This is a genomic window from Nonomuraea sp. NPDC003727, assembly GCF_053586935.1.
The window spans coordinates 171,808-399,418 of sequence record NZ_JBSFNE010000003.1; the positions used below are offsets into that span (position 1 = coordinate 171,808).

The window sequence follows — 227,611 nt, forward strand, 5'->3', positions numbered from 1 at the left end:
GGGCCCGGTGCCGCCCCACAGGTACGGCTTGCCGCGCTGGTCGAGCGCGTAGGCGAGGATCCTCGCCACCACGCCGCTCGGCGCCGCCTCGATGAGCGGTTCGTCGCATCCGGCGTCGGCCTGCGGCGGCACCTTGACCTCGCCGTCGGCGGCGTACTTGCGCGCGATCTCCTCGACCTGGTCGACGTACCACCACGCCCGGTTGTAGACGAACAGCGACCGCCGCACGTTCTCCGGGGCCCCGTTGCGCTTGAGCATCTTGGCCGCGCCCAGGATGGCGTCGGCCGGGTTGTAGATGTCGGCCCAGCCGTCGCCGTCGCCGTCCGAGGCGTACCCGTTGAACTCCGACGGGATCGGGATGCGCTTGGCCCCGCCCCACGTGCTCACCAGGAACTGCATCGGCCCGGCGGCGCCGGCGTAGTTGGTGCCGCTCTGCACGCCGGGCAGCGTGGAGCGGCCGTGGTCGGTCTCGCGCTTGCCCACGGCCGCCAGAATCGTCCACTGGACGCCCACCTGCTTGCCGAACTTCTGGTAGAGCGCCAGGTAATCGGGGGGAATGTCGGCTGTCGCCCCTTCCGAGGCCGGTTCGTCCGCCTGCGTGATCTCCTCGCAGTCGGAAAGACTGCCGTCACTGATGAAGGAGGGGAAGCTGGTCATCAGCATCGGGGACATGATCAGCGTCACCAGTACCAGCCCGGCGAGCCCGAGCGCCCCGACGATTTTCGTGCGGGAGGAGAACTTCACCCGGAGCTGTCTCCGTCCTGCCCCTGGTCGGCGGGCTGCAGGTCGAAGACCCGCCAGTCGGAGCCCATCTGTTGCACGGTCACCGCGTAGTCCTCGTCGCGCCTGGTCGACCCGCTCTTGGCCGACACCTGCCTGGTGCCGGTGACGACGAAGACGATGGAGGTCCTGTCGACCTGCCTGATCTCCTTGACCTTCGCGGTCGCCTGCGAGACCACCTGATCGGTCCTGTTCGCCTCGACGGTGCCCGGCGAGGTGACGGTCCGCGTCAGCACCTCGGCCAGGTCGGCGGTGGTGAACACCTTCAGCCGGTCGGCGTAGGCGGCCGGTTCCTCGTCGTAGCGGAAGCTGCCGTAGGCGGCGGCGAAGCGCACGGCCAGGTCCGCCGCCGCGGCCAGCTCCTGCTTGGTCATCGGAAGGTAGGAGTAGATGTCGAAGGGCGCGTCGCTCGCCGTGGCCAGCGGGGTGACGGCGGCGGGCGCCGCCGAGGCCCCGGACCCCGTACGGCCCGCCGCCTCCTGACCGGCGGCGGGCACGGGCTCGTCCGAGGTGGGCCACATCGTGACGAAGAGCCCGACCGCCGCCAGCACCAGCACGATCGCGGCGAAGGCCAGCCCTCTCCTGTCACCCAGCTGTGCCATCGTCAATCCTTGTCGGAGCTGTTGGGTCGCAGCCAGAACGGCACGGGCGGCTCGTCGCTCCTGCCCTCGCTCTTACGGCTGGGCAGCCACAGCGGCGGCGGCTCAACCGAACGGGCCTGCGGGGCCTCGGCCGGACGACCGCCACCGGACGAGCCGATCGGGCCGCGCCCGGCCGGCGAGCCCGACGACCCGCGCGACGAGGACGAGCCGCGCGAGCCCGACGAGCCACGCGAAGAGGACGAGCCCGAGCCGCCGCCGAACAGCCCACCGGACGAGCGGACGCCGCGGCCCGAGCGCGAGCCGCCTGCCGTACCGCTGGAGCCGCCCGTGGCGGCCCAGCCGCCGCCCGACCTGCTGCCGAACCAGCCCGATCCGCGGGAACCGCCCGAGCCGCCGGTCCTGGACCCACCGGAGGTGGCTGCGCCGGATCCGGTGCCGGATCCGGCGCCGGCGGACAGCGCCGACGAGACGCCGCCGGTGCCCGTGCGGGTGGGCGGGGTGGCGCGGCCACCCGGGCCGAGGTTGAGCGGGGGTGCCGCGCCGGTGCGCTGCGCGGCGGCGGGCCTGGCGCCCGCCTTGCCTTCGGCGTCGGTGGCCAGCGGCGCCGGCACCCTGGTGCCGGCCTGCGCGTTGGCCGCCGCGCCCTCCTCGCCCCTGACCCTGCCCTGGGCGACGGCCGCGCCCACAGCCGTGGCCCCCGCGGTACTGCCCGCCGCGGCCGCCTGGATCAACGGTTCGGCCTTGCGCAGGCCCCAGCGTCCGGCCTTGGTGATGGCGACGGGCGGCAGCACGTTGGCGGCGCGCTCCAGGGTCGGCGCGGAGGCGGCCTCGCCGAGCATCCTGGTGGTGAGCGTGTGGCCGCTCATCGAGGCGAACAGGTGCTGGAACGGTCGCCGGTAGAAGAACACCGCGATCGTCAGCAGCGCCATGAACAGGATCTGGATGCCCCATGGCAGCGCCGTGGCCATGATCAGCGCGTAGCCGTACACCAGCACCCCGAGCACCAGCGCCAGCACGGCCTGTCTGAGCAGCATGCCGATCAGCATCTCGACCCAGCGCATCGCGATGATCCGGCCGCTGCCCGGATGGACGCCGATGAGCAGGAAGACCGGCCCCAGGATCAGCAACAGCAGGAAGCCGACCTTGAGCACCAGCAGCGAGACGGCCACCAGGAAGATCAGGAGCCCGGCGATGAGCGCGGCCAGCAGCGCGCCGATGGCGATGCCGAGCCTGCCGCTCCAGTCCTTGCCCTGGAACAGGAAGTAGATGGGCGTGGTGCGCAGCGGTTCGGCGATCTCGTTGTAGGCCGCCTGGTGGGCGGTGCTGCTGGGCGGCTGGCCCGCCTGTTCCTGTTTGTCGATCGCCTGGATGTCGAGGAGCTTGGCGCCGAAGTCGCGGATGACGGGCGCGTTCGGGTCGGAGGTGCCGAACTGGCCGACCAGCCACGGCCTGCACACCAGCGTGGACCACAGCGCGTCGGCGTTCTGGTCGACGCTCGGCACGCCGGTCCTGGCGTAGCCGCCCTCGACCGGCTTGTCGCCCTGCGCGCCCTTGGCCGGCAGGCACGAGGTCCCGCCCGCGCCGGGCAGCCCGGAGAAGGCCTGGTTGACCACCTCGGTGGTCTTGTCCGTAACGATCTTGCCGAGCCCGGTGAAGTCGCCGGGACGGCTGAAGAACCACACGGCCGCGGTGACCGCGATGACCATCCAGACGACGGCCTCGGTGGTGACCGACGCCCTGCGCCTGAACAGTCCGTACCAGGCCAGCCAGATGGCGGCCAGGATGATGATCGGCTGCAGGAAGGGCCAGTACATCGCGGCGGCGAGGTTCTCCACGATGTCGTCGACCACGTCCTTGATCGACTGCAGCGGGCCCTCGGTGGCCGCGGCCTGGTAGGTGGTGATCGTCAACCGGTCCACGGCCTTGGCCCAGTCGAAGATCATGTTCGCCCACGTGTTGCCGAGCACGGCCGCGACGTCGCTGCAGCCGAGCCCGTCGGTGTGCCAGAACAGGCCGGCCATGCCGTAACGGGCGTAGTTGGTCGTCGCCTGCGGCGCCGCCGCCGTACCCTCCGGCGGCGGCGGTTGCAGCAGGCCGTCGACACCGCTGTCGACGAGCTGCGGGGCGAGGTCGGGTGAAAGGTCACAGAACGGAGCGGCGGCGGCCGCCGTGCCCGAGGGCAGGGCGATGGGCAGCGCGACGATGCCGATGAGCAGCACCAGCGCCAACGTCAGCCGCCGACCTAGTCGGCCCTTCATGAACGTACCTCCTGGGCTCCGGTCACTCCCCCGCGAATCTGATCATGCACGTTCTCCCCGGGTTTGTCGTGCGTCGGGTTCGTGTCGAGCCACCTGAGCAGCTCGTCGGAGATCAGGTCTACGCCGATGCGGCCCGCTCTGCCATCGAGGTCACGGAAAATGCATTCCCCGTTGCCCAGCGACCGCAGCACGGCCTTGTGCTCCTCCGAGGCCTCCACGCCGAGCAGCGCCATGACGTGGCCGACCTCCACCCGTTCGGTGGAGCGGAAGGCGAAGACCGACGAGAGACAGTTGGTCACCTGCTCGTTGAGCAGGTCGCCCGCGTTCTGCGAGACCAGGACGAGCGCGGTGTTGCGGGAGCGGCCCATCCGGCTGACCTCGGGCACCAGCTTGGCGCCCTCGGGCGTGGAGGTGATCGCCCACGCCTCGTCGAGGAAGATGGCCTTGGGCGCGCGCCGGTCGAGGCCGTTCATCAACCTGCGGGCGAACTGCGAGACCAGGTAGAGCAGCGCGACCGACAGGCGTTGCTCATAGGAGTAGTCGTCGCGCGCCGTGGTGGCGTCGGGCAGGGTGAGGCCGCCGAGCGTGAAGACGGTCGTCCAGCCCTCGCTGTCGATCTGCTCCCCGCCGGAGGCGTCGAAGCACAGCCTCGCCAGGTGCATCTCCGACATCGAGCGCAGCACGGCGCCGAGGTTCTTCGACGCCGCGTCGCCGGCCTGCTCCAGGAAGTCGACCACCTTGCCCAGCGAGGGGTCGGGCGCGTTGGAGACGGCCGCCACCGCCTGGATCATCGCCGACTCTCGCTCCTCCGACATGCGCGGCAGCAGCAGCCGCAGCGTCTCCGTGGCCATGGTCTTCTTGGCCGCGATGTCGTCGCCGAACGAGAACGGGTCGAGCAGGCCGGGCGCGGCCGACCCCAGCGGGATGATGCGGGCCTTGCGCTCGCGCTTCTGCAGCAGCCGTACCAGCGACTCGGCGTCGCCCTTGGGGTCGATCACCGCGACGGTGACCCCGCGCAGCGCCATCTGATAGATCATCAGCAGCGCCAGCGTCGTCTTGCCGCCGCCGGGCTCGCCGGTGATCGCGATGGCCGTCGGCCGGTTGCGGGCGGCGGCCACCAGCGGGTCGAAGTGGACGATGCTGCGGGCGCGGCCCACCGTCTCGCCGATGTACGGGCCGTGCCAGCCGGCCTCGGTCTCGATCCGGTCGCCCAGGTCGACGGTCGCGGTCGCCATGCCACCGGCGATCGTGCGCAGCGGCTGGCGCTGGGCGTAGGCGTTGACCGTCACCTTCTCCCCCGGCAGCGCCTCGCAGAACAGCGAGAACTGGTCGCCCGTGGAGTTGACGATGTCGATGCCCATGTCGCGGTAGTGCTCGACGACCGCCTCGACACGCTGCAGGCAGATCTCCTCGGTCGGGGCGCTCACGATCAGCCGGTGCCAGCCGTAGACGAAGGGCAGGCGTTCCTTCGTGATGCCGTGCTCCAGCATGCGGGCCGCGTCGATCTGCTCGGCCAGCGCGATCGGCGCCTCCGCGCCGGCCTCACGGATGTGGATGTCCATGTCGCGGGCGTGGGCGAGCTTGCGGGCGACGTCCTTGGACGCCTTGACCGGCGGGATCAGCCGCATCCGGCTGGAGATCTCCACGGGGAAGGGCAGCTGGTCGGCGAAGTGCATCCACGGCTCGCCGTCCGGGAAGGGCATCAGGTCGGGGAAGCGGGCGAACGACAGGTGCGCCACGTAGGAGTCGCCCTGCGGCTGCGCGATGCGCAGGAACGACCTGCCGTTGTGGATCTGCCCCTCGACCAGCGACTCGATCTCGCCCCTGCCCCAGCGCCGCTTCGGGCTCGCGCTGGCCGGCGGGTCGCCGAGCGAGGCGGTCGCCGCGTGCCTGAACAGCCACGCCACCTCGCCCGAGGTCGCGTGGCGGGCGTAGAGGGCGCTGGAGGCCAGCGCCCGGCCGAGCCGTTCGGCCTGCTCGGTCCAGCGGGCGAGCTCGCCGTCGGGCACGTGGTCGTCCTCGAGCCCGAGCGCCTTCTCGCTGCGCTGGTAGAACCCGAACAGCTGCGCCAGCACGCCCGCGCCGAGCTGGCGGCCGCGCGGGCCGAGCCGTACGCCGAGGTAGACCTCCTTCGACCAGAAGTCCTTCGCCCAGACGTGCCGGTACATCTCCTCCAGGTAGTCGCGCCAGCCAGGACCCTCGTCGGAGGTGCCGTTCAGCGCCATCGCCCACTCGGCCGCGGGATAGGTGCGGTGCGCGACCCTGAGATGCACCTCGGCGTCCGGCATGCGGATCGCCGCCAGCGCGATCGTGATGTTGGTGGCCAGCGCCTCCCGCTCCTCCGGAGTGACGAATTCGTAGCTGACCGTCGGCAACCGGAAGTAGGCCCACGCGGAGCCCTCGGTGAGCAGGATGCGGTCGTCGAAGTATCGGACCGCCAGACGCTGGTGCGCCCGAGTCGCCCTGCTCATGCCGCCCCCTCCGCGCATGAGCCCCGCTGACCGGCAAGAAGCGTGCTCATCAGACCGCCATACCTCCGTCGTGCCGGTGTCCGGATGCGATGGCAGCCGACCTGGCACGCTCCTCGTTGGGTGCCCTGGGGGTCACTGGGCCAGTTCCTCCTCGCTGGAACGGGTGCTCTGTGCTGACGCGAAACCCGCGATCACGACCCCGGCGAGAGCGAGGTAGGCCCGCCGTCCCGCCTGTCGTAGCTGTTCTGGCTCCACCGGTTCGGTACGGCTCTGCGCCAGGTCGTCCTCCCACGGCACCCTGACGATGGCCCGGCACCTCCCGCGCGCCACCGCCTCGGCCTGCTCCACGTCCACCATGCTGCGGCGGCTCACCCCGTTGACCACCATGACCGCGCGCCTGCGCAGGTCGGCACAGCCGTGGCCGTCGAGCCACTCGAACGTCATCGCCACCGCCTCAGCCGCGTCCTCGCTGGCGGGGACGACGAGCACCAGCTGGTCGGCGTACGGCAGGACGCGGGCCGCCAGCGAGGGCGCCGGGTCCAGAACGGTCAGCTTGTAGTGGTGGTCGAACAGGTGCATCGCCTGGCCGAGCCGGTGGTCGGAGTAGAGCGTGCGGTCGGCGAGTCGCTGTTCGGCGCCGCTGTCGGTGTCGGCCGCCACGACCTCCAGGCCGCTGCCCGTGCGGGTGGTGAACGCGCGCATGCCGAGATAGCCGTTGACCTGGTCGAGCCCCGACAGCAGGCTGGTCAGCGTCTCGGGCGACTCGGCCTTGATGCGGCTGGTCAGCGTGCTGCCGCCGGTGCTGGCGTCGACCGCGAGCACCCGGTCGTCGCGGTACTGGGCCAAGGTGTGGCCGAGCATCAGCGCAGTCGTGCTCTGGCCCGCGCCGCCCGTGCAGCCGAGCACCACGATCCTCCTGCCGCCGCCGAACACCGCGCGCGTCCGCGCCTCGTCGATCTCCGACCCGTCCGTACGGCTGCCGCCACCGCCGACCACCACCTGGGCGAGCCTGCGCCACCCGCCGGAGGAGTCGCGGCCGACGACCGACTCGACCCTGCGCACGCGCGGCTCGTCACGCCGTCCGGGGACGGCCCCGCCCGGCGTGGTCGGCGCCTGGACGGCCCTGATGTTGAGCGGCGGGGCGCTCTGGGCGGCCGGTGTGGGCTGCGGGTTCGGGCGACGTTCGGGGGGCGTCACGGGGGACTTCATGGAGGGCTTCGTGGAGGGCTTCATGGGGGGCGGCGACTGGGCCTGCCGGCCGGACTGGGCAGGAGGCTGGGGCGGGCGCGTGCCAGGGACGATCGAGGGGATGGTCGGCCTGACCTGGCCCTGGAACACGACGGCGGTGGTCAGCGGGGGCTGGCCCTTGCGGTGCTGGTCTCTGGCCTGGTCCTCGACCTGCTCGCCGGCGCCGTGCTTGGCGGTGTCCTGCCCGTCGACGCCGTGCTTGGCGGTGTCCTGCTCGTCGGTGCCCTGCTTGGCAGTGGTCTGCTCGTCGGCGCCCTGCCTACCGGCGCCGCGCTCGCCGGCGCCCTGCTTGTCGGCGCCGCGCTCGCCGACGCCCTGCTTGTCGGCGCTCTGCTCGTCGGCGCTCTGCTCGTCGGCGCTCTGCTTGCCGGTGCCCTGCTTGTCCGCGCTGTGGCGGCCGGTGCCCTGCTCGGCGGGGTCGGACTTGTCGGCGGTGGTCTCCTGGGCGGGCGGAAGCTCGGACAACGCGGCCTCGACGACGGGGACGCCCTCGGCCTGGCTCTCCTCGGCCGGGCTCTCCTCGGCCCTGGCCGCCGCCGTCACGGGCGCGGCCGCATCCGGGGTCACCTCGAGCTCCGGCCGGGCGGCCTGGGGCCGAGGCGCCTTGGACTCGTGGCGAGCGGTCGCGGCACGGGTGACCGAAGTCTGGGTGGGGGCGGGCTCGGGGCGGGACGGCTGGTCGGGGGCGTCCGCTGTGGCCGCCAGCCGGCGCAGCCGGCGCAGCGCCTCAGCGCCGATGGGCTTGGCGGGCGCGGCGGGCGTCTGGGCGGACGCCTCGGTGGGACCGGGCTCGATCCTGGACCCCCACCGGACCGGCGACACCCCGGCCTGCGTCTCGAACCCGTCACCGGCACGACCGCCACCGGCCCGCGGCTCGAACCCGTCACCGGCACGTCCACCACCGGCCTGGGCCTCGGACCCCGCACCGGCACGACCCTCGGTGTGCTTGCCGGGTCCGTGGGTGGCGTCGACGTGCGCGTCGTCGTCCTGGGCGACGGGCGCTCCGGTCTCCGACACCTCACCGATGTGCGGGAGCGCGTCGCCCTCGACGGCCAGGCCGTCGTCCGGGGTCGCCACACCGGCCGCCGGAGCCGCCACCGCGATCTCGTCGGCCACCCGGGCCGGTTCCGCGTGCCGTACCGGGGTGTCGGGCGGGAACGGCGACTCGACGTCGGCGGAGGGCAGGGCGGGGGCGACGCCCTGGCGGCGGCCCGTGGCGCCGCCCCAGGCGGGCCGGGCCGCGGCGGGCGGGGCGACAGGCGCGTGGGTGGCCGCGGCGGGCGGGGCGACGGGAGCGTGGGTGGCCGCGGCGGCGGCCGCCGCGACGGCGGGCCGTACCTGGCGGGCCTTGACCGCGGCGGGGACGGCGCGGCGCTTGTGCGCGCCGGCCTTCGCCTTGGCCTTGACGCGGACGGGAGCGGGGGCGGCGCGCCAGACCCTGCCGGAGAAGGTGACGCTCTCGGGCTCGGCGGTGGGGATGAGGCGGCACCACGAGCGCGGCTCGCCCATGTAGCGCAGCTGGGACTGCAGGAGTTCGGTGAGCCGCTTGCTCTCGATGACGGGGCGGGTGGACAGCCACGTCACGATGCCCGGCGGCACGAGGTAGAGCACGTGCCACGGCGCCTCGAAGCCGATGCCGACCAGCCAGAGCAGCAGGGACCACGGGGCGAGCACGCCGGCGAACACGCCGATCCAGACGATGGGGAGCGGCATGGGCAGCCGAAGGTCGTACAGCTTGTAGAGCCGCTTCTCGATGCGCCAGATGTTCGTGTAGGTAGGCAGGTCCACGCGGTCCTCCTCTCCGCCCTCGCTGGCAGCCGCCGCTGCCCTTCGTTCCATGACCGCGCGGGCGCGGTCTCAACCCTGCCGATATCGCCAGGGAGCGGTGCTCACTTGATGCCGAGAGCCCCCGCGATCGCCTTGGCCGTGACTTCGATGATGTTGGGAACGTAGAAGATCACGCCGATCGCCACGGCCAGAATCAGGAACTGTACGAATCTCGTGATCTCGCGGGTGAAGAGGAAGAACAGCGCGACGATCGAGACGACGACGAGGAAGAGCGGGGCGAAGAAGCCGCGCAGCATGTTGGCGAGCCCGGCGGTGTCGGGACCGGTCGGGGCGGGTGACGGCGTCGCCAGTTCGATCAGGTGCAGGATGATGGTTTTCACTCTTGGTCCTCCCGGGGGGTATCGATCAGCGGCGTGGCCGTGCGTCTATCCAACGGCCCGACCGGCGCCGCGGATGTCTTCGACGTACCACTTGTCGCCCTGCTTCTCGACCGTGAGGCGGTAGGCCTGCTCGAGGCGGCCGCCGGACACACCGGCCTCGGCCGCGCCCGGCGTGGCCGAGGGGGTGGCGCCGGTCGGCACGCCCCACACCACGACCGCCTGGATCTCTCGGGTGGCACCCCCCACAGGCACCACGACACTCTTGAGCTCGACGAAGGAGAGGGCCCCTCCGAAACTCGGCAGGCCCTTGCCCGCGACCAGGTAGCGGGACAGGTCGGAGCTGCCGTCGGCGTACGCCTTGAAGAAGCCCTGCAGCTGCGGTCGCAGCTCGGCCTCCGCCGCCTCGTCACCCTCCGGCTGGGCCACCTGGGGCAGCTCCGCGGCCCCGGGAGCGGGCAGCAGCGCGGGACGGCCCGAGACCACGAACCGGCCGCCCGAGTGGTAGACGGGCACCGACAGCAGGAAGCGGCGGGCGCCCGACTGGAAGGTCAGCGTGACGACCGCGTTGTCGGCGTCGACGGTCTCCACCCCGAAGGGCTGCAGGTTGGCGGCGAACATGCGGCCGTAGCCGTCCCAGCCCCACTGCGGGTCGTCGGTGCTCGGCAGGTACGGCGCGAGCTGCCTGCTGCGCTGGTCGAGCTCCTCGGACTTCATATTCAGATAGATGCTGGCGAACTGGGTGGCGAACGCCGAGGCGCGCTCGGCGGGAAATGCCTGGCCCGTCGGCGAGGGGACATTCGCCGCTGGAGTGCTCGGCTGAGTGAATCGCTCAAATGGTGCACGAACCCCGTTGACCACGATAACCACAATAAGCGCCCAGAGAATGGCGCGGCCGGTCCAGACGAGCCAGCGTCCGCCGCCACCTGACCAGCCGCCGCGCTTGCCCGCCCGTCTGCCGCCCGCGGGGGGTTGGTCGAAGTCCGGGTATGCCGAAAGCTCGGGGTCGCCAGCGATCCGAGGACCGTGGACAGTTGACCTACGAGCCATCACGCCTCCGCTCGCGCCGATCCCCCCGGCTGGCGCGATGTCGCATCATCCGTGGCGAAGCAGTCACCCTATCGAGTCCCGCCAATTGTTCCAGGAAAGCCACGCCTATGCTGCAGGCATCGCCGCGTGTGGGCAAACCGAGTGGGCATGACAGGACGGAGTGCCGGTTCCTGTCCCATTCCTGTGGAATTGGCGTGTGACCAGGCCAGACAGGTGGCCTGCATTACCGGACGGCCAGGGATTGCTGTCCAAAGGGCATAGGCACTGTCTCGAACCACACATTTGGTATATGCGGCTGCCCGTTCGGGGACAGGAGCGCTGGTCAGCGGGGGTGATCAGGCCGTCTCGGGGCCGTCGACCGGACGCAGGTGGCGGCGAGTTCGCAGATCGATCACTCTCGGCGCGTCGTTCTGCGGCTTGACCCTCTCGAGCCGGCCGCGCAGGTCGGCGAGCATGGCCTGGGCGTCGCGGTGGTGCATCCGGCGCACGACCTCCTCCCGCTCCTCCATCTTCCTGCGGAGGTAGGCCTCCCTGTTGACACGCAGGCCGTACATCAGCTCGACCCGGAGCAGGGCGAGCTCCTCCTCCAGGCTGATGCTCGCCAACGAGGGCGTCGTGGGGCGCCGGTTCCCGAGTATGCGACGAATCATGATCTGTCCTCCCGAGTCAGCGTGATCGCCGTGACGATTCGACGCGCCAGGGTTGGAAGGGGTTGACGCCCCATACTGTCCCGGTTTCACCGAGGCCGTGGAACTCGTCCCCAGTTGGGGCTTCTCCCGGCCTCCGGTCGCACCGGGACGGATCACACGTTGAAGCGGAACTCCACCACGTCGCCGTCGCGCATCACGTAGTCCTTGCCCTCGATGCGCGCCTTGCCCGCCGACCTGGCGTTCGCGATGGACCCCGACGCGACCAGGTCCTCGAAGGAGACGACCTCGGCCTTGATGAACCCGCGCTGGAAGTCGGTGTGGATGACGCCGGCGGCCTCTGGAGCCGTGGCGCCCTTGCGGATCGTCCACGCCCGGGTCTCCTTGGGCCCCGCCGTGAGGTAGGTCTGCAGCCCCAGCGTCTCGAACCCGACCCTGGCCAGCTGCGACAGCCCCGACTCCTCCTGGCCCACCGACTGCAGCAGTTCCAGCGCCTCCTCCTCGGGCAGCTCCACGAGCTCCGACTCGATCTTGGCGTCGAGGAACACCGCCTCGGCGGGCGCCACCAGCTCCGACAGCTGCTGCCTGAGCGCGGTGTCGACGAGCTCGTCGGCGTCGAGGTTGAAGACGTAGAGGAACGGCTTGGCCGTCAGCAGGTGGAGGTCACGCACCTCGGCGCGGTCGAGCCCGCTCTCGAAGATCGTCTTGCCGGTCTCCAGGACCTTCAGCGCGGCCTCGGCGGCCTCGAGCGCGGCCTTCTTGTCCTTGTTGGTGCGCGCCTCCTTCTGCAGGCGCGGGATGGCCTTCTCGACCGTCTGCAGGTCGGCCATGATGAGCTCGGTGTTGATCGTCTCGATGTCGCGCTTGGGCGAGATCTCGCCGTCGACGTGCGTCACGTCGGGGTCGGTGAAGACCCGGATGACCTGGCAGATGGCGTCGGTGTCGCGGATGTTGGCCAGGAACTGGTTGCCCCTGCCCTGCCCCTCGGACGCGCCCCGCACCAGGCCCGCGATGTCGACGAACTCCACCTTGGCCGGCAGGATCCTGGCGGAGCCGAAGATCTCGGCAAGGGTGGCCAGGCGGTCGTCGGGCACGCCCACGATGCCCACGTTCGGCTCGATCGTGGCGAACGGGTAGTTGGCCGCGAGCGCGTTGGCGCTCTTGGTCAGGGCGTTGAACAGGGTGGACTTGCCGACGTTTGGCAGGCCGACGATGCCGATGCTGAGGCTCACGTGGACGGAGTTTACCCGGCCATCAGACGCAGGCAGGTCACCGGCCGATACGCCCCGCGAGCCGTGACGTAACGATCCGAGCCCACCGGGCAGTCGCCACCCGACCTGCCGAAGGCGGTCACGCGGGCCCACGCCCGCCCCGACCCGCAGCCGACCTTGCGCACCTCCTCGTCGACGCAGGCGCCCTCGGCCAGCACCTTGCCGCCGGGGGCCAGGCACACCGCCTGGCCCTCCATCGCGAGCGCGTCGGCCGTACCGCGCGGGCAGTGGTCCATGCGCGCGACGACGGCCACCGCCCTGCCGTACCAGCCGGGGGTGGCGCAGGGCAGCTCGCGGCCCTCGCGGTCGAGGCAGTCACCGGCCCGCAGCAGTCCGCCACCGGCGCCGCCCGCGCCCGGGTGGGGCTCCAGGAAGTACTGCAGGCACGCGATCCTGCCGCCGTCGACGCGGGCGATCTCGTCGGTGTCGAGGGGGCAGCGCCGCGGATCGGCCTCCATGGCCAGCACCTCGGCATGGCCGCCGTTGCAGGCGGTGAGGTCGAACCTGACCCCGGTCTTGCTCACGCAGGCGCCCGGTGTCCACACCAGCGTGCCCCGCGCCGGCGAGCCCGGCGGCGCGGGGCGCCCGGCGTCGCCGACGCGGCCGGCGATGACCGCTCCCGCCGCCGCGGCCACGAGCGCCGCCACGACGGCCGTGGCCGCGAGCGCGACCGTCATCTTCGAGCCGGTAATCATATGGGTACTGTGGGTGACGAAGGCGCGTCCGCACAAGCGGAATGCGGAAGGCGTGTCGAGCGCGCCGGAGCGGTCGCCCCCTGGAAAGATGCCGACAATGGACGTCGCTTCGCTGCTCATCGGCCTGGCACTCGGACTGGCGGTCGGCTTCTTGCTGGCGAGGACCCGCGCCGCCGTACGGGTGGCGGAGGCCGACGCCCGAGCCAAGGCCGCCGCCGACAAGCTCGTCTACGTCGAGGAGCAGCTGAGCGAGCGGTTCCAGGCGCTGTCGACGCGCGCGCTCGACGTCAACAACATCCGCTTCCTCGAACTGGCCGAGACCCGCTTGGCCGCCAGCCGCGCCGAGGCGACCGGCGACCTCGACCAGCGCAGGCAGGCGGTCGAGCACCTGGTCGAGCCGCTCAAGGACCTTCTGGGGCGGGTGGAGACGCAGCTGCGCGACACCGAGTCCGGCCAGCGCGCCGCCCGCGCCGAGCTGACCCAGCAGATGGAGTTCGTCCGGCAGAGCAACGAACAGCTGCGCTCCCAGACCACCGCCCTGGTCCGGGCGCTGCAGCGGCCCGAGGCCAGGGGCAGGTGGGGCGAGCTGCAGCTGCGCAGGGTGGCCGAGATCGCGGGGATGCAGCGCTTCTGCGACTTCGACGAGCAGGTCGTCGAGGGCGCCCACCGCCCCGACATGGTCGTACGGCTGGCGGGCGGCAAGAACATCATCGTCGACTCCAAGGTCTCGCTCGCCGCCTACCTGGAGGCGGCCGAGGCGGGCGACGAGTCACTGGCCGGTGTCCGCCTCGACGCCCACGCCCGGCACGTCCGCGAGCACATCGACCGCCTGGCCGCCAAGTCCTACTGGCAGTCGTTCAACCCCTCGCCCGAGTTCGTGGTGCTGTTCATCCCCGGCGAGGCGTTCCTGGCCCCCGCCCTCGAACGCGACCCAGGGCTGCTGGAGTACGCGATGGCCAAGCGCGTCCACATCGCCACCCCGACCACGCTGATCACCATGCTCCGCACCGCCCACTACGCCTGGCAGCAGGCGGCGCTCAGCGAGAACGCCCGCGCCGTCTTCGAGCTCGGCAAGGAGCTGTACGAGCGGCTGTCGTCGCTCGGCCGCAACGTCGAGTCGCTCGGCAAGGCGCTCAGCAGGGCCGTCGAGAGCTACAACAAGACGGTCGGTTCGCTGGAGACCAGGGTCCTGGTCACCGCTCGCAAACTGCACGATCTGGGCGTCGTGGACGGCGAGCTCGGCTCCCCCGACATGCTGGAAGGCCTCCCGCGGCCGCTGGCCTCCCCCGAACTGCTGGAAACCTCGTCTCTGATCCCGCACGCGAACGGTAAGTTGGCTGGCGACCTGTCCTGAAGCACGATGATGGTAGGTCGCCGGTAAAGGGGGCGGGCTCATGAGTGACAAAGGCACGCGTTCGGCCGTCAGGCTGACCGCCCGCGGCGCCATCGCGCTCGTCCTCATCGGCACGCTGGCGGGATACGTCCTGGCCGCGCTGCTCGACCTGCCGATCGTGGTCGGGCTCACGTTCATCGGCTCGTGCCTGGTCAGCGTCATCCTGGTCAACCCGCGCGAGCTGCTGTCGCTGGTGGTCACGCCACCGATGGTGTTCTTCGGCGCCACCCTGATCGTCGAGCTGGGCCGGGCGCTCGGCAACGGCTCGCTGGTGCAGGCGCTCGCCCTGGGGCTGTTCACGTCGCTGTCGGCGGGCGCCCCATGGCTGTTCGCGGGGTCGGCGCTGGTGCTCGGGATCGCGCTGAAGCGGGGGCTGCCGGGCAACGTCAGGGAACTGCGGGAGGAGCTGCGGGCGGGCGTGGACGTGCCCCGCCCCCGGCAGCCCAAGGACCAGAGCTTCGTGCCGGAGCCAGAGGGCTACTTCGAGCCCCGCGTGTACGGCACGCCGCGCTCCCCCGAGGACTGACCGCCCCCGGCTCACGGCCGCGTGCGGCGGCCCCGAACTCCCGCCTCGCTCCTTCACCGAGCACGGGAAGGGCCCCGCGGACAGCCGCGGGCGCCCTTCCCGTGAACCGGTACCGGGCAGGCCGGGATCAGCCGGCCCGCAGGTCCTTGCGGAGCTCGTGCGGCAGGGCGAAGCGCATGCTCTCCTTCACCGACTCGACCTCGTCGACGTCGGCGAACCCGTGCCCCGCCAGGTACGCCAGCACCCCGTCGACCAGCTCCTCGGGCACCGAGGCGCCGCTGGTCACACCGACCGTGCTGACCCCGTCGAGCCACGCGTCCTGGATGAAGGAGGCGTTGTCGACCAGGTACGACGCCGCGCCGGCCCCCTTGGCCACCTCGACCAGGCGCTTGGAGTTGGAGGAGTTGTCGGAGCCGACCACGATGACCAGCTGCGCCTGCGCCGCGATCTCCTTCACCGCGACCTGGCGGTTCTGGGTGGCGTAGCAGATGTCGTCGCTCGGCGGGTCGATCAGGGTCGGGAAGCGCTCCTTGAGCTTGGTGACCGTCTCGATCGTCTCGTCGACCGAGAGGGTCGTCTGGGAGAGCCACACCAGCTTGCTCGGGTCCTTCACCTGGATCCGGTCGACGGAGTCGAGGCCGTCGACGAGCTGGATGTGGTCGGGCGCCTCACCGGCGGTGCCCTCGACCTCTTCGTGGCCTTCGTGCCCGATGAGCAGGATGTCGTAGTCCTGGCCGGCGAACCGCTTGGCCTCGTTGTGGACCTTGGTGACGAGCGGGCAGGTGGCGTCGACGGTGCGCAGGCGCCGCTGCTCGGCCTCGGCGTGGACCATCGGGGAGACGCCGTGGGCGGAGAAGACCACGATCTCGCCCTCGGGGACCTCGGCCGTCTCCTCGACGAAGATCGCGCCACGTTCCTCGAGCGTCTTGACGACGTGGGTGTTGTGCACGATCTGCTTGCGGACGTAGACAGGGGCGCCGTACTGCTCGAGGGCCTTCTCGACCGCCTCGACCGCACGGTCCACACCGGCGCAGTAACCGCGCGGTTTGGCTACGAGTACACGTCGGGCGGGGGTCTTTGGCTCCATGTTCCTATGCTACGTGGAAGAGGCCACCCGGCCGCCCGTGTCACGCCGCGCGCGGGAGTTTGCCAGACTGGCCCACCACAACAGACCTCCCAGGGAGCCGGCATGTCTCTCAGTGACGTTGTCCGCAACATCGCTAAAACTGTCACCAATCGCGAAGAGCTCAAGGAGAAGGCCAAGGAGCTGCCGCTCTTCGTCATCCAGACCACGCTCAGCGCCGCGGGCCAGGCGCTGCTGCTCGCCGACCGCGTGAAGAACGCCGTCAAGGGGCTGGGGAGCAACAAGGAGGACGACGAGAGCGAGCGTTCTCCGGTGGCGGATCAGCCGGCGTCCGGCGTCGAGGACGAGGAGAAGCCGGCCCGCAGGGAGCCCGTCATCTTCGCCCCGCGCAAGGAGAAGGCGGCGGAACGGCCCGAGCCGGTCATCTTCACCCCCGCGAAGGAGGAGTCGGCGAACGGCACCGCCGTCAAGACCGCCGAGCCCACCGCAAAGCCCGCCGAGCCCGAGCCCGCTGCCAGGACCGCCGAGCCCCAGGCCGCTTCGGCGACGACCACCGAGCAGGCCGCCCCGGCCGTGGCCGAGCAGCCGGTTACCGAGCAGCCGACCGCCCGGCAGCCGGTGGCCGAGCCTGTCGCGACGGCCGTCGCCGAGCCTGACACCGCCGAGCCCAAGGCCGCCAAGCCCGACACCGCCAAGCCCGAGGCCGCCAAGCCCGCCGCCAAGCCTGAGGCCGCCAAGTCCGACACCGCCGAGCCCGAGGCCGCCAAGCCCGCCGCCAAGCCTGAGGCCGCCAAGTCCGACACCGCCGAGCCCGAGGCCGCCGCGCCTGCCGTACAGCCGGTGAGCGTCGAGGAGGCCGACGGCGAGCTGGCGAAGGCCGCGGCCGCCACCACGGCCACCGTGGAGGCGAGCGTGCCGGTCGAGCCGCTGGCCGGGTACGCCGACCTCAGCGTCGCCTCGCTGCGGGCCAGGATGCGCGGCAAGTCCGTCACCCAGATCGAGGAGCTGCTCGCCTACGAGAAGGCCACCACCGCCCGCCCGGACGTCGTGCGCATGTACGAGAACCGCCTGACCAAGCTGCAGGCCGCCGAATAGTCGGTCGCGCCCCGTAGCCTTCGTTGTCATGAGCGCGAAAACCACACCGGAGCAGCCGCTGCCGGTCCGCACGGTCCTCCAGATGGTCGCGGGATGGATCGGCAAGCTCGGCACGGTGTGGGTGGAGGGTCAGATCACCGAGCTGACCGCGAGGGGTGGCACGGTGTTCATGACGCTGCGCGACCCCGTCGCCAACGTCTCGGCCAGGGTGACCTGCCCGCGAGGGGTCTATGAGGCCGCGATGCCCCGTCCAGCCGACGGGGCTCGGGTCGTGGTCAACGTCAAGCCCGACTTCTGGGTCAACCGCGGCTCGTTCGCCTTCACCGCGCTGGAGATCCGCCCGGTCGGCGTCGGCGAGCTGCTGGCCAGGCTCGAACGGCTGCGCCAGCTGCTGGCCGCCGAGGGGCTGTTCGGCGCCGAACGCAAGCGCCGCCTGCCGTTCCTGCCCGGCACCATCGGCCTGATCTGCGGTCGCGACTCGGCGGCCGAACGCGACGTGCTCGAGAACTCCCGGCGCAGGTGGCCCGCCGTGCGGTTCAAGGTGGAGCAGGTGGCGGTGCAGGGGCCGTACGCGGTCGGCGAGGTCACCGAGTCGCTGCGCAAGCTCGACGCCGACTCCGAGGTCGACGTCATCGTCATCGCCCGGGGCGGCGGATCGCTCGAGGACCTGCTCCCGTTCTCCGACGAGTCCCTGGTGCGCTCCGTGGCGGCCTGCCGAACTCCCGTCGTCAGCGCCATCGGCCACGAGCAGGACAGTCCGCTCCTCGACCTGGTCGCCGACGTCCGGGCGTCCACGCCCACCGACGCGGCCAAGAAGGTGGTGCCCGACGTCGGCGAGCAGCTCACGCTGATCAGGCAGCTGCGCGACCGCGGGCGGCGGGTGGTGGGCGGCTGGCTCGACCGGGAGATGTCCTGGCTGACGTCGGTGCGGTCCCGTCCGTCGCTCGCCGACCCGGTCAGGGAGCTCGAACGGCGGGCCGAACAGGTCGACGCGCTGCGCGAACGGGCCAGGCGCGTCATGGGCGGTTCGCTCGACCGGGCCACCGACGACCTCGCCCACCTGCGCGCCCGGCTGGTGTCGCTGTCCCCCGCGGCGACGCTGGAGCGGGGCTACGCGATCGTGCAACACCCGTCGGGCGACGTCGTACGGCTGGCGCGGGACGTCTCGCCCGGCGACCGGCTCACCATCCGCCTCACCGACGGCCGGGTCGCGGTCACCGCCGACCCGGCCGGCGACCTCCGGCCTGACGGACACGCCGACGCGGTCGGGGGCGATTCTGACGGGCACGCCGACGCGGCCGACGTGGTCGAAGGCGATTCTGTCAGGGACGCCGACGTGGCGGACGCGGTCGAAGGCGATTCTGTCAGGGACGCCGACGCGGCGGACGCGGTCGAGGGCGATTCTGTCGGGCGATCGGCCTAGGGTGGTGCGGTGGCAAACAACGAGACGCCGTCCTACGAGCAGGCCCGCGAGGAGCTGACCGAGGTGGTGCGCCGCCTGGAGACCGGCGGCCTCACCCTGGAGCAGTCGATCGAGCTGTGGGAGCGCGGCGAGAAGCTGGCGGCCATCTGCGAGGAGTGGCTGCAGGGCGCCCGGGTGAAGCTGGCCGCCGCCATGGCGCGCCGGGCCGAGCCCACCCCGCAGGACGACGACCGCCCCTTCTAGGCGCTGCCGTTCCGGCTGGGAGACTGTGCGGGCGCGGGGGTCTGACGGCGCCTTCTCCTGGTGGGACATGGCGAGCGTGCAGGGAAAGGCGCCGGTGCCACGGGCGTGGACCGGGACGTGCGCCCGGCGGGGGCGCTTGACCCGGACGTCCGACCGGCGGGAGCGCGTGGACCGGACGTGCGACCGACGGGAGCGCTTGACCCGGGACATGCGACCGGCGGGAGCGCTTGACCCGGACGTGCGACCGGCTGGAGCACCTGGACCGGGACATGCGACCGGCTGGAGCACCTGGACCGGGACATGCGACGGGGTGGAGCGCGTGGAGCCTGGAGGTGGCGCGCTCAGGATGCGCGCCTCAGGACGCACGGCGCACAGTGCGGCTGCGCCTCAGGATGCGCGGCGCAGCCCCACCACCGGGATGCGGCGCGTGGTCTTCGCCTCATAGTCGGCGAAGGTGGGCGCGATGGCGACCATCTCCGCGTAAAGGCGGTCCCGCTCCGCACCCTCGATCAGCTCGGACGCGGCCTCGAAGGTCTCGGTGCCGAGCTCGACCGTGGCGTCCGGGTTGGCCAGCAGGTTGTGGTACCAGGCGGGGTGGTTGTCGGCGCCCGCGTTGGAGGCGATGATCACGATCCTGTCGCCGTCGCGCAGGTACATCACCGGTGTCGTGACGCGCTTGCCGCTCCTGGCGCCGGTCGTGGACAGCAGCACCAGGGAGAAGCCCTGGAAGTGACCGCCGACCTGGCCGCCGTTCGCGCGGAACTCCTCAATGATCTTCTGGTTGAACTCCGACGGCATGCTGCGCCTCCCATAATCGGAAATCTCTCCGGATCCATAGGCTAATCGGAGACCTCTCCGGTTACAAGGACTATGATGCAGCGATGACTCGTGAACTGCCGATCGCCGGGCAGCCTCCCGCCGAACGCGCGGACGCAGCACGCAACCGGCAGAAGATCATCGAGGTGGCGGCCAGGATGCTCGCGTCGCACGGCGCGGAGCACCTGTCCCTGGATGAGGTGGCCCGCGAGGCGAACGTCGGCGTGGGCACCGTCTACCGCCGCTTCGGCGACCGCGCCGGGCTGATCTACGCGCTCATCGACGCCAAGGAGCGCGAGTTCCAGTCCGCGTTCATGACGGGCCCGCCGCCGGTCGGGCCGGGCGCGCCACCCGCCGAGCGGGTCCGGGCCTTCCTGCACGCGCTGATCGACAGGAAGGTGTCGCAGCGGGAGCTGTTCATGATGCTGGAGGCGGGGCCGCCCAAGGGCAGGTTCAGCGGGCCGTACAAGCTCCACCACACGCACCTGGCGACGCTGCTCGCCCAGGTGCGTCCCGAGGCGGACGCGCGCTTCCTCGCCGACGCGCTGCTCGCCCCGATCAACGCCTGCCTGATCAGCCACCAGCAGTCCGAACGCGGGATGACCGCCGAGGCGATCAAAGCCGGCATGGACGACCTGCTACGCCTGCTGTGAGCCCCGCACGGCTCACGAGCTGCTACGCCTGCTGTGAGCCCCGCACGGCTCACGAGGTCGGGGATCACGTCACGGGGCTGGGGTCTTCCGGGACAGTCCAGCCGCCGTCTCCAGCCGCCGTGGTTTGTGCCGTGACGGCGGGGACCGGAGTCCTGCTGGGCGGCGCGCCCTCGGCGGGCGGGACCCCGTGATGGCGGAGGGGCCAGACCGGCGTGCCGTACGGGCCGGGGCCGGACGGCGGACGGTGACCGGCACGGCCCGCACCCGACGACATCACCGGGGCTCCCCCGGACGGCCCGCACCCGACGCCAGCCCGCGACCAGCCGGCAGCCAAAGGGAGACCGCTCGAAACAGCAGCCGCTCGAACCAAGCAGCCACCTCAGAAGCCACCGCTGGAACAAGCAGCACCCTCGAGAAGCGGCCGTCCGAACACGCAGCCACCTCGAGGCGGGCGACTCGAGGAGCGGGTGTCCGAACAAGCGGTCGCCTGGAGGCGGCCGCCCGAGCGAGACCCGGGGATGTCAGCTGGTGGGCTTGGGCTGGGGCTTCAGGGTGGCGGCGAGGGCGGAGAGGTCGGGCCAGTCGGCGGTGCCCGTCACCATCACCGTGGCGTCGGGCAGGAAGCGGACCAGCGTGCGCTGGTTCTTGTCCTCGCGGAAGCGCTTCTCCCAGTCGGCGCCCGCGATCTGGACGGTGCCAACGGGCTTGTCGGTGTTGGCGATACGGCTGGCGAACGCGGCGGCGGGCTTCTCCGCGCCCTGCACGATCATCACGTGGTGACGCTGGTCGCCGGCGTCGGGGGCGGTGGCGTAGCCGACCGACAGCACCTGCGTGCCGTCGGCGCCCTTGGCGATCCTGTTGCTGTTCGGGATCCAGTCGGCGGGATCCTTGGCGGGTGCCCACACCTGCTGCGGCACCGCCCTGTTGTAGTTGGCCACGGTGATCGCGTAGTCGAGACGGGGCACGTGCTGCCCCTGCCTGCCGGTGGGCGCGGACACCACGATGATCACGGCGAGCGCCAGGCACACCAGAAGGGCGAACGCGTAGCCGTAGAAACCTTGAGTGAACCGTCGCACGAATGGCGAGGTTACCCGCTGGTGGCGCCGCCCGCCGAAGCGACCGGTCGAATCTGGCCGATGATGGCCAGCACGTCGTCGGCGAGGCGGCGCGCGACGGCCTCGTCGTCGGACAGGACGACCTCGGAGACGGCGGCGGCGAGCGCGCCCGTGACGACCACGACCAGCGCTCCCTCGTCGTCGTCGAACAGGGCCGCGTTGCGCTTGGCCCAGGTGCGCAGCCTGTCGCGCATGACCACCTCGAACCCGGGAGGCCCGTCGCCGCGCAGGAACAGCGCGGCCAGTTCGCGCTCCTCCAGCGAGCCGGCCAGGTAGGCGTGGGCGGCGGCGAGGAACACCCGCATCGGATCGCTCTCGCCCGCCGCGCGCACCTCGCGCGCCGCCTGCTTGGTGCGCTGGGTCTGCCTGGCCTGGAACTCCTCGAACAGCGTGAGGTAGAGGTCGGCCTTGCCGGAGAAGTGGTGGTAGAGGCTGCCGACGCTGGCCTTCGCCTTGGCGACCACGTCGGTGACGCCCGCCTCGGCGAAACCCTTGTCGACGAACACCTCGCGAGCCGCGTCGAGCAGGGCCGCGCGGGTGGCCGCTCCGCGTCCGGTCGCCAGGCGTTCCACATCGCTGCTCATGGCAGGCACATTATCCTCCGCTGACCGGGCATGGAGTGGCAACTACGATCGAGTCAGTTGTCCCACGAGGAGGCCCATCACCATGTCCGAGACGTCCGTTCCTCCTGCCCTTGCCACGGGCGAGCACGCACCCGACCGCAACTTGGCGCTGGAACTCGTCAGGGTCACCGAGGCGGCCGCGATGTCCGCGGCCCGATGGGTCGGCCGTGGCGACAAGAACGGCGCCGACGGAGCGGCCGTCAACGCGATGCGCCAGCTCATCAACACGGTGTCGATGAACGGCGTGGTGGTGATCGGCGAGGGCGAGAAGGACCACGCGCCGATGCTGTTCAACGGCGAGCAGGTCGGCGACGGCAGCGGCCCCGAGTGCGACGTGGCCGTCGACCCGATCGACGGCACCAGGCTGACGGCCCTCGGCATGCCCGACGCGATCTCGGTCATCGCGGTGAGCTCGCGTGGCTCGATGTACGACCCGTCGGCGGTGTTCTACATGGAGAAGCTGGTCACCGGGCCGGAGGCGGCCGACGTGGTCGACATCAACGCGCCCGTCGCCGACAACGTCAAGGCGGTGGCCAGGGCGAAGGGCTGCTCGGCCGCCGACGTCACCGTCGTCATCCTCGACCGGCCGCGCCACGAGCAGATCGTGAAGGAGATCAGGGAGACCGGGGCCCGGATCAAGTTCATCACCGACGGCGACGTGGCGGGCGCGATCATGGCCGCGCGCACCGGCACGGGCGTCGACCTCATGCTCGGCATCGGCGGTACGCCGGAGGGCGTCATCGCCGCCTGCGCCATCAAGTGCCTGGGCGGGGTCATCCAGGGCAGGCTCTGGCCGCAGGACGAGGCCGAGCGGCAGCGGGCCCTCGACGCCGGTCACGACCTCACCAGGGTGCTGACCACCAACGACCTGGTCACGTCCGACGACGTGTTCTTCGCGGCCACCGGCATCACCCAGGGCGAGCTCATGAGCGGCGTGCGGTTCCGCGGCGGGGTGGCCGTGACGAGTTCGCTGGTCATGCGCGGGCGCTCTGGAACGATCCGCAAGGTGGAGAGCGAGCACCAGCTCTGGAAGCTGCGCGCCTACAGCGCGATCAACTTCGACACCGCGGGCTGAGCCTTCCGCCCGGCGCCGGGTCTGCCCCGCGGGTCCGGCGCGGCGCGGGTCCGGTGCCGCGCCGTTCCAGCGCGGTGCGGGGTCCGGTGCCGCGCGGTGCGGGGTGGGTGCGGGGTCCGGTGCCGCGCGGTGCGGGGCCAGGCGCCGCGTGCCTCAGCGGCGGCGCTTGCGCTTGGGTGGCTCCTTGACCTTGACTTCCCCCAGGAAGTTGGATGTGCGCACCTCGATCACCGGGCAGTCGGGGTCGGCCTGCTCGCGCGTCAGCCGTACCGTCTTGTCCTTCGTCACCCGGATGACCTCGACGCCTTCGGGGACGTGGATCTCCAGCCCGCCGAACATCAGCGTCGCGTTGATGACCACCCGCCGGTTCTGCATGATCGCGTCGCGCAGGTCGAGCTTGGTCGTCCCGAACATCGCCGTCACGGGCAGCTCGGCGGGCACTACCCACCGCCCTTCGCGCTGCTCCTGCTTGAAGATCGCCGAGACCGGCCGCCCGTCCAGCCTGAACGGCTGCTCGGCGTCGGGCAGCAGATCAGCGGTCAGCGCGGCGAGCTCGCCCAGCGTGCGCGCGTTGTAGAGCGCGGTCAGCCGTTCCTCGAACTCGTCCATGCCGAGCCGCCCGTCGGCGACCGCCTCGTTCAGCACCTGCGCCACCCGGTCGCGATCGTCGTCGGAGGCGCGGAGCTCGTGCGGTCGCGGTCCTTCGGTCGATTTCGGCCGCCGGGCCGAGACGAACTCCTCGGCCAGCCGCTCACCGACCTCCTGCAGGCGGGGAAGCCAACGCTCGTTCACACTTCGACGATAGCCCTCCGGAACGGTGTCGCGGTCCCCCGGATTCTGTCGGTGGCGTTGCTTATCGTGGCGTTCATGCACGCGATCGTGTTGCGCGGGGTGACCAAGCGCTATCCCGAGGTCACCGCTGTCGACGGGCTCGATCTGGAGGTGCCCGAGGGCATCTGCCTGGGCCTGCTGGGTCCCAACGGGGCGGGCAAGTCCACCACGATGCGCCTGCTCACCGCGCAGTCGCTGGCCGACGAGGGCGAGATCCACGTGCTCGGCCTGCGCCTGCCGGAGGAGTCCAAGCGGGCGCGGGCGCTCATGGGTGTCGTGCCGCAGCTCGACAACCTCGACGAGGAGCTCACGGCCAGGGAGAACCTGGAGGTGTTCGCCCACCTCTACCGCGTCCCCCGCCCGCGACGCCGCGCGGCCGTCGACCGGGCGCTGGAGATCGCCCAGCTCACCGACAGGGCCGCCACCCGCACGGTCAACCTGTCCGGCGGCATGCGCAGGCGGCTGCTCATCGCGCGCGGCCTGGTCCACCAGCCCAGGCTGGTCCTGCTCGACGAGCCGACCGTGGGCCTCGACCCGCAGGTGCGCCAGGAGCTGTGGTCGTTGATCGTACGGCTGCGCGACGAGGGCGTCACGACGCTGATGTCCACCCACTACATCGAGGAGGCCGAGCGCCTGGCCGACGACTGCGCGCTGATGTCGCACGGCCGCGTCGTGGCCAGGGGCTCGCCCGAGGAGCTGATCAAGGAGCACGCCGGCGCCGAGGTCGCCGAGCACCACGCCTCGCCGCCGCGCCAGGCCGAGATCGCCGCGCTGGCCGCCGCGGCGGGCGTCCCGACCAGGAGGACGGGCCCGTCCATCTCGGTGCTGAAGGCCGACCAGCTGCCCCGCTCGCTGGAGGCGGAGCTGGGCGTGCCCACCGTCAGGCGTCCCGCCAACCTGGAGGACGTCTTCGTCGTGCTGACCGGGGAGGCGGTCGAGTGATGATGGAGTTCGCCCCCGTGCGGGCCGTCTGGCGGCGCGAGCTGGCCCTCTACCGGCGCTACTGGGCCTCGACCTCGTTCGCCGCCATGACCGAGCCGACCATCTACCTCCTGGCCTTCGGCTACGGCTTCGGCTCGGTGGTCGGCGCCCTCTACGGCTACGACTACCGCTACTTCGTCGCGACCGGCGTCGTGGCGACGGCGGTGCTGTTCATCGGAGCCTTCGGCGGCATGTTCAACACCTTCATCCGCCGCACGTTCCAGCACACCTACGACGCGATGCTGGCGGCGCCGGTCGACGTCAAGGAGCTGGTGACGGCGGAGGCCTCGTGGCTGGCCGCCAAGGCGGGCGTGTACGGCTGCGCGCCCCTGCTGGTCGGCATCGCCTTCGGCCTCGAACCGAGCTGGGGCATGCTGCTCGTGCCGTTCATCGGGTTCCTGACCGGGCTGCTGTTCGCGCTGTTCGGGGTGTGGGTGTCGGCGATCGTCCCGTCGATCAACACCTTCGACTACGTCATCACCGGTGCGCTGACGCCGATGTTCATGGTGGCGGGCACGTTCTTCCCGGTGACCCAGCTGCCGGGCTGGGTGGCGACGGCGGCCCAGCTCAACCCGCTCTACCACTGTGTCGAGCTGGTGCGCGGGGCGGTGTTCGGCCGGCTCGGGGTGGACGATCTCGGGCATACGGCGGTGCTCGTGGCCTACGCCGCGCTCATGTGGTCGCTGGCGGTGTGGAAGATGCGCGCCCGCCTGATCGACTGACCCCGCCGGTCCTGGCCGGCCGCCCCGGGGGTCAGACGGGGGTGACCGTACCCGGGGTCGGACGAGGGTGACCGCCAGACGAGGGTGACCGTAACCGGGGTCGGACAAGGGTGGCCGCCAGACGAGCCCGGCCGTACCCGCGTCAGACGAGGGTGGCCGTACCCGGATCAGACGAGGGTGGAGAGCCGGTCGTACTGGGCGTCGGTCAGGGACACCCGCAGCGCGCCGACGTTCTCCTCCAGGTGGGCCGGCGACGACGTGCCGGGGATCGGCACCATCGTCGGGGAGCGGCGCAGCAGCCACGCCAGTGCCACCTGGGCGGGCGTCGCCCCGGCCTCCGCCGCCACCGTCGCCAGCGGGCTGTCGCGGCGGGCGTGGTCGCCGGTGGCGATCGGGAAGAACGGCACGAACGCGATGCCTTCCTTCTCCGCGTAGTCGACCACGTCCTCGTGCTCGCGCGTGGCCAGGTTGTACATGTTCTGGACGGCCGCGACGGGCGCGATCGCGGACGCCTCGACGAGCTGGCCGACGCTCACCTCCGACAGTCCGATGTGCCTGATCTTGCCCTCCTGCCGCAGTTCCGCCAGCGCCCCGATCTGGTCGGCCAGCGGCACCTGCGGGTCGACCCGGTGCAGGTAGAACAGGTCGATGCGGTCGCGGCGCAACCGGCGCAGGCTCAGCTCGGCCTGCTGCTTGAGGTATTCGGGCCTGCCGAGCGGCACCCACGCCTCAGGGGAGGGCCTGGTCACCCCGGCCTTCGTGGCGATCACCAGGTCGTCGGCATACGGGTGCAGGGCCTCGGCGATCAGCTCCTCGTTGGCGCCCAGGGAGTAGGCGTCGGAGGTGTCGACGAAGTTCACACCGAGCTCGACCGCGCGCCTGAGCACGGCCAGGGCATTCGCACGGTCGGCCGGACCGTGCCAGATCGCCGCATCCGCCAGCCGCATCGCGCCGAAACCGATGCGGGTCACGTCAAGGTCGCCACCGATGTTCATGGTCTCTCCTTCAGAAGTGCTTGAACGCTCATGAATGTAGCCAGAGTTTCTTGAGAGTTCAAGGACTGGGAATCGATCTACCCTTCCGTCCGTTACACCGGCACCACCCAGGGAAAGGAGGCGGTCGTGGAGGGACCCGCGCGGGCAGGGCTTGCCGCGGTGACGGCGGGCGCCGTCGTCATCGTCGGACTGGACCTCGCCTACCTCGGCGAGATCAACCCGCTCCGGCGGACGATCAGCGAGCACGGCCTCGGCGACCAGGCCTGGGTGTTCGGGCTCGGGGTGGCACTGCTGGCCCTCGGTTCCCTGGCGATCGGGATCACGCTGCTGCGCCGGAGGCTGGCGGGAGGGCCGGGTCTCGTCGCGCTCCTCGGCTGGAGCCTCGGGCTGCTGGTGGTCGCATGGTTCCCGAAGCACGACTGGTCGGTCGGACCGAGCCTGAGCGGCAGCATCCATCGGGCCGGCAGCCTGGTCGCGTTCCTGTGCCTGCCGGTGGCGGCGATGCTGATCGCGCGGACGTGGCGGCGGCATCCGCGGGCGGCGCTGGCGGCGTTCGTGCTGGGCGGCGCCTCGCTGGTGTGGGTGGCGGGCATCGTCACGATGATCGCGATCGGTAACAGCTCGGGCCTGGCGTGGTGGCAGGTGATGCCGCTCGGGCTGGTCGAGCGCGGGCTGGCGGCCACCGAGGTGGGCGCGCTGGTCGCGCTGGGCGTGTGGGCGGCCACCAGGGCGGTGGCGAACGGACCCGCCACCGCCGCGCCGCACGGCCCCGCGTCCCACCCCGGCGGCGACACCACCACCCAGCCGACAAGGGTCCCCCGGTAACCGGACCGGCCGCCGCGGGTACCCCTGACAATCCGAACCCGGCCGACACAGGCCCGCCGGCAATCCGGACCCGGCCGACACGGGTGCCGGTTACCGGGCCCGGCCATACCGCCCGATCCGCTACGGCAGGCCGGGAGAGGCCGAGGTCACCGGGCCTTCAGCCGGTCGATCACGTCCTCGACGTATCCCCGGAAGATCGTCGCCATGTCGACCTGGTCGGGGTCGATCAGCCACTGCGTCTGCAGGCCGTCCATCATGGCGATCACGCGGTCGGCGTGGGCCTCCGCGTCGAGGTCGGCGCGGAACTCGCCGCTGTCGACCGCGCGGCGCAGCGAGTCGGCCAGCGACTGCCGCAGCCGCCGGTACCGGTCGCGGGCCCAGGTGTGCCCCGGGTGGTCGGCCGTGACCGCCTCCCCGCTGATCACCGAGAACAGCTGGACCAGGCCGGGCACCCTGGAGTTGTAGTCGACCACGTCGGCCAGCGCCCGCAGCGCCGCCGCCCCGCGCGCCTCCCCGAGGTCGAACCTGCGCGTATCGACCTCGTCGCGATACTCCAGAACGGCGACGAGCAGCAGTTCCTTGCTCTTGAAGTGGTGGAGCAGCCCGGCCTGGGTGAGTTCGGCCCGCTCGGCGATCCTGGCGAGCGAGGCCCCGCGATAGCCGTACTCGGCGAACTCCTGGAGGGCGAGGGCGAGGATGCGCTCGCGCCGCGCCTCGCCTGCGGCATATCCCCGTCGACGCACCCGGACACCCTAACAGGATCACGAAACAGCCAAAAACCTACTGACTACTTGGCATTGCTGGCAGGCTCTAGCGCGGAGGGCCGGCAGAGGACTAACCTGACGCAGCCTCATGTTTCCCCCCGAACAGGGAGGTATCGGTGCGTCACCGCCAGGCCAGAACGGCCACCTTCGCGGTCTTCGCCGTCCAGGGTCTCAGCTTCGCGACGCTCCTGACCCAGGTCGCCACCTTGCAGGACAAGCACGGCCTCAGCGAGGGCGACCTGACCCTCCTGCTGCTCGTGGTACCGGTGCTGGCGGGGGTGGGCAGCGTCGCGGCGGGTGCCCTCGCCGCCCGCAGGGGAAGCAGGTGGCTGCTGCGGCTGTCCCAGCCCGCCGTCGCCGTGTCCGTGGTGGCCGCCGGGCTCGCCGCCGAGACCCCGCACCTGCTCGCCGCGCTCGCGCTGTTCGGGCTGGCGGTGGGCGCGGTCGACGCGGGCATGAACATGCAGGGCGTGGCCGTCGAGCGCCTCTACGGCCGGGCGGTACTGAACGGCTTCCACGCGGCGTGGAGCGCGTCGAGCCTGGCCGGGGCGCTGTGGGTGGCGCTGGCCAACGGGCTCGGTCTCACCCTGCCCGTGATGATGGCCATCCCGATGGCGGTCGCCGTCCTGGGCTCCCTCCTCGCCGCGCCCCGCCTGTGCACGATCGCGGAGGAGAAGGCCCCGGCGCAGGCCAAGGGCGGCGCGCCGGGCGGGGTCCGGTGGGGGCCGATCCTGCCACTGTGCCTCGCGATGGGCTTCCTCTACGTCGGGGACGCCGCCGTCTCCAACTTCCACGGCGTGTTCATGGAGAACATCCTGGCCGCGAGCGCGAGCGTGGCGCCCCTGGCATACGGGGCCTACCAGGGGGCCACCCTCCTCGTCCGGCTCGGCGGCGACCTCACCGTGCGACGGTACGGCCCGGCGGCCATCGTGCGCATCGGCGGTGCGATCGCGACGATCGGGTTCGCCGGAGTGGTGTTCGCCCCCTCCCAGCCGCTGGCGATCGTGGCGTTCGGGCTGACGGGGATGGGGCTGGCGGTGGTGGCGCCGCAGTCGTTCTCCGCGGCCGGGCGGCTGGACCCGGCGGGCACCGGGGTGGCGATCGCGCGGGTCAACCTGTTCAACTACGTCGGGTTCATCGTGGGAGCGGCGCTGGTGGGCGGGATCGCCGACTCCTCGGACATGCGGGTGGCGTTCGGGGCGCCGCTGGTGCTGGCGGGGGCGATCGTGGTGCTGGCCCGGGGCTTCGAGCCGCGCGTCACCGCCCAGCCGGTGGCCTGACGGGATGCGGACCGCGTGTGCCGGCCAGACCATGAGGGCGGTGTCGGCCTTTCGACCTGGACCCGGTCGGGGCGGGGAGGGAAAGGGCTCGGCTACAGGTAGGGGTGCTGGGTGCGTTTGGCTTCCCGGTACCGGTCGTAGATCTCGCCCGGCTCCTGGGCGACCGGCACGTCCCACCACGCCCCCGACGGCGGCGCCGACGCGCCCGGCAGCGTCTCCACGTACACCACCGTCGTCCTGGCCGCCTCCCGCGCCTTGGCCAGCGCCGACCGCAGCGACTCCCGGTCGTCGGCCCTGAGCACGTCGGCGCCCAGGCTGGCCGCGTTGGCCGCCAGGTCGACCGGCAGGTAGGCCCCGTCGAGCTGCCCGGAGGGGCCGCGCATGCGGTAGGCGGTGCCCAGCCGCCGCGCCCCGACGGACTCCGACAGGTTGCCGATGGAGGCGAAGCCGTGGTTGTCCACCAGGACGATGACCAGCTTCACCTCCTCCTGGATCGCGGTGGCGATCTCCTGCGCCATCATCAGGTACGACCCGTCGCCGACCAGCACGAACACCTCGCGCGCCGGCGCGGCGAGCTTCACGCCGAGCCCGCCGGCGATCTCGTATCCCATGCAGGAGTAGCCGTACTCGACGTGGTACCCCTTCGGGTCGCGGGGCCGCCACAGCCGGTGGAGGTCGCCGGGCATCGAGCCGGCCGCGTTCACCACCACGTCGGTCGGCTGCATCGCCGACCACAGATCTTCCAGCACCGCCTCCTGGGTGAGGGAGTCGCCGGCGCGGACGGAGGACCACCAGGACGCGGCCAGGGCGCCCGCCTGCGCGGTCCACTCGGGAGCGGCGCGCCAGCCGTCGGCCGCCAGCGCTTCGAGGGCCGAGCGGGCGTCGGCGACGAGCATGGTCGCGGCGTTCTTGGCCGCGTCGAAGGCCGTCACGTTGATGTTGAGGAAATGCGCCCCGCCGAACAGCGTGCGGGAGGCCGTGGTGAAGTCGCTGTACCTGGTGCCGATGCCGATGACGAGGTCGGCGGTGCGGGCCAGCTCGTTGGCGGCGGCCGTACCCGTGTGTCCGATGGCGCCGACGGCCAGGGGCGAGTCCCACGCCATCGCGCCCTTGCCTGCCTGTGTCTCGGCGACGGGAACGCCGTGCTCGGCGGCGAAGGCGCGCAGCGCTTCGGTGGCGCCGCTGTAGATCACGCCGCCGCCGGCCACGATGAGCGGCCGGGAGGAGGAGCGCAGCAGCTCGGCCGCGCGGGCCAGCGCCGCGGGTTCGGGGGCGGGGCGGGCCACGTGCCAGACGCGCCGCTCGAAGAGCGCGGCGGGCCAGTCGTAGGCCTCCGCCTGCACGTCCTGGGGGAGCGCGAGGGTGACGGCGCCGGTCTCGGCCGGGTCGGTGAGCACCCGCATGGCCTGCATGAGCGCGGAGGGAAGCTGCTCCGGCCGGTTGATCCTGTCGAAGTAGCGTGAGACGGGCTTGAAGGCGTCGTTGACGCTGACGTCGAGGGAGCGCGGGTCCTCCAGCTCCTGCAGCACCGGGTTGGCCGCCCTGGTGGCGAAGATGTCGCCGGGCAGCAGCAGCACGGGAAGACGGTTGACGGTGGCCAGCGCGGCGCCTGTCACCATGTTCGTCGCGCCGGGACCGATGGAGGAGGTGCAGGCGAAGGTGGACAGCCGGTCACGCATCCGGGCGAACCCGGCGGCCGTGTGGACCATCGCCTGCTCGTTGCGGGCCAGGTAGTACGGCAGCGGCACGTCCTGCGTCGCCAGGGCCTGGCCGATCCCGGCCACGTTGCCGTGCCCGAAGATCCCGAAGCAGCCCTCGACGAGCCGGTGCTCGACGCCGTCGCGCTCGGAGTACTGCTGGGCCAGGAAGCGCACCAGCGCCTGCGCCACGGTGAGTCTCATCAGTTCCTCCCGAACGGGAGCCGGGGGTCGGCCGGCTGCTGTTCCCACGTGCCGCGGATCCAGGCGTGGCGGGGGTCGTCGCAGAAGGCCATCGAGCGTTCCTCGGCCGGGCCCGCCAGCACGTTGAGGTAGTACAGGTCGTAGCCGGGGGCGGCCATCGAGGGGCCGTGGTAGCCGCGCGGCACCAGGACGACGTCGCCCGACGACACCTCGGCGAGCACCTCGTGACCGCCGTAGACGCGCTGGTAGCCGGGCCCGCCCTCGAAGTAGTAGATCTCCTCCAGCACCGCCTCGCGCTCGGAGGCGGTGTCGTGCTTGTGCGGCGGGTAGGACGACCAGTTGCCCTCGGGTGTGAGCACCTCGACGGAGACGAGCTTGTCGCATTCGAAGGCGTCGGGCGCGCAGAAGTTGTTGACCTGCCGGGAGGCGTGTCCCGCGCCGCGGATCTCGACGGGGACCTTCTCGGCGGGGCCGTACCGGACGGGGAAGCGCCGGGTGGCGACCGCGGACGGCAGCGCGAACCGGCCCTCGCCGACGATCCTGACCTCGGCGTTGATGGGCAGGTAGGCGAAGTCGGTGACGGAGGCGAAGACCGAGCGGCGCCCCTGGAGCGCCACCCGCACGCCGTCGGCCTCCACCATGCACGAACCGGACAGCGGCAGTACCAGCATCTCCTCCGAATCCGTCGTGAAGGAGACGGTCTCCCCCGACAGGTTCAGCGTGCGCAGCCCGGAGTAGGTCCACCCGGCGGTGTCCGGGGTGATCTCCAGTGCCCACGGCGAGCGAGCGGTGCTGCCTGCCGGGATGAACGTCATGAGTCCTCCAGCATCGCGACGGCGTTGTCGACGGCGGCGGCCACGTCGTCGTCGGGCGGGTAGAGCAGCGCGCGGCCGACCACGAGCCCCCGCACGCCGGGCAGCTTCAGCGCCTTGCGCCAGGCGGCGTAGGCCAGGTCGGGCGTGTCGCCGGGGTCGCCGCCGAGCAGCAGCGTCGGCAGCGTGGTCGCCTGCATGACGCGCTCCATGTCCTCGACGACGGGGATCTTCAGCCAGGTGCGGGCCGAGGTGGTGCCGAGCGCCTGGCCGACGTTGATCGCCCTGATGACGCCCTCGGGGGTCAGGTCGTGCCCCGAGCGCCGCGACCAGAACGGCTCGACCATGGCGACCAGCCCCTCCCCAGCCAGCTCGCTCACCGCCTGCGAGCAGGCCGCCAGTGTGGCCGCGGTGTCCTGCTCGTCGACGGCGATCCTGCACAGCATCTTGCCGCCGTCGAGCCGCATGCGCACGATCGCGGCCGTGTCGTAGGCCGTGAATCTGTCGTCGAACTCGAACACCGCGCCCTGGATGCCGCCGCGGTTCATCGAACCGATGACCACCTTGTCGTCGAGTTCGCCGAGCAGCAGCAGGTCCTCGACGATGTCGGGGGTGGCGAGCAGGCCGTCCACGCCGGGTCTGGCCAGCGCGGTGCGCAGCCGGTCGAGCAGCTCGATCCGGCTGCCCATGGCCAGCGGCCTGCCGCCGACGCCGAGCGCTCCGCGCGCGGGATGGTCGGCCGCGATGATCATGAGCTGGTCGCGCTCGCCGAGCAGCGGCCTGCGCCTGCGGACGGCCGCCGCCTGCGCCACCCGCTCGGGATGGCGGGCCCTGATCTCCCTGATCCGCCGGTAGTCACCCATGCGCGAGCACCTCCTCGACGGTGGGCATGGCGGGGGCGCAGGCCAGCCGTCCCGCCACGATCGCGCCCGCCGTGTTGGCGAAGCGCAGCGTGCGTTCCAGCGGCCAGCCCTCCAGCAGGCCGTGGCAGAGGGCGCCGCCGAACGCGTCGCCCGCGCCGAGGCCGTTGACGACCTCGACCTCGACGGGCGGGACCTCGACGCGCTCGGCGGCGGTCATGCCGATCACGCCCTCGCTCCCCCGTTTGATCACCGCCAGTTCGACGCCGGCCTCCAGCAGGATCCGGCCCGCCTTGTCGGGGTCGCGGGTGCCGGTGGCCACCTCGACCTCGTCCACGTTGCCCACCGCCACGGTGACGTGGGCGAGGGCCCGGCGGACCTGAGGCATGGCGTCCTGGGCCGAGGCCCAGAACATCGGCCGGTAGTCCAGGTCGAGCACGGTGTGGACGGCGCGCCCGCGCGCCCGCCACGCGGCGAAGTGGGCGGCGCGGGAGGGCTCCTCCGACAGCCCCGTGACCGTCGACCAGAACAACCTGGCCGTCCGCACCGCGTCGAGCGGCAGCTCCTCCGGGCGTATCACCAGGTCGGGAGCCTTGGGATAGCGGTAGAAGTACAGCGGGAAGTCCTCGGGCGGCCGGATCTCGCAGAACGTCACGGGCGTCGGCAGCCCTTCCACCTCCGTCACGAACGAGTCGTCCACGCCGTAGGAGCGCAGCGCGTCGTGGATGAAGGCGCCGAACGGGTCGGCGCCCGTCCTGGTGATCACCGCGGCCCGCTCGCCGAGCCTGGCGGCGGCCACGGCGACGTTGGTCGGCGATCCGCCGAGGTACTTGCCGAACGTCTCGACCTCGCGCAACGACACCCCGACCTGAAGGGGGTAGACGTCGACCCCGACCCGTCCCATCGTCAGGACGTCGATCATGCGAGGCCGCCCAGGTAGGCGATGCTCTGCCGGACCCCGTCGCGCGGGTCGTCGCGGTCGCCCGTGAGCACCACGTCCTGCTCCATGACGTACCAGCCGGCGTAGCCGCTCGTCTCCAGCGCCGCCACGATGCCCGCGATGTCGACGTCCCCCTGGCCGAGCGGGCGGTAGATCCCGATCCGCACCGCCTGCGTGTAGGTGAGGGTGCCGTTGCTGACCTGCTCGGCGAGGCCGGCGTCGACGTCCTTCAGATGCACGTGCGCGATCCGCCCCGGGTCGCGACGGACCAGTTCGAGCGGATCGGTGCCGCCGATCAGCAGGTGCCCGGTGTCCAGGCACAGCGGTACGGCGGAGCCGTCCACCACCCTGTCGACCTCCTCGCGCGTCTCGACCATGGTGCCCACGTGCGGGTGCAGGGTGACCGGGCGGTCGAACGCGCGCGCCTCGGCGGTGATGCGGTCCAGGTTCTCCAGCAGCGTCTTCCATCCGGCGGCGTCGAGGTCGGGGCGCTGGTCGTAGCCGCTGCCCCCGCTGTCGGCGGCCAGCACCATGACGTCGACGCCGCCCTCGGCGAAGTCGCGCATCCTGGCCCGCAGGCCCGGAACCGGATCGTGCTCCGGGTCGTGCAGGACGACCGGCAGGAACCCGCCGGCGGCGTGCAGGCCGTACTCCTCCAGCAGCGCCTTGCGGTGCGTGGGCGAGGGCGGCAGGAAGCCGTCGGGGCCGAGCTCGGTGGCGGTCAGGCCGAGCTCGCGCATCTCGGTGAGCACCCGCTCGCGGTCCAGCTGGTGCCCCCAGCCGGGTACCTCGCACACACCCCATGAGATCGGCGCTCCGGCGATCCTCATCTCCTGACCTCCTCGACGGCGACGACGCGGCCTTCCCTGCGCGACTTCTCGGCGGCCTCCGCGATGTACAGCGCCGCGAGCGCGTCCTCGATGGAGCACGGGCTCGTGTCGCTGGTGAGGAAGCCGTCGATCTCCGCCACGTAGGCCGCGCGGAAGCGGGTGACGAAGTCGGGCCATGGCTCGCCGGGCGGCTGCAGGCCCTCCGCGCTGGTCAGCGGGGCACGCGGGTCCAGGCCGACGACCTGCGTGCGGCGGGTGCCGGCCAGCTCCATCCGCACGTCGTAGCCCGCTCCGTTGTACCGGGAGCCCTGGAGGGTGACCAGGGTGCCGTCGTCCAGCGTGAGCAGGGCCGCGCTGGTGTCCACGTCGCCCGCCTCCCTGAAGAATTCGGCACCCCTGTTGGCGCCGGTGGCGTACACGGTGGCCACCTCCCGGCCCGTCACCCAGCGCAGGATGTCGAAGTCGTGGATGTGGCAGTCCCTGTAGATGCCCCCTGACATGGGGATGTACTCGGCGGGCGGAGGCGCGGGATCGGCGGTCAGCAGGTGGACCCTGTGCAGGTCGCCGAGTTCTCCCTCGCGCAGCGCGGTGGCGGCCGCGACGTAGCCGGGGTCGAACCGGCGCTGGAAGCCGATCTGGACCCTGCTGCCCTCCGCGGCCGCCAACACCTTCAGCGTCTCCTCGACCGTGGGAGCGACCGGCTTCTCGCAGAAGACCGGGATCCCGAGGCGGCAGGCCTTGATCAGCAGATCGGCGTGAGTACTGGTGGGCGTGGCGATGACCAGCGCGTCCGCCTCGAACGGGTCGCCCTCCCTACCGTAGGGAGAGCTGCGCACCGGATCCCACACGATCAGGTCGTCCACCAGCGGGTGCGCGGTCAGGGTCGCGGCGTGGAATGCCCCGATTCTTCCTAAACCGAGCAGACCGACACGCATGGCGCCTCCCAGGAGTCGGGGATCGGATCCCTTTCTAACCTTCTATCCCTTTCTTTGTCCAGACATTCTTACCTTTACTCGTCGTACCACGTCAGCGGCGTGATGAACGGGCAGGCGGGCGAAGCCGATGACGATCGCGGGCGACCCTCCGGCGAAGCGCATCGGCCCGACGGGCTCGGCGGACAGCCCCTCCGCCTCGGCCGCGGCCACCACCTCCCGCTCGTCCCAGTGCTCGGGCAGGCCGACGAAGACGTGCAACCCCGCCTCGATGCCGCCGACGCTCACCTCGGGCAGGTGCTCGGCCAGCGCCCTGGCCAGGGCGTCACGCCGCTTCCTGTACTCCCTGCGCATCCGGCGCAGGTTGCGGTCGTAGCCGCCCGACCGCAGGAAGTGGGCCAGGGCGTACTGCTCGACGACGGGAGAGCCGAGGTCGAACTCGGCCCTGGCCCGCCGTACGGCGTCGGCCAGGTCCAGGGGGGCCGCGATCCAGCCCAGCCGCAGCCCCGGAGCCAGCGACTTGCTGACGCTGCCCGACAGGATCACCCGGTCGGGCGCGAGGCCCTGCAGGCAGCCCACGGGGTCGCGGTCGAACCTGAACTCGGCGTCGTAGTCGTCCTCCAGCACCATGCCGCCCCACTCCATCAGCGCGGCCCTGCGCGCGGGCGAGAGCACGACGCCCGTCGGGTACTGGTGCGCGGGCGTCACCAGGACGGCCGCCACCCCGTCCAGGGCGGTGACGTCGAGGCCCTCGGCGTCGACCGGGATCGGCACCAGCTCGGAGCCCGACCTCCTGAGCAGCGGCACCTGGCGGTGGCTCGTCGGGTCCTCGACGCCGAGCCTGGGGCCGTTCAGCACGTGCAGGATCAGGCTCAGCCCCTGGGCCACCCCGCCGACGATCACCAGGTTGTCGGCGGTGACGTCGGCGGCGCGCACCCGCTTGAGGTAGGAGGCCAGCTCCTCGCGCAGCTCGATGACGCCGCCGGGATCGCAGTAGTCGAAGGCGTCGCCGGGCACCGTGGTCAGCACGTGCTTGACGGCGGCCAGCCAGCGTTCGCGGGGGAAGGCGCTCAGGTCGGGCGAGGTCGGCCGGTGCCCGTAGTAGGGGGCGCGCTCCCGCGCGGCGACCGGTTCCGGATCCCTGCGGGCGGTCGCGGCGACCACGGTGCCCGCGCCGACCCTGGCCAGCAGGAAGCCCTCGGCGACGAGCTGCTCGTAGGCCTCGACCACGACGCCTCTCGACAGGCCCAGATCGGCGGCCAGCTCCCTGCTGGCGGGCAGCCGGGTGCCGGGTTCGAGCCGGCCCTGCCGGATGGACTCGCGCAGGTGCCCCGCGATCTGCGCGGAGATCGCCCCCAGATCCCGATTTATCGGTATATGAAGGTCGGCCAATTGGTCCCCGCTTTCACCGCATCATTGGACTGTCTGGGCGAACCATTCGATTCCTAGCATGCCGTACATGAGAAACGGCGTCATCGGAGCAGCCTCCGCCATGTTCCTCGTCGGCACGCTCGCCGCGGTCTCCGGAGTGATCCAGGACTACCCGGTGTACGGCGGGCAGGCCGTCCGCTACCTGGCCGCGGCGGTCATCCTGCTGGCCGTCACGCGCATGGCGGGCCACCGCTTCGTCAAGCTCACCGCGCGGGAGACGCTGCTGCTCATCGGCCTGTCGGTGTTCGGCCTGGTCATCTTCAACGTGTGCGTCATCGAGGCCACCAGGCATGCGGGTCCTGCCCTTCCCGGCACGGTGCTGGGCACCGTGCCGCTCGTCCTGGCACTGGCCGGCGGGCGGCCGGCGCCGCGGCTGCTGGTGGGCGCGGGGGTCGTGGTGGCGGGCGCCACGCTGGCCGCGGGTCTCGGCAGCGGCGACCTGCCAGGGCTGCTGTGGTCCCTGGGCGCGCTCGTGGGGGAGGTCAGCTTCTCCATGCTGGCCATCCCCCTCCTGCCGAAGCTCGGCGCGATGCGCGTCTCGGCCTACTCGACGGCGCTGGCCGTCCCCTTGCTGGCCGTGATCGGGCTGGTCGTGGAGGGCCCCGCCATGCTGCGGACGCCCACCCTCGCCGAGGGGCTCGGCTTCGCCTACCTCGCGGTGGTCGTGACGACGATCGCCTTCTTCCTGTGGTACTCCTCGCTCCCCAAGCTGGGCCCCGGCAGGGCAGGGCTGTTCGCCGGGCTCATCCCGGTCGGCGCGATCGTCACGGGGCTCGCACTCGGCGTCGCGGTGCCGACCGCGCCCGACCTGCTGGGGGCGACGCTGGTCATCGCCGGGATCATGGTGGGGCTCAGTGGTGGCGCCAGGTACGCCGATGCGGGTGGTGTTCCCCTGCCGGCCACTGGCCGCTCTTGATGCCCGTCAGCACGATGGCGACGACGGCGAGGCCGAGGGCTCCGGCCATGAGGAGCGCAAATCCGAGCACGAAGAAAATGGGCACATCCATGACGTCCTCCTCCCTCAAGCGTTCGGCGGAGCGGCCCCACAAGACACCTCTTTGACCCCATAAATCGGAAAAATCCGTTATGGGATGCCTCTGGTGACCGGTGGTTCTTCCTCGCACGCGCCAAGCCGTACCCTCTAGGAGGACCGAAAGGATCGAGGGACATGCCCGAGTTCGACTACACCGACCTGCTTCCGCTTGGCGCCGACGACACCGAGTATCGGCTGATCACCAGCGAGGGGGTGCGGAAGGTCGAGGCTGCGGGACGCAGCTTCCTGGAGGTCGACCCGGAGGCGTTGCGGCTGCTCACCGAGACCGCCGTCCACGACATCTCGCACTTCCTGCGTGCCGGCCACCTGGCCCAGCTGCGGAAGATCATCGACGACCCCGAGTCGAGCGGCAACGACCGGTTCGTCGCGCTCGACCTGCTCAAGAACGCCTCCATCTCCGCCGGCGGCGTGCTGCCCATGTGCCAGGACACCGGCACGGCGATCGTGATGGGCAAGCGCGGCCGCCACGTGCTGACCGACGGCCGCGACGCCGAGGCGATCGCGCGCGGCGTCTACGACGCCTACACCAAGCTCAACCTGCGCTACTCCCAGATGGCTCCGCTCACCATGTGGGAGGAGAAGAACACCGGCACCAACCTGCCGGCCCAGATCGAGCTGTACGCCGAGGACCCCCACGGCCACGCCGACGAGTACAAGCTGCTGTTCATGGCCAAGGGCGGCGGCTCGGCCAACAAGTCGTTCCTCTACCAGGAGACCAAGGCCGTCCTCAACGAGAAGCGCATGCTGGCCTTCCTCGAGGAGAAGATCCGCTCGCTCGGCACCGCGGCGTGCCCGCCGTACCACCTGGCCGTGGTCATCGGCGGCACCAGCGCCGAGTACGCGCTGAAGACCGCCAAGTACGCCAGCGCCCGCTACCTCGACTCGATCCCGACCGAGGGCGCGGCCTCCGGCCACGGCTTCCGCGACCTGGAGATGGAGCAGAAGGTCTTCGAGCTGACGCAGAAGCTCGGCATCGGCGCGCAGTTCGGCGGCAAGTACTTCTGCCACGACGTCCGCGTCATCCGCCTGCCACGGCACGGCGCCTCGTGCCCGGTGGCCATCGCCGTCTCCTGCTCGGCCGACCGGCAGGCCCTCGCCAAGATCACGCCCGAGGGCGTCTTCCTGGAGAAGCTGGAGACCGATCCGGCCCGCTTCCTGCCCGAGACGACCGACGAGCACCTGTCCGACGACGTGGTGAAGATCGACCTCAACCGGCCCATGCCGGAGATCCTCGCCGAGCTGACCAGGTACCCGGTCAAGACGCGCCTGTCGCTCACCGGGCCGCTGGTGGTGGCGCGTGACATCGCGCACGCCAAGATCGCCGAACTGCTCGACGCCGGCGGCGAGATGCCCGCCTACCTGAAGGACCACGCCGTCTACTACGCCGGTCCGGCCAAGACCCCCACGGGCTACGCCTCGGGCTCCTTCGGCCCCACGACCGCCGGCCGCATGGACTCCTACGTCGAGCGTTTCCAGGCCGCGGGCGGGTCCAAGGTCATGCTGGCCAAGGGCAACAGGTCCAAGCAGGTCACCGAGGCGTGCCAGAAGTACGGCGGCTTCTACCTCGGCTCCATCGGCGGCCCCGCCGCCCGCCTGGCGCAGGACTGCATCAAGAAGGTCGAGGTCCTGGAGTACCCGGAGCTGGGCATGGAGGCGGTCTGGAAGATCGAGGTCGAGGACTTCCCCGCCTTCATCGTCGTCGACGACAAGGGTGACGACTTCTTTGACCAGCGGCAACTTGACGGCGGAGCCACCTTCATGGGCATCCCCACCCGAAACCGCAGCTAGATGGGCGCTGTCGTTGGATGCTCCTCACTCCAACGGACGAGGGCCTGCGAGTTCAGAGGACTCGTCGTCGTCAGCCGGTCAAGGCGTCTGGACTAACCTCCCACGCCTTGGGGCGCGGCTGAGAGCCGTCCAAGCCTCCGCCCGCGCATCGGGGCGGGGGCTGCCGTCTATCCCCAGTCCCACAGCCGAACGGGGTTTCCTGTTCTCTCAACTCCCGACGCTTGACCCTGCCCGGTGATCCCCGAAGCATGGGATCACAGACACAGAGGAGCGGGCATGAGGCTCACCAAGGTCGGCGGTACCGAGGGCTGTGACGACGGCACCTGCCCTACCGTCTTCCGGAGTGACCGGGGAACGTACGTGATCCAAGGTGCCAGAGTGCTGGACGATCACGGATTAGCGATTCCTGATCACGAAACGATTGTCGAGATCCCCGAAGAACTCCTTCGGAAGGTTGCCCGTGATCTCACCTGAGGAGTTCGGCCAACTCTTCGAGAGCTTCGACCGTGAAGCCTTTCGGCTGGAGACGCTGAACCACTACGACTCAGCGGGAACCCGCATCGGCCTCCCTGCCTTCCTCGCCGGCGAGGAGGAGCCCGAGCAGTTCAGGAACTCTCCGTGGGTAACGACGGTGAGCAACGCCGTACAGGCGGGCAAGCGCATGTACCGGGTGCATGTGGTGACCACTCCGCTTACGGATTACCTCCGGTTCGAGTTCGCGTGGGGCTACCACCGCAACGCCAAGGCGGGGGAAGAGTTCTTCGTCCTGGATCTGGCCGAGCACGACGTGTCCGGACTTCCCGATCACGACTTTTGGATGTTCGACGAACGGACGGTCGTCCGCATGTACTACGACGGCCAGGGAGCATTCACCGGGGCCGAGATCCTGCCCGAAGCGCAGGCTTCGAAGTACATCCAGCACCGGGACCTGGCCCTCAAGCACGCCGAGCCGTTCGCTTCCTTCTGGGAGCGTCACGGCTGAACAAGGAAGACCTTTCGACAGCCCTCCGGGAACTGCGCGAAGCCAGCGGCCTACCCGCCAAGGCAGTTGCCCGGAGTGCCGTCATGTCTCCGTCCAAGCTGAGCAAGATCGAGAACGGGCATCTTGCCCCGTCCCTCACGGACGTAGAACGCATCCTCACGGCCCTTGAGGTCTCCGAAGAGGTCAAGGCCGGATTCATCCAAGCTGCCCGCAGAGCAGCAACAGAGGTGACGGCATGGCGTCTGTACCGGCGTATGGGGCCGCACAAGAAGCAGATGCAGATCCAAGCCGTAGAAGCTCAGACGGCATTCCTAAGGCTCTTTCAGTGCTCTGCCATCCCCGGGCTACTCCAGACGCCGGAGTACGTACGGGCCGTCGTCGGACGACGGAACCTCACGCCCGAGGAGACGACGCGCACCGTGGGAGCGCGATTGGAGCGCCAGACCGTTCTGTACGACTCGGGAAGGTCGTTTCACTTCCTGATCACCGAGTCAGTTCTACGGTGGCGCATCCTTCCCCCGGCGATGATGGCCGGGCAGCTGGACAAGCTCGTATCCATCTCGCGCCTGGCCAACGTACGGATAGGCGTCGTGCCGCTGTCGGTCCCCCAGACCGACCTACCGGGTACGTCGTTCTGCATCTTCGACGAGCGGCTGGCGACTGTGGAGACGCCACACGCGGAGATCGTCACGACCGATCCCCGCGACGTCGGAACGTACGTCACCAAGTTCGAGGGCTTCACTCGGGTAGCCGTCCATGACAACGAGATGACGACTCTCATTGAGCATGTCCGGGGCGAGTTGTTGACAGGACAGGAAAGCCCCTAGGCCGCGCTGTCAGGGCTTTCCTACCGTCGGGGCATGCCCTCCGGACAGACAGCGCTGAGTCACTGCGATCGCCAGGCTCGGTCTGCCAGCTCTGGCATCCCTGCGGAGCCAGAGAGCGCGATCAGACGTGCCGCCGTCGTGGACCTGTGAAGAGTACCGGGAACACATGCTCCGGCTGCGGATCGTCACCCAAATGAACAGGGACGACATCGTGTGCGCCGCCGATGCTCCGGCGCTGCGTCGGCGAGTTGCCGACGTCGAAAGGGTCACACCCCTCCAACTGGCTACCCGCCGGCCCCGCAGGCGGGCGCCCCTCAGGGCGGTGAGCTAGCTCGATGACGCCTGACGAACTCAAGACGAAGTACGGCTCCCGACGGCATGGCCTACTGCCTGTCCTCCTCGCGCGGAACCTGGATGGCCTGACACCCCGGCTGGACGAGCAAGCGGCGCGTGCAAAGCACCGGCCGCCCCCATAGACGCGCGGCCGGCGTCTGGCAGACGCATCCAGCCGCCAGCCGTGCCACCACCTCGGGCCGCCCGGTCCGAGTGCGAAGGAAGGCAGGTAGATGGATCTGTATGGGAAGGATCTCGGTTCGCTGAAGTTCCGCCGCCTGTGCGGCGGCAACAACAACGAGGACGGCGAAGGCGAATCCTGCGTGGAGATCGCCCCGATTCCTGGCGCGAGTGACGCGTTCGCCCTGCGCGACAGCAAGCGCCCGGATGCCGGGACGCTCCGGTTCACCAGGTCCGAGCTGGAGGCGTTCCAGAAGGCGACCATCTAGAACGCCACCAGAGACGGCCCCTGCCCGCCTGAATCAGGCAGGGGCCGTCCCCCTTCGACACTACGGGGAACGATGCACTGGCACGCTTACACGTGGCTCGGCAACGGGGCCGACCTGGCTCGTGAGGCTGAACGCCGACCCACCTCACCGGACTTCGTTACTTCTGTCCTGCCGCCGATGCGGACGGGTGAATGGCTGGCCAAACCCGCTGCGCGGATCGCCGAGACGTTCGATGACGCGGTCAAAGCCGTCGAATGGATGTCCCAGACGTACGCTCGGCACCGCGACGCGGGAGACAAGATCCCTTTGGAGTGCCGTGAGGCTCTGGCTGCCGACCTGTTGCCGCGCGGGGTGGATGTCCAATGGGGCTCCTGGCTGTCCGGAGGCCGCTTCATCACGGTCGGCATGGTCTGCTGCCCGAACAGGCACGTGAACCACCCCTGCCCCCGGTGACAGCCGGTAGCCGCCGGCTTCCATGATGGGCCGGTGCTCGGCCTCGAACACCCCTGCCACCTACAGGGGCACGGTGACGGCGTCCACTTGACGGTCGTAGTCGCGAGAGTGCCCTCGCCTGGTCAGCCAGCTCGGTGATGAATCCCAAGCCGGTGGCCGGACACCCTTCGACGGCGTACGGCATGCCGGGCGGTGCCCTCAGGACGGTGGGTGGTGCGCCAGGTGTGAGCGGCGTCGGTGGTGCGCCCTCTCGGACGGGTGACGGCTCACCGCGGTGTGGCCGGTCTCGGACGACCGCACCTGCGGGATGAGTCAGGCGGCGACCAGGCCGCGGTGGGGTGCGATGACGGTGCCGTCGGGGAGCAGCAGGCCGGTGTCCTCGAACAGGACCACACCGTTGCACAGCAGGCTCCATCCCTGGTCGGGGTGGGCTGCGATCACGTGCGAGGCTTCACGGTCGGCTGCGTCGGCGGCCGGGCAAGCGGGTGAGTGACTGCACATCATGTACCTCTCAGATGACTCTCCTGATCCTTCATGTGGTGGGCCTCGTTGCCCTGGTAGGTCCCCGGCGCGCTGGAGATCGTCTCTTTTCTCCCCCAACGCCTCCGGGGTCCCGCCTAGTTCCGGTGAACCCGTCTACTTTCATCATGACGCTCGACGCTGACAGTTTCGACGCGTTTTGCGGTAGTGAGGTTCACGGATTCAGCGTGCGTCAGGGCGCTGACGAACAGCTTGCAATCCGCTGACGCGACCACGATCGAGAGAGTCAAGCCACCTGCACGTGGGCGGGCGGGGCGGCCCCGCCCGCCCCACGCAGGGACCGAACTGATACCGCCATCATGTAGTAGTTGCGAATAACTTGCAAGAAGCGGAGTCCTAAGTCTCTGGACCGATGCAGGTGCGAACTCTTTGCAATAGTGTCGGGAGGGCGTTGATCACCTGGAGGTGGATCATGGGTGCCTACACCCTTCCTGACATGCCCTACGACTACGCGGCACTGGAGCCCGCGATCACGGGCGAGATCCTCGAACTGCACCACGCCAAGCACCACGCCGCCTACGTGAAGGGCGCCAACGACACGCTGGAGCAGCTGGCCGAGGCCCGCGACAAGGGCCAGTTCGGCGGACTGGTCGGCCTGGAGAAGACCTTCGCCTTCCACCTGTCGGGCCACGTGCTGCACTCGATCTTCTGGGAGAACCTGTCCCCCGACGGCGGCGACCGCCCCGACGGCGCGCTGCGCGACGCGATCGACGAGCACTTCGGCACCTTCGAGGCCTTCCAGAAGCAGCTGAGCGCCGCCACCACCGGCGTACAGGGCTCCGGGTGGGGCGTGCTGGCCTACGAGCCGCTCGGCGGGCGCCTGGTGGTGGAGCAGGTCTACGACCACCACGGCAACGTCGGCATGAACACCACGCCGCTGCTGGTCTTCGACGCCTGGGAGCACGCCTACTACCTGCAGTACCGCAACGTGCGTCCCGACTACGTGGAGAGGCTGTGGGACCTGGTGAACTGGAACGATGTCGCCAAGAGGTTTGCTGACGTGACGAGTCAGGCGGCTTGACCGAAGTTCGCAACTTTTTATCGGCCCGGCCTCTACTGGTCGGTTTCCGCAAATAGGTAAGCTGCCTGCCATGCGTGCGCCGTCCGGTTACCTCCTTGCCGCGCGCTATCGGCTTTTGGAGCCGGTCGGCCGCGGCGGCATGGGCACGGTTTGGCGAGCGCACGATGAGTTGCTCGACCGTTACGTAGCGGTCAAGGAAGTGCGCCTGCCGACGGTCCTCGACGAGGAGTTGCGCGCCGAGCTCTGTGCCCGCACCGAGCGTGAGGGCAGAGCCACGGCGATGGTCGCGCACCCCTCGGTGATCACCGTCTTCGACGTCGTCACCGAGGACGAACGGCCGTGGATCGTGATGGAGCTGCTCCAGGCCAGGTCCCTGGAGCAGCTCATCATGCAGGAGGGCCCGCTGCCGCCGCGCAGGGCCGCGGAGATCGGCAGGCAGGTGCTCGGCGCGCTGCGGGCCGTCCACGCCAAAGGCATCCTCCACCGCGACGTGAAGCCCAGCAACGTCCTGGTCACCGACGAGCGGGCGGTGCTCACCGACTTCGGCCTGGCGGCCATGGAGGGCGACGCCTCCATCACCCAGGCGGGCATCGTGCTCGGTTCGGCCGGCTACATCGCCCCCGAACGCGTGCTGGGCGCGAAGGCCAGCCCCGCGGCCGACCTGTGGTCGCTCGGCGCGACCCTCTACACCGCGGTCGAGGGCAGGGGCCTGCACGGCAGGCGTACGGCGGCCGCGGCGCTGGCCGCGCTCACCAGCGGGGAGCCCATCCCCATGGTCAAGGCGGGACCGCTGGCGCCCGTGCTCGACGCCCTGCTGAGGATCGACCCCGCCACCCGGCTCGACTCGGTGCGCGCCTCGCTCATGCTGGCCCGCGTCGCGGCCGGGGGCGCGGCGGAGGACCCGCTGGCCACCAGGAGCAGGATCCCCCGCCCAGGCCCGGTCCGCCGGCCCACGCACCGCGGCCTGCACCGGGCGGAGACGACCGCGCCGACCCCGGTGGTGCCGCTCCCCAGGAGCCACCGCAGACCGGGCGAGGGCGTGCACAGGAAGGTCGTCGAGCAGCGCCCCAACCCGTCCGGCTATGCCCGATTCATGGCCACTTTGATAAAGGTGTTCCTTCCACGACGCTGGTGGCCGCGCGAACTTCGCAAGCGCGGGTAAAGCGTTCTCCAAGCGGGAATAGATATCTTCTTCTCATGCCGGAACAGCAGAAGCGCCTGCTCGCGGAACGCTACGAGCTGATCACCCCGATCGGCAGAGGGACGATGGGGACCGTGTGGCGGGCCCACGACCGTGCCCTCGGCCGCGAGGTGGCGATCAAGGAGATCCGCCAGGACCCGGGGCTCACCGACGAGCAGCGCGCCGAACTGCGCGAGCGCATGGTCCGCGAGGGCCGCACCGCCGCGCGGATCAGCCACCCGTCCGTGGCCTCCATCCACGACGTCCTCATCCAGGACAACAGTCCGTGGATCATCATGGAGCTCGTCGAGGCCCGCTCCATGGAACAGGTCATCGAGGAGGAGGGTCCGCTGCCGCCCCGGCTGGTGGCCGAGATCGGCGTCGACCTGCTGGGCGCGCTGCGCGCCGCCCACGCGCAGGGCGTCACGCACCGCGACGTCAAGCCGGGCAACGTGCTGATCACCGAGAACGGCCGGGTCGTCCTGACCGACTTCGGCATCGCCAAGGTCGAGGGCGACACCCGCCTGACCAAGACCGGCATGGTGATCGGCTCCCCCGGCTACACGGCGCCGGAGCGGGCGCGTGGCGAGTACACCGGGCCGGAGTCGGACATCTGGTCGCTCGGCGCGACCCTGTACTTCGCCGTGGAGGGCAGGCCGGCCTACGAGCGCGCGACCGTGGCCGAGACGCTGGCCGCGCTGATGACCGAGAGCGCCGACCCGCCCACGCAGGCGGGGGCGCTGCGCCCGGTGCTCGAGGGGATGCTGCACAAGGACCACCGCCAGCGCCTGACCGCGGCCAAGACCGAGACCCTGCTGCGGATGGTGGCCGACACCCCGAGCAACGACATCCCGCAGGTGATGGAGGAGTTCGACCCCGACAGGACGATGGCCGTGCAGCGGCCCAAGCCCGCCCGTCCCCAGCCGGCCGAGCCGGTGGACGAGGGGGCCGTCGTCACCTCGAGGCTGTCCATCCCGGTGCGTGCCGACAAGCCGGTCTTCCCGCCGCCGGGCGCCGCCGGACCGCACGGCGAGCCAGGCGCGCCTGGAGCGTTCTCGGGGACGGCCGGGGCCGGGCAGCAGGGGCGGGGCGCGTTCGCGGGACCCGTGGCGCCGGAGGGCAGGGGCGCCTTCGCGGCACCGGCCGCCCAGGGCGGCCCCGGCACGCCGCCTACTGCCCAGGGCGGTCCCGGCACGCCTGCCGCCCAGGGCGGTTCCGGGCAGCAGGGTCCCGGTGGCCCCGCCGCTCCCGGCCCGCGCCCCGGCCAGGCCACCCACGGCCCAGGACAGGGATCAGGACAGGCTCCCGGGCAGGGATCCGGGCAGGGACACAGCCAGGGACCAGGGCAGGGACCAGGCGGGCAGGGCGGTTGGAGCCAGGGGCCGGGCGGCCAGGGCCCGGGTCCCGGGCAGGGGCCTGGTCCAGGTCATGGTGGTCCGGGTCATGGTGGTCCGGGTCATGGTGGTCCGGGTCATGGTGGTCCGGGTCATGGTGGTCCGGGTCATGGTGGTCCGGGTCATGGCGGTCCGGGGGTTCCCGGATACGCGGGTCCGCCGGGTGCCGCGCCGTACAACGGCATGCCTCCCGGACCGGGCGGCGTGGCCGTACCGGCTCGTCCCGGTGGGCGCGGGACCGACCACCCCGACCGGCAGCCGGGGCTGGGCACCGACCTGTTCGCGATCGCGGGCACGCCGGCGCCCCAGCCGGAGGCCAACAGGGCGGGCGTCCTCGTCCTCATCGGCGTCGCCATCGTGGCGCTGGCCGTGATCGCCATCCTGGTCATCGCCGCCATCTCCTGACCCCGGCATGTCGTGCTCGATCTGGATCGCACAGACTTGGACACATGAGTGAATTCCGGATCGAGCACGACTCCATGGGTGAGGTCCGCGTCCCCGTCGACGCCCACTGGCGCGCCCAGACCCAGCGAGCCGTGGAGAACTTCCCCATCTCGGGTCGCCGCCTGGAGCCCTCTCACATCGCCGCCCTCGGCCTGATCAAAGCGGTGGCCGCCGAGGTCAACGCCGAGCTCGGAGTCCTCGACAAGGATCTGGCCGAGGCCATCGCCCAGGCCGCCGCCGACGTGGCGGAGAACGAGTACGACGAGCACTTCCCCATCGACGTGTTCCAGACCGGCTCGGGCACCTCGTCGAACATGAACACCAACGAGGTCGTCGCCACGCTGGCGCAGGCGCGGCTCGGCCGTCCGGTGCACCCGAACGACCACGTCAACGCCTCGCAGTCGTCCAACGACGTCTTCCCCACCTCGATCCGCGTGGCCGCCGCCACCGAGGTCGTCTTCCACCTGGTGCCCTCGTTGCAGCACCTGGCCACCGCCCTGCGGGCCAAGGCGACGGAGTTCGCGCAGACCGTGAAGTCGGGCAGGACCCACCTCATGGACGCCACCCCCGTGACGCTCGGCCAGGAGTTCGGCGGCTACGCCGCCCAGATCGAGCACGGCGTCACCCGCGTCCAGTCGGCCCTCGCCCACGTGGTGGAGCTCCCGCTCGGCGGCACCGCCGTCGGCACCGGCATCAACACCCCTCCCGGTTTCGCCGCCAAGGCGATCGAGAAGCTCAGCCAGGCGACCGGCATCACGTTCGTCGAGGCCCCTGACCACTTCGAGGCCCAGAGCAGCCAGGACGCGATCGTCGAGCTCTCCGGCCAGCTGAAGGTCGTCGCCGTCTCCCTCAACAAGATCGCCAACGATCTGCGGTGGATGGGCTCGGGACCGCGGGCCGGGCTCGGTGAGATCAACCTGCCCGACCTCCAGCCCGGCTCCTCGATCATGCCGGGGAAGGTCAACCCGGTGATCCCCGAGGCCGCGGCCATGGTGGCGGCCCAGGTCATCGGCAACGACGCCGCCATCACCTTCGCGGGCGCCTCGGGCAACTTCGAGCTGAACGTCATGCTGCCCCTGATCGGCAGGAACGTCCTGGAGTCGATCCGCCTGCTCGCCAACGTCTCCCGCCTGCTGGCCGACCGGTGCGTGACCGGGATCACCGCCAACACCGAGCGGCTGCGCGAGTACGCCGAGTCCTCCCCCTCGATCGTCACCCCGCTCAACCGTCACGTCGGCTACGAGGAGGCCGCCAAGATCGCCAAGCAGGCGCTGGCGGAGCGCAAGACGATCCGCGAGGTGGTCATCGAGCGCGGCCACGTCGCCAACGGCACCATCTCCGAGGCCGAGCTGGACGCGCTGCTCGACGTGCTGTCGATGACCGGGCCCTCCTGAGGGACGGCGGGACCGCCCCACCCCGCGGGTCCCCGTGACCCGGCGCGGGGTAAAGGTATTTCCCGGCAAATCCCAACGTTCCCCCCGGGCTGCGATAACGATTCGCCAACGCCGCCATCCGATCCCCCCATCACGTCGTCAGAGGAAGGCATCGACCCTCTGGCGAAAGGCAGGACGCCCCCGTGCAACAACCGGATTGCGTTTCGCGCGCGAGCGAGGGCGGCACCGGCGACCGGGGTATCGATGCCGGTGGTTCCGCCTCGCGTCCGCGGGGCGCCGAGGGAGGCGGTGTGGGCACCCCAGGACTGCACAGGTCCGCTCAGCGCGGCCCGCCGACGCGGCATGAGGTTCCGAGCTTCGACACCATCCCCTGAAGGAGCGAAAGGAGGAGTGGCGCCGCCCTGGCCGTGGCGGTGCCACCAACCAGATGAAGATCCTGATGCTTCGCCTCATGCAGGCCATGCGCCACGCCAGGGCCAAGGACCTGACGAGGCACCTGTCGGCGACGCCGCTCGAACACATCTACGCCCGGTTCGGGCGTGACATCCTCGCCCAGGCCGCCCAGGACCGCGCGCTCTCCGACGCCATCGCGCGGGAGGTCGCGGAGATCGACAGGTCACTGGAGGAGGAGGGCGTGGATCCCACCCCCGTCGAGCTGCGCTCCTTCCTCATGGGCTACGGCCAGGGCGTCATCGACTCCGCGGTGATCCGGCCCGACCTGGTCGCCAAGGACACCAGCTGCGGCAGCGTCTACCCCAGCTCGGTGGTGAAGCTGGGCGCGCTGAGCCAGAAGGCGTTCGCGGGCGGCCTCATCAAGATGTCCACATAGTGCCGCGAAAAGGTATGTGGGCGGCCTCCATGTGCCGTCGGCGGAGGAGGGTCTAGGGTCCGAGGCATGACCGACGAGCTGACCGGGCGGACCGCCCTGGTGACGGGGGCGGGTAGCGGGATCGGCAGGGCGTGCGCCGTCCGGCTGGCGGCCGCGGGCGCCAGGGTGCTGGTCGTGGACATGTCGCGGGAGTCCGCGGAGCGCGTGGCGAAGCAGACCGGCGGCGTCGCCGTCGTCGCCGACCTGTCCGACTCCCGCTTCCTGGACGCGCTGCCCGACGAGCCCGTGCACATCCTGGTGAACAACGCGGGCTTCCAGCACGTGGCGCCGATCGAGGAGTTCCCTCCGGAGATCTTCTCCAAGATCGTCAAGGTCATGCTGGAGGCCCCGTTCCTGCTGGCCAGCCGGGTGCTGCCGGGCATGTACGCCGCAGGCTGGGGCAGGATCGTCAACATCTCCTCCGTCCACGGCCTGCGGGCCTCGCCGTACAAGGCGGCGTACGTGGCCGCCAAGCACGGCCTCGAAGGACTGTCGAAGGTGATCGCGCTGGAGGGGGCGGCCAAGGGTGTGACCTCCACCTGCGTCAACCCCGGCTACGTGCGCACCGAGCTGGTGGAGAGGCAGATCGCCGCCCAGGCCGCCTCGCACGGCATCCCGGAGTCCGAGGTCGTGGAGCAGATCATGCTCGCCCCCGCCGCGATCAAGCGCCTGATCGAGCCCGAGGAGGTCGCCGAGCTGGTCGCCTACCTGTGCGGGCCCGCCGGGTCGTTCGTCACCGGAGTCTCCCTCCCCCTGGACGGCGGATGGACGGCTCGCTAGCGTTCCTCGATCTGCTGGCCCGTGAGGCGCCGGCGGTCGAGTTCGAGGGCCCGATACTCAAGGCCAGGGCCGAGGGCGCCGGCCCGCGGGCGCTCGAGGAGCTCGAGGAGGCCAAGCTGGCGGCGCTCAAGGTCCGCGCCCTGCTGCGGCGCAGGGCCAGGCGTGAGGCCGAGCTGAGCGCGCTCTACGACACCGCGGGCGACCTGGCCGGGCTGCGCGACCTCGACGCCGTGCTGGAGGCGATCGTCCACCGGGCCAGGCAGCTGCTGGGCACCGACACGGCCTACATGACGCTGCACGACCCCGAACGCGGCGACACCTACATGCGGGTCACCGACGGCTCGATCTCGGCCGCCTTCCGCTCGCTCAGGCTCGCGATGGGCGCGGGGCTGGGCGGCCTGGTGGCGCAGACGGCGACGCCGTACTCCACGGCCGACTACTTCGCCGACGCGCGCTTCCGCCACACCACCGACATCGACGAGGCGGTCAAGGAGGAGGGCCTGGTGGCCATCCTCGGCGTGCCGCTGCGCCTCGGGCAGCGGGTGATCGGCGTGCTGATGGCGGCCAACCGCAGCGCGCGGCCGTTCGCGCAGGAGGAGGTGGCGCTGCTGGCCAGCCTGGCGGCGCACGCCGCGGTCGCGATCGACAACGCGCGGCTGCTGCAGGAGACGCGCAACGCCCTGGAGGAGCTGTCCCACGCGCACCGGACCGCCAGGGAGCACAGCGACGCGGTGGAGCGCGCGGCGCTGGCCCACGACAGGATGACCTCGCTCGTGCTGCGCGGCGGCGGCATCGAGGACGTGGCGGCCGTGGTGACGGAGGTGCTCGGCGGCACGCTGGCCGTTCTCGACGAGACGGGACGGCCGCTGGTCGGCGAGGTGGAGCAGGGTGTCCTCGACGCGGCGGTGCCGGGCAGGACCGTGCGCAGGGGCGACCTCATGGTCACCGCCAGCGCGCCGCTGTGCACGCTGGTGCTGCGCAGCGACCCGCACCACAGGGACGCCGCCGACGAGCGCATCCTCGAACGCGCGGCGCTGGTCTGCGCCCTGCTGCTGCTGTTCCGCAGGAGCGTTGCCGAGGCGGAGGGCAGGGTACGCGGCGAGCTGCTCGACGACCTGATCTCCCGGGCCGCCGAGGATCCCCAAGGGCTGACCGACCGCGCCCGCCGGCTCGGCGTCGACCTGGCCGCGCCGCACGTGGTCGTGGTGGCCAGGCACGAGGGGCAGCGCGAGCGGGCCGCCTTCTGGGCCTCCTCGCAGGCCACGCTCTCCGGCGGGCTGGCCGCCGCGCGCGGCCAGGAGGTGGTGCTGCTGCTGCCCGGCACCGATCCGGGCGCGCTGGCGCAGCGCGTCGCCGCGGAGCTGACCGTCTCGCTCGGCTCGTCCGCCACGGCGGGCGCGACCGGCCCGATCAGCGACCCGACGCAGGTCCCGCGCGCCCACAGGGAGGCGCTGCGCTGCGCCGAGTCGCTGCTGGCGCTCGGCCGGGCCGGCGACGGCGCGAGCGCCGCCGAGCTCGGCTTCGTCGGGCTGCTCATCGGCGAGGGCCGCGACGTGGGCGCCTTCGTCACCGGCACGCTCGGGCCCGTCGTCGACTACGACGAGCGCAGGGGCACGGCGCTGCTGAAGACGCTCGCCGCCTACTTCGGCTCGGGCGGCTCCCCCTCGCGCACGGCCGAGGTCATGCACATCCACGTCAACACCGTCACCCAGCGCCTGGACCGCGTCGCCCAGCTCCTCGGCGACGGCTGGCAGGAGCCGGAGCGGGCGCTGGAGATCCAGCTGGCGCTCCGCCTGCACCGCCTCAGCGGCTGACCCACATATCACCCCCGCCGAGTATGGGGCGCGCGCCCATATGAGTGATGCCGGTCACTCCTTACCGTGAGCAACAACCCCCCACTCCCCCAGACAGGCGAAAGCTCATGAGCATCAAAAAGATCGTGGCCGCGAGCCTGATCGGCACCACCATCGAGTGGTACGACTTCTTCCTGTACGGCTCGGCCGCGGCCCTCGTGTTCAACAAGCTGTTCTTCCCCGAGTCCGACCCGCTGACCGGCACCCTGCTGGCCTTCCTCACCTACGCCGTCGGCTTCGTCGCCCGCCCCCTCGGCGGCCTGGTCTTCGGCCACTTCGGCGACCGGCTCGGCCGCAAGACGCTGCTGGTCATCAGCCTGCTCATGATGGGCATCGCGACCTTCCTGATCGGCTGCCTGCCCACCCACGCCGCCATCGGCGCGGGCGCGCCGGTGCTGCTGACCGCGCTGCGCCTGGTGCAGGGCTTCGCGCTCGGCGGCGAGTGGGGCGGCGCGGTCCTCATCGTCTCCGAGCACGGCGACTCCAGCCGCCGGGGCTTCTGGGCCTCGTGGCCGCAGGCCGGCGCGCCGGGCGGCAACCTGCTGGCCACCGGCGTGCTCGCGCTGCTGGCGGCCTTCCAGTCCGACGAGGCGTTTTTGTCCTGGGGTTGGCGGGTGCCGTTCCTGCTGTCGGGCGTGCTGGTGCTGATCGGGCTGTGGATCCGGCTGTCCATCAGCGAGTCGCCGGTCTTCCAGCAGGCCCCGCCCCTGGAGGACAAGACGCCGCTCGCGGCCGTGCTCAAGTACCACTGGCGGGACGTGCTGATCGCCATCGGCGCCCGCATGGCCGAGAACATCTCGTTCTACCTGATCACCGTGTTCGTCATCACCTACGGCACGACCGTCGTGAAGCTGGACAAGCCGACCATCCTGAACGCCGTGCTCATCGCCTCGGCGATCCACTTCGTCACCATCCCGCTGTGGGGCGCGCTGTCGGACCGCGTCGGCCGCCGCCCGATGTACCTGGTGGGCGCGGCGGGCGTCGGCGTGTGGATCTTCGCCTTCTTCCCGCTCATCAACACCGGCGGCTTCCTGGCCATCACGCTGGCGGTGACCGTGGGCCTGCTGTTCCACGGCATGATGTACGGCCCGCAGGCCGCCTTCTTCTCCGAGCTGTTCGGCACCAGGATGCGCTACACCGGCGTGTCGATCGGCGCGCAGCTGTCGGCCATCGTGGCGGGCGCGCTGGCCCCGATCATCGCCGTCAAGCTGCTCCAGGACTTCGGCACCTGGGTGCCGATCGCCGTCTACCTGGCCGCAGCCGCGGCCCTTACGCTGTTCGCCGTCTACGCCGCCCGTGAAACGCAGGGCAGCGACCTGGCGGAAGGAAAGGTCGTCGCATGAAGGTCACCACCGCACGGCTCACCCACAACGTCCTGACCGGACCGCGCGACGAGGGCGAGCCCGTGCTGTTCGTCCACGGCAACGTCTCGTCGGCGGCCTTCTGGCGCGACAGCCTGGCCGCCCTGCCGGAGCCGTACCGGCCGCTGGCGGTGGACCTGCGCGGCTTCGGCGACAGCGATCCCGCGCCGGTCGACGCGACGCGCGGCCTGCGCGACTTCTCCGACGACCTGGCCGAGCTGATCGAGGCCATGGGGCTGGGCCCGGTGCACCTCGTCGGCTGGAGCATGGGGGGCGGCATCATCCTGCAGCTCCTGCGTGACCGGCCGGCGATGGTCCGCTCGCTCACCCTGGTCAACCCCGTCTCCCCGTACGGCTACAGCGGCACGGAGGGCGCCGAGGGCCTGCTCACCCACGCCGACGGCACCGGGTCGGGCGCGGGCGCCGCGAACCCGGACTTCGTCGCCAGGCTCGCCGCGGGCGACCTGTCGGACGAGGCGCCCACCTCGCCCCGCGTGGTCTTCCGCTCGGCCTACGTCGCCAAGCCGGTCGCCGACGAGGACTTCTACGTCGCCTCGATGCTGTCCACCAGGGTCGGCGAGGACAACTACCCGGGCGACGCCGTGACGTCCGAGGGGTGGCCGGGCGTGCGTCCGGGCACCCGCGGCGTGCTCAACGCCCTGGCCCCGGTCCACTTCCGCATCGACGACCTGCACACCGTCGACCCCAAGCCGCCCATCCTGTGGATCAGGGGCGCCGACGACGTGATCGTCGCCGACGGCTCGCCGTTCGACCTGGCCCACCTCGGGCAGCTCGGTGTCGTGCCCGGCTCGCCCGGCACCCCGGCGCAGCCCATGGTCGCCCAGACCAGGGCGGCGCTGGAACGCTACGGCGACTACCGCGAGGTCGTGCTGGCCGACTGCGGCCACAGCCCCCACATCGAACAGCCCGAGGAGTTCCGCGGGCATCTCGTGGAGCACCTTCAGTCGCGCAGGTAACGGTGCCTGCCCGCCCGTGCCAGCCGTACGGCGTGCCGTGCGCCTGGCACGCGACGGGCCAACCTGCGCAGCAGCGTGTCGCCGCCCATGGGGTCGCGCGGGAGTTCGACGGGCGCGGTCGGCGTGACCTGGATCCTGCCGCCGTGCACCTCCAGCGCGAAACGCAGCCCCGTCTCCTGCTCGTCGGTGCGCAGCGACGACGTCCACCTCCCTGGGCCGATCTGGTCCTTGCCGGGCAGCCGGGCCATGGGCACCTTCGCGATCAGCTGCCCCGCGGTCTTGCCGGGCAGCCCGGGCTCGACCAGCGCGGGCACGCTGACCTCCCGTTTGCGGCGGCCGGTGCCGCGCAGCACGAGCTCCATGGCGGGCCCGCCGCTCGGCGGCACGTACGGCACCGGCACCACCACGTAGACGTGGCCCTCCCGCCTGGTGACCGTCGTGCCGCGGGAGACGAGCGCGATCGAGTCGGCGAACGTCCGCGGCTCGATGCACAGGCTGAGCTCGCCGTCGTCGCTCCAGCACGGCACGATCAGCCGCCGCCGCGGCCGCTCGGCCAGCACGCCCAGGCAGGTGGACGGTTGCCCGTCGGCGTGCCTGACCCTGGCCGACGCGCGGTGCGCCCCGCCGTACATCCTGACGTGGACCGCCCAGAGGCCGGACGGCAACGCCTCGCCGAGCGCGGCGGTGGCGACGTCCAGACGCGCCTGCCCGTGCACCTGGACCCTGACCCTGCCGCGTTCCCTGATGCGCACGACCTCGCAGACCACCGGGACGAAGTAGACGTCGCCGGTCTTGTCGTGCTTGACGTAGACCTCGATGTGGGCCCGTTCGACGGCCTCGGTGACGTCCGTGACCGAGTCGGGCAGCAGCGTCTGGTCGACCGAGCCGGGCGGACGCCAGTACAGCCGGCCCTCCTCCTCGCGGAATCTCGCGGGCTCGTCTGCGGAGGTGTGGATCTCCACCTCGAGGCCGAGCTCCAGCACCTCGTCCGACCAGCGCACGTCGCCCAGTTCGGCCCACAGCTCGGCGCGCCGCGACTCGTTGGCGAAGCTGACGAGCTGGTCCAGGCGGCCCGCGCGCATCATGGACGCGACGGCGCGCAGGTGGACGGGCAGATAGCGGTCCAGCCGCTCGGGGAACCGCTCCATGATCAGTTCCCTGAACATCGTGAAGATGAGGCCCCTGTCGACGGACGACCCGGCGAACCTGGGGCTGAGGAACGGCCGCAGCACCATCGAGCGGAACCAGTAGGCGTAGATCCGGTCGCGCTGCCGCCCCTCCTCCGTGCCGCTGTCGATGACGTCGAGCAGGGCGCGTAGCTCGGTGAGCACGACCGGGGGGTCGTCCGGCTCCTCCCGCTGCTCGCCCAGGTGGCAGCACACCTCGTCGGCCAGCACGGCGATGACCTTGGCCCGCAGGTAGGCGGCGAGCGAGAAGGCCTGCTCGGCCACCTTCCCCCCGGACACGGCGAAGCCGAGCCGTTCCTCCTCGAGGAAGGCCCTGCGGTAGAGCTTGTGCGGGGTGAGCAGGGTGAGCAACCGGTCGCGCAGGATGTCGGCCCGCTCCCGGTTGGCCTCGAAGGCGACCATCGGCGGCCCGTCGTCCCTGACGAGCCGGCCGACCAGCACGTCGGCCTCCGTCTCGACGGCGCGCTCGTGCATCAGCGCCAGGGCGTCGCGCTCCAGCCGGTCGGCCTGGTCGAGCAGGTAGACGTAATCGCCCCTGGCGCTGGCCATGCCCACGTTACGGCCGCGCATGGCCGAGCCCGTGCGCGGCAGGTGCAGGACGCGCACGTTGCGCCGCACGGAGGCGACCGTGTCGAGCCGCTCGGCGGTGCCGTCCGTGGAGCCGTCGTCCACGAAGATCACTTCGTACTGGTCCTGCGGCAGCGTCTGCTCGAGCACCGAGCGGATGCACGCGTCGGCTGTATCGCCTGGATTGTGGACATTCACGATCACGCTGACCTTCACACGGTCAGCGTGAGCCGTCCGGTCAGCCGCGGCGAGCAGGCTTGCCCATCACTGGGAGTGTCAGTACCAGCCCGTTGCCGTGGAATGGCCCCACGCGCCACAGGGTGTGCCGTACCGGCCCTTGATGTAACCCAGACCCCACTTGATCTGGGTGGCGGCATTGGTCTGCCAGTCGGCGCCCGCGCTGGCCATCTTGCTGCCCGGCAGCGACTGCGGGATGCCGTAGGCGCCGGAGTAGCGGTTCATGGCGCGCTCGTTCCAGCCGCTTTCCTTCTGCCAGAGCTTCTCCAGGCAGCCCCACTGGTCGGCGCCGAAACCGAAGCCTGCCAGCATCTCCTTGGCGACGGCCTTGTTGCTGCCCGGCGAGGGGGTGCTGCCGGGCGGGAAGTTGGCCGCGGGAATGCCGTTGCCGCCGGGGCCCTGCTCGGCCACCTCGATCGGGTTGAGCTTGGGCTTGCCCTTGCGGCTGGCGGCGAGCTGGTCCTTGCGCATGGCGCTGACCGCCGCCTCCTTGAGGACGTCGGCGCTGGGGTCGGGGGCGAAGGGGTCGCCGCCGAGCAGGCCGTTCAGCTCCGGCAGGGAGAGCGGGGCCTGCGGCGGGGCCGTGGCGTTCTGGTAGGCGGTGTAGGCGGTGTAACCGCCGCCGCCGAGAACGACGACGAGTGTGAGCCCGATGATCACAGCGCGCTTGGCCGACTGCTTGGGGGAACGTGGCGGGCGGCGGCGACCGCGGGGCACCTCGGGCGCGGGGTGCTCGCTCAACTGCGGACCTGGGTTCACGACCTATGAGCTTGCCCTGACTTGGGGGGTGCTGCGCAACCCGAACGTGGCATTCGGTTGGAGTTCCCTTGACCAACCAGGACTTTTCGGATCATGTGATTTTCGTCACACGGAGGAGGGTCCGCCCCTCGCACCCCCGTGCCGAGGGGAGGTCCCCCCTCAGGCTGCCTGGTGTTCTTTGTAGTCTTGTGCGTGGCGTGTCACAGTTTCGTGACACGGAACGCATCTCCCCAAGTCGGAAGAATAATGTGCGCGTGGCAGGAATCCTCCTCGTCGAAGACGACCCCTCCGTTCGGACCGCGCTCGAGCTGGCACTGACCCGCCAAGGTCATTCCGTCACCTCCTACGCGACCGGCGAGGAGGCACTCGACCACGTCAGGTCGCGCCGGCCCGAGATCGCCATCCTCGACGTCATGCTCCCCGGCATCGACGGCGTCGAGGTGTGCCGGCGTATCCGCAAGCTCGACCAGTTGCCCGTCATCATTCTCACAGCCAGGGGCGACGACCTCGACGTGGTCGTCGGCCTGGAGGCGGGCGCCGACGACTACGTGGTCAAGCCGGTCGAGCCGCGCGTGCTCGACGCGCGCATCAGGGCGATCCTGCGCAGGGCCGAGTCGGCCACCTCCGACCGCATCACCTTCGGCGACCTGGTCGTCGACAGGGGCGCGCTCAAGGTCAGCCTGGCGGGCAAGGAGATCCACCTCACGCCCACCGAGCTGCGGCTGCTGCTGGAGCTGGTCCGCCACCCCGGCCAGGTGCTCAACCGGCGCTACCTGCTGCGCGCGGTCTGGGACCACACCCACGTAGCCGACTCCCGCCTGGTCGACGCCTGCGTCCAGCGGGTGCGCGCGAAGATCGAGCCCAGGCCCGCCGAGCCGACGTTCATCCACACCGTGCGGGGATTCGGCTACCGGTTCAGCCCGCCGTGATCGCGTTTCTCACCGGCCTGCGCGGCCGGCTCGTCATCACCTTCACCCTCGTCGCCGTCGCCGCCTCCGCCCTGGTCGCGGGCATCGGCTTCGGGCTGGCCAAGGGCGCGCTGATCGAGAGGACCACCAGGAACGCCGTCGACGACCTCACCAAGGACCTGCGGCGCATCGACTTCGCCGTCGGCGAGCTGCGCCCCGGCGAGGTGCCGCCGAGCGGCGAGGAGCTGAACAACCTCGCCAACGCCCTGTCCGGGCCCGACCGCCACGCGCTCCTGGAGTACCAGGGCCTCTACTACCGCGACGAGACGGGCGCGTTCGGCCCCGACGACGTGTCGGGAGAGCTGCGCGGCCAGGCGCTGCGCAAGCTGGTCAGCCAGCGCAGGATCATCGACGGCGAGCTCTGGCTCGTCCTCGGCACGCAGGTCTACCGCGCCGGGACCGACGACGTCCCCAGGCCGACCGGGCTGCTGGTCTACGAGTACGTGTCGCTGGCCGAGGAGGAGCGGACGCTGTCCAACCTCAGGGACGCCTTCGCCCAGGCCGGCGCCATCACCCTGCTGATCGCGCTGACCGTGGCCCTGGTGTCCGCCAGGCACGTGCTGCTTCCCGTGGGGAGGCTCAGCGCGGCCGCCCAGGCGCTCGGCCGCGGCCGGCTGGACACGCGGCTGCCGGTCCGGGGCAAGGACGAGCTGTCGGAGCTGACGGCGCACTTCAACGACGCCGCCGCGGCGCTGGAGCTGAGCGTCTCGGAGCTGCGCGCGTTGGAGGCCATGTCACGCAGGTTCGTCGCCGACGTCTCCCACGAGCTGCGCACCCCGCTCACCGCGATGACCGCGGTGGCCGACATGCTCGCGGAGGAGGCCGACCGCCTGCCCGAACAGCCCGCGAAGGCCGTCAGGCTGGTGCTGTCGGAGATGGAGCGGCTGAGGGAGCTGGTGGAGCACCTCATCGAGGTCAGCAGGTTCGACGCGGGAACGGCCACGCTGGCGCTGGAGTCCGTCGACGTCGCCGACGCCATCAGCGACAGCCTGGAGGTGCGCGGCTGGAGCGAGCGGGTCAGCGTGCAGGCGCCCACCGGAGCCGTCGTCAACCTCGACCCCCGCAGGTTCGACGTCATCGTCGCCAACCTGGTGGGCAACGCCCTCAAACACGGTGGCCCGCCGGTGCTGGTCACCGCCCGCAGCACCATGAACGGGCTGGAGGTGAAGGTGCGCGACCACGGCGACGGCATCCCCGCCGAGGCCATCCCGCACGTCTTCGACCGCTTCTTCAAGGCGGGCACGGGGCGCGTCCGCAGCCAGGGCAGCGGGCTCGGCCTGTCCATCGCGCGGGCCAACGCCCAGTTGCACGGCGGCACGATCTCGGTGCGCGCGCAGCGCCCCGGCACCCTCTTCACGGTCTGGCTGCCGCACGCATGAGACGCGCCTGGATCCTGCTGGTTCTGCTGACGCTCACCGGGTGCGGCATCACGCCCACCCCGGTCACCGTCCTCACCTCGGCGCCCGTGATCAGCACCGAGCCGATCTGGGCCAAGGTCTACCTCATCAAGAAGGGCCGCCTGGCGCTGCAGGAGGTCAGGGTCGCCAGCAAGACCCCCGAAGACCTGATGCGCACGCTCATGGACCTCGCCAACCATCCCGTCGAGTCCGGCCAGGACACCGACCTGTACGGCATGCGCTACCAGGCCGTGGACGCCGAGCCCATCGGCCAGCGGACCCAGCGCATGGACCCGGACAACAAGAGCCTCGTCCTGTACGTCACCCTCACCGGCGAGCGGGAGCTGAGCCGGGCGGCGCTCGCCCAGATCGTCTGCACCGCGCGGCTGCGCCCCGAGATCGCCAAGGTGCAGGTCAACATCACCAGGACCGTGTCGGCCTCGTCGACGACGGGAAGGCGCACCTGCGCGGAGTTCCACGACCTGACCCCCGCGGGTGCGCCCTCCTGATCACCGCTCTACAGGGTGATGTCCTCCAGCATCTCGGTCACCAGCGCCGCGATCGGCGAGCGCTCGGACCTGGTCAGCGTGATGTGGGCGAACAGCGGATGGCCCTTGAGCTTCTCCACCACCGCCACCACGCCGTCGTGCCGGCCGACCCTGAGGTTGTCGCGCTGGGCGATGTCGTGGGTCAGCACGACGCGGGAGTTGGCGCCGATCCTGCTCAGCACCGTCAACAGCACCCCGCGCTCCAGCGACTGCGCCTCGTCCACGATCACGAAGGCGTCGTGGAGCGAGCGGCCGCGGATATGGGTGAGCGGCAGGACCTCCAGCATGCCCCTGTCGAGGACCTCCTCGATCACCTCGGGCGTGGTCACCGCGCTCAGCGTGTCGTAGACGGCCTGCGCCCACGGGCCCATCTTCTCGCCCTCGCTGCCCGGCAGGTAGCCGAGCTCCTGGCCGCCGACCGCGTAGAGCGGGCGGAAGACCACGACCTTGCGGTGCTGGCGGCGCTCCAGGACGGCCTCCAGGCCGGCGCAGAGCGCCAGGGCCGACTTGCCGGTGCCCGCCCTGCCGCCGAGGGACACGATGCCCACCTCGGGGTCCATGAGCAGGTCGAGGGCGATGCGCTGCTCGGCCGAGCGGCCGTGCAGGCCGAAGGCCTCCCGGTCGCCGCGGACCAGCCGTACGGACTTGTCGGGCAGCACCCTGCCGAGCGCGGAGCCCCTGGCCGACAGCAGCCGCAGGCCGGTGTGGGTGGGCAGCTCGCGCGCCTCCTCCAGGTCGGCGGAGCCGTGCTCGAACAGCGTCTCCACGTGGTCGGTGGTGACCTGGACCTCGGCCATGCCGGTCCAGCCCGACTCGATGACCAGCTCGGCGCGGTACTCCTCGGCCGACAGGCCGATGGAGGCGGCCTTCACCCGCAGCGGCAGGTCCTTGGACACCAGCACGACGTCCTTGCCCTCGGCGGCGAGCGTGCGCGCCACGGTGAGGATGCGGGTGTCGTTGTCGCCCAGCCTGAACCCGACCGGCAGGATCGAGGGGTCGCTGTGGTTCAGCTCGACCCTGATCGTGCCCTCGCCTGTCGGCATCGGCTCGTCGAGCCTGCCGTGCTGCACCCGCAGGTCGTCGAGGTAGCGCAGTGCCTTGCGTGCGAAGTAGCCGAGCTCGGGATGGTGCCGCTTGGCCTCCAGCTCCGTGATCACGACGATCGGAAGGACGATCTCATGCTCGGCGAAGCGGGTCATCGCCGCCGGGTCGGCGAGCAGGACCGAGGTGTCCAGCACGTAGGTGCGCTTGGTGGTGGAGTTGTTGCTCGAGGACACTGCCACACGTTCTCCCCCGGGCGCCCGTGGAAGGGGCGCCCTGCAGACGAGGCGGGAATTCGGACCGGGCCCGCGCCCCGCGTGGGGCGCCGGGTACCGGCCCCCCTCGGCAGGTCAGTGCGCAAAGGCGGGCCCTCTCCGGAGTGACCGGCCTGTGGTCGGCCACTTCCAACGTTAGGTCCTGGATACCCGCCGCCGAAGCGGCCAAGCGTCTGTTCACGTGCTGTTCGTGAACATGTCTCAGGAGCCGTAACGCCGGTGTCTCGCGGCGTAGTCGCGCAGCGCCCGCAGGAAGTCGACCCTGCGGAAGTCAGGCCAGTAGGCCTCGCAGAAGTAGAACTCGGAGTGGGCGCTCTGCCAGAGCAGGAAGCCTGACAGTCGTTGCTCGCCCGACGTCCTGATGAGGAGGTCGGGATCGGGCTGACCGCGAGTGTAGAGATGCTCCGCGATGTGCTCCACATCGAGGACCTCGACCAGGTCCTCGATGCTCGCCCCCCTACTTGCGTGCTCCTGGAGGAGTGAGCGCACCGCATCGGCAATCTCACGTCTTCCTCCATACCCAACCGCAACGTTCACAATCAGCCCGGGACGGTGCGATGTGGTTTCTTTCGCGGTTTTCAGGACATTCGCCGTCTGGTCGGGGAGGAGGTCGAGCGCGCCGACGGGGATGATGCGCCAGCCCTCGGCCACGAGCTCCTGGGTGACGTCCTCGATGATCCTCAGGAGCGGCTCCAGCTCCTCCTTCGGCCGGTTGAGGTTGTCGCTGGACAGCATCCAGACCGTGACGACCTCCACGCCCGCCTCACGGCACCAGGTGAGCAGCTCCGAGATCTTGTCGGCGCCCTTCCTGTGTCCCTTGCTGACGTCGCGCATGCCCATCGCGCGCGCCCAACGGCGGTTGCCGTCGATGATGACCCCGACATGGCGGGGGAAGTCGCCGCTGTCGGCGGACAGCTTGGCCTCCAACCGGCGCTCGTACAGCCGGTAGACCAGATCGCGCAGGCCCACGGAGTTCCTCCCCAGCGGTGCTGTGCCTTAGTGGTCGACTCACGACCTAACAGGCAATTATCACCGCCTTTCGAGACTGCTGGCCCCCTTAGGCGGATTCCTGGCGAGCTGTCGGCGATCCGGTGCCGCCTCCAGCGCCACGGTGGAACCGTCCGGCCCGCTCGCCACATCCGTCGCCGCGGGCGGTGGTCGGACGCGGCGGGACCATGGGGGCGCGTGCGCCCCGCCGGTCAGAGCCTGCCGCTGGTCGCCGCCCAGTCGACAAGCGCCTCGGCGGTGTCGAAGCGGCGGCTGGAGCTGGACTCTCCCAGGATCACGCCGACCAGCCGATGGCCGTCACGCTCGGCCGCGAAGGCGAGGGTGTAGCCCGCGGCGCGCGTGAAGCCGGTCTTCAGGCCGACGGCGCCCGGCGTGCCGAGGAGGCGGTTGGTGTTGCGCCAGGAGTAGGCGCCGTGCTCCGCCGTCTCGGGGAGCGAGCGGTACCGGGTGGAGCCGACCTTCTTGATCGTCTTGTTGTCCAGCGCGGCCTGGGCGAGCCGTACCTGGTCGCGCGCGGTGGAGTAGCCGCCGCCCTTGGCGGGCATCCCGTCGGGGTTGACGTACAGCGAGTCCTTCATCCCGAGCGCGCGGGCGTTGGCGTTCATCTTCGCCGTGAAGGCGTCGACACCGGGCCCGTACGAGCGGGCCAGCGCGTGGGCGGCGTCCGCGCCGGAGGGCAGCATCAGGGCGTAGAGCATCTCCTCCACGGTGAGCCGGTCGCCGGCGCGCAGGTACGCCACGGAGGCGCCGCCCTTCGAGGCGTAGCGCACGTCAGCGGAGGTGACCTTGACCACGTCCGTGGGCTTGGCCTCCTTCAGCACGGTGTAGGCGGTCATCACCTTGGTGATGCTGGCCACCGGCATGCGCCGATCGGCCTTCTTGCTGAAGTAGACCTTGCCGGTCCTGGCGTCGATCAGGTGGGCGGCCCGGCCGAGCACCGCCGGGGCGTCCGCGGCGGCGGCCGGAGCGTGGGTCCGGGAGACCGGCGACACGACGCCGGGCTGGGGGGCGGCCTGCGCACCGGTGGCGACCGCGGTCACGGAGCCAGCGGTGATGACGGCGCCGAGCAGCGCGCGTCCCAGCCGGTAGGTGAGATGCGTGGGCATGAAGGGTCTGCTCCTTGGCTTCCATGCCGCCTACCGGGTTAGCTGACGGGTTCGGGCTGGGAAGTGCCCTACGGGCGCCGCTGAGCGGGCGCTCGATTCACCCCAAGGGAAGTGGGTCCCCGGCTCCGTGGATACGGATTCGGCGGCCGCGCGTCCGGCGGACTGGCCTGAGATGACGCGCGGTCCGGGCAATGAAACGGCAACGAACATGTCACAGCTCGTTGCACAACGGCCCAAAAGTAGCAAAATAGCATAAACCACGCAAATAGCCGCGAACCTCCGGCCTGCGACGGGCCGCTACATCGCGCTCAAGCCGTAGAAACGGGCGGCGTTCCCGCCGAGCACCTTGTCGCGGTCGATCCCCCCGAGAAGCGCCCCGTACACCGTGAAGACCGTCCGGTAGTCGGCCGCCAGCAGCGAGACGGGCCAGTCGCTGCCGAACATCAGCCGGTCCGGCCCGAACACCTCGACCGCGTGCTCCACGTAGGGCCGCAGGTCCGCCACGGTCCAGCGGGCGTGGTCGGCCTCGGTGACCAGGCCCGACACCTTGGCGTACACGGTGGGGCAGGCGGCGGCGGCGCGCAGCAGCGACGCCCACGGCTCCAGCTCACCGGCGGCGATCCTGGGCTTGGACAGGTGGTCGATGACGAGGTTGAGCGTGGGGTGCCGCTCGGCGATCGTGACGACGTGCTCCAGATGCCGGGGCAGCAGCGAGACCACGTCGAACGGCACGCCCGCCTCGGCCAGCAGTCCGAGCCCGTCGAGCACCGCTTCCCCGATCAGCCAGTCGGGATCGGGCTCGGTGTGGATGAGGTGCCGGACGCCGACGAACTTCGGATGTCTGGTGTAGCGCTCGAGCGCTCGGGCGGCTTCCTCCGGGCGGTCGAGGGGCACCCATCCGACGACCCCGGCGATGAAGTCGTGGGCGTCGGCGTGGGCCAGCATGGCGTCGGTCTCCCAGAAGGAGTCGTCGGCCTGGACCACGACCGTCCGGTCGACGCCCGCGGCGGCCAGCTCGGGCGCCAGGTCCGCGGGGCCGAAGGTGCGGTGGATCGCCGGCAGGTCGGGAGTGGGCCAGGAGTAGGCGCCGGTCTCCAGGTTCCAGAAGTGCTGGTGGGCGTCGACTATCACGCGGCAAACATAGGATGTCTGGCCGACCTCGGCAAGAGCTCCCCGGGACTCACCGCGGCCCCAGGAAGAACGGCAGGACCGAGGCTCGGGCCGCTGCGAGGCGAAGGGTGGCCGACCCGCACTGTGGGGGGTGTCCCCCGGTTCAGCGGCGGCGCCAGGGGAACGGCAGGCGCCCGCGGCGGCGCGGTGGCGGGTCGTGGAGGATCCCTCGGGCGCGCAGCCAGTCGGCGAAGTCGTCGGCGTCGGCACGGTAGCGGGCCGGGGGCTCGGTACGGGCGGCGGCGTAGGCGGCGAACTCGGCCACCAGCGCGGCCCCCGCTGCCGCGGCGGCGTCGGGGCGCAGCCTCGCCACGATGCCGCGCCGCTTGGCGAGCAGGCTGCGCGCCTGGACGGCCAGCCGTACCTGGTCGAATCCGGCGGGCGGGGCGCCACCCGCGACCAGCGCCGCGACCACGCTCGCCTGCGCCTCCCCCAGCCGCGCCCTGACGTCCTCCAGCGACCGCTCGGGCCCCGCGGCACCCCGCGACAGCTCCCCCGACACTCCCGACACCTCCGTCACCTCCTCCGGCCCGGCCTCCCTCAGCGCCTGCGACCCGCTCCCCGCCTGCACGCTGCCGTGACCCTCCATGCCCGGTCCTACGAGGTCGCCAGGCGGCGGGCGCCCGCGGCCATGGCCGTGCGGATGCGGTCGAGCTCGCCGGCCAGCGCGGCGTCGCTCGGGTAGTGGTCGTCCCACTCCAGCAGGACGCCCGGCGGCGCCACCCGGGCGCACAGCTCCTCCAGCACCTCCAGCACCTGCTCAGGGACCGCCTGCGCGTGCGTGTCGTGCCAGACGCCGTCGTGCAGGTGCCCGCCGGCCACGTGCACGTAGGCCAGCGCGGCCAGCGGCAGCGTGTCCAGCGCCGCGACCACGGACAGGCCGAGGTTGACCTGGTTGGTGTAGAGGTTCGCGACGTCGACCAGCAGCCCGACCCCGGTGCGCGCCACCAGCTCGCCGAGGAACTCGGCCTCGGTCAGCTCGTCCTCCGGCCAGCCGAAGATGGCCGCCACGTTCTCCAGCGCCAGCGGGACGGGCAGCGCGTCCTGGGCGCGTCTGATGTTGTCGGCGACGACCACGAGCGTCTCGCGGGTGCGCGGGACCGGCAGCAGGTGCCCGGCCTCCATCCCGCCCCCGCGCACGAACGCCAGGTGCTCGCTCACCAGCGGCGCGTCGAGCGCCTGCGCGCAGGCCGCCAGGTGGGCCAGGCGCGCGGGGTCCGGCGGGGTGGCGTCGCCGAGGCCGAGGCCGACGCCGTGCGGGACCACGGGGACGCCTCTTTCCCTCAGGACGCGCAGCGACTCGGGCAGCGCGGCCGGCCTGATGTTCTCCGCGACGATCTCGACGAAGTCGACGTCGGGCAGGCGCTCCACCGTCAGGTCGATCTCCGGCCGCCAGCCGATGCCCACGCCGAGCCGGCCGTCCATCGGGCGCATCCCGTCACCCGCCGCCGCAGCCGCCACCGCACCCGCCGCCGCAACCGGACCCGCCACTACAACTGGAGCCGCCACAGCTGGAGCCGCCGCCGTCGGAGGAGGAGCCGAAGTCGCCGCCGCCGTGGAGGGTGTCGGAGCCCGACCCGCCGCCGCAGGACCCCGAGGCGCAGCTCGATGACGAGACGGCCTTGTGCTTCTCGTCCAGTTCGTCCCTGAGGGTCGCGTCGTCGAGCTCGCTCAGGCCGTACAGGGCGACGGGCACGCCGATGGCGAAGGCGAGGTCGGGGGCGGCCGCCCCGCGCACGTGCCGCTGCTCGGCACGGAGCAGCTCCGCCTGCCCGGCACGGCTGAGGATGTTGGTGAGGGCGCGTCGCTGCCGCCGGGCGACGATCCGGCCGGCCAGCCAGACGATCGCGCAGATGAGCACCGTCGCCACCGAGAGCGGCTCGACGGGCACGGCGCCGGCGACGAGCATGACCGCCGTGAAGATCCCGAGTATGGCCGCGAGGCCCGACAAGCCGCTCACGCGGGTCAGATGGGTACGGACCGGCACCAGCGAACCGTCGGGCACGAGCAGGCCGGCCCCCATGAGGTGGTGTCGCAGGTCGTCCATGGCGGGGCCGGTGCCGACCTCGTGGCGCAGCGCGTGCACCGGCATGCCGCCGGGCAGCACGGCCACGGCGGCGAGCACGGCCCGCTCGACGGGATCGGCCGAGTCGGCTCCCGCCACGGGGTGCACCAGGCCGCCGCGGGAGACGCGCAGCGCGCCCGCCCTGGCCAGGAGGGCGATCGCGGTGTTGACGACCCGCAGGGGGCCGCCGGCGAGGTAGGCGAGCTCGTAATGGCCCAGATCGCCGCCGGCGTGCGCCGCCACCTCCCGGACCCTGGCGTGCTCCCGCAGGAGCGAGGACGTGGTCTTCGCGACCGCGACGGCCAGCAGTAACGCGAGAAAGAACAGAACGAATGCCATGTACTGCCCCCTGAGGGAAGGACGACGCCCGTGTGCTTATGAGACGCGTGGCGTCCCCTCAAAAGTTTCCCTCAGTTCGGGCACGCGCAGGAAGAGCGCAGGCATATGCCGCGTGGCACGCGGAGGAACCGTCCACCGCCATGCCGGGCCGTCCCCGCCCGGCATGGCCTCGACATCACAGCCGGTCGAGGAGCGCCTCGTACTCGGCCCACAGCTCCTTGGGCAGGTGGTCGCCGAACTTCTCGAAGTGCGCGGGGATCAGTGCCGCCTCCTGGCGCCACACCTCACGGTCGACGGTGAGCAGCGTGCGCAGGTCCTCCTCCGACAGGTCGAGCCCCTCGGTGTCGAGCTCCCTCGGCAGCAGCCCGATCGGCGTCGGTACGGCCTCGGCCTCGCCGTTCAGCCGCTCGACGATCCACTTCAGCACGCGACTGTTCTCGCCGAAGCCCGGCCAGATGAAGCGGCCGGCGTCGTCCTTGCGGAACCAGTTCACGTAGTAGATGCGGGGCAGCCGCGCGTCCTCGCGGCGGCCGACGGACAGCCAGTGGCCGAAGTAGTCGCCCATGTTGTAGCCGCAGAACGGCAGCATCGCGAACGGGTCGTAGCGCAGCTCGCCGACCTTGCCCTCGGCGGCGGCGGTCTTCTCGGAGGCGACGTTGGCTCCGAGGAAGACGCCGTGCTGCCAGCTCAGCGACTCGGTGACCAGCGGCACCGCGGTGGCGCGGCGGCCGCCGAACAGGATCGCCGAGATGGGCACGCCCTTGGGGTCCTGCCATTCGGGGGCGATGGTCGGCGCCTGGGACGCCGGGGTGGTGAAGCGGGCGTTCGGGTGGGCGGCCGGCTCCTCGGAGTCGGGCGTCCACGAGCGGCCCTTCCAGTCGGTGAGGTGCGCCGGCGGCTCGTCGGTCAGCCCCTCCCACCACACGTCGCCGTCGTCGGTGAGCGCGACGTTGGTGAAGATGCTGTTGCCCCACAGCGTCTTCACGGCGTTGGCGTTGGTGGTCTCGCCGGTGCCGGGCGCCACGCCGAAGAAGCCGGCCTCCGGGTTGATGGCGTACAGCCTGCCGTCCTCGCCGAAGCGCATCCAGGCGATGTCGTCGCCGATCGTCTCGACCTTCCACCCGGGAACGGTCGGCTGGAGCATGGCGAGGTTGGTCTTGCCGCAGGCGCTCGGGAAGGCGGCGGCGATGTAGCGGGTCTCGCCCGTGGGCGGGGTCAGCTTGAGGATGAGCATGTGCTCGGCCAGCCAGCCCTCGTCGCGGGCCATCACGCTGGCGATGCGCAGCGCGTAGCACTTCTTGCCGAGCAGCGCGTTGCCGCCGTAGCCGGAGCCGTACGACCAGATCTCGCGGGTCTCGGGGAAGTGGCTGATGTACTTGGTCGAGTTGCACGGCCACGGCACGTCCTGCTGCCCCTCGGCCAGGGGCGCGCCGACGGAGTGGACGGCCTTGACGAAGTCGCCGTGCTCATGGTCGCGCTTGCTGCGGCCTTCGTTGGCTCCTTCGTCGCTCTCTTCGGCCTTTCGCGCCGCTCCACGCTGCTCGATCAGGCGCAGCGCCTCAGCGCCCATCCGCGTCATGATCCGCATGGACACCGCCACGTACGGCGAGTCGGTGATCTCCACGCCGAGCTGGGAGATCTCCCCGCCCAGCGGTCCCATGCAGAACGGCACGACGTACATCGTCCGCCCGCGCATGCAGCCCTTGAACAGCTCACCGAAGGTCGCGCGCATCTCGGCGGGCGCGATCCAGTTGTTCGTCGGGCCCGCGTCCTCCTCGCGCTCGGAGCAGATGTAGGTGCGGTCCTCGACCCGGGCGACGTCGCTCGGGTCGGACTTGGCGTAGAAGCTGTTGGGCCTCTTGGCGAGGCGGGTGAAGGTCCCCTGGTCGACGAGCAGGTTCGTCAGGCGCGTCCACTCGGCCTCGGACCCGTCGCACCACTCGATCCTGGCGGGCTGGGTCAGGGCGGCGATCTCGTTCACCCAGTCGGCCAATTTCTGGTTGGACGTCGGGCTGGGTACTTCAACGGAAAGGGACACGGCAGCGGCTCCTCCACTCTTATCTGGGCCACGTCATCATTAACGACTAATGCCGACAAAGGCGAATTGGCGTAGACCTTTGCGCAGGCAGCGGCCTTGATGGAGAGGGAACCTACCCACCGAGAAGAGATTTAAAGAAAGTTAATTGGTCCAGACCAAGAGGAAAGGTCTAAACCAATCAGGAGATTGGTTCAGTCCATTCCGGAAGGGCCAGCTGCGCGAATACGGTCGACATGCTGCAGCGCGTCGCGCAACTCGGTCAGCCAGGTGTCGGTGTGCTTGCCGACCAGCCGTACGCACCAGGCGAGCGCGTCGCTGCGACTGCGGGCCACGCCGGCGGCGACCAGGGTGTCGAGGACCTGCCGCTCGGACTGCCGCAGCCTGGTCATCACGGGCACGGACAGTGTGGTGAACATCACCGTCTCGTCGCCGCAGGTCACCCCCCACGAGACCTTGCGGCGGAACTTCCGCTCGGCCTCCGTGGCGATCTCGATGCGGCGCTCTCGGGTCTCTTCCCTGAAGCGCCGGACGAGGCCGTCGATCGTGGCGGCCTTCTCGGCGTCGGAGCCGGCCTCGGGCTCAGGGAGGGTCCCGATGACGGCGATCTCCTCGCGGTCGAGGACGATGGTCACGGGGCCGGTGAACCAGGTCTCGGGCAGCCGGCCCGTGAACCACGCCCGCAGCGTGCTGGTTGCTTCGTCAGTATCCATGTAATGAGAATTACACAATTGCCGGACAAGGGCCAGCCTCAGTCGTGCCGTCGGAGGAAAGCTGTCAGCGAACGCGGGCGGCGATGACCGGGCTGACCCGCACGACGCCCGCCAGGTTGCGCGTGCTGAGGGGGGAGATCTTCACCACGTCACCGGTTCTCGGCGCCTGCAGCACTTTGCCGTTACCCCAATAAATCGCCACATGAGAGATGTAGCCGGGGTTGGTGGGGTCGCTCCGCCAGAAGATGAGATCGCCGGGCTGCGCCTGCGCCAGCGGCACCTGCGGCCCGGTCACCCACTGCTGGTGGGTGACGCGCGGCATGCGCACGCCCGCCTGGGCGAAGGCCCACTGCACGAGCCCCGAACAGTCGAAGGTGTCCGGCCCCTCCGCGCCCCACACGTACGGCCGGCCCAGCTTGCCCGCCCCCGCCTGCAGCGCCGTGGTCAGCTGCGCGGCCGTCATGAACGAGCCCGAACTCCACTGCGTGACCTTCTTCGGCGCGGCCAGCACCGGGTTGATCGCGGCCACCTGCGAGCCCTTCGGCAACACCCGCAGCAGCGCCCTGCGCAGCGTGGCGGTGTCGGCCTTCGGGGCGCTGACCACGATCGCGTTGTTCTGCGGGAAACCGAGGGAGCGGGCCTTGTCCCTGGAGACGACGGCGTCCACCGCGCCCATGCCCATCGTCGCGTAGGCGCCGATCCTGAGCTGCCCGCGCGGCCCCGGCACGCTGCGGCCGAGCGAGAGCCCGCCGTCGTTGCCGAGGACGAAGGAGACGGCGACGTCGCCGCCCGCGATGTTGGCCCACAGGCCGTCGGACGAGGCGGTCACCTTGGGGGTGTAGGACCGGAAGCTGGAGGGGTCGACGCCGAGCGTCTGCACCCGCTTGCCGTCGATCGTGACGGAGGCGGCGTCGGCCAGCTCCACCGCCTGGATGCCCTTGACCTTGACGACCTTCTCCATCGTGGCGCGCCGCAGCGGCTTGCGCGTCACCACGAACACGCTGGGCTTGCGCAGCTTGCCGAGCGGCTGCACCGGGGGCGCCGTCTCGCGCTCGGCGACCAGGTTCTCCCGCGGGGCCAGCTTCGTGGCCGTCACGGCGGCCGGGGCCGGCTCCTTCTCGGAGAACTCACCGAGTAACGCCACGTCGGCGGCGATCACCATGGCGAGCGTCACCGCGATGAAGGGCACCAGCCGCTGGCCGCGGGGCGGCCTGGGCGGGGGCGGGCCGTACGGGCCGGGCGGCCGCGGCGTGCGCGGGCGGTCGCCGTACACCAGGAAGGACAGGTCCTGCCTGATTCCTCCCTGCGCACGCTGAAGATCCGCCGGGCCCGCTGCCCGGCGGATCTGCTGGTCGGGATTCAGTTGCCGATGTACGGCACGGCCTCGAGGATCTCGACCGTGTTCTGACGGCCGTTGGGCATGGCGTACGTCGCCTTCTCGCCGATCTTCTTGCCGTTGATCGCGGCACCGAGCGGCGACTTGGGCGAGTAGACGTCTATGGGTGCGCCGGTCTCCTCGCGGGAGGCGAGCAGGAAGGTGACCTCGTCGTCGTCGCCCTCGAAGCGGATCGTGACGGTCATGCCGGGACCCACCACGCCCTCGGTCTTCGGGGCCTCGCCCACCTTCGCGCTGTCGAGGAGCTGCCTGAGATGGTAGATACGAGCCTCGATCTTGCCCTGCTCGTCCTTGGCCGCGTGGTACCCGCCGTTCTCCCGCAGGTCGCCCTCTTCACGAGCAGCCTCGATCTTCTTGGCGATGTCAACACGACCCGGGCCCGAGAGGTAGTCGTACTCCTCCTTCAGGCGGTCGTACGCCTCCTGCGTCAGCCAGGTGACGTTCTCATCGCGAGAGTCGGCCACGGGTTCTCCTTGCTTCCTTGGGGGCCCTGTGTTCACTTGGGTCCGCGAATCGCGAAAGAGTAACAACTTTACACGCTCAACGCTTCCCCAAACGTCTCACTATACGAGATAACAGGACTGGATGTGGACTGAGGATGCCTGAGCACTGGTGTCCAGGCGCTCCTTCAGTTGGATATACCCCTCACCGGCCGGAATCCTTACCTCTTTGCTACCTACTTCCACATGGTTGGCATCCGTCGCCCTCAACCGGCACACCACGGTCTTGTCCGCCGGCCTGCCGACGCCGAACGTGATCTCGGCGGAGTCGGGCCTGCTCGCGTCGAAGGCGATGACCTGCTGCGGGACCGTGGCCTGACCGGTGGCGGTCCACATCACGTAACCCCATCCGCCAGCGATGATCGCCACCAGTACCGCGATCACGACATGGACGACGAGCCTGCCCTGCCGTTCCGGGCGGTCGATGAAGTCGTCCGGGGTGCCGAGAACCGGACCGTTCTCGGCATCTCTGGTGGCCATGACGGAATCTCCCTGCACTCCGCGGTGTTGTCCGAGACAATTGTCGCCTGTAGGGGGTGCGCCCCCGCGACCGCCCAGGAGAAGTAAACCTCCTGTGGCGAGTGACCCGGTCCGATGTGAGGAGACAGCGAGCCAGTGAGCGCCACGCTGAGGCTGATGGCCGTCCACGCCCATCCCGACGACGAGTCGAGCAAGGGCGCCGCCACGATGGCGCGTTATGTCGCGGATGGCGTTGAGGTCCTCGTCTGTACTCTCACGGGCGGTGAGCGCGGTTCCGTGCTCAACCCCAAGATGGACCGGCCCGAGATCGTCGCCAACATCGCCGAGGTCCGCCGCAAGGAGATGGACCGCGCGCGCGAGATCCTCGGAGTGAGCCAGCGTTTCCTCGGTTTCGTCGACTCGGGCCTGCCCGAGAGCGAGGAGGAGGCGCTGCCGGAGGGGTGCTTCGCCCTGCAGCCGCTCGAGGTGGCCGCCAGGCCGCTGGTGGCGGCGGTGCGCGAGTTCAGGCCGCACGTGATGCTCACCTACGACGACGACGGCGGCTACCCGCACCCCGACCACATCATGACCAACAGGGTGTCGGTCGAGGCCTTCGACGCCGCCGGCGACCCCGACCGCTACCAGGGCGCGGGCGACCCCTGGCAGCCGCTGAAGCTCTACTACCAGATGGGCTTCACCAAGGAGCGGTTCGAGGCGCTGCACGAGGCGATGACCAAGCGCGGCATCGGCTCGCCGTACGCCGACTGGATCGCCCGCTGGGAGGACCGCCCGCAGAAGTGGCCGGTGACGACGCGGGTGCCGTGCGGCGACTTCTTCAAGACCCGCGACGAGGCGCTGATGGCGCACGCCACCCAGGTCGACCCCGACGGGTTCTGGTTCGTGTGCCCGAGGGAGCTGCAGCAGGAGATCTGGCCGACCGAGGACTACCACCTCGCGCGCTCGCTGGTCGACACCAGGCTTCCCGAGGACGACCTGTTCGCGGGCATACACGCCGAGGAGACCGCGTGCGCCCGCACGTAGACTGGACGGCGTGACGTACTTCGCCGTTGGTGACGTGAGCCCGGGCATCCTAGGCTTCACCGTCGTGGCACTCCTGGGATTCGCGCTGTTCTTGCTCATCAAGTCGATGAACAAGCAGATCTCGAAGATCGAGGTTCCCCACGAGGCCGACCTGGACAAGAAGTGACCGAAGAGATCGCGATCGTCGACAACCCGGACGAGTCCCGCTTCGAGATCCACGTGGGCGGCAGGCTCGCCGGGTTCGCCGAGTACAAGCTGCTGCCCACGGTCATCGTGTTCACCCACACCGAGGTCGCCCCGGAGTTCGAGGGGCAGGGTCTGGCTGGCCGGCTCGTCAGGCGGGCTCTCGACGTGAGCAGGGACACCGGGCTGAAGGTCCGTCCCCTGTGCCCGTACGTGGCCAAGTGGATCAGCCGTCACCCCGACTACCAGGACCTGGTCGAGGCAGCGTGACGGTGAACCTCGCCCCCTGACGTGGGAGCGAGGAAACCGTGGCCGTGCCGCCCTGGTCACGGGCGCGGGCCGGATCGGCGCGTGTCGGTCGTGGGCCGGTGGAACTGGTGGCTGCCGCGCGCGCTCATTCCTCCGCCGACCAGGCCCGTTCCAGCGCCGCAGGCAGGCCCCACCAGCCCAGCGGGGTGAGGACGTCGTCCTCGTCCACGATGCCCAGGTAGGCCCACAGCTCGGTCACGTGGGTGAACAGGGTCTCGGTGGTGTCGAGGTCGTCGGGATCGTCCATGTCGACCGTGATGTCCTCGGACTCCGCGATGAGCCGGGCGATCCGCTCCGGCGAGGCCAGCACGCCAGGCCCCAGCCGGGCCAGCGCCGCCACCGCGGCCAGCCAGTCGGCGTGATGGATGGCGCACAGCGCGGCCAGCACCGCCTCCTCGTGGGTGAGGTCCTCGTCCGCCGGCTCAGGCGCCAGGTCCTTCTCCTGGTCCTGGCCCAGGACCCGGTCCAGGTCCACGTCCTCGTCCAGGTCGGAGACCGGGCCCGCGATCCCGGCGACGACCGACAGCCACAGCTCCCTGTCGTCGTCGGGCATGAGCCCGCCCTCGAACCCGGCGCACGCCCGCAGCACGTTGCCGGGATAGCCGGGAAAGACGAGCACCTCCCTGAGCCTGGCCGCGGCCTGGCGCAGCTCGGGCTCCGGCAGCTCGGGGCGTTTGGGCAGCTCGTCGAGGATCCTTCGCAGCTCGGCCAGCGCGTAGGACTCCTCCTCGTCCCACGCCGCGAACAACTCCTCGTCCTGCTCGTCGCTCACCACCAGCACCGGCACCCTGCCGTCCGGCAGCGCCGTGTTGAGCCAGCGCTCCTGCAGCTCCTCGTAGGCGGCGCGGGCCGCCGGATCGCCCGTCGCCAGGGCGTCGGGGTCGGTCTCGCCCGCCTCGACGCGCCGCTCCAGGTAGGCGACGAAGAGCGCGTACATCTCCTCGGCGACCGGGCCGCGCTCGTCCTCCTCGGGCCAGACGAAGTAGCTGGGCGTGAGCAGGATCGGCTCGCTGCCGGTGGCCTCCAGCCAGCGTTGCACGTCGCCCACCGTGGCCGTGCCGGCCTCGATCGAGCTGAGCGTGGCCCTCGCGGTGTCCCAGAAGACCGGCGAGAGCGGGTTGCCGGCGGCCAGCATCGCCCGCCGCAGGTCCGGCAGGGCCACCAGCGCCACCCCGGACGGGACGGCCAGCAGCGCGCGGGCCACATCCCTGCGGGTCAGCTCGGTCGCGGCGCGTTCGGCATGAGCGCTCACGAAGTCAAGGTCCACGCTCGGTAACCTACCCACCCAGCCCTCTCTTCTGCGTATCCCCCACCTTCCGGGTCCGTCCTCCAGGTCTGCCGGTGTCCGGCCTCCCGTGAGTCGGCCCGCCTTCCCGGCCCGGCCCGTACGGCAAGCCGGTCTGGCGCCTCCCCGGTCGCGGGGTGCCGTCCGCCGCGGGCGCGCCGCCCAGCAGGACTCCGGTCCCCGCCGCCACGGACCCCCAACGGCAGGCCACGACATGCCGCGCACCGAGGACCCGTGGGCCCGCCCGACCCGGCCGGGCACCCGCCCGCCGTCCGAGAAGCAGCCTGGGCGTCGCGGACATCGAACGCAGCGCGAATGGCCGGATGAAGGGCCGGCCGCGAGAAGGACGCGGAAAGCTCCGGGCGGAGGACTGGCCGCGGGAAGCACGCTCGGCCCGCACTCCGCCGAGGCGCTCGAACGCAGGATCGCCGAGCCGGCCGAGACCCGCGCCGGAGTCCTGACCGCCGTGGACGCCAGCGCGGGCCTGGGCGTGGGAATGGCCAGGTGGAGCCGGGAGAGGGGAAGGGCCTGGGCGTTGCGGGGGCGCGGGGACGGCGGTGGTCGGCGGGGCGGTCGCCGGGGGTGGCGAGCGTGAGAGGCTGGCCCTATGAACAGGCTGAAGCATGCCACCAGCCCCTACCTTCAGCAGCACGCCGACAACCCGGTCGACTGGTTCGAGTGGGGCGAGGAGGCGTTCGAGGAGGCGCGACGGCGCGACGTGCCGCTGCTGATCTCGGTCGGCTACTCGGCCTGTCACTGGTGCCACGTCATGGCGCACGAGAGCTTCGAGGACGTCGAGACCGCCCGCCTGATGAACGAGCGCTTCGTCAACGTCAAGGTCGACCGCGAGGAGCGGCCCGATGTCGACGCCGTCTACATGAGCGCCACGCAGGCCATGACGCAGCAGGGCGGGTGGCCGATGACGGTGTTCGCGACGCCGGAGGGCCACCCCTTCTACTGCGGAACCTACTTCCCGAAGCCCCAGTTCCAGCGCCTGCTCGTCGGGGTGCACACCGCGTGGACCGAGGACCGGCGGCAGGTGGTGGAGCAGGGCTCGAAGGTCGTCGAGGCGCTCACCGGCGGATCGACGCTGCCGAGCGGTCCGGTGCCGACGGCCCAGACGCTGACGGTGGCCGTGGAGAACCTCCTGCGGTCCTTCGACCCGGTGCGCGGCGGCTTCGGTGGCGCGCCCAAGTTCCCGCCGTCGATGGTGCTGGAGTTCCTGCTGAGATACCAGGGCGACGGTGCCGTGGCGGCCAGGGACATGGCGGCCAGGACGCTGGAGGCGATGGCGCGGGGCGGGATCTACGACCAGCTCGGCGGCGGCTTCGCCCGCTACAGCGTCGACGCCGGGTGGGTGGTCCCTCACTTCGAGAAGATGCTCTACGACAACGCGCTGCTGCTCAGGGTCTACACGCACTGGTGGAAGTCCTCGGGCGCGCCGCTGGCCAGGCGGGTCGCGCTGGAGACCGCCGACTGGCTGCTGCGGGAGATGCGCACCGCCGAGGGCGGTTTCGCCTCGGCCCTCGACGCCGACAGCGAGGGCGAGGAGGGCAGGTTCTACGTCTGGACGCCCGCCCAGCTGCGGGAGGTCCTCGACCCCGAGGACGCCGCGTGGGCGATCGAGCTGTTCGAGGTGACGGGCACCTTCGAGCACGGCACCTCGGTGCTGCAGCTGCTCGGTGACCCTGACGACGCCGACCGGTTCGCCAGGGTGCGGTCGCGGCTGATGTCGGCCAGGGACCAGCGGGTACGGCCGGGCCGCGACGACAAGGTGGTCGCGGCGTGGAACGGCCTGGCCGTGGCCGCGCTCGCGGAGACGGGAGCGGTGTTCGAGCGGCCCGACCTGGTGGAGGCGGCGCGGCAGGCCGCGACCCTGCTGGAGCGGGTGCACCTCGACGGCGACCGGCTGCTGCGGACCTCCCGTGACGGGCACGCCGGGCGGAACGCGGGTGTGCTGGAGGACTACGCCGACCTGGCCGAGGGGCTGCTCGCGCTGTACGGGGTGACGGGCGAGGTGCGGTGGTTCGCGCTGGCGGAGCGGCTGCTGGAGGTGGTCCTGTCCCGCTTCGCGGACGGGCGCGGCGGCTTCTTCGACACGGCGGACGACGCCGAGCGGCTGTTCCAGCGGCCCCAGGATCCGACGGACAACGCCACGCCGTCCGGGCAGTTCGCCGCGGCGGGGGCGTTGCTGTCGTACGCGGCGCTGACCGGGTCGGCGCGGCACCGGGAGGCCGCCGCGTCGGCGCTCGGCACGGTGTCGGTGCTGTCCGGGGGGCATGCGAGGTTCGCGGGCTGGGGCCTGGCGGTGGCGCAGGCCGCGCTGGCCGGGCCGGTCGAGGTGGCGATCGTGGGGCCGGCGGACGATCCGCGCACGCGAGCGCTGCACCGGGCGGCGCTGCTGGCCGACGTGCCGGGCATGGTGATCGCCGTGGGCGACGCCCCGCCGGAGGGCCCCGCGCCCACCAGCACCGGCGCAGGCGGCGCAGCCAGCGACACGAGCGGCGGCGCGGGCGGCGCGGCCAGCGACACGAGCGGCGGCGCGGGCGGCGCGGGCAGCGGCGTGGACGGTGGCGCGGGCGGTGTCAGGGTGCCGTTGCTTGAGGAACGGGGGCTGGTCGGCGGGGCGCCCGCCGCCTACGTCTGCCAGGGCTTCACCTGCCGCCTCCCGGTGACCACCCCGGCCGACCTGCTCGCCGAACTGGCGGCCCCCGGATCGGGTTGAAGCCTGCTCGCCGAGTTAGCGGCCCCCGGGGCGGGTTGAGGCGTCGTCCAGCCGGTCGGGCTCGGCCGGCTGGCCGGTGTTCGGCGGCGCGGTGTCCTGGGCCTCGCCCCTGTCGGTCTCCTCGGGAACGACCGGGTTCTGCGGCGTGGCCGGCTGCTCGGACGGCGGCGGGCTCTGCGGGTTGTCCTGCCGCTCGCCGTTCCACTGGCCCGGCCACGTGTCCTGGGGCCGGTCGTAGCCGGTGTCGTAACCGTCGTCGTAGCCGGTGTCGGGGCCGCGGTCGTCGCCGCGGGGGGCCTGGGTGTCGTCCCAGCGGTCGTAGCCGTACTGCGACGGCTGGGGGAACTGCTCGACGGGCTCGCCGTCGAGCGCCTCCGTCATGAACGCCTTCCAGATGCGGGCGGGCAGCTGGCCGCCGAACTGCACGCCGTACCCGGGGACCTCGACGGTCTTGTTGTCGTCGCGGAACATGTTGACCGCGGTGGCCAGTTGCGGGGTGAAGCCGTTGAACCAGACCGCGGCGTTGCTGTCGGTGGTGCCGGTCTTGCCGGCGACCGGCCGGTCGTAGAGGCGGGCGCCGGTGCCGGTGCCGTACTTGACGACGTGTTCCATGGCGTAGATCGTGTCGGCGGCGGCCTGCTCGCTGACCACGGTGGTCGCCTTGGGTTTGATGACCGACTTCTTGCCGTTGGCGTCGGTCACCGACTTGACGACGTGGCTTTCCATGTGGACGCCGCCGTTGGCGAAGCTGGCGAAGCCTGAGGCGTTCTGCACGGCGCTGACGGAGGAGACGCCGAGCGGGAAGGAGGCGTAGGCCCGCTGCGCCTCGAGTTGGGCGGCGGGGATGCCGGCCGCCTCGGCGACCTTGGCGACCTTGTCGAGGCCGACCTTCTGGCCGAGGTCGACGAAGGCGGTGTTGACCGAGTTCTGAGTGGCGCGGATCAGGTCGACGTATCCGTAGGAACGCCCGCTGTCGTTGGGGATCGGCTGGGAGGCGCCGCGCACGGAGATGGGCGAATTGCCGTTGACCGTGGTCGAGAGGGGCAGGCCGCTGTCGAGCGCGGCGGCCAGCGTGTACGGCTTGAACGTCGAACCGGCCTGCACCTTCGCGGAGAAGGCGTTGTCCCACGACTGGTCCTTGCTTCCGCCGTAGAAGGCGACGACCTCGCCGGTCGCGGGGTCGACCGCGGCCAGGCCGGTGCGCACCTTCGTGGACGTGGACTCCGGCAGCACGGACTTCACCGCGCGCTCGGCGGCGCCCATGAGGTTCTTGTCGAAGGTGGTGACGATCTTCAGGCCGCCGCTGTCGATCTGCTCGTCGGTGTAGCCGCGGGCGTTGAGCTCCTCGCGCACCCTGTCGACCATGACCTGGTCCTGACCCTTGAGCGCGAAGGCGGCCCTGGGCTTCTTGAGCTCGGGGAAGTCCTGCTTGGCGGCGTCCGCGGCGGTCAGGGCGCCCGTCTGGACCATGGCGTCGACGACCGCCCTCCAGCGCGCCTCGGCGGCGGCGCGGTCGCCGCCCTTGGGGTCGGCGAACCTGCTGGGCTGCTGGATGACCGCGGCCAGGTAGGCGCCCTCGGCGACGGTGAGGCTCTCGACGTTCTTGCCGAAGTAGGCCTGCGCGGCGGCCTGGACGCCGTTGGCGCCCCTGCCGAAGTAGATGGTGTTGAGGTACTGCTCGAGCACCCAGTCCTTCGACTTGGACTGGTCGACCTTGATGGAGATCAGGATCTCCTTGAACTTCCTGGTGATCGAGCGTTCCTGGCTCAGGCCGCTGTAGTAGTTGCGGACCATCTGCTGGGTGATCGTGGAGCCGCCCTGCAGCTGCTGCCCCGTGACGGTGGACCACACGGCGCGGGCGGTGCCCTTCAGCGACACGCCGCTGTCGGTGTAGAAGGAGCGGTTCTCCGCGGCGATGACGGCGTCGCGGACGTGCGGCGGCACCTGGGCGAGCTTGACGTTCTTGCGGTTGACGCCCTGCTTGGCCAGGACCGTCTTGCCGTCGCGGTAGTAGATCACCGAGCCCTGCGCCGTGGCTTCCTTCTGGGTGCTGTCCGGGATGGGCGTCATGGCCCATGCGACGCCGAACAGCGCGACCGTCGCGAGGATCCCGGCACCGAACGCGATGGCCACCCATCGCAGAATCCGCCGTTTGCCCACGCTCTTCGCCACAGACTCCCCCCCGATCGCACGCTCAGCAAACCCCCGTCAGCTGGCGGAAGGCCAAGAATAAACGATCGGTAACGATGCTAAGACTTTCGCACGCCTCGCCGTGGTACATCCATGACCAATGGCAGAACTCGGTATGGGACCGGAGTGTCGAGCACGATCACCGAGGAAGTCCGCAGAACCCCCTGGACGGCGACGATCCGGTCGATGACGCGCTGGAGGTCGGCGTTGGTGCGCGCCACGACCCTGCACAGCAGGTCGCTGCCTCCGGTGATGGTGTGGACCTCCAGCACCTCCGGGATGCGCGCGAGCTGGTCGGCGACCGGATCGTGGCCGCTCACCTGGCGGATCTCCATGGTGACGAACGCGGTCACGTCGTAGCCGAGCGCCGCCGCCGAGACGTCAGGGCCGAAACCGGTGATGACCCCCCTGGCGATCATCCGGTCGAGTCGCGCCTGCACCGTTCCGCGGGCCACGCCGAGCCGGCGCGAACACTCCAGAACTCCGAGGCGCGGCTCAGTGGAGAGCAGACTGAGCAGTTTGGCGTCCAGTTCGTCGATGGTCATGGACAGATTGTCCACTGGTTCAAGTAACAGTTGCACAAGGCGTCCATACAAATTGAGAGTTATCGGTATGAGCGATGAGTTTCCGGTCAAGGGCATGGACGCCGTGGTGTTCGCTGTGGGCAACGCCAAGCAGGCGGCCCACTACTACTCCACCGCGTTCGGGATGAAGCTGGTCGCCTACCGCGGCCCGGAGAACGGCAGCAGGGACGAGGTGGCCTACGTCCTCGCCTCGGGCGGGGCGCGGTTCGAGTTCCGCGCGTCGGTACGGCCGCAGCGCGCCGACGAAGGCCGAAGCGGGCGCGACCACGGACACGGCATCGACCTGGCCCGCCACGTCGCCGAGCACGGTGACGGCGTGATCGACCTGGCCATCGAGGTGCCCGACGTCGAGGCGGCCTACGCGCACGCCCTCGCCAAGGGCGCCAAGGGGCTGGCCGAGCCGTACACGCTGGAGGACGAGAACGGCAAGGTCGTGGTCGCGGCCATCGCCACCTACGGCGAGACCCGGCACACCCTGGTCGACCGGTCCAACTACTCCGGCCCCTACCTGCCCGGATACCGTGCGGCCGAGCCCATCGTGGCGCCCCCGGCCAAGCGCTTCTTCCAGGCGATCGACCACTGCGTGGGCAACGTCGAGCTCGGCAAGATGGACGAGTGGGTGGAGTTCTACCGGAACGTGATGGGCTTCACCAACATGGCGGAGTTCGTCGGCGACGACATCGCCACCGAGTACTCCGCGCTGATGTCGAAGGTCGTCGCGGACGGCACCCGCAAGGTGAAGTTCCCGCTCAACGAGCCCGCGATCAGCCGCAAGAAGTCGCAGATCGACGAGTACCTGGAGTTCTACGGCGGTCCCGGCGTGCAGCACATCGCGCTGGCCACCAACGACATCCTCACGACCGTCGACAACATGAGGGCGGCGGGCGTGGAGTTCCTCGACACCCCCGACTCCTACTACGACGACCCGGAGCTGCGCGCCAGGATCGGCGAGGTGCGGGCGCCGATCGAGGAGCTGAAGCAGCGCAAGATCCTCGTCGACCGCGACGAGGACGGCTACCTGCTGCAGATCTTCACCAAGCCCGTGCAGGACCGCCCGACGGTGTTCTTCGAGCTGATCGAGCGGCACGGCTCGCTCGGCTTCGGCAAGGGCAACTTCAAGGCGCTGTTCGAGGCGATCGAGCGCGAGCAGGAGCGTCGCGGCAACCTGTAGGGTCCGCCCGATCATGCTCGCCCGAAGCCCCGGGGCAGGCCGCCGCCGCTCCGGGGCTTCGCCGTATCCGATGGGAACGCCGGGTGACGATGCTGCCACTATGCGTGCCCGGCCGCGGCGGCTCGCGTAGGCTGATGGACCATGCGCTCCGCTCTGCTCCTGACGCTTCTGGGGGCGGTCGCCTGCGCCCCGCTCGACGGGACCGCGGCGTCGTCCGCCCCGCCCGCTCCGGTGACGAGCCCGGGGGAGCCTGGCCGGGGCATCGGCGATCCCGACTTCCCCCTGGACGGCAACGGCGGCTACGACGTCACGCGCTACCACCTCAAGATCGACTATGACCCCGCGGCCAAGCGGCTGAACGGCCTGGCCTCGATCCAGGCCAAGGCGACGCAGCCGCTGCCGCGCTTCAATCTCGACCTCGCGGGGTTCCAGGTCTCCGAGGTCACGGTCGACGGCGCGCGGGCCACGGTCGCGCGCAGCGGCGACGAGCTGACGGTGACCCCGGCCCAGCAGTTGCGCGAGGGCCGCGCCTTCACCGTCGCCGTCGCCTACGCGGGCCGGCCCCGGCCGATCACCGGTTCCACCAACCTCGGCACCTACGGCTTCGTGCCGACCGATGACGGCGCCTTCGTCGCCTGCCAGCCCAACGGCGCCAAGACCTGGTTCCCGGCCAACGACCACCCAGCCGACAAGGCGCGCTTCGACTTCGAGCTGACCGTGCCGCAGGGGCTGACGGCGCTGGCGAACGGCGAGCAGACCGGGCAGCCCGTCACGCGCGCCGGCAAGACCACGTTCACCTGGTCGGAGAAGCACCCGATGGCCACCTACCTGGCGACGATGACGCTGGGCAGGTTCGAGCTGCGCCAGGGCACGACCGCGAAGGGCATCCCCAACCTGGCCGCCGCCGACCCGAAGTTCGCCTCGACGCTCGACAGCCTCTACACGACCTCCGGCGAGGTGACCGACTACTGGTCCACGGTGTTCGGTCCCTACCCGTTCTCGTCGACGGGCGGCGTGGTCGACGACTTCGCGGCGGGCTACGCGCTGGAGAACCAGACGAAGCCGATGTACGGCGGTTTCCGGCCGGACGAGAGCATCATCGCCCACGAGCTGGCTCACCAGTGGTTCGGCGACAGCCTGTCGATCAAGCGGTGGAAGGACCTGTGGCTCAACGAGGGCTTCGCCACGTACGCGGAGTGGCTGTGGTCGGAGCACAAGGGCAGGGCGAGCGCGCAGAGCGCCTTCGACGGCTACTACGCCAGGCCCGCCGGCGACGCGATGTGGGCCTACCCGCCCGGCCGGGCCCGGCCGGGTGACCTGTTCAACGAGTCGGTCTACACCCGCGGCGGCATGACGCTGCACGCGCTGCGCATGAGCGTCGGCGACGACGTCTTCTTCAGGATCCTCAAGGAGTGGGCCGACCGCCACATGTACGGTCACGTCACGACGCCGCAGTTCGTCGCTCTCGCCGAGCGGCTGTCGGGCAAGGATCTCGATCCCCTCTTCAACGCCTGGCTCTTCGAGGCGAGAAAGCCGGCCTTGTCATCACTCCGTTAAACGGAGTATCTTGATCGCCATGCCGAGAAGATCAACGGAAGTCAGCGAGCCGATGTACTTCGTGCTCGCCGCGCTTCTCGACGGCCCCCTGCACGGGCACGCGATCGTCGGGCGGGTCATCGAGCTGTCACGCGACCGCGTGAAGCCGTCGGTCAGCACCCTCTACGGCATCCTCGAGCGGCTCACCGCCCAGGGCACGCTCATCGTCGACCGCGAAGAGGTCGTCGACGGCCGCAACCGCCGCTACTTCCGCATCACCGATCGCGGCAGGGCGATCGCCGAGGCCGAGGCCGAGCGCATGCACCACGCGGCCAGCGTGGTCAGAGGCCGCCGCGACCTGGGCCTGGCGTGAGCCCGCTCGAACGGCGCTACCGGCGGCTCATCCGGGCCTACCCGCGCGCCTACCGCGCGGCGCACGGCGAGGAACTGCTGGACGTCCTGCTCGGGCACACCGACCCGCGGCGCTCCAGGCCACCACTGAGGGAGGTGGTGAGCCTGCTGGCCAACGGCCTGAAGGAGCGGGCCTGGCAGGCCACCACCGCTCCGGCCTGGTCCGACGGCCTCCACCTCGGCGTGACCGCGCTGTGCGCGGCCTCCCTGGCGGCCTGGCTGCCCTATGCCGCGTCGATCCCACTCTGGTGCGCGCTGTCCGCGCTCGCCCTCGTCCTGGTGGTCATGGGCCGGCTACGGCCGGCGCTACCGCTGGCGCTGCTCATTGGGATCAAGTCGTGGGCACTCAGCACCGGCGTCGTCTTCGTGGACGCCACGCCGCTGCCGGTCGAGCCCGCTTTCCTGACACCGGACCCGCTCTACGGCCTCAGCGGCCCGCTCGGCGCGGTCGCCGGGCCCGCGCTGGCCTGCGCCGGGCTGGCGATCCTGGCCCTGCGGGAGGACCGGCCGCGCAGACGTTCGTCGTGGTGGCTCGCCGCCGTACCCCTGCTGGCGACGGCCGATCCCGCCTGGATGTCGCTCGACGAACCCGCCCCCGCCGTCGCGGTCAGGATCGCGGCCGAGGCCGTGACGCTGGCGGGCGCGGTGTGGGCCGGACGCCTGACCGGTGACCTGCGCTGGGCGCTGGCCGCCGCGCTCTACCTGGTGGCCGGCTCGGCCGCCTTCGCCCAGCACCTGATGGACCAGTCGCGCCAGGACCTCGCCTACTGGGGGCTGCTGGCGTTCCTCACCCTTGTCGCGGCCGTCGCGCCGCGCGGGTCGCGCATGCGCGCGTTCACCTGATCACCCGACAGATCCGGAGTTTCTCCATGCGTCGTGTCACGTGGTTGCTTTCGCTTGCCCTCGTCACGGGCTGCGCGGCCGAGCAGGCCGCCACCCCCGCCCCCGCCGCCAAGGCGCCTGATCCCCGGCCCAGGATGCAGCAGATCATGGCCGACTGCATGAAACAGCAGGGCTTCAAGTACATCCCCTTCGTCCGGCCCAGCCAGCCGAAGCCCGACAGGACCACCTACGAGGGGATGAAGGCCTATCGCCAGAAATACGGCTTCGGGGTGTTCGCCATGCACGTCTACCCCAAGGATCCCCTGGCCGGAGGCGCCGAGGCCGACATCGCCGAGAACCCCAACAACAAGATCATGATGAACCTGAACTCCTCGCAGCTCGCCTCCTACCGGAAGGCCGAGAAGACCTGTCTCGGCAAGGCCGCCAAGGAGGTGCTCAACAAGGACGTCACCTCCACGGACCACGCCGTGGACCTGTTGAACGCGGCCTCGGCCAGGCTGGAGGCCACCGAGATCGACGGCGACCCGGAACTGCTCGCCCTGGCCGGGCGTTTCGCCGACTGCCTCACCGCCAAGGGGGTCAAGGTGTCCTCGACCAAGCCGACCGCGCTCGCCAGGAGAGGCACCGACGCCTTCTGGGCCGAGTCCAACAAGCTGGGCGACCAGCAGTTCCCCAACCACGCGGACGGTCGCAGCTACGTCCCCGAGCTCACCGCCGCGCAGGCCAGGTCGCAACTGGACCGCGAGGTCAAGGCGGCCATGCAGGACCTGGAGTGCGGGAAGGAGTTCTACACCCGCTTCGCGCCCAAGCAGTCCTCCATCGACGCGCGGGTGATGGCCGAGTACGGCCCGCTGATCGGCCTGTAGCCGTCGTCAGCCGAAGATCTTGTAGCCCTCCCGCGTGAGCACCCCCAGCACCTCGTCGCTGTGTGCCTGACCCCGGGTCGACAGTTGCAGCCGCACCTCGACCTCGTCGACGTGCAGGCTGGCGCTGACCCGCTCGTGGACGATGTCGATCACGTTGGCGCGCAGCTCGCCGAGCGTGACGAGCAGGCCGGCCAGCGCGCCAGGCCGGTCGGACAGCCTGATCCTGACCGTGAGGTAGCGCCCCGCGGCGGCCAGGCCGTGCCGTAGCACGTTGGACAGCAGCAGCGGGTCGATGTTGCCGCCCGACAGCACCGCCACCACCGGCGGCTCGAACGTGCGCGGATGCGCGAGCAGCGCCGCCACCCCCACCACGCCGGCGGGTTCGACGACCAGCTTCCCTCGCTCGACGCACAGCACGAGCGCGCGGGAGATCTCCTCCTCCGACACCGTCACCACGCTGTCGACCAGATAGTGGATCATGTCGAACGGCAGCTCGCCGGGGCGGCCCACCGCGATGCCGTCGGCCATGGTGCCCGAGGGATCGACCACGACGGGCTCGCCCAGCGCCAGCGAGGCGGGGTAGGCGGCGGCCTGCTCGGCCTGCACGCCGACGATCCGCACGCCCGGCCGTAGCGACTTCACCGCCAGGGCCACGCCCGCGGCCAGCCCTCCGCCACCGATGCCGAGCACGATCGTGCCCACCTCCGGAAGCTGTTCGATGATCTCCAGGCCGATCGTGCCCTGGCCGGCGATGACGTCGGGGTGGTCGAAGGGGTGGATGAACACCGCTCCGGTGCGCCGTGCGTGTTCTTTCGCCCTGGCCAGCGCCACGTCGACGCTGGTTCCGCCGAGCACGACCTCGGCGCCGTAGGCCTGCGTCGCCTCCACCTTGGGCAGCGGCGCGGCCTCCGGCATGTAGACCGTGGCGTGCGTGCCGACCAGGCCCGAGGCCAGCGCCACCCCCTGCGCGTGGTTGCCCGCGCTGGCGGCGACCACGCCCTTGCGCCGCTCGTCGTCGGTCAGCCTGGCGATGCGGACGTAGGCGCCGCGCACCTTGAACGAGCCCGCGCGCTGGAGGTTCTCGCACTTGAGGTGCACGGGACCGCCGATGCTCTCCGACAGGATCCTGGACCGGAGCACGGGGGTCTGCACGGCGACATCCGCCAGGAGGGCGCGTGCGGCCACCACGTCGTCGAGGGTCACCTGCGGGAGAACCATGTCGCCCAGTCTCCCACCACCCGCGTCGGCGGAACGCTCTTGACCATACTTCGCCACGCGAAGTATGGTCCTCCCCATGCCAGATCAACGCCGAGTTCGGGCGACGAGGCGCGCGGCGGCGCTCCTGACCCTCGCCCTGGCCACCGGATGCGCCGGCACCGCGACGCAAGCCGCGTCCAGCCCCGCCGTCCAGGGAGTCGAGCAGCGCAAGGAGGCCGAGCTGGCCACCTGCATGAAGGGCAAGGGCTTCAAGTACGTCGCCTTCGTCGCCAAGGGCCGCACGCTGAGCCAGGAGCGCAAGGCGGCCGGCAGCGGCGACTACGCCGCGATGAAGTCGGTCCGCGGCAAGTACGGCTTCGGGCACTTCGCCGTGTACGTCTACCCCAAGGAGTACGAGAGCCCGATGTTCGAGCCGGAGAACCCGGAGGTCAACCCGAACTGGAAGATCCAGAGCTCGCTGTCCCAGCAGCAGCGCAAGGCCTACAGCAGCGCCTACGAGACCTGCTACGTGGCCGCGATCAAGAAGATCACCGGAAAGGTCGTGGCGTCGTCGATGGACCACTACGAGCAGGTGGACAAGGCCAGGACCCAGGCCAAGACCCGCGCCCTCGACGGCGACCCCGTCCTGGCGGAGAAGGCGGCGAGCATGGCCGAGTGCCTGAAGGGCAAGGGCTACCGGGCACCCAAGACCAACCCGACCGCGATGGCCGTGCGCGGCGACGAACAGGTCCGCGCCATGGTCGTGAACCTCGGCAAGACCGACGACGTCGACGACAGCAAGCTGCCCGAGGGCCGGGTCTACGAGCCCACGCTCACGGCCGCGCAGGCCAGGCCGTACCTCACCAGGGAGATCAGGATCGCGCTCGACGACCTCGAGTGCGGCAAGGGCTTCTACCCGGCTTACCTGCCGAAGGCGAACGAGATCGACGCCAAGGTCGACGAGGAGTTCGGGATGCGGGCATGGTCTTGACGATACTTCGGCGAGCGAAGTACGTTCTCCGCTATGTCCAAGGGATCATCCGGGTTGAGTGAGCAGACCTACTTCGTTCTCGCCGCGCTCCTGGACGGCCCGCTCCACGGACACGCGATCATCAAGAAGGTCGTCGACCTCTCGCAGGGCCGGATCACGCTGGCCGTCGGCACCCTCTACGGCGCGCTCGACCGGCTGGCCGCCAACAGTGTCATCGCGGTGGAGCGCGAGGAGGTCGTCAACGGCCGCAAGCGCCGCTACTTCAGGATCACCGACGAGGGCAACCGCATCGTCGAGGCGGAGGCCAGGCGCATGCAGCAGGCGGCCGCCGTGGTGACCGGACGCCACAGCCTGGGAGCCACGTTCGCATGACCACCCTCGAGCGGCGGTACCGCTGGCTGTTGCGGGCCTATCCGAACGGCTACCGGGCCGACCACGGGGACGAGCTTCTCGGCATCCTGCTGGACAGCGCGGAGCCGGGCCGGGCGATACCTCCGGCACGCGAGGCGGTCGCCCTGGTCGTCGGGGGGATCCGCGCCCGCGTCATCTCGGCGGCACAGGGGCCCGCCTGGACGGACGGGCTGCACAGGGGCGTCGTCGCGCTGGCCATGCTCAACCTCGCGGTGCTCATCCCCTACGCCGGCGGCATCCCGTTGTGGCTGGCCCTGTCGGCCGTCGCCTTCGTGCTGGTCCTGCGCGGCCACGTCAGGCTCGCGCTCCCGGTGGCGGGCGCCGTCGCCGTCAAGGTCACCGCGATCACCATGGGCCACCCGTGGCTGGACGCCACGCTGCTGCCGGTCTTCCCCGACGGGCCGTGGTCGGGCCCCGCCCTGTACGGCCACGGCGGCCCGATCGCCCCGCTGACCTCCAACGCGCTGATCGTCGCCGGGCTGCTGGTCCTGGCGAGCAGGCGTGAACGGCCCCGCGCCCGCTCGTGGTGGTGGCTGGCCGCGGTGCCGCTGGTCGCCGGGGCCGACCCGGCGTGGCTCGACATCGTCGCGGGCTCGCCGACCGCGATGGCCAGGGTCTGCCTGGAGGTCGTCCTGCTCGTCGGCGCCGCCTGCGCCGGTCACCTCACCGCCGACCCCCGCTGGGCCGTCGCCGCGGGCGTCTACCTGGTGCCCGCGACGGCCGTGCTCTGGGAGAACGCCTCCGTCGAGCTCGTCGCCAGGCAGGACATCGCCCATGCGGCCCTGCTGGTGGTCCTGACGGGCGCGGCGGTCGCCGTGCCGTTCCGCGCCAGGCGCCGCAGCCTCCGCTAGCGGCTCGTCCCGGCTCCAGTGCCACGAGCTCTCTTCGGCATGCCCGAGAACTTCGGCACCCCCGAGAACTTCAGCATGCCCGAGAACCTCAGCATGCCCGAGAACAAGGAGTTCCGACGTGAAGTCCCCCCGCAAGGTGCTCGTCGGCACCGTCGCCGGCGTGATCGCCATCGCCGGTGTCGGCTGGGGAGTCAGCACCAGACTGCGCTCGCCCGCCGACGAGGCGGCGCTGCGCAGGCCGCCCAAGGCGTCGCTGGTCACCGCGCCCGTCGAGCACACCAGGCTGGCCAGCACGATCGTGGTCAACGGCACCCTCGAGTACGGCTCGCCGCTGCCGGTCTCGCTGGCAGGCATGGTCGGCGGCGGGGTCGGCGGCGCGGCCGGTGGCGCGGACACCACCCAGCGCGCCACCCGGGCGCCCCGTCCCGGCACGATCAGGGAGGGCGGGGTCCTCCTGGAGGTGAACGGCAGGCCCGTCTTCGCCATGGCGGGCAAGGTGCCGATGCACCGCACCATCTCACCCGGCGCCAAGGGCGACGACGTCGAGCAGCTGCAGCGGTCGCTGCGCCGCCTCGGGTACGGCACGCGCGTCACGGGCGTGTTCGACCAGGCCACCGTCGCGGCGGTCACCCGGTTCTACGCCAGGAAGGGTTACGCGGCCCAGCAACCCACGTTGGAGGCCCGCCAGCAGCTCGACACGCTGCGCAAGGCCGTCCAGACCGCGCAGGAGACGCTGGCCATCGAGCAGAAGACGCTCGACCAGGGCGGCGACGTCCTGCCGTTGAAGCTGAAGCTCACCAACGCCAGGGCGGACCTGAAGGCGGCCGAGCGCGCCCACCGGCAGGCGAAGGAGCAGGAGCACACCCCCGAGGACATCGCCAGGATCGAGAGCGCCGACGCCGCCGTCCGGGCCGCCGAGGAGAAGCTGCTGCAGGCCGAGCAGGACCTGGCCGCCGCCAGGGCCGACAACGGCAGGCAGGAGCCGAGCACCGGGCCGACCAGCGGGCCGACGACTGGGCCGACCAGCGGGCCGGCCACCGGGCCGGGCGCGCCGGGTGCCACCCCGGCGCCGCCGGCCACGCCGAAGCCGCCCGCCGACACGACGCTGCTGGAGCTGAAGGTGTCCAACGCGCGGGCCGACCTCGACGCGGCACGCAGGGCGTACGGGCGGATCGAGGAGGAGGCACGGCAGGCCCGCGAGAAGAAGCTGACCGAGCTGAGCAAGGGCGTGCGGGACGCCGAGGAGGCCGTGGCCGTCGCCGAGCAGGCACTGCGGCAGGCCCGCGCGCTGTCCCCCGCCAAGCTGAAGGTCGCCAACGCCAGGAAGGACGTCAGCGCGGCGAAGACGCTGATGGCCGAGTACCTGCGCGGCTACGGCACCACGATCCCGCCGGGCGAACTGGTGTTCCTGCCGCGACTGCCCGCCCGCCTGCACAAGGCCGCGGTCAAGGCCGGCGAGACCGTGGACAAGGCGATCGCCACCGTGACCAGCTCGACCTTCGTCGTCACGGGATCGGTGGAGGCGACCGAGGCCACCCTGCTCAAGGAGGGCATGCCGGCCGTCATCGAGACCGAGGCGGGCAAGACGTTCCCGGCGCGGCTGACCGCCTTCGGGCAGGAGGCGAAGCTCGCCACCGGCGAGGCCAAGGCGGGTGAGAACACCTCGGCGACGAGCTCGGAACCGGTCCTGATCAGCCCGTTGTCCGGCAAGGGCCTCAGGGGCCTGTCCGGCGCGTCGGTCACCGTCAAGGTGACCGTCGGCGCGACGGACAGCGCGGTCCTCGTCGTGCCGGTGGCCGCCGTCATCACCTCGGCGGACGGCAAGGCGCGGGTCCGGGTGGAGGTCGCGCCGGACAGGACCAGGGACGTCGAGGTGCGCACCGGCCTCACCGCCGACGGCAAGGTCGAGGTGACCGGCGACCTCAAGCAGGGCGACCGGGTGGTGGTCAACAGTGCCTGAGCCCGTCATCGCCCTGAACGCCGTCGGCAAGGAGTTCCCCGCCGACCCGCCCGTGCGCGCGCTGTCCGGCGTCTCGCTCGACGTCCACCGGACCGACTACGTGGCGATCATCGGCCCTTCGGGGTCGGGCAAGTCCACGCTGCTCAACGTGCTCGGGCTGCTCGACCGGCCCAGCTCGGGCAGCTACCGGCTGGACGGGATCGAGACCACCGAGCTGCCCGACGGCGAGCGCACCAGGTTGCGCGGCAGCCGTATCGGCTTCGTCTTCCAGTCCTTCCATCTGCTCCCCCACCGCAGCGTGGCCGAGAACGTGATGCTGGCCGAGGTGTACCGGAGCGGCGCCGCCAGGCGCGGGCGCAAGGACCGCAGGGCCAGAGCGCTGGCGGCGCTCGAGCGCGTCGGCCTGTCGCACCGGGTGGACTTCCTGCCCGACCGGCTGTCCGGCGGAGAGCGGCAACGGGCGGCGATCGCCAGGGCGCTGATGGGCGGCCCCTCGCTGCTGCTGTGCGACGAGCCCACGGGCAACCTCGACAGCCGCAACACCGAAGCCGTCCTCGACCTCTTCGACGACCTGCGCGACCAGGGGCTGACGATCGTGGTGATCACCCACGAGAACGAGGTGAGCGACCGGGCGAAGCGCAGGGTCAGGATCACCGACGGCGTCCTGGTGGAGGAGTAGTGGACCTTCGCGACCTGCTGAACGAGGCCATGGCCGGCATGCTGGCCCGCCCCGTCAGGACCGCGCTCACCACCCTCGGCACCGTGCTCGGCATCACCACGCTGGTCATCACGCTCGGCATCGCCGCCACCGCGGGCAACCAGATCGTCGGCAGGTTCGACGAGCTGACCGCCACCGCGATCACCGTCGAGGTCCCCGAGGAACGCACGGCCCTCGTCGAGTGGGACGCCGTCGACCAGGTCACCAGGCTGCGCGGGGTGACGTCGGCCGCCGCCGTCGCCGAGACCAAGGACAGCGCCAACCTGAGCGTGCGCTCCAACAAGATCGTCGACCCGACCAGGGTCACCGACCAGACCCTGACCGTGGTGGCCGCCAGCCCCAGCCTTCCCCAGGCGGTCAAGGGCAGCCTGCTCCAGGGCCGCTTCTTCGACGTGGGGCACCTCGCGCGCAAGGACAGGGTGGTCGTCCTCGGCGAGCAGGCGGCCGCGATGCTCGGCATCACCCGCCTGGAGGGCGCGCCCGCCGTCTTCATCGGCAAGCACGCCTACACGGTGATCGGCATCCTGGGCGGGATGAAACGGGAGCGGAACCTCGCCAGCGCGGTCATGGTCCCGCCCACGCTCGGCAGGCAGTTCGGGCTCAGGGACGTCACCAGGGTGCTCATCAACACCAGTCTGGGCGCCGCCGACCTCGTCGCCGGGCAGGCGCCGCTCGCGCTCAGCCCCGGCAACGAGAACGTGCTGCAGGTCATCGCGCCGCCGTCGCCCACCAGGGCGCGCGACGCCGTACAGAACGACGTCAACGCGCTGTTCCTGATCCTCGGCCTGGTCTCGCTCGTGGTCGGCGCGGTCGGCATCGCCAACGTCACGCTGGTGACCGTCATGGAACGCGTCGCCGAGATCGGCCTGCGCCGCTCGCTGGGCGCGGCGCGCCGGCACATCGCCGCCCAGTTCCTGCTGGAGTCGACGCTCACCGGGCTGACCGGCGGGGTGATCGGGGCCAGCCTCGGCGTGGTCGCGATCGTCGGCGTCTCGGCGGCCAAGCAGTGGACCCCGGTCCTCGACCTGCGGCTGGCCCTGGTGGCGCCGCTCGCGGGGGCCATGGTCGGTCTGCTGGCGGGGCTGTACCCGTCGCTGCGCGCGGCGCGCATGGAACCGGTCGACGCGCTGCGCTGACCCCCGCCCGGCGGAGATCAGGAGGAGAAGACGAGGATCGAGGCGGTGAACCCGTGGACGTGGTTCTGGCCGCCCACGGGCCCCACCTCTCCCGCGGCGAAGAAGCCCGCCAGACCGATGGAGCCGAGCGTGTCGCGCACCGCCACCGCGTCGTGGTCGGCGGTGCCGAACATCGCCGACCCCCTGCCGTTGCAGGCGAACAGGAGCGCGCCGTCGATCCTGCCCAGCTGCTCGCGGTGCGCGTCGAGCAGGTCGTAGAGGTCCTCGTCGGCGGTGGCGGCGTCGCGCACCTGGAAGCGCACCGTCCTGCCGATGTCGACCACGTCCCCGATGGCCACCGCCTCCCGCTCGGGGTCGATGCCCAGGACGCCGCGGATCAGGAAGTCGCCCCGCTCGTGGTGCTCGGCGTACTCGTCCATCGCCACACCGATCTGCAGCCCCGAGGCGACCAGCTCGCGGTCGTCCTCGTCGAGCTCGCTGACGATGTCCTCCAGCCTGGCGAGCGCGGGCTGGCCAGCCAGCTCCAGCAGCAGGTTCTCCTCCGCGCTGGTGACGACCATCGTCGGGCCGATCGGCCTGCACCCCTGGCTGACCACCGTGCTGACCTTGACCTCGCCGCCCAGCAGCACGCCGATGGCGCCCTCGTCGTAGACCTCACCCCCGGCGAACAGCCGTACCGAGCCCCTGCCCTGCAGCCCGTTGGCCAGGCCGCCGATCAGCGGCAGGTCGCCGAGCACCTCGGCGGAGCGCTCGACGAAGGCGTCGGTGGGGAAGCTGTAGGGGTCGGCCAGCAGGATCGCCACCCTGTCGTCCGCCTGGCGCTCGGGCAGGCCGATGATCACGAACCGGTCCTCGGCGGTCAGGGTCTCCAGCGCGAACGTGGTCAGCCGGCCGCCGTCGAGCGTGGCCGCCCACGCGCTGACCGACGGGGTGAGCTCCACGCCCTGCCCGTCGCCGATGACGCCGGTCGCGCTGCAGCCGATGACGTGGGCGGCGGGCGCGACGGCCATGGCCCGTTGCCCCGCTCTGGCCACGTCGTCGGGGTCCTCCCCGCAGATGAAGAAGCAGACGAGATCGGCGGGGCCGCTCAGCCCGGCCAGAGCCTGCCGGACGGCCGTCTCCGCGGCGGCGACCAGGTCGGATCCCACAGCGAGGCCGTCCGCGAACCGGCTCGTCAACAGGGCCACGCGTCTCGCCTCCTCACGCTTCGGAGTGCCCCTCGGGCGGATTCTCCCCACTGGGAGGACAAGCACGCGCCCTTATCGTCACGCATCAGTCAAATCCGAAAGACATTCCCCCATTCCCCCAAGGAGACGTAGTCTCGAACGCGTGCATCAGCCTCGTATTCTCCGCGACTTGCGAGACAGCGGTCACGTCCGTCGCAGCGTCAAGACCGAGGTCCGCGAGAACCTGCTCGCCAGGCTGCGCGCGGGAGAGACACGCTTTCCCGGCATCGTGGGCTTCGACGACACCGTCCTGCCCCATCTCGAGCGCGCCCTCCTCGCGGGTCACGACCTGGTCCTCCTCGGCGAACGCGGTCAGGGCAAGACCCGCCTCATCCGCACGGTCACGGGCCTGCTCGACGAGTGGACCCCCGTGGTCGAGGGTTGCGAGATCAACGACCACCCGTACGCGCCGGTCTGCGCCCGCTGCGTACGGCTGGCCGCCGAGCTCGGCGACGAGCTGCCCGTCGCGTGGAAGCACCGCGACGGGCGTTACGGCGAGAAGCTTGCCACGCCGGACACCTCGGTCGGCGACCTGATCGGCGACGTCGACCCGATCAAGATCGCCGAAGGCCGCACGCTCGGCGACCCCGAGACCGTCCACTACGGCCTGGTGCCACGGACCAACCGCGGCGTCTTCTCGGTCAACGAGCTGCCCGACCTCGCCGAGCGCATCCAGGTCGCGCTGCTGAACGTGCTGGAGGAGCGCGACATCCAGGTGCGCGGCTACAACCTGCGACTGCCCCTGGACATCCTGCTCATCGCCAGCGCCAACCCCGAGGACTACACCAACCGCGGCCGGATCATCACCCCGCTGAAGGACCGCTTCGGCGCCGAGGTGCGCACCCACTACCCGCTGACCATCGAGGACGAGCTCGCGCTCATCCGCCAGGAGTCGATGCCCGACATCGGCGCCGACGTCCCCGAGCACCTCGTCGAGGTCATCGCCCGCTTCACCCGCCTGGTCAGGGAGTCGACCGCCGTGGACGCCCGCTCGGGCGTGTCGGCGCGCTTCGCCATCGCCGCGGCGGAGACCGCCGCCGCCTCCGCCGTACGGCGGGCGGCCATCGCCGGCGAGGAGCGCGCGGTGACCCGCGTCTGCGACCTGGCCCCGGTCGTCCCCAGCCTGCGCGGCAAGGTGGAGTTCGAGGTCAGCGAGGAGGGCAGGGAGATCGAGATCCTCGCCCACCTGCTGCGCCGCGCCACCGCCGAGACCTTCCGCGGCAGGCTCGGCGGCCTGGACCTGACGCCGCTGCTGGACAAATTCTCGGCGGGCACCCAGGTGGAGTCGGGCGAGCTGGTGCCGGCCGCCGAGCTGCTGCGCCGCATCGGGCCCGTCGACGGCCTGGCCAGGATCATGTCGAAGCTGGGCATGGGCACCGGCGAGGAGTCGCCGGGGCACGCGGCCGCGGCCCTGGAGTTCGCCCTGGAGGGCCTGTACCTCATGCGCCGGCTGTCGAAGGACGACGTGGACGGGGTGGCCGTCTACCGCACCTGATCCGCCGACACGCTCGGGTGAACATTTGCGTGATCTCCGGCGTCCTAGAGGATGACACCTACGACCTCGGGGGAGATCATGCGCCTGCCCGCTCTGACCGCCAGTGCCGTGCTCTGTGCCGGCCTCTGCACGCCAGGGGCCGCCTCGGCCGCCACCTCCGGCTCGGTCGCGTACGGCTTCGCCTGGGCCGACGGCAAGGGCGTGCTCAGGATCACGCCCGCCGGCGCGACCCTGGTCAAGGAGCACGGGATCCGGCGCTACCGGCTGAAGGCCGTCGCGGGTGCCAAGGAGGTCAGGCTCGACTACACCAAGGCGGCCTACCGCAGGCTCACCGTGGCCTGCGACCTGGTCGAGACCGAGGGCCGGGTCGCGCTCGACGGCAGCGGCCTGGGCCGGACGGCGTGCACGCCCGCCGACCTCGCCTTCACGCTGCAGCGGGGCCCCGCCCCCCTCAAGATCGAGTACTCGGGCACGAAGGCGGTCAAGGTCAGCGAGTTCCTGACCGACTGGGGCACGCCCAGGAGCGCCTTCGGCACGCTCAAGCGCGTCGACGACACCACGGTCTCCTTCAAGGGGCGCAAGCTCGGCTACACCCACGCCCTCGGCTTCTACCGCGTCACCGCCTCGTGCTCGGCGGGCTGGCTGTCCGGCAGGCCGGTCAACGCCGACCGCGACGGGCTCGGCACGAAGAACTGCGCGGCCGGCGACTTCACCGCCGCGCTGAAGGCGCAGGCGCACCCGATCCTGGTGAAAGCCGACTACAACCCGCTCAGCGGCGAACTGGTGGAGGTCTGGGAGGTCTTCGGCGACGCATAGCCGGATATCTCGGGTTAGCGTGGGCGCATGGCCTACCGCTATGGCGAGTACCACGAAGGGCCGGACCCGCTCGCTCCGCCGTACGACGTGAGGGCGGCGCTGGACGAGATGGGCGACGCCATCCTGTCCGGGTCCACCCCCGTCCACGCGCTGCGTGACCTGCTCAAGCGCGGCCTGCCGGGCGCGCAGGACCGCAGGGGCCTGGACGACATGCTCCGCGAGGTACGGCGCCGCCGCCGCGAGCTGCGCGAGCGCGGACGGCTCGACGGCACCCTCGACCGGGCCCGCTCGCTGCTGGACAAGGCGATCGGGCAGGAGCGGGCCGAGCTGTTCCCCGACCCGTCGGACGACGCCCGCCTGCGCGAGGCCGCTCTCGACGCCCTGCCCGACGACACCGCGAGCGCGATCCAGGAGCTGAGCTCCTACGACTGGCGCTCGCCTGCGGCGCGGCAGACCTTCGAGGAGCTGCGCGACCTGCTGCGCAGGGAGGTGCTCGACACCCAGTTCAAGGGCATGCGCGACGCGCTGGCCAACCCTGATCCGGCCGCCATGGAGCGGATCAGGCAGATGCTGAGCGACCTGAACGACATGCTGGACCGGGACGCCCGGGGCGAGCACACCCAAGCCGACTTCGACTCCTTCATGTCGAAATATGGCGACATGTTCCCGGAGCGGCCGCGCACGCTCGAGGAGCTGGTCGACACCCTCGCCCGCAGGGCCGCCGCCACCCAGCGCATGCTCGCCTCGCTCACCCCGCGCCAGCGGGAAGAGCTCGCCAACCTGATCGACCAGACGCTCGACCAGGCCGGCCTGTCCGAGCAGATGCGCCGCCTGGGCGACTCCCTCTACGCCCGCAGGCCCGACCTGGCGTGGACCACCCCCGAGCGGCTGACCGGCGAGGACCCCATGGGCATGGGCGACGCCGTGACCGCGCTCGAGGAGCTGGCCGACCTCACCCAGCTGGAGGCCGCGCTCCGGCAGGACTACCCCGGCGCGCGCCTGGACGACATCGACGAGGCCGCCATCCGCCGCGCCCTCGGCCGGTCGGCGGTCGACGACCTGGAGGCGCTGAAGCGGATCGAACGCGAGCTGGAGCAGCAGGGATACCTGCTGCGGCGGCGCGGCAAGCTCGAACTCACCCCCAAGGCGGTGCGCCGCCTCGGCGAGACGGCGCTGCGGCGCGTCTTCTCCTCCCTGGACGCGGGACGGCGCGGCGACCACGACCAGCGGGACGCGGGGGCGGCGGGCGAGCTGACCGGGTCGTCGCGCGCGTGGCGCTTCGGCGACGAGCAGCCGATCGACGTGGTCCGCACGCTCGTCAACGGCATCCGCCGGCACGACGCGGCCGGCCGTACCGACCTCGGCCGGGCGGCCCGCACCGCGCCCCGGCCGGCCCCCGCCGTGGGGCGGCCCGACGACCGCCTCGGGGGGCGCGCGCGTGCCGCCTCCCCGCGGGTCCGGCTGTCCGTCGACGACTTCGAGGTCAGCGAGACCGAACGGCGCAGCGCCGCCGCCGTGTGCCTGCTCGTCGACCTGTCGTACTCGATGGCGCTCCGCGGCACCTGGGCCGCCGCCAAGCAGACCGCGCTCGCCCTCCAGGCGCTGGTCGCCGCCAAGTTCCCGCAGGACGCCGTCCAGATCGTCGGCTTCTCCAACTACGCCAGGGTGCTGCAGCCCGACGAGCTGGCCGGCCTCGACTGGGACATGGTCCAGGGCACGAACCTGCACCACGCCCTGCTCATCGCGGGCCGCCACCTCGACCGGCATCCCGACTTCGAGCCCGTCGTGCTCGTGGTCACCGACGGCGAGCCCACCGCGCACCTGATGCGCAACGGCCGCTCGGCCTTCGAGTGGCCGCCCTCACCGGAGACGCTGGAGCTGACGCTGGCCGAGGTCGACAAGATGACCAGGCGGCGCGCGACGATCAACGTGTTCATGCTGGCCGGCGACGACCGGCTGAAGGAGTTCGTCGACGAGGTGGCCAGGCGCAACGGCGGCAGGGTCTTCTCCCCCAGCGCCGACCGCCTGGGCGAGTACGTCGTCAGCGACTTCCTGCGCCAGCGCCGGGCCCGCTAGACGATCGCGGGGACGGTGTAGGTGGCCAGCCGCTCGTCGAGCCCGTCGCCGTGGTCGTGGTAGGACCGGTAGACGGGCCTGGCGGGACTGCCGCCCATGGCCTGCAGGACGGGCACGTCCGCGGGCCTGGGCAGCACACCACCGCCCAGGTAGCGGGGGTCGGCCAGCTCGGTGCGCACGCCCTTCTCCCCCGAGACGAACCGGCCGTGCCGCCAGCCGCTCTCCTCGTCCCAGACCAGCGCGGACCCGGAGACCAGCAGGATCGTGGCGTCGCGGGGGTCGAAGGGGTCGTCCCACCATTCGAGGGCGTCCACGGCGAGAGCGACTTCGGCGACGTAGGCGACAGGCAGCGAGAGCCATTCCGATGTGTACGGCCGCATGCTGTTCCCTTCGCTGGGGGAGGCTTTACCCTAATGTAACCAACTTCCGCTGGAAGAGGGCCGCCGAGGGATAGCCGGGCAGCGGCGAGATCCCGACGAACTCGAAGCCCTGCCGCAGGTAGTACTTGTGCAGCGCCTCGTTGGTCCGCCACACGTCGATGCGCAGCAGCCCAGGGCCGCGCGCGGCCGCCCAGTCGATGGTCTCCGCGCCGAGGCCCCGCCCCGCGAAGTCCCGATGGACGACCAGCCGGTGCAGGTAGAGCGCGTCGGCGTCAGGGTCGTGGTGGGCCCACAGCTCCCGCTGCACCGTCGTGGTGAGGGTGACGGTGGCCGCGAGCCTCCCGTCACGCTCCTCGACCCAGGTGATCCCATCCGCGATGCCGCCGCGGACCCTGGCGTCCCTGGCCGCCCGGTCGGGCCACGGGCGCTGCCACTGGTCGGTGTCCTTGCCCGCGAGCCACGCCGCGGCGTTGTCGATCAGTCCGATGATCGCCGGGAAGTCGTCCGGCGTGGCCCTACGCGGGTGGATCACGAGCTCCCGTCCCGGTACTTCGCCGGGACGGACCCGATGTGGTAGACGAGACGGTTGCGGTCGGCCGGGTAGACGGTCACGGTCAGCCTGATCGGGCGCGTGGGGTCGAAGGCCGTGCGCCAGAGGACCTGCACGGACACTCCCGCGCCGGTGACGCCGAAGAACGCGCTCTCGTCGGCGTAGGACATGCGGGCGGTCAGCTCGTCGGTGTAGCCGACCTGAGGGTGCCCGAGGTCTTCGAGCAGCTTGATCGTGCCCCGGGTGATGTCGCCGGGCCTGATGAGGTCGGTGCCGTCGGCGATGTCCATCGGGTAGTAGGAGGTCTGCACCGACCACGGCACGCCGTCCACGAACCGCCGCTGCACCCTGGTGACGACCTTGGCGCCGACCGGGATGTCGAGCCTGGCCGCCACGTCGGCGCGGGCGTCGACCACGTCGACGTGCGGCCTGCCCACCTCGGGACGGCGGCCGCGCAGCAGGACGGAGGAGACGTAGGCGTCGCCCGGCAGGTGGGCCGCGCGCCTGCCCTCCTCGTCGGACAGCACCACGGGGAAGGTGTCGGGTGCGCGGCGGACGAAGGTGCCCTCGCCCTGGCGCTTCTCCAGCAGCTCCTGGTTCACCAGCTGGCGGATGGCCTCGCGCACGGTGTTGATCGAGAATCCGGACGACTCCTTCAGCTCGACCTCGGTCGGGATCTGGTCACCCGGACCCCACCGCCCGTCCTCGATGGCCTTGCGCAGACGGTCGGCAAGCTGCTGGTACTTCGGGACGGGCACCGGATCGCTCCTCTTTGAGTTCCGATGGTTTGAGTGAGACCAATCATTGGTATGACTGGTTTCACCAAACTGAATCCTACACCCAGGATTCCCCGCGAGAACGGACGCGGCAACGAGGCCGCATCACCCGGGACCGCGCCCCCGAATTCCACCCCACACCGAGGGGAGGCCTCTCTTGATGGAAGCAGCCGTCATCCTGGCGCTGATCATTGCGAGCGGGGCGGCGGGCATCTTCATCGTCGTGGTCATCGGCATACACCACGAGGACGGCAGGAGCTCGGCGACCGGAACACCGCCAGGCCCGCTAGACGCGGGCACCAGACGGATTCTCAGGCTCACCGTCGATCACACGGGATGCAGGTACGCCACCAACGCGCAGCACGCGCCCTTCGACTGCCCGACCTGCGACGGGCGAGATCAGGCGTTGAGCAAGGAGCAGTAGTAGCTGAGCGCGACGTCGAACCCGTCGCGGCAGTTGCGGTGCGAACGGTAGCTGGGCCGCCAGGCCGAGCTCGCGCCGACCCCGGCGCGGGCGTCGGCCAGCGCGCCCTGCACCCGCTCCGGTCGCGGCAGCAGCCCGTGGCCGAGATAGCGCACCTCTTCGAGCTCGCTGTGCGCGCCGCGGCTGCCGGAGACGAACCGGCCGAGCCGCCAGCCGCTCTCCTCGTCCCACACCAGGGCAGAACCGTCGGTCAGGCGCACGGTCGCGTCGCGCGGGTCGCACGGACCCTCCCACCAGTCGCCCACCTCGGCGCCGAGCACGCCGACGACCTGGGTGACATAGGAGAACGGCTGGCGTACCCACTCGTCCGAGTACGGCTCGACGTGCCTCACGGCCACGACGGCACCCCCTTGTGCCCTGGGAAACAGACAACCAACCATACCGGCGCTGAACTTATTCCATTGCCACGACGTCTAGTCATTACGGACGATATTCGGGGAAGGAGGAAGCCATGCTCGCCATGATCGTGATCATCGCCGTGATGGTCGTGGCCGTCGCGGCCTTCGAGCTGTGCATGAGCTGCCCTCACCACCAGGACGATCCCCAGGAAGAGAGTGTTTCCCGGTGAGATCGCCGGGCGGCTAAGGTCAGCCCCATGGATAGCACGTTGCTCTTGCTGCACATCGCATTCGCCATCTTCACCGTCGGTCCTCTCACGGCGGTGGTCATGGCCGCGCCGCGCGCGATCCGGGCCAAGAACGCCTCCGTCCTGCAGGTCCTGCAGCGGATGACCCGGATCTACGGCATCGGCTCGCTCGGCGTGCTCGTCTTCGGCATCTGGCTCGCGATCCGCCTCGGCGTCATCGGCCAGTGGTACATGTCGGCGTCGATGACGCTGTTCCTCGTCGCCCTCGTCCTGCTGTTCATCATCGACCGCGACCTTCGCGCCGCGGTCCGGGTCTTCTCCACCGAGAGCCCGGACGACGACGCGAAGGTCGAGAACGGCAGGATCGCCGCGCTCGGCGGCGTGATCGCGCTGATCTACGTGGTCGTCCTGTTCCTGATGGTCGTCCCCGGCGCCTAGCCCAGCGCCGCGGTCAGGTCGGCCAGCAGGTCGTCGACCGTCTCGATGCCGACCGACAGCCGCACCAGGTCGGACGGCACCTCCAGCGGGGAGCCCGCCGCCGAGGCGTGCGTCATCCTGCCCGGGTGCTCGATGAGCGACTCCACGCCGCCCAGCGACTCGCCCAGCGTGAACAGCTTCGTCCGGTTGCAGATCTCGACGGCCTCCTGCTCGCCGCCGGCCACCCTGAACGACACCATGCCGCCGAAACGCTTCATCTGCTTGGCCGCCACCTCGTGCCCCGGGTGCTCGTCGAGGCCCGGGTAGAGCACCTGGGTGACGCGCGGGTGCGCGAGCAGCAGGTCGACCACGCGCTCGGCGTTGTCGCAGTGGCGGTCCATCCGCACCCCGAGCGTCTTGAGCCCGCGCAGCGTCAGCCACGCGTCGAACGGCCCCGCCACCCCGCCGATGGCGTTCTGGTGGTAGGCGAGCTCGTCGCCCAGCGACGCGGACGCCGAGACCAGCGCGCCGCCGACCACGTCGGAGTGGCCGCCGACGTACTTCGTCGTCGAGTGCACCACCACGTCGGCGCCCAGGGACAGCGGCTGCTGCAGGTACGGCGAGGCGAAGGTGTTGTCCACCACGAGCAGCGCGTCGTTGTCGTGCGCCAGCTGCGCGAGCGCGGCGATGTCGGCGATGCCGAGCAGCGGGTTGGTCGGGGTCTCGACCCAGATGATCCTGGTCTTCTGCGTCATGGCCGCGGCGACGGCGTCGAGGTCGCCCAGCGGCACCGGGTCGTAGCGCAGGTCCCAGCGCTGGTGCACCTTGGCGAACAGGCGGTAGGTGCCGCCGTAGGCGTCGTTCGGGATGACGACGTGGTCGTTGGGCTTGCACACCGTGCGCAGCAGTGTGTCCTCGGCCGCCAGGCCGGAGGCGAACGCCAGTCCCCTGGCCCCACCCTCGACCGCCGCCAGCGCCTCCTCCAGCGCCGTCCGCGTCGGGTTGGCCGAGCGGCTGTACTCATATCCGCCCCGAAGGCCGCCCACGCCGTCCTGCTTGTAGGTGGACGTGGCATAGATCGGCGGCACGACCGCACCGGTCGTCGGGTCGGGCTCCTGGCCAGCATGAATGGCCAGAGTCTCAAATCCGTGGCTCATACCCACCACGCTAAACCTGTGAGGCCCGTGATCCGTCCCCCAACCGATCACGGGCCTCACCGACGTCACGGGCGGCTTGTCCCCCAACCGCCCACCCGTGACGAGCACAGGGGGGGTGTCCGTCAGGCCGCCTCGGCCTCGCCGCGCTCCTGGAAGCGCCGCGGCAGCCGGACGATGTCGGCCTCGATGTGGCGGCCGCTGCCGCCCTCGGCGGGCTCGCCGTTGATCCTCGACAGCAGGACCGGGTCGGCCAGCGCGAGCAGCAGCACCACGCCGAGCCCGAGAGCCAGCATCAGGAATCCGATTACCACCATGTCCCTCATCCCTTCGACGCTTCAAGCATCGGCCGCCGGGGGTTGCCGCCGCCTCCGCTGAAGGATTGGTCCGCGGGCCGGGCCCTCGGCCGAATGGTTGATATGGGTGGTCCGACTTCCGGCCTAGGCTCGAGTGCCGTGGGGGACAACAAACGTTTCGTCTACTGGGTCAGGCGGCTGAGCGAGATCGCGATGATCGGCTGGCTGGGCCTGCTGCTGATGGTCGACGTGGTGGCCTCGTTCAGCGCGGGCGGCCCGCAGCATCTGGTGCCCGGGTGCGGCGCGGTCGGCATCGCCGCGGTGTTGTTGCGCAGGCGCTACCGGGTCGAGGGCTTCGTCGTCCTCATGGCGTGCTCGCTGGCGGTCTCCCTGCTGTTCGGTGTCACGGACTTCGCCGGTTTCCCCGGCATGGCCGAGAGCGGCGCGCTGCTCATCCTCACCATCGGGATCCTGCGACACGTGGAGCCGGTGCCGCGGGCGGCGGTGCTGTCGCTGGTCGCGATGGCCGTCCTCATGGCCGAGGGCGGCATGCGCGACTACCGGAGCGCCGGTCTCGCCTTCTCGTTCCTGCTGTTCATCGGCTGGGCGACGGCCGCCGGCGTCGGCGGCTACCTGCGCTTCATGCAGGAGCGCCGCACCGAGGCCATCCACGCGGTACGGCGGGCCGAACGCCTGGAGCTGGCCAGGGAGCTGCACGACCTGGTCGCCCACCACATCACCGGCATCGTCGTCCAGGCGCAGGCGGCCCGTACGGTGGCCGAGAACAAGCCGGAGGCGGTCGTGCCCGCCCTCGACGCCATCGCCCACGCGGGGGCCGACGCGCTCACCTCGATGCGCCGGCTGGTCGGCGTGCTGCGCGCGCAGGACGAGGCGGCCCGCACGCCCGGCACCTCGCTGGCCGACCTGCGCCTGCTGACCGAGCGTTTCGCCGCCAGCGGCCCCCAGGTCGCCTTCGAGATCGGGCAGGGCATCGACGACGCCACGCTGCCGCCGGAGGTGATGACGACGCTGCACCGGGTGCTGCAGGAGTCGCTCACCAACGTCCGCCGCCACGCCCCCGGCACCGGCTGGGTCGAGGCGGACCTGCGGCGCTACGAGCGCGTGGTGGTGCTGCGCGTGCGCAACTACGGCTCGGCCACCGATCCCCGCATCTCACGGCTGGGCGGCGGATTCGGACTGGTCGGCATGGCCGAGCGGGTCGAGGCGCTGGGCGGCCGGCTGGTGGCCGGGCCCACGGCCGAGGGCGCGTGGGAGGTGCGTGCCGAGTTCCCGCTGCCCTAGCGCCCATGCCTCGGCGTAGGCCCGTTCGCCCAGCTCGGCGCGCGCCCTGGCGGAGATCCGCGTGACGTCGCCGCGCTCGGCGGGCGGGAGCGGCGCGCCGACCGACTCCCTGATCGCGGCCGCCGTACCGAGGAACCTGGCCGCGTCGCGGCCGGGCAGCGCGCCGGCCAGGCCCTCCAGGGCCAGCGCCACGGCCCTCGGGTCGCCGCTGGCCCGCGCGGCGGCGTAGCCCTCGCGGTGCAGCGCCAGCGCGGTCGCCGTGTCGCCGCGCTGCTCGGCGGCGAAGCCGAGCTCGGCCAGGATCAGCGCGCGCCCCGGCTGCCCGTCCACCTGCCGCAGCCAGGCCAGCCAGGGACGCAGCAGCGCCTCGGCCTCCTCCAGCCGTCCCTGCCGCCGCGCGCCCAGCCCGAGGCCGAGAACCGCGTGCTCCTCGGCCGACTTGTACGACTGCTCGACAGCGAGCCTGCGCGCTCGCTCGTGGTAGTCGTCGGCCAAGGCGTAGTCGCCCGTCAGCAGCGCGGTCCTGCCCAGCACCGACAGGCGGTAGGCCGACTCCAGCCCCAGCTCCTCGGCCACCCGCAGCCCCTCGCCGCGCCACCTCGCCGACTCCGCGTAGTCGCCGCGGATCTCGGCGAGCAGGCCGAGCGTCTCCATCGCCTCGCTCCGGCCCCAGCCGTCCCCGACCTCCTGGAAGATCGCCAGGCTGGTCTCGCCGTCCGCCTCCATCGCGGCCAGGTCGCCGCGGACGAGCGCCAGTTTGGCCCGCACGTCCAGCGCCGCCGCGACGCCCCAGCGGTCGCCCAGCTCGCGGTAGGCGGCCAGCGCCCGCTCCACCCTGGCCTCGTGCGCGGGGTGGTCGCCGTAGGCCCATCTCACGTAGCTGAGGAACCAGTCGGCGAAGGCCGCACCGGCGCGGTCCAGCCCCCCGTACGGCACGGCGCCCGCGTCGTCGCCGGTCGACAGCGTCATCCCCGCCTGCCACACCGCGGCCAGCGCCCGCTCGCGCTCCTCGCCACCGCCGGACGACAGCACCCGCTCGATCGCCCTGCTCGCCTCGCCCCGCCTGCCGCGCAGGAACCAGTACCAGCCCAGCGCGTTCACCAGCCGCAGCGCGTGACTCTCGCTCTCCAGCGCCGCGCGCAGGTTGGCGCCCTCGGCGTCGAGCGCGCGCAGCCACCGGCCCTGCTCGGCCCCGCGCAGGTCGGCCCGTTCGGCGAGGGCGGTGTAGTAGGCCGCGTGCCGCTCCTTCAGCGTGGCGCTCTCGCCTGCCTCCGCCAGCCGTTCGAGGCCGTAGGCCCGAACCGTCTCCAGCAGCCGGTAGCGCGGGCCGGGGCTCACCAGCGACCTGTCGACCAGCTGGGCGAGCGTCGCGACGACGTCCACCCCCGGCTCGGCGCACACCTGCTCGGCCGCCGCCAGCAGGCACCCGTCCGCGTGCACGGCCAGCCGCCGCAGCACCACCCGCTCGGCCTCGGACAGCAGCTCCCAGCTCCAGTCGATGACCGCGCGCAACGTCCGCTGCCTGCCGGGCGCGTCTCTCCGGCGCGCGCCCAGCACCCTGAAACGGTCGTCGAGCCTGGCGGCCAGCTCCCGCACGCCGAGCGCGCGCACCCTCGTCGCCGCCAGCTCCACCGCCAGCGGGAGCCCGTCGAGGCGCTCCACGATGGTGGCCACGGTCCGGGCGTCGTCCTCGTCGAGCGAGAAGGCGGGATCGGCGGCCACGGCCCGCGCCGCGAACAGCCGTACCCCCTGGGCGGTCTCCAGCGGCGGCACCGGCCACACCCGCTCCCCCTGGACGGCCAGCGGCTCCCTGCTCGTCGCCAGCACGCGCAGCCCGCCGGCCGCCCTGAGCAGCGTGGAGACCAGGTCGGCGGTGCTGTCGACGACGTGCTCGCAGTTGTCCATGACGAGCAGCAGCCGCCGGTCGCGCAGCGCGCTGACCAGACGCTCGACCGGGCCCGCGGCGGGGCCGTCGTCGCGAACGCCCAGCGTCTCGATCACCGCCTGGACGGGATCGGTCGTCGCGGCCAGCTCGACCAGCAGCGCGCCCTCCACCCCCGCCGCGCTCTCCAGGGCGAGCCGGGTCTTGCCCACGCCGCCAGGGCCGGTGAGCGTGACCAGGCGGCCGGCGTCGAGCAGGGCGCGCACCTCCTCGACCGCCGCCTCCCTGCCGATCAGCTCGGTCAGCGGCGCGGGCATGCCGCCTCCGGACAGGCGGACAGCGCCCGTGACCGGCCCGTCCAGCGAGGGGTCGTGACGCAGGATCGCCTCGTACAGCGCCGCGAGCTCCCTGCCGGGGTCGACGCCGAGCTCGTCGGCCAGGTGGGTCCGCAGCTCCGTGTAGCTCTCCAGCGCGTCGCTCTGCCGCCCCGCCCGGTACAGCGCCCGCAGGTGCAGCCCGCGCAGCCGCTCCCTCAGCGGGTGGCGTTCGACCAGCGCGCCGAGCTCCACCGGCTCGCCCAGCGCCAGCCGTACCTCGGCCTGGTCCTCGAGCGCCGTCAGGCGCGCCTCCTCGAGCCGCGCGGCGGCCGCCGTGACGAACGGCGCGTCGGCGTGGTCGGCGTAGGCGGGGCCCCGCCACAGCGCCAGCGCGTCGGCCAGCAGGCGGGCCCGCTCCTGCGGCGTGCCCTGCCTCGCCCGCGCCAGCAGCGCCGCGAACTCGGCGGCGTCGACCTCGGCACCGGCCAGGCGGTAGCCCGCGGGCTCGCGCACGACCGTTCGCGGGCCGCCGAGCGCCCGGCGCAGCTGCGACACCCTCGCCTGCAGCGTTCCGACCGGGTTGCCGGAGGGGCGCGCTCCCCACAGGTCGTCGATCAGCCTGTCCATGGGCACCGGACGGCCCTCGTGCACCAGCAGGTCGGCCAGCAGCGCGCGGACCTTCGCCTCGGGCACCCGCACGAGGCTCCCGTCGTCGGCCCACACGGCCAGCGGTCCCAGCACTCCGAAACGCATGACCCGTAGCTAACCAGAAGGTTTCCCGTAGGGCCGGGGCCGAGGGTGGGGGCATGACGACGCATGTGACTGTGATCGGCCTCGGCGCGATGGGCTCCGCGATGGCCGAGACGTTCCTGAAGGCGGGCCACCGGGTGACGGTGTGGAACAGGACGCCGGGCAAGGCCGGGGCCCTGGTCGCGCTGGGCGCGCACGAGGCGGCCTCCCCCGCCGAGGCCGGCGAGCTGATGGTGATCAGCCAGGTGGACTACCAGGCGATGTACGACAGCCTCGACGGCGTCGACCTGACCGGCAAGGTGCTGGTCAACCTGAGCTCCGACGCTCCGGCCAGGCTGCGCGAGGCCGCGGGGTGGGTGGCGGGCAGGGGAGGCGTGCTCGTCACCGGCGGCATCATGACCCCGCCTCCGGGGATCGGGCAGCCCGGCGCGTACACCTTCTACAGCGGGCCGTCCGAGGCGCTGACGGCCCACGAGGAGACGTTGAAGGCGCTGAGCGACGTGACCTACGTCGGGGCCGACCCCGGGCTGGCGATGCTGTTCTACCAGTCGCAGCTGTTCATGTTCTGGGCGGGGCTCACGGCGTACATGTACGCGGGGGCGCTGGCGCAGAGCGCGGGACTGCCGGTGACGCAGCTGCTGCCGTACGCCCAGGGGACGTTCGGCGGGATCGCGGGAGACGGGCCGATGGGGTACCTGAAGATCCTGACCGGCGAGATGGAGGAGCGGGCCTACCCGGGGGCGCAGAACAACCTGCACATGCAGGCGGTGGGGATGGAGCACGTGGTGCACGCGTTCGCCGACGCGGGGCTGGACGTGACGCTGCCCGAGGCGCTGCGGGACCTGTTCGCCCGCGCGGTCGCCGACGGACATGCCGCGGAGGGGCTCGGCTCGGTGGTCGAGTCCATCAGGAAGCCCTGACCCGTGACCCGAAGCACCCCGGCCCCCACCGGGGACCGGGGTGCCTGCCGCGTCGCGGCGCAGGACCCGGCCCGCGCGGCACGCGGGCCAGGGTCCTTGGACCGGCGGTCAGTGGTTGGCGAGGAAGGCCAGCAGGTCCTGGCGGGTGAGCAGGCCGGACGGCTTGCCGTCCTCCAGCACCACCGCCGCGTCCGCCTTCTCCAGCGCCTCGACCGCCCGCGAGACCGGCTCGCCCGCGCCGATCATCGGCAGCGGCTGCGACATGTGGTCGGCGATCGGGTCGTCGGAGCCGAGCTTGCCCCGGTACAGCGCCTCCAGCAGGTCGCGCTCCACGATCGAGCCGACCACCTCGGCGGCCATGACCGGCGGCTCCTCCTTCATGACGGGCAGCTGCGACACCGAGTACTCCCGCATGATGGAGATCGCCGTGCCCACCGACTCGTGCGGGTGCGCGTGGACGAACTCCGGCATCGTGCCGCTCTTGCGCGACAGCACGTCACGCACCAGCCCGTCCTCCGACGCCGTGGTCAGGAACCCGTAGTCGGCCATCCAGTCGTCGTTGAAGATCTTCGACAGGTAGCCGCGGCCGCCGTCGGGCAGCAGCACGACCACCACGTCGTCGGGCCCGGCCTGGGCCGCCACCTGGAGCGCCGCCACCGTGGCCATGCCGCAGGAGCCACCGACCAGCAGCCCCTCCTCGCGGGCCAGACGCCTGGTCATGTTGAAGGAGTCCTTGTCGGACACCGCGATGATCGAGTCGCAGATCGTCGTGTCGTAGGTCGCGGGCCAGATGTCCTCGCCGACGCCCTCGACCAGGTACGGGCGTCCCGTACCGCCGGAGTAGACCGAGCCCTCGGGGTCCGCGCCGATGATCTTCACCCGGCCGCCGGAGACCTCCTTGAGGTAGCGCCCCGTGCCGCTGATGGTGCCCCCTGTGCCCACGCCCGCCACGAAATGCGTGATCCTGCCCTCGGTCTGCTCCCACAGCTCGGGGCCCGTCGAGTGGTAGTGCGACTCCGGGTTGTTGACGTTGGAGTACTGGTCGGGCTTCCACGCGTTCGGGATCTCCCGCGCGAGCCGGTCGGAGACCGAGTAGTAGGACTCGGGGTGGTCGGGCGCGACGGCGGTCGGGCAGACCACGACCTCCGCGCCGTAGGCCCGCAGCACCGAGATCTTGTCCTGCGCGACCTTGTCGGGCACGACGAAGACGCACTTGTAGCCCTTCCTCTGGGCCACGATGGCCAGGCCGACGCCGGTGTTGCCCGAGGTCGGCTCGACGATCGTGCCCCCGGGCCGCAGCGCCCCCGACGCCTCGGCCGCCTCGATCATCCGTACCGCGATGCGGTCCTTCACCGAGCCGCCCGGATTGAAGTACTCGACCTTGGCGAGCACCTGTGCGGGCAGGCCGGCGGAGACCTTGTGCAGCCTGACGAGCGGAGTGTTCCCCATGAGCTCGATCAGGGAATCGTAAACGCGCACTGAGGTGTTCACCTTCTTTGCCGAAGCTTGATCAGCTTGTGGATGGCCGCGGCTCCCAGGGGGTGGTGGAGCCTCGGTTAGGTTTCAGACCCTGAGGATCGCGCGGGAGCCGCCCGAGCGGTTATACCAGCACGTTTCTCATGGACAACGCTACCGTCGCGACAGCTCGAGAGGAGCCGCTGAGGTGATCTGGACTCCCGGGGTGGCGCGTACCGCGCGCAGGATAGCGGCAGCGGCGGCCCTCGGCGGCGGCGGGTTGACGGCGCTCGGCGCGACGGCCTACGGCCTGCTCGTCGCCGAGAGCCTGGTCGCCAGGAAGGTGATCGGCCGCCCGCACGGCACGGAGGGTCCCGCCTCCGACGGCGTCTACGGCGACTTCCCCGGCGTGCCCCTGCGGCTGGCGATGCTGGGCGACTCCACCTCGGTCGGCCTGGGCATGGACGACCCCAAGGACACTCCCGGCGTACGGCTGGCGCACGGCCTGGCCGCCGTCGCCGAGCGCCCGGTCGCGCTGACCGTCGTCGGCCAGTCGGGCGCGCCGTCGGCCGAGCTCGGCGACCAGGTCGACAGGGCGCTCAAAGCGCGTCCCGAGGTGGCGGTCATCTTCGTCGGCGCCAACGACGTCACCACGCAGACGCCGCCGGCGACGGCCGTACGGCATCTGGCCAAGGCGGTGCGGCGGCTGCGCGAGGCGGGCGTCGAGGTCGTGGTGGGTACCTGCCCCGACCTGGGCACGGTGCGGCCGCTCGCGCAGCCGTTGCGGTGGGTGACGCGGCGGTGGAGCCGCCAGCTGGCCGCCGCGCAGACGGTGGCGGTGGTGGAGGCGGGCGGCAGGACGGTGGCCTTCGCCGACATCCTGGGGCCGGAATTCGCCACAAACCCGACAGAGATGTTCGGACCCGATCGATACCATCCATCTGACCGAGGTTACGCACAGGCCGCTTACGCGGTGCTACCTTCTGTATGCGCTGCGTTGGGGTTGTGGCCCGAGCCACGACCCAGGCGTGGCGAAGGACTGCAACCGATCTACCTTGCGGCGGCGACGGCCGCGGAGGAGTCAGGCACCGAGGTCACCGCGACCAGGGTCGCCGGGCGGGCGACGGGCCCCCACGGGAGGTGGGTGACGCTGTTCCGCCGGCGCCCCGACGACACCCTCCCTGGCTGAGCCGTCACTCCTCGCCCCTATTGGAGTGGAATAACGGTGCTCCGGCCCTTCGCGAAACCGGCTCTCGCCCTCGTCGGCACCGTGGCGCTGGCTGCCTGCTCCGGCAGCGACGCCGCCACGGCGGACTTCCCGACCTGGCACAACCCCGACGTCAACGTGGTCAGCCGCATGGTCACCGCCGCGGGCGTGGCCACCGCCACCTCCATGAGGCCCGACGGCACGCTGGAGACGGTGGCGCTCGACCTGACCACCGGCAGGAAGCTGTGGGCCCAGCCGGCCACGATGGCCGGCCGGCTGCCCGGCATGGGCGTGCCGCCGCCCGCGATCGTCGACGGCGTCGTCGTCGCGCTCGACCCCGTCAAGCAGGGCAGGTGGAACGCCACCCTGGTGGCCCGCGACGCCCGCACGGGCAAGCAGTTGTGGACCAGGCCGATCCACTCGACGTTCGGGCCGCAGCGCTGCGGCCCCTACGTGTGCGTGTCGGAGCACACCGCGCTCGAGGCGGCCAGGGTGGTCGTGCTCGACCCGGCCACGGGCAAGCAGATGTGGAAGCTGCCCGGCATCGCCGAGGTGGAGTGGTCCGACGCCGGCCGGGTGGTCTTCCTGCGCCTGGCCCGCGACCCGATGATCGAGTCCTACGAGCTCAAGTCCGGCAAGCTGCAGTGGCAGCAGCCGATCGAGCAGGCGCTCGGGCCCGGCATCGACATGTCCGGCGGGTGGGCGTTCGGCGCGACCGGCGACAACCTGGTGGGCTACGTCGCGCCGTACACCGACTCGCGCACGAAGAAGGTCTCGACGTTCGGGCTGTTCTCGATCAAGATCGCGGACGGCACGATCAACTGGATGCGCCCGTCGGTCGTGCGCGTCTACCCGAGCGGCAACCCCGGTTTCGCCCCGGTGGTCCGCCCCGTCGACCAGCACGGCCAGTACGGCGGATTCGCCAGGCTCGACGCCGAGACGGGCCGCGTCATGGGGCAGATCACCGCCGACCAGGTGCCCGGCTCGGGCTGGTGGCTGGCCTTCCCCGGACAGATGGAGCACCTCGGCTTCCTCAAGCACGACAGCGGCGGTTCGGCCTTCGACCTGGCCGGCGGCAAGCCGGTGCCGGTGAAGGAGCAACGCGGCTGGTCCTTCTGCGTCACCGACCCCAAGCCGCTGCCGCTGAAGGGGCAGGCGCCGGGCTTCTACTCGATCGCCTCGGTCTGCGAGTTCGACCTGTCGAACGGCAAGCGGGTGAGCGGCGAGGGCGCGCCGCCCCACTGGTTCACCGGCAGCCACGACGGCTGGCGGCTCTGGCGCGATGAGAAGGGCGGCATGCACGGCATCAAGGACGACACCGCCGCCGCGCCGGGCATGTACGGCTGAGCGGGGGCCGGGCGCCAGGATCCGCCCGGCCTTCCCCTTCCCAAAACAACATTCTGTTTTCCGGCCCCCAGGTCGTGGCATCCGGGCTACTGAGGGGTAACCTCGCGGTTGGAGTGCTGACACGAACCCAGGAGAGCCCCATGCCCGAGGCAGTCATCGTCGCCACCGCGCGTTCGCCGATCGGCCGCGCCTTCAAGGGGTCGTTGAAGGAGATCCGTCCCGACGACCTGACCGTCCAGATGATCCAGGCCGCGCTCGCCAAGGTGCCGCAGCTCGACCCGACCACGATCGACGACATCATGCTCGGCTGCGGCCTGCCGGGCGGTGAGCAGGGCTTCAACATGGCCCGCGTGGTGTCGGTGATGCTGGGCCTGGACACCGTGCCGGGCACCACGATCACCCGCTACTGCTCGTCGTCGCTGCAGACGACGAGGATGGCCTTCCACGCCATCAAGGCGGGCGAGGGCGACGTCTTCGTGTCGGCGGGCGTGGAGACCGTCTCCCGCTTCACGAAGGGCAACTCCGACTCCCTGCCCGACACGCAGAACCCCGTCTTCGACGGCGCCCGCGCCCGCACCGCGACGTTCGCCGAGGGCGGCCAGACCTGGCGTGACCCGCGCGAGGACGGCACGGTGCCGGACATCTACATCGCGATGGGCCAGACCGCCGAGAACCTCGCCCAGCTGAAGGGCGTCACGCGGGCCGACCAGGACGAGTTCGGCGTCCGCTCGCAGAACCTGGCGGAGAAGGCGCTGGCCGACGGCTTCTGGCAGAAGGACATCACGCCCGTCACGCTGCCCGACGGCACGGTGGTCAGCAAGGACGACGGCCCCCGCGCCGGCACCACCTACGAGGCCGTCTCGCAGCTCAAGCCGGTCTTCCGGCCCGACGGCACGGTCACCGCGGGCAACTGCTGCCCGCTGAACGACGGCGCCGCCGCGGTGATCGTCATGAGCGACACCAAGGCCGCCGAGCTGGGCATCACGCCGCTGGCCCGCATCGTCTCCACGGGCGTGACGGGCCTGTCCCCCGAGATCATGGGCCTGGGCCCGGTGGAGGCCTCCAAGCAGGCGCTCGCCCGCGCCGGGATGTCGATCTCCGACATCGACCTGGTCGAGATCAACGAGGCGTTCGCCGCGCAGGTGATCCCGTCCTACCGCGACCTCGGCATCGACATCGGCCGGCTGAACGTCAACGGCGGCGCCATCGCCGTCGGGCACCCGTTCGGCATGACGGGCGCCCGCATCACCTCCACGCTGATCAACAGCCTGCAGCACCACGACAAGACCCTGGGCCTCGAGACCATGTGCGTGGGCGGCGGCCAGGGCATGGCGATGGTGCTCGAGCGCCTGTCCTGACCCCTCCCGTACGGCAAGCCCGGCCACGCGCCACCCTCGGCACGTGGCCGGCCTCCGTCCGGGGACACGCGTCACCGAGCACGCGTGGCCGGTGTCCGTCCGGGGACACGCGTCACCCGGCGCGCGTGGCCGGGCGGGGCGACGGCGCTCGGGTGGCCGGGCGGATCTCGCGGAATCGGCGCGCCGTTGAGGAGGTTTGCGCCATGATCCGACCGATGACGATCGCATACCGGGCGACGGCCGCGGTGGCCTGCCTGTCGCTGCTCGCCGCCTGCTCGGGCGGCGGCGATCACGGACGCCCGTCGGCGGGCCCGGCCACGCCCGCGAGCGCGGCGCCGGCCCCCTCCCTCTCCCCCGGCCCGAGCCGTACGCCGCAGGCGCCGCCGTTCTCCACGCGGTGGAAGGAGTTCGAGAAGCTGCCGCTCCTGACGACTTCCGGGCTCGTCGACGTGGTGGCCACGGGCCCACGGCAGGCATGGGCGCTCGGCTACGAGGACGGTGCCGAGGACAGCGACGGCTCCACCGTCGTGCTGCGATGGAACGGCACCGCGTGGTCGAAACTGCCCGGCACGCCGGCTGTCGGCGGCTACGACGGCCTCGACGCCGGCGGCCCCGACGATCTCTGGATCGCGGCGGGGGACACGGTCGCCCACTGGGACGGGCGCCGCTGGACCAGGACGCGGCCGTTCGGCATCTCCGAGGACAAGTCCTTCGACGACGTCGCCACGGACGGCGACACGGCGGTACTGATCGGCGCGAGCGAGGATGGCGCGCCGTTCATCGTCACCGGCAGGAACGACCGCTTCCGTCTCCAGTTCAGCCCCGAGGGCGTGCTCGACGCGGTCACCTCCGGATCGGGACACGCCTGGATCGTGGGCGCGGCACCCCACCGCGACTGCGCGGAGGTCACCCCGCTGGTCGTGCACAGCAGGAAGGCCGGCCGCGAAGGATACGGGCAGTGGGAGGCCATGCGCGTGCCGCTCGTCCCCGGCGGCACGCTGACCTCCGTCGTGCAGATCACCCCGACGGACGTGTGGGCCGTGGGGAAGATCGTCGAGAATGCCCAGGCGGAGCGGATCCCCGGCCGCCCCTGTGGTGAGTGGGTCTCCGGTGTGCTGGCCGAGACCGACTCTCCGGCCCTTCCCCTGGCCCTCCACTGGGACGGGCGCTCCTGGAAGCAGGTGGCCCTGCCGCCGATGAACGCCGAGCTGACCGGCGTCACCGCGTTCGGCCCCGACGACGTGTGGGTCGCGGCACGGGATCGCGACCGGCCGGACGTCCCCGTCTTCCTGCGCTTCGACGGCAGGGGCTGGACCGCCGAGCGCGCCGGCCGCGGCACGGTCACGGCCGTGGCCGCGATTCCCGGCACGAAGGACCTGTGGGCCGTGGGCTGGCCGGGCGAGTACACCGACGACGGCAGGGAGTACCTGCTCAGGCGTGGTGGTCGGGGCCGGCCCGGTTGAGCGCGATCCGCAGCACCACGCGGCGTTCCCTCTCCATGGCCGCGCGGTACTCGGCCCAGTCGGCGTGCTCCCCGGCGACGCCCCGGTAGTAGGCGATCAGGTGGTCCATGGCCGCGGGCAGCGAGACGACCTCGGCCGTGCCCTCGACCTGGATCCACTCGCCGAAGAAGGCGTCGGTGAACGCGCAGATGGCCACCCGGGGGTCCCTGCGCACGTTGCGGGTCTTGGCCGCGCCCTCCCGGGTGCTGACGACCGCGTAGCCGTCCTCGTCGACGCCGACCAGCACCGGCGACATCTGGGACCGCCCGTCGGCGTGGTGGGTGAGCAGGACGGCGTGATGGTTGCGCGCCAGGAAGTCGCGCGCCTTGTCGAGATCCATTCACCCATGATGCGCGCCCGGGCCGTTTCCACGGCACGGGCGCGTCGGGGCGTGTGGGGTTTTAGATGAACCCCATCCGGTTACGGCGGTGCCGCTCGTGCTCGAGGACGATGGCTGCGGCGTAGCCGTGAGTGAGCCCGTGTTCCTCGGCGAGCCAATGAGCTCGCTCGTCGCATCTGAGGAACGATGGACCGTTGTCAATGGCTTGGAACCACTCTGGGAGTTCGCGTCCCGTAATGGCAGGGACCCTCGCGATCAGCTTCGTCTGCATCTCCGGTGAGTGGTTCAAGGACATGGGCACCTCCACGGATTGGTCCTTTGCTCGACACTGCAACACCTCACCGCGAATGGCAACCCCTCGGCGGCCAGCGTTTTGTCACGCCGGGTAGATCACTGGTGGCGCAAAGAAAAGACCCCGCTGGTGGACCAGCGGGGTCTCGTGGGTCGACGATCAGTCGTCGCCCGAGAAGTAGCTGATGAATCGCAGCACCTCGAGGTAGATCCAGACCAGGCTCAGCGTGAGCCCGAACGCGCACTGCCACGCGAACTTCTCCGGAGCGCCCACCTTCACCGCGCGCTCGATCTCGTCGAAGTCGAGCAGCAGGAAGAAGGTGCCGAGCAGGATCATCGCGGCGCTGAAGATCCAGCCGAGCGGGCTGTCGGTCCGCAGGCCGAGGCCACCGTCGACGAAGAAGCCGGCGATGAGGTTGACCAGGACCAGGGCGAGCGCGCCGATCGCGGCGGCCACCACGAACTTGGTGAACTTCGGCGTGACCCTGACGATCCGCAGGGAGTAGACGGTCAGGACGGCCGCGAAGGCGAGCGCCGTGCCGATCACCGCCTGGAGCACGATGCCGTTGAAGAACGACTCGTACATGCGGCTCAGGGCGCCGACGAAGACGCCGTAGAACAGGGCGTAGCCCAGGATGAGCGCCGGACTGGTGCTCTGCTTGAACGAGGCGATGAGGCCGAGGACCACACCGATGAGGGCGGAGACCGCGGCCACGCCCATGCCCACCTCGAAGTACCACGCGGCGGCGCCGGCCACGACGAGCGTGCCGAGCGTCATGAATCCGCGGACCACGACGTCGTCGATGGTCATCGTCCTGACGGCCGGCGCGGTGGGCGGGGCGTAGGCCGGGCTGTCGTACATCCCCTGCAGGTGCTCGGGGCTCGGGGTCCACCCTTGCTGCTGGTGGGTGTACGGCGACCGGCTGAAAACGGGGTTCTTACTCTCCATCGCTGCCTCCACGCTGCGACCAACGTGATCAGAATATGGGACAGGGCGTCACACTGGCCAAGTCACGCCGGGATCTATGTACTTTCGAGACTTCTGCAGCGTGCCCAACGAACGAGGCCTCCCGCCGGTTCCCGGACGCCGCGACCCTCGACGAACACCCCGGATCCCAGGTCGGCGTTATTTGCCCGTTTTGTCCTGTTTTTGGAGGCGGCGGAACGCATCCGCCCACCTATTGCCGTCACTAAGCGTGGCCTTCCGGTAAGAGGTGTTCACCTCGGTTTAACCGGGCCGGAAAACCGTTTTCAGCCGCCCGCATAAAGGGACCCGAACCGACCAGAGGAAAGGACCGCTGTCAAGCCCTTCGCCGGACCCGCCGATCACCGGGATGCCCGGCGGACACGCAGCGTCGCGGGCCCCTGACAGCAGGTCCGGACGTCAAGGAGAAACGCCTGGTCAGAGCCATAAATTCGATATAAATAAGCGGTGCCCCCGGCGGGATTCGAACCCGCACGTCAACCCTTTTAAGGGGTTTGCCTCTGCCATTGGGCCACGGGGGCGCCGCAATCATACGAAACGGACCATGCTCACGAGGAGCACAACTTTGTATCAGGCGTAACAAGAGTGAGATCTGTGGTGAAGTGCCCGCGCTCCGGACACTCTGTCCAGGAAGAGCACACCGTCCAGATGGTCCAGTTGATGCTGGATGCAGCGTGCTTCGAAGGCGTCCGCCTCGATCGTCACGGACTCGCCCGTTCTGGGCAGCTCGCCGGACACCGTGATCCTCGTGGCGCGGGGCACCTCGCCGAGCAGTCCCGGCACCGAGAAGCAGCCCTCCCTGCCGTGGCGCCAGCCGGCCGCCTCCGCCAGGCGGGGGTTGACCAGCGTGACCGCGCCTGCGCTCGACCTGCTGCGTGGGTGCAGGCTCGCGTTCACCGCGATCAGCCGCCAGCTCAGCCCGATCTGGGGAGCCGACAGCCCGGACGGCTTGCCGATCGCGCGCAGCGTCGCCAGCAGGTCGTCGGCGGCGGAGACGACGAAGGGATCGGTCGGGTCCACGATCTCGGCCGAGGCGGACAGCACCGCGTGGGGGGCGCGCACGACCTCGCGCGGAACTCCGCTCACAGCAGGTCCGGTTCGCCCGGACGGAAGGTGATCTCGGAGCCGAGGTTCGCGCCGACCGCCGCCAGCTTGCGCATGAGATCGGCCACGTCGACCGCGGCCGGCAGGGCGACGTCGGCGATGAGCACGTAGAGGCGCCCGCTCAGCCGGGTGCTCATCCCGGTGATGTTGCCGCCGACCGAGGCCAGCACCCCGGCGACGGCCGAGATGATCCCCGGCTTGTCCGGGCCGTGCAGCGTGAGCACGTACTCCAGGCCGGCGCCCGGACAGCTGAAGTGACGGCTCGCGTCGACGGCCGCCGCGCTGACCACGACCTCGGGGATGCGCACCCGCTCACGCAACTGCTCGGCCGACAGCTCGCCCGCGACGAGGAGCATCATCGCGACGTGCCCGCCGAGCAGCGTCATGGTCGAGTCCTGGATGTTGACGCCGCACTCGGCCAGCGATCCTGTCACCTCGGCTATCACGCCTGGCCGGTCGACGCCGAGCACGGTCACCGCAGAGAGCCCCACCCCTGGATCTCCCCCTTCTCATCGTGCGGGAAGGAGGGTTCCGAAGCGTTATCGGCGGCGGTTGCTCGCGACCGCCGCCCTGAAACCGTCGCGCGGGTGCTCCATCTCGCCGAGAGACACCGTCTCCCGCTTGAAGAACAGCGCAAGCGTCCAGTCCGCGACGACGCGCACCTTGCGGTTCAGCGTCGGTACCCGGGACAGATGGTAGGTGCGGTGCATGAACCATGCAGCCAATCCGCGAAGCTTGATGCCGTAGACGTTCGCGACGCCCTGGTGGAGCCCCAGCCCGGCGACCGATCCGACATACTTGTGGCGGTATTCGACCAGTTGCTCGCCGCGGAGCGCGTGGATGATGTTGTCGGCGAGCACCTTCGCCTGCCGTACGGCGTGCTGGGCGTTGGGCGCGCAGAACTGGCCGGGGTTGGTGACGTCGGGCACGCCCGCCGCGTCACCGGCGGCGTAGGCGTCCTTCGTGCCGGCGATGGTCAGCTTGGTGGTGGTCTTGATCCTGCCGCGCTCGTCGATCGGTAGGTCGCCCTCGGTCACGATGGGGCTGGGCTTGACGCCCGCCGTCCAGACGAGGGTCTCGGCGTCGAACTCGGTGCCGTCCGACAGCACCACGTGGCCGCCGGTGGCCGACTCGAGGCGCGTCTCCAGCTTGACCTCGATGCCGCGCTCGCGCAGCTGCTCCAGCGTCCACTTGCCCATCTCGGGGCCGACCTCGGGCAGGACCCTGTTGGTCGCCTCGACGAGCACCCAGCGCACGTCCGAGGGCTTGATGTTGCGGTAGTAGCGGGTGGAGTCCTTGGCCATGTCCTCGAGCTCGGCCAGCGCCTCGACGCCCGCGAACCCGGCGCCGACGACCACGAAGGTCAGCGCCCGCTCGCGCACCTCGGGGTCCTCGGTCGACTCGGCCACGTCGAGCTGGTGCAGGACCCTGTTGCGCAGGGCGATGGCCTCGCCGACGGTCTTGAAGCCGATGCCGATGTCGGTCAGGCCGGGAATGGGGAGGGTCCTCGAGATCGAGCCCGCGGCCATCACGAGGACGTCGTAGGAGATGTCCCTCGCCTCGCCCTCGCCGGGGGCGAAGGTGACCGTCCTGCCCGCGTGGTTGACCTTGGTGACCACGCCGTTGAGGATCTCGACCTTCGGCAGCACGCGACGCAGCGGGGCCACGACGTGCCGCGGCGACAGGTTGCCCGCGGCGGCCTCCGGCAGGAAGGGCTGGTAGGTCATGTAGGAGTTGGGGTCGATGACGGTGATGTGCACGCGGCCGTCGCGCAGCTCCTTGCCGAGCCTGCGCTGCAGTCGCAGAGCGGTGTACATGCCGACGTAGCCACCGCCGACGATCAGGATGTGCTTGTTCACCTGAGGTCCCATCCTCGAGTTCACCCTTGTGAAATCTTTCACAAGCATAACCGTGCAACCGCGGAGGAGGCCAAGGGATTCCCTAGTGAGCCTCCCCACATTCGGGCACCTGCCCGGCGATCTCCGCCGCGCGGCGGAAGATCCCGTCGAGCATCGCGGCGGTGACCCTGCCGGTGAAGGTGTTCTGCTGGCTGGGGTGATAGCAGCCGAGCAACGTCACGCCGGCCTCGCCGTACGACAGGGGGACCTCGACGCCGTGGCCGAACGGCGGCCTGGTGCGCGGCATGCCGTACCCGGTCTCCTTGAGCGCGGGCCAGACCGCCTGCCAGGCGTAGCCGCCCAGCGCCACCACCACGCGCACGCTGCCGGCGACGAGCGCGAGCTCGCGCTGGAGCCAGGGGTAGCAGGCGGCCTTCTCCTCCGGCAGCGGCTTGTTGGCGGGCGGCGCGCAGCGCACGGCGGCGACCATGCGGGTGTCGATGAGCCGCTGGCCGTCGCCGGCGCGCACGCTGGTCTCCTGGACGGCGAGCCCCGTGCGGTACAGCGAGGCGAACAGCCAGTCGCCGCTGCGGTCGCCGGTGAAGATGCGCCCGGTCCTGTTGCCGCCGTGGGCGGCGGGCGCGAGCCCGACCAGCAGCACGCGCGGCTCCCGCGCGCCCCAGCCCGCGACCGGCCGTCCCCAGTAGGTCTCCTCCGCGAAGGCGCGCCGCCTGACCTGCGCGACCTCCTCCCGCCACGCCACCAGGCGCGGGCACGCCCTGCAGACCGACTGGCGGGCCGTCAGCTCCGCGATGGTACGGCTGGCGGCCGCGAGCTCCCGCACCCCCTCGGGCGAGTGCGCCACGGGGGTGTCGGGAGCCGCGGGATCATCGGGCCAGCCGGTGCCGGGAGGTACGAAGCTCATGGCACCGATAGTGCCCGATGGTGTAAACCGCCGGCAGGGCCCGCCCATCGCCGGCGCCCCCAGCAACGGCCCGGCGCGTCGCTGTGGGCCTCCGGCGGGCGACAGCGCCGTCCGGCGGATTACTCGGATTCGTCCGTCCGGACGGGGGCGGGCGTGGCGGTGCCCATCGGCACGGGCGCTTCGGACGGCCTCGCACAGGCGGCGGGCGCCCTGGTGGGCGCGGGGACCGAGCCGTCCTCGACGCCGGGCTCGACGGCCGGCTCGACCAGCGGCAGCGGGTAGCGGTTGAGCACCGGCTCGCCGCACGAGCGGTCCACGACGTAGCCGGAGTCCTCGAAGTTCGTGGTGACCGGCCGGCCGTCCTGGTCGTAGAGGTAGACGTCGGTCAGCGGCGTGCCGTCCTTCGCGTACGGCCTGATGTTGACGACGTCGCCGAAGGAGGAGACGGTGTCCATCTGGATCGGCGCCTCGTAGGCCATCGGCGGGTTCTCGAGCCTCATCCGCATCTGGTCGGCGTGGACGGCGCCGGCGAGCAGGCCCAGCGCGGCGATGCCCGAGGCGAGCGCCGAGGTGAGCCGCGGCCAGCGGCTCCTCGGCGCCCTGCCGAGGAGGACAGAGATCCAGACGGCTGCGGCGACCAGGGCGATCTCGCCCAACGCGTCGGGCACGAGCTGCTCTTCGTCCGCTACCGAGATCAGCAGCATGGCCAGGACGTAACCGCGCAGCACCCACCACCCTGGCCGCAGTTCGGGGAGGAAGCCGCTCAACCGTGTGAGGGCCGGATGCCGGGCCAGCGCCGCGCCCGCCTGCCTCAGCCGGGACTTCGTGCGCCGCTCACCGGTCCTGCCGCCGTAGGCGGCCGCCAGCTCCGCCGCGTACGCCTCGGGCGGCCCCAGGCGCTCCTCGAGCGAGACCTCCGACTCCGACGCCACCTCGGCCAGGTGGTCGTCCAGGTCCTCCAGCAGTTCCTCGCTGTTGGGATGGCCGGCGAGGGCCTCCCGTACGGCCTGCGCGTACTGTTCGGGTGTCATCAGGGATGCCTCTCCTTGAGCAGGTCGGCCATCGTCGCGGCGAAGGAGGTCCAGGTCGCGGCCGAGGCGGCGAGCTGGGCCCGGCCGACGTCGTTCAGGCCGTAGTACTTGCGATGCGGCCCCTCGTCGGAGGCCACCACGTACGAGGTCAGCGCGCCCGACTTGAACAGGCGGCGCAGCGTGCCGTAGACGGACGCGTCGCCCACGTCCTCCAGACCGGCCTCTCGCAGCCTCCGGACGACGTCGTAGCCGTAGCTGTCGCGTTCGTGGAGGACCGCCAGGACGGCGAGGTCGAGCACGCCTTTGAGGAGCTGGGTGCTATCCACGCGATGCACACTACTGTGCAATGCGTAATACCGGCAACAGAAAAACCGGGCGGCGCCGGCGAAGGCGCCGCCCGGTCTCAGTCAGCCGATCAGGCACCCGTGGAAGCCTTCTCGTCCGCCTTGGCCGGCGCAGGGCAGTGGTCGCCGTACGTGGCCAGGCTGCTGTCAGACCCGACACCCGCGAGGGTCGCCTTGGCGTTGATGCCGTTGGTGCCCGCAGCCGGGAGGCTGAAGGACACGGTCTGGCTGCCCGCCTTGTCGAAGTCGAGGGTGACGTTCTTGCTGAAGCCGCCCACCTCGCTCCACAGCTGGACGACGACGTTCTTCGCGGCACCGTTGACCGTCACGGTCGCGGTCGCGTTGATCGTCGAGCCCTTGCCGTCCTTGCAGGTGGTCTGGTCGTGCACAGCGGAGACGCTGACCTTCACCGAGGTCGCGGCCGGCTCGGGCTTCTGGCAGGCCGCGTAGGACTGCGAAGCCGAGTCGCGGTTGTTCGGACCCACGATGGAGATCGAAACGGTGCCGCCCTTGGTGGCCTCACCGCTCAGCGCCTGCTCCGAAAGCCCGACCGTCTTGCTGCCGGCGCCACCGAAGTAGGTGTCGCCGCTGGCCACGGCCTTGCCGTTCACCGACCACACGTACTCGACACGGCCACGGCCGGTCGCGTTGATGGTGGCGTTGGCGCCGACCGCGCAGGTGTTGTGGTTGGTGCCGGTGGTGGGAGTGGCCACCGAGACCTTGGTCTCGTTGTGGCCGCCGTCATCCTTGCACCAGACCTTGTAGCCGGCACGGTTCGACTCGGTCGCGCCACGGCCGAGGGTCTCGAGGACCGCCCAGCCACGGTGGCTGTAACGCGGGGAGAAGCCGAAGCCGACCTTCCGCGTGTCCCAGACCTTGACCTTGCCGCCGTCGACGACGTCACCGTTGAGGATCCAGCGGTAGTGCACCCAGCGGGGGCGGTCCACCTTGATCACACCGGTGAAGTCGATCTTGTCGCCGGGGGTACACGAACCCACGTACGTGCTCGGCGAGGCCCACGCACGGGCGTACACCTTGTCGTAGTCGGCCTCGTGCAGGCCGTCCCCGTCGTTGTTGCCGTTGTCACCGCACGCGACCGAGAAGTAGACCTTCTTCGACTTCACGTGCTTCGGACCGAGGACCTCGACGGCCTCCCAGCCCTTGACGTTGTCCGTGAACTTGATGGCCTGCGCAACGTTGATCGTCTTGACCCCGTTGCCCGCGACCTTCTTGGTCTGGACCTTGCCCTTGGACCCATTGCCGTGCAGCCAGCGCCACGCGACCGTGGTCGAGCCCTTGAGCTTGACCTTGATCTGCGCGGAGAACTTGACGTTCACCGGGCAGGCGCCCTCGTAGTCACGGACAGACGCCTTGGGCGTCGTGACCGAGATCGCGAGCGGCTTCGCCTTGGTGGCACCGGCAGCGGTGGACAGCGTGCCGGCCTTGGCCGTGGTCGCCGCCTGAGCCGGGGCGGCGGCCAGCCCCGTGACCATGGCGGCCAGCACCGCAGTCGTGGCGCCGAAGGCGGCCACTCTGCGAGCCAGTCCTGAGGACTTCATGTGAGAGTGCTCCATTCCGTGAGGGAAAAGGTGCGCTCGGGAACGGTCGCCACGCCGGCACACCCCGTGCCGAACCATATGGCAAAGCCCCCGTAAAGCTCCTTTACCTAATCACAGAACAGAATGCACTCTCAACAGGCCCCAAAGGGGGTGAATGTCCGAAAATCCAGAAAATTTCAGGCGATGGACCAGGCGATTCCGTCCAGAATGTCGTGTTCGCTCACGACGACCTGCGCAAACCCGAAACGTCGCACGATACGGTCCAGAATCAACGCCCCCACGCCAATGACGTCGACGCGTCCTGGATGCATCACAGGAACCGCGGCCCGCTCACCATGCGTCATGGCGAGAAGCCGACGCGTCACCTCATGAACCTCTTCGGCCGAGATAATCGCGTGATGAATCCGCTCCGGATCGTAGGCGGGAAGGTCGAGCGCGATGCCGGCGACCGTCGTGACCGAACCCGCCAGGCCCACGAGCGTGCGCGCCTGCCGTACCGGGACCTCCGCCTCGACCCGGTCGAGCGCGGCCTCGATGTCGGCGACCACCCGCTCGAGCGCCTCCGCCGAGGGCGGGTCGCCCGCCTCCCGCAGGTGGCGCTCGGTCAGCCGTACGCAGCCGATGTCGACCGACAGCGCCCCCTGCGCGTGGTCGGTGCCCACGACGAACTCGGTGGAGCCGCCACCGATGTCGACCACCAGGTACGGCGGCAGCGGCCCCTCGGGCACACCGGTCTCCAGCGACAGGTGAAGCAGCCCGTGGGTGGCGCCGGTGAAGGAGAGCTCGGCCTCCTCCCCACCCGAGACCACCTCGGGCGCCACGCCGAAGATCTCCCGCACCCCGTCGACGAACTCCTGCCGGTTGTCGGCGTCGCGCGTCGCGCTCGTCGCCACGACCCTCGTGCCGGTCGCGCCGTGCTGGTCGATCAGCTTGCGGTAGTGGCGCATGGCGGCGAAGGTCCGCTGGAGCGCCTCGGGCGCGAGCCGTCCCGTCCGGTCGACGTCCTGGCCGAGCCTGACGATCTCCATGCGCCGCTCGATCTCGTGGAGCTCGCCGCACCGGATGTCGGCGATCAGCAGGCGGACGGAGTTCGTGCCGCAGTCGACGGCCGCCACCCTGGTCACTGTTCGTCCTCCACCCGCACGCAGGGACCGCCCGCCCACCACTCCGGCAGCCGCTCCAGCGCCTCCGCGCCGAACGGGTTGCCGCCCGGCACCGCCAGCTCGTGCGCGACCAGCGCGTGCAGGCACTTCACCCGGTACGGCATGCCGCCCGTGCTCTGCATGTCGCGCGGCAGCGGCTCCATGCCCTCCTCGGCCGCGGCCTTGTCACGCCCGGCCACGTAGTCGTCGTGGGCGGCCCGGTAGGCGGCGGCCAGCTCCTCGTCGTCGGCGAGCCTGGCCTGCATCTCCTTCATCAGCCCCGAGCCCTCGAGGGTGCCGATCGCCGAGGCGGCCTTCGGGCACGTCAGGTAGTAGAGCGTGGGGAACGGCGTGCCGTCGGGCAGCCGCGGCGCGGTCTCGACCACGTCGGGGTTGCCGCAGGGGCAGCGGTGCGCGACCCTGCGCAGGCCCCGCGGCGGACGGCCGAGCTGCCGCTCGACCGCCTCGATGTCATGGCTTTCCATCGTCCTTCTTCTCCTCGGCCGTGGCCGACGCGGGGGCCTTGACGCCCTTGCCCGTGTCGGCCGCCTCGACCGACTCCCACAGCGTCTGGTACCAGGGCGGCGTCATGGCGAGCTGCTGCCGGGCGCCCGACTTGGCCTGCTTCGGCTTGTTGTCGGCGACCATGAAGCACTTCTCGCCCGCGCCGCAGTAGTGGAGCCTGCGCCTGGCCTCGCGCTTGATGTAGTTGGGGTCCTGCAGCTGCCGCTGGCGCTCGGCCAGCAGGCGCTGCTCCTCCTGCTCCTTGGCCTTCTCGGCCTCCAGCTCGGCGATCGCGCGACGCTGGGCGACGTATTCGCGCACGGGATAGGCCAGGCTCATGGCGATCGCGCACACCACCACCGCGAGGATCGCGGCCCGTCCCGTCAACTGCGGTCGCTTCGCCACCTGTGCTCCCTCCGCCTCGTTCCGCTGCCCCTACCCCCGGCCGTGACCGCCTCCCCTGCGATCGGGGCGGCGGGCCCTCGGCCACCGGGGCCCGGCAGCGCGCCCGCTCCAGTCCGCCCCCAGGACGCTCGACGGACCGCCCGACAGCCACCCGGACCACCCGGCACGCCGTACCGCCCGGCAGCCGCACAGACCGCCCAGCACGCCCAAGCACCCCCGGACCGCCGGAGGAGGTCCGGACCGTCCGACAGCCACACGCCTCCCCGCCGTTCGCCGGGGTCGGCCGCTCAGCCGGTGTTCCCACCGTAGGCCGGATGGTCCCGGTACGGCGGCTCGACCGGCCACTACCGGTCCGGCTGCCCGGCCGTGATACCGGGCCGGTCGCAGACCGGTGGGACCGGGCCGGCGGATGGTCGGTGTCCGGGCGGGCGCCCGGACACGAGGTGTCCGGACCACTCGTCCGGGTCACCAGGTGTCCGGACCGTCCAAGGCGTTGCCACTCATCCCAGCCGCCAGGTGGCCGGACCACGCGGGACGTTCCCGCTCGCTCCGGTCACCAGGTGGCCAGGCCACGGGGTGTTCCCCGCTCGTCGAGCGGCCGGCCGGCCGGGCTCGGCGAGCCACGGGGCCCGGCGCGCGGGCGACCCCGCGGCCGGTTTCGAGGAGGCGCCCGAGGCCTGACGCAGGGCCGTAGTAGAAACTAGCGCCGGAACCGCGGGAAAGCCGCGCGACCCGCGTAACGCGCGGCGTCGTCCAGGATTTCCTCGATGCGGAGCAGCTGGTTGTACTTGGCGACCCGGTCGGAGCGCGCGGGGGCGCCCGTCTTGATCTGGCCGCAGTTGGTCGCCACGGCGAGGTCGGCGATCGTGGTGTCCTCGGTCTCGCCCGAACGGTGGCTCATCATGCAGCGGTAGCCGTTGCGGTGGGCCAGGTCGACCGCGTCGAGCGTCTCGGTCAGCGTGCCGATCTGGTTGACCTTGACCAGCAGCGCGTTGGCGGTGCCCTCGGCGATGCCGCGGGCCAGCCGCTCGGGGTTGGTCACGAACAGGTCGTCGCCGACGAGCTGGACCTTGTCGCCGAGCGCCTTGGTGATCTTGTTCCAGCCTTCCCAGTCGCTCTCGTCCAGCGGGTCCTCGATGGAGACCAGCGGGTAGGACTCGACCAGGTCGGCGTAGAAGGCGATCAGCTCGTCGGCCGAGTGGCCCTTGCCGTCGATGGTGTAGACGCCGTCCTTGTGGAACTCGGAGGCGGCCACGTCGAGCGCCAGCGCGACGTCTTCACCCGGCCGGTAGCCGGCGCGCTCGATGGCGACCAGGATCAGGTCGAGCGCGTCGCGGTTGGACGGCAGGTTGGGCGCGAAGCCGCCTTCGTCGCCCAGGCCCGTGGCGTAGCCCTTCTCCTTCAGCACGCCCTTGAGCGCGTGGTAGACCTCGGTGCCGACGCGGAGCGCCTCGCGGAACGTCTCGGCCCCGATCGGGGCGATCATGAACTCCTGGATGTCGACGTTGGTGTCGGCGTGGGCGCCGCCGTTCAGGATGTTCATCATCGGCACGGGCAGCACGTGCGCGTTGGGTCCGCCGATGTAGCGGAACAGCGGCAGGTCGGCGCTGTCGGCCGCGGCCTTGGCCACGGCCAGCGACACGCCGAGGATGGCGTTGGCGCCGAGCTTGCCCTTGTTGGGCGTGCCGTCCAGGTCGATCATGACCTGGTCGATGATGCGCTGCTCGTCGGCGTCGATGCCCAGGATCTCGTCAGCGATCTCGTCGGTGACACCGAGCACGGCCCTCTCGACGCCCTTGCCGCCGTAGCGCTCGTCGCCGTCGCGGAGCTCCACGGCCTCGAAAGCGCCGGTGGACGCCCCGCTGGGGACCGCTGCGCGGCCTGTGCTGTTGTCGTCGAGGAGGACCTCGACCTCGACCGTCGGGTTGCCCCGGGAATCGAGGATCTCGCGGGCGGAAACGGCCTCGATGGAAGCCACGTCAGGCGCTCCTAGAGTCGAAGGACGGTTTGCCATGAAAGCCTATCGACCTCTACCAGCCGGTACGCCATCGAGGCTCCACATGGCCACGCCCCTGCCGGCGACGCCCGCGACCACGACGGGCGCGCCGCCGACCACCCCCGTGGCGACGGCGCCCACCTTGCCGGCGGCGATCACGGTGGCGTACGGCCGGCAGGTCGCCAGGTCCCACACGCGCACGCCGTCGCCCGCTCCGACCAGCAGGTTCCCGCTGGCGGCGAGGAAGGGCGGGGCGGAGCCGACGCGGCAGGTCTCCTGACCGCCGTCGGAGCCGACGACCTGCACCTGCCCGCGCCCCTGGACGGCCAGCACCCGCCGGCCCGCGGCAGGGACGGCGGCGTGGACCGCGACGGCGCCCTTCCATGGCATCGTCTCGGGCCCTGGCGTGCCGGCCCACGGCCGCCACCTCTTGACCCGGCCGTCGGAGCCGCCGACGAAGACGCTCTCGCCGTCCCCCGCCGACGACAGGCTGCCGGTCCCGCGGCCGTCGAGCAGGAACGTGCCCGTCCTGCCGCCGGTCGCCAGGTCCCATGCCTGGATGCGGCCCTCCGCGCAGCCGGCGACCGCCGCGGCGCCCTCCGGCCGCTGGACGACCGCCAGATGGGGGCGCCCCTCGCAGACGGGGATCGCCTTCACGGGAACCGAGCTGCCCGGGTACCACCAGCGCACCGCGCCGTCGTCGGCCGCCCACACCAGCGCCTGCCGCCCGCCCACGTCGGCGAAGGTGAGCGAGCCGAGCCCGCGGGCGCGCTGCCGCGGCGCCCGGGCCACCAGGCCGCCCTTGACCGGGTCCCACACGCTCAGCTCGCCGGTTCCTGCCTCGGCCGCCGCCACGACGGCCGACCCGTTGAGCCGGCCGACGGCCAGGGCGTTCACCGTTCCCCTCCCGAACGCCGCGCCGATCCGCCTGCCGAAGGCCGGGGCGGGTGACGCGGCCGCGACGGCGCCTCCGCCCGTGCTCGGGGCCGTGGTGCCGCCCTGCCAGACCAGGCCGGCCGCCAGCCCGGTCATCAGCACCGCGCCCACGGCGCCCACGGCGAGCGGGCGGCGCCGTACCGGGGCCGCGCGGCGCGCCCTGGGCGAGGACGCACGCGAGGAATCGCGCGAGGACGCCCGCGAAGGCCTCGCGTTGCCGGGTGCGGTGCCGCCGGTCGTGGTGCCGTCCAGGAGGGCGTGCAGCACCTCGTCGGCCGACGGCCGCGAGTCCGGCTCCTTGGCCAGGCAGGCGGCCAGCAGCGAGCGCAGCGGCTCGCCGATGCCCCGCAGGTCGGGCTGCGCCGTGAGGATGCGGTGCATCACCGCGGGAATCGACTCCCCCGCGAACAGCGCCCGGCCCGTGGCGGCGTAGGCCATCGTCGTCGCCCACGCGAACATGTCCGAGGCGGGGGTGGCGGGCCGGCCGGCGATCTGCTCCGGCGACATGTAGCCGGGAGTGCCGACCACGCTGGAGGCGGTGGTGCCCGCGTCCACGGCCTTCGCGATGCCGAAGTCGATCACCCTGGGGCCGTCGAGGCCGATGATCACGTTGCTGGGCTTGAAGTCGCGGTGCACGATGCCCGCGCGGTGGATGGCGGCGAGCGCGGCCGCCGTCCCGACGGCCAGCCGGTCGAGCGCGCCGTCGGCGCGCGGGCCCTCCTTCGCGACCAGCTCCTGCAGCGAGGGGCCCTCGACGTACTCGCTGACGATGTACGGCCAGCCCTGCGCCAGCCCCGTCTCGATCACCTTGGCGGTCGAGAAGGCGGCCACCCGCGCGGCGGTCGCGCCCTCCTGCAGGAACCTGCGCCTGGCGTGCTGGTCGCCCAGCAGCCGCGCGTGCAGGATCTTCACCGCGACCCTGCGGCCGTCGGGTCCCTCCCCCAGGAACACCGAGCCCTGACCGCCGTCGCCGATGCCGCCGACCAGACGGTAACCGCCTACCTCGGGCGGCTCACCAGGATGCAGTCGCCTTAATACCCCCATGCCGGACGATCCTGGCATTCGGGAGTGACGTCCGCTACCGGGACTCCCAGGCCTCCACCCGGTCGCGGTAGGTCCGCGCCGCGGCGCGCAGCTCGGCCTCGGCGTCGAGCCCCGCCTGCTGCGCCCGCCGTACCAGGTCGAACAGCTCCCTGGCCACGCCCTGCCCGACCGCGTGGGCCAGGCTCTCCGGGACGCCCGTGCTCTCGGCCCTGCGGATCAGCTGCGCGGCGAGGGACAGCGCGGGCTGGCCCATCGGCACGCCGTCGAACAGTTCCTTGCCCGCGCGCTCGGCGGCCTTGATGGCCTCCCAGTTGGCGTTGACCTCGTCGGCGCTCTCGACGATGACGCTGCCGAACACGTGCGGGTGGCGCCGCACGAGCTTGGTGACGATCGCGTCGGCCACGTCGTCGATGTCGAAGCCCTCGGCCACCCGCGAGTGGAAGGCGACCTGCAGCAGCACGTCGCCGAGCTCCTCCCGCAGCTCGGCGTAGTCGCCCCTCTCGACCGACTCCTGGACCTCGTAGGCCTCCTCGATCAGGTAGGGCACGAGGGAGGCGTGGGTCTGCTTGCGGTCCCACGGGCACTCGGCGCGCAGCCGGTCCATCACCGCGACCAGGTCGAGGACGCGGGCGCCCGGCAGGTCGTAGGAGCCGGGCACGACCTCGATCACCGGCGGCTCGTCGAGCGCGAGAGCGGCGTGGCCGACCGCGCGCATGAAGTGCTCGTCGTCGGTGGCGAGCCAGACCACCGTGGCGTCGACGGCCTGCCGTACCAGGGCGGCGTGGTCAGGTACGACCACCTCCACCTCGATGCCCGCCTCCGCCAGGTACGGCAGCTGCGGGTGGTCCTCCGAGGCGGTCAGCACCCGCCCCGAGGCCAGCGCCTGCCACGCCTGGCGGCTGAGCAGGCCGGGCGCGACCCGCGGGGAGGTGGTGACGACGACGAGCGGCATCTCAGCCCTGGGCGGACAGCTTGCCGAAACGGCCGGAGTCGACGAAGCCCTTGGTGGGGTCGAAGGTGCCGTAGCGAGGACTGTAGGTGATCTTGATGGCGGCGGCTTCCTTGATCAGCCTCTGCTGGCCGCGCTGCTGGGCGGCCTGGTCGGTGCCGCCGCCGTACTGCTGCATCAGCTTGGAGATGGCGATCGAGGTGCCGATCCACTCGCGGGTGTAGGCCGGCGGCACGCCTTGGGCCAGCGTCTGCTGCTCGACCGCGGGCAGCCCGCCCGAACGGGCGATGAGCTGGTCGATCTCGCCGTCGGTGACCTTGGCGCCCGCCTTGGCGGCCAGCTGCCTGAACTGCGCGACGTTGACCATCTGCAGCAGCGCGTACTGCGTGACCGGCAGCTGCATCTGCGACTGCGGGATCTTGGCCTTGGCCAGCGCCGCTTCGAGCTGCTTGACGTTCGTGTTCAGAGCGTCGGCCGAGATGCGCTCGTTGCCGACGATGGCCGCGGCCCCGGCCTGAACGGGCGACGAACAGGCGGTCACCGCGACACCCAGCGCGGCCACGGCGACGGCCACTCGAATCGACTTCACTTTGATCCCTTCGCGATCGATCACGCTGCCCGAGCGCGTTTCGTCGGTTACTTTACCCTCGCCGGTTCGAGGAACATGACTTCGACCAGGTCCGAGCACCATTTCAGCAGCTCGAGGTCTCGCAGCGGCACCCCGCCCAGCGGCTTGGTCTTCGGCGCGGGCACGAGCAGCGTCTCGGCCGCCTGCTTGTAGATGGCCTTCTTGTACAGCCGGTCCAGCCTGACCTGCTGCGAATCCTTCAACACGACGGGGCCGAACTTGATGTTCTGGCCCTGGAGCGTCACGTCGGTCAGCCCCGCCTTGCGGGCCTTGAGCCGGAAGCGCGCCACCTCCATGAGGTTGTCCACCTCGACGGGCGGCTTGCCGTACCGGTCGGTGAGCTCGGCGCGCACCTCGTCGATGTGGGTCTCGGCGGTGATGGCGGCGATCCGCTTGTACGCCTCCAGGCGCAGCCGCTCCGAGGTGACGTAGTCGTGCGGGATGTGCGCGTTGATCGGCAGCTCGACCTTGACGTCCTGGTGCTCCTCCTCGACCTCGACGCCCGAGAGCTTGGCCTTCTGCTCCTTGACGGCCTCCGCCATCAGCCGGACGTACAGGTCGAAGCCGACGCCGGCGATGAATCCCGACTGCTCGGCGCCGAGCACGTTGCCGGCGCCGCGGATCTCCAGGTCCTTCATCGCGACGTACATGCCCGCGCCCATCTCGGTGTGCTGGGCGATGGTGGCCAGGCGCTCGTGCGCGGTCTCGGTGAGCGGCTTCTCCGGCGGGTACAGGAAGTAGGCGTAGCCGCGCTCGCGGCCCCGGCCGACCCGGCCGCGCAGCTGGTGGAGCTGCGACAGACCGTAGTTGTCGGCCCGGTCGACGATCAGCGTGTTGGCGTTGGGCACGTCCAGGCCGGACTCCACGATCGTCGTGGAGACCAGCACGTCGTACTCGCGCTCCCAGAAACCGACCATGATCTTCTCGAGCTGGTGCTCGTTCATCTGGCCGTGCGCGACCGCGATGCGCGCCTCGGGGACCAGCTCCTTCAGCCTGGCCGAGACCCTGTTGATCGAGGCGACCCGGTTGTGGACGAAGAAGACCTGGCCGTCGCGCATCAGCTCGCGCCTGACGGCGGCCGCGATCTGCTTCTCGTCGTACGGCCCGACGAAGGTCAGGATCGGGTGCCGCTCCTCCGGCGGGGTCAGGATCGTCGACATCTCCCTGATGCCGGTCAGCCCCATCTCCAGCGTGCGCGGGATCGGCGTGGCCGACATCGCCAGCACGTCGACCTGGGTGCGCAGGTGCTTCATGGCCTCCTTGTGCTCGACGCCGAAGCGCTGCTCCTCGTCGATGATGATCAGCCCCAGGTCCTTGAAACGCACCTCGGGGCTGAGCAGCCGGTGCGTGCCGATCACCAGGTCGACCTGGCCGCCCTTGAGCCCTTCGAGGGTCTGCTTCACCTCGCCGTCGGTCTGGAAGCGGGAGACCGGCTTCACCGTGACGGGGAAGCTGGAGAAGCGCTCGCTGAACGTCGACAGGTGCTGCTGCACCAGGAGCGTCGTCGGCACCAGCACCGCGACCTGCTTGCCGTCCTGCACCGCCTTGAAGGCCGCCCGCACCGCGATCTCGGTCTTGCCGTAGCCGACGTCGCCGCAGACCAGCCGGTCCATCGGGACGGGCCGCTCCATGTCGCGCTTGACCTCGTCGATGGCCTCCAGCTGGTCGCCGGTCTCGGCGTAGGGGAAGGCGTCCTCCATCTCCCGCTGCCACGGCGAGTCCGGCGCGAAGGGGTGGCCTGGGCTGGCCATGCGCGCGCTGTAGAGGCGGATCAGCTCGCCTGCGATCTCCTTGACCGCCTTCTTCGCCCTCGACTTGGCCTTGGCCCAGTCGGCGCCGCCCATCCTGTTGAGCGTGGGCGCCTCGCCGCCGACGTAGCGCGTCACCTCGTCGAGCTGGTCGGTCGGCACGTAGAGGCGGTCGCCCTTGGCGTACTCGATGACGAGGTACTCGCGGGTGGCGCCCTGCACGGTCCGCTGCACCATCTCCACGTAGCGGCCCACGCCGTGCTGCTCGTGCACCACGTGGTCGCCGACCTTGAGCTGCAGCGGGTCGACCATGTTCCGCCGCCTGCTGGGCAGGCGGCGCATGTCCTTGGTGCTCGCCTTCTGCCCGACCAGGTCCAGATGCGTGAGTACGGCCAGCCCCGGCGTCACGAAGCCGTGCTCGATGCGCCCGGTCGAGACGTGCACCACCTTCGGCTCCGGTGTGCTGTCGAGATACCTCGACAGGCGGGCGGGCACGTCCACGCCCTTGAGCAGTTCGACCATCCGCTCGGCCGGCCCCATGCCCTCGCTGAGCAGCACGACCGCCTTGTCCTCGCCCAGCCAGCCCTTGATGTCGGCCAGCGCCTTCTGGGTGTCGCCCCGGTAGGACTCGCTGTCCTGGGCCTCGAGCTCGACGCCCTCGCCGAAGGGCGCCATCGTCCACCACGGCAGGCCGAGTGAGTCGGCCTGGTCGCGGACCTCCTCCAGGGTGCGGAAGGCCGCCGCGTCGAGGTCGATCGGCGCCTCGCCGCCGGCCGCCGCGTTGATCCACGACGCCTCGAGGAACTCCTGGCTCGTCCTGACCAGTTCCTCCGCCCTGCCCCTGATCCGCTCCGGATCGCATACGAACACCGCCGCCTTCGCGGGCAGGTGGTCGATCAGCAGGTCCATCTCCCCCGCCAGGGCCGGCGCGAACGCCTCCATGCCCTCCACCGGCATGCCCTCGGCGAGCTGGTCGAGCACCTCGGCCAGCGACGGGTGCTCGCCGGCCAGCTCGGCCGCCCTCGCCCGCACCTCGTCGGTCAGCAGCAGCTCGCGGCACGGCGGCGCGAACAGGCCGTCGCCCGCCACCTCGAGCGAGCGCTGGTCGGCGACCTTGAACCAGCGGATCTCCTCGACCGTGTCGCCCCAGAACTCCAGGCGCAGCGGGTGCTCCTCGGTCGGCGGGAACACGTCGAGCAGTCCGCCGCGCACGGCCACCTCGCCGCGCTTCTCGACCATGTCGACCCGGGAGTAGCCGTTCTGGATGAGGCGCGCCACCACGTCGTCGAGCTCGGCGTCGTCGCCGGCCTTGAGACGGATCGGCTCCAGGTCGCCCAGGCCCTTCACGATCGGCTGCAGCAGCGCCCGGACCGGCGCGACGATCACCGACAGCGGGCCCGCCGTCGCGTCGCCCTTCACCGGGTGCGCGAGCCTGCGCAGGACGGCCAGCCGCTGGCCCACCGTGTCACTGCGCGGCGACAGGCGCTCGTGCGGCAGCGTCTCCCACGTGGGGAAGACCGCCACGGCGCCCGGTTCGATGAGGCTGGTCAGCGCCGCCGCCAGGTCCTCGGCCTCGCGGCCCGTCGCGGTGACGGCCAGCACCGTACGCCGGTCGTGCTCGGCGAGCGCGGCCACGGCGAAGGGCCGCAGCGCGGCAGGCGCGATCAACGCGGCGTCGCCGCCCTGCTTGAGGGCGGCGGTCAACTTCGGGTCGGCGGAGACAAGGTCAAGCAGTCCGGAAAGACTCATCAGATACGCCCTCAAGCCCCACGACGGCAACACGACTACCCCCGGCCGGGTGGGGTCGCGGGGGTCTTGTCCGACCAGACTACTTCCACCGGCGCCACCACATGCCCGCGACGCCGCCCCCCGGCCCTCCCCTCGCTCTCCCAGGGGGATGCCGGAGCCTCGGCCTCCCAGGGGATGCCGGAGCGACCCGCCCTCACCCCGGGTTGCCCGCCGCCCGGAGACCAGCCCGAACCCCGCTCCTCCCGAACCCGGCACGACGGCGGGCGAGCGCGGGCTAGAGTCCACGAGGACGGCACCGCGCCCGCCGGAGCAGCCCCTGACGTCAACCGAGACTCGCCCGCGAGTACCCCACAGGATCGCGAAGGAAATACCCAACAGATCGCGTTTGTGTGATTACTCTGGGTGACATGGCTGACGTGCAGTCGGTCGCCAGGGGCGACCTCTTCGAGCAGCGGATCCGCGAGCAGTGGACCGAGCAACTGGGGCGCAGGCTCGACCTGCTCGTCGCTGGGTGCGCCCACGACTCGCCTCTCGCCCTCGACGGGATCGACACCAGGGCCCTCGGCGTCGACGAGGACCTGCCTGCCGTCAGGGCCCTGATGGCGGGCCGTACCGACCTGGACGCCTGGACGCTCGGCGACCTGCGCTCGGTGCCCGTCACGCCGCGCTCGTTCGACGCCGTCCAGGTGACCTTTCTCGTCGAGCGCATCCAGCACGCCGAACTGGTCCTCGACCGCCTGCTGAACGGCCTGCGGCCGGGCGGGCTGCTCCTGCTGCGGATGCGCGACCGGTCCACCGCCTACGGCCTGTGCGCCAGGCTCACCCCCGGGTGGCTGCGCCGCCTGCTGTGGCCGCGCCTGTCGACCGGCGAGGGCGCGGGGCCGCTGCCCGCCGTCTACGAGCCGGTCTCCTCCCGCGAGGGCATGCACGCGTTCTGCCTGATGCGCGGCCTGATGATCTGTGACGACCTCAGCTCGACCAGCGGCCCCGCCATGGGGCGGATCGGCTCGGCGGTGGTGCGGCTGGTCGACAAGCTGTCGCGGGGGCGGTTCACCTCTTCCTACGACGAGGTGACGATGGTCATCAGGAAGCCCCAGAATCATTTCGCCCGGCTGATATGACCGGGTAAGGTATATCCGACTAAGTCGACCGGAATTGTGGAGCGATGACGGCGAATCTCCAGTGGACCCCCGACCCTCGCGAGCTCGCCGACCTTGAGTTGCTGCTCTCCGGCGCCTTCCACCCGCTGACCGGTTTCCTCGGCCATGACGACCTTCATGAGGTCGCCGCGCACGGCACGCTCGCCGACGGCAGCCCCTGGCCCGCGCCCGTGACGCTGCGCGTCCCCGAGGCCAAGCAGGGCGACAGGGTGACCCTCCTCGACCCTGAGGGCGTCGCGCTCGCCGTGCTGACGGTGGCAGAGACCGGCCACGACGACCTGGTGGCGGGCCCCGTCGAGGCGCTCGGCGCCGCCGAGCACGGCCCCTTCGCCCGGCTGCGCCGCACCCCCGCCGAGGTGCGCGAGGAACTGGCCGGCCGTCCCGCGCTGGCCGTCACCATGCGCGGCCCGCTCGACGACCTGAGCACGCAGGAGATCCTGGCCGTCGCCGAGGAACTCGAGGGCGTCGTCGTGCTGCTGCCCCTGGCGTACGGCGAGGGCGGCCCCGCGGTGGTCAGAGCCGCGCTGAAGGCCCGCGAGAAGCTGCCGGACGACACGATCGTCGTCTCGGTGCCGCTGGCCCCCCGCGAGGACCACGAGATCGACCTGGAGCTGCGCGAGCACGTCGCGACCGCCTACGGCGCCACCGAGCACCTGGCCGGCCCCGAGCCGGTCACGCTGCCGGGCCCGCCGCACCGCAGGGGTGTCGTGGTCTTCTTCACCGGCCTGTCGGGGTCCGGCAAGTCGACGATCGCCCGCGGCCTGCGCGACGCCCTGCTGGAGCTCGGCACCCGCACGGTCACCTACCTGGACGGCGACGTGGTGCGCCACCTGCTGTCCAAGGGCCTGACCTTCTCCAAGGCCGACCGCGACCTCAACATCCGCCGCATCGGCTTCGTCGCCGCCGAGGCCGCGCGGCACGGCGGGCTGGCCATCTGCGCGCCCATCGCGCCCTACGCCGCCACCCGCGAGGAGGTGCGGGCGCTGGTCGAGTCGGTCGGGGCCGACTTCCTGCTGGTGCACGTGTCCACGCCGCTGGAGGAGTGCGAGCGCCGCGACCGCAAGGGCCTGTACGCCAAGGCCCGCGCCGGCGAGATCCCCGCGTTCACCGGCGTCTCCGACCCCTACGAGGAGCCCGAGGACGCCGACCTGGTCATCGACACCACGCACCTCTCGGTGGGGGCCGCCGTCTCCCGGGTCCTCGACACCCTTCGCGGCGGAGGATGGGTTCGTTGATCGATCTCCCCCTGGCGGCCGGGTCGTTCGTCGTCGCGATCGTCGTCGGCCTGACCGGCATGGGCGGCGGGGCGCTGATGACGCCCATGATGATGCTGTTCTTCAACGTCCCTCCGCTGGCGGCCGTCTCCAGCGACCTGGTCGCCTCGGCGGTCATGAAGCCGGTCGGCGGCCTGGTCCACCTGCGCAGGGGCACCGTCAACCTGCGTCTGGTGGGCTGGCTGTGCGCCGGCTCGGTGCCGGCCGCCTTCAGCGGCGTCTTCCTGGTGCGGGCCTTCGGCGACGGCGCGGCCGTCCAGCAGGCGGTGAAGGTGTCGCTGGGCATCGCGCTGCTCCTGGCCGTCGCCGGTCTGGTGCTGAAGGCCTGGCTGGGCGGCAAGGGGGGCTCGTCGAGCGCCCATGAGATCGTCGTGCGCCCGATTCCGACTGTACTGGTCGGTATGGTGGGCGGCGTGGTGGTCGGTGTCTCCTCCGTCGGATCCGGGTCACTGATCATCGTGGCGCTGCTGGCCCTCTACCCCGCGCTCAAGGCCAACCAGCTCGTCGGCACCGACCTGGTGCAGGCCGTCCCCCTCGTGGGCGCGGCGGCGCTGGCGCACCTGTTCTTCGGCGACTTCCAGCTCGACCTCACCTTCTCGCTGCTGCTGGGCTCGGTCCCCGGCGTCTATCTCGGCGCGCGGATCTCCGCGTGGGCGCCCGGCGCGACCATCAGGGCACTGCTGGTCCTGGTCCTGCTCGCGTCGGCGCTCAAGCTCCTGAGCGTGCCCGACCCGGCCACGCTGTGGATCGTTGGCGCGACGGCCGTCCTCGGCGGCGCCGCGCTCACGGTCGCGGCACGCTCGTCGCGGAGAAGTGCGGATCCGTCGCGAGTGTGGTGAAGGCGCGCGCGGCCCCCGGGTCGGTGTCGAACCTGGTGTCGCCCCGCGGCGCGCGCGGCGAGTCGAAGTAGACCAGCGCCTTGATCTGCGGATAGCGCCCGACCTGGGCGCGCACGGACTCGAAGAAGGCGCGCTTGTGGCCGGCGGAGAACACCCCCCACTCCGCGATCATGATGGGCTTGCCGGGGAAGCGCCACTGCATCCAGCGGGAGAAGCCCGGCCAGCGCGGGTAGTCCTTACGCGTCTTGTTGACCAGCCCGTCGAAGTCGCGCACCGCGCTGTCGACGTAGGGGTCCATCGCCACCCAGTCGACCACGTCGTCGCCGGGGTAGAGCTGCTCGAACCACGGCTGTGAGGCCCAGTTGGGCGCCCCCATGTAGGTCATCACCGTGACGGCGTTCCTGACCCCTTTCGCGCGCAGCCGCTGCACGACGTGGCGGAACATCGCGGCGTAGTCGGTGGCCGTCATGCCCGAGCCGGGGTCCGCCCTGACGTCGTCCTCGGGCTCGTGGTGGACGGTGAGGAAGAAGCGCTCGGGGAAGGTCCGCCTGATGTGGTCGGCCAGCCGGTCGATGCGGCGGTCGAGCGCCCCGCCGGCGATGGCGGCCCAGGTGGTGTCGAACGTCGGCTTCCAGTTGACCAGCAGCAGCCTCGGGTGGGCGGGGTCGCGGGCCAGCGCGATCTCCCTGCCGGTCGGGAACAGCTCGCTGCCGCGGTGGTAGACGTGCAGGATGTCGGCGGTGCGCCCCATGCGCTTCTCCGCACTGGCGAGCGCCCTGTCGGACGTCAGCCCGGTGAAGATCTCGGGCGCGATCCCCCACCACGCGCCGCAGGACGGGATGAGCTTGGCCGTGACCTCGCACGCCGGCGACTCCGTGATGCCGAGCATGCCGTTCACTTCGGCCTCGACCGTGGGATCGGCCTGGACGTGCCGGGCCGTACCCGAGGCCGTGGAGCAGGCCGGCAGTGCGGCGAGCAGAATGAGCGCCACTGCTTTTCTGAGACGCAAGTCGTCTCCACTCCCCTCGTAATTACTGTCAGCCCCCGCCGTGTTGCCGAACTACCCTGCCACGCCTGCCACCTGCCGGGTCGCGAGTTTCCCGGATCGCCAACACCGACATTTCGCAATAATGGGCGATATTTAGCGGGGGGTCCGGGAGAAAATCTTCAGTATTCAACCGGGGAAATATCCGCCCGCCCTATAGTGACGTGACCCAGTAACCCAGAGTCGCACAGCGACTACAGGGAGATGCCTGATGTCCTCCGGCGTGGACCTGGCCGAGCACCTCTCACTGCTGCGCAGGCGCAGAAACCTCTTCCTCGCCTGCCTTCTCGCCGGCCTGCTCGGCGGTCTCGCGCTGCTCTGCCTCATCCCGCCCGCCTACACCGCCACCACGCAGGTCCTCGTCGCCTCCACCGGCGTGCAGGAGCAGCCCAACCAGGTGACGGGCAGGCAGCGCGAGGCGCTCAACCTCGACACCGAGGCGCAGGTCGCCCAGTCGGCGGTCGTGGCGGCCAAGGCCGCGGTGGTGCTGAAGGCCACCCCTTCGCCGGCCGAGGTGACGGTGCCGCCCAACTCCGCGGTGCTGTCCATCGCCGTCACGGCCGACACCCCCGCCATCGCCGCCGCCCAGTCGCGCGCCTACGCCCAGGCATACCTCCAGCACCGCACCGAGACCGCGCAGGCCGCCCTCAGCGCCCAGCTCAAGGCGCTGACCACCAAGCTGAAGCAGGTCAACACCGGCCTGAGCAAGGTCGTCGCCGAGCTGGCCCTGCTGCGCAGGGGGTCCGCCGAGCACACCGTCGCCACCCAGCGGCAGAACCTGCTCACCCGGCAGGTCTACAGCCTCACGATGAAGTACGACTCGCTGAAGACCGTCGCGGTCACCCCCGGCTACGTCATCAGCCAGGCCGCCGAACCGGCCGCGCCCAGCTCCCCCAGCGTCCCGCTCTACCTCGGCAGCGGCGTGATGCTCGGGCTGCTGTGCGGCGCGGCCGCCGCCTACGCCTGCGACCGGCTCGACACCCGAGTGCGTACGGCAGGCGACGTCGAACGGCTGACCGGGCTGCCGCTGCTGGCCGACCTGTCCGGCCCCGCCGACCCCCGGACGCTGCACGAGCTGGCCACCGCCGTGGTGGCCTCGTGCCGGGGGCCGCGCCTGCTGCTGTGGCAGGTTCCGCCGGCGATCGGCTCGGCCCCGCTGGCCCAGCGGTTGTCGATGGCCGCGCGGGTCACCGTGCTGACCGGGGCCGACGTCGCGGACGTGGCCAGGGCCGACGGCGCGCTGCTGGTCATCGGGCTGGGCGCGGTACGGGCCGGCGACGTGACGCTCGCCGTACGGCGGCTGGAGCGGCACCGGGTGCCGGTCATCGGCGCGGTCACGGTCACGGCGCCCGGCCCCTCGCCGGCCGCGCCCGTCGCGGGCAAGGCGGTGCCGGGCAAGGCGGCGCTGGACAAGGCGGCGCCGGGCAGAGCGGTGCCGGGCAAGGCGGTGCCGGCGAAGGCGGCCACGAGCATCCCCACCCCCATCGTCCCCGCCCCCGCGCGCCGGGCGGCCAGGGTCAGCCCCGTCACCGGCGACATCCTGGCGATGGGCGCAACGGGCCCGCGGCAGCGCACCGAGGGGCCGGAGACGTCACCGATGCCCCAGGTGTCCGACACGTGACGGTGCGGGACACCCGCCCGAACAGCCGGGCAGCATGGCCGATCGGAGCCCTGCTGGTCGGCTATCCCGTATGGTGGGCCCTCGGCTTCGGCGGCCTGGCCGTGATCGTCCTGGCCGTCCCCATGGCGTGCGTCCTGTGGCGCAGGCGGCCGATCAGGCTGCCGCGCGGGCTGGGGCTGTGGGCGCTCATGCTGGCCGGCTACCTGCTCAGCGCCCTCATGCTGGGCGAGATGCCGCAGGACACCTACGGCGACTTCGGCGCGGGCCGCGTCATCGGCTACCTCATGCGCCTGGCGCTCTACGTCTCCCTCCTGATCATGGTGCTCTACCTCGGCAACCTCACCGAACGGGAGCTCCCGCAGCTGCGCCTGGTCAGGATGCTCGGCGTGCTGTTCGTCACCACGGTGGCCGGCGGCCTGCTCGGCGTGTTCTGGCCCACCTTCGCCTTCACCTCGCCGCTCGAACGCGTGCTGCCCGCCTGGATCGCCGGCAACCCGTTCGTCGAGAACCTGATCCACCCGACGGCGGCCCAGATCCAGAAGGTGCTCGGCCACGCCTCGCCGCGGCCCGAGGCGCCCTTCGAGTGGGCCAACGCGTGGGGCAGCAACCTGTCGGTGCTGCTCATCTGGTTCGTGGTCGGCTGGTGGGTCCACGGCGGGCCGCGCCGCAAGGCCGCGGCCGTCGCGCTCGTCGCGGCGGCCACCGTACCGGTCGTCTACTCGCTCAACAGGGGCCTGTGGATCGGCCTCGGCCTGATCGTCGTCTACCTCGTCGTCAGGGTCGGCGGGCGCACCCGCCTGACACTGTGCGCGGCGGGGGCCCTCGGCGCGGTCGTGTTCGCCGCCAGCCCCCTCACCGACCTGGTGATCCAGCGCCTGGACAACCCGCACAGCAACGACATCAGAGCCTTCACCGTGGCCGCCACCGTCAAGGCCGCCGCCGGCTCGCCGTTCATCGGCTACGGCAACACCCGCAACGCCATGGGCAACCACCGCACGATCACCACGGGCAGGACCGACTGGTGCAGGGAGTGCGGCCACCCACCGCTGGGCAGCGACGGCCAGCTGTGGCACCTGATCATCACGCAGGGCTTCGTGGGCGCCGCGCTCTACGTCGCCTTCTTCCTCGGCGCGATCCGCCGCCACTGGCCCGACCGCAGCCCCATCGGCCTGGCGGGCGTGCTGGTGATGATCCTCGTGCTGCTCTACATGTTCGTCTACGACGGCCTGGTCACGCCGCTCAGCCTCTACCTCGTCTCGTTCGCCCTCCTGTGGAGGAACACCCATGCGTGACGCCCGCGTCAGGCTGCGCTACCTCGGTCAGACCATCCGCCTGCTCTATCCGGGGCAGGGCCGGCCGCAGGCCTACAGCGTGCTCCCGCACGCCGTGCTCCCCCGGCGGCTGCGACCGCGCCGCTGGTGGCACGCGCCCCTCGCGCCGAAGCTCATGCTGCCTCTCGAGGGCTCGATCGAGAGCCATCTGAGCGAGGTGTTCGGCGCGCCCGTCCGCGTGGTCCTGCACGTACGGCCCGCGCGCAGGCCCAACCGCAAGCCCGTCCTCGAACTCCACTCGCAGGGCACGCTCATGGCCTACGCCAAGATCGGCGACACGCCACGGACCCGCGAGCTCATCACCAACGAAGCCGCCACGCTGCGAAAGCTCGCCGACCTGCCGCTGAAGACCGTCGTGCCGCCGGTCGTGCTCTACCACGGCGCCTGGAACGAGCTGGCCGTCCTCGCCCTGTCCGCCCTGCCCGTACGGCGGGCCCGCGTCTCCCCCGCGCTGCTCACCGCGGCCGTCAAGGAGATCGCGGCCACCGGCGGCCCCGCGGGCCCGGCCTGGCACGGCGACCTGTCGCCGTGGAACATCGCGCCGACCGGCGACGGCCGCCTCCACGTGTGGGACTGGGAGCGCTACGAGGTCGGCGTGCCGCCCGGCTTCGACGCGCTCCACCACCTGTTCCAGCGGGCACTGCGCCGCATGCCGCCCGACCAGGCCGCCCGAGCCTGCCTGGCCCGGTCGGCGCGGGCGCTCGCGCCGCTCGGGCTCTCGTCCGCGCAGGCCCGGCTGACCGCGATCCGCTACCTCATCGCGCTCGCCGACCGGCACGCCGCCGACGGCCACGAGCCGCTGGGCCCGCCGTCCTGTTGGCTCAACCCGCTCGTCGATCACCAGGAGCTCCTCATATGAACGCCATGAAGCACTCGGTCATGTCGGTCTCGCGCACCACCGGGCGGCTCACCTCCGGCGGCCGGGTGCTGCCGTCCTTCCTGATCGTGGGAGCCCAGCGGTGCGGCACCACCTCGCTCTACCGCGCGCTCGCCCAGCACCCGCTCCTGCTCAAGCCCGTGCTGCACAAGGGCATCCACTACTTCGACATCGACTACGCCAAGGGCCCGTCGTGGTACCAGGGGCACTTCCCGCTCAAGGTGGGCGCGGCGCTGCTCAAGAAGCGGTACGGCAGGCAGCCGCTGGCCTTCGAGTCGGCCCCCTACTACATGTTCCATCCCCTGGCCGGCGAGCGGATCGTCAGGGACCTGCCGGGCGTGAAGCTGATCGTGCTGGTGCGCGACCCCGTCGAGCGGGCCTTCTCCGCGCACTCCCACGAGCTGGCGCGCGGGTTCGAGCTCGAGTCCCACTTCGAGTACGCGGTGGAGCTGGAGCTCAGGCGCCTGGCAGGGGCGGAGGACCAGCTGCGCTCCCAGCCTTACTCGGTCCACCACTCGCACCGTCACCACGCCTACCTGGCGCGCGGCCGCTACGCCGAGCAGCTCAACCGGCTGGAGCCGCTGTTCGGGCGGGAGCGGATCCTCGTCATCGACAGCCACCGGTTCTTCGCCGAGCCGGAGGTGGTCCACGACGAGGTGCTGGACTTCCTGGGCGTCCCCCCGATGGGCGACCCGGTCTTCGAGCGGCACAACGGCAGGTCCAGGCCCAAACCGCTGCCCGAGCCGGTACGGCAGGCGCTGATGGAGCACTTCGAGGTGTACGACCTGGACCTCGTCCCGTGGCTGGGCGGTGATCCCTCGTGGCGCAGGTGACGACGGATCCCGCCGGCCGGGAAGGGCGGGGAGCGGTGGGGCGGGTGGCCCGCGGGGGCATCGCGGGCATCACCGGCGCGGGAGCCGGCGCGCTCGCCCAGTTCCTGCTGGCCGTGGTGGTGACCAGGGCCTTCACCGTCGAGCAGGCGGGCACCTTCTTCACCGCCGTCGCGCTGGCCCTGATGGTCGCCGGCATCGCCAAGCTCGACGCGGGCAACGGCCTGGTCTACTTCATCGCCCGCGCCAGGACCTACGACTACCGCGGCATCTCCGGATACGTCCGGGCGGCCGTGGCTCCCGGCGCGGCGCTCTCCCTCGCGGCGGGCGCGCTCCTCCACCCGCAGCTCGGCCCCCTCGCCCTGGCGCTCCCCTGCATCGTCGTCGCCGACGTGCTCCTGGCCGCCACCCGAGGGTTCGGCGCGATGCGCCCGACCGTGCTGCTCGACGGGATCGTGCTTCCCGTCGCGCAACTGGCCCTGGTGGCGGCCGTGGCCTACGCCGTGCCGGCCGGCCTCCTGCCCGGCGTCCCCGTCCCCGGAGTGCTCGCCGGAGCGTGGGGCGTGCCGTACCTGATGGTCGTGGTCCTGGCGGCGGTGAGCCTGCGCGCGCGGCTGCCGCGCACGCCGTACCTGCCCGGCACCGCGCGCGACCTGTGGCGCCACACCGCGCCGCGGTCGGCCGCGGGCGCGATCCAGGCGGTGTTCCAGCGGCTCGACATCGTGGTCGTCGCCCTGCTGGCGGGCCCCGCCCAGGTCGCCTGCTACACCGCGGCGACCAGGTTCAGGGTGGTCGGGCAGCTCGCGAACCAGGGCCTGGCCCAGGCCGCCCAGCCCCGCCTGGTGCGCGCCCTGGCCGAGGACGACCTGGCGCGGGCGCGCGAGCTCTACCAGGTGACCACCATGTGGCTGGTGCTCCTGACCTGGCCGGTGTGGCTCGGCTACGCCGTCCTGGCGCCCTGGCTGCTGCGCGTCTTCGGCACCGGGTACGGCCACGCGGTGCCCATCGCGCTGGTCCTGGCGGGCACGATGATGGTGGCGACGGCGTGCGGCATGGTCGACGTCGTGCTCACCTCGGCCGGCCACACCACCACCAGCCTCGCCAACCTGCTCGCCGCCGTCGGGTTCACCGTCCTGCTCGACGTCGCGCTCATCCCCGCGCACGGCGCGCTGGGCGCGGCGCTCGGCTGGTCGGGCGGGGCGCTGCTGAAGAACCTGCTGCCGCTCTGGCAGATCCACCAGCGCTACGGCCTGCGTCCCTTCGGCCGCCACAGCATGACCGCGCTCAGGTTCCGCTCATGGGCGGCCGCGTGAACCCCGTCCTCGTGACGGGCCTGCCCCGCAGCGGCACCAGCTGGGTCGGCAAGATGCTGGCCGCCTCGGGCGAGCTGGTCTACGTCAACGAGCCGCTCAACCCGCAACACCCGCCCGGCCGCTGCCCCGGCGTGCTGCGCGCCGGCGTCACCCACCGCTTCCAGTACATCTGCGACGACAACTCCGCCGACTGGCTGCCCGCCTTCCGCGACACCGTCGCCCTCCGCTACGGCTGGCTGGCCGAACTGCGTGCCAACCGCTCGCCGTACGACCTGGCCCGGCTCGTCCGGTACGGCACCGCCTTCGCCTGGGGACGCCGCACCGGACGGCGGGCGCTCCTGGACGACCCCTTCGCCGTGCTGTCGGCGAGCTGGTTCGCGCGCACGCTCGGCTGCACGGTCATCGCGCTGGTCCGCGACCCGGTCTCGCTCGCCGGCTCGTGGACGCGGCTCGGCTGGACCGTCTACTTCCACGAACTGCTCGAGCAGCCGCTGCTCGTCCGCGACCATCCCGAGGTGGAGGAGCTACGGGCGCTGGTCGGCTCCCAGGACCGCATCGCCAAGATCTGCGCGCTGTGGCGGGTGGCCCGCGCGGTCCTCGCCCGCGCGGAGGGCGTCACCGTCGTCGCCTACGAGGATCTCGCCGGCGCGCCCCTGCCGGGATTCCGCAGGCTCTACGAGGTGGCGGGCCTGCGCTGGTCCCCCGCCGCCGAGCGCCGCATCACGCGCGCCTGCACGACCCCGGGTACGGCGGAGCGCGGCTTCGCCTGGTCCGGCCTGTCACGCACCGCCTACCGCCCGATGGACTCCAGCAGCGCGCTCCACTCCTACCGGGACCGCCTGACCGACGCCGAGATCGCCACGATACGCACCCTCACCAGCTGACCACCCCGAGCCCACCAGCACGGACGCCCGGCCTCCGGCCCGAGCCCACCAGCACGGACGCCCGGCCTCCGGCCCGAGCCCACCAGCACGGACGCCCGGCCATCGGCCCGAGCCCACCAGAACCCGTGCCCTCGCCACCCCAGGGCCCGAAGCCACCGGAACCCCGCGCCCTCACCAGCTGGCCCGAGCGCGAGACCACCGGAATCGCCGCCCTCAGCCGCGTGATCGCCCCCGAGATCGTCAGAACCGGTGAGCCCTCATCGCCGGGCCGACGTCCACCGGTCCCGTAAGGACCTGGACATCAGCCGCAGCGCGAACGGCAGGTCGTCGACCAGGTAGCGTCTGGCCAGCCGGTCGGGCTCGGCCGCCAGCCGGAACAGCCACTCGGTCCCCGTGCGCCGCATCCACGCCGGCGCCCTGGCCACCGACCCGGCCGCGAACGCGATCGCCGAACCGCACCCCACGAACCACGCCTGCGGCAGGTCGGCACGCAACTCGGCGATCAGCCGGTCCTGCTTGGGGAACCCGAGCCCCACGAACACGATGCCCGGCCCGGCGGCGACCAACCTGGCCCTGACCTCGGCCAGCACCTCGGCACTCCTGTCGAACCCGTACGGCGGAGCGTCCACCCCGCACACCGCCAGCCCAGCGCACCGCGCCGTCAGCTCCCGCGCCGCTGCGGCCGCCACGCCGGGCGGACCGCCGAGCAGGTAGACCGGATGACCGGCCGCGGCGGCCATGGCGCTGAGCGACCAGATCAGGTCGGCGCCCGTCACCCGCTCGGGGATGGCCGTGCCGAGCAGCCTGGACGCCCACACCAGCGGCATCCCGTCGGCCACCACCAGGTCGGCGGCGGCGACCAGGCGTCTGAGCGCGGGCTCGCGCGAGACGGCGCGGCAGATGTCGATGTTGGGCGTGACGATGTGGCCGCCCGTGCCGCGCCGGAGCGCCGCGGCCACCCAGTCGACCACCTGGCGCTCGGTGAGCGGGTCCACCTCGACCCCCGCCACCTCCACCCGCGCGGGCCGGCCACCCGTCCGGCCGGCATCGGGCTCGCGCACCCACGCCACGCCGGAAGCGGAGGCCCCCTGAGCTGCCCCTGTCACCACACCGGAAGCGAAAGCGCCCTGAGCTGCCACGCCGGAACCGGCGGCGCCCCGAGCTGCCCCGGCCACGCCGGAACCGGCGGCGCCTTGGGGTGCCCGTGCCGCGCCCGGAGAGAGCAACACCCCAGGGGCCGACGGCACCACAGGAGCGGGAACCATCTGAGAGACCGGAAGCGCCCCAGAAGCCGGAAGCGCCCAACAACCCGGGAGCGTCCCGGACGCCGGGACCACACCACGCGCCGCGGAGCCTCTGGGAACGGGAAGCACCACAGAAGCCTTGGACCCCCCTGAATCCGGAAGCACTCCAGGAGCCGGAAGCGTCGCGGAAGCCGGGAGCACTCCAGGAGCCGGAAGCGTCCCGGAAGCCGGAAGGGCCCAACAGCCTGGAAGCACCCCGCGCGCCGGGACCACGCCACGAGCCGCGGAGCCCCCGGGAGCGCGAAGCGCCCCGGAAGCCCTGGACCCCTCTGAAGCCGGAACCGCCCCAGGAGCGAGCACCACGCGCGAAGCCGATGGCGTCCCGGAGACCGGGAGCGCCTCAGGCGGGCGACACGCCTCAGAAGCCGCGAACACCCCGCAAGCCGGGAACACCTCGGGAGCGGGAAGCCCCAGGCAGCGGCTGGGAGTCCCGGGCGAGGAGAGCGGTTCTCCGGTCAGGTCCCGGGCGGTGGGCCGGGAGGGCTGGTCCGCGGCGGGGCTCCTGTCGGGGGTGGGGTGCGGTGCCGGACCGCTCAAATCCCGTGACCCCTGTCGTGCAGCAGGGCCAGCACCGCGGGAGCGGACACCAGCCCCGCCGCCACCGCCAGCGCGATCGGGGCGCGTGGTTCGCCCAGGTGGGCGGCGAACGTGCGCAGCGCCCACCGGCCCGCCTCCCTGCGCCGCCCCAGCGCCGCGTGGTGGAAGGCGAGTTGGCCGTAGATCCGCGCCGCGCCGCGCGGATCCACGGCCAGTTCGGGGTGCCGGGCGAGCATCCACTCCAGCCCGGCGATGCGGTCGGCCCATCTGGTGACGTACTGCGACGCCCCCCAGCGGACCCTGACCAGCGGACGGTCGACGTGCGCGATCGGCTGCCGCTTGGCGGCGCGCAACGCGAGGTCCCAGTCCTCGTTCTGACCCGCGGGCGCGCTCTCGTCGACCCAGTAGGCACCGCGTCGGAACAGGAACGTCGAGGAATGCACCATCACCATGCGCGAGCGCACCAGGTCGGCCTTGGTGACCTGGTCGGTTCCGGCGAGCCTGGGGACGCGGCGGGAGCCGTACTCGACCTCGATGGAGCAGCTGACGAAGTCGGCGCCGTCGGAGAGGGCGTGGCGCTGGGCGGCGAGCTTGCCGGGCAGCCAGACGTCGTCGTCGTCGCAGAAGGCGACCAGTTCGGTGTCGGAGGCGGCGATGCCGGTGTTGCGGGCGCCGGGCAGGCCGGGGCTGAACCGGTTGGGCAGCACCCGCACCCGGTGGCGCCCGTCGGCGTGGGACCTGGGCGCGACGGCGTCGGCCACCTGCTCGGCGACCGCGGGCGGGTCTCCGCCGTCGGCCACGATGACCAGCTCGACGCGGCCTGGATAGTCCTGGGCGAGCACCGCGCGTGTCGCTGCCCGCAGCTGCGCCGGCCGCTTGCCCGCGGTGGGGATCACCACGCCGACCGAAGGAGTCATGCCGCCGCTCCGCGATAGCCGTACCTGGTCATGAGAGGGGCTGTCAGGCCCGAGACGACGGCGCGCTGCACGGGAGGCAGCCCGCCGCGCCACGCGTCGTCGTGGAAGAGCCGCACCTGGCCGACGGCGAACCGCATGGGGTTGCCCGAGGCGGTGTGGGCGGGGCCGAGGCTCGCGGTGGCTCCGTCGAGGAAGCCGAGGCGGGTCTCGAGGCCCAGTTCGGTGGCGAGCGCGGTGAGGGTGCTGTGGGGGTCGGCGAGCAGGTCCTCGTAGCGGACCCTGGTCACCCTGGCGCCCCGTCGGGACAGCAGGTCGAGCGCGAGGTTCTGGGCGCTCCAGTGGAGGGAGGTGCGCATCGCGCCCCACCTGGTCATCGGGCGGCCGTCTTCGGGGCGGGCGACCGTCCTGCGCCAGGAGTGGGCCACGGCGCGGGGGTCGCGTACGACGTGGACCACGCGGGGGGCCACGCCACCCGCCGACAGGCAGAACGCCAGCGAGGCGTGCTTGCTGGAGTCGACGACGACCGTGCCGCCCGTGACCTCCAGGGCGGCGGAGTAGACGCGGTCGTAGGCGGCGACGTACTCGGCCAGGTCGGGGTGACCGACGGCGGGGATGCGCCTGGTGCGGTCGACCCGGTGGCGCAGGGCCAGGACCCGTTCGGCCAGTTCCCGGGGCCAGCCGCCGAAGGCGCGCTCGCCCACCTGCCGCCAGAAGGGGCAGCGCCCGAACGGCTCGCCGCAGCCGCACGGCTCGTCGGCCAGCACTCCGCGCGCCCAGAGGTGGACGACCTCGCCGAGCGGCACGACGCCGGGCAGCTCGCCGAGGAGGCGTTCGAGCAGCGTGGTACCACTGCGGCCGAGGCCGCCGAGAAAGATCACCCGGCTGGTCATGGGCTCGCCTCCGGCGGTGCGGCGGATACGGACCGTGGAGACATTAGCGCGGAGAGTAATCACGGTGTCACGGAAACGTAAAAGGATCTACCTAAGCGGCGGCCCCACCGACCCGATCATGAGCCGCCGGCCGTACTGCCCGCGCGGCCAGGCACGCAGGACCCGGCAGGCGATGACCACGCAGGGCCCGTCCCGCCCGAGCACGCGGAGAAACGCCCGGAAAAGCGCCCGGAAAAGGGGAAGCACCCGGAAAAGGGGAAGCGCCCGGAAAAGCGACAGGGCCCGCGGTCGAACCGCGGGCCCTGTCGAACGTCACGCTCGGGCGTCGACGATCATCCCGGCGCCGACCGTCGTGTTGGTGCCCTCGTCGACGAGGATGAACCCGCCCGTCAGCCGGTTGCGGGCGTAGTCGTCGACGAACAGCGGCTGGGTGACCCGCAGCGACACCCTGCCGATCTCATTCAGGCCCAGCGAGGTCGCCGTCTCGTCGCGGTGCAGCGTGTTGACGTCGAGCCGGTAGTGCAGGTCACGCACGAGGGCGCGGGCCGTCCGCGTGGTGTGCTTGATGGTCAGCTTGGAGCGCGGCGCGAGCTTGGCCGCGTCGGACATCCAGCAGACCATCGCCTCCAGCTCCTGGGCGACGTGCGGCCGGTTGTTGGGCCGGCAGATCATGTCGCCGCGGGAGATGTCGATGTCGTCCTCCAGCCGGAGGGTGACCGACATGGGCGGGAACGCCTCCTCGACGGGCCCGTCGAAGGTGTCGATCGCGGCGATCCGCGAGGTCAGGCCCGAGGGCAGGTGGAGCACCTCGTCGCCCGGCTTGAGGATGCCGCCCGCGACCTGCCCCGCGTAGCCGCGGTAGTCGTGGAACTCCGTCTTGTGCGGGCGGATGACGTACTGCACGGGGAAGCGCACGTCGACCAAGTTGCGGTCGGAGGCGATGTGCACGTTCTCCAGGTGGTGTAGCAGCGAGGAGCCCTGGTACCAGGGCATGTTCTCCGACCTGGACACCACGTTGTCGCCGTTGAGCGCGGAGATCGGGATGAAGGTCAGGTCGGCCACGTTGAGCTTGGAGGAGAAGGCGGTGAACTCCTCGCGGATCTCCTCGAACCGGTCCTCGGAGTAGTCGACCAGGTCCATCTTGTTGACCGCGAGCACCAGGTGCGGCACCCGCAGCAGCGAGGTCAGGAACGCGTGGCGGCGCGACTGCTCCAGCACGCCCTTGCGCGCGTCGATCAGGATGATCGCCAGGTCGGCCGTGGAGGCGCCGGTCACCATGTTGCGGGTGTACTGGATGTGGCCAGGGGTGTCGGCGATGATGAACTTCCGCCGCGGCGTCGCGAAGTAGCGGTAGGCCACGTCGATCGTGATGCCCTGCTCCCGCTCGGCACGCAGGCCGTCGGTGAGCAGCGACAGGTCGGTGTACTCGGTGCCGCGGTCGCGCGAGGTGCGCTCGACGGCCTCGAGCTGGTCCTCGAAGATGGCCTTGGAGTCGAAGAGCAGGCGCCCGATGAGGGTGGACTTGCCGTCGTCGACGCTTCCCGCCGTGGCAAAGCGAAGGATGTCCATTAAAGCTGCTCTCCCATGGTGGTACGGCTGGCGAGGGGAAGGTCGCGCATCAGAAGTAGCCCTCCCGCTTGCGGTCTTCCATCGCGGCCTCGGAGGCCCGGTCGTCGGCCCTGGTGGCGCCGCGCTCGGTGATCCTGGTCGCCGCGATCTCCTCGATGATCTCCTCGACCGTGGCGGCCGTGGACTGCACGGCGCCCGTGCAGGTCATGTCGCCGACCGTGCGGTAGCGGACGACGGCCTCGAACAGCGGCTCGTCCTCGCCCCTGTTGACCACGGAGGCGTCGGGCAGCAGCATGCCGTCGCGCTCGAACACCTTGCGGGTGTGCGCGAAGTAGATCGAGGGGATCTCGATGCCCTCGCGGCGGATGTAGTCCCAGATGTCGAGCTCGGTCCAGTTGGACAGCGGGAAGACCCGGATGTGCTCGCCCTTGCGGATGCGCGCGTTGTAGAGGTTCCACAGCTCGGGGCGCTGGTTCTTCGGGTCCCACTGGCCGAACTCGTCGCGGAAGGAGAAGACCCGCTCCTTGGCGCGCGCCTTCTCCTCGTCGCGGCGGGCGCCGCCGAAGACGGCGTCGAACTCGTGGTCCTCGATGGCGTCGAGCAGCGTCGTGGTCTGCAGGCGGTTGCGCGAGGCGCGCCGTCCGGTCTCCTCGGTGACGCGCCCGGCGTCGATGGAGTCCTGGACGCTGGCCACCACCAGGCGCGCGCCGAGCTCCTCCGCCCGCCGGTCACGGAACTCGATGACCTCGGAGAAGTTGTGTCCGGTGTCGACGTGCATCAGCGGGAACGGGATCGGCGCGGGCCAGAACGCCTTCTCCGCGATGCGCAGCATGACGATGGAGTCCTTGCCGCCGGAGAACAGCAGACACGGCCGCTCGAACTCCGCGGCGACCTCGCGCATGATGTGGATGGCCTCGGCCTCTAGGACGTCGAGCTGCGACGTCGTGTAGTCGCGCTGAAGCATGGGGGCTTCCTCCGGCATTAGCGGTGCAGGTCGCGGATCCCGGCGAGCAACGTTGGCGCCAGCTCCGGTAGGGAAACAAGGATATCCGGAAGAGTGGGGTCCTCCTGGTTATAGGCCAGCTCAGCGCCGTCGATGCGGCTCGCGTGCGCTCCGGTGGCCTGCGCGACCGCCACGGGGGCCGCGGAATCCCACTCGTACTGGCCGCCCGCGTGGACGTACGCCTCGACCTCGCCGGTCAGCACCGCGGAGATCTTCGCTCCGGCCGAGCCGATCGGCACGAGGTCGGCGCCCGCGAGGTAGGCGAGTCTCTGGACGAACTCGGGCGGTCTGGTGCGGCTGACCGCGATGCGGAACCTGCCGCCCTGGTAGGCGGGCAGCTTGGGCGGCTCACCGGTCGACAGCGTGCGGCCCTGGGCGGGCAGCGCCACCGCTCCGGCGACCAGCGCCCCGCGCTCCCAGAGCGCGACGTGTACCGCCCAGTCGGCGCGGCCCTCCTCGGCGAACTCCCTGGTGCCGTCGAGCGGGTCGACGATCCACACCCGGTCGGCCGCGCGTCTGGCGGGGTCTTCGCGCTCCTCGCGGGTGGCCTCCTCCGACAGCACGCCGTCGCTGGGCCGTAGCCGCGCCAGCGCCTCGGTGAGGAAGACGTGGGACATCCGGTCACCCTCGGCGCGCAGCGTGGGCGGGTGCCCGAAACCCTCGCGGGAGCGCAGCGCGAGCAGCCGCTCGCCCGCCTCCGTCGCCAGGTCGGAGGCCAGGGAATGGTCGTCGCGAATCGTCATCAATAAGCTCCTTGCCCGCGGGCGACGGCCGACCAAGTCTTCCACAGGATCTGCAGATCCAGCATGAGTGACCAGTTCTCGACGTAACGCAGGTCGAGGCGGACGGATTCCTCCCATGACAGATCCGACCTGCCGGAAACCTGCCACAGCCCCGTCAGCCCCGGGCGCACCAGCAGTCGCCGGCGGACGTCGTCGCCGTACCTGGCGACCTCCTCCGGCAGCGGAGGGCGCGGGCCGACGAGTGACATGTGCCCCAGCAACACGTTGACCAGTTGCGGGAGCTCGTCCAGGGAATGGCGGCGCATCAGCGCGCCGATGCCGGTGACGCGTGGATCGTTCCTGACCTTGAACAGCACGCCGTCAGCGTCGCTGACCAGCAGCACCTTCAGCCGTTCGGCGTCCTGCCGCATGGTGCGGAACTTCACGATCGTGAACAGCCTGCCGTCCTTGCCCACGCGGGTCTGCCTGAACAGCGCGGGGCCCGGGCTGTCCAGCCGTACGGCGACCGCCACGGCCAGCAGCAGCGGCGTGGCCAGCACCAGCAGCACTCCGGCCACCAGCCGGTCGAACACGTTCTTCACCAGCTGCCGCATCCCGGCCAGCTCGGGGTGCTCCACGTGGAGCAGGGGCAGCCCCGCGGCGGGCCTGATCGTCGTGCGTGGGCCGGCCACCTCCATCAGCGCCGGGGCGACGACCAGCTCGGTGTGCGTGCGCTCGAGCCGCCAGGCCAGGCGCCGCAGCGCCACGCCGTCCATCTCCTGGCAGGCCAGCACCGCCACGGTGTCGGCGCCGTACTGGCCGACCACCAGCGGGACGTCGCCGAACCCGCCCGCCACCGGCACGCCGCCGACCTCCTTGTCCGGAGAGTCCTCGGGCAGGCAGGCGGCGACGATCTCCATGCCGTGGTAGCGCTCCTTGCGGAACCTGCTGACCAGCTCGGCGATGCCCGCGGCGTGGCCGACGGCCACCACCCTGCGCATGCACCTCCCGGCCGCCCTGCGCCTGTGCAGGGCACGGCGCAGGCCGTACCGGAAGACGACGGTCAGCAGGGTCGTCAGCGGCAGCGCCAGCACGACGTAGCCGCGCGCCACCTCCGTCTTGGTGGCATAGGCGCAGATCGCCATCGCGGCGGTCAGCGCCACCCCGCACCGCACGATCCGGCGGAACTCCTCCGAGCCGATACCGACCAGGCGCGGCTCGTAGGCCCTGTTGAGCGCCACCGCGCACACCCACACGGGCGGCAGCGCGAGGCTGAGCACGATGTACGGCGCGGCGTGGGGCGTGATCTCGCCGAACCGGGCGGCGAAGGCGAGCATCGCCCCCGCCGCCGCGCACGACAGATCTGTCCACAACGCCTGCACGCGGTAGGAACGCACCCATCCAGGCATGCGAGGGCTGGCCCGCCAGACGAGCGGCGGCTCGACCTTCGCGACCGTCATCTACCCCCCCACGACCTGTATCAACGGACAGTCATGGAATGGTAGCGCCCGGTAGTACCCGATGGCGGGATTTCAGCGTGGCGGGCCGGAGATCTTCAGGTCGAGACTGTGGAAGGCGTTCTGCGTGGTCTCCAGCCCCTTCTCCACCAGCGACTCGACCACGTCGGCCGCCCTGTCGACGAGGAAGGCCAGGTCCTTGCGCTCGACGGTGCCGAAGTCCCTGAGCACGAAGGTGGCCGCGTCCATCTGGCCGGGCGGGCGGCCGATGCCGAACCGTACCCGCAGGTAGTCGCGGGTACCCAGGACCTTGGTGATCGACTTCAGCCCGTTGTGGCCGTTGTCGCCGCCGCCGAACTTGGCGCGCAGCGCGCCGTACGGGATGTCCAGCTCGTCGTGCACCACGATCACCCGCTCCGGGGGGATCTTGTAGAAGTCGGCGAGATGCTTGGTGGGGCCCCCTGACAGGTTCATGTACGTCTGCGGCTTGGCCAGCACCGCGCCCCTGGTCTCCAGCACGTGCGCGCGGCTCTTGTGCGCCTTGAACGTGCCGCCCGCCCGCGCGGCCAGCTCGTCGAGCACCATGAAGCCCGCGTTGTGCCTGTTGCGTTCGTACTGGGACCCGGGGTTGCCCAGGCCGACGATCAGCCAGCGATCCATCGCTCCTCCATGCAGAAAACGGGGCGAGCTGGGCGCGTGCCCGGCTCGCCCCGTTCCGGGCTCTGGCTTCTTACTCGGCGGCCTCGGCGGTCTCGCCCTCGGCGGCGGCCTCGGCGGCCTCACCCTCGGCGGCGGCCTCGGCGGGAGCCTCGGTGGGCTTGGCGATGACCTGGATGATCACGGTCTCCGGGTCGGCGGCCAGCGTGGCGCCCTTCGGCAGCTGCAGGTCGCCGGCGGTGATGGAGGCACCGACCTCGAGACCCTCGACGTCGACCTCGACGCCGGTCGGGATGTGGGTGGCCTCGGCCTCGACCGCGACGCTCACCGACTGCTGGTCGAGCAGGCCCTCGGAGTTGACGTCACCGACGGTGGTGACGGGGATCTCGACCGTGACCTTCTCGCCGCGCTTGACCAGCAGCAGGTCGACGTGCTCGACGAAGCCCTTGATCGGGTCGCGCTGGACGCCCTTGGGCAGCGCGAGCTCGTCGATGCCCTCGCCCTTGAGGTGGATCAGGACGTTGGCGGTGCGCAGGGCCAGCAGGACCTCGTGGCCGGGCAGCGTGAGGTGCTTGGGGTCGATGCCGTGCCCGTACAGAACGGCGGGCACCTTGTCGGCGCGACGGATCTTGCGGGCGGCGCCCTTGCCGAACTCGGTGCGCGACTCGGCGGCGATACGTACTTCGGACACGACATCTCCTAGGGATGCATCGGAAAGATCGGATACTGCGCTCACCCTCACCCGCCCTAGCGGAAGGCGTTACGAACGCAACCTGTGCAGTCTACCCGCTTCCCTCACCCCTCGGCTCGCACGCGGGGCGCGGGGAACCGCCCCGGCCGGCGACCGGCCGGGGCGGAACGTCCGCCGGAATCCCCTGCGGCGCCGGGATCAACGTCCCGTGTTCGGCGCCTTGTAGGTGGCGACAAGCTGAGCCTCGTACCTGCGCGGGTTGACGCGCTCCAGAGTCATGGTCCAGTCGCCGATCGTCACCGGCTCGCCCATCCTGAGGCCCTTCTCCTGACCCTCCACCTCGACCGCGACCCCGTCGGACATGAAGTCGCTGACCCCCAGGGCCGCCCTGCCCAGGTCGGAGACCGAGGTGTCGCTGGTGGCGATCAGGTCGGCGCTGTTGACCGGCGCGCCGGACAGCTTCACCGTGCAGGAGCCGTTGGAGCAGGAGACCGACTTGCTCTGGTTCCTGGACCGGCTCTTCCTGGGCGCGGACTGGGAGGAGGTGGTGGAGGTCGAGTTGGCGTCGGAGTCGGACATGGTCCTGTTGTCCGAGCCGGGCCCAGGCGTCGGCGCCGGCCTGAACTCGGACGCCATGGACGCGCCGCCGAAGACCGCCAGACCGCCTGCTATCGCGGTCGCGGCCACGATGGTCGCGCCGATCACTCGAATGCTCATGATTCATCCCCGATGTGTGCGCAAGAACTCACGAGAGTCCTTGTCGTGGAGCGGTGGGCGCGCTGTACGCATCACCACCGATTGGCTACGGAGAGCAATGATACATGTGCACATAGTGACATTCGAGAGGGCTGGGATATCTGTGAAGAACGTCGTGTCTCGGCGCGGACCGCGCCGCCTCCTCGGCGGCCCCGTGGCCGAGGAGACGGGCGCCGGCTTTCAACAGGGGTACTGGGGCTCGTTGCCCGCGGGGATCTCCGGCGTGGAGTCGACGACCTCGCTCGCCATCAACGCCGTGCTGCCTGTCAGCGTCTCCTTGACGCCGCCGTCGGGCTGCTTCAGCTCCTCGAAGTGCCGCCAGCCGAACAGCTTGAAGGTCTCCTGCTCGAAGACGATCTCCGATCGCTGCCTGCCCTCCAGCCCGGCCCACGAGATCTCGGCCCCGATCCCGTGCCGGCCGGCCGCGTCGGCGAGGTCGGGGGCGATCGTCACGTTCGGCATGGTCTTCAGCGCGCGGAAGACCGTGGCCCTGATCTCGGGGGTGGCGAAGGGATTCTCGACCAGCGACACCAGCTTGTCCACGACGAAGCCCTCGACCAGTATCGGGATCTCCTCGGGAGCCAGCTCCTGGTCGAAGGTCGACGGGTCACGGACCTCCCGCTCCGCCTCCTGGCGTACCTTGGCCAGGAGCGCGCCCGGCTCCGTCGGGAACTCGCCCGCGTCCCGGCGCAGCACGCCACCCGCGATCGCAACGCATTGGTCGCCGCGGTAGTAGTTCACCGTCCCCTCGGCAGCCTGGCCCTCGTACGGCTTGCCGCGGGTCAGGACGTCCTTCCCGAAGGTCGCGCGGGTGATCACCTCACCGTCGGGTGCGGCGGGGACCCAGATCTCCCTGCGAACCTCCTGCGCGCCCTCCCACTCACCCTCCGGGCCGCTGCCGATGTGGTACTGCAGGTCCTTGCGGTCCAGGTAGACGAACTGGTCGGCGCGCGGCCGCGGGTCCTTGAGCGAGGCCGCCGCGGCCTGCTCCAGCAGTTCGGCGGCGTTGGCCGGGCGCAGCGACAGCGGCGAGCCACCGCCGTCGCCGCCCACCACGACCACGCCGGCGCTCACGGCCGACACGAGCGCCGCGACGACGCCCACCCTGAAGGCCAGCCGGCGCAGGCCGCGGCCGCGAGCGGGGACCGGTCCGAGTCCCTCCGGCGCCTGCGCCTGCGCGGCCAGCCGGCTCCAGGCACGCGCCGAGGCCCGCCGGGACGGCCCGGGGAGGCCGTCGTGGTACTCCTTGATCAGGTCGAGCTCGTTCATCACAGGTCCTCCCCGTTCATTCCGATGATCTTGCGTAGCTTCCTGCGCGCCCGGTTGAGCCGGGAGCCCACTGTTCCCTTGGGGATGCGTAAGGCGGCGGCCACCTCGTCGTAGCTGAGGTCGGCGCAGGCGATCAGCAACAGGACGTCCCTGTCACCCGCCGAGAGTTTCGCCAGGCCCGCGGCCAGCGCCGGCTGCATGACCGCGGCGGACACCCGGCCGGCCACCCGGTCGTCGTGGCTCTCCTGGTCGGCGGGCGCGGCGCTCCTGGCCAGCGCCCGGTACCTGCGGGCCTCGGAGCGGGCGTGGTCGGCGACGAGGTTGGAGGCGATGCCGTAGAGCCAGGCGCGCGCGCTGGGCTTGGACAGGTCGTACTGCTTCCTGGCGCGGAAGGCGCGCAGGAACGTCTCGGCGGCGATGTCGTCTGCCGTCGACTCGCCCAGGCGCAGGTGGACGTAGCGGTGGATGGCGTCGAAATGGCGGTCGAAGACGGCGCCGAAGCGTTCGGGCCGCTCCAGCGAATCGCCGATCAGTTCGGCATCGGTACCCAGCAGGAGGATCTCGGGATCTTGTGGTGGGCTGACATGCATGGTGGCCCTTCGACGATGTGTGTCGGACACCAGTGGTACGGCGCTGCCCTGATCCGTCTTCACGGCGGGCCGGTAGCCGTGTGCACGCGGCCCCCGGATCCGCCGCGGGGAAAAGAAAACGGGGGAGCTGGAACAGCTCCCCCGCAGGTCCTGCCTGGGCGCACCGGCCCAGGCGAACTCAGGTGTTGCCCTCGAACATGCTCGTGACCGAGCCGTCGCTGAACACCTCGGTGATCGCCCGCGCGATCAGCGGCGCGATCGACAGCACGGTCAGCTTGTCGAACCGCTTCTCCTCCGTCAGCGGCAAGGTGTTCGTCACGATCACCTCGGAGATGCGGGAGTTCTTCAACCGGTCCACGGCGGGGTCGGAGAACACCGCGTGGGTGGCCGCCACGATGACGTTTGTGGCCCCCTGCTCGTACAGCGCGTCGGCCGCCTTGCAGATCGTGCCCGCCGTGTCGATCATGTCGTCGATCAGCACGCAGGTGCGGCCGCGCACCTTGCCGACCACCTCGTTGACCTTCACCGTGTTGGCCACGTCGAGGTCGCGCCGCTTGTGGATGAACGCCATGGGGGTGCCCAGCGTGTCGGCCCACCGCTCCGACAGCCGTACGCGGCCGGTGTCGGGCGAGACGATCGTGGTGGTGGCCAGGTCGAGCTTGTCCTTGAGGTAGCTCTCCAGCACCGGCATCGCGAACAGGTGGTCGACGGGGCCGTCGAAGAAGCCCTGGATCTGCGAGGTGTGCAGGTCGATCGACATGAGCCGGTCGGCGCCCGCCGTCTTGAAGATGTCGGCCATCAGCCGCGCCGTGATGGGCTCGCGGCCGCGGCCCTTCTTGTCCTGCCTGGCGTAGCCGAAGAACGGCATGACCACGGTGATGCGCTTGGCGGAGGCCCGCTTGAGCGCGTCGACCATGATGAGCTGCTCCATGATCCACTTGTTGATCGGCCCGGTGTGGCTCTGGATCACGAAGGCGTCGCACCCGCGCACCGACTCGAGGTAGCGCGCGTAGATCTCACCGTTGGCGAAGTCGATCAGCTTCGTCGGCGTGAGCGAGACCCCGACATTCCGGGCGACCTCGTCGGCCAGCTCAGGGTAGGCCCGGCCAGAAAAGAGCATCAGCTCTTTCGACCCCGGCTGTTTGATGCTCGTCACGTGCCACTCTCCCGCTGTTTCTCGGCCAGCGCCCTCTCGGCCGCCGCTGCCGACTTCGTGCCCGCGCGCCTGCGCAAGACCCATTTCTCGATGTTGCGCTGCCGCGCTCTCGCCACGCCCATCGCCCCGGGTGGGACCTCCTCGGTGATCACCGAACCGGCGGCGGTGTAGGCGCCGTCGCCGACGGTCACCGGAGCGACCAGCATGGTGTCGCACCCCACGAAGACGCCGTCCCCGATGGTGGTGTGATGCTTGTTGACCCCGTCGTAGTTGACGAAGACGGCGGAGGCGCCGATGTTGACGTCCTCGCCGATCGTCGCGTCGCCGACGTAGGTGAGGTGCGGCACCTTGGAGCGCGCCCCCACCGTGGAGTTCTTCACCTCGACGTAGGTGCCCGCCTTGGCCTTGTGCCCCAGCTCGGCGCCGGGCCTGAGGTAGGCGTACGGCCCGACGGCGGCCTCGGGCCCGATGACCGCGCCGTCGCACACGGCGTAGCGCACCACCGCTCCGGCGCGCACCGTCGTGTCGGTCAGCGTGGAGGCGGGGCCGATCTGCGCGCCGGTCTCGACGACGGTGCTGCCGTGCAGCTGCGTGCCGGGGTGGATGACGACGTCGGCCTCGAGCCTGACCTGCACGTCGACGAAGGTGCTCGCGGGGTCGATCACGGTGACGCCCGCCCGCATGTGCGTCTCGAGGACGCGCTGGTTCAGCACCTTGCGGGCGAAGGCGAGCTGCACCCTGTCGTTGACGCCCTCGACCTCGACGTAGTCGGCGGCGATGTGGGCGCCGACCCGGTGGCCGTCGGCCCTGAGGATGGACAGCACGTCGGTGAGGTACTCCTCGCCCTGCGCGTTGTCGGTCGAGACCCGCTTGACCGCGTCGGCCAGCAGCAGGCCGTCGAAGGCGTAGACGCCGGAGTTCATCTCCCTGATGGCGCGCTGCGCCGAGGTGGCGTCCTTCTCCTCGACGATCTCCAGCACGGCGCCCGAACCGTCGCGGATGATCCGTCCGTAGCCGGTCGGATCGGGCACCTCTGCGGTCAGGACCGTGACCGCGTTGCGCTCGCTCGCGTGGGCCTCGAGCAGGTCGGCGAGGGTCCGGCCGCGCAGCAGCGGGGTGTCGCCGTAGGTGACCAGCACCGTGCCGGCGATCGTGCCGACCTCTTCGAGCACGGTGCGGACGGCGTGGCCGGTGCCCCGCTGCTCGCGCTGCACGACGGCGCGCGCGTCGGGGCTGTTGCGGGCGAGGTGACCGCCGACGCGCTCCCTCGCGTGACCGATGACGACGATGAGCCGCTCGGGGTCGAGCTCTCTGGCGGCGGCGAGCATGTGGTCGACCAGCGGGCGGCCGCACAGCTCATGGAGGACTTTGGGGGTCTGGCTCTTCATCCGGGTGCCCTCGCCTGCGGCGAGGACGATGACGGCGGCCGGGCGCGGCACACTCACGGACTGAGGCTCCCTGTGACGAGGCGGATCAGGGCGCGGTACGGCTACCGCACCGCCACCCTCCCGACACCGTGAGGATACCTTCCCGCCCTCGGTGTCTCTCTAGCCACCCAGCCGGTGGCCGCGAACCGCCTCAGAGCTCCCGGAAGAGGACTCGAACCCCTACAAAGTGGACCAAAACCACTTGTCCTGCCAATTAGACGATCCGGGATAATCCGGACACTGGCGTGTCACGGCTAGACATACGATACCGACCCGCACCTCACCTCCGCGCCCGCATTCCATCTCCCGGACAGGGCAGGCCCTCGGACGCTCGGCCGGGCTTATACCAGCCGGCGACGGCTTTCCACAAGGCACAGAACCCACTCGGCAACTCGCCGATACCTTCACCTTCCCCACATTCGCCTCTTAGGAATTCCTAACTTACGCTGACGTAAGTTACGGATGCGTAGCCCGGACAATCATCCTCATACCTGTCGTGAGAGGTAGCCCATGACCGTCCTGACCGATCGACCGGCGCCCGGTCCCAAGCCAGACGCGGATCCCGAGCCCAGGACCAAGCCCGAGCTGATCATGTTCGCTCTCGTCGTGGGCCTCCCCCTGGTCGCGTTCGCCGCCGCCGTGCCGTTCGCGTGGGGCTGGGGGCTGGGCTGGACCGACGTCGCGATCTCCTTCGTCTTCTACGTCGTCTCCGGTCTCGGCGTGACGGTCGGGCTGCACCGCTATTTCACGCACGGCTCCTTCAAGGCGAAGCGGCCGCTGAAGATCGCCCTCGGCATCGCGGGCAGCCTGTCGCTGGAGATGTCGGTGCTCGACTGGGTGGCCACGCACCGCAAGCACCACAAGTTCTCCGACAAGGACGGCGACCCCCACTCGCCGTGGCGCTTCGGCCCCGGCTTCAGGTCCATGACCAAGGGCCTGCTCTACGCGCACATGGGCTGGCTGTTCGAGAGCGAGCGCACCAACAGGGAGAAGTACGCCCCCGACCTCTCCAAGGACCCCGACATCGTCAGGCTGCACAAGTGGTTCGGCGCGCTGGCCCTCACCTCGATCGTGCTTCCCGGCATCCTCGGCGGGCTGCTGACCTGGTCGTGGCAGGGCGCGGTGACCGCCTTCTTCTGGGGCTCGCTGGTGCGCATCGGCCTGCTGCACCACGTGACCTGGTCGATCAACTCGATCTGCCACGTCTTCGGCGAGGAGGCGTTCGAGGTGCGCGACAAGTCGCGCAACGTGTGGTGGCTGGCGATCCCCTCGTTCGGCGAGTCGTGGCACAACCTGCACCACTCCGACCCGACCTGCGCCCGTCACGGTGTCCTGAAGGGGCAGATCGACATCAGCGCGGCGGTGATCCGCCTCTTCGAGCGGCTGGGCTGGGTCCACGACGTACGGTGGCCGACGCCTGAGCGGCTGGCGGCGAAGCGCATTGGCTAGTGCCGATACCACGGTGCCCGGTTTTCGACCGGGCACCGTCATTATGGAACCTGTGACCACCGAATCCCGTTCCCGCAGACGTATGACAGGAAGAGAGCGAAGAGAGCAGCTGATCACCATCAGCCGCGCGCTGTTCGCCGAGAAGGGGTTCGACGGGACCTCCATCGAGGAGATCGCCGCCACGGCGCAGGTGTCCAAGCCGGTGGTGTACGAGCACTTCGGCGGCAAGGAGGGTGTCTACGCGGTGGTGGTCGACCGCGAGATGCAGAAGCTGCTCGGCATGATCACCGCGGCGCTGTCGGCGTCGCACTCGCTGGTCAAGCTGGAGCGGGCGGCGCTCGCGCTGTTGCAGTACATCGAGGAGAGCAGCGAGGGCTTCCGCATCCTGGTGCGCGACTCGCACGCCGCCTCGGGCACGGGCACGTTCGCGAGCCTGATCAGCGAGATCGCCAGCCAGGTCGAGGACGTGCTGGCCGACGAGTTCAAGGCCAGGGGTTACGACCCGAAGCTGGCGCCGATGTACGCCCAGATGCTGGTCGGCATGGTGGCGTTGACCGGCCAGTGGTGGCTCGACGTGCGCAGGCCCGGCCGCGAGGAGGTCGCCGCGCACCTGGTGAACCTGTCGTGGAACGGGCTGACGGGGCTCAACCCCAAGCCGCAGATCACCGCGACGAGCAAGGGCCTGGAGCTGTCTCCCGCGCCCGCCCTGCCGAGGCCGACCGAGAAGGAGCTCAAGGAGGCGCAGAAGGCCAGGGCCAGGGAGCTCAAGGAGGCGGAGAAGGCCAGGGAACGCGAGCTGAAGGAGCGCGAGCGGATGCTGCGCGAGGCTGAGAAGGCCAGGGAACGCGAGGAGAAGCTGCGCCAGCGCGAGGCGAGGCTGGCCGAGCGGGCCGCCAAACTCGAACAAGAGTAAGTCGTTGAAGAGAAGTTAACGCTTTGTTCAATCTCGTTGGGCATATTACGTAATATGTCCGTTGAGCTCCTGCACCCCGACAACGATCTGCCCCTGCCTCAGGAGCGGTTCCTCAACCGCGAGGAGAGCTGGCTCCAGTTCAACGAACGGGTGCTGGAACTGGCCGAGGACCCCTCGCTCCCCCTTCTCGAACGGGTGCGCTTCCTGGCGATCTTCGCCAGCAACCTCGACGAGTTCTTCAGGGTGCGGGTGGCGGGACTCAAGCGGCGGATGGCCACAGGTCTGCTGCTGCGTACCAAGAGCGGGCTCAAGCCGCGCGAGGAGCTGGCGCGGATCGCGACGGTCGCGGACGGCCTGGCCAAGCGCCACGCGGCCCTCTTCCACGAGCAGATCTGCCCGCAGCTGGCGACCGAAGGCATCGAGATCGTCCGGTGGGACGACCTCGGCCGCGAGGAGCGCACCGAGCTGCGCAAGCTGTTCAGGGAGCGGATCCGCCCCGTCCTGACCCCCCTGGCCGTCGACCCGGCCCACCCCTTCCCGTACATCTCCGGCCTCAGCCTCAACCTAGCCGTCGTGGTGCGGAACCCGTCGACCGACCACACGGTCTTCGCCAGGGTCAAGGTGCCGTCGCAGCTGCCCCGCTTCGTGACCGCCTCCAAGGACCGGTTCGTGCCGCTGGAGGACGTGATCGCCGCCCATCTCGGGCAGCTGTTCAAGGGCATGGAGATCCTGCAGCACCACGCCTTCAGGGTCACCCGCAACGAGGACCTCGACGTCGACGAGGACGTCACCGAGAACCTCATGAAGGCGCTGGAGAAGGAACTGCTCAAGCGCAGGTTCGGCCCGGCGGTCCGGCTCGAGGTCGAGGACACGATCACGCCCGAGGTGCTGGAGCTGCTGGTCGACGAGCTGGACGTGGCGCCGCACGAGATCTACAAGATCAACGGACCGCTTGACCTGACCGGGCTGCACGCGATCGCCGACCTGGACAGGGGCGAGCTGAGCTTCCGGCCGTTCGTCCCCTCCGAGGCGATCCACGCCGAGGACGACATCTTCGCCGTGCTGCGCGAACGCGACGTGCTGCTGCACCACCCCTACGACTCCTTCGCCACGAGCGTGCAGCGCTTCATCGAGCAGGCGGCCGAGGACCCGAACGTCCTGGCCATCAAGCAGACCCTCTACCGCACCAGCGGCGACTCCCCGATCGTGAACGCGCTGATCGACGCGGCCGAGGCGGGCAAGCAGGTCGTGGTCGTCGTCGAGATCAAGGCCCGCTTCGACGAGCACGCGAACATCTCCTGGGCGCGCAAGCTGGAGAAGGCGGGCTGCCACGTGGTCTACGGCGTGGTCGGGCTGAAGACCCACTGCAAGCTCGCGCTGGTGGTCCGCCAGGAGGCCTCGGGCGAGCTGCGCCGCTACTGCCACATCGGCACGGGCAACTACAACCCGAAGACCGCGCGGCTGTACGAGGACTTCGGGTTGCTCACCGGCGACCCGCTGGTCGGCGAGGACGTCACCGACCTGTTCATCCACCTGACCGGCTACTCCAACCACTCGGCCTACCGCCGGCTGCTCGTCGCCCCGCACTCCCTGCGCGGCGGCCTGCTGGCGCGCATCGAGCGGGAGATCGCCCACCAGCAGGCCGGCCGTCCCGCCAGGATCAGGATCAAGACCAACTCGCTGGTGGACGAGCAGCTGATCGACGCCCTCTACCGGGCCTCCCGCGCGGGCGTGCCGGTGGACCTGTGGGTCCGCGGCATCTGCACGCTCCGTCCGGGCATTCCCGGCCTGAGCGAGACCATCCGCGTCCGTTCGGTTCTCGGGCGCTTCCTCGAGCACTCCAGGGTCTACGAGTTCGGGCTGGGCCGGCGGCCGGAGGTCTGGATCGGCAGCGCCGACCTGATGCGCCGCAACCTCGACCGCCGGGTGGAAGCCCTGGTGAAGGTCACCGGCCAGGCGCACCGGGCCTACCTGATCGAGCTGCTCGACCTGATCATGGCCGACACCACGAACAGCTGGTGGCTGAACTCCGACGGCACGTGGAGCCGCCACCACGGCCAGGACCTGCAGACCCACCTGCTCGGCACCAGGCGCTGGAGAACGGTCGATGACTGACTCCATCAGAGCCGCGGGCGCGGTCGTCAGGCGCGGCGACGAGGTGGCCCTCGTCCACCGGCCGGCCTACGACGACTGGAGCTTCCCGAAGGGCAAGCTGCGCAAGGGCGAGCATCCGATCGCCGGCGCCGTACGCGAGGTGCGCGAGGAGACGGGCCTCACCGTGGCCCTCGGCCGCTCTCTGCCGCCCGCCCATTACCCGCACAAGGGCCGGTTGAAGCGGGTCGACTACTGGACGGCCCGCGCCGTCTCCGGCCGGTTCGTGCCCGGCCCCGAGGTGGACGAGCTGGTCTGGCTTCCGGTCGAGGAGGCGTACGCCCGCCTGACGTACGCATGGGACGTGCGGCTGCTGCGCGCGCTGACCGCCGCGCCGCCCGAGACCACCCCCCTGATCCTGGTACGGCACGGCAGCGCCGGCTCACGCCAGGAATGGACGGGCGACGACGACCTGCGCCCGCTCGACGAGGAGGGCGAGGCCCAGGCGCGCACGCTGGCCACGGTGCTGCCCGCCTACCTGCCCACCACCCTGCTCAGCTCCCCGAGCAGGCGGTGCGTCCAGACCCTGCCCGACGGCGACATCCGGCTCGACCCGCTGCTGAGCGAGCCGGGCTACGACCCCGCCAGGACCGCCGAGCTCGTCCGCCGGCTCGACGGCCCCGCGGTCGTGTGCAGTCACGGCAAGGTGCTCCCTCCGCTGATCGCCGAGCTCGGCGGAGTGCGTCTGCACCTGCGCAAGGGCGCGTTCGCCGTCGTCCACCGCGCGGACGGGAAGGTCGTCGGCGTCGAGCGTTACCCCGTCTGAACCCCCGCCCACACCTCGGGGAAGTCCGCCTGGGCGCGCTCGGCCGTGGCCCGCTCGATGCCCACCAGCACGCCGTAGGTGAAGGTGTCCTCGCCCGCCTGGCGCGCGGTCTCGGCCTCCTTGGCGAGCGTTTCCTGGGCGACCACCCCGTCCTGGTGCAGTCCGAGCACGTCCTGGATGGATTCGGCGCGCTTGGCCAGATCGCCCATTCCGAGCGCCTCGGCGGTGTACCGGGCGCGTTTGGCCGCCTTGCGCACGTCGTGCATGGCGATCTCACGCTGCTCCGGCTCGGCGATGGTCTGCGCGGTGTCGTACGCCTTCGTCACCCGCTTCCAGTTCTTGCCGGCGATGGCCGGAAGGACGTCGTCGGCGGGCTTCTCCGCCGCCTTGCCGAGCGACGGATCGGCGACCAGCCCGTCGAGCGCGTCGAGCAGGGCGTAGTAGCGCTCGCCGCTCAACGCCTCCCTGATCCTGCCGTAGGCCTCCTCCTCGCGGGCGCCGAGGTCGTCGCCGAGCCGCGCCTGGACCGGACCCACCACCTGCTCGGGCGGCAGGCTCTCCAGATGACGGGCGAACCTCGTCCTGATGACCTCCAGGTCACGGGCCTCGCCGAGCACGGTGCCGAGCCACTTCAGCTCGTCCTGGAGGTGCACGGTGTCCTGCACGACGGTCTTGAACGCCTTGAGCGCGCTGCGCATCCTGCGGCAGGCGACGCGCATCTGATGCACCGCGTCCTCCTCCGCCCTGCGCGTGCGCGGATCCTGCGCCAGCAGCGCGTCGACATGTCCCGCCAGGTAGGCGATGACGACGTCGGCGGCGGTGCCGTCGCCGACCTCGACGCGCGCCGGCGGCGCCGGCTTGAGCAGCCTGGCCAGCTTGCTCCCGGTCCCCGCGGGTACGGCTCCCGCCTTGCGCAGCCGCTTGCCGACCTTGGCCAGCAGTTTCGGGTCGCCCTGCTCGAGCAGCTCGGCCTCGACCTCGCGCCAGCGCTCCATGCGCGGCTCGTCGCCGAGCACCGTGCCCTTCACCCGGTCGTCGGCCACCTCGACCAGCCCCGACACCACCCGCACGCTCCTGCGGGAGTCGAGCTCGGCCACGGGGGCCAGCGCGGCGCCGCGCGTGTAGGCCTGGACGAGTTCGGCCAGCTCGCTGGGCACGATCTTCGTGCTGCGGGTGAGCGGGAGCTGGATCTCCTGACGGGCGCCCTTGGCCCGGGGCAGCTTGAGGTGCCAGCCGGGATCCGCGCCGCCCCTGCGCCTGCGCAGCGTGATACCCCTGGCGGCCAGCCGTAGATCGGGCGTGTCGTAGTAGAGCGCCACGAGTTGGTAGCTTCTCGGCCCGAGAACCTCGCCGAACTTGCTGAGGTCGGGGACTTCGTAATCGTCAGGAACGTCGAACTTGTCTTCGATCTCGATGCCCACTACACCTCGCAAGTGTCGAATTGCGGACAATGATGCCACTGCGCGATGAACAGGAGAAGGCTGATCGGAGCCTCGCTGTCAGGTGGCGGGCAGCACCCTTGCGGTATTCCTACCCATATTCGACCTGCTCAGAAGGCTTTCGGGGCGCTATCGCACCTTCTGACCGACCACGAAGACCCGCCGGAACGGGAAGAGCGTGCCGTACGGCCTGGCCGGATAGGCGTCGTCCAGCAGGCCGGCGAGTTCGTCGACGAAACGCTGCCGCTCGCCCGCGTCGAGGCGGTCGAAGATCGGGCGCAGGGCCGAACCGGAGATCCAGTTGAGCACCGCGCGCTCGCCCTGGAGGATGTGGACGTAGGTCGTCTCCCAGGCGTCCACCCGCAGCCCGAGGCCGCTGAGCTGGTCGACGTACTCCACCGGCTCGGCCACCGGCCAGGGCCGCTCGAAGTCGCCGAGCCTGTCGCGCCACGCCTCGCTCGCGCACAGCTGCCTGACCAGCACGTGGCTGGGGGCGTCGAAGTTGCCCGGCATCTGGAACGCGAGCCAGCCGCCCGCACTGAGGTCGTCGACCCACCGCTCGAACAGGTCGCGGTGCGTCGGCACCCACTGCAGCAGCGCGTTCGAGACGAGCACGTCGACAGGGCGGTCCGGGTGCCACAGAGTGACGTCCGCGACGTCGAAGCGGGCGGTGGTCTTCAGCTCGCGGGCCTTGCTGATCATCGCCGGCGAGGAGTCGAAGCCGTAGACGGTCGCCTCCGGCCAGCGCTCGGCGAGCGTGGCGGTCAGTTCCCCTGAGCCGCAGCCGGCGTCGACGACATAATCGGGGGCATCCGCGTACACGCGTCCGACCAGCTCCGCGTACGGCCGGCCGCGCTCGTCGGCGTACTTCGCGTAGGTCGCCGGGTCCCAGATATCTCTTGACATAAAGATAATTGATATCGAGAGAGATATCTCGATGTCAAGACAGTACACTTTGTGCCATGACGATGGACGAGGTCGACAGGCTCGTGGCGTCCTGGCAGCAGGAGCGCCCCGATCTCGATGTGACGCCGCTGCAGGTGCTGAGTCGAGTCTCCCGCCTGGCCCGCCACCTCGACCGGGCACGCCGCGCCGCCTTCGCCGAACACGACCTCGAACCGTGGGAGTTCGACGTGCTCACCGCGCTGCGGCGGGCAGGCGGGCCGTACGAGCTGTCACCGGGCGCGCTGCTGCGCGCGACCCTGGTCACCTCCGGAACGATGACCAACCGCATCGACCGGCTCGAGCAGGCCGGCCTGGTACGGCGGCGCCCCGACCCCGAGGACCGGCGCGGAGTGCTCGTGTCGCTGACCGACGCCGGACGGGCCAGGGTCGACGCGGCCTTCGCCGACCTGCTGCGGCGCGAACGGGAACTGCTGGCCGGATTGGGCGGCGACGAGCAGAAGGTCCTGGCAGATCTGCTCCGCACCCTTCTCACACCCTTCGACTCCTGACGCCCCGAATCCCTGTCGCGTCCTCGTGCCCTCCGCCACACCCTGGGAAACCTCCAGCGCCCGGCTCTCTGCCCGGCCTTGACCCAGGGAACCAGGAATCCCCGCCTTCGTTAGCCCAGCCTGGGCCAGCCCCCGAGAGCCCGGGCACGCGCCACCGTCCAGCACGTCAGCCCTCGAGAACCCAGGCCCACGCCAATCGTCCAGCACGTCAGCCCCGGCCCGCCCCAGGGACATCAGCCCCCTGGACGTCAGCTCGCCCGAACGTCAGCCTCTTGGACGTCAGCGCGCCCGGACAGCAGCGCGCCCGGACAGCAGTCCGTCGGGACGTCAGCGTGCCCGGACGTCAGCGTGCCCGGACGTCAGCATCTTGGACGTCAGCGCACCGCCGGCCTTCGGGAACCCCCGGCGCGGGCCTCTGCCGTCTTCCCTCGCCGACCACCGGGAGCCCCGGCGCCGCGCCTGGGCGGGTGACCTGGTCGCCGGTCACTCGCCCAGGCGCTCGGCGACCTCCAGCCACTCCGCCTCGACCGCGTCCTTCTCGTTGAGGATCTCGCGCAGCTTGCCGTCCAGCTCGCCCAGCTTGGCGTAGTCGCTGGCCGCCTCCGCCATCGCGGCGTGCAGCTTGTCCTCCTGCCCGCTGAGCTTGTCGAGCTGGCGTTCGAGGCGGTTGAGCTCCTTGCGCAGCTCACGCTCCTCCTTCGCCGACAGCCCAGCGGCCTCGACCTTCTCCACCTTCTCGACCGGAGCGGCCGCAGCCGCCGCGGCCGCGCCTGCGACCCGGGCCGTCACCGCCGTGCCCGCCGCCCGCCGTTCCAGGTACTCGTCGACCCCGCCGGGCAGCAGCGAGAGCCGCCCATCGCCCAGCAGCGCCACGCACCTGTCGGCCACGCGCTCCAGGAAGTAGCGGTCGTGGCTGACCAGCACCAGGGTGCCGGGCCAGCCGTCGAGCAGGTCCTCCAGCTCGTTCAGCGTCTCGATGTCGAGATCGTTGGTCGGCTCGTCGAGCAGCAGCACGTTCGGGTCGTCCATGAGCAGGCGCAGCAGCTGCAGCCGCCGCCGCTCGCCGCCGGACAGCTCACCGACCACCTTCCACTGCGCCTCGCCCTTGAAGCCGAGACGTTCGAGCAGCTGGGAGGCGGTCCACTCCCTCTTGCCGAGCTGCACGTACTTGCGGATCCGCTCCACCGACTCCAGCACCCGCAGCGTCGGGTCGACCTCGGCCAGCTCCTGCGACAGGTACGCCAGCCGTACCGTGCGGCCGGTGACCACGCGGCCCGCGTCCGGCTTGACCTGGTCGGCCAGCAGGCGCAGCAGCGACGACTTGCCGGAGCCGTTGACCCCGATCAACCCGATGCGGTCGCCCGGCCCGAACTGGTAGGTGCACCGCTCCAGCACCAGCGGGCCCATGCCGGGCCCGCCCGCGTGGAGCGTGACGTCCTCCAGGTCGTAGACCGTCTTGCCGAGCCTGGCCGCCGCGAACTTCATCAGCTCGACGGTCTCCCTCGCCGGCGGCTCATCGGCGATCAGCGCCTGCGCGGCCTCGATCCTGAACTTCGGCTTCGACGTACGCGCGGGCGGACCCCGGCGCAGCCAGGCGATCTCCTTGCGCATGAGGTTCTGGCGGCGCTCCTCGGCGGCCTGCGCGATGCGCGCCCGCTCGGCCTTGGCCAGCACGTAGGCGGCATAACCACCCTCGTAGCGCTCCACCCTGCCGTCGACGACCTCCCACGTCCGGGTGGACACCGCGTCGAGGAACCACCTGTCGTGCGTCACGACCAGCAGCGCGCTCCTGCGCTGCGCCAGGTGCGCCGCCAGCCAGGCGATGGCCTCGATGTCGAGGTGGTTGGTGGGCTCGTCGAGCAGGATCAGCTCGTGCTCGTCGATGAGCAGCTTCGCCAGCGCCGTACGCCGCCGCTCCCCGCCGGACAGGTCGCCGACCGGGCTCTCCAGATCGAGATCGCCGATCAGGTTGGCGAGGATCTCCCTGATCGTCTGGTCACCCGCCCACTCGTGCTCGGCCCTGGCGCCCAGCACCGTCTCGTGAACGGTCTTGCCGGGATCGAGGTCGTCACGCTGCGACAGCAGACCGACCCGCAGACCCCTGTTGTGCGTCACCCGCCCGGAGTCGGGCTTCAACCCGCCCGCGACCACGGACAGCAGTGTCGTCTTGCCGCCGCCGTTACGCCCGACGACGCCGATGCGCTCACCGGCATCGATACCGAGAGAGACGTCGGCGAGCAGCGGCTTGGGCCCGTAGGCGTGGGAGACCGACTCGAGATTGACCAGATTCATCGTCCCCAAGGGTACGGACTACCGCCCCATTTGGCTAAGCGACCAAGCACTCGGCGATACGGCAGCCTCACGCGGCCCTCGCCCGGCCCCCCGGACCGCCTGCCCTCCGAGCCCGCACCGCCTGCCTTCTCGGCCCGCGCGCCTGCTCTCCGGGCCCCGCCGCCAGCCCTCTCGACCCGCGCCGCCCGCACTTCGCCCCCGCCGCCAGCCCTCTCCGCCCGCGCCGCCAGCCCTCCGGCCCGTACCGTCTGCCGAACGCCAGCCACGACGTCGCAAGTTGCAGGACCCATCGTCGCCGTCGGCGGCCACACCACGCAGCTCAGCACGGGCCCTTTCCGACGCCACCATCCCGACCCCAGGCGCGACCTCGCCACACCCACCCGGCCAGCTCCCCACGGCACCATCTGGCGCCGCCGTCCCGACCCGGGACACCACCTGGCAAGAGCCCCGGTCACGCGCAAGACGACCGTTTCCCGGCCGGTCACACGATCGAAGCGCCCGCCACGGGGCCGTAGGCGGGCACCGCCGTACGGCACACGCCCTCCTCGACGAGCGCCACCGCCAGCTGTCGCGCCTGCTCCTCGTCAGCGACCAGGAACGCGCACGTCGGCCCCGACCCCGACACGATCGCGCCCAGAGCGCCCCGCGCCTGACCCGTCCCCAGCGTGCGCGCCAGCGAACCACGCAGCGACAACGCCGCCGGTTGCAGGTCGTTGACCAGCTCCGCGCCGAGCGCCCGCGCGTCGCCCTTCTTCAACGCCGTCAGCAGCGCCTCGCTCGCCTGCGGCCACGGCACCTTTTCGCCCCGTGTCTCCCGCAGCCGGTCACACTCGGCGTAGACCTTCGCCGTCGACAGGCCGCCGTCGGCGATGGCGAACACCCAGTGGAACCGCCCGTCCGTCGGCAGCTCGGCCAGCTGCTCACCTCTGCCGGTGCCGACCGCCGTACCGCCCAGCAGCGAGAACGGCACGTCGCTCCCCAGGTCGGCCGCGATCTCCATCAGATCCTCGCGCGGCAGCCCCAGACCCCACAGCTCGTTGCAGGCCACGAGGGCGCCCGCCGCATCCGCACTGCCACCGGCCATGCCGCCCGCCACCGGGATCGCCTTGCGGATCACGAGCTCGACCCCGTACGTCCTGCCCGCGTGCTTCGCCAGCGCCCTGGCCGCCTGGATCGCGAGGTTGCCATCGTCGACCGGCACCTGGTCGGTCCACTCACCCTCGACCTTCACGGAGACGGTCTCCGACTCCTTCGCGATCACCTCGTCGAAGACGGAGACGGCGAGGAAGACGTTCACCAGGTCGTGGTAGCCGTCATCCCGCAGCGGGCCCACGGACAGCTGCACGTTGACCTTTGCGGGCACCCGGACGGTCACGGAACTCATCGATCTTCTGTCACTCTCGTCGCCTGGTGGGTCAAGGCCTTCGATGCTAGCGGTGCCCACCCACCGGCCACGCAATTCCATGCCCCGCCTTGGGGGTTTCGAGCGGCATGCCCTGGAAGTGCGGTTTCCCGGCGAGCGAGAGCGGTGCGGAGCCCCGGGAAGCGCGGTTCCGCAGAGGACGTGGGCAGTACGGAGCCAAGGGAACTGGCGTGGACAGTGCGGAGTCACGGAAAGCGCGGTTCCGGAGCGGGCAAGGGCAGTGCGGAGTCACGGGAGGTGCGGTTTAAGAGAGGGCGAGGGCAGTTCGGGGTCGCCAGGCATCCGCGGGGCCAAGGAGGCATGCGGTGACAATCGCCCGGCTGGAGACACGGAAGGCGGGTGGAGTCGTGAAGGGGCCAGCTCGTGAGGACGTGGAGTGGGTTCTGAGGGATCTCGGGGCTGCGTCATGGGCCCGGATCGGGCGATGCTGGGCGACTGCTCTCGGGCGGGCGGGACTCAGCGGGCTCGGGCGCGCGGGACTGAACGGCTGGACTCGGGCGGGCGGGATTCAGCAGGCTCGGGCGCGCGGGACTGAACGGCTGGACTCGGGCAGGCGGGACCGAGCGGGTCATCTCGGGCGAGTGAGCTGGGCGACTGATCGCGAGCGCACGGGACTGAACGGCTGGACTCGGGCGGGCGGGACTGGGCGGCTGATCTCGGGCGGGTGGCGCGGGCATATCCTGCCGACGGCGAGGTCCCGCCGGAGGCAACCAGCACAGACGAGGTGACACCGATGTCTCAGGTGACGGTCATCGAGGTTCCGCAGTGGCAGGGCTCGGGCTCCCGTACGGCTCGGCGACTGGTCGAGGGGGCAGGACTGCTCGCCTCGATGGTGCCGGACGCCGCGCGACACCGGGTGGAGGTCGCGGACGGCGACTCGCCCGCCGCCTTCGCCGTCACGGCGACCAGGGCGAGAGCAGCGGTTGACGGCGTCGGGGACGGGCTTGTGGTCACGGTGGGCGGGGACTGCGGGGTCGAACTGGCGCCCGTGTCCGCCGCCCTCGACCGGTACGGCGAGCGCCTGGGCCTCGTCTGGTTCGACGCGCACGGCGACCTCAACACTCCGGCGTCGTCCCCGTCCGGCGCCTTTCACGGGATGATCCTTCGCGCGCTCACCGGCGAAGGGCATGGCGAGTTGCTGCCGGGACGGGCCATCAGTCCCGGCAGGGTGGTCCTGGCCGGGGCGCGTGACCTGGATCCCGGCGAGCGGGACTTCATCGCCGACAGCGGCCTCACCCATGTGACCGTGGCCGAGCTGTCCGACCCCGCGGTCCTGGTGGAGGCGGTGGCGGCCACCGGGGCTGAGGCCGTTTACGTGCATATCGACCTCGATGTGCTGGATCCTGGGGTGTTCGCGTCCGTGGGCAGTCCTGCGCCGGGCGGGTTGCAGCCCGATCACCTCCTCAAGCTGGTCGCGGCGCTGGTGGAGCGCTTCGAGCCGGCCGGGCTCGGCATCACGGAGTACGAGCCCGTTCGGCTGGAGGACCAAACGCTCCTCAGCCCGCTGATCGCGATGCTCGTCGCCAGCGCCTCCTGACCCACCCACCCGATTCGGCCCGCTGATCACAACGATCCTCACCCCGGACCTGTCCCGCGATTTGGCCCCCTGGTCGCGGCGCTCGTCTTGGCCACCCTGGTGGCGACGCCTGTCACCGACGCCTCCTTGCCAGCTCTGCAATCGGCCGGGCAGCACTGCGCCGCTTCCTCCCCCTGTCGCCCTGGGTGCCGATTCCGGCGCGTGAGAACCCCGGTGGCCAGTGACCCGTAGGCGCGCTGCAGCGACCCGTCGGCGGTGTCCGCCGTCGTCCGTCACCATGGTCGGCAGTATCCGAATGCTGACCGCTCCCGGACGTGCCCAGCGTGACCGGGACGTGCCCAGCATGACCGGGGCGTGCCGCATGACCAGGGCGTTCCCAGCGTGACCAGGACGTTCCCAGCGTGACCAGGACGTTCCCAGCGTGACCAGGACGTGCCCTTCGTGACCAGGACGCGCCCTTCGTGGCGGGGCGTGCCCATGTGTCCTGGAGACGCCTCCGCAGGTCCCTGGTCACGGAACACACCCATGGCTTCCCTACGCAAGGCTGATCACAGGGCCCCTTGGCCAGGCACGGGAGGTCAGGCCGGTTCCTTGCGATTTGCACCGAGGCTTTTCGTCGTCGATGTGCTGGGTTCCCTGCAGGGTCGTCTGAGGGATGCGCGGCCCAGGCGACCCGCAGGTTTCCTCGGGTCAGCCGGGGCGGACGGCGCCTCGGTAGCGGGCGCGGTAGTAGGCCGAGGCCAGGAAGTTGGTCTTCTTGACCACGTCGCCGGTCTTGGGGGCGTGGATCATGATGCCGTCGCCCAGGTAGAGGCCCACGTGGGTGGGGTCACCGGTGCCGCCGCCGAAGAACACCAGGTCACCCCGGCGCAGGTCGGGCAGCATGACGCGTTTGCCCTGTCGGAACTGCGTGCCGGTGTAGTGGCCGAGTCGTACGCCTGCTCTCGACCAGGCGTAGAGCGTCAGGCCCGAGCAGTCGAAGCCGATGGTTCCCGCGCCTCTGCCTATGCCCCGGCTCGGTCCAGAGGGAGTGCCGCCGCCCCAGGAGAACGGGGTCCCCAAGCGGGCGATCGCCGCGCCGGCGGCCGTGTCGCCCTTGGTTCGGGTGGCGCGTGGTTTGCCGGTGCCGGGTGTCGTCTTGCGCGGTCTGCCCGTGCCTCGCGGTGTGCTGGGGCGTTGACGCTCACGCGGGGCACGGACGCCGGGGCGACGAGGAACCACCTGATCCGCGCCACGTCCATCGGGTGACCCCACACGCCCGAACGCGTCAGGCCGCACTACTACCCATCCGGAGGCATCGCGATCTCGCCACATCAGCCACCCGGGAAGCCGCATCAGCCATCCGGGGACAGGACTCCCGGGCCGCACCACCCAGCGGGGATGACGATCCGACCGCGCGAGCCACTCACGGACAGGGCGTCCTGACGGCACCGCCCGTCCGAAGGCACCGATATCCGACCTGACCTGCCACCCGCGGGTAGGACTCCCTGGCGGCATCACCCATCCGAAGGCGTCGGGATCTCGCCGCACCAACCACCCTGCGACCGAACGCCCGGGCGGTACTCCCCGGACGTGGTCGGGGAGATCTGATCGCATCAACCACCCGGGGACAGGATGCCCGGGCGGTACTTCCCTGCCGTGAGCAGGGAGAGTCGGCGGCACCGGCCAGGCGGGGGCGGAGCGGTCTTGGGGTGTGGCCCATGCGGGGATGGGATGGTCAGGCCGCGCCACCTCGTCGAGGGCTACATGATCTGGGAGGACTGTCCATCGGGGGACAAGGTGATCGGGCGGGAGCGGTTGCCCCGGCGCTGAGCGATCAGGGGGTAGGGGCCAGCGGGACGGCAGGGCCCATGAAGTGTGGGGTGAGGTGCCTGGCAGAGCCCATGAAGTGTGGGGTGAGGTGCCCGGCGGGGACCAGGAGATGTGAGGTGAGGTGCCTGGCGGACGCTTCCAGGTGGGGATGCGGGCGGCCCAGGCGGTGAGCCAGTCGGCGTCGGTGGCGGGGATGCGCATCCCCGGCCAGCGGGTCGCTGATGCGCACGTATGCGAGGACAGGACGACCGTTGTGTGGGCATGGTCGCCGGGCGGCTTGACCGTGCCGGGGCACGGCGGCATGGCGAGGGCGGCCGCCGTCCCCGGCGAGGCGCCCAGCGTGGCGAGAAAACCGATGGTGAGCCACATCAGAACCTCCTGAGCCGTGGAAGGAAGGCTCAGGATCGTGCGGAGTGGCTTGGGTGGGAGGGGCCGAGCGGCGTTCTGTGGATATGGGCGCTCGCAGGCGCACCGGCTGTGGACAGGGCGACGGCAGCCGCAGCGCCAGCGGGCGAACCGACGATCCACCCCGAGGCGACCCACCCCGAGGCGATCCACCCCGAGCCGACCCACGCCTACAGGCGGAGGCACACCCCAACGTGACCCACACACCAGGCAACCGCACCCTGGCCGAGGGCCGCGCCCGGACCGGAGCATCCCAACCGACGGCCGGCAACCCGACCGACGGCCCGCGCCCAGACCGTGGCCCGACCGACGGCCCGCCCCGCCCCGCCCCAAGGATCTACGCCCCGGCCAACAGACCGCGGCTCGACCAACAGACCGCGGCTCGACCAACAGACCGCGGCCCCGACCAACAGACCCTGCCCCGACCAACAGCCCGCAGCCCGACCAACAGACCCTGCCCCGACCAACAGCCCGCAGCCCGACCAACAGACCCTGCCCCGACCAACAGCCCGCAGCCCGATCAGGAGCCCGCACCCCGGGCGAGAACGCACGCCGACGCGAAGAGACGGAAGCCGAACCTCACCCCGTCAGGTGTTCCGCGATCCGGGCGAAGGCCACGATGTCCAGTTGCTCGCCCCGTGTCGAAGGTTCCACCCCCGCCGCCCGCAGCGCCTCCTCCGCCCGCGCCGCCGTACCGAACAGCGCGGCCAGCGCGGCCCTGAGCGTCTTGCGCCGCTGTGCGAAGGCGGCGTCGACCACGGAGAAGACCTGTGCGCGGGTCGCCGACGTGGCGGGCGGGTCGCGCCGTTCCAGGGAGACCAGGCCGGAGTCGACGTTCGGCACCGGCCAGAACACCGTCCGGCCGACGGGCCCGGCTCTGCGCACGTCGGCGTACCAGGCGGCCTTGGCGGACGGCACGCCGTACACCTTGGAGCCGGGCGGGGCGGCGAGCCGGTCGGCGACCTCGGCCTGCACCATGACCAGGCCCTTGCGCAGCGAGGGCAGCGCCTCCAGCAGGTGGAGCACCACGGGCACCGAGACGTTGTAGGGCAGGTTGGCGACCAGGGCCGTCGGGACGTGCCCGCCGAAGTCGTCCAGGCCGACCTTCAGCGCGTCGGCCTGGACGACGGTCAGCTTGTCGCCGAGGCCGCGTGTGTCGACGGTCAGCGGAAGCTGGGTGGCCAGGACGGGGTCGATCTCCACGGCGACGACGTGGGCGGCCTCGGGCAGCAGCGCGAGGGTGAGCGAGCCGAGCCCAGGGCCGACCTCGATCACCACGTCGTCGGGCGACAGCCCGGCCGTGCGCACGATCCGCCGGACCGTGCCGCCGTCGATCACGAAGTTCTGGCCGAACTTCTTGGTCGGACGAAGGTCCAGCTTGTCGGCCAAATTACGTATTTCTACCGGGCCTAGCAGGCTCACAATGGCACTCCCCATGTCACACATTCAGTCTCCAGCATTCCCGACGCTACGAAGAACCCGGCAGGAGGAGGAGGATGGGATGAACGACGAAGGGACGTCCCTGATGGAGCCGACGGGCGCCACTCCACTGCGTCCGGCAGACGCGCGTGAGATCGGTCCATACCGCCTGCTCGGGCGGCTCGGCGAAGGCGGCATGGGAACGGTTTTCCTGGCGATCGCACCAACAGGGCGGCCGGTCGCGGTCAAGGTGGTGAAGACCGAATTCGCCCACCAGGAGGGCTTCAACGCGCGGTTCCACGCGGAGGTCGACAACGCGCGCAGGGTGGCGTCGTTCTGCACCGCGCAGGTGCTCGACAACGGCAACGACGGCGTGGGCAGGCCGTATCTGGTGACCGAGTACATCTCGGGCGTGCCGCTGTCGGACCAGATCACCAAGTACGGCGCGCTGGAGCCGGGCGCGCTGCACGGCGTGGCGCTGGGGGTGGCGGCGGCGCTCGCCGCGATCCACGTGGCGGGGCTGGTGCACCGTGACCTGAAACCGGCCAACGTGATCCTGTCGATGTCGGGGCCCAGGGTGATCGACTTCGGCATCTCGCGCGCCCTCGACCGTGAGAGCAACTTCACGTTGTCGGGCGAGCTGCTGGGCAGCCCTGGCTGGTGGGCGCCCGAGCAGGTGCGCGGGCAGCAGGTGACGCCCGCGGCCGACATCTTCGCCTGGGGCTGCCTGGTGGCGTTCGCGGGCAACGGCCGCCACCCTTTCGGGCGCGGCGACGCCATCACGCTGGCGACCAGGGTGCTGCACCAGGCGCCGGACCTGGGGGCGCTGCCGGCACCGCTCAACGACCTGGTACGGCAGGCCACCGCGATGGACCCGCTCCAGCGGCCGACCGCCCAGGACCTGCTGATCGCGCTGGTCGGCGGGCGCGTCCCCAGCGCCGACCCGCCCACGGTGGTCGCCGGAGAGCTCCTCGGCCAGGCGTGGCGGCCCCCGCCGAACGTCGTCAACGAGCCCGACGCCACCGAGGTGCTGTCGACGACGTTCGCCGCGCAGCCGTTCACCGAGGTGCCGGCCAAGCCGGTCCCGGTCGCCGCGGAAGGCGGCAAGCCGACGACCAAGCGCTGGCTGGTCGCCGCGGTCGCGGCGGGGGTGGCGCTGGTGACCACCATCGCGATCCTGATCGCCAGCGGCTCGTCGCCCTCGCCGGTGGACCGGCCGACCGAGGGGTCCGTCGCCTCCCGGGCGACGGCGCCCACCGACGTCGGCAAGCGGTTCACGCTCGGCACCGGGTTCGACGATCCGCAGCTGATCGTCTCCCAGCGGCCCGCCTGCGGGCTCGCCGACTACGGCGGCAGCCGGCCCGTCACCGGCCGGTTCTGCGTGGTCAAGTGGACGTTGGTGAATCCCGGTGGTACGGCACGCGCCGTCGGCACGCCGTCCGTCACCCTGCTCGACGACCGGGGCGCCCGCCACCAGGCCACCAGCCTGTCCAGCGCGGTTCCCCAGTCCATCCCGGCGGGCGGGCGCATCGACGGGACGTTCGTGTTCGACCTGCCGCCGCAGCGTCTGCCGGCCGTGCTGTCGGGCACCATGCTGCAGGGCGGGAAGGAGATCGAGGTGCGGCTGTCATGACCCGCGTACTCCTGGCCGCCGTCCTCCTCGCAGCCGGTCTGACCTCGGGAAACGGTGGCGCGGTCGCCTCGTCGGCGATGGCCTGCACGGGCGACGCGGCGGTGGGCGACCCGTTCGACGGGCCGGGCTCGGTCCACCTCATCTCCAACGGCAAGGTGGTGCCCGTCAAGCCGCCCGCCCTCCAGGAGAACGACGGGTTCGGCTGGTCGGTGGCGTTGGGCGAGGTCGACGGCGACGGCTGTACCGATCTGCTGGTCGGTGCGCCGTACACCGACGTGGAGGGGCTGGCCGACGCGGGGGTCGCCTACCTGCTGTCCAGGGGCACCTGGAAGACGCTGGTGTCCCCCGAGCCGCAGGCGGACGCGCATTTCGGCTGGTCGGTGGCAGCCAAGGGCGCGCTGATCGCCGTGGGCGCGCCGTACGAGGACACGGGCGATCTGGCCGACACGGGCTCCCTCTACGTCGGGCAGGGCGAGAGCACGCTGCGCAAGATCGACCAGGCGCCCCCTGAGGTGCCGGGGAGCCCCGAGGTGGGCGACCAGTTCGGCTGGGCGCTGGCCTTCGGCAAGGACAACAGCCTGATCGTGGGCGCGCCGTACGAGAACGACGACGGCGCGGGCGTCCAGAACGGTCAGGGAAAGCTCGACTCGGGCTCGGTGGTCCTCATCGCCGACGTGACCGCGCAGAAGCTGTCGGGTGTCAGGTGGGAGCCGCCCGACCGGAAGGCGGGCGACAGGTTCGGCTACGCGGTGGCCTACGCCGAGGGCGCGGGCATCGCGGCGAGCGCGCCGCAGGGCGGCTTCGTGCAGTTGCTCGACGCCGCGGCCAAGCCGGTCAAGAAGGTGACGGGCACGGGCACCTTCGGGTTCTCGCTGGCCGGTTCCAAGGACGGCAGGCTCGCGGTCGGCGCCCCCGACGAGGGCGGCACGGGAGCGGTGGTGATCCTGTCGGCCAAGGACGGCACCGAGGAGCGCCGGGTGGTCTCCCCGCGAGGCGGCCGGTTCGGCTGGTCGGTGGCCTTCACGGGCAACCGCCTGGTCGCCGGGGCGCCCGACGCTCCGCCGTACGGCGTGGCGGGCCTCGCGGGGCGCAACGAGGACACCGTCCAGGTGCTCGCGCCGCCGGAGGGTGTCGAGTTCGGCGCGTCGGCGGCGGGCTGAGCCGGCCGGTCGAACAGCCCGGCGCCGCGGTGCGGCCACTGCCCCTGCCGGCTGGGGATCGCGTCGTCGTCCTCCAGCCATCACCCGCGCGAGGCCGACCGAGCAGAGGCGGAGATCATCGGAACACGCCGAAGGCAGCCTCTCCGTTGGCGTTCACGGCCGCGCACAGATCGTCCACCGGCATGTCCTTGACCTCGGCCAGGCAGCGCAGGGTGAGCGGGATGAGGTAAGGGGCGTTGGGCTTGCCGCGGTGCGGCACCGGCGGCAGGTACGGCGCGTCGGTCTCCACCAGGATCAGCTCCTTGGGCGCCACCCTGGCCGCCTCCCGCAGGTAGCCGGCGTTCTTGTACGTCACCGGACCGGAAAACGACATGAAATATCCGGCTTCGACGCACTTTTTGGCCATTTCGGCGTCGCCGGAGTAGCTGTGGAAGACCACCCGGTCGGGCGCCCCCTCCGCCGCGAGCACCTTCAGCACGTCGTCATGGGCGTCGCGGTCGTGGATGACCAGCGCCTTGCCGGTCCGCTTGGCGATCTCGATGTGCGCGCGGAAGCCGGCGTGCTGGTCGTCCTTGGACGCCCAGTCGCGGAAGTAGTCGAGCCCCGTCTCACCGACCGCCCGCACGTCGGGCTCACCCGCCAGCGCCTCGATCTCGGCCAGCACCTCCGGCGTGGCGGCGTGCGCCTCGTTCGGGTGGATCGCCACGCCCGCGTAGACATCGGCGTGGGCGGCCGCCACCCGTGCGCCCCACACCGAGGACGGCAGGTCGTAGCCGATCGTCACGAGCGTGCGCACACCCACCGCGCGCGCGTCGGCCAGGATGCTCTCCACGCTGGCGGAGGCCGCCTGCGCGGCCTGGGCCACCGGATCGCCGGAGGAGGCCTGCCGGTTGCCCACCATGATGTCGAGATGGCAGTGGCTGTCGAAGACGGGCGTGGCCAGCGGCTCAGGCGCGGCGGGAAGCTTGCTCACCCACCCCAAGGTACCGGGACCGTCCCGGGTATACGGCCCGCAGGTGTATGGCAAGACGCCCTGGATGCCGGGCCTCCCCTCGCTAAACTCGGACACCTGCACACAGGCGGGAGTGTCATGTCCGTGGTAGAAGCCGTCCGCAGCGTCTGGTCACCCGGCGACAAGGTGATGGAGTTCTCCACGGGCGAGGGGCGCCCTCCCGCGGTCACCACCTACACCACTCCCTCCCTGGGCATGCGACGGCACCGCCTGCTGCTGACCGTGCTCACCCTCACCGCCCTCGCCGTCGGGCCGCTCGCGGTCGCCTTCGGCGTCGCCTGGGCGCCACCGATCATGCTCGCCCCGATCATCCTTCTCGGCGGGCTCCAGCTCAGGCTGCCCGCCCTGGCCGTCGTCCTGACGGCCTCGGCCGTCTCCGCCCTCGTCACGCTGACCGTCAAGGTGGAGATCGCGCAGCTGGTCATCCTGGCGGCGGTGGCCGTCCTCGCCGTGTTCCTGGCCTACACGCGCGACGGCGTCGGCATCCACGGCCTGCGCGGCGACCACGCGCTCATCCAGCTGAAAGCGCAGCTCAGGGCGATCAACCAGATCCCGCCGCTGCCCCGCGGATGGGGCCGCAAGGTCGCCCTGCAGGCCGCGCCCGGCGCCCTGTTCGGCGGCGACTTCCTCGTCTCGCACCTGGAGGACTCCCGCCTCCAGCTCGCCCTCGTCGACGTGTCGGGCAAGGGCAACGACGCCGCCGCCCACGCGCTGATGCTGTCGGGCACCTTCGGCGGGCTGCTGAGCACCGTGCCTGCCGCACGCTTCCTGCCCGCCTGCGACGACTACCTGGCCCGCAAGGGCGGAGAACGCCTCGTCACCGCCGTCCACCTGGACCTCGACCTGAAGAGCGGCGCCTACACCGTCACCTGCGCGGGCCACCCGCCCGCCGCCCAGTACTTCGGCGGCAGCGGCACCTGGCAGCCCGCCGCCGCGCAGGGCGTCGCCCTCGGCGTGGTGGACAACCCGGCGCGGGCCGGGGCGGAGGGCACGCTCGGCAAGGGCGATGCGCTCATGCTGTTCACCAACGGCCTCTGGGGACCGCGCGCCGACCCCGACACCGGCCTCGACCGGATCCTCGGCGCGGCCCACTCCCTCGTGCGGGAAGGCTTCGGCGAGACCGCCACGCTGGTCAAGACCGTCCGCAACCGCGAGGACGACTCCGCCCTCGTCGTCATCTGGCGCACCTGACCCGGCGCGCCGGCCGCCGAGAGGCGGGACATCCGCGCCCGGTCGTGCGGCTCGACGGCCGAGCCCTCCGCCGCCTCTCGTCGTCCCGAGGAAGGCCCTCGTCGTTCCGAGGGAAGGCCCTCGTCGTTCCGAGGGAAGGCCCTCGTCGTCCTGAGGGAACGCCCTCGTCGTCCTGAGGGAAGAATGGATGGCATGACGCCCCGGAGGGTGAAGGTCATCGGCGACCTCTACCACGGACACGTCCCGCCCGGCGCCGTCTACGTCGGGCGGGCGTGTCCGGGCCTGCCCGCCAGCCCCTACCGCAATCCGTACCCCATCAAGAACCGCGGGCGGGAAGAGGCTCTCCGGCTGTTCCGCCGCTACCTCGACGAGCACCCGGAGCTGGTCGAACAGGCCCGCCGCGAGCTGGCAGGCCACGACCTCGCCTGCTGGTGCAAACCGGACGAGCCCTGCCATGCCGACATCTGGCTGGAGATCCTGGCCGACGACGGGTGAGGTCACGTGGCCGGCCCCTGGTTTGTCGGTGCCCGGTGCCAGACTCCTTGCGCATGAGCGACGATGTGCGGCTGCGGGATGTCGAGGAAACCGACCTGGAGCTGTTCTTCCAGCAGGAACAGGACCCGGAGGCCACCCGGCGGTCCAACTTCGCCCCCCGGGAGCGGGAGGCCTTCATGACCCACTGGACCACGCGGATCCTCGCGGATCCCACCGTGTACGTCCAGGCGGTCACAGTGAACGGCGTGGTCGCGGGCAACCTCGTGGCCTGGTGGCACGACGACCGGCGCTTCATCGGCTACTGGCTGGGCCGGGAGTACTGGGGCCGGGGCATCGGCACGGCGGCGCTGGGCCTCTTCCTGCGGCAGGAGCGGACCCGTCCGCTCCACGCCGACCCCTTCGCCGGCAACACCGGCTCGGTGCGGTTACTGGAGAAGCACGGTTTCCAGCGCACCGAGACGGTCCGGTACGGCGAGCACGACCACATCATGCTCGTGCTCCGCGACGAGGGCTGAGCAGCCGAGCGCCCTCCGCGTGATCGCGGAGGGCGGGGACGGCGCTACCTACTCCGCGCTCTCCAGGCGCGGGAAGAGGATCTCACCCTTCACGATCCGCGCGCCCGCGGGCAGCCTGCCCCACTGCCCGGCCTCGCTCACGCGCTGCTCCGCCAGCGCCCCCAGGTGCTCCTCGGCGCCCAGCGACGCCCACAGCTTCTCCGCCGTGGCCGGCATCACCGGGTTGAGCAGCACCGCCACCGCGCGCAGCGACTCGGCCGCGGTGTAGAGGATCGTCGCCAGCTTGGCGCGGCCCTCGTCCGAGGTGTCCTTGGCCACCTTCCACGGCTCCTGCTCGCTGAGGTAGCCGTTGACCAGCCGCACGAAGTCGAAGATCGCGCCGAGACCACCGACGAAGTCGAGGTCGTCGCCGATCGCCTTGTCGGCCTTGGCGACGGCCTCGGCCAGCGCGGCCGCGACGGCCTCCTCCCGGACGGCGGCCGCGGGCAGCTCGCCGTCGAAGTACTTGCCGACCATGGCCGCCACCCTGGAGGCCAGGTTGCCGAAGTCGTTGGCCAGCTCGGAGGTGTAGCGGGCGGCGAAGTCCTCCCACGAGAACGAGCCGTCCTGGCCGAACGGGATGGCCCGCAGGAAGTAGTAGCGGTAGGCGTCGACGCCGAAGTGCGCGGTGAGCTGCTGCGGCGAGATGCCGGTCAGGTTGGACTTGCTCATCTTCTCGCCGCCGACCATGAGCCAGCCGTTGGCGAAGACCTTGCCGGGCACCGGCAGCCCGTTGGCCATCAGCATGGCGGGCCAGATGACCGCGTGGAAGCGGAGGATGTCCTTGCCCACCAGGTGGACGTTGGCCGGCCAGATCTGCTCGAAGCGCGCGGGGTCGGAGCCGTAGCCGACCGCGGTGGCGTAGTTGAGCAGGGCGTCGACCCACACGTAGATGACGTGCTTGTCGTCCCACGGGATCGGGATGCCCCAGTCGAAGGTGGAGCGGGAGATGGACAGGTCCTGCAGGCCCTGCCGGACGAACTGCACGACCTCGTTGCGCGCCGAGGCGGGCTGGATGAAGCCGGGGTTGGCCTCGTAGAAGTCGAGGAGGCGCTCGCCGTACTCGGAGAGCTTGAAGAAGTAGTTGTCCTCGCGCAGCCACTCGACCGGACGCTTGTGTATCGGGCAGAGGTCGCCCTCCAGCAGCTCGCCGGGGGTCTTGAACTCCTCGCAGCCGACGCAGTAGGGGCCCTCGTAGCCACCCTTGTAGATCTCGCCCTTGTCGTAGAGGTCCTGGACGAACTCCTGGACCCGCTCGGTGTGGCGCTTCTCCGTGGTGCGGATGAAGTCGTCGTTGGCGATCTCGAGGTGCCGCCAGAGCGGCTTCCACGCCTCCTCGACCAGCTTGTCGGCCCACTCCTGCGGCGTGACGCCGTTGGCCTCGGCGGTGCGCATGATCTTCTGGCCGTGCTCGTCGGTGCCCGTCAGGAACCACACCTGCTCGCCACGCTGGCGGTGCCAGCGCGTCAGCACATCGCCCGCGACGGTCGTGTAGGCGTGGCCCAGGTGAGGAGCGTCGTTGACGTAGTAGATCGGCGTGGAGACGTAGAACATGACACCAAGACTAAGGCTCGGGCCAAGCGTCTTGCGCGGCATCGCGAAGGATGCCGCGCCGCGCCCGGCCGGTCTTCACCCCTGGGGGGCGGAGGACTGCTCCCTGGTGACGGCCTCGGCCGCCTCTTCGGCCGCCTTGGCGGCGATGTCGGTGGCCGTCTCCTTGGTGCGCCTGATGCCCAGGATGCTGACGAACAGGGCGGCGAAGATGGTCTGGAAGCTCATGATGAGCGCGGTGGCCGAGGGGACGACGATCCGCAGCGACTCGCGCGGGTCGAGCGCACCGAAGCTGCGCACCTGCCAGTGGACCAGCGACATCACCAGTCCGACCAGACCGGCCAGGGCGAGCAGGCCGCCGACGACCAGCCCCTTCTCCAGCGTCACGATGCTGATCAGTTTGCGGACGCGTGGAGATTCCGGGAGGAATCCCTCCTCGGCCGCATAGACCTTGGTGAAGAGGGCGAACAGCGCCGCCTGGAAGCCGATCACCACCGCGGCGGACGCGCCGACCAGCGTGTCGACGTCGAAGGCGAGCTCGCCGATCTTCACCGGCCCGAACGTCAACGCGGCGCCCGCGACCAGGCCGATCGCCATGAGGACCAGGCCGGGGATGAAGAAGAGCCACTTGGGGCTGTACAGCAGCAGGAAGCGCAGGTGGCGCCAGCCGTCACGCCAGGAGCGCAGGTGCGGGGGCCTGGAGCGGCCGTCGGGCGAGAGCGTGGTGGGCACCTCGCGCACGTCGAGGCCCTGCAGGGTGGACTTCACCACCATCTCGCTGGCGAACTCCATGCCGCCGGTCTGCAGCCCGAGGCGCAGGATCGAGTCGCGACGGAAACCGCGCAGGCCGCAGTGGAAGTCGCCGATGGCGCTGGGGAAGAACAGCCTGCCGACGAACGACAGGACCGGGTTGCCCAGGTAGCGGTGCAGCGCGGGCATGGCGCCAGGGGCGATGCCGCCCTTGAAGCGGTTGCCCATCACCAGGTCGGCCCCGTCGCGCAACTGCTCGACGAACGGCAGCAGCGCGGTGAAGTCGTAGGAGTCGTCGGCGTCGCCCATGATGACGTACTTGCCTCTGGCGGCGCGGATGCCGCCCATGAGCGCGTTGCCGTAGCCCTTCGCCTCAACGTGGACCACGCGGGCACCCGCGTCACGCGCGAGCTGTTGCGAGCCGTCCGTGCTGCCGTTGTCGGCGATCAGGACCTCGCCCTCGATGCCGTGCTCCTCCATGCACGCAATAGCCTTGCGTACGCAGACTTCCACGGTCTCTGCCTCGTTGAGGCAGGGCATGACCACCGTCAGTTCCACGTCCAGACCCTTCAGTCACAGCGCTTCCAGCCAACCATCATGCCCTGTGCCCCATGGTGGTCGGGTCAAGTCCCAGAAACGGCTGGCATTCTTTGAGAGAATCTTCGGCGAAGACCCCAATGATAGAATCGGGTTGCTCGGCAGTGTCGATGCTGGGCCTACCGCCGGACAGGACTATCCGGTCCTTTGCAACAGGAGCGGTGGAGGTCAAAGCATGGTGAGCGTTGCCGAGAGAACGCGTGTCGAGCCTTCCGCCCCGGGGCGAAAGGCTCGTTTGCTGTCCTACGTGGGCAGACACCGCGTGTTCGTCACCGCCTTCGCGCTGGGCGCGTTGCTGCGGCTCTTCGCGATGCTCGGCTACGGCCCCGCGATGTGGTTCAACGACTCCTACGAGTACGTCTCGGTGGCGTTGCACCCGAGGCCGAGCGCGGTCCGGCCGGACGGCTACAGCTTCTGGCTGATGCTGCTGCGGCCGTTCCACAGCTTCTCCGTGGTGATCTTCACCCAGCACCTCATGGGCCTGGCCACGGGCGTGCTGATCTACGTGTTGCTGCGCAGGAAGTTCGCGCTGCCCAAGTGGGGCGCGACGCTGGCCGCCGTCCCCGTGCTGTTCGACGCCTACCAGATCCAGCTCGAGCAGCTGGTGATGTCCGACACGATGTTCACGCTGCTGGTCGTGGGCGTCATCACGCTGGTCCTCTGGCACCGGCGCATGTCGTGGAAGGTCGGCGCGGTCGTCGGGTTCCTGCTCGCCCTCACGGCGCTGACCCGCTCGATCGGCCTGCCGATCCTCGGCCTGGTCGTCGTCTACATGCTGGTCAAGCGCAGCGGGTGGAAGCCGGTCGTGGCGATGGTCACGGCCTGCGCGATCCCCGTCTTGGCCTACATGACGTGGTTCTCCACCGCCTTCGGCAAGTTCGCGATGACCAACAGCGACGGCCTCATCCTGTACATGCGGACGTCGATCTTCGCCGACTGCACCAAGATGAAGCTGGACCTGCCGCGCGAGCTGCCGCTGGCCCTCATGTGCATCGAGGAGCCGGTCAGCGAGCGGATGCCGTACGCGCAGTGGTACCTGTGGGGCACGGGCAGCGGCAAGGACGGCTCGGGCAACGAGGTGCTGCACCGGCTGCCGGGCAAGAAGTTCGACGGCTTCAAGAACGAGCTGGCCAGCGAGTTCGCCAAGCGGGCGATCCTGTCTCAGCCGGGCGACTACCTCGCGGTCGTGGCTCGCGACTTCATGCGGGCCTTCACCTGGGGCAGGCCGCGCTTCCCCGACTCGAAGACCTTCAACATGTACCAGTTCCGCCCTTACTACGACCTCGACGCGAACGGCCGGCCGCAGCGGCTGCCGAGGTGGAACACGGTGGGCGGGTTCGCCGACACCGACGCCTACATGTACGAGCAGGGGCCGGCCGAGACCAGGATCGTGCAGCCGTGGGCCGACATCATGAGCGCCTACCAGAAGGTGTTCTACCTGCAGGGCGTCATGCTCGGCGGCATCCTGCTGATCGGCCTGGCGGGAGTGGTCGTCAGGTGGCGGAGGCTGGGCGGGCCCGTGCTGCTGCCGTGGCTCGGGGCGTTCGGGCTGATCCTCGCGCCCGCGGCCACGGCGGAGTTCGACTACCGCTACCTGCTGCCCGCCGTACCGCTGGCGTGCCTGGCGGCGGCGATCACGCTCAGGCACGGGATCGGGCTGCGCCGCTCCGCGCTCACACCCAGGAGCGCATCAGCATCCGAGCCCACCACTGTGCGAACGTGATCGTCTCGGCCGACAGGATCGGGTAGAGCCACCAGAAGTTGATCAGCACGACGAGCGCGCAGGCGCCGACGGCCGCCGCTCCTGCGGCCCGCCTGATCGGCGGCGCGCTCGCCGGGCCCAGCGCGATCCCGGCGACGAGCACGAGCGCCAGCACCATGAACGGCACGACGGGGACCATGTAGAACAGGTACATCGTGCGGTTGTCGGCGATCGCGTAGTAGAACCAGGGCAGCCAGCCCGCGCCGTAGCCGAGCAGGACGGCACCGGCCCGCCAGTCGCGCGAGGAGACGTACCACGCGACGAGCGCCAGCAGCGCGAGCGCGGCCAGGTACCAGAGGGCGGGCGTGCCGACGCCCAGCACCGCCGAGGAGCACTTGTCGGCGCCGCAGCCGGTCGGCGCCGGATCGCTCGGATAGTAGAAGGACACCGGGCGCTGCAACAGCGGCCACTGCCACGGCTCCGACATGTACGGGTGCTCCTTCGACAGGCCCGTGTGGTACCCCAGCACCTGGAGCTGGTAGCCGAGCCACGAGCGCAGCGAGTCGAAGACGAAGAAGACCGGGCCCGCCGTCGTGGCCTGCTCCCAGTTGCGCCCCCAGCCTTCCGCCCGCGCGAACCAGCCGGTCCAGCTGAGCAGGTAGACCCCGGCGGGCAGCAGCGCGAGCGCCCCGAGCGCGCCGGTCAGGTCCCGCAGCACCACTCCCCTGTACGGCTGCCGCAGCCCGAGCGCCCGCCGCGCGCCCGCGTCCCACACCAGCGACATGGCGGCGAAGGCGATGAGGAAGAAGATCCCGGACCACTTGACCGCGCACGCGGCTCCCAGGCAGGCGCCGGCGGCCAGCCGCCAGGGCCGGATTCCGAGAGACGGCCCCAACGCGGTGGGCAGGGAGGTCGCGTACCACGCCGACAGGCGCTGCCTGGCCGCGTCCCTGTCGACCACCAGGCAGGCGAACCCGGCCAGCACCCAGAACATCAGGAAGATGTCGAGCAGCGCGGTGCGCGAGAGCACGAACGTCAGGCCGTCGAGCGCCAGCATCAGCCCGGCCAGGCAACCGAGCAGCGTGGAGCGGGTCATCCGGCGCGCGACCCTGGCGATGATCAGGATCGACAGCGTGCCCACCACCGCGCCGGCGAAGCGCCAGCCGAACGGGGTCATGCCGAACAGCCACTCGCCGACGGCGATCATCCACTTGCCGAGCGGGGGGTGGGCGACGTACTCGGCGCATTCCGCGACGGTCGGGCACGTCTTCCAGATGTCGAGGTCGCCCCTGAGGATCATCCGGTCGGCGATCGGGTCGTCGGTGGTGCCGAGCGCGAGCCGTTCCGCGCCGAATTTCAGCAGCGCGTAGGCGTCCTTGATGTAGAAGGTCTCGTCGAAGACGACCGCGTGCGGCTCGCCGAGCCTGAAGAACCGAAGGAATCCCCCGAAGGCGGTGACCAGGAGCGGCCCCACCCATCCCCATAACGTATCGACCGGCATGGGGGGAACTAGTCGCCTATTTCCCACCTTGGCACCTTAGGCGGTCGGCGATCTCCTGTGAACCGCGTCGTACAGCTCCCGCTTGGGGACTCCGGCCTCCTTGGCCACCTCGACGACCGCCTGCTTGCGCTGGACGCCCTCGGCCGCGCGCCGGTCGACCTCGGCCACGAGCGCGTCGATGTCGGGAGGGCCCGCGTCGGGGACGTGGCCCGCGACGACCACGGTGATCTCACCCTTCACCCCCGCCTCGGCCCAATCGGCGAGCTCGGCGAGGCCGCCCCGCCGTACCTCCTCGTAGGTCTTGGTCAGCTCGCGGCAGACGGCGGCCCTGCGGCCGGGACCGAACGCCTCGGCCATCGCCCGCAGCGCCGCCGCCAGGCGGTGCGGGGCCTCGAAGAACACCATGGTGCGTTCCTCGCCGGCCAGCGCGGCCAGCCTGCGGGCGCGCTCGCCCGGCTTGCGGGGCGGGAAGCCCTCGAAGCAGAACCTGTCGCTGGGCAGGCCGGAGACGGCGAGCGCGGTGGTGACGGCCGAGGGGCCGGGCAGCGCGGTGACCGTGATGCCCGCCTCGACGGCCATGCTGGTCAGGCGGTAGCCGGGGTCCGACACTCCCGGCATCCCCGCGTCGGTGATCACCAGCACCGTGCGGCCGTCGTGCAGCGACTCCATCAGCTCGGTGGCGCGGGCGGCCTCGTTCTGGTCGTAGTAGGAGACGATCCTTCCGCCGATCTCGGCGCCCAGATCGGCGGCCAGCCTGCGCAGTCGCCTGGTGTCCTCGGCGGCGACCACGTCGGCGTTCTCCAGCGCCTCACGTAGTCTTGGTGACGCGTCGCCGACCTGACCGATAGGCGCGCCCGCCAGCACCAGCCTGCCCTGTTCTCTCACCTGGCCATTGTGTCAGGCAGCCCCAAATGGGCGGTGTTTCTTACGTACCTACCGCGTTGGGGCCCCTACGATGTCCGAATGGCCGTGACCGATTTCTCGCACCAGGCCTTCTCCAAAGCAGAGGGCGAGCCTGCGCGATCCCTACGCGACAGGCTGGTCCCGGCCATGCCGGGAAACGTCCTCTGGGGATGGATCGGGCCGCTGGTCGTGGCCGTGTTCGGCGCCGTGCTCCGCTTCACCGACCTCGCTCGGCCCAAGGCCGTGGTCTTCGACGAGACCTACTACATGAAGGACGCCTACTCCCTGCTCACCTGGGGAGTCGAGCGCGTCACCGTCAAGGACGCCGACAAGCTGGTCCTCGCCGGGCGGACCGGTGAGATGTGGAAGCAGTGCGCGGCCGACAAGATCGGCGAGTGCGCCTCCTACGTCGTCCACCCGCCCCTCGGCAAGTGGATGATCGCGGCGGGCGAGTGGCTGTTCGGGCTCAACCCCTTCGGCTGGCGGGCGGCCGCGGCCTTCGTCGGCGCGCTGTCGATCCTGATCATCGCCAGGGTCGCGCGCCGGATGACCCGCTCCACGCTGCTCGGCTGCTTCGCCGGCCTGATGCTGGCGCTCGACGGCCTGATGTTCGTGCTCTCACGCACCGCGCTGCTCGACGTCTTCCTGATGTTCTGGGTGCTGGCCGGGTTCGCCTGCCTGGTGGTCGACCGCGACAAGGCCCGCTCGCGCCTGGTCGACTGGTACGAGAGCGCCACACACTCCGACCGGGGCCCCTACCTGGGTGTACGGCCATGGCGGCTGGCGGCCGGAGTCTGCCTCGGCGCGGCGTGCGCGGTCAAATGGTCGGGCATCTTCTTCCTCGTCGCCTTCGCGATCATGTCGCTGGTGTGGGACGCGGGGGCGCGCAAGGCGGTCGGGTTGCGCTCGCCGTACGCGGGGGCGCTGGAGAAGGACGTGCCCTCCGGGCTCATGGCGATGGCGCTGGTGCCCGCGGTCACCTACGTCGCCACGTGGGCCGGCTGGTTCGCCAACGCCACCGGATACAGCCGCAACTGGACCGAGGCGACCTCGCAGGGCCCGGTCCACTTCGTCATCCACTCGATCGGGTCGTGGATCGACTACCACTTCCAGGTCCTCGGCTTCCACAGCCAGCTCGACTCCTCCCACCCCTACCAGTCCGAGCCGTGGTCGTGGCCGCTGCTGCTGCGCCCCGTCGCCTTCTTCTACGAGGGCAGGCAGAACATCTGCGGGGTCAAGGACTGCTCGGAGGCGGTCCTCGGCGTCGGCACCCCCGTCATCTGGTACGGCGGGCTCGCCGCGCTGATCGCCATGGTGGTGTGGTACGTCGCCTCCCGCGACTGGCGAGCGGGGGCGGTCCTGCTGGCCTACCTCATGGGCTGGCTGCCCTGGTTCTACTGGGCGATCGCCGACAACCGCACGATGTTCCTGTTCTACGCGGCGCCGATGGTCCCGTTCATGGTGCTCGCGCTCACGCTGGCCGCGGGGCTGATCATCGGCCCGTCGACCGCCTCGCCGTCCCGCCGCATGATCGGCGCCGCGGTGATCGGCGCGTTCGCGTTGCTTGCATTGATCAACTTCGGGTGGCTCTACCCCGTCCTGTCGGGCGAGGTGATCCCGTATGCCGATTGGAATGCCCGCATGTTGCTCCGGTCACGGTGGATATGATCCAGAGAACTGTCCGCTTGCAACTGGTTTCGTAGGGTAGGCGCCGTGCACGACCCGATACGCACCGGTTTCGGTCATCGTCAGGGCTGGGGTCCATACGGCAAACTTCGAGGCATGCCTGCACCGGACGTGGCCGCCCTTCTCCTGGAGTTGGAGCGATCCGAGCCCGAAGTGGCCGACGAGGCCAGGACCGCGGTGGAGTGGCTGACCGGCGGCGAGCCGCTGGAGACGGTCACTCAGCTCGACGTATGTGGATTCCTCTGGTTCACCCTGCCGATCAAGGTCGACGGCGACCGCGAGAGCACCGCCGTCTCCCTCGGCCGGCTGCTGCGGCTCGGCGGTCTCGACCGCTACGCCGCGCTGTGCGAGTCACCGACCACGACCGAGATCCTGCGCACCTACGAGCGTGACGGGGAGGAAGCCGGCACCGCCGCCTACCACCAGGCGCTCAAGGCCACCGGCGTGCTCCCGCCCGACGTGCCCGAGCTGCAGTGGAGCACCATCATGGGGCCCGAGGAACTGGGCGCGCACGTGGCGTGCTCGGCGGCGCTCGAGCTGGCCATGCTGACCTCCCCCGACTTCGACGGCCAGGTCGAGCTCACCCGGCGCTGGCTGACCGAGCCGCGCCCCGAACTCGGCGGCGACAGCTGGCTGCACCGGGTGCAGGGCGAGCGGCTCAACCGCTGGGTGCTCGGCCGCGGGCCCGCCCGCCGCGAGCTGGCCCAGCCGTTCGAGGTACGGCTGCACGCGCCCGTACCGCCCGCGCCGCTGCCCGCGCTGCAGGGACTGCTGGCGCTGGCCGCCTCGGAGGAGGGCGTGCCGCTGCGGCTGCCGCCCTCGCCGGAGGCCATCGCGCTGCGCGAGCTGGCCGAGCACACACTCGGCGTCATCCGGCCCTTCGGGACCAGGCTCGTCATCACCGCCGAGGGACGCCGCCTGCTCGCCTCGCCCGACGACCTGTGGGAGGCGGCCACCGGCCTGCTGCTGGGCCAGAGCGACAGCGAGCTCACCGTGTCGGCGGGCGAGGCGGCTCTGCTCCTGCTCGCCTCGGGCGACCCGCTGCCGTGGGCGGAGCTCTGCGCGAAGGTCTCCGAGGTGGTCGGCGGGGAGGGCTGGCGTCCCGACGACGTCGCCGGCACGCTGGCGACGCTCCTGCGCCACGTCACGGCGCTGGGCCTCGGCGTCACCCTCGACGGCTCGATACGGCTGACGCCCGCCGGACAGTCGGCGGCGCTGGCGGCGCTACGGGCCCACGCGCTTCGACCACGGAAGTACGTGAGCGTCTAAGCGCGCCGCCGGGGGCAGGGGGTCCGTGCCGGATCCCCTCCGCGACCCTTCCGCCCCCTCGACAAGGAAGCGGCCCGCCTCCCGCGCCCCACACCCCGCCTCCCGCCGCGCCCGCGCGCACAGCGCCCGACGACAGGCGGAAGCGCGGGAGGCGCGGAAGCGCGGAAGCGCAGGATGCGCGGTGGCGCGGGGGCGCAGGAAGCGCAGGAAGCGCGGCAAGCGCGGCAAGCGCGGGAGGCGCGGCAGGCGCAGGAAGCGCAGGAAGCGCGGCAGGCGCAGGAAGCGCGGCAGGCGCAGGAAGCGCGGCAGGCGCAGGATGCGCGGCAGGCGCAGGATGCGCGGGAGACGCGGAAGCGCGGGAGACGCGGAAGCGCGGGAGACGCGGAAGCGCGGGAGACGCGGAAGCGCGGGAGACGCGGAAGCGCGGGAGACGCGGAAGCGCGGGAGGCCGCTGGGCGGCGACTCGTTCGTCTTCGGGTCGTGCTCGGCTTCGGGCTGCCGGTCGCCGGCAAGGACCTCATCCCGCTCGGCGTGATCTGCCCGCTGATCTCCTTCGTCCCGCCGACCCGGCAGGCCGGCTTTAGGTCAGCCCACCCGCCGGCCGCCTGACCGCACGGGCCTGCTGCGCGAGACACCCACCCCCGCCAGGCAGAGCAGGCCGCCGAGCAGCGTCAGCCATCCGGGCACCTCGCCCAGCACGGCCCACGACATCAGCACCACGATCGCGGGCACGAGGTAGGTGGTGGCGCCCATCTTCCCGGCCGTCGTCCTGGCCAGCGCGTAGGCCCAGGTGGTGAACGCGAGGGCGGTCGGGAAGACGCCCAGGTAGACGACGTTGAGCGTGGCGCTCACCGACGCCGTGGACACCTCCTCGACCAGCTGCCAGGCGAACGGCAGGCAGGCGGCCGCGCCGACGAAGCAGCCGAACGTCGTCACCTGCAGGGCGTTGGCGTGGCGGAGGGCGGGCTTCTGGAAGACGACGCCGATGCCGTACGAGACGGCCGCCAGCAGGCAGAGCAGCACGCCGCCGAGCGAGGAGCGCCCGCCGTCGGACATCGACACCCCGACGATCGCCGCCCCCACGAACGACACGGCCAGCCCGGCGAGCAGGGCGCGTGGGAAGCCCTCCTTGAGCAGCCAGCCGCCGAGCAGGGCGACCACGATCGGGCCGATGTTGACCACCATGGCGGCCGTGCCCGCGTCGACGAGCTGCTCGCCCCAGTTGAGGGCCACCATGTAGAGCCCGAACCAGAGCAGGCCCGAGCCGAGGATGCCGGGCCACGCCGCCCGGGGCGGGACGCCGCCGCCACGCGCCAGCCAGATCACCGCCAGCACCGCCGACCCGGCCAGCAGCCGGCCCAGGGCGAGGGCTCCGGGGCTGTACTCGGCGCCGGCGCTGCGGATCGAGACGAACGCCGAGGCCCACAGCAGCACGGTGACGCCTGCGGCGACGAGGGCCTTGTTCTCCATGGGACGCCACCTTACGAGCACGCCCCGACAGAACGCTCGCGGGGATCGGCTCCCGCATTTTCACACGCACGTCTAAGACAGGGGTGTTGCACAAGCGTATGAGACGCATGTATGGTTTGGATTGCAGGCAGAACCCCCTCTCCCCCAGGAGCCTCCCATGAAGAACCGCACCGTCCTGATCTCGGGTGCCAGCATCGCCGGCACGACCCTGGCCTACTGGCTGCACCGCCACGGGTTCACCCCCACCGTGGTCGAGCGGGCACCCGAGATCCGCGCGGGCGGCTACAAGATCGACATCAGGGGAGCCGCGCTCGAGGTGGTCGCCCACATGGGCCTGCTCGACGAGATCCGCCGCGAGCGGACCGACGTCCAGGGCGGCTCGATCGTCAACGCGGCCGGCAAGCGGGTGGCCTCCATGGACGGCGACACGTTCGGCGGCCGCGTCCACGAGGACGCCGAGATCCTCCGCGGCGACCTCAGCAAGCTGCTGTACGACCTGACCCGCGACACGGTCGACTACCGCTTCGGCGACTCCATCGCCTCCCTCACCGAGGGCCCCGACGGCGTGGACGTCGTCTTCGACAGCGGCAGGCAGGCCAGGTACGACCTGGTGGTCGGCGCCGACGGGCTGCACTCCAACACGCGCGGGCTGGCCTTCGGCCCCGAGCAGCGGTTCGTGCGCGACATGGGCTACTACGTCTCGATCTTCAGCGTGCCCAACCACCTCGACCTCGACCGGTGGGAGCTGACCTACGTGGGCCCCGGCCGTACCGCGCTGACCTACAGCACCGCCAAGGACACCGGCGCGAAGGCGATGTTCCTGTTCTCCGCGGACGGGCAGGGCGCGCCCGACCCCCGCGACCGCGCCCAGCAGCAGCGGATCCTGGCCGACGCCTACGCGGCCGAGGGCTGGGAGGTCCCGCGCCTGCTCCAGGGCATGGCCGACGCGCCCGACTTCTACTTCGACTCCCTCAGCCAGGTGCACATGGACCGCTGGTCCACCGGCAGGGTCGCGCTGGTCGGCGACGCCGCCTACTGCGCCTCCCCCGCCTCCGGCCAGGGCACCAGCCTGGCACTGGTGGGCGCCTACGTCCTGGCCGGGGAGCTGGCCGCGGCGGGCGGCGACCACGAGGCCGGCTTCGCGGCCTACGAGAGGGAGATGCGGCCCTTCGCCGCGGCCAACCAGAAGCTCGGGCCCGCCAACATCAAGCGGATGGTGATGCGGAGCAAGGCCCAGGTCAGGATCGCGATGACGATGCTGTCGCTGATGCACTACCTGCCGGGCAAGGACCGGATGACGGCCAAGATGGTCGAGCCCATCCACAAGGCCGCCACGGCCATCTCGCTCAAGAAGTACTGAGCGCGCGCCGCCGCCGCGCGACGTGGACAGCCCGATCCCGCTCAGGCGGTCCTGTTCAACGCGGTGTCCAGCATCTCCTCGACGACCTGCTGGGAGGCCCGGAGCCGGCCGATCGTCTCGCCGGTGCGGGCCCGCTCGTGACGCAGGTCGTCGACCATGGCAGGGCAGGACGACGGCACCATCCGGTCCTCCTCGTCGTGGACGCAGTGCGGCAGCCTGCCGGCCGCTGGCCGGATCCCGGATCGTGACCGGCCAGGCGAGGGCGATGGCCCGCGACCTGGCCTACCTGCCGGTCAACACCGGTCATACGTCGGACGGGGCCTCACCTCCGCCTACCGGGACGGGGACCTGGCGCCTCGAACCGGCCGCGCCCGGGAGACGCCGCGTCCTGACCTCCGCCGCGACCCTCGTCCGCGCCGGGCCGGTCATGTTACGCTCAGGCGCCCTCATGATCCATCGACCAGAGATGGTCGCCACACGCTCCACCTGCCGCTCGGCCAGGTCGCCCTGGCGGCTGTGGAGACGAGGCTCGCACGCCTCGCGGATGAGGCGTCATGGCGTCGATGGAGGTGAGTCAGGGGTGGACGAGTTCAGCGCGACGCTCAGCGAGCTCACCGAGGAGTACGAACGGCAGGCGCGCCGGATCAAGGAGGCGTACGCCGAGCTCAACAAGGTGGAAGTCTCCGTTCAGTCGGACGACGAGATGGTCACGGTGACGGTGGGGCCGCGTGGGCAGGTGCGCCGTATCGAGCTGAACCCGAGGGTCTATCGCAGGTTGTCGCCCACCGAACTCGCCAACGCGATCACCGAACAGATCACGCGCGCGACGGCCGCCGTGGCGGATCGGTCGAGGGAACTGGTGGGCCCGCTGCTTCCCGAGGGCCTGCCGTACGAGGAGATCTTCGGCGAGGGCGCGGACCTCGACTCCTTGCTGCCTTACCCCGGTTCGGCATGAACCGGCAAGGTTACTCCGCCGACTGGCAGACGATCCGGCGCGAGAGCGCCGTGTTCGGCGACCGGCACATCGAGGTGGCCGACGCCAAGGAGGCCCTGCGCAAGGCCTTCGACAGGGACAGGACGGCACTCGGCAGCGATCAGTACGGGGCGGAGCTGGCCAAGCACCTCCCCCGGATCGAGGAAGAGATCTTCGCGGCGTTCGACGCCTATCTTGACGAGCTCACCTACACCGGCACCGGCCTGCGCGTGAACGCCGACGTCTACGAGGTCACCGAGCAGGCCAACCGGCGGAACGTGTGATCGGCACCGACAGGCGCTGACGGCGGTCGATCATGGGGTTCGACGGGTGCGTGGTGCCGGAGTTCCTGCGGCCGTATGTGGACTGGGTCACCGGGATGGCCTGGCCGGAGGGCGATCCGCAGCGGTGCTTCCGGATGGCTGACGCCTGCGTCGCCACGGCGCACCGGGTGGTGGCGGGCACGGCCGCGGCGGATCCGGCCACGGCGAGGTTGGTGGGCGACGCGTGGGACGGCGACGCCCAGCAGGCTTTCGTGGCGCACGTGCAGCGGACGGTGGGCGGGCGGCAGGCCGACCTGGTCAAGAAACTGATCGACGCGGCGATCGCGCTGAACGCCGTCGGAGTGACGATCCAGCACGCCCAACGCATGATCACGCTTATCGTGGTCTTCCTGATCGTCGCGCTGCCGCTGCTGCTCTGGCAGGCACCATGGCTGCTCCGGCCGTTCTTGCAGATCACGCGCATGAGCGCGCTGCAGATCGCCATGCACACACTCAGGCTGATGGCCGCCTTCGCCGTCTTCGGCGGGGGGATGGATTTCGCGACGCAGCTCTCCCAGGTCCTGGGGGGACGGCGGGACGACGTCGACGTGAACCAGCTCCTGGTCAGCCTGCGCGACGGCGCGATCAACGGACTGCTGACCGGCTTGCTGGGCGGCGGGCTGGGACGGCTGGCCACCCCGGCGTTACGGGCCGGTGTGGCCCGTGCCGAGGCGGCCTTCGGCGAGAGGCTGCTGGCCGCCTTGACCACCACGATGCCCGGCCAGATGGCGCAGTACGGCATCGCGGGGTCGGCCACCACGGCGATCAGCCTGGCGCTGGACGGCAAGCCGCTGGACTGGGACCTCATCCTCAAGAGCGGCACCTCCGCCGCCCTGGGCGCGGACGGCCAGCATCTGCTGGCGCACGTGCCGGGCCATGTCGAAGGGGGTGGCGCACCGCCTGCCGTTCACCCCGACGGCGGACCGCCCCCGGGTTCCCCTCGCCGCGTCCTCGGGCCTGCCGACGGTGCCATCACCAGCCTCGCCCAGACCACGCCGGAGGCCCCCACCCGAGTCGGGCCCAAGGATCACCCGGGCACGCCCGGCCTCTTCACGCGCACCGCCCAGGCGGACATCGCCCCGCCCCCGTTCATCACGCGCCCCGAATTCCCGGCCCCCGTCCGGGGCGAACCGGCCGCGCCGGGGCCGAGAACCCCTCCTGCGGCACCCGCGCGCGTGCCGGCCGGCCCACCGCACCGCGCCGTTCCCGAAACCGCCTCGGGACGCGGCGTCCCCGAGAGCCATGGGACGCGCGCCGCACCGGAGACGGGAGCCAGGCAGGAAGGGCCGTCTCGTCAGGGCGGCGACCGGACGCCGATCGTCGAGGGACGCCGAGCCGACGACTCGTCGGCACGTCCGAACGATCTCTCCCCACGGCGGGCAGGCGCCGACGAGGTGCCGCGTCCCGCCCGGCCGGAGCCGAGCGCCACGGGTCCGAGACGCAGCATCGACGACCTGATCAACCGTCCGCTGGATCCACCCGCGGACCGCCCGGCGACGCACGCCGACGGGTCCCGGCAGGGGGCGGGAACGCACCTGGCGGACGGCGACCGCGCCGCGCCACAGCCGGTCGGGCGCGCCTCCGGCGACGGCTCCGGCGGCGCCCGCTCACCCGAGATCCGCGACCCGCGCATCGCCTACAGCCTCGACAACCACCCGTCCCCCACCACGCAGGCCGCCGTCCCACGCCCACCCGAGACCCGCGACCCGCGCATCGCCTACAGCCTCGACGACTACGCGCGGTCGACCGCACAGGGCGGGAACTCCCGTTCCGCACCCGAGGCCGCCACCTCACCGCTGCCGCACGCGCCGGACGCCCACACCCCGAGAAACCGCATCGACGAGTCGATCAGCCGGCCCCCCGACCAGGTCGGACGTTCGCAACCGTCGAACATCCCCCCGCACCCCGGGCACCGGCCCCTGCCACCCGAACTGGCCCGGGCCTTCGAAGGCTTCCGCCCAGAGGAGGACGGCCACAGGTTGACCGGCGGCGTATCCGCGCGCAGCGTGACCTCGCACCACCTCAGCGACAGGTCCCATTGGGTGCACAAGGTCGTCGAGCGGACAGGACAGGCGGACGCGGAGGTGCTCGGGTCGGTCCTGGGCGAGGCCATCGGTGCCAATGTGCCGCCCATCTACCGTCTCGATCCCCACACGATCGTGATGCCCTTCATCGGCGACGGCACGGCGCTCGGCTTCCTTCCCGCACCGACGACCCTGGCGGCCAAGCTCCTGGGCCTGCTCCACGTGCTCGCCGTCGACGGTGACGCCAACCGGCTCAACATCATCCTCGACGAGCACGGGGAGCCTTGGGGCATCGACATGTCGGGCTCGTTCGAGGGCCTTCCGCCGCAGTACGTAGGCCGCATCGCCGAGGTGACGATCAGCCCGTTCGCCGACCACTGGGTGTCGAGAGACATGTCCGGGTACATCGTCAGCAGCTTCGAGTACATCCCGAACGAGTTGAGCCGTTCCGACGTCGTGCGGCTGAGCCGGCAGATCCAGTCCGTCCGGCCGTACTTCGAGGGTCTGGGCCGGGGCGACTGGTTCGCCGGCGTCTGGAAGCGATGGGAGAAAATCGCGGAGAACGCCTCGGCGACGACCTCCATCTTCGATCAGGAGTGAGTGACAGTGTTGCAGGTCAGAGAGATCCACACCGGGCGGCTCCTGGGCACGATCGACCTCACCGGTGACGGCGAGCTCACCGCGAGCGCCGCGGAGCTCCATGACATGTTCGTCCAGACCATGGCGTCGCGCGGGCTGAGCGCGGCAGAGGTGTTCGAGTGGTACACCGGCTGGAGCAACGGCTACGTGGAGATCGTGCCGGTCGGCTAGCCCACCCGTTCCCGCGGCGGCTCTCGACGCGCACCCTCCGAGGAACCACGCCTGCGGGGCGTTCGTTGACCGGAACGAGAGAGATCGCCGACCTTCGGGAGTCGCAGCGTGGAAATCACCGGCATCATCTCCGGTGTCCTCATCGGTATCGTCATCGGCGCCCTGGGGCGTCTGGTCGTACCGGGGCGGCAGCGGATGCCCATCTGGCTGACGATCGTGATCGGTGTGGTCGCGGCACTCGTCGGCACCGCCATCGCGGCCACCCTGGGGGTGGCGGACACGGCGGGCATCGACTGGATCGAGCTCGGCATCCAGGTGGCGCTGGCCGCACTCGGGGTGTCGCTCACCGCCGGCGCGTACGGCAGGCGCCGCACGTAGGTCCCACCGTCGCCGGCCGGGCCACGAGACGAACTCGTGGCCCGGCCGGTGTTCTGAGCGGCGCACAGTCCGGCGCGGAGACGGCTACCGGACGGGCCGCCCGTCAGGCACGTCGTCCGGACCGCCTCTGCGGCGCGCTACCAGTCGCCGTCTCCGCCTTCCTCCTCGTCACCTTCGAAGATCTCCTCGATGACCTCGCCGGCCACCAGGCCGCCGACCACACCCGCCGCGCCGGCGGCGGCCACCGCGCCCCAGCCCGGCCCGCCGTGCTGCTCGTGGTGCTGGTGGTGACCGTAACCGCCGTGGTGGTCGCCGTGGCCGTACCCCTCGTGGCCGTAACCGCCGTGGTGGCCGCCGTACTGGCTGAGACCGGCGAGCCAGCGGCCGATCTCGCTCGGCCAGTCGGTGCGCATGGCGTCGTCGTGGCTGATGGTGAAGCGGCCGATGGAGTCGCCCGAGTAGCGGCCGGCCCGCTTGTCGGCCTCCAGGACGACCTCGAGGCCGCCCGGGTTGGTGACGAAGGTCAGCTCGACCTCGCCGACGATCCCGGCGTGCTGGGGCGGCGGGTAGAACTCGATCTCCTGGTAGAACGGCAGCTGCTGGCTGGAGCCGTAGATCTGGCCCACCTCCAGGTCCGCCGACCTGAACTGGAAGCCGAGCTGGAGGAACGCCTCGAGGATGCGCAGCTGGGAGGGCAGCGGCTCGACCGAGACCATGTCCAGGTCGCCCTTGTCGACGGCCTTGGCGATGGCCAGCTCGGTGCGCACGCCGAGCGCCATGCCGTTCAGCTGCTGTCCGCCGATCTCGCTGATCGGCGTCTCCCACGGCACCGGGATGCTGAAGCCGATGGTGCGCTCCTCGCCCTTGCGCAGGACGAACGGGCCGGAGACCTGGGCGCGCGAGAACTCACCCACTCCGGCTCCCTCGCCCTCGCCGTACTCGATCTCGACCCGGGCGACCAGGCCAAGGGTGATGTGCTCGATGTCGGCGTCGAAGTCGCCGCCGTTGAGCCGTACCTCGCCGGTGAGCGTCCCGCCCGGCTGGGTGCGCGGAGTGGTCAGGACGGTGTCCACCGAGGGGGCGCCCACACCGAATGCGCCCAGCATCCGTTTGAAGACCACGGCTTGTCTCTCCCTGTCGACGGTTGATGGCATGTGTCAGCCACCCGCCTGAACGATCAACGTGCGGGCCGGGTTCCAGGGCAGGTCAGGCGTGGGTCCCCGGCTTGTGACGAACTACCCCTTCCATCACGTCAGAGGACTTCCCAGTCGAGCTCACCGGCGACCGCCTTGGGTTTCCAGTAGCCGATGGAGCCGTTGCCCTCCATGGCGTCGGCGGTGGCCTTCAGGAGGGCGTAGTACGAGCGGATCGGGCGCCCTCCGGGCGTGAAGGTCATGCTGCCCTCGTGATCGGTGTCGCCGACGTCACGCTCCACCGAGTCGATCACCAGGTGGTTCCCCGACCCGTCGGAGCCGATGGGCAGCATGCGACCGTCCCACCAGTCGGTTCGCGGATCGGAGAAGCCCCCGTCGCGGATGTCTTCGCCGTCGATCTCGCACAGCTGCCGCCATGTGCCGTGCATCTCCTCGACGCTGAGGCTCCAGTTGCCCAGGAAGCCGAACCCCCAGACGTCCTTCACCTCGACCGTCCCGTCGTGCCGCAGGAGCGAGGCCCGCAGGTCGTCGGGGAACGGCGAGCCCATCCGCGCCTCCGCCGCCGCGATGTCCTCGGCCCTTCCAGGCCTGCCCAGCGTGCGATAGGACTTCGGGGCGTTCGTCTTCAGCCAGTCCTCGATCCGCCGCCACTGCCGGTTCACCGCCCGGGCCACCTTCGCGTCGACCTTCCGTACCCGCGGGCCGGCGCTGCCGGGCCGGCAGTCCGCGTCCGGCGTCGGCTGGTAGTCCGGCACCGGCACCGGCGCCTGCGTCTCCATCCCCTCGACGACCTGGCGCTCGTCGATCGCGGCGAACAGGCACCTGGCATCGACATCCGAGGTGGTCTTGTCGCACAGCGCGTCCTGAGACACGAAGGAGGTGACCTGGCGAGCCTCTTCCTCTGGTCGCTCCTTGGAGAAGACGGCCGATTCGAGGGCCTGGGTGCCGGCGGCCAGGACGAGAAGCGCCAGCCCGGCGATGCCCCAGCGGGTCAGGCGGCGTCGGACGGCGGGCTCCAGCGGCACCCTCGGCCGGTCGTCCATCTCCGCGAACGCGGGGTGGTCCAGGACGGAGGGTCTGGCGGCGTAACGGTGGAGATCCTCGGCGGTGGGGGTGCCGAGGACCGGCGCCGGAGGCCACGGTGCCCTAGGCCTGCTGCTCTGGGCGGGGACGGGAACGGGGGTGACGGGAGGGGCGGGGGCGGGAACGGGGGTGGCGGGAGCCGCCTCAGCCCGCTGAACCGGCGGGCGCCGTCGAGAACGCACGATCGCCACGATCGCCGCCGCCACGACGGCCGCGAACAGCGCCAGCCATACCCCGCGGGACATGATCAATCGCCGCACGTCCGGCAGAGTACCTGGAATTCCTCTTTATGGGGTCAAAAGCCCGCACTCTCCCGCACGACGCCGCCGATGACCGTGGTCACGACCTTGTGAACGGCGCCTGCCTCCGGCGGCGTGCCGTACTGGCCGGCGAACAGCAGGTGCCCGCTCCCGATCAGCGTGAGCGCGAGCGTGTCGACGTCGGCGTCCGCCGCGAGGCGGCCCTGTTCTCGCTCGGCGACGAGGTAGGACGCGATCATGGCCGTGGCCTCCGCCAGTACGGGAACGCCGGTCGGCCTGGCCTCGCGCAGCCGGGCGCGCAGGTTGTCCCTGGCGGTGATGAGGCCGACGATCGCCACGGCGACCGACTCGAACAGATCCTTGAGCGCGTCGGTGAGGTTGCCGGCGACGGTGCCGGTCCCGGCGGACCCGCGCAGCGCGGCGGCCTGGGCGTCGATCCGGGCGATGCGGTCGAGCACGAGCTCGGCGAGGAAGGCGTCGAAGTCGGGGAAGTGCCGGTGCAGGACGCCCTTGGCGCACCCTGCCTCGGTGGTGACCGCGCGACTGGTCAGCGCGTTCGGCCCATCGCGGAGCAGGACGCGCTCGGCGGCGTCGAACAGTTGCTCCCGCGGATCGCGGAGGGCCACCCCTGTCGGCATCGTGCGTCTCTCCTTTCTTCGTCGGGTTGATGAGTGGGCACGTGCCCACTATGGTGGGCGCATGCCCACTACACCTTCGGCGGGAGCGCCGCTTCCTGAACACGAGCCTCACCAGCACCGACAGGTGGCCGAGTCGTTCGGTGTGGACGCCGAGCGCTACGACCGGACCCGGCCCCACTACCCCGACGCCATGGTGGACCGGATCGTCGCCGGCAGCCCCGGGCCCGACCTTCTCGACGTCGGCTGCGGAACCGGCATCGACGCCCGGCAGTTCCAGGCGGCCGGCTGCGCCGTCCTGGGCGTCGAGCCCGACGCGCGGATGGCCGACTTCGCCCGGCGCCACGGCCTCGAGGTCGAGGTGGCGACGTTCGAAGCCTGGGAGCCCGCCGGCCGTACCTTCGACGCGGTCGTCGCCGGGCAGACCTGGCACTGGGTGGACGCGGCCGCGGGAGCCGCCAAGGCGGCGCGGGTGCTGCGCCCCGGCGGACGCCTGGCGGCGTTCTGGAACGCCTTCGAGCTGCCGCCCGACGTGACGGACGCCTTCGTCTCGGTCTACCGGCGGGTGATGCCCGACTCGCCGGTCAAGCTCCCGGTGGCGCCGGGCCTGGACGGGTACCAGGCGCTGTACGCCAAGGCCGCCGACGGCATCCGGCAGGTGAGCGGGTTCGGCGAGCCCGAAGAGTGGCGGTTCGACTGGGAGCAGCCCTACACCAGAGACGAGTGGCTGGACCAGATGCCGACCCAGGGCGCCCTCACCCGGTTCCCGCCTGACCAACTGGCGCAGGTGCTGGAGGGCGTGGGGGCCGCCATCGACGCGATGGGGGGCGGCTTCACGATGCGTTACGCGACGGTGGTCGTCACCGCCACCCGAACCGGCACCGCCTGAGGATCCGGACAGGCCGCACACCGCCAGCCGACCACCGCCCGAAGATCCGGACAGGCCGCGCACCGTCAGCCGGTCGCCGCCGATCCGCCGAGCCCGAGTTCGCCCGCGCGGAGGCCCGCCTGGAACCGGGAGTCGGCCTCGAGCTTCGCCATCAGCTCCGCGACCCGTCTCCGGTAGGTGCGCAGCGAGAGGCCGAGCCGTCTGGCCCCCGCCTCGTCGGTGTGCCCGGCGCCCAGGGAACGCAGGACCTCCAAGCCGTCGGCGTCGAGGTGGGGCACCTCCCCCGCGAGATAGGCGTCGACATCGGTGGCGGTCTCCCAGGCCGCCTGGAAAAGCGCGTGCACACCGCCGACCAGCACGGGCGAGGTAGTCACGGTGAACTCCCTGGGACCCGGCGCGTCACGACCGGCGAGGATCGCCACCCGCCGGTCGATGATGAGCGTCTCGTGCGGAAGAGGCGTCGAGCTGATCCGCACCTGGGCGCCCCTGGCCGTGATCTCGCGGAGATGCAGCCTGGCCGCCTCGTCGGCGAGAGCCACCGGGCTGAGAAGCTTCTTCACCGGGAAATCGGCAGCGCCGGTCGCGCGGATCCGGTCCGCGACGGCCTGCCGTGCCGCGGGCTGCGACCAGGTGGCCAGGTCACGGGCCACGCACACGAACTCCTGCCGTATGCCGGCGAACAGGTGACCGGTCCGGGCGACGAGCTCGAGGTCACCGCGGACGGTGATGAGCTGATCGGCAGTCACCCGTTCATTATCACCGCCGTCGCGGCGCGGTGGCAGCTTGCTGCCACCGCGTTGGCTCGCCGTACGGGGCGGAGGAGGCTGGTCGGCATGACGACTAACGACATGCATGCAGCCGCTTCACCTGGAGAGTTCCTCCTCGGCGGAGACCTCGCCGTCCGCCGCCTCGGTTTCGGCGCCATGCGACTGCCGACCGGTGTGTTCCAGGGACCCGTCCGCGATCCGGAGACGGGCGTCGCGGTGCTGCGCCGCGCGGTCGACCTGGGTGCCAACCACATCGACACGGCGTGGTTCTACCGGAGGGGCGCGGTGGCGGCCAACGACCTCATCCGGAGGGCGCTCGCCCCCTATGACGACGACCTGGTGATCGCGACGAAGGTCGGACCGTTGTTCAACGCCGACGGGATCCCCGGCGGCCAGGCCGGCCCGGAGGCGTTGCGGGGCCTGGTGGAGGACAACCTGCGCACTCTCGGCGTGGACCGGCTCGACCTCGTCTACCTGCGGGTGGGCGGCATGGCCGGGCCCGGAGGCGAGTCGGTCGCCGACCGGTTCGCGGTCCTCGCCGACCTGCGCGAGCAAGGGCTGATCCGGCACCTGGGCCTCAGCAACGTCGACGCCGTCCAAGTCGCCGAGGCGCGGACGATCGCCCCGGTCGCGGCGGTGCAGAACAGCTTCCACGTGCAGGACCGAGGCGACGCCGGGCTCCTGGCGCAGTGCGAGAAGGACGGGATCGCCTTCGTGCCGTTCTTCCCGCTCGGCGGCGGCCTTCGCCCGATCGACCCGGCTCGCATGGAGCGGGTCACGGCCCGCCACCGGGCGACCACGGCGCAGGTGGCGATCGCCTGGTTGCTGGCGAGTTCTCCCGCGCTGCTCGCCATCCCCGGCACCGGCTCGCTCGACCACCTGGAGGAGAACATGGGCGCGAGCCGGATCCGCCTGACGTCTCAGGACCTCGCCGAACTCGAGAGCTGAGCCTGTGTCACCACCCCGACGAGGACCCCCACCGCCGCTGCGCGACCCGCTCAGAACGGCCGGCGGCGCGGCCTGCCGCGACTTGCCGTAACACAGGGAACTCCGGCGTTCCCGCGGACAGAACCTGATGTGGATGTTCTGTGCGCTGCGTTGGGGCAACCTGTTGTGGCACTTCCTCCACTGTCAAGAGGGAAGCCACGACGGCCACCACGGCATAACGCAATCGCCTGAGGCGCCTTCGGTGGCCACGTCGTACAGAGTCATCGCAATCGGTCCGGCGACGGATCCGGCAATGGTGAGAGCCAGCAAGACAGGGCCCACCCAAGCGCGACGTGCGAGCCAAGGCAGCCGGGTCAGCAGATGGAACGACAGTGCGACAAGCGCAGACAGCGCAGAGACGATCGGGAAGATCACGATCCGGCTCAAGACCCATAGGGTGCCGGCGAACTTCTCTCCCGCGCTCAGGTCGCCCAGACAGTAGATCTGCGCGCGAGTCACCAGGTGTATGTCGAAGAAGGTCCCGATCGTGCCGCACGCCATTGCGGTGATCGCCGACAGCCCGCAGCCGAACGTCCAGTAGATGTCGCCCGCTACAGGTGTCCTCCGCTCTGTCACGGCGCCATCGAAGCAGACACGTATGCGAGCGATGCGCAGCATCTGTGCGGATCTGGTGCAGGTTCGTCCATCTGCTTCTCGCCTGCGGGAACACATCCCGCCTCAGACGGGAGACGGGGCACCAGATCGGTTTCTGGGACACATACCGTCGTCGCCTAAGTGGTGACGGTTGATGGGCTCAATCTCAGCCAGAGCATCGAAGAACTCCTGCCGTGTGATCTCGAAAGGCGAGAACTCCTCCAGATCGAGATCCGCGTAAGTCAATCCTCCGTACCGATCCTCGGCATGCTGCTCGTCATACGCGAGGACCACTCCGTTGGCGTACACCTCGACCTGCTGATGCGCGGTTCCGGTGTCGTCAACGGCCAGATAGAACGTCGACGTCCCCCAGCTGGCGTACTCGTCCCCACGACCTTCATCCCATGGACGCCTGAAGTACCTCACAAGGTCATTCTCATAGAAGGAGGACGGCGTCTCTTCGACCGCTACTTCCTCGCTGTCTGGCCTGCTCGTGCCAGGCTCGAGGGCGCACACCGACCGTCCTCATGGACGAACCGGGAACCTGTGATCACGAGCCCACACCGTCGCTGACCATCGACGGCCCGGGCGGGAGGCACGTCGACGGCACCAGAGCCCTTGCAGACGCCGGCGAGCGCCCCGTCAGGACAGCGGGCTATCGCGGCCCGACTTCCCTAATATCTTCAACAAATGTCAGGCGCCGGACACTAGCGCACGTTGTCGTTCCGCGCTCCCTTGCCGGCCTGGTCGGGACCACTCTCGCCCATGACCACCATGCGGCCGTTGGTGACCTTCTTGGCCGGCAGACCACCGGTTTCCACGCAACTCGTCCCTACCGGTAGTGGCGGCGGCCGGTCGGGGAACAGATCCGAAGCCGGCTCACGCGAGCTCGGTGCGCGCATTTCGATGGACATCTTGACCCTGCCCGGCAATTGCCCGACCCCGTCGGCGGTGGCGAAATAGGACACCCCATCGACAATCTTGTACGCGTAGGCGACGAATGACCACGCGTCCCAGACGCCATCCTGAGGCGGGTCGGGGTCATCGGACTTACGAGGTGGCAGACAGGCCGTGGCGTAGACCGTCCAGCCGCTGTCACGCAGTTTTCGCATGCCTTTCACGGCCCACTGCCGCGCGTCTTCAGCCGGAGCCCCCGTGGCCTGATCGGTCAGGACCACGGCCACCTGGCCGCGGGTTGCGCGGAGCCGGTCCGAGTTCTGGAAGGCGACCCTGGTTGACGGCTTGCTGATGGCTTCACCGGCAAAGGGCTGTGACCGCATGACCGTGATGCGATCCTGATCGGTTTGCGTGGTGGCGCTCGGGGCCATACACCCGCTCAGCAGCACGCAGATCGGCACCAGGAGGAGTCGCCTGGTCATTTGGGGGCCACCACGCCCTGTACGTGTTTGTATCCCAGCGCCGAGACGTTGCCGTTGCGGAAATCGTCCTCACTGACGCGGACCATTTGCCCGCTCGGGTCATAGAAGATCAAGTCATTGCCCTGGTGCCCGACGAGCAGCACATAGTGGGCAGGATAGGAGTCTCCGATGAGGACCGGCACCGTGTGGCCGGCGTCCACCGCACCGACGGCGTCGTTGAGGGCGGGGTTGACCGACCCGGCAGAGGTGTCATCGACGATCCGCCAGTCATAGTCGGTGCCGAAGGAGTCCGCGTGCTTGTTCATCTCGTCGGACAGTCCCCATGGGCTGGTGCCCAGGCTCTGTGGCCACAGGGTGTTGGTGGCATCGTGGATGCGGTTCTGCTCATTGGCGAACTTCTCCCGCAGGTCGGTCCCTGACAGCGAGTTGCCCTTCTCATCCGTGGTCAGGCCCAGCGCGTACAACGGGTCGTTCATCGCGCGGGCCACCATGATCGAGGTCGAGCCGCAGGTCGTCTGGTTCTGCTGCTCCAGCTCGACTCCGTTGACGAGGACCGTCCCGCTGCTGCCCGGGTTGACCAGGCTGAGGTGCTCGCGTAGCCAGGTTTCACTCTTGCCGTGAATGGCCCTGGCGAAGTTGCCGATGTCATCGACCGAGTGTCCGGCCGCGAGCGCCTTCATCAGATAGGCCCGCTCCGCCTCGGACCCCGCGCTTTCCAGAAGCTGCTGCATGCGGGCCCGCTCCGCTTCCGACAAGGCGTCCATCTTGGACGCCGCCCGGGCCAGCTGTGCCGTGCTCAGGATGCCGTCTTCTTCCCCTGTGGTGCCGGCGATCCCCGCGTTGGCCAGGAGGACCGCATCGAAGGCGTCCACGTGATGCGACCGGACGGCACCGGCGCGCGCCTTGCCCTGCACGTCCCGCAGCCCGCGCCGCAGTGTGTCGGACGCGGTCTGAAGTTGTTCGAAAACCTCGATGGCGCCGTCAATGGCCCTGATGGCCTTGCGGATCTCATCGATGATGCCGCCGTCATGGTCGAACGGCCAGACGGTGTCCCAGATATTGCGCAGGATGTCCAGAGTGCTGTTGAGCTGGCCCACTGCTTCAGCCAGGTGTTGCCGATGATGGCCCAGCTCTCGTTTCAACCGGCGGACCTCGTCGGCGTACTCCTCCAGCAACGTGGCCGCCTTGCGCATGGCGGGCGTGGCCTGCTGCAGCAGATCGTCGGTCGCTTTGAGCGCGGCAAGCGCCTCCGTGGCGGTGTCGCCCGTCCATACTGAAGGGACGGAAGACTTTGTGTGGTCGATATCAGTGTTGGCGGTGTTGAGCGTGGTCGCCATATTGCGGAAGGCTTTGCCGAGGTCGTCGATGCCATCCGGATCCCCGGGGACGTCCCGAAATATCGAGGCCAACGTGTAAATGCTGCTGACGATCTCGCCGATCATGAGGGCCGGGTTGGAAACCGTCGCAAGGAAGGTGCCGACCTGCTTGAGCCGGTTGATCGCGGTAGTCGCCTGGAGGTAGTCGTCCGAGGTCACGTACGGCCGTCCGCGACGCGCCGATTCTTGGCGGCGACATAGTCATCAACCGACTTGAACCCTTCGGCTGATGCGCGGGTTGCCAGGCACCACTGTTCGAGCACCTCACGATAAACCTCGAATTCTTTCTCCCAGGCATCCCGAACGGCAACCACGGCTGCGGTCGGATCGGTCAGCTTGAATTCATCCTCAGGTGACTCGAGCGCCTGTTTCCAATCGCGACGGGCGATCCGGATATCGTCTGCGGTATCGCATACGGTCCCGGCCTTCTGCTTGATCGCGCTGTGCGCGTACAGCACCTCCGATGAGGCCACGACTTTCTCCCCGGAATTAAATCAAGATGCGGCGCCAAGCCGGAAACAACGCGGCTTTCAAAAGGTAGATCGCAAACGTCGGAACAGCTTACAGCCCGCTCCGTCGCCGCCGCCACGCTTCCACCGGTAACAAGATCACGTCGCCTGGCACGTCTCGGGGATTGAGCCGACCCGCCCATGCTGCACCGCAACGGGATCGACGCCGCGATCAGCGAACGCGACCTGCGTACGGCGGGTCACCGTGGCACTCGATCCCGACAAGGGCACGGCCAGCTCAGGCCATGATCACCGTCTTCGGCGACAACCTCCGGGTCGAGTCCACGTGAGATGGTCCCAAGACATCGAAAGAGGCTCCGGAACCTGGGCGGGGTGTTCACAAGTCAGCCTGAACGTGCGGAAGCAAGGCTCTGAAGATCGCTTCCCTTTGTACGGCTTGGCTGCGGCTCCTGTCGGCTGCGGGGACGCAGGGCGCCGGCTCAGTGAGATTTGGTGAGTGACCACAGGGATACCGCCATGAGCAGAGCGGTCAGCCCGCCGCAGATCATCACGGTGGAGACCGAGAAGGCGTCGACGACGCGGCCGCCGAGGAACGCGCCGAGGGCGAAGGTCGCCTGGAAGGAGGAGGTGAAGATGACCGTGGCGGCTTCGGGCGTGTGAGGGGCGGCGGTGATGAACGATGCCTGCGAGCAGACGGGCACGCCTCCGTAGGCCAGGCCCCAGACCACGAGCAACACCACGGCGCCGACGGTCGTACCGCCTACCGAGGGCAGCAGCAGGGTGGTGGCCGCGATCAGGCAGCCGCAGGTTGCGAAAGCGGCTCGCAGGCGTGTGGCGGTGGCCTTGCCTGCCAGGAAGTTTCCGACGATTCCGGCGATGCCGTATGCCAGCAGGACGGCGCTGACGGCTGTGGGAGGCAGGCCGGTGACGTCCTGGAGGAAGGGCGTGACGTAGGTGTAGGTGCCGAAGTGGGCCAAGACGATGAGGACGGTGGCCAGCAGAGCGATGGCGGCGCCCCGGGTGCGCAGCAGGTCGAGCAGGACGCGAAGGCTGGTGACCTGGTGGGCGGGCAGTGGCGGCAGCAGTATCAGCAGGGCGGCCAGGACCAGGATGGCCAGCACGGCCAGGACCAGGAAGGCGGTTCGCCAGCCGGCGAGGTTGCCGATGAAGGTGCCGGCCGGTACGCCGAGCACGGAGCCCAGTGGCACGGCGGAGAAGATCACAGCGGTGGCGGTGCTGACGGCGTGCGGCGGCATCAGGCGGCCGGCCAGCCCGGCCCCGATCGACCAGAAACCGCCGATGGTGAGGCCGACGAGCACCCTGGAGAGCAGCATGACCCAGTAGGAGGTCGCCACTGCGGCCAGCACGTCGGCCACGGCGAGCACGGCCATGAGGACGCACAGCATCACGCGGCGGTCCAGGCGCGCGGTGGTCAGTGTGACGGTGGGTGCGGCGACCGCGGCGACGATGCCGGGCAGTGTCATGGTCAGCCCTGTGGTGCCGGCGGAGATGCCGAAGTCGGCGCCGATGGCGGTCAGCAGGCCGATGGGCAGGATTTCGCTGGTGACGATGGCGAAGATGCCCAGCATGAGCGAGGTGACCGCGAGCCAGTTGATGAGGGGCGAGCGGGGCCGGGCGAGCGTGGTGGTGGACATGATTCCCGTTCAGGCAGGTGCGCGTGGCGTGCAGGCACCCAGCCAAGCAGGGATGAAGCAGCGGGCACTGGCACGTTTCGGACGCAACCGTCGCCACGACTCGTACACCGGCAGCGCTCGTGCGGCCGTCGCTACCGATATGGATCGACTCTCGCCGAGGTCTCCGACAATCCGAAGACCTCGGGAAACCTGGCGATGCCGACTCCGGCGCAGGTCGCGATCGCTGCCACCGACGCGTGCGCCCCGTCCACGGCCAGGACCTTCTTCGCGGCCTCAGGAGGGCCTGATCGTTGCATTCGGCTTCGGCATGCCGGGGAGCTCTGCGGGTCATGCACTCATCGACATACACGGCATCTGCGTGCGCCCACGACGCGGACTTCACTCACCGGCACATCGCGTCGATGAACTCCGAGAAGCCCGGGAACTCCTCTCGTGCCCCCGCCACGATCTCCGCCGCGGAACGGCGCCTCCCCGGCGCGTACCGCTCCGCGATCGCCTGGAATGCCGCGTTCGGCTGCGTCTCACGACCTGGGTCGATGAATGCCTCTGCCGGGCCCAAGCCGTCCGCGAACAACCGGAGCAGATCACCGAGATCGCGAGCTATCACGCCGCATTCACCCTCAGAACCGAGGTAGACGACAGGCTGCTCGGTGATTGACATAGCAGGCCGAACCAGCCAGAAACCGACATAGTCGCCCGCCCCAGTAGTGCCGAAAAAGCGGAATTCGCTGCCGTCGACCTCATCGTTACCGGTCCACAGGCGAAACCACCACGCGGTCCTCTCCGGCGCCTCGAGTCGTTCGTATAGCTCGAAATCACAACCGTGAGCCTCGTCGGTTTCTTCGTCCCACGTCCACTCAAAGCCCACCTTGGCCACCTCGGCCAAGGCGATGGGTAGGGCCAGATGTTCAGGTGTCTCCGTCATCCTGGGAGACTAGACCACTTCACATCCGGTAGCCGATCTGAGCGCGTTGCCGCCATGGAGGATCATCACGGTCAGCGGAGCAGTGATCTCCGCACTCACACGCGGCAAGCTACGCGTCCGCGCCGGGACGCACGTCATCCCCGGGCTGGGGAAGATCCAACTCCAGCAGCTACGTGCCGATCACGTGGATGAGTGGCTCGACCACCTCGCCGGCAAGCTGGTCACCACCACCCTCCGAGAGATCCACAGCGCGCTCAAAAGAGCCATCCGGCAAGCTCAAACACGTGACATGGTGCTCAGGGACGTTGCCGAGTTGGTCACCACGCCCGCGGACGCCCCCGCAAGGCGCTCACGCGGCAACAGGCAGAAGCCGTGCTCAAGGCCGCCAGGGCGTACCCATCGAGACCATCGCCGATCTCGTCGAGCACGCGGGCACCAGCGTCACCGCAGCCGTGTACCGGCACCAGCTCAGGCCGGTGATCATGGGTGCCCACACGATGAACACGACTCTTCGGCGACAGCCGACACGGATAGAGAATCCGAGTGAGATGGCTCCCCGATTGGCTCCCATCGACTTCCAGACATGAGAAAAGGGCCCCCGGATTACTCCGAGGACCCTTCTCACCTGCATCTTCCTGGTGGAGATGAGGGGATTCGAACCCCTGACCCCTTCGATGCGAACGAAGTGCGCTACCGGACTGCGCTACATCCCCAAGGACCTCGACTAGATTAGCAAACTTCCAAGGGTCCTCGCGCCAACCACGCGCCGCGCGTGCGCGCCTCAGTCGCCCACCGCGCGGCGAGGCGGGTCCGCGTACTGGTCGAAGAGCACGTCGGGCTGCCGGAACTCGATGATCTCGGCCTCGGCCTGCTCGGCGGCCAGAGTCTCGGCGCGGCGCCGTTCGCGCTGGCGGCGCAGGTGGGCGGCACGGGCCTCGGCGGCGCGGAGGCGGCGTTCCCTGTCGATGCGGGTGGCGATGCGCAGCACGGTGAGGTAGGAAGCGAGCAGGACGCCCGCGGGCGCCACCCCCCACCAGGGGATGACCTGGACGGCGGCGGTCACCACGGAGGCGAGCACCAGAAGGATCGAGAAGAACAGCATCCTCCTGCGGCGCGCTACGATGATCGCTCGACGGCGGGCGCGCAGGTGACGCAGGTCGACCGGCGGCTGCGTGAGGTCGCTGATCGTGTCGTACGGCTCGACGGGCTCGGAGTCCTGCGACTCCACAGAGGAGGAGGCGGCCATGGTCGGGACAGGTCCGGTGATCTCGGCCGCGTAGAACTCCTCGAGCTCGGCCAGGTTGCTCCGGTCTCTGCGCAACCACATCGGCACGAGCACGCACAGCCACATCACCACGATGGCGAGGTACAGCAACACGCTGCTCACGGCCACCTCCGAGCGCCAGGAAGGGCCGTACCAAGCGTCGTGGACGCCCCGGGAACGGTCCTGCGGGCAGCACGAAGACGCGTGCGTGTTCTTGGCGTCTTCGATGTGCTCACGTCACGCACCGTAAGACCGCGTGTCACTAATTGACGAGTATTCGGTGCGGTGTGTCGCGAGATCGTCAAACCTCTTCATGCGACGACCCCGCGCGACGCCACTGCACGAGCAGCCCGCGGGGCACGTCTTCCACGGTCAGCGCGTAACAAATGTGGTCGCGCCAGGCCCCGTCGATGTGGAGCTGACGCCTACGAATGCCTTCTTCCCTGAACCCGAGCTTCTCAACCACTCTGCGGCTGGCGTGATTTTCGGGACGGATGTTCGCCTCGAGTCTGTGGAGGCCGCTGGTGAAGAAGCAGTGGTCGACGGCCATGGCCAGCGCGGTGGGGGTGATGCCGCGTCCGGCGAGCGCGCCGTCGATCCAGTAGCCGACCTGAGCGGTGCGGGCCGAGCCCCACACGATGGCGCCGACGGTGAGCTGACCTGCGAACCTGCCCTCGTAGGTGACGACCCACGGCATGGCGAGCCCCTGGCGGGCCTCTCTGCGCAGGGTGGCGACCATCGAGAGGTACGGCCCCAGGCCGGTCCTGAACAGGGGCGTTTCGGGGTTGCTCGGCTCCCAGGGACGCAGCCAGTCGGCGTTGCGCAGGCGGGTGTCGCGCCACACGCGGACGTCCGCCAGGCGGAGGGGACGTAGTCCCACGGGCCCCTCGGTCAGGGTCGCCGGCCAGCCACGAAGTCGATCCACGTCACTCATCATCCCCCGGAACACGGCGAAGCCGCCATGGATCCCCCTGGTCCGCGGGGAACGCTGTCCCGGGGGCTCGTCTCCAGGCGCCGCGGGGCTCCCCTCCAGGCACGGGGCTCGTCCCCAGACGCCACAAAGCTCCTCCCCGGACGCTGCGGGGCTCGTCTCCAGGCGCGGGGCTCCTCTCCAGGCGCAATACTCCTCTCCAGGCGCGGAGCTTCTTCCCGGACGCCACGGGGCTCATCCCGGGCGCCGCAAAGCTCCTCTCCGGACGCCGCGGCGACGTCACCGACAGGAGGGCGGTGGTGGCGTGCCGTTCGGCGATGCGGTGCACGGAGGCGACCACCATGACGGAAGGAGGCGACTCTCCCACCGAGCCCGCCGTCCCGCTACGGAGCGTAGCCACCGGAGGCTGGCTGAGGAGCGCCGGACGTGCCGAGAAAGGCAAGGGAGCGCGAGCCGAGCCGGCGCGTCAGCGGGGGTGGTCGCCGCCGTGGATCTGGTCGACCGCGTGCCGCAGGATCGGTGCCAGGACGGCGACGCCGTCCCGCACCCCGCCCGACGACCCCGGCAGGTTCACGATCAACGTGTCGCCCGCCTGCCCCGCCAGCCCGCGCGACAGCACCGACGTCGGCACCCGCTCCCTGTTCGCCTGCCGGATCGCCTCGGCGATGCCGGGGATCTCGCGGGTGATGACCTTGGCCGTCATCTCGGGTGTCAGGTCCTGGGGGGTCAGCCCGGTGCCGCCGGTGGTGACGACGACCGCGTACCCCTCGGCCACGCCGGCCCTGAGCGCCTCCTCGACGGGCGGCCCGTCGGGGACCACGACGGGGCCGGACACCTCACACCCCTCCGCCGCCAGGAGCGACGCCAGCAGCGGCCCTGACTTGTCCTCGTAGACCCCTGCCGAGGCGCGGTTCGACACGGTGATGACCAGCGCGCGGATCAAGGGCGTCTCCATACCCCGGTCTTGCCGCCCGTCTTCTCCTCCACCCGCACGTCGGTGATGACCGCGGCCGGGTCCACGGCCTTGACCATGTCGATGAGCGCCAGCGCGGCGACGGTCACCGCGGTCAGCGCCTCCATCTCGACCCCGGTGCGGTCGGCGGTCTTGACCACGGCGGTGATGTCCACTCCCGTGTCGACCACGTCGAGCGTGACCGACACGCCGTGGACGGCGATCGGGTGGCAGAGAGGGATCAGGTCGGGGGTGCGCTTGGCCCCCATGATCCCCGCGATGCGCGCCACGCCGAGCGCGTCGCCCTTGGGCACCTCGCCGGAGCGCAGCAGCGCGACGACCTCGCCGGAGAGCACGACCCGTCCGGTGGCCGTGGCCGTCCGGACGGAGACGTCCTTGCCGGCGACGTCGACCATGCGCGCCGCGCCCGTGGGGTCGAGGTGTGTGAATCCACTCATATCCGAATCACCTGTACTGCGGCCCCTGAGGGCAGATCGGTCACCTGTTCCGGCACCACGATCAGGCAGTTCGCCGACGCGAGCGCCGCCAGCTGGTGTGAACCCTGCCCGTGGACGGGCGTCACCACCGTGCCGTCGTCGGACAGCACGCCCCGCAGGAACGACCGCTTGCCCGCGGGCGACCTGAGCGGGGCCAGCGTCTGGGCGGTGTGGACGGGCGAGGGTCCGGCGGGCAGCCCGCTCATCTTCCGCAGCGCGGGCCGTACGAAGATCATGAACGACACGTAGGACGACACCGGGTTGCCCGGCAGCGTGAAGATCGGCACCTGGTCGTCGCCGACCACGCCGAAGCCCTGCGGCATGCCGGGCTGCATCGCCACGCGTTCGAAGCGGACCGTGCCGAGCGGGCTGAGCGCCTCCTTGACCGGCTCGTAGGCGCCCATGGACACCCCGCCGCTGGTGATGACCACGTCGGCGCGCACCAGCTGCGCGTCGAGCTGGTCGAGGAAGGCGGCAGGGTCGTCGGACACCGTGCCCGCGCGGAAGCCGTCGCCGCCCGCCTCGCGGACGGCCGCGGTGAGCGTGAAACTGTTGGAGTCCCAGATCTGGCCTGGGCCGAGCGGGGCGCCGGGCTCGACCAGCTCGGCGCCGGTGGAGAGCACGACGACGCGCGGGCGCGGGCGCACCAGCACCCTGCGGCGGCCGGTGCCGGCGATGATGCCGAGCTGCGCGGCGCCGATGCGGGTGCCGGGCTTCAGCACGACCTGGCCGGCCTGCACGTCCTCGCCCGCCCGCCGTATGGCATGGCCCTTGGCTACGGGGCGGTCGACGCGCACGGTGGCGGTGCCGCCGTCGGTCCACTCCACGGGCACGACCGCGTCGGCGCCGGCGGGCAGCGGCGCGCCCGTCATGATGCGGACGGCGTGCCCCTGCCCGATCGCCCTGAGCTCCGCCGAGCCCGCCGCGACGTCGTCGATGACGGGAAGTGTCACCGGCGCGTCGGCGACGTCGACGAACCTGACGGCGTAGCCGTCCATGGCGGAGTTGTCGAACGGCGGCAGCGGCACCGGCGAGGAGATCTCCTCCGCCAGCGTGGTGCCGAGCGCCCGCTCGAGCTCGACCTCGAGCGGGGCCAGCGTGCGCACCGTGGCGAGGATGTCGGCCAGGTGCGCGTCAACCGATTTCATCGAGGAACTCACGCAGCCACGGTACAAACTCCGGGGCGAGATCCTCGCGATCGGCCGCGAACTTCACGACGGTGCGCAGGTAGTCGAGCTTGTCACCGGTGTCGTAGCGGCGGCCGCGGAACAGCACGCCGTGGACGGGACCACCCTCCTCGCCGCCGCGGCCCGCGAGCGTGCGCAGCGCGTCGGTGAGCTGGATCTCGCCGCCGCGGCCTGGCGGGGTGTTCTCCAGCACCTCGAAGACCGCCGGGTCGATCACGTAGCGCCCGATGACCGCCCAGTTGGACGGCGCCTCCTCCACCGGAGGCTTCTCCACCAGGTCGGTGACGCGGACGACGTCGTCCTCGGAGGTGGCCTCGATGGTGGCCACGCCGTACAGGGAGACCTGCTCCTTCGGCACCTCCATCAGCGCGATGACGCTGCCGCCGTAGGTGCCGCGCACCTCGATCATGCGCTTGAGCAGCTCGTCACGGTAGTCGATCAGGTCGTCGCCGAGCAGGCACGCGAACGGGTGGTCGCCGACGTGCTGCTTGGCGCAGAGCACCGCGTGCCCGAGGCCCCTGGGCTCGCCCTGCCGTACGTAGTGGAGGGTCGCCAGCGAGGCGGGCTCGAGGACCTGGGACAGCCGCTCCTCGTCGCCCTTGGCCTCGAGGGCACCTTCCAGCTCGAAGGCGCGGTCGAAGTGGTCCTCGATGGAACGCTTGTTCTTGCCGGTCACCATCAGCACGTCGAGCAGTCCGGCGGAAGCGGCCTCTTCGACGACATACTGGATCGCGGGCTTGTCGACGATCGGCAGCATCTCCTTGGGAGTTGCCTTGGTCGCCGGAAGGAACCGGGTGCCCATGCCCGCGGCAGGCACGACGGCTTTCGTCACTGGGTCGAAGTCAGCCATACAGGGGACCCTACTGGAGGTATCTGTGGACAAGCTGAAGCTGCGCCGCCGGCTGACCGAGCAGCGTGCCGCCATTACCGAGCAGAAACGGCGAGACGACGCCCGCACGATCCGCGAAACACTGCTCGACCAGCCGTGGGTGCAGATGGCCGGCCTGGTGGCGTGCTACTGGTCGATCGGCACCGAACCGGACACGCACGGGCTGGTGTTCGCGCTGTGGAAGCACGGCGCGACGGTCATGCTGCCGGTGCTGCGCGACGACAACGACCTCGACTGGGCGGTCTACGACGGCCCTGACACGCTGGCCCCCGGGCGCTTCGGGATCATGGAGCCGGTCGACACGCGCAGAGGCGTCGACGCCGTCCGCACCGCCGCGCTCGTCATCGTCCCCGCGCTGGCCGTCGACAAGGACTCGGGGGTACGGCTCGGCCGCGGCGGCGGCTCCTACGACCGCGCGCTGGCCAGGGTCGGGCCGAACGTGCCGACGGTCGCGCTCCTCCACGACGGCGAGTTGATCAGCGGCGTCCCGGCCGAGCCGCACGACCAGCGCGTCAAGTGGGTGATGCAGCCGAGTGGCCTGACGAACGTCCACAAACCGGCGTAACCAGGCAGGACCAGTCAGGGCGGACTAGCTCGGCAAGTACGCGACAATAGCCCTCAGGACAGGAGAGGGGGCCGGATGAAACTCGACGTCTGGCTTCTTCTGGGAGCAGCCGTCGTCATCGCGGCCATCGCCTCGGTACGGGTCGCCCACCGCAGCGGCCTGCCCAGCCTCCTGCTCTTCCTCGGGTTCGGGCTCCTGCTCGGCGAGAGCGGCTTCGGGATCCCCTTCGACGACCCCATGCTCGCCCAGCAGATCGGCCTCGGCGCGCTGGCGCTGATCCTGGCCGAGGGTGGTCTGACCACGACGTGGAGCCATGTCCGCCGATCGGTGCCCACCGCGCTCGCGCTGGCCACCGTCGGGGTGGCGGTCAGCATCGTGGTCGTGGCGCTGGCCGTCCAAGGACTGCTGGGGGCCGACTGGCGCACCGCGCTCATCCTCGGCGGCGTGCTGGCCTCCACCGACGCGGCGGCGGTCTTCTCCGTGCTGCGCAGGCTCCCGCTGCCCAGCCGCCTGGCGGGCATCCTGGAGGCGGAGTCGGGCTTCAACGACGCCCCGACGGTCATCGTCGTCGTGCTGCTCAGCCAGGTGGCGCGGCCGGTGCCCAGTCTGGGCGAGTTCGTCCTCGAGGCGGTGATGGAGCTGGCCATCGGCGCGGGCGTGGCCTGCCTGCTCGGCCCGGCCGGCGCCTACGCGCTGCGCCGCGTCGCGCTGCCCGCCTCGGGCCTCTACCCCCTCGCGGTGCTGGCGCTGACCTTCGTCGCGTACGGCGGCGCCGTCCTGCTGCACGGCTCGGGCTTCCTGGCCGTCTACCTGACGGCACTGATCCTGGGCAACGCCAGGCTGCCGCACCGGGCCGCCACCCGCGGGTTCGCCGAAGGTCTCGCGTGGCTGGCGCAGATCGGCCTGTTCGTGATGCTCGGCCTGCTGGCCAGCCCGAGCGAGATGTCCGAGGACATCGTGCCCGCGCTCATCGCGGGAACGGTCCTCCTGCTGCTGGCCAGGCCGGTGTCGGTGGTCGTCTGCGCGTGGCTGGTGCGGATCGCCCGCCTCGACCGCATCGACTGGCGCGAGCAGGCCTTCCTGTCGTGGGCGGGACTGCGCGGCGCGGTGCCGATCGTCCTGGCCACGATCCCCTGGGCGGCGGGCGTCGGCAACGCCGAGCACCTGTTCAACCAGGTCTTCGTGATCGTCATCGTGTTCACGCTCGTGCAGGGTCCGACCCTGCCGTACGTCGCCAGGCTGCTCGGCATCGCCACCGAGGGCGAGCCGCTCGACCTCGACGTGGAGTCGGCGCCGCTGGAGGAGCTGAACGCCGACCTGCTCCAGATCAAGGTGCCCCAGGGCTCGCTGCTCCACGGTGTGGAGATCTTCGAGCTGCGCCTGCCCGCCGACGCGAACGTCACGCTGATCGTCAGGGAGGGCCGCAGCTTCGTCCCCACCGTCACCACCAGGATCAGGTCGGACGACCAGCTGCTGGTGGTCACCACGGCCTCCTGCCGGGACCAGGTCGAGCGCCGGATGCGCGCGGTCAGCCGCAGGGGCAAGCTGGCGGGATGGTACGGCGAGCGCGGTATGGAATGAGCCGCTGCCGAGGAGTGTTTATGATTAGCAGTCGCGTAGGTCGAGTGCCAACCTAAGGAGGAGCGCGTGCCCACGTACCAGTACGTCTGCAATGACTGTGGCCAGCCACTCGAGGTCGTCCAGAAGTTCTCTGACGACGCCCTGACGGTGTGCCCCTCCTGCGAGGGCCAGCTCCGCAAGGTGTTCTCGGCCGTTGGCATCGTCTTCAAGGGCTCGGGCTTCTACCGCACCGACAACCGTTCCTCGTCGTCGACGACCACGTCGACCACGACGGCGGCCAAGCCTGCGGAGAGCACGAGCAGCAGCAGCACCCCGGCCGCCACGCCCTCCCCGGCCGCGGCTCCCGCCGCCACCAGCTAACCGGGCCGGTCGGCGTCCGCGCCGAGCAGCTGCGGGCACAACCTGTCCAGCAGCTGGTGCAGCTCGGGGTGCGTGCCCCAGTCGGCGACCAGCTCCCTGAGCCCGTCCCTGGCCCGCCCGAGCAGGGCCGTGTACGCCCGGTCGCCCTCGGCCGTGAGCCTCAGCGACTCGCCGTCCGCTGACCGCCTGACCAGCCCCATGGCGATCAGCTGCGCGGTGTACGGCCCGCCCTCCGCCCGCGTGACCTTCCCGCGGTCGGCGAGGTCCTGGGCCCGTACCCACCCGTGGCCGCCGAGCCTGGCGATGATCCAGACGCCCGCCGGCGAGACGCCGTCGAGTCCGGCCAGTTCGCCGAGCCTCGCGTAGTAGTCCTTGCGCAGCTCGGTGTCGGCCAGGCGCATCAGACCCCGCTCGACCTCGGCCAGTGACGACCGTTCGGCCGAGGTCGCGCCCAGCCCCTCACCGATGTCGCCGGCCGCGACCGTCTTCTTCAGCGGTTTCTCGGGGATGAACCACGACAGCACGAACGCCACCAGCATGATCGGCGTGGCCACCGCGAACACGCTGGAGATCGCGTCGGCGTAGATGTGCAGGAAGTCGGCCGCGAGCGCGGGCGGCAACCGCTGGACGATCGTCGGATCGGCCCGCACCTGCTCGGGGTCGAACCCCGGGGGCAGCCGCACGGTGGTCAGCAGCAGCCGCAGGTCCTCGTTGAGCGTGGCGGTGAAGACCGATCCAAGGACGGCGACGCCGAACGAGCCGCCGATCGACCGGAAGAACGTGGCGCCCGAGGTGGCCACGCCCAGGTCGGCGTAACCGACCGCGTTCTGCACCACGATCACCAGCACCTGCATGGTCATGCCGAGCCCCACCCCGAGGACGAGCAGGTCGACGCTCATGACGAGGGTGGAGCTCGTCTCCGTCAGGCGCGAGAGCAGGAACATCCCGGCCGTGGCCACGGCCGTGCCGGCGATCGGGAAGGCCCTGTAGCGGCCGTGACGCGAGATGACCTGGCCGCTCACGATCGACATGGTGAGCATGCCGGCCATCATGGGGAGCAGGTGGATGCCCGACAGGGTGGCGCTCACGCCGTAGACGACCTGCATGAACAGCGGCAGGTAGGTCAGCGCGCCGAACATGCCGAACCCGACGACGAAGCCGACCGCGCACGTCACCGTGAAGCTGCGCGTCGCGAACAGCCGCGGCGGCAGCACCGGCTCGGCGGCCCGCCGCTCCACGAACCACCAGCCCGCCAGCATGGCCACCGCGGCCAGCCCGAGCCCCCGGATGACCGGGCCGGACCAGGCGTAGGTGGTGCCGCCCCACGTCGCCAGCAGGACCAGGCAGGACGTCGCGCCGCCGAGCAGGACGATGCCCGCGTAGTCGATCGTGTGGCGCGTCCGGGTGGTACGGCCGGGCAGGACGGCGACGATGACCGCCAGGGCGACGGCGGCCACGGGCAGGTTGATGTAGAAGACCCAGTGCCAGGACAGGCGGTCGACGAAGAACCCGCCGAGCAGCGGGCCGACGATGCTGGCCACCGCGAAGACGGCGCCGAAGAAGCCCTGGTACCTGCCGCGCTCGCGCGGCGGGACGACGTCGCCGACGATCGCCTGGGCGAGGACCATCAGGCCGCCGCCGCCCAGGCCCTGCAACGAGCGGAAGGCGATGAGCTGGCCCATGGACCGGCTCAGGCCGCAGAGGGCGGAGCCGATGATGAAGATGACGATCGCGGCGATGAAGAGGTGCTTGCGGCCGTACTGGTCGCCCAGCTTGCCCCAGAGCGGGGTGGAGACGGTCGAGGCGAGCAGGTAGCCGGTGACGACCCAGGACAGCTGTTCCAGGCCGCCGAGGTCGCTGACGATCGTGGGCAGGGCCGTGGAGACGATCGTCTGGTCGAGGGCGGCCAGGAGCATGCCGAGCATGAGCGCGAGGATGATCAGGCCGAGACCTTGGCGCCGGCCTTCCTCCTGGTCCTTCTGACGCTCTGGCATGGTTTCCCCTCGGACCGTCCCGTCGAGGCGAGCATACTCTTCGCGATCATCCGGCTACGTGGTGGAGTGCGGTTACTTGCCGGGATAGGGCAGTTCCGGGATGTGCCGCCGCCATTCGGCGGCCGACAGAGGGCCGCCCGCGCGGGCGCGGACCGCCGCCTTCGCCCTGCCCCGCTCGATCGGGAACGCCCGCAGGCTGCCGTCGCCACTGGCGATGTGGAGGACGCCGTCACCGAAGGCCAGCGCCACGACGCCCTCCGGCGAGACGGCGACGGGCAGGCCCATCACCCGGCGGCCGGTCAGGTCCCACAGCCGCACCGTGCCCTCCTGCGCCACGGCCAGGATGCCCTCCCGGGAGATCGCCAGGTGCTCGCCGGCGACCTCCTCGCGGGTGAAGGCGTACCCGGAGCGCTGCCACGTCCGGCTGTCGACCAGGACGACCCTCCCGCGAAGGGACGCCTCGCCCACCGCGAACGTGCGCCCGTCGGGGCTGAAGGCGACCGACGTAGCGCCGAGGTGGCCGGGGATCCTGACCTCCTTGCCCGACCGCGTCTCGAACACGCGCAACCCGCCGCCGTCACCCGCACCCCGGACGGCGACGAGGCGGCCGTCGGGACTGAAGACCATGCCGTCGCCCGGCGGCAGACGCAGGACGCGCCGGCGCGTGGCCACCTCGTACAGCTCGGTCGCCTTCTCGGTCGCCACGGCGATGACCGTGCCGCCCGGGTCGAACACGGCGTCCCATCCGGGCAGCGAGCCGCGCCCGGTTCCCGAGGCGACGTCCCACAACGCCACGGACGACGCCGAGGGGACGGCGAGCGTCCGGCCGTCAGGGCTGAAGGCGAGCCGCCCGGCGCCCCCACCGGGAACCCGGGCGATCCGCCGCCTGGTCGCGCTCTCCCACACGGTCACCCATGACCGGTGCGCCAGCGCGAGCCGCCTGCCGTCGGCGCTGAAGGCCGCGCCCGCGAGGGCCGCGTACTCGCTGTAGCGCGGGCCGGGAAGGTCCGGAAGGACGTCCGGCGCGGTGAAGGCGGAGATGTCGACCGTGACGACCTCACCCAGGCCCGTCAGGAAGTGAAGGCCACGATCCCCCGCCCGCAGGCTCCTCGCGCCGCTGACCTGGAGCGGATGGGACATCACCGGGTCGATGGCGTCGACCTTCCACAGCTGGAGCACGCCTTCGTCCCCCAACCCCGCCACGAACCGGCCGTCAGGAGTGAAGACCACCTCACCCTTGTACGGGAACGTCCTGTCGTCATGGTCACGCCAGGCGCTCTTCTCGACGTCCCACAGCCGGAAGGCCGTCTCCCCCGTGCGCACGGCCAGCACCCTGCCGTCGGGGCTCCACGCCGCGACCTCGCGTGGCAGGTCCGCCAGCTTCCGCCGCCGCCGCAGGTCCCACAGCACCCACGAGGAGTCGCTCTGCCCGATGGCCGCGACCCTGTCGCCCGGCCCCACGACCACGCCGAACGCCGGGGGCAGGCCGTCGACCCATCGACGCCTGGCCACGTCCCAGAGCCCGGCCTTTCCGTCCGCCTCCGAGGCCAGCAGGCGCCCGGTCGGGCTGAACCCGCTCATGGCCGACCGGATCGGACCGCCGATCCGCTTGCCCGAGCCGACATCCCAGAGCTGGACGTGCTCGTCACCCGTCACGGCCAACGTGCGGCCGTCGGGGCTGAGCTCCACCGCCGAGACCCCGGCCCCCACACCGGGGACGGAGGTGACCTCACCCTCGGAGGCCCCAGCCCCCACGCCGGGGACGGAAATGACCTCGCCCGTCCGTCGCCGCAGCCGCACGACCCCCTCGGCCACCGAGACGAACGTCTGGCCGTCCGCGCTCAACTCCTGCAACGCGCCGGGCGGGGCGCCGGGATCGCTGAAGACGGCGATCTCCGGCTGGGCGAGCGAGCCGTACAGGGCGGCGCGGGTCTCCATCAGCGGCGCCAGATCGGCGGCCGCGAGGCTGAGCCGCATCGCGGTCACCGGATCCGACCCCCGCAGTTCCTCCGCCCGCGCCGCGACCAGCCTGGCCACCGACTCCAGATGCTGCTCGGCCATGACCCGCCGCTGCCGGTCCGCGACGACGGTCGCCACCGTCGCCACCACCAGCAGGACGGCCAGAGCGGCGATCATCAGCCGGCGCCGCCGGGTTGCGCGTCGCGCCAAAGCCGTACCTGCCTCCAGGAAGGCCGCCTCGCGCCGGGTCAGCGTCAGATGCCGCCTGCCGGTCGCCGCCCAGCGCAGCGCCTCCTCCAGCGCCGCGCCACGGTAGACGTCGCCGCCGGTCTGCCAGCGCCGCGCCGCCTCGCTCAACGCGCGGTAAACCGCCAGGCCGTCCCGCTCCTGCTCGATCCAGCCCCGCAGCCGGGGCCAGGCCCGATGCAGAGCCGGATGCACGATCGCCACCGCCCCGCCGAGCGATCCGGCCCCGTCAGCGTTGAGCGGCCCGGCCCCATCGAGCAGCCCGGCCTCGCCGGACGGCCTGGCCACGTCGGACGGCCTGGCCACGTCGGACGGCCTGGCCACGTCGAGCATCCCGGCCGCGCGGTAGGCGGCCACGACACCTGCCGCGCCCTCGGGCAGCTCCTCTGGAGGGACCCGGCGGGTCATCTCACTGTCGGTCAGCCGCAGGAACACCTGGGGCGCCATGGCCTGGTCGGCGGGGTCGAGCGCTTCGTAGACGGATTCGGCGAGGTCGCCCAGTGGCGGATCGGCGTGCCACGCCCCTACAGGAACCTCGAGCCGCCCGACACCCCACGCCTCCCCGGCACGCGCCGCTTCCCCAAGCCCCTCGGCACGCGCCGCTCCCCCAGGTCGCGGGGCAGGCGCCGCTCCTCCGGGTCCCTCGGTAGGCGCCGTTCCCCCGAGTCCCGCGGCGAGCCCTGCTTCCCCGCCAGCCGAAGAACCCCCGACACCCGCCGCTTCCCCAGCGCTCCGAGAACGGCCGGCAGTCGCCGCTCCCCTGGTTCCCCCGGTACGCGCCACTCCTCCGGTTCCCCCGGTAGGCGCCGCTTCCTCACCAGCTGAAGAACGCTCAGCATCCGCCGCTCCCCCAGCACCGGCAGAACGCCCCGCACCCGCCCCTTCAGGCCAACGGGAAGCGTGCACACCCCCAGCACCGGCATACTCCGTTTCCCCAACACGCGGACCACCGACCCGCGAGGCTCCCCCGGCAGCTTCCGGACGCCCGGCCCGCAACGCTCCCCTGGCTTCCTCGGCAGACGCCGCTCCACCGGCTCCCTCGGCAGACGCCGCTCCCCCACCTCCCGCCGCTCCCTCGGCACGCGCCGCTCCCTCGGCACGCGCCGCTTCCCCAGCATCCGGAGAACGACCGTCATGCAACCCCTCAGGCCAACCCGCAGCGGGCGCACCCGCAGGCAACGTCTCCCCAGCCCCCCGCGGACCACCGACCCGCGCCGCTCCCCTAGCGGCTTCGGAGCGGCCGGTGCTGAGGCCCGAGTCCGGTGCGCCGTCGGGACCCGTACGCAGCGCCTCCCCCACAGCCTCGGAACGGCCGGTGCCGACCAGTCCGAGCAGCAGTTCCCTGGCATCGGGCCGGTCCCCGGGCCTTTTGCGAAGAGCCGCGGACACCAGCGAGCGCAGCGGCTCGTGCAGCATGGTCACGTCGGGGTCCACCGTGAGGACCCGGTGCATCACCCCGCCCAG

207 protein-coding genes, 3 tRNA genes, 1 pseudogene and 1 riboswitch (2 of these 212 running past the window's edge) are annotated in these 227,611 nt (G+C 71.0%); of the genes and pseudogenes, 90 read left to right on the forward strand and 121 right to left on the reverse strand.

What is annotated here, in order from left to right; translation table 11 throughout:
• From ACWDLG_RS09555 to ACWDLG_RS09600, 10 genes are all read right to left on the reverse strand, one after another.
• Positions 1–744, reverse strand: the 5' portion of a protein-coding gene (locus ACWDLG_RS09555; protein WP_449917854.1) for an NlpC/P60 family protein. Its footprint begins 348 nt before the window's first position; the window shows 744 of its 1,092 coding nt (coding positions 1–744); the start codon lies at positions 742–744; the stop codon falls past the left edge of the window.
• The gene (locus tag ACWDLG_RS09560) at positions 741–1,382 is read right to left on the reverse strand and encodes a hypothetical protein (RefSeq protein ID WP_449917856.1); all 642 of its coding nucleotides are present in this window, start codon (positions 1,380–1,382) and stop codon (positions 741–743) included. The genes ACWDLG_RS09555 and ACWDLG_RS09560 overlap by 4 nt, the downstream gene beginning before the upstream one ends.
• Before the next feature lie 2 nt (positions 1,383–1,384).
• Positions 1,385–3,640, reverse strand: a complete 2,256-nt coding sequence (locus ACWDLG_RS09565; protein WP_449917859.1) for a type IV secretion system protein — start codon at positions 3,638–3,640, stop codon at positions 1,385–1,387.
• Positions 3,637–6,111, reverse strand: a complete 2,475-nt coding sequence (locus ACWDLG_RS09570; RefSeq protein ID WP_354905767.1) for an ATP-binding protein — start codon at positions 6,109–6,111, stop codon at positions 3,637–3,639. The genes ACWDLG_RS09565 and ACWDLG_RS09570 overlap by 4 nt, the downstream gene beginning before the upstream one ends.
• A 132-nt stretch (positions 6,112–6,243) precedes the next feature.
• The gene (locus ACWDLG_RS09575; protein WP_449917861.1) at positions 6,244–9,147 is read right to left on the reverse strand and encodes a TcpE family conjugal transfer membrane protein; all 2,904 of its coding nucleotides are present in this window, start codon (positions 9,145–9,147) and stop codon (positions 6,244–6,246) included.
• Between the two features lie 101 nt (positions 9,148–9,248).
• Complete coding sequence (locus ACWDLG_RS09580; RefSeq protein ID WP_354905764.1) at positions 9,249–9,527, reverse strand: hypothetical protein; 279 nt, start codon at positions 9,525–9,527, stop codon at positions 9,249–9,251.
• A 45-nt stretch (positions 9,528–9,572) separates the two neighbouring features.
• Positions 9,573–10,241 carry a conjugal transfer protein gene (locus ACWDLG_RS09585; protein WP_449917863.1) on the reverse strand — a complete coding sequence of 223 codons (669 nt, stop codon included), beginning with the start codon at positions 10,239–10,241 and terminating at the stop codon, positions 9,573–9,575.
• A gap of 668 nt (positions 10,242–10,909) precedes the next feature.
• On the reverse strand, positions 10,910–11,224 hold the full coding sequence (locus ACWDLG_RS09590; RefSeq protein WP_354905760.1) for a hypothetical protein: 315 nt from the start codon (positions 11,222–11,224) through the stop codon (positions 10,910–10,912).
• A gap of 152 nt (positions 11,225–11,376) precedes the next feature.
• Positions 11,377–12,453, reverse strand: coding sequence for a redox-regulated ATPase YchF (gene ychF, locus ACWDLG_RS09595; RefSeq protein ID WP_449917866.1), 1,077 nt, complete (start codon positions 12,451–12,453; stop codon positions 11,377–11,379).
• 11 nt (positions 12,454–12,464) lie between these two features.
• On the reverse strand, positions 12,465–13,187 hold the full coding sequence (locus ACWDLG_RS09600) for a hypothetical protein (RefSeq protein WP_449917868.1): 723 nt from the start codon (positions 13,185–13,187) through the stop codon (positions 12,465–12,467).
• A 97-nt stretch (positions 13,188–13,284) separates the two neighbouring features.
• Between ACWDLG_RS09600 and ACWDLG_RS09605 the strand changes: the two genes are divergently transcribed.
• The gene (locus ACWDLG_RS09605) at positions 13,285–14,541 is read left to right on the forward strand and encodes a DNA recombination protein RmuC (protein ID WP_354905756.1); all 1,257 of its coding nucleotides are present in this window, start codon (positions 13,285–13,287) and stop codon (positions 14,539–14,541) included.
• Positions 14,542–14,581: 40 nt separating this feature from the next.
• Entirely contained in the window at positions 14,582–15,106 is a 525-nt protein-coding gene (locus tag ACWDLG_RS09610) for a DUF6542 domain-containing protein (protein ID WP_449917870.1), read from the forward strand.
• Between the two features lie 127 nt (positions 15,107–15,233).
• On the opposite strand, the gene ACWDLG_RS09615 is transcribed toward ACWDLG_RS09610, so the two are convergent.
• Positions 15,234–16,193 carry a 4-hydroxy-3-methylbut-2-enyl diphosphate reductase gene (locus tag ACWDLG_RS09615; protein ID WP_449917872.1) on the reverse strand — a complete coding sequence of 320 codons (960 nt, stop codon included), beginning with the start codon at positions 16,191–16,193 and terminating at the stop codon, positions 15,234–15,236.
• A gap of 102 nt (positions 16,194–16,295) precedes the next feature.
• Between ACWDLG_RS09615 and ACWDLG_RS09620 the strand changes: the two genes are divergently transcribed.
• The 3 genes from ACWDLG_RS09620 to ACWDLG_RS09630 are packed head-to-tail and all read left to right on the forward strand — an operon-like array spanning position 16,296 to position 18,951.
• A complete protein-coding gene (locus ACWDLG_RS09620) occupies positions 16,296–17,285 on the forward strand; it encodes a hypothetical protein (protein ID WP_449917873.1) in 990 nt (329 codons plus the stop codon).
• Between the two features lie 28 nt (positions 17,286–17,313).
• Entirely contained in the window at positions 17,314–18,708 is a 1,395-nt protein-coding gene (gene xseA, locus ACWDLG_RS09625) for an exodeoxyribonuclease VII large subunit (protein ID WP_449917876.1), read from the forward strand.
• Between the two features lie 9 nt (positions 18,709–18,717).
• Entirely contained in the window at positions 18,718–18,951 is a 234-nt protein-coding gene (locus tag ACWDLG_RS09630; RefSeq protein ID WP_354905750.1) for an exodeoxyribonuclease VII small subunit, read from the forward strand.
• Between the two features lie 387 nt (positions 18,952–19,338).
• Here the strand turns inward: ACWDLG_RS09630 and ACWDLG_RS09635 are convergent, their stop codons facing one another.
• Positions 19,339–19,749, reverse strand: a complete 411-nt coding sequence (locus ACWDLG_RS09635; protein WP_449917878.1) for a nitroreductase family deazaflavin-dependent oxidoreductase — start codon at positions 19,747–19,749, stop codon at positions 19,339–19,341.
• Positions 19,750–19,832: 83 nt separating this feature from the next.
• Here ACWDLG_RS09635 and ACWDLG_RS09640 point away from each other — a divergent pair, with 83 nt between their 5' ends.
• Entirely contained in the window at positions 19,833–20,420 is a 588-nt protein-coding gene (locus ACWDLG_RS09640; protein WP_449917881.1) for a TetR/AcrR family transcriptional regulator, read from the forward strand.
• A gap of 521 nt (positions 20,421–20,941) precedes the next feature.
• On the opposite strand, the gene ACWDLG_RS09645 is transcribed toward ACWDLG_RS09640, so the two are convergent.
• Positions 20,942–21,496, reverse strand: a complete 555-nt coding sequence (locus tag ACWDLG_RS09645; RefSeq protein WP_449917883.1) for a DUF4245 domain-containing protein — start codon at positions 21,494–21,496, stop codon at positions 20,942–20,944.
• Between the two features lie 11 nt (positions 21,497–21,507).
• Positions 21,508–22,119: a TetR/AcrR family transcriptional regulator gene (locus ACWDLG_RS09650; protein WP_354905745.1), complete on the reverse strand. Its 612-nt coding sequence runs from the start codon at positions 22,117–22,119 to the stop codon at positions 21,508–21,510.
• 82 nt (positions 22,120–22,201) lie between these two features.
• On the opposite strand from ACWDLG_RS09650, the gene glpX reads away from it, so the two are divergent.
• Positions 22,202–23,233, forward strand: coding sequence for a class II fructose-bisphosphatase (glpX, locus tag ACWDLG_RS09655; RefSeq protein WP_354905744.1), 1,032 nt, complete (start codon positions 22,202–22,204; stop codon positions 23,231–23,233).
• A gap of 153 nt (positions 23,234–23,386) precedes the next feature.
• Here glpX and ACWDLG_RS09660 read toward each other — a convergent pair whose 3' ends face one another.
• The gene (locus tag ACWDLG_RS09660; protein WP_354905742.1) at positions 23,387–24,025 is read right to left on the reverse strand and encodes a DUF1707 SHOCT-like domain-containing protein; all 639 of its coding nucleotides are present in this window, start codon (positions 24,023–24,025) and stop codon (positions 23,387–23,389) included.
• A 75-nt stretch (positions 24,026–24,100) separates the two neighbouring features.
• On the opposite strand from ACWDLG_RS09660, the gene ACWDLG_RS09665 reads away from it, so the two are divergent.
• On the forward strand, positions 24,101–25,006 hold the full coding sequence (locus tag ACWDLG_RS09665; RefSeq protein ID WP_354905741.1) for an ABC transporter ATP-binding protein: 906 nt from the start codon (positions 24,101–24,103) through the stop codon (positions 25,004–25,006).
• Entirely contained in the window at positions 25,006–25,767 is a 762-nt protein-coding gene (locus ACWDLG_RS09670) for an ABC transporter permease (protein ID WP_354905740.1), read from the forward strand. The genes ACWDLG_RS09665 and ACWDLG_RS09670 overlap by 1 nt, the downstream gene beginning before the upstream one ends.
• A gap of 167 nt (positions 25,768–25,934) precedes the next feature.
• Here the strand turns inward: ACWDLG_RS09670 and ACWDLG_RS09675 are convergent, their stop codons facing one another.
• On the reverse strand, positions 25,935–26,762 hold the full coding sequence (locus ACWDLG_RS09675) for an aldo/keto reductase (RefSeq protein WP_449917888.1): 828 nt from the start codon (positions 26,760–26,762) through the stop codon (positions 25,935–25,937).
• A 126-nt stretch (positions 26,763–26,888) separates the two neighbouring features.
• Here ACWDLG_RS09675 and ACWDLG_RS09680 point away from each other — a divergent pair, with 126 nt between their 5' ends.
• Positions 26,889–27,587: a DUF998 domain-containing protein gene (locus tag ACWDLG_RS09680; protein WP_449917891.1), complete on the forward strand. Its 699-nt coding sequence runs from the start codon at positions 26,889–26,891 to the stop codon at positions 27,585–27,587.
• Positions 27,588–27,733: 146 nt separating this feature from the next.
• Here ACWDLG_RS09680 and ACWDLG_RS09685 read toward each other — a convergent pair whose 3' ends face one another.
• Positions 27,734–28,330, reverse strand: coding sequence for a TetR/AcrR family transcriptional regulator (locus tag ACWDLG_RS09685; protein ID WP_449917893.1), 597 nt, complete (start codon positions 28,328–28,330; stop codon positions 27,734–27,736).
• 137 nt (positions 28,331–28,467) lie between these two features.
• Here ACWDLG_RS09685 and ACWDLG_RS09690 point away from each other — a divergent pair, with 137 nt between their 5' ends.
• Complete coding sequence (locus ACWDLG_RS09690; RefSeq protein WP_449917895.1) at positions 28,468–29,631, forward strand: MFS transporter; 1,164 nt, start codon at positions 28,468–28,470, stop codon at positions 29,629–29,631.
• 92 nt (positions 29,632–29,723) lie between these two features.
• Here the strand turns inward: ACWDLG_RS09690 and iolD are convergent, their stop codons facing one another.
• From iolD to pdxR, 7 genes are read right to left on the reverse strand one after another with little or no spacing between them, the layout of a single operon-like run.
• Positions 29,724–31,532, reverse strand: coding sequence for a 3D-(3,5/4)-trihydroxycyclohexane-1,2-dione acylhydrolase (decyclizing) (gene iolD / locus ACWDLG_RS09695; protein WP_449917898.1), 1,809 nt, complete (start codon positions 31,530–31,532; stop codon positions 29,724–29,726).
• Entirely contained in the window at positions 31,532–32,347 is an 816-nt protein-coding gene (gene iolB / locus ACWDLG_RS09700) for a 5-deoxy-glucuronate isomerase (protein WP_449917899.1), read from the reverse strand. The genes iolD and iolB overlap by 1 nt, the downstream gene beginning before the upstream one ends.
• On the reverse strand, positions 32,344–33,207 hold the full coding sequence (locus ACWDLG_RS09705) for a Cgl0159 family (beta/alpha)8-fold protein (RefSeq protein WP_449917902.1): 864 nt from the start codon (positions 33,205–33,207) through the stop codon (positions 32,344–32,346). The genes iolB and ACWDLG_RS09705 overlap by 4 nt, the downstream gene beginning before the upstream one ends.
• Complete coding sequence (gene iolC / locus ACWDLG_RS09710; protein ID WP_449917903.1) at positions 33,200–34,126, reverse strand: 5-dehydro-2-deoxygluconokinase; 927 nt, start codon at positions 34,124–34,126, stop codon at positions 33,200–33,202. Before iolC ends, ACWDLG_RS09705 begins: the two co-directional genes overlap by 8 nt.
• On the reverse strand, positions 34,123–34,974 hold the full coding sequence (locus tag ACWDLG_RS09715) for a TIM barrel protein (RefSeq protein WP_449917905.1): 852 nt from the start codon (positions 34,972–34,974) through the stop codon (positions 34,123–34,125). The genes iolC and ACWDLG_RS09715 overlap by 4 nt, the downstream gene beginning before the upstream one ends.
• Complete coding sequence (locus ACWDLG_RS09720) at positions 34,971–35,909, reverse strand: Gfo/Idh/MocA family protein (protein ID WP_449917908.1); 939 nt, start codon at positions 35,907–35,909, stop codon at positions 34,971–34,973. The genes ACWDLG_RS09715 and ACWDLG_RS09720 overlap by 4 nt, the downstream gene beginning before the upstream one ends.
• Before the next feature lie 42 nt (positions 35,910–35,951).
• Complete coding sequence (gene pdxR, locus ACWDLG_RS09725) at positions 35,952–37,298, reverse strand: MocR-like pyridoxine biosynthesis transcription factor PdxR (RefSeq protein WP_449917909.1); 1,347 nt, start codon at positions 37,296–37,298, stop codon at positions 35,952–35,954.
• Between the two features lie 67 nt (positions 37,299–37,365).
• Here pdxR and ACWDLG_RS09730 point away from each other — a divergent pair, with 67 nt between their 5' ends.
• The 6 genes from ACWDLG_RS09730 (at position 37,366) to ACWDLG_RS09755 (ending at position 42,770) form a co-directional block, all read left to right on the forward strand.
• Positions 37,366–38,253, forward strand: a complete 888-nt coding sequence (locus ACWDLG_RS09730; protein ID WP_449917912.1) for a DMT family transporter — start codon at positions 37,366–37,368, stop codon at positions 38,251–38,253.
• A gap of 252 nt (positions 38,254–38,505) precedes the next feature.
• A complete protein-coding gene (locus tag ACWDLG_RS09735; protein WP_449917915.1) occupies positions 38,506–40,179 on the forward strand; it encodes a fumarate hydratase in 1,674 nt (557 codons plus the stop codon).
• A gap of 276 nt (positions 40,180–40,455) precedes the next feature.
• A complete protein-coding gene (locus ACWDLG_RS09740; protein ID WP_449917917.1) occupies positions 40,456–40,653 on the forward strand; it encodes a hypothetical protein in 198 nt (65 codons plus the stop codon).
• A complete protein-coding gene (locus tag ACWDLG_RS09745) occupies positions 40,640–41,161 on the forward strand; it encodes a DUF6879 family protein (protein WP_449917920.1) in 522 nt (173 codons plus the stop codon). Before ACWDLG_RS09740 ends, ACWDLG_RS09745 begins: the two co-directional genes overlap by 14 nt.
• On the forward strand, positions 41,158–41,988 hold the full coding sequence (locus ACWDLG_RS09750) for a helix-turn-helix domain-containing protein (protein ID WP_449918647.1): 831 nt from the start codon (positions 41,158–41,160) through the stop codon (positions 41,986–41,988). The genes ACWDLG_RS09745 and ACWDLG_RS09750 overlap by 4 nt, the downstream gene beginning before the upstream one ends.
• Positions 41,989–42,554: 566 nt before the next feature.
• On the forward strand, positions 42,555–42,770 hold the full coding sequence (locus ACWDLG_RS09755; protein WP_449917922.1) for a DUF397 domain-containing protein: 216 nt from the start codon (positions 42,555–42,557) through the stop codon (positions 42,768–42,770).
• A 144-nt stretch (positions 42,771–42,914) separates the two neighbouring features.
• Here the strand turns inward: ACWDLG_RS09755 and ACWDLG_RS09760 are convergent, their stop codons facing one another.
• Entirely contained in the window at positions 42,915–43,274 is a 360-nt protein-coding gene (locus ACWDLG_RS09760; RefSeq protein WP_449917925.1) for a hypothetical protein, read from the reverse strand.
• Positions 43,275–43,535: 261 nt separating this feature from the next.
• Positions 43,536–43,724 carry a DUF5999 family protein gene (locus tag ACWDLG_RS09765; protein ID WP_354905977.1) on the reverse strand — a complete coding sequence of 63 codons (189 nt, stop codon included), beginning with the start codon at positions 43,722–43,724 and terminating at the stop codon, positions 43,536–43,538.
• A gap of 451 nt (positions 43,725–44,175) precedes the next feature.
• Between ACWDLG_RS09765 and ACWDLG_RS09770 the strand changes: the two genes are divergently transcribed.
• The 9 genes from ACWDLG_RS09770 (at position 44,176) to ACWDLG_RS09810 (ending at position 55,035) form a co-directional block, all read left to right on the forward strand.
• Positions 44,176–44,784 (forward strand): superoxide dismutase, encoded by a 609-nt coding sequence (locus ACWDLG_RS09770; RefSeq protein ID WP_354905717.1) that lies wholly within the window; start codon positions 44,176–44,178, stop codon positions 44,782–44,784.
• Between the two features lie 70 nt (positions 44,785–44,854).
• Positions 44,855–45,946, forward strand: coding sequence for a serine/threonine-protein kinase (locus ACWDLG_RS09775; protein WP_449917928.1), 1,092 nt, complete (start codon positions 44,855–44,857; stop codon positions 45,944–45,946).
• Between the two features lie 35 nt (positions 45,947–45,981).
• A complete protein-coding gene (locus ACWDLG_RS09780; RefSeq protein WP_449917931.1) occupies positions 45,982–47,763 on the forward strand; it encodes a protein kinase domain-containing protein in 1,782 nt (593 codons plus the stop codon).
• A 44-nt stretch (positions 47,764–47,807) separates the two neighbouring features.
• Positions 47,808–49,196 (forward strand): class II fumarate hydratase, encoded by a 1,389-nt coding sequence (locus ACWDLG_RS09785; protein WP_449917934.1) that lies wholly within the window; start codon positions 47,808–47,810, stop codon positions 49,194–49,196.
• Positions 49,197–49,635: 439 nt separating this feature from the next.
• Complete coding sequence (locus tag ACWDLG_RS09790; protein ID WP_354905712.1) at positions 49,636–50,025, forward strand: hypothetical protein; 390 nt, start codon at positions 49,636–49,638, stop codon at positions 50,023–50,025.
• Between the two features lie 66 nt (positions 50,026–50,091).
• Positions 50,092–50,844, forward strand: coding sequence for a 3-hydroxybutyrate dehydrogenase (locus ACWDLG_RS09795; protein ID WP_449917936.1), 753 nt, complete (start codon positions 50,092–50,094; stop codon positions 50,842–50,844).
• On the forward strand, positions 50,829–52,658 hold the full coding sequence (locus ACWDLG_RS09800; RefSeq protein ID WP_449917939.1) for a helix-turn-helix domain-containing protein: 1,830 nt from the start codon (positions 50,829–50,831) through the stop codon (positions 52,656–52,658). Before ACWDLG_RS09795 ends, ACWDLG_RS09800 begins: the two co-directional genes overlap by 16 nt.
• A gap of 107 nt (positions 52,659–52,765) precedes the next feature.
• Positions 52,766–54,040 carry an MFS transporter gene (locus ACWDLG_RS09805; protein ID WP_449917941.1) on the forward strand — a complete coding sequence of 425 codons (1,275 nt, stop codon included), beginning with the start codon at positions 52,766–52,768 and terminating at the stop codon, positions 54,038–54,040.
• Positions 54,037–55,035 (forward strand): alpha/beta fold hydrolase, encoded by a 999-nt coding sequence (locus tag ACWDLG_RS09810; RefSeq protein ID WP_449917943.1) that lies wholly within the window; start codon positions 54,037–54,039, stop codon positions 55,033–55,035. Before ACWDLG_RS09805 ends, ACWDLG_RS09810 begins: the two co-directional genes overlap by 4 nt.
• Here ACWDLG_RS09810 and ACWDLG_RS09815 read toward each other — a convergent pair.
• Positions 55,020–57,005, reverse strand: a complete 1,986-nt coding sequence (locus ACWDLG_RS09815) for a glycosyltransferase family 2 protein (RefSeq protein WP_449917946.1) — start codon at positions 57,003–57,005, stop codon at positions 55,020–55,022. The genes ACWDLG_RS09810 and ACWDLG_RS09815 overlap by 16 nt on opposite strands.
• Positions 57,006–57,065: 60 nt before the next feature.
• The gene (locus tag ACWDLG_RS09820) at positions 57,066–57,785 is read right to left on the reverse strand and encodes an aggregation-promoting factor C-terminal-like domain-containing protein (protein ID WP_354905703.1); all 720 of its coding nucleotides are present in this window, start codon (positions 57,783–57,785) and stop codon (positions 57,066–57,068) included.
• A gap of 254 nt (positions 57,786–58,039) precedes the next feature.
• On the opposite strand from ACWDLG_RS09820, the gene ACWDLG_RS09825 reads away from it, so the two are divergent.
• From ACWDLG_RS09825 to ACWDLG_RS09835, 3 genes are read left to right on the forward strand one after another with little or no spacing between them, the layout of a single operon-like run.
• On the forward strand, positions 58,040–58,714 hold the full coding sequence (locus tag ACWDLG_RS09825) for a response regulator transcription factor (protein ID WP_354905702.1): 675 nt from the start codon (positions 58,040–58,042) through the stop codon (positions 58,712–58,714).
• Positions 58,711–60,132 carry a HAMP domain-containing sensor histidine kinase gene (locus tag ACWDLG_RS09830; protein ID WP_354905699.1) on the forward strand — a complete coding sequence of 474 codons (1,422 nt, stop codon included), beginning with the start codon at positions 58,711–58,713 and terminating at the stop codon, positions 60,130–60,132. Before ACWDLG_RS09825 ends, ACWDLG_RS09830 begins: the two co-directional genes overlap by 4 nt.
• Positions 60,129–60,659: a hypothetical protein gene (locus tag ACWDLG_RS09835; RefSeq protein WP_449917949.1), complete on the forward strand. Its 531-nt coding sequence runs from the start codon at positions 60,129–60,131 to the stop codon at positions 60,657–60,659. The genes ACWDLG_RS09830 and ACWDLG_RS09835 overlap by 4 nt, the downstream gene beginning before the upstream one ends.
• A gap of 8 nt (positions 60,660–60,667) precedes the next feature.
• Here ACWDLG_RS09835 and ACWDLG_RS09840 read toward each other — a convergent pair whose 3' ends face one another.
• From ACWDLG_RS09840 to ACWDLG_RS09895, 12 genes are all read right to left on the reverse strand, one after another.
• On the reverse strand, positions 60,668–61,981 hold the full coding sequence (locus tag ACWDLG_RS09840; protein ID WP_354905695.1) for a PhoH family protein: 1,314 nt from the start codon (positions 61,979–61,981) through the stop codon (positions 60,668–60,670).
• 234 nt (positions 61,982–62,215) lie between these two features.
• A complete protein-coding gene (locus ACWDLG_RS09845; protein WP_354905693.1) occupies positions 62,216–62,983 on the reverse strand; it encodes an isoprenyl transferase in 768 nt (255 codons plus the stop codon).
• Between the two features lie 230 nt (positions 62,984–63,213).
• Positions 63,214–64,128 (reverse strand): D-alanyl-D-alanine carboxypeptidase family protein, encoded by a 915-nt coding sequence (locus tag ACWDLG_RS09850; RefSeq protein ID WP_449917952.1) that lies wholly within the window; start codon positions 64,126–64,128, stop codon positions 63,214–63,216.
• Positions 64,129–64,140: 12 nt separating this feature from the next.
• Positions 64,141–64,283: riboswitch (cyclic di-AMP (ydaO/yuaA leader) on the reverse strand.
• Between the two features lie 142 nt (positions 64,284–64,425).
• Positions 64,426–65,259 (reverse strand): amidohydrolase family protein, encoded by an 834-nt coding sequence (locus ACWDLG_RS09855; protein ID WP_449917955.1) that lies wholly within the window; start codon positions 65,257–65,259, stop codon positions 64,426–64,428.
• 142 nt (positions 65,260–65,401) lie between these two features.
• Entirely contained in the window at positions 65,402–65,887 is a 486-nt protein-coding gene (locus ACWDLG_RS09860; RefSeq protein ID WP_449917957.1) for a hypothetical protein, read from the reverse strand.
• 8 nt (positions 65,888–65,895) lie between these two features.
• Positions 65,896–66,732: a DUF692 domain-containing protein gene (locus tag ACWDLG_RS09865; RefSeq protein WP_449917960.1), complete on the reverse strand. Its 837-nt coding sequence runs from the start codon at positions 66,730–66,732 to the stop codon at positions 65,896–65,898.
• Positions 66,733–66,736: 4 nt separating this feature from the next.
• Complete coding sequence (locus tag ACWDLG_RS09870) at positions 66,737–67,702, reverse strand: TIGR04222 domain-containing membrane protein (RefSeq protein ID WP_449917963.1); 966 nt, start codon at positions 67,700–67,702, stop codon at positions 66,737–66,739.
• 175 nt (positions 67,703–67,877) lie between these two features.
• Positions 67,878–69,740 (reverse strand): phosphoenolpyruvate carboxykinase (GTP), encoded by a 1,863-nt coding sequence (locus ACWDLG_RS09875; RefSeq protein ID WP_449917964.1) that lies wholly within the window; start codon positions 69,738–69,740, stop codon positions 67,878–67,880.
• Between the two features lie 191 nt (positions 69,741–69,931).
• Positions 69,932–70,450, reverse strand: a complete 519-nt coding sequence (locus ACWDLG_RS09880) for a hypothetical protein (protein WP_354905677.1) — start codon at positions 70,448–70,450, stop codon at positions 69,932–69,934.
• A gap of 64 nt (positions 70,451–70,514) precedes the next feature.
• Positions 70,515–71,723: a C40 family peptidase gene (locus ACWDLG_RS09885; RefSeq protein WP_449917967.1), complete on the reverse strand. Its 1,209-nt coding sequence runs from the start codon at positions 71,721–71,723 to the stop codon at positions 70,515–70,517.
• An 86-nt stretch (positions 71,724–71,809) separates the two neighbouring features.
• The gene (gene greA, locus ACWDLG_RS09890; protein WP_354905672.1) at positions 71,810–72,310 is read right to left on the reverse strand and encodes a transcription elongation factor GreA; all 501 of its coding nucleotides are present in this window, start codon (positions 72,308–72,310) and stop codon (positions 71,810–71,812) included.
• 99 nt (positions 72,311–72,409) lie between these two features.
• Positions 72,410–72,826 (reverse strand): DUF4307 domain-containing protein, encoded by a 417-nt coding sequence (locus ACWDLG_RS09895; RefSeq protein WP_449917970.1) that lies wholly within the window; start codon positions 72,824–72,826, stop codon positions 72,410–72,412.
• 135 nt (positions 72,827–72,961) lie between these two features.
• On the opposite strand from ACWDLG_RS09895, the gene mca reads away from it, so the two are divergent.
• Positions 72,962–73,846, forward strand: a complete 885-nt coding sequence (gene mca / locus ACWDLG_RS09900) for a mycothiol conjugate amidase Mca (protein ID WP_354905667.1) — start codon at positions 72,962–72,964, stop codon at positions 73,844–73,846.
• A gap of 162 nt (positions 73,847–74,008) precedes the next feature.
• Positions 74,009–74,299 (forward strand): GNAT family N-acetyltransferase, encoded by a 291-nt coding sequence (locus ACWDLG_RS09905; RefSeq protein ID WP_449917973.1) that lies wholly within the window; start codon positions 74,009–74,011, stop codon positions 74,297–74,299.
• Between the two features lie 124 nt (positions 74,300–74,423).
• On the opposite strand, the gene ACWDLG_RS09910 is transcribed toward ACWDLG_RS09905, so the two are convergent.
• Positions 74,424–75,605, reverse strand: coding sequence for a hypothetical protein (locus tag ACWDLG_RS09910; protein WP_449917976.1), 1,182 nt, complete (start codon positions 75,603–75,605; stop codon positions 74,424–74,426).
• A 625-nt stretch (positions 75,606–76,230) separates the two neighbouring features.
• On the opposite strand from ACWDLG_RS09910, the gene ACWDLG_RS09915 reads away from it, so the two are divergent.
• Positions 76,231–78,348, forward strand: a complete 2,118-nt coding sequence (locus ACWDLG_RS09915; RefSeq protein ID WP_449917978.1) for a thioredoxin domain-containing protein — start codon at positions 76,231–76,233, stop codon at positions 78,346–78,348.
• A 15-nt stretch (positions 78,349–78,363) separates the two neighbouring features.
• Here ACWDLG_RS09915 and ACWDLG_RS09920 read toward each other — a convergent pair whose 3' ends face one another.
• Positions 78,364–80,481 (reverse strand): transglycosylase domain-containing protein, encoded by a 2,118-nt coding sequence (locus ACWDLG_RS09920; protein ID WP_449917981.1) that lies wholly within the window; start codon positions 80,479–80,481, stop codon positions 78,364–78,366.
• 116 nt (positions 80,482–80,597) lie between these two features.
• Complete coding sequence (locus tag ACWDLG_RS09925; RefSeq protein WP_449917982.1) at positions 80,598–81,083, reverse strand: Lrp/AsnC family transcriptional regulator; 486 nt, start codon at positions 81,081–81,083, stop codon at positions 80,598–80,600.
• A 67-nt stretch (positions 81,084–81,150) separates the two neighbouring features.
• Here ACWDLG_RS09925 and hppD point away from each other — a divergent pair, with 67 nt between their 5' ends.
• The 5 genes from hppD (at position 81,151) to ACWDLG_RS09950 (ending at position 85,949) form a co-directional block, all read left to right on the forward strand.
• Positions 81,151–82,293 carry a 4-hydroxyphenylpyruvate dioxygenase gene (hppD, locus tag ACWDLG_RS09930; RefSeq protein WP_449917983.1) on the forward strand — a complete coding sequence of 381 codons (1,143 nt, stop codon included), beginning with the start codon at positions 81,151–81,153 and terminating at the stop codon, positions 82,291–82,293.
• 141 nt (positions 82,294–82,434) lie between these two features.
• Entirely contained in the window at positions 82,435–83,850 is a 1,416-nt protein-coding gene (locus ACWDLG_RS09935; protein ID WP_449917985.1) for a M1 family metallopeptidase, read from the forward strand.
• A 19-nt stretch (positions 83,851–83,869) separates the two neighbouring features.
• Positions 83,870–84,202 (forward strand): PadR family transcriptional regulator, encoded by a 333-nt coding sequence (locus ACWDLG_RS09940; protein ID WP_354905644.1) that lies wholly within the window; start codon positions 83,870–83,872, stop codon positions 84,200–84,202.
• Complete coding sequence (locus tag ACWDLG_RS09945) at positions 84,199–85,083, forward strand: hypothetical protein (protein ID WP_449917988.1); 885 nt, start codon at positions 84,199–84,201, stop codon at positions 85,081–85,083. Before ACWDLG_RS09940 ends, ACWDLG_RS09945 begins: the two co-directional genes overlap by 4 nt.
• Before the next feature lie 26 nt (positions 85,084–85,109).
• The gene (locus ACWDLG_RS09950; RefSeq protein WP_449917991.1) at positions 85,110–85,949 is read left to right on the forward strand and encodes a hypothetical protein; all 840 of its coding nucleotides are present in this window, start codon (positions 85,110–85,112) and stop codon (positions 85,947–85,949) included.
• Positions 85,950–85,955: 6 nt separating this feature from the next.
• Here the strand turns inward: ACWDLG_RS09950 and ilvA are convergent, their stop codons facing one another.
• Positions 85,956–87,167 (reverse strand): threonine ammonia-lyase, encoded by a 1,212-nt coding sequence (gene ilvA, locus ACWDLG_RS09955; RefSeq protein ID WP_449917994.1) that lies wholly within the window; start codon positions 87,165–87,167, stop codon positions 85,956–85,958.
• 76 nt (positions 87,168–87,243) lie between these two features.
• Here ilvA and ACWDLG_RS09960 point away from each other — a divergent pair, with 76 nt between their 5' ends.
• The 6 genes from ACWDLG_RS09960 (at position 87,244) to ACWDLG_RS09985 (ending at position 93,213) form a co-directional block, all read left to right on the forward strand.
• A complete protein-coding gene (locus ACWDLG_RS09960) occupies positions 87,244–88,137 on the forward strand; it encodes a hypothetical protein (RefSeq protein WP_449917996.1) in 894 nt (297 codons plus the stop codon).
• Between the two features lie 33 nt (positions 88,138–88,170).
• Positions 88,171–88,509 (forward strand): PadR family transcriptional regulator, encoded by a 339-nt coding sequence (locus ACWDLG_RS09965; RefSeq protein WP_449917999.1) that lies wholly within the window; start codon positions 88,171–88,173, stop codon positions 88,507–88,509.
• A complete protein-coding gene (locus ACWDLG_RS09970; protein ID WP_354905632.1) occupies positions 88,506–89,399 on the forward strand; it encodes a hypothetical protein in 894 nt (297 codons plus the stop codon). The genes ACWDLG_RS09965 and ACWDLG_RS09970 overlap by 4 nt, the downstream gene beginning before the upstream one ends.
• Positions 89,400–89,517: 118 nt before the next feature.
• The gene (locus tag ACWDLG_RS09975; RefSeq protein WP_449918001.1) at positions 89,518–91,359 is read left to right on the forward strand and encodes a peptidoglycan-binding protein; all 1,842 of its coding nucleotides are present in this window, start codon (positions 89,518–89,520) and stop codon (positions 91,357–91,359) included.
• Complete coding sequence (locus ACWDLG_RS09980) at positions 91,352–92,038, forward strand: ABC transporter ATP-binding protein (protein WP_449918003.1); 687 nt, start codon at positions 91,352–91,354, stop codon at positions 92,036–92,038. The genes ACWDLG_RS09975 and ACWDLG_RS09980 overlap by 8 nt, the downstream gene beginning before the upstream one ends.
• Positions 92,038–93,213, forward strand: coding sequence for an ABC transporter permease (locus tag ACWDLG_RS09985; RefSeq protein ID WP_449918006.1), 1,176 nt, complete (start codon positions 92,038–92,040; stop codon positions 93,211–93,213). The genes ACWDLG_RS09980 and ACWDLG_RS09985 overlap by 1 nt, the downstream gene beginning before the upstream one ends.
• A gap of 17 nt (positions 93,214–93,230) precedes the next feature.
• On the opposite strand, the gene ACWDLG_RS09990 is transcribed toward ACWDLG_RS09985, so the two are convergent.
• Entirely contained in the window at positions 93,231–94,400 is a 1,170-nt protein-coding gene (locus ACWDLG_RS09990) for an FIST signal transduction protein (RefSeq protein WP_354905622.1), read from the reverse strand.
• Positions 94,401–94,542: 142 nt separating this feature from the next.
• On the opposite strand from ACWDLG_RS09990, the gene ACWDLG_RS09995 reads away from it, so the two are divergent.
• From ACWDLG_RS09995 to ACWDLG_RS10005, 3 genes are all read left to right on the forward strand, one after another.
• Complete coding sequence (locus tag ACWDLG_RS09995; RefSeq protein WP_449918009.1) at positions 94,543–95,934, forward strand: sigma 54-interacting transcriptional regulator; 1,392 nt, start codon at positions 94,543–94,545, stop codon at positions 95,932–95,934.
• A gap of 78 nt (positions 95,935–96,012) precedes the next feature.
• Positions 96,013–96,750, forward strand: coding sequence for a hypothetical protein (locus ACWDLG_RS10000; RefSeq protein WP_449918010.1), 738 nt, complete (start codon positions 96,013–96,015; stop codon positions 96,748–96,750).
• A gap of 27 nt (positions 96,751–96,777) precedes the next feature.
• Positions 96,778–98,826 (forward strand): vWA domain-containing protein, encoded by a 2,049-nt coding sequence (locus tag ACWDLG_RS10005; protein ID WP_449918012.1) that lies wholly within the window; start codon positions 96,778–96,780, stop codon positions 98,824–98,826.
• Here the strand turns inward: ACWDLG_RS10005 and ACWDLG_RS10010 are convergent.
• The 3 genes from ACWDLG_RS10010 to ACWDLG_RS10020 are packed head-to-tail and all read right to left on the reverse strand — an operon-like array spanning position 98,823 to position 100,514.
• Positions 98,823–99,206 (reverse strand): DUF6292 family protein, encoded by a 384-nt coding sequence (locus ACWDLG_RS10010; RefSeq protein ID WP_449918014.1) that lies wholly within the window; start codon positions 99,204–99,206, stop codon positions 98,823–98,825. The two genes, ACWDLG_RS10005 and ACWDLG_RS10010, sit on opposite strands and share 4 nt — an antisense overlap.
• A gap of 25 nt (positions 99,207–99,231) precedes the next feature.
• Positions 99,232–99,738 (reverse strand): GNAT family N-acetyltransferase, encoded by a 507-nt coding sequence (locus tag ACWDLG_RS10015; RefSeq protein ID WP_449918017.1) that lies wholly within the window; start codon positions 99,736–99,738, stop codon positions 99,232–99,234.
• Positions 99,735–100,514 carry a GntR family transcriptional regulator gene (locus ACWDLG_RS10020; protein WP_449918020.1) on the reverse strand — a complete coding sequence of 260 codons (780 nt, stop codon included), beginning with the start codon at positions 100,512–100,514 and terminating at the stop codon, positions 99,735–99,737. The genes ACWDLG_RS10015 and ACWDLG_RS10020 overlap by 4 nt, the downstream gene beginning before the upstream one ends.
• 178 nt (positions 100,515–100,692) lie before the next feature.
• Here ACWDLG_RS10020 and ACWDLG_RS10025 point away from each other — a divergent pair, with 178 nt between their 5' ends.
• A complete protein-coding gene (locus tag ACWDLG_RS10025; RefSeq protein WP_354905603.1) occupies positions 100,693–100,956 on the forward strand; it encodes a hypothetical protein in 264 nt (87 codons plus the stop codon).
• Here ACWDLG_RS10025 and ACWDLG_RS10030 read toward each other — a convergent pair.
• Positions 100,932–101,354, reverse strand: a complete 423-nt coding sequence (locus ACWDLG_RS10030) for a DUF6292 family protein (RefSeq protein ID WP_449918023.1) — start codon at positions 101,352–101,354, stop codon at positions 100,932–100,934. The genes ACWDLG_RS10025 and ACWDLG_RS10030 overlap by 25 nt on opposite strands.
• Positions 101,355–101,611: 257 nt before the next feature.
• Between ACWDLG_RS10030 and ACWDLG_RS10035 the strand changes: the two genes are divergently transcribed.
• Positions 101,612–102,040 (forward strand): hypothetical protein, encoded by a 429-nt coding sequence (locus ACWDLG_RS10035; RefSeq protein WP_354905599.1) that lies wholly within the window; start codon positions 101,612–101,614, stop codon positions 102,038–102,040.
• Here the strand turns inward: ACWDLG_RS10035 and ACWDLG_RS10040 are convergent.
• Positions 102,037–103,176 carry a cystathionine gamma-synthase gene (locus ACWDLG_RS10040; RefSeq protein WP_449918026.1) on the reverse strand — a complete coding sequence of 380 codons (1,140 nt, stop codon included), beginning with the start codon at positions 103,174–103,176 and terminating at the stop codon, positions 102,037–102,039. The genes ACWDLG_RS10035 and ACWDLG_RS10040 overlap by 4 nt on opposite strands.
• A gap of 122 nt (positions 103,177–103,298) precedes the next feature.
• Positions 103,299–103,490 (reverse strand): hypothetical protein, encoded by a 192-nt coding sequence (locus tag ACWDLG_RS10045; RefSeq protein WP_354905594.1) that lies wholly within the window; start codon positions 103,488–103,490, stop codon positions 103,299–103,301.
• Positions 103,491–104,111: 621 nt separating this feature from the next.
• On the opposite strand from ACWDLG_RS10045, the pseudogene ACWDLG_RS10050 reads away from it, so the two are divergent.
• Positions 104,112–104,705: pseudogene (locus ACWDLG_RS10050) on the forward strand (sensor histidine kinase); the annotation flags it as partial.
• Here ACWDLG_RS10050 and ACWDLG_RS10055 read toward each other — a convergent pair.
• Positions 104,643–107,723 carry a BTAD domain-containing putative transcriptional regulator gene (locus ACWDLG_RS10055; protein ID WP_449918028.1) on the reverse strand — a complete coding sequence of 1,027 codons (3,081 nt, stop codon included), beginning with the start codon at positions 107,721–107,723 and terminating at the stop codon, positions 104,643–104,645. The pseudogene ACWDLG_RS10050 and the gene ACWDLG_RS10055 sit on opposite strands and share 63 nt — an antisense overlap.
• 53 nt (positions 107,724–107,776) lie before the next feature.
• Here ACWDLG_RS10055 and ACWDLG_RS10060 point away from each other — a divergent pair, with 53 nt between their 5' ends.
• Positions 107,777–108,640, forward strand: coding sequence for an NAD(P)-dependent oxidoreductase (locus ACWDLG_RS10060; RefSeq protein ID WP_449918031.1), 864 nt, complete (start codon positions 107,777–107,779; stop codon positions 108,638–108,640).
• 108 nt (positions 108,641–108,748) lie between these two features.
• Here the strand turns inward: ACWDLG_RS10060 and ACWDLG_RS10065 are convergent, their stop codons facing one another.
• A complete protein-coding gene (locus ACWDLG_RS10065; RefSeq protein WP_354905587.1) occupies positions 108,749–110,119 on the reverse strand; it encodes a cystathionine beta-synthase in 1,371 nt (456 codons plus the stop codon).
• 184 nt (positions 110,120–110,303) lie between these two features.
• Here ACWDLG_RS10065 and ACWDLG_RS10070 point away from each other — a divergent pair, with 184 nt between their 5' ends.
• The 4 genes from ACWDLG_RS10070 to ACWDLG_RS10085 all read left to right on the forward strand — a co-directional run bounded on the left by ACWDLG_RS10070 (position 110,304) and on the right by ACWDLG_RS10085 (position 115,470).
• Complete coding sequence (locus ACWDLG_RS10070; protein ID WP_449918033.1) at positions 110,304–111,284, forward strand: SGNH/GDSL hydrolase family protein; 981 nt, start codon at positions 110,304–110,306, stop codon at positions 111,282–111,284.
• Positions 111,285–111,320: 36 nt separating this feature from the next.
• A complete protein-coding gene (locus ACWDLG_RS10075) occupies positions 111,321–112,649 on the forward strand; it encodes an outer membrane protein assembly factor BamB family protein (protein WP_449918036.1) in 1,329 nt (442 codons plus the stop codon).
• A gap of 140 nt (positions 112,650–112,789) precedes the next feature.
• Positions 112,790–114,007 (forward strand): acetyl-CoA C-acetyltransferase, encoded by a 1,218-nt coding sequence (locus ACWDLG_RS10080; RefSeq protein WP_449918038.1) that lies wholly within the window; start codon positions 112,790–112,792, stop codon positions 114,005–114,007.
• Between the two features lie 215 nt (positions 114,008–114,222).
• Positions 114,223–115,470: a hypothetical protein gene (locus tag ACWDLG_RS10085; RefSeq protein WP_449918040.1), complete on the forward strand. Its 1,248-nt coding sequence runs from the start codon at positions 114,223–114,225 to the stop codon at positions 115,468–115,470.
• On the opposite strand, the gene ACWDLG_RS10090 is transcribed toward ACWDLG_RS10085, so the two are convergent.
• The 19 genes from ACWDLG_RS10090 to mfd all read right to left on the reverse strand — a co-directional run bounded on the left by ACWDLG_RS10090 (position 115,439) and on the right by mfd (position 135,027).
• Positions 115,439–115,849 (reverse strand): PPOX class F420-dependent oxidoreductase, encoded by a 411-nt coding sequence (locus ACWDLG_RS10090; RefSeq protein ID WP_449918042.1) that lies wholly within the window; start codon positions 115,847–115,849, stop codon positions 115,439–115,441. The genes ACWDLG_RS10085 and ACWDLG_RS10090 overlap by 32 nt on opposite strands.
• Positions 115,850–115,910: 61 nt before the next feature.
• A complete protein-coding gene (locus ACWDLG_RS10095) occupies positions 115,911–116,144 on the reverse strand; it encodes a DUF4287 domain-containing protein (protein WP_354905975.1) in 234 nt (77 codons plus the stop codon).
• Between the two features lie 156 nt (positions 116,145–116,300).
• Positions 116,301–117,089 (reverse strand): Bax inhibitor-1/YccA family protein, encoded by a 789-nt coding sequence (locus tag ACWDLG_RS10100; RefSeq protein WP_449918045.1) that lies wholly within the window; start codon positions 117,087–117,089, stop codon positions 116,301–116,303.
• A 484-nt stretch (positions 117,090–117,573) separates the two neighbouring features.
• Positions 117,574–117,646 (reverse strand) — tRNA-Leu (locus ACWDLG_RS10105).
• 49 nt (positions 117,647–117,695) lie between these two features.
• Positions 117,696–118,211 carry a peptide deformylase gene (locus ACWDLG_RS10110; protein ID WP_354905569.1) on the reverse strand — a complete coding sequence of 172 codons (516 nt, stop codon included), beginning with the start codon at positions 118,209–118,211 and terminating at the stop codon, positions 117,696–117,698.
• Positions 118,208–118,720, reverse strand: coding sequence for a glycine cleavage system protein R (locus ACWDLG_RS10115; RefSeq protein WP_354905566.1), 513 nt, complete (start codon positions 118,718–118,720; stop codon positions 118,208–118,210). Before ACWDLG_RS10115 ends, ACWDLG_RS10110 begins: the two co-directional genes overlap by 4 nt.
• Positions 118,721–118,768: 48 nt before the next feature.
• The gene (locus tag ACWDLG_RS10120; RefSeq protein ID WP_449918650.1) at positions 118,769–120,046 is read right to left on the reverse strand and encodes an NAD(P)/FAD-dependent oxidoreductase; all 1,278 of its coding nucleotides are present in this window, start codon (positions 120,044–120,046) and stop codon (positions 118,769–118,771) included.
• A 124-nt stretch (positions 120,047–120,170) separates the two neighbouring features.
• Positions 120,171–120,992, reverse strand: a complete 822-nt coding sequence (locus ACWDLG_RS10125) for a uracil-DNA glycosylase (protein WP_449918048.1) — start codon at positions 120,990–120,992, stop codon at positions 120,171–120,173.
• 119 nt (positions 120,993–121,111) lie between these two features.
• Positions 121,112–122,023 carry a hypothetical protein gene (locus ACWDLG_RS10130; RefSeq protein ID WP_449918050.1) on the reverse strand — a complete coding sequence of 304 codons (912 nt, stop codon included), beginning with the start codon at positions 122,021–122,023 and terminating at the stop codon, positions 121,112–121,114.
• A complete protein-coding gene (locus ACWDLG_RS10135) occupies positions 122,023–122,349 on the reverse strand; it encodes a PadR family transcriptional regulator (protein ID WP_354905556.1) in 327 nt (108 codons plus the stop codon). Before ACWDLG_RS10135 ends, ACWDLG_RS10130 begins: the two co-directional genes overlap by 1 nt.
• An 89-nt stretch (positions 122,350–122,438) precedes the next feature.
• Positions 122,439–123,926 carry a hypothetical protein gene (locus tag ACWDLG_RS10140; RefSeq protein WP_449918053.1) on the reverse strand — a complete coding sequence of 496 codons (1,488 nt, stop codon included), beginning with the start codon at positions 123,924–123,926 and terminating at the stop codon, positions 122,439–122,441.
• Between the two features lie 176 nt (positions 123,927–124,102).
• Positions 124,103–125,050, reverse strand: coding sequence for a Ppx/GppA phosphatase family protein (locus ACWDLG_RS10145; protein ID WP_449918055.1), 948 nt, complete (start codon positions 125,048–125,050; stop codon positions 124,103–124,105).
• Entirely contained in the window at positions 125,047–125,553 is a 507-nt protein-coding gene (locus ACWDLG_RS10150; RefSeq protein WP_449918057.1) for a DUF501 domain-containing protein, read from the reverse strand. The genes ACWDLG_RS10145 and ACWDLG_RS10150 overlap by 4 nt, the downstream gene beginning before the upstream one ends.
• Positions 125,540–125,977, reverse strand: a complete 438-nt coding sequence (locus tag ACWDLG_RS10155; protein ID WP_354905545.1) for an FtsB family cell division protein — start codon at positions 125,975–125,977, stop codon at positions 125,540–125,542. Before ACWDLG_RS10155 ends, ACWDLG_RS10150 begins: the two co-directional genes overlap by 14 nt.
• Positions 125,978–126,677: 700 nt before the next feature.
• Positions 126,678–127,955: a phosphopyruvate hydratase gene (gene eno, locus ACWDLG_RS10160; protein WP_354905542.1), complete on the reverse strand. Its 1,278-nt coding sequence runs from the start codon at positions 127,953–127,955 to the stop codon at positions 126,678–126,680.
• Positions 127,956–127,997: 42 nt separating this feature from the next.
• Positions 127,998–129,953, reverse strand: coding sequence for a WD40 repeat domain-containing serine/threonine protein kinase (locus tag ACWDLG_RS10165; RefSeq protein WP_449918061.1), 1,956 nt, complete (start codon positions 129,951–129,953; stop codon positions 127,998–128,000).
• A gap of 34 nt (positions 129,954–129,987) precedes the next feature.
• Entirely contained in the window at positions 129,988–130,905 is a 918-nt protein-coding gene (locus tag ACWDLG_RS10170) for a MazG family protein (protein WP_449918063.1), read from the reverse strand.
• Between the two features lies 1 nt (position 130,906).
• Complete coding sequence (locus ACWDLG_RS10175) at positions 130,907–131,491, reverse strand: SurA N-terminal domain-containing protein (protein ID WP_354905534.1); 585 nt, start codon at positions 131,489–131,491, stop codon at positions 130,907–130,909.
• A 47-nt stretch (positions 131,492–131,538) separates the two neighbouring features.
• Positions 131,539–135,027, reverse strand: coding sequence for a transcription-repair coupling factor (gene mfd, locus ACWDLG_RS10180; protein ID WP_449918067.1), 3,489 nt, complete (start codon positions 135,025–135,027; stop codon positions 131,539–131,541).
• Positions 135,028–135,434: 407 nt separating this feature from the next.
• Here mfd and ACWDLG_RS10185 point away from each other — a divergent pair, with 407 nt between their 5' ends.
• The 3 genes from ACWDLG_RS10185 to ACWDLG_RS10195 are packed head-to-tail and all read left to right on the forward strand — an operon-like array spanning position 135,435 to position 138,300.
• Positions 135,435–136,148 carry a methyltransferase type 12 gene (locus tag ACWDLG_RS10185; protein WP_449918069.1) on the forward strand — a complete coding sequence of 238 codons (714 nt, stop codon included), beginning with the start codon at positions 135,435–135,437 and terminating at the stop codon, positions 136,146–136,148.
• A 44-nt stretch (positions 136,149–136,192) separates the two neighbouring features.
• Positions 136,193–137,422: an adenylyl-sulfate kinase gene (gene cysC, locus ACWDLG_RS10190; protein WP_449918071.1), complete on the forward strand. Its 1,230-nt coding sequence runs from the start codon at positions 136,193–136,195 to the stop codon at positions 137,420–137,422.
• The gene (locus tag ACWDLG_RS10195; RefSeq protein ID WP_449918072.1) at positions 137,419–138,300 is read left to right on the forward strand and encodes a sulfite exporter TauE/SafE family protein; all 882 of its coding nucleotides are present in this window, start codon (positions 137,419–137,421) and stop codon (positions 138,298–138,300) included. The genes cysC and ACWDLG_RS10195 overlap by 4 nt, the downstream gene beginning before the upstream one ends.
• Here the strand turns inward: ACWDLG_RS10195 and ACWDLG_RS10200 are convergent.
• The gene (locus ACWDLG_RS10200; RefSeq protein ID WP_449918074.1) at positions 138,245–139,309 is read right to left on the reverse strand and encodes a glycoside hydrolase family 26 protein; all 1,065 of its coding nucleotides are present in this window, start codon (positions 139,307–139,309) and stop codon (positions 138,245–138,247) included. The genes ACWDLG_RS10195 and ACWDLG_RS10200 overlap by 56 nt on opposite strands.
• 247 nt (positions 139,310–139,556) lie before the next feature.
• Here ACWDLG_RS10200 and ACWDLG_RS10205 point away from each other — a divergent pair, with 247 nt between their 5' ends.
• From ACWDLG_RS10205 to ACWDLG_RS10230, 6 genes are read left to right on the forward strand one after another with little or no spacing between them, the layout of a single operon-like run.
• The gene (locus ACWDLG_RS10205) at positions 139,557–140,966 is read left to right on the forward strand and encodes a Wzz/FepE/Etk N-terminal domain-containing protein (RefSeq protein WP_449918076.1); all 1,410 of its coding nucleotides are present in this window, start codon (positions 139,557–139,559) and stop codon (positions 140,964–140,966) included.
• Positions 140,963–142,258 carry a hypothetical protein gene (locus ACWDLG_RS10210; RefSeq protein ID WP_449918079.1) on the forward strand — a complete coding sequence of 432 codons (1,296 nt, stop codon included), beginning with the start codon at positions 140,963–140,965 and terminating at the stop codon, positions 142,256–142,258. Before ACWDLG_RS10205 ends, ACWDLG_RS10210 begins: the two co-directional genes overlap by 4 nt.
• Positions 142,251–143,156 (forward strand): hypothetical protein, encoded by a 906-nt coding sequence (locus ACWDLG_RS10215; RefSeq protein WP_449918082.1) that lies wholly within the window; start codon positions 142,251–142,253, stop codon positions 143,154–143,156. Before ACWDLG_RS10210 ends, ACWDLG_RS10215 begins: the two co-directional genes overlap by 8 nt.
• A complete protein-coding gene (locus ACWDLG_RS10220) occupies positions 143,153–144,007 on the forward strand; it encodes a sulfotransferase domain-containing protein (RefSeq protein WP_449918085.1) in 855 nt (284 codons plus the stop codon). Before ACWDLG_RS10215 ends, ACWDLG_RS10220 begins: the two co-directional genes overlap by 4 nt.
• On the forward strand, positions 143,995–145,317 hold the full coding sequence (locus ACWDLG_RS10225; protein ID WP_449918087.1) for a lipopolysaccharide biosynthesis protein: 1,323 nt from the start codon (positions 143,995–143,997) through the stop codon (positions 145,315–145,317). The genes ACWDLG_RS10220 and ACWDLG_RS10225 overlap by 13 nt, the downstream gene beginning before the upstream one ends.
• Positions 145,302–146,201 carry a sulfotransferase gene (locus ACWDLG_RS10230; RefSeq protein WP_449918090.1) on the forward strand — a complete coding sequence of 300 codons (900 nt, stop codon included), beginning with the start codon at positions 145,302–145,304 and terminating at the stop codon, positions 146,199–146,201. Before ACWDLG_RS10225 ends, ACWDLG_RS10230 begins: the two co-directional genes overlap by 16 nt.
• A 257-nt stretch (positions 146,202–146,458) precedes the next feature.
• On the opposite strand, the gene ACWDLG_RS10235 is transcribed toward ACWDLG_RS10230, so the two are convergent.
• From ACWDLG_RS10235 to ACWDLG_RS10305, 15 genes are all read right to left on the reverse strand, one after another.
• Positions 146,459–147,262: a WecB/TagA/CpsF family glycosyltransferase gene (locus ACWDLG_RS10235; RefSeq protein ID WP_449918092.1), complete on the reverse strand. Its 804-nt coding sequence runs from the start codon at positions 147,260–147,262 to the stop codon at positions 146,459–146,461.
• Positions 147,263–148,038: 776 nt separating this feature from the next.
• Positions 148,039–148,959 carry a glycosyltransferase family 2 protein gene (locus ACWDLG_RS10240; protein ID WP_449918095.1) on the reverse strand — a complete coding sequence of 307 codons (921 nt, stop codon included), beginning with the start codon at positions 148,957–148,959 and terminating at the stop codon, positions 148,039–148,041.
• On the reverse strand, positions 148,956–149,849 hold the full coding sequence (locus tag ACWDLG_RS10245; RefSeq protein ID WP_449918098.1) for a sulfotransferase family protein: 894 nt from the start codon (positions 149,847–149,849) through the stop codon (positions 148,956–148,958). The genes ACWDLG_RS10240 and ACWDLG_RS10245 overlap by 4 nt, the downstream gene beginning before the upstream one ends.
• A gap of 312 nt (positions 149,850–150,161) precedes the next feature.
• Positions 150,162–151,418: a sulfate adenylyltransferase subunit CysN gene (gene cysN, locus ACWDLG_RS10250; protein WP_354905502.1), complete on the reverse strand. Its 1,257-nt coding sequence runs from the start codon at positions 151,416–151,418 to the stop codon at positions 150,162–150,164.
• A 49-nt stretch (positions 151,419–151,467) separates the two neighbouring features.
• Positions 151,468–152,382 (reverse strand): sulfate adenylyltransferase subunit CysD, encoded by a 915-nt coding sequence (gene cysD / locus ACWDLG_RS10255; protein ID WP_354905501.1) that lies wholly within the window; start codon positions 152,380–152,382, stop codon positions 151,468–151,470.
• Positions 152,383–152,399: 17 nt separating this feature from the next.
• Positions 152,400–153,164: a 3'(2'),5'-bisphosphate nucleotidase CysQ gene (locus ACWDLG_RS10260; RefSeq protein WP_449918100.1), complete on the reverse strand. Its 765-nt coding sequence runs from the start codon at positions 153,162–153,164 to the stop codon at positions 152,400–152,402.
• The gene (locus ACWDLG_RS10265) at positions 153,164–154,603 is read right to left on the reverse strand and encodes a sugar transferase (protein WP_354905498.1); all 1,440 of its coding nucleotides are present in this window, start codon (positions 154,601–154,603) and stop codon (positions 153,164–153,166) included. Before ACWDLG_RS10265 ends, ACWDLG_RS10260 begins: the two co-directional genes overlap by 1 nt.
• A gap of 72 nt (positions 154,604–154,675) precedes the next feature.
• Positions 154,676–155,260: an aminoacyl-tRNA hydrolase gene (pth, locus tag ACWDLG_RS10270; RefSeq protein ID WP_354905495.1), complete on the reverse strand. Its 585-nt coding sequence runs from the start codon at positions 155,258–155,260 to the stop codon at positions 154,676–154,678.
• A gap of 70 nt (positions 155,261–155,330) precedes the next feature.
• Entirely contained in the window at positions 155,331–155,948 is a 618-nt protein-coding gene (locus ACWDLG_RS10275; protein WP_449918102.1) for a 50S ribosomal protein L25/general stress protein Ctc, read from the reverse strand.
• 198 nt (positions 155,949–156,146) lie between these two features.
• Positions 156,147–156,665 carry a hypothetical protein gene (locus ACWDLG_RS10280; RefSeq protein ID WP_449918104.1) on the reverse strand — a complete coding sequence of 173 codons (519 nt, stop codon included), beginning with the start codon at positions 156,663–156,665 and terminating at the stop codon, positions 156,147–156,149.
• A 219-nt stretch (positions 156,666–156,884) separates the two neighbouring features.
• Positions 156,885–157,973 carry a CU044_5270 family protein gene (locus ACWDLG_RS10285; protein WP_449918106.1) on the reverse strand — a complete coding sequence of 363 codons (1,089 nt, stop codon included), beginning with the start codon at positions 157,971–157,973 and terminating at the stop codon, positions 156,885–156,887.
• Complete coding sequence (locus ACWDLG_RS10290; protein ID WP_449918109.1) at positions 157,973–158,563, reverse strand: RNA polymerase sigma factor; 591 nt, start codon at positions 158,561–158,563, stop codon at positions 157,973–157,975. The genes ACWDLG_RS10285 and ACWDLG_RS10290 overlap by 1 nt, the downstream gene beginning before the upstream one ends.
• Positions 158,564–158,741: 178 nt before the next feature.
• A complete protein-coding gene (locus ACWDLG_RS10295) occupies positions 158,742–159,719 on the reverse strand; it encodes a ribose-phosphate diphosphokinase (protein ID WP_354905483.1) in 978 nt (325 codons plus the stop codon).
• Positions 159,716–161,164 (reverse strand): bifunctional UDP-N-acetylglucosamine diphosphorylase/glucosamine-1-phosphate N-acetyltransferase GlmU, encoded by a 1,449-nt coding sequence (gene glmU / locus ACWDLG_RS10300; protein WP_354905480.1) that lies wholly within the window; start codon positions 161,162–161,164, stop codon positions 159,716–159,718. The genes ACWDLG_RS10295 and glmU overlap by 4 nt, the downstream gene beginning before the upstream one ends.
• 139 nt (positions 161,165–161,303) lie before the next feature.
• Positions 161,304–161,375: transfer RNA gene (locus ACWDLG_RS10305), tRNA-Gln, on the reverse strand.
• A gap of 281 nt (positions 161,376–161,656) precedes the next feature.
• On the opposite strand from ACWDLG_RS10305, the gene ACWDLG_RS10310 reads away from it, so the two are divergent.
• Genes ACWDLG_RS10310 through ACWDLG_RS10325 form a run of 4 tightly spaced genes read left to right on the forward strand, consistent with a single transcriptional unit; the run spans position 161,657 to position 166,425 of the window.
• Complete coding sequence (locus ACWDLG_RS10310; RefSeq protein WP_449918114.1) at positions 161,657–162,595, forward strand: acyl-CoA desaturase; 939 nt, start codon at positions 161,657–161,659, stop codon at positions 162,593–162,595.
• Between the two features lie 43 nt (positions 162,596–162,638).
• Complete coding sequence (locus tag ACWDLG_RS10315) at positions 162,639–163,508, forward strand: TetR/AcrR family transcriptional regulator (RefSeq protein ID WP_449918116.1); 870 nt, start codon at positions 162,639–162,641, stop codon at positions 163,506–163,508.
• 54 nt (positions 163,509–163,562) lie between these two features.
• Positions 163,563–165,623 (forward strand): RNA degradosome polyphosphate kinase, encoded by a 2,061-nt coding sequence (locus tag ACWDLG_RS10320; RefSeq protein WP_449918119.1) that lies wholly within the window; start codon positions 163,563–163,565, stop codon positions 165,621–165,623.
• On the forward strand, positions 165,616–166,425 hold the full coding sequence (locus ACWDLG_RS10325) for an NUDIX hydrolase (RefSeq protein WP_449918122.1): 810 nt from the start codon (positions 165,616–165,618) through the stop codon (positions 166,423–166,425). The genes ACWDLG_RS10320 and ACWDLG_RS10325 overlap by 8 nt, the downstream gene beginning before the upstream one ends.
• Here the strand turns inward: ACWDLG_RS10325 and ACWDLG_RS10330 are convergent.
• Positions 166,413–167,846 (reverse strand): CYTH and CHAD domain-containing protein, encoded by a 1,434-nt coding sequence (locus ACWDLG_RS10330; protein WP_449918124.1) that lies wholly within the window; start codon positions 167,844–167,846, stop codon positions 166,413–166,415. The genes ACWDLG_RS10325 and ACWDLG_RS10330 overlap by 13 nt on opposite strands.
• Before the next feature lie 147 nt (positions 167,847–167,993).
• Positions 167,994–168,770 carry a trans-aconitate 2-methyltransferase gene (locus ACWDLG_RS10335; protein WP_449918127.1) on the reverse strand — a complete coding sequence of 259 codons (777 nt, stop codon included), beginning with the start codon at positions 168,768–168,770 and terminating at the stop codon, positions 167,994–167,996.
• Between the two features lie 56 nt (positions 168,771–168,826).
• On the opposite strand from ACWDLG_RS10335, the gene ACWDLG_RS10340 reads away from it, so the two are divergent.
• Positions 168,827–169,318 (forward strand): MarR family winged helix-turn-helix transcriptional regulator, encoded by a 492-nt coding sequence (locus ACWDLG_RS10340; protein WP_354905465.1) that lies wholly within the window; start codon positions 168,827–168,829, stop codon positions 169,316–169,318.
• 483 nt (positions 169,319–169,801) lie between these two features.
• Here ACWDLG_RS10340 and ACWDLG_RS10345 read toward each other — a convergent pair whose 3' ends face one another.
• Complete coding sequence (locus ACWDLG_RS10345; protein WP_449918128.1) at positions 169,802–171,610, reverse strand: ABC-F family ATP-binding cassette domain-containing protein; 1,809 nt, start codon at positions 171,608–171,610, stop codon at positions 169,802–169,804.
• A 481-nt stretch (positions 171,611–172,091) separates the two neighbouring features.
• On the reverse strand, positions 172,092–172,994 hold the full coding sequence (locus tag ACWDLG_RS10350) for a 4-(cytidine 5'-diphospho)-2-C-methyl-D-erythritol kinase (protein ID WP_449918130.1): 903 nt from the start codon (positions 172,992–172,994) through the stop codon (positions 172,092–172,094).
• A 772-nt stretch (positions 172,995–173,766) separates the two neighbouring features.
• On the opposite strand from ACWDLG_RS10350, the gene ACWDLG_RS10355 reads away from it, so the two are divergent.
• Complete coding sequence (locus tag ACWDLG_RS10355) at positions 173,767–174,570, forward strand: arginase family protein (protein ID WP_449918131.1); 804 nt, start codon at positions 173,767–173,769, stop codon at positions 174,568–174,570.
• A 690-nt stretch (positions 174,571–175,260) separates the two neighbouring features.
• Here ACWDLG_RS10355 and ACWDLG_RS10360 read toward each other — a convergent pair.
• On the reverse strand, positions 175,261–175,632 hold the full coding sequence (locus ACWDLG_RS10360; protein WP_354905454.1) for an NlpC/P60 family protein: 372 nt from the start codon (positions 175,630–175,632) through the stop codon (positions 175,261–175,263).
• Between the two features lie 871 nt (positions 175,633–176,503).
• On the opposite strand from ACWDLG_RS10360, the gene ACWDLG_RS10365 reads away from it, so the two are divergent.
• A complete protein-coding gene (locus ACWDLG_RS10365; RefSeq protein ID WP_449918133.1) occupies positions 176,504–176,764 on the forward strand; it encodes a hypothetical protein in 261 nt (86 codons plus the stop codon).
• A 602-nt stretch (positions 176,765–177,366) separates the two neighbouring features.
• Here ACWDLG_RS10365 and rsmA read toward each other — a convergent pair.
• Positions 177,367–178,233, reverse strand: a complete 867-nt coding sequence (gene rsmA / locus ACWDLG_RS10370; protein ID WP_449918136.1) for a 16S rRNA (adenine(1518)-N(6)/adenine(1519)-N(6))-dimethyltransferase RsmA — start codon at positions 178,231–178,233, stop codon at positions 177,367–177,369.
• Positions 178,234–178,288: 55 nt separating this feature from the next.
• Here rsmA and ACWDLG_RS10375 point away from each other — a divergent pair, with 55 nt between their 5' ends.
• Together ACWDLG_RS10375 and ACWDLG_RS10380 are read left to right on the forward strand one after the other, a co-directional pair.
• On the forward strand, positions 178,289–179,839 hold the full coding sequence (locus tag ACWDLG_RS10375; RefSeq protein ID WP_449918139.1) for a serine/threonine-protein kinase: 1,551 nt from the start codon (positions 178,289–178,291) through the stop codon (positions 179,837–179,839).
• On the forward strand, positions 179,836–180,999 hold the full coding sequence (locus ACWDLG_RS10380; protein WP_449918142.1) for a hypothetical protein: 1,164 nt from the start codon (positions 179,836–179,838) through the stop codon (positions 180,997–180,999). Before ACWDLG_RS10375 ends, ACWDLG_RS10380 begins: the two co-directional genes overlap by 4 nt.
• Before the next feature lie 115 nt (positions 181,000–181,114).
• Here ACWDLG_RS10380 and ACWDLG_RS10385 read toward each other — a convergent pair whose 3' ends face one another.
• Entirely contained in the window at positions 181,115–181,972 is an 858-nt protein-coding gene (locus ACWDLG_RS10385) for a TatD family hydrolase (protein WP_449918144.1), read from the reverse strand.
• A 117-nt stretch (positions 181,973–182,089) separates the two neighbouring features.
• Here ACWDLG_RS10385 and ACWDLG_RS10390 point away from each other — a divergent pair, with 117 nt between their 5' ends.
• The 3 genes from ACWDLG_RS10390 to ACWDLG_RS10400 all read left to right on the forward strand — a co-directional run bounded on the left by ACWDLG_RS10390 (position 182,090) and on the right by ACWDLG_RS10400 (position 184,212).
• Positions 182,090–183,202, forward strand: coding sequence for a PP2C family protein-serine/threonine phosphatase (locus tag ACWDLG_RS10390; protein ID WP_354905441.1), 1,113 nt, complete (start codon positions 182,090–182,092; stop codon positions 183,200–183,202).
• Between the two features lie 192 nt (positions 183,203–183,394).
• The gene (locus ACWDLG_RS10395; RefSeq protein WP_449918146.1) at positions 183,395–183,697 is read left to right on the forward strand and encodes a DUF4326 domain-containing protein; all 303 of its coding nucleotides are present in this window, start codon (positions 183,395–183,397) and stop codon (positions 183,695–183,697) included.
• A gap of 53 nt (positions 183,698–183,750) precedes the next feature.
• The gene (locus ACWDLG_RS10400; protein WP_449918149.1) at positions 183,751–184,212 is read left to right on the forward strand and encodes a GNAT family N-acetyltransferase; all 462 of its coding nucleotides are present in this window, start codon (positions 183,751–183,753) and stop codon (positions 184,210–184,212) included.
• Positions 184,213–184,260: 48 nt separating this feature from the next.
• Here the strand turns inward: ACWDLG_RS10400 and metG are convergent, their stop codons facing one another.
• Positions 184,261–185,805 carry a methionine--tRNA ligase gene (metG, locus tag ACWDLG_RS10405; protein ID WP_449918151.1) on the reverse strand — a complete coding sequence of 515 codons (1,545 nt, stop codon included), beginning with the start codon at positions 185,803–185,805 and terminating at the stop codon, positions 184,261–184,263.
• 75 nt (positions 185,806–185,880) lie between these two features.
• The gene (locus ACWDLG_RS10410) at positions 185,881–187,110 is read right to left on the reverse strand and encodes a glycosyltransferase family 2 protein (RefSeq protein ID WP_449918154.1); all 1,230 of its coding nucleotides are present in this window, start codon (positions 187,108–187,110) and stop codon (positions 185,881–185,883) included.
• A gap of 286 nt (positions 187,111–187,396) precedes the next feature.
• Between ACWDLG_RS10410 and ACWDLG_RS10415 the strand changes: the two genes are divergently transcribed.
• Positions 187,397–188,872 (forward strand): hypothetical protein, encoded by a 1,476-nt coding sequence (locus ACWDLG_RS10415; RefSeq protein ID WP_449918156.1) that lies wholly within the window; start codon positions 187,397–187,399, stop codon positions 188,870–188,872.
• Here ACWDLG_RS10415 and ACWDLG_RS10420 read toward each other — a convergent pair.
• Positions 188,823–190,352 carry a dolichyl-phosphate-mannose--protein mannosyltransferase gene (locus tag ACWDLG_RS10420; protein WP_449918159.1) on the reverse strand — a complete coding sequence of 510 codons (1,530 nt, stop codon included), beginning with the start codon at positions 190,350–190,352 and terminating at the stop codon, positions 188,823–188,825. The genes ACWDLG_RS10415 and ACWDLG_RS10420 overlap by 50 nt on opposite strands.
• Positions 190,353–190,388: 36 nt before the next feature.
• Positions 190,389–191,237, reverse strand: coding sequence for a 16S rRNA (cytidine(1402)-2'-O)-methyltransferase (gene rsmI / locus ACWDLG_RS10425; protein ID WP_354905423.1), 849 nt, complete (start codon positions 191,235–191,237; stop codon positions 190,389–190,391).
• A 78-nt stretch (positions 191,238–191,315) separates the two neighbouring features.
• Between rsmI and ACWDLG_RS10430 the strand changes: the two genes are divergently transcribed.
• From ACWDLG_RS10430 to ACWDLG_RS10440, 3 genes are all read left to right on the forward strand, one after another.
• Positions 191,316–192,923: a dolichyl-phosphate-mannose--protein mannosyltransferase gene (locus ACWDLG_RS10430; protein WP_449918161.1), complete on the forward strand. Its 1,608-nt coding sequence runs from the start codon at positions 191,316–191,318 to the stop codon at positions 192,921–192,923.
• Between the two features lie 114 nt (positions 192,924–193,037).
• On the forward strand, positions 193,038–194,210 hold the full coding sequence (locus ACWDLG_RS10435) for a hypothetical protein (RefSeq protein ID WP_449918162.1): 1,173 nt from the start codon (positions 193,038–193,040) through the stop codon (positions 194,208–194,210).
• A 174-nt stretch (positions 194,211–194,384) separates the two neighbouring features.
• A complete protein-coding gene (locus tag ACWDLG_RS10440) occupies positions 194,385–194,819 on the forward strand; it encodes a hypothetical protein (protein WP_449918163.1) in 435 nt (144 codons plus the stop codon).
• Here ACWDLG_RS10440 and ACWDLG_RS10445 read toward each other — a convergent pair.
• Positions 194,796–195,680, reverse strand: coding sequence for a DMT family transporter (locus ACWDLG_RS10445; RefSeq protein WP_449918165.1), 885 nt, complete (start codon positions 195,678–195,680; stop codon positions 194,796–194,798). The genes ACWDLG_RS10440 and ACWDLG_RS10445 overlap by 24 nt on opposite strands.
• 157 nt (positions 195,681–195,837) lie before the next feature.
• Between ACWDLG_RS10445 and ACWDLG_RS10450 the strand changes: the two genes are divergently transcribed.
• Positions 195,838–197,040, forward strand: a complete 1,203-nt coding sequence (locus ACWDLG_RS10450; protein WP_449918167.1) for an FAD-dependent monooxygenase — start codon at positions 195,838–195,840, stop codon at positions 197,038–197,040.
• Positions 197,041–197,081: 41 nt separating this feature from the next.
• Here the strand turns inward: ACWDLG_RS10450 and ACWDLG_RS10455 are convergent, their stop codons facing one another.
• Positions 197,082–197,222 carry a hypothetical protein gene (locus ACWDLG_RS10455; RefSeq protein ID WP_449918168.1) on the reverse strand — a complete coding sequence of 47 codons (141 nt, stop codon included), beginning with the start codon at positions 197,220–197,222 and terminating at the stop codon, positions 197,082–197,084.
• A 398-nt stretch (positions 197,223–197,620) separates the two neighbouring features.
• Between ACWDLG_RS10455 and ACWDLG_RS10460 the strand changes: the two genes are divergently transcribed.
• From ACWDLG_RS10460 to ACWDLG_RS10480, 5 genes are all read left to right on the forward strand, one after another.
• Positions 197,621–197,995 carry a YbaB/EbfC family nucleoid-associated protein gene (locus ACWDLG_RS10460; RefSeq protein WP_449918170.1) on the forward strand — a complete coding sequence of 125 codons (375 nt, stop codon included), beginning with the start codon at positions 197,621–197,623 and terminating at the stop codon, positions 197,993–197,995.
• Positions 197,992–198,297: a hypothetical protein gene (locus ACWDLG_RS10465; protein ID WP_449918173.1), complete on the forward strand. Its 306-nt coding sequence runs from the start codon at positions 197,992–197,994 to the stop codon at positions 198,295–198,297. The genes ACWDLG_RS10460 and ACWDLG_RS10465 overlap by 4 nt, the downstream gene beginning before the upstream one ends.
• A 32-nt stretch (positions 198,298–198,329) precedes the next feature.
• Positions 198,330–200,960, forward strand: coding sequence for a WXG100-like domain-containing protein (locus tag ACWDLG_RS10470; RefSeq protein ID WP_449918175.1), 2,631 nt, complete (start codon positions 198,330–198,332; stop codon positions 200,958–200,960).
• The gene (locus ACWDLG_RS10475) at positions 200,961–201,170 is read left to right on the forward strand and encodes a hypothetical protein (protein ID WP_449918176.1); all 210 of its coding nucleotides are present in this window, start codon (positions 200,961–200,963) and stop codon (positions 201,168–201,170) included.
• 108 nt (positions 201,171–201,278) lie between these two features.
• Positions 201,279–201,548: a GlsB/YeaQ/YmgE family stress response membrane protein gene (locus ACWDLG_RS10480; RefSeq protein ID WP_354905397.1), complete on the forward strand. Its 270-nt coding sequence runs from the start codon at positions 201,279–201,281 to the stop codon at positions 201,546–201,548.
• Positions 201,549–201,685: 137 nt separating this feature from the next.
• Here ACWDLG_RS10480 and ACWDLG_RS10485 read toward each other — a convergent pair whose 3' ends face one another.
• The 3 genes from ACWDLG_RS10485 to ACWDLG_RS10495 form a co-directional block, all read right to left on the reverse strand.
• The gene (locus ACWDLG_RS10485) at positions 201,686–202,669 is read right to left on the reverse strand and encodes a sporulation protein (protein WP_449918180.1); all 984 of its coding nucleotides are present in this window, start codon (positions 202,667–202,669) and stop codon (positions 201,686–201,688) included.
• Between the two features lie 131 nt (positions 202,670–202,800).
• Positions 202,801–204,045, reverse strand: a complete 1,245-nt coding sequence (locus tag ACWDLG_RS10490) for an SMI1/KNR4 family protein (RefSeq protein WP_449918182.1) — start codon at positions 204,043–204,045, stop codon at positions 202,801–202,803.
• A 35-nt stretch (positions 204,046–204,080) separates the two neighbouring features.
• Positions 204,081–204,683: a TetR/AcrR family transcriptional regulator gene (locus ACWDLG_RS10495; RefSeq protein WP_449918185.1), complete on the reverse strand. Its 603-nt coding sequence runs from the start codon at positions 204,681–204,683 to the stop codon at positions 204,081–204,083.
• Between the two features lie 61 nt (positions 204,684–204,744).
• Between ACWDLG_RS10495 and ACWDLG_RS10500 the strand changes: the two genes are divergently transcribed.
• A complete protein-coding gene (locus tag ACWDLG_RS10500; protein ID WP_449918187.1) occupies positions 204,745–205,569 on the forward strand; it encodes a class I SAM-dependent methyltransferase in 825 nt (274 codons plus the stop codon).
• A 65-nt stretch (positions 205,570–205,634) separates the two neighbouring features.
• Here ACWDLG_RS10500 and ACWDLG_RS10505 read toward each other — a convergent pair whose 3' ends face one another.
• Complete coding sequence (locus tag ACWDLG_RS10505) at positions 205,635–206,315, reverse strand: DNA-binding response regulator (RefSeq protein ID WP_449918189.1); 681 nt, start codon at positions 206,313–206,315, stop codon at positions 205,635–205,637.
• An 87-nt stretch (positions 206,316–206,402) separates the two neighbouring features.
• Between ACWDLG_RS10505 and ACWDLG_RS10510 the strand changes: the two genes are divergently transcribed.
• Positions 206,403–207,284 carry an oxidoreductase gene (locus ACWDLG_RS10510; protein ID WP_449918190.1) on the forward strand — a complete coding sequence of 294 codons (882 nt, stop codon included), beginning with the start codon at positions 206,403–206,405 and terminating at the stop codon, positions 207,282–207,284.
• A 183-nt stretch (positions 207,285–207,467) separates the two neighbouring features.
• On the opposite strand, the gene ACWDLG_RS10515 is transcribed toward ACWDLG_RS10510, so the two are convergent.
• The 14 genes from ACWDLG_RS10515 to galU form a co-directional block, all read right to left on the reverse strand.
• Positions 207,468–207,941, reverse strand: coding sequence for a hypothetical protein (locus ACWDLG_RS10515; protein WP_449918193.1), 474 nt, complete (start codon positions 207,939–207,941; stop codon positions 207,468–207,470).
• A gap of 60 nt (positions 207,942–208,001) precedes the next feature.
• Positions 208,002–208,433, reverse strand: a complete 432-nt coding sequence (locus tag ACWDLG_RS10520) for a hypothetical protein (protein ID WP_449918195.1) — start codon at positions 208,431–208,433, stop codon at positions 208,002–208,004.
• A gap of 191 nt (positions 208,434–208,624) precedes the next feature.
• Positions 208,625–209,296: a hypothetical protein gene (locus ACWDLG_RS10525; protein ID WP_449918198.1), complete on the reverse strand. Its 672-nt coding sequence runs from the start codon at positions 209,294–209,296 to the stop codon at positions 208,625–208,627.
• On the reverse strand, positions 209,293–210,831 hold the full coding sequence (locus tag ACWDLG_RS10530; protein ID WP_449918200.1) for a WXG100-like domain-containing protein: 1,539 nt from the start codon (positions 210,829–210,831) through the stop codon (positions 209,293–209,295). Before ACWDLG_RS10530 ends, ACWDLG_RS10525 begins: the two co-directional genes overlap by 4 nt.
• The gene (locus ACWDLG_RS10535) at positions 210,828–211,145 is read right to left on the reverse strand and encodes a hypothetical protein (protein ID WP_449918203.1); all 318 of its coding nucleotides are present in this window, start codon (positions 211,143–211,145) and stop codon (positions 210,828–210,830) included. Before ACWDLG_RS10535 ends, ACWDLG_RS10530 begins: the two co-directional genes overlap by 4 nt.
• A gap of 476 nt (positions 211,146–211,621) precedes the next feature.
• The gene (locus ACWDLG_RS10540; protein WP_449918205.1) at positions 211,622–212,797 is read right to left on the reverse strand and encodes an MFS transporter; all 1,176 of its coding nucleotides are present in this window, start codon (positions 212,795–212,797) and stop codon (positions 211,622–211,624) included.
• Between the two features lie 382 nt (positions 212,798–213,179).
• Positions 213,180–213,722: an SMI1/KNR4 family protein gene (locus tag ACWDLG_RS10545; protein ID WP_449918207.1), complete on the reverse strand. Its 543-nt coding sequence runs from the start codon at positions 213,720–213,722 to the stop codon at positions 213,180–213,182.
• A gap of 636 nt (positions 213,723–214,358) precedes the next feature.
• Positions 214,359–214,435: transfer RNA gene (locus tag ACWDLG_RS10550), tRNA-Ala, on the reverse strand.
• Between the two features lie 68 nt (positions 214,436–214,503).
• Entirely contained in the window at positions 214,504–215,109 is a 606-nt protein-coding gene (gene sepX, locus ACWDLG_RS10555) for a divisome protein SepX/GlpR (protein ID WP_449918208.1), read from the reverse strand.
• 178 nt (positions 215,110–215,287) lie between these two features.
• Entirely contained in the window at positions 215,288–215,920 is a 633-nt protein-coding gene (locus ACWDLG_RS10560; RefSeq protein ID WP_354905972.1) for a GNAT family N-acetyltransferase, read from the reverse strand.
• A gap of 463 nt (positions 215,921–216,383) precedes the next feature.
• Positions 216,384–216,872, reverse strand: a complete 489-nt coding sequence (locus tag ACWDLG_RS10565) for a MogA/MoaB family molybdenum cofactor biosynthesis protein (protein ID WP_354905317.1) — start codon at positions 216,870–216,872, stop codon at positions 216,384–216,386.
• Entirely contained in the window at positions 216,857–217,327 is a 471-nt protein-coding gene (gene moaC, locus ACWDLG_RS10570; protein ID WP_449918212.1) for a cyclic pyranopterin monophosphate synthase MoaC, read from the reverse strand. Before moaC ends, ACWDLG_RS10565 begins: the two co-directional genes overlap by 16 nt.
• Positions 217,324–218,514 (reverse strand): molybdotransferase-like divisome protein Glp, encoded by a 1,191-nt coding sequence (glp, locus tag ACWDLG_RS10575; RefSeq protein ID WP_449918214.1) that lies wholly within the window; start codon positions 218,512–218,514, stop codon positions 217,324–217,326. The genes moaC and glp overlap by 4 nt, the downstream gene beginning before the upstream one ends.
• Positions 218,501–219,403 (reverse strand): UTP--glucose-1-phosphate uridylyltransferase GalU, encoded by a 903-nt coding sequence (gene galU / locus ACWDLG_RS10580; RefSeq protein WP_449918215.1) that lies wholly within the window; start codon positions 219,401–219,403, stop codon positions 218,501–218,503. Before galU ends, glp begins: the two co-directional genes overlap by 14 nt.
• A 25-nt stretch (positions 219,404–219,428) precedes the next feature.
• Here galU and ACWDLG_RS10585 point away from each other — a divergent pair, with 25 nt between their 5' ends.
• The 3 genes from ACWDLG_RS10585 (at position 219,429) to ACWDLG_RS10595 (ending at position 221,948) form a co-directional block, all read left to right on the forward strand.
• Complete coding sequence (locus tag ACWDLG_RS10585) at positions 219,429–220,007, forward strand: 5-formyltetrahydrofolate cyclo-ligase (protein ID WP_449918217.1); 579 nt, start codon at positions 219,429–219,431, stop codon at positions 220,005–220,007.
• A gap of 75 nt (positions 220,008–220,082) precedes the next feature.
• The gene (locus ACWDLG_RS10590) at positions 220,083–221,588 is read left to right on the forward strand and encodes a potassium/proton antiporter (protein WP_449918219.1); all 1,506 of its coding nucleotides are present in this window, start codon (positions 220,083–220,085) and stop codon (positions 221,586–221,588) included.
• 66 nt (positions 221,589–221,654) lie between these two features.
• On the forward strand, positions 221,655–221,948 hold the full coding sequence (locus ACWDLG_RS10595; protein WP_354905306.1) for an FmdB family zinc ribbon protein: 294 nt from the start codon (positions 221,655–221,657) through the stop codon (positions 221,946–221,948).
• On the opposite strand, the gene ACWDLG_RS10600 is transcribed toward ACWDLG_RS10595, so the two are convergent.
• Both ACWDLG_RS10600 and ACWDLG_RS10605 read right to left on the reverse strand, forming a co-directional pair.
• The gene (locus tag ACWDLG_RS10600; RefSeq protein WP_449918222.1) at positions 221,945–223,942 is read right to left on the reverse strand and encodes an MFS transporter; all 1,998 of its coding nucleotides are present in this window, start codon (positions 223,940–223,942) and stop codon (positions 221,945–221,947) included. The genes ACWDLG_RS10595 and ACWDLG_RS10600 overlap by 4 nt on opposite strands.
• 72 nt (positions 223,943–224,014) lie before the next feature.
• On the reverse strand, positions 224,015–227,611 hold the 3' portion of the coding sequence (locus ACWDLG_RS10605; protein WP_449918224.1) for a protein kinase domain-containing protein. The gene runs 654 nt beyond the window's last position; 3,597 of the gene's 4,251 nt are visible here — the last part of the coding sequence; the start codon falls outside the window, past its right edge; the stop codon is at positions 224,015–224,017.

What these genes read in the sequence shown, in the direction of transcription:
- ACWDLG_RS10025 (WP_354905603.1), top strand. Translation starts at nt 100,693, where the DNA reads ATGGAAGCAGCCGTCATCCTGGCGCTGATCATTGCGAGCGGGGCGGCG.
- ACWDLG_RS10515 (WP_449918193.1), bottom strand. Translation starts at nt 207,941, where the DNA reads ATGCTGCGCATCGCTCGCATACGTGTCTGCTTCGATGGCGCCGTGACA.
- ACWDLG_RS09965 (WP_449917999.1), top strand. Translation starts at nt 88,171, where the DNA reads ATGTCCAAGGGATCATCCGGGTTGAGTGAGCAGACCTACTTCGTTCTC.
- xseA (WP_449917876.1), top strand. Translation starts at nt 17,314, where the DNA reads ATGAGCGCGAAAACCACACCGGAGCAGCCGCTGCCGGTCCGCACGGTC.
- ACWDLG_RS09880 (WP_354905677.1), bottom strand. Translation starts at nt 70,450, where the DNA reads ATGGATACTGACGAAGCAACCAGCACGCTGCGGGCGTGGTTCACGGGC.
- ACWDLG_RS10080 (WP_449918038.1), top strand. Translation starts at nt 112,790, where the DNA reads ATGCCCGAGGCAGTCATCGTCGCCACCGCGCGTTCGCCGATCGGCCGC.
- ACWDLG_RS10560 (WP_354905972.1), bottom strand. Translation starts at nt 215,920, where the DNA reads ATGAGTGACGTGGATCGACTTCGTGGCTGGCCGGCGACCCTGACCGAG.
- ACWDLG_RS09600 (WP_449917868.1), bottom strand. Translation starts at nt 13,187, where the DNA reads ATGATTACCGGCTCGAAGATGACGGTCGCGCTCGCGGCCACGGCCGTC.
- ACWDLG_RS09925 (WP_449917982.1), bottom strand. Translation starts at nt 81,083, where the DNA reads ATGACCATCGACGAACTGGACGCCAAACTGCTCAGTCTGCTCTCCACT.
- rsmA (WP_449918136.1), bottom strand. Translation starts at nt 178,233, where the DNA reads ATGTGTGACATGGGGAGTGCCATTGTGAGCCTGCTAGGCCCGGTAGAA.
- ACWDLG_RS10430 (WP_449918161.1), top strand. Translation starts at nt 191,316, where the DNA reads ATGGCCGTGACCGATTTCTCGCACCAGGCCTTCTCCAAAGCAGAGGGC.
- ACWDLG_RS09755 (WP_449917922.1), top strand. Translation starts at nt 42,555, where the DNA reads ATGGATCTGTATGGGAAGGATCTCGGTTCGCTGAAGTTCCGCCGCCTG.
- ACWDLG_RS09635 (WP_449917878.1), bottom strand. Translation starts at nt 19,749, where the DNA reads ATGCCGTCGGAGTTCAACCAGAAGATCATTGAGGAGTTCCGCGCGAAC.
- ACWDLG_RS10315 (WP_449918116.1), top strand. Translation starts at nt 162,639, where the DNA reads ATGGAACCTGTGACCACCGAATCCCGTTCCCGCAGACGTATGACAGGA.
- ACWDLG_RS10205 (WP_449918076.1), top strand. Translation starts at nt 139,557, where the DNA reads ATGTCCTCCGGCGTGGACCTGGCCGAGCACCTCTCACTGCTGCGCAGG.
- ACWDLG_RS10355 (WP_449918131.1), top strand. Translation starts at nt 173,767, where the DNA reads ATGTCTCAGGTGACGGTCATCGAGGTTCCGCAGTGGCAGGGCTCGGGC.
- ACWDLG_RS10260 (WP_449918100.1), bottom strand. Translation starts at nt 153,164, where the DNA reads ATGACGATTCGCGACGACCATTCCCTGGCCTCCGACCTGGCGACGGAG.
- ACWDLG_RS09960 (WP_449917996.1), top strand. Translation starts at nt 87,244, where the DNA reads ATGCCAGATCAACGCCGAGTTCGGGCGACGAGGCGCGCGGCGGCGCTC.
- ACWDLG_RS10325 (WP_449918122.1), top strand. Translation starts at nt 165,616, where the DNA reads ATGACTGACTCCATCAGAGCCGCGGGCGCGGTCGTCAGGCGCGGCGAC.
- ACWDLG_RS10125 (WP_449918048.1), bottom strand. Translation starts at nt 120,992, where the DNA reads ATGAGCTTCGTACCTCCCGGCACCGGCTGGCCCGATGATCCCGCGGCT.
- cysC (WP_449918071.1), top strand. Translation starts at nt 136,193, where the DNA reads ATGACGGCGAATCTCCAGTGGACCCCCGACCCTCGCGAGCTCGCCGAC.
- ACWDLG_RS10390 (WP_354905441.1), top strand. Translation starts at nt 182,090, where the DNA reads ATGTCCGTGGTAGAAGCCGTCCGCAGCGTCTGGTCACCCGGCGACAAG.
- ACWDLG_RS09915 (WP_449917978.1), top strand. Translation starts at nt 76,231, where the DNA reads ATGAACAGGCTGAAGCATGCCACCAGCCCCTACCTTCAGCAGCACGCC.
- ACWDLG_RS10590 (WP_449918219.1), top strand. Translation starts at nt 220,083, where the DNA reads ATGAAACTCGACGTCTGGCTTCTTCTGGGAGCAGCCGTCGTCATCGCG.
- ACWDLG_RS10340 (WP_354905465.1), top strand. Translation starts at nt 168,827, where the DNA reads ATGACGATGGACGAGGTCGACAGGCTCGTGGCGTCCTGGCAGCAGGAG.
- ACWDLG_RS09800 (WP_449917939.1), top strand. Translation starts at nt 50,829, where the DNA reads ATGGACGGCTCGCTAGCGTTCCTCGATCTGCTGGCCCGTGAGGCGCCG.
- iolB (WP_449917899.1), bottom strand. Translation starts at nt 32,347, where the DNA reads ATGACGTTCATCCCGGCAGGCAGCACCGCTCGCTCGCCGTGGGCACTG.
- ACWDLG_RS09670 (WP_354905740.1), top strand. Translation starts at nt 25,006, where the DNA reads ATGATGGAGTTCGCCCCCGTGCGGGCCGTCTGGCGGCGCGAGCTGGCC.
- ACWDLG_RS10440 (WP_449918163.1), top strand. Translation starts at nt 194,385, where the DNA reads ATGCGCGGTGGCGCGGGGGCGCAGGAAGCGCAGGAAGCGCGGCAAGCG.
- ACWDLG_RS10240 (WP_449918095.1), bottom strand. Translation starts at nt 148,959, where the DNA reads ATGACTCCTTCGGTCGGCGTGGTGATCCCCACCGCGGGCAAGCGGCCG.
- ACWDLG_RS09560 (WP_449917856.1), bottom strand. Translation starts at nt 1,382, where the DNA reads ATGGCACAGCTGGGTGACAGGAGAGGGCTGGCCTTCGCCGCGATCGTG.
- ACWDLG_RS10600 (WP_449918222.1), bottom strand. Translation starts at nt 223,942, where the DNA reads ATGCCAGAGCGTCAGAAGGACCAGGAGGAAGGCCGGCGCCAAGGTCTC.
- ACWDLG_RS10540 (WP_449918205.1), bottom strand. Translation starts at nt 212,797, where the DNA reads ATGTCCACCACCACGCTCGCCCGGCCCCGCTCGCCCCTCATCAACTGG.
- ACWDLG_RS09565 (WP_449917859.1), bottom strand. Translation starts at nt 3,640, where the DNA reads ATGAAGGGCCGACTAGGTCGGCGGCTGACGTTGGCGCTGGTGCTGCTC.
- ACWDLG_RS09585 (WP_449917863.1), bottom strand. Translation starts at nt 10,241, where the DNA reads ATGAAGTCCGAGGAGCTCGACCAGCGCAGCAGGCAGCTCGCGCCGTAC.
- ACWDLG_RS10310 (WP_449918114.1), top strand. Translation starts at nt 161,657, where the DNA reads ATGACCGTCCTGACCGATCGACCGGCGCCCGGTCCCAAGCCAGACGCG.
- ACWDLG_RS09950 (WP_449917991.1), top strand. Translation starts at nt 85,110, where the DNA reads ATGCGTCGTGTCACGTGGTTGCTTTCGCTTGCCCTCGTCACGGGCTGC.
- ACWDLG_RS10510 (WP_449918190.1), top strand. Translation starts at nt 206,403, where the DNA reads ATGACGACTAACGACATGCATGCAGCCGCTTCACCTGGAGAGTTCCTC.
- ACWDLG_RS09805 (WP_449917941.1), top strand. Translation starts at nt 52,766, where the DNA reads ATGAGCATCAAAAAGATCGTGGCCGCGAGCCTGATCGGCACCACCATC.
- ACWDLG_RS10095 (WP_354905975.1), bottom strand. Translation starts at nt 116,144, where the DNA reads ATGTCCTTGAACCACTCACCGGAGATGCAGACGAAGCTGATCGCGAGG.
- ACWDLG_RS09865 (WP_449917960.1), bottom strand. Translation starts at nt 66,732, where the DNA reads ATGCGCCCGATGGACGGCCGGCTCGGCGTGGGCATCGGCTGGCGGCCG.
- ACWDLG_RS10220 (WP_449918085.1), top strand. Translation starts at nt 143,153, where the DNA reads ATGAACGCCATGAAGCACTCGGTCATGTCGGTCTCGCGCACCACCGGG.
- ACWDLG_RS09795 (WP_449917936.1), top strand. Translation starts at nt 50,092, where the DNA reads ATGACCGACGAGCTGACCGGGCGGACCGCCCTGGTGACGGGGGCGGGT.
- ACWDLG_RS09835 (WP_449917949.1), top strand. Translation starts at nt 60,129, where the DNA reads ATGAGACGCGCCTGGATCCTGCTGGTTCTGCTGACGCTCACCGGGTGC.
- ACWDLG_RS09775 (WP_449917928.1), top strand. Translation starts at nt 44,855, where the DNA reads ATGCGTGCGCCGTCCGGTTACCTCCTTGCCGCGCGCTATCGGCTTTTG.
- ACWDLG_RS09740 (WP_449917917.1), top strand. Translation starts at nt 40,456, where the DNA reads ATGAGGCTCACCAAGGTCGGCGGTACCGAGGGCTGTGACGACGGCACC.
- ACWDLG_RS10150 (WP_449918057.1), bottom strand. Translation starts at nt 125,553, where the DNA reads ATGGAAAGCCATGACATCGAGGCGGTCGAGCGGCAGCTCGGCCGTCCG.
- ACWDLG_RS10055 (WP_449918028.1), bottom strand. Translation starts at nt 107,723, where the DNA reads ATGCGTTTCGGAGTGCTGGGACCGCTGGCCGTGTGGGCCGACGACGGG.
- ACWDLG_RS10100 (WP_449918045.1), bottom strand. Translation starts at nt 117,089, where the DNA reads ATGGAGAGTAAGAACCCCGTTTTCAGCCGGTCGCCGTACACCCACCAG.
- ACWDLG_RS10035 (WP_354905599.1), top strand. Translation starts at nt 101,612, where the DNA reads ATGGATAGCACGTTGCTCTTGCTGCACATCGCATTCGCCATCTTCACC.
- hppD (WP_449917983.1), top strand. Translation starts at nt 81,151, where the DNA reads ATGAGCGATGAGTTTCCGGTCAAGGGCATGGACGCCGTGGTGTTCGCT.
- ACWDLG_RS09605 (WP_354905756.1), top strand. Translation starts at nt 13,285, where the DNA reads ATGGACGTCGCTTCGCTGCTCATCGGCCTGGCACTCGGACTGGCGGTC.
- ACWDLG_RS09970 (WP_354905632.1), top strand. Translation starts at nt 88,506, where the DNA reads ATGACCACCCTCGAGCGGCGGTACCGCTGGCTGTTGCGGGCCTATCCG.
- moaC (WP_449918212.1), bottom strand. Translation starts at nt 217,327, where the DNA reads ATGAGTGGATTCACACACCTCGACCCCACGGGCGCGGCGCGCATGGTC.
- ACWDLG_RS10495 (WP_449918185.1), bottom strand. Translation starts at nt 204,683, where the DNA reads ATGCCGACAGGGGTGGCCCTCCGCGATCCGCGGGAGCAACTGTTCGAC.
- galU (WP_449918215.1), bottom strand. Translation starts at nt 219,403, where the DNA reads ATGGCTGACTTCGACCCAGTGACGAAAGCCGTCGTGCCTGCCGCGGGC.
- ACWDLG_RS10525 (WP_449918198.1), bottom strand. Translation starts at nt 209,296, where the DNA reads ATGACCAGGCGACTCCTCCTGGTGCCGATCTGCGTGCTGCTGAGCGGG.
- ACWDLG_RS09780 (WP_449917931.1), top strand. Translation starts at nt 45,982, where the DNA reads ATGCCGGAACAGCAGAAGCGCCTGCTCGCGGAACGCTACGAGCTGATC.
- ACWDLG_RS10345 (WP_449918128.1), bottom strand. Translation starts at nt 171,610, where the DNA reads ATGAATCTGGTCAATCTCGAGTCGGTCTCCCACGCCTACGGGCCCAAG.
- ACWDLG_RS09850 (WP_449917952.1), bottom strand. Translation starts at nt 64,128, where the DNA reads ATGCCCACGCATCTCACCTACCGGCTGGGACGCGCGCTGCTCGGCGCC.
- ACWDLG_RS10320 (WP_449918119.1), top strand. Translation starts at nt 163,563, where the DNA reads ATGTCCGTTGAGCTCCTGCACCCCGACAACGATCTGCCCCTGCCTCAG.
- metG (WP_449918151.1), bottom strand. Translation starts at nt 185,805, where the DNA reads ATGTTCTACGTCTCCACGCCGATCTACTACGTCAACGACGCTCCTCAC.
- ACWDLG_RS10375 (WP_449918139.1), top strand. Translation starts at nt 178,289, where the DNA reads ATGAACGACGAAGGGACGTCCCTGATGGAGCCGACGGGCGCCACTCCA.
- ACWDLG_RS09735 (WP_449917915.1), top strand. Translation starts at nt 38,506, where the DNA reads ATGCCCGAGTTCGACTACACCGACCTGCTTCCGCTTGGCGCCGACGAC.
- ACWDLG_RS10445 (WP_449918165.1), bottom strand. Translation starts at nt 195,680, where the DNA reads ATGGAGAACAAGGCCCTCGTCGCCGCAGGCGTCACCGTGCTGCTGTGG.
- ACWDLG_RS09615 (WP_449917872.1), bottom strand. Translation starts at nt 16,193, where the DNA reads ATGGAGCCAAAGACCCCCGCCCGACGTGTACTCGTAGCCAAACCGCGC.
- ACWDLG_RS10420 (WP_449918159.1), bottom strand. Translation starts at nt 190,352, where the DNA reads ATGCCGGTCGATACGTTATGGGGATGGGTGGGGCCGCTCCTGGTCACC.
- ACWDLG_RS09570 (WP_354905767.1), bottom strand. Translation starts at nt 6,111, where the DNA reads ATGAGCAGGGCGACTCGGGCGCACCAGCGTCTGGCGGTCCGATACTTC.
- ACWDLG_RS09610 (WP_449917870.1), top strand. Translation starts at nt 14,582, where the DNA reads ATGAGTGACAAAGGCACGCGTTCGGCCGTCAGGCTGACCGCCCGCGGC.
- ACWDLG_RS10285 (WP_449918106.1), bottom strand. Translation starts at nt 157,973, where the DNA reads ATGAACGAGCTCGACCTGATCAAGGAGTACCACGACGGCCTCCCCGGG.
- ACWDLG_RS09810 (WP_449917943.1), top strand. Translation starts at nt 54,037, where the DNA reads ATGAAGGTCACCACCGCACGGCTCACCCACAACGTCCTGACCGGACCG.
- ACWDLG_RS10435 (WP_449918162.1), top strand. Translation starts at nt 193,038, where the DNA reads ATGCCTGCACCGGACGTGGCCGCCCTTCTCCTGGAGTTGGAGCGATCC.
- glp (WP_449918214.1), bottom strand. Translation starts at nt 218,514, where the DNA reads ATGAAATCGGTTGACGCGCACCTGGCCGACATCCTCGCCACGGTGCGC.
- ACWDLG_RS10470 (WP_449918175.1), top strand. Translation starts at nt 198,330, where the DNA reads ATGGGGTTCGACGGGTGCGTGGTGCCGGAGTTCCTGCGGCCGTATGTG.
- ACWDLG_RS10040 (WP_449918026.1), bottom strand. Translation starts at nt 103,176, where the DNA reads ATGAGCCACGGATTTGAGACTCTGGCCATTCATGCTGGCCAGGAGCCC.
- ACWDLG_RS10395 (WP_449918146.1), top strand. Translation starts at nt 183,395, where the DNA reads ATGACGCCCCGGAGGGTGAAGGTCATCGGCGACCTCTACCACGGACAC.
- ACWDLG_RS09790 (WP_354905712.1), top strand. Translation starts at nt 49,636, where the DNA reads ATGCTTCGCCTCATGCAGGCCATGCGCCACGCCAGGGCCAAGGACCTG.
- ACWDLG_RS10400 (WP_449918149.1), top strand. Translation starts at nt 183,751, where the DNA reads ATGAGCGACGATGTGCGGCTGCGGGATGTCGAGGAAACCGACCTGGAG.
- ACWDLG_RS10165 (WP_449918061.1), bottom strand. Translation starts at nt 129,953, where the DNA reads ATGGGGGTATTAAGGCGACTGCATCCTGGTGAGCCGCCCGAGGTAGGC.
- ACWDLG_RS10170 (WP_449918063.1), bottom strand. Translation starts at nt 130,905, where the DNA reads ATGCCGCTCGTCGTCGTCACCACCTCCCCGCGGGTCGCGCCCGGCCTG.
- pth (WP_354905495.1), bottom strand. Translation starts at nt 155,260, where the DNA reads ATGGATCGCTGGCTGATCGTCGGCCTGGGCAACCCCGGGTCCCAGTAC.
- ACWDLG_RS10000 (WP_449918010.1), top strand. Translation starts at nt 96,013, where the DNA reads ATGCGCCTGCCCGCTCTGACCGCCAGTGCCGTGCTCTGTGCCGGCCTC.
- ACWDLG_RS10130 (WP_449918050.1), bottom strand. Translation starts at nt 122,023, where the DNA reads ATGACACCCGAACAGTACGCGCAGGCCGTACGGGAGGCCCTCGCCGGC.
- ACWDLG_RS09650 (WP_354905745.1), bottom strand. Translation starts at nt 22,119, where the DNA reads ATGAGCAGCGATGTGGAACGCCTGGCGACCGGACGCGGAGCGGCCACC.
- ACWDLG_RS10245 (WP_449918098.1), bottom strand. Translation starts at nt 149,849, where the DNA reads ATGACCAGCCGGGTGATCTTTCTCGGCGGCCTCGGCCGCAGTGGTACC.
- ACWDLG_RS10010 (WP_449918014.1), bottom strand. Translation starts at nt 99,206, where the DNA reads ATGCGGCCGTACACATCGGAATGGCTCTCGCTGCCTGTCGCCTACGTC.
- ACWDLG_RS10465 (WP_449918173.1), top strand. Translation starts at nt 197,992, where the DNA reads ATGAACCGGCAAGGTTACTCCGCCGACTGGCAGACGATCCGGCGCGAG.
- ACWDLG_RS10350 (WP_449918130.1), bottom strand. Translation starts at nt 172,994, where the DNA reads ATGAGTTCCGTGACCGTCCGGGTGCCCGCAAAGGTCAACGTGCAGCTG.
- ACWDLG_RS10090 (WP_449918042.1), bottom strand. Translation starts at nt 115,849, where the DNA reads ATGGATCTCGACAAGGCGCGCGACTTCCTGGCGCGCAACCATCACGCC.
- ACWDLG_RS09730 (WP_449917912.1), top strand. Translation starts at nt 37,366, where the DNA reads ATGAGAAACGGCGTCATCGGAGCAGCCTCCGCCATGTTCCTCGTCGGC.
- ilvA (WP_449917994.1), bottom strand. Translation starts at nt 87,167, where the DNA reads ATGGTTCTCCCGCAGGTGACCCTCGACGACGTGGTGGCCGCACGCGCC.
- ACWDLG_RS10450 (WP_449918167.1), top strand. Translation starts at nt 195,838, where the DNA reads ATGAAGAACCGCACCGTCCTGATCTCGGGTGCCAGCATCGCCGGCACG.
- ACWDLG_RS10545 (WP_449918207.1), bottom strand. Translation starts at nt 213,722, where the DNA reads ATGACGGAGACACCTGAACATCTGGCCCTACCCATCGCCTTGGCCGAG.
- ACWDLG_RS10005 (WP_449918012.1), top strand. Translation starts at nt 96,778, where the DNA reads ATGGCCTACCGCTATGGCGAGTACCACGAAGGGCCGGACCCGCTCGCT.
- ACWDLG_RS09940 (WP_354905644.1), top strand. Translation starts at nt 83,870, where the DNA reads ATGCCGAGAAGATCAACGGAAGTCAGCGAGCCGATGTACTTCGTGCTC.
- ACWDLG_RS09785 (WP_449917934.1), top strand. Translation starts at nt 47,808, where the DNA reads ATGAGTGAATTCCGGATCGAGCACGACTCCATGGGTGAGGTCCGCGTC.
- iolD (WP_449917898.1), bottom strand. Translation starts at nt 31,532, where the DNA reads ATGAGACTCACCGTGGCGCAGGCGCTGGTGCGCTTCCTGGCCCAGCAG.
- ACWDLG_RS10280 (WP_449918104.1), bottom strand. Translation starts at nt 156,665, where the DNA reads ATGAGCATTCGAGTGATCGGCGCGACCATCGTGGCCGCGACCGCGATA.
- cysD (WP_354905501.1), bottom strand. Translation starts at nt 152,382, where the DNA reads ATGCTTCAGCGCGACTACACGACGTCGCAGCTCGACGTCCTAGAGGCC.
- ACWDLG_RS10265 (WP_354905498.1), bottom strand. Translation starts at nt 154,603, where the DNA reads ATGACGGTCGCGAAGGTCGAGCCGCCGCTCGTCTGGCGGGCCAGCCCT.
- ACWDLG_RS10290 (WP_449918109.1), bottom strand. Translation starts at nt 158,563, where the DNA reads ATGCATGTCAGCCCACCACAAGATCCCGAGATCCTCCTGCTGGGTACC.
- ACWDLG_RS09770 (WP_354905717.1), top strand. Translation starts at nt 44,176, where the DNA reads ATGGGTGCCTACACCCTTCCTGACATGCCCTACGACTACGCGGCACTG.
- ACWDLG_RS10380 (WP_449918142.1), top strand. Translation starts at nt 179,836, where the DNA reads ATGACCCGCGTACTCCTGGCCGCCGTCCTCCTCGCAGCCGGTCTGACC.
- ACWDLG_RS10565 (WP_354905317.1), bottom strand. Translation starts at nt 216,872, where the DNA reads ATGGAGACGCCCTTGATCCGCGCGCTGGTCATCACCGTGTCGAACCGC.
- ACWDLG_RS09860 (WP_449917957.1), bottom strand. Translation starts at nt 65,887, where the DNA reads ATGGAGGGTCACGGCAGCGTGCAGGCGGGGAGCGGGTCGCAGGCGCTG.
- ACWDLG_RS10215 (WP_449918082.1), top strand. Translation starts at nt 142,251, where the DNA reads ATGCGTGACGCCCGCGTCAGGCTGCGCTACCTCGGTCAGACCATCCGC.
- ACWDLG_RS09705 (WP_449917902.1), bottom strand. Translation starts at nt 33,207, where the DNA reads ATGGGTGACTACCGGCGGATCAGGGAGATCAGGGCCCGCCATCCCGAG.
- cysN (WP_354905502.1), bottom strand. Translation starts at nt 151,418, where the DNA reads ATGGACATCCTTCGCTTTGCCACGGCGGGAAGCGTCGACGACGGCAAG.
- ACWDLG_RS10230 (WP_449918090.1), top strand. Translation starts at nt 145,302, where the DNA reads ATGGGCGGCCGCGTGAACCCCGTCCTCGTGACGGGCCTGCCCCGCAGC.
- glpX (WP_354905744.1), top strand. Translation starts at nt 22,202, where the DNA reads ATGTCCGAGACGTCCGTTCCTCCTGCCCTTGCCACGGGCGAGCACGCA.
- ACWDLG_RS10120 (WP_449918650.1), bottom strand. Translation starts at nt 120,046, where the DNA reads ATGTACACCGCTCTGCGACTGCAGCGCAGGCTCGGCAAGGAGCTGCGC.
- ACWDLG_RS10500 (WP_449918187.1), top strand. Translation starts at nt 204,745, where the DNA reads ATGCCCACTACACCTTCGGCGGGAGCGCCGCTTCCTGAACACGAGCCT.
- ACWDLG_RS10335 (WP_449918127.1), bottom strand. Translation starts at nt 168,770, where the DNA reads ATGTCAAGAGATATCTGGGACCCGGCGACCTACGCGAAGTACGCCGAC.
- ACWDLG_RS09765 (WP_354905977.1), bottom strand. Translation starts at nt 43,724, where the DNA reads ATGTGCAGTCACTCACCCGCTTGCCCGGCCGCCGACGCAGCCGACCGT.
- ACWDLG_RS10045 (WP_354905594.1), bottom strand. Translation starts at nt 103,490, where the DNA reads ATGGTGGTAATCGGATTCCTGATGCTGGCTCTCGGGCTCGGCGTGGTG.
- iolC (WP_449917903.1), bottom strand. Translation starts at nt 34,126, where the DNA reads ATGATCGACGTCCTGACGATGGGACGGGTCGGGGTCGACGTCTACCCC.
- ACWDLG_RS09675 (WP_449917888.1), bottom strand. Translation starts at nt 26,762, where the DNA reads ATGAACATCGGTGGCGACCTTGACGTGACCCGCATCGGTTTCGGCGCG.
- ACWDLG_RS09590 (WP_354905760.1), bottom strand. Translation starts at nt 11,224, where the DNA reads ATGATTCGTCGCATACTCGGGAACCGGCGCCCCACGACGCCCTCGTTG.
- ACWDLG_RS09620 (WP_449917873.1), top strand. Translation starts at nt 16,296, where the DNA reads ATGTCTCTCAGTGACGTTGTCCGCAACATCGCTAAAACTGTCACCAAT.
- ACWDLG_RS10085 (WP_449918040.1), top strand. Translation starts at nt 114,223, where the DNA reads ATGACGATCGCATACCGGGCGACGGCCGCGGTGGCCTGCCTGTCGCTG.
- ACWDLG_RS09640 (WP_449917881.1), top strand. Translation starts at nt 19,833, where the DNA reads ATGACTCGTGAACTGCCGATCGCCGGGCAGCCTCCCGCCGAACGCGCG.
- mfd (WP_449918067.1), bottom strand. Translation starts at nt 135,027, where the DNA reads ATGAGTCTTTCCGGACTGCTTGACCTTGTCTCCGCCGACCCGAAGTTG.
- ACWDLG_RS10455 (WP_449918168.1), bottom strand. Translation starts at nt 197,222, where the DNA reads ATGGTGCCGTCGTCCTGCCCTGCCATGGTCGACGACCTGCGTCACGAG.
- ACWDLG_RS09665 (WP_354905741.1), top strand. Translation starts at nt 24,101, where the DNA reads ATGCACGCGATCGTGTTGCGCGGGGTGACCAAGCGCTATCCCGAGGTC.
- ACWDLG_RS10140 (WP_449918053.1), bottom strand. Translation starts at nt 123,926, where the DNA reads ATGAAGTCCTCAGGACTGGCTCGCAGAGTGGCCGCCTTCGGCGCCACG.
- ACWDLG_RS09720 (WP_449917908.1), bottom strand. Translation starts at nt 35,909, where the DNA reads ATGCGTGTCGGTCTGCTCGGTTTAGGAAGAATCGGGGCATTCCACGCC.
- ACWDLG_RS09870 (WP_449917963.1), bottom strand. Translation starts at nt 67,702, where the DNA reads ATGGCATTCGTTCTGTTCTTTCTCGCGTTACTGCTGGCCGTCGCGGTC.
- ACWDLG_RS09895 (WP_449917970.1), bottom strand. Translation starts at nt 72,826, where the DNA reads ATGGCCACCAGAGATGCCGAGAACGGTCCGGTTCTCGGCACCCCGGAC.
- ACWDLG_RS09935 (WP_449917985.1), top strand. Translation starts at nt 82,435, where the DNA reads ATGCGCTCCGCTCTGCTCCTGACGCTTCTGGGGGCGGTCGCCTGCGCC.
- ACWDLG_RS10060 (WP_449918031.1), top strand. Translation starts at nt 107,777, where the DNA reads ATGACGACGCATGTGACTGTGATCGGCCTCGGCGCGATGGGCTCCGCG.
- ACWDLG_RS10185 (WP_449918069.1), top strand. Translation starts at nt 135,435, where the DNA reads ATGGCTGACGTGCAGTCGGTCGCCAGGGGCGACCTCTTCGAGCAGCGG.
- ACWDLG_RS09715 (WP_449917905.1), bottom strand. Translation starts at nt 34,974, where the DNA reads ATGAGGATCGCCGGAGCGCCGATCTCATGGGGTGTGTGCGAGGTACCC.